This is a genomic window from Niastella soli (assembly GCF_017742245.1).
GTDB lineage: Bacteria > Bacteroidota > Bacteroidia > Chitinophagales > Chitinophagaceae > Niastella > Niastella soli.
The window spans coordinates 1-230,686 of record NZ_JAGHKO010000010.1 but is presented as its reverse complement, the minus strand read 5'-3'; the positions used below and the strand labels follow the sequence as shown (position 1 = coordinate 230,686).

General features: G+C 43.8%; 192 protein-coding genes and 2 tRNA genes. 90 read left to right on the top strand and 104 right to left on the bottom strand.

Annotation, left to right across the window (positions count from 1 at the left end):
* Window positions 1-294 precede the first annotated feature (294 nt).
* The 5 genes from J7I42_RS25240 (at window position 295) to J7I42_RS25220 (ending at window position 12,282) form a co-directional block, all read left to right on the top strand.
* Entirely contained in the window at window positions 295-4,488 is a 4,194-nt protein-coding gene (locus J7I42_RS25240; protein WP_209141661.1) for an RHS repeat protein, read from the top strand.
* Window positions 4,489-4,500: 12 nt separating this feature from the next.
* The gene (locus J7I42_RS25235; protein WP_209141660.1) at window positions 4,501-10,791 is read left to right on the top strand and encodes a DUF6443 domain-containing protein; all 6,291 of its coding nucleotides are present in this window, start codon (window positions 4,501-4,503) and stop codon (window positions 10,789-10,791) included.
* Between the two features lie 12 nt (window positions 10,792-10,803).
* On the top strand, window positions 10,804-11,250 hold the full coding sequence (locus tag J7I42_RS25230; protein WP_209141659.1) for a hypothetical protein: 447 nt from the start codon (window positions 10,804-10,806) through the stop codon (window positions 11,248-11,250).
* 317 nt (window positions 11,251-11,567) lie between these two features.
* On the top strand, window positions 11,568-11,837 hold the full coding sequence (locus J7I42_RS25225; protein WP_209141658.1) for a SemiSWEET family sugar transporter: 270 nt from the start codon (window positions 11,568-11,570) through the stop codon (window positions 11,835-11,837).
* Between the two features lie 10 nt (window positions 11,838-11,847).
* The gene (locus J7I42_RS25220; protein WP_209141657.1) at window positions 11,848-12,282 is read left to right on the top strand and encodes a GNAT family N-acetyltransferase; all 435 of its coding nucleotides are present in this window, start codon (window positions 11,848-11,850) and stop codon (window positions 12,280-12,282) included.
* Between the two features lie 84 nt (window positions 12,283-12,366).
* Here J7I42_RS25220 and bioA read toward each other — a convergent pair whose 3' ends face one another.
* Window positions 12,367-13,635, bottom strand: coding sequence for an adenosylmethionine--8-amino-7-oxononanoate transaminase (gene bioA, locus J7I42_RS25215; protein WP_209141656.1), 1,269 nt, complete (start codon window positions 13,633-13,635; stop codon window positions 12,367-12,369).
* A 205-nt stretch (window positions 13,636-13,840) separates the two neighbouring features.
* Here bioA and J7I42_RS25210 point away from each other — a divergent pair, with 205 nt between their 5' ends.
* From J7I42_RS25210 to J7I42_RS25195, 4 genes are all read left to right on the top strand, one after another.
* On the top strand, window positions 13,841-14,401 hold the full coding sequence (locus tag J7I42_RS25210; protein ID WP_209141655.1) for an RNA polymerase sigma factor: 561 nt from the start codon (window positions 13,841-13,843) through the stop codon (window positions 14,399-14,401).
* Window positions 14,388-16,136 (top strand): outer membrane beta-barrel protein, encoded by a 1,749-nt coding sequence (locus J7I42_RS25205; protein WP_209141654.1) that lies wholly within the window; start codon window positions 14,388-14,390, stop codon window positions 16,134-16,136. The genes J7I42_RS25210 and J7I42_RS25205 overlap by 14 nt, the downstream gene beginning before the upstream one ends.
* 75 nt (window positions 16,137-16,211) lie before the next feature.
* Complete coding sequence (locus J7I42_RS25200) at window positions 16,212-17,480, top strand: LVIVD repeat-containing protein (protein WP_209141653.1); 1,269 nt, start codon at window positions 16,212-16,214, stop codon at window positions 17,478-17,480.
* 9 nt (window positions 17,481-17,489) lie between these two features.
* Window positions 17,490-18,086, top strand: a complete 597-nt coding sequence (locus J7I42_RS25195; RefSeq protein ID WP_209141652.1) for a PH domain-containing protein — start codon at window positions 17,490-17,492, stop codon at window positions 18,084-18,086.
* A 9-nt stretch (window positions 18,087-18,095) separates the two neighbouring features.
* Here the strand turns inward: J7I42_RS25195 and queG are convergent, their stop codons facing one another.
* Together queG and J7I42_RS25185 are read right to left on the bottom strand one after the other, a co-directional pair.
* On the bottom strand, window positions 18,096-19,025 hold the full coding sequence (queG, locus tag J7I42_RS25190) for a tRNA epoxyqueuosine(34) reductase QueG (protein WP_209141651.1): 930 nt from the start codon (window positions 19,023-19,025) through the stop codon (window positions 18,096-18,098).
* A complete protein-coding gene (locus J7I42_RS25185; protein WP_209141650.1) occupies window positions 19,015-19,911 on the bottom strand; it encodes an AraC family transcriptional regulator in 897 nt (298 codons plus the stop codon). Before J7I42_RS25185 ends, queG begins: the two co-directional genes overlap by 11 nt.
* A 258-nt stretch (window positions 19,912-20,169) precedes the next feature.
* Here J7I42_RS25185 and J7I42_RS25180 point away from each other — a divergent pair, with 258 nt between their 5' ends.
* The 3 genes from J7I42_RS25180 (at window position 20,170) to J7I42_RS25170 (ending at window position 25,072) form a co-directional block, all read left to right on the top strand.
* Window positions 20,170-21,648 carry a xylulokinase gene (locus tag J7I42_RS25180; RefSeq protein ID WP_209141649.1) on the top strand — a complete coding sequence of 493 codons (1,479 nt, stop codon included), beginning with the start codon at window positions 20,170-20,172 and terminating at the stop codon, window positions 21,646-21,648.
* Window positions 21,649-21,866: 218 nt separating this feature from the next.
* Window positions 21,867-23,195: a xylose isomerase gene (gene xylA, locus J7I42_RS25175; RefSeq protein WP_209141648.1), complete on the top strand. Its 1,329-nt coding sequence runs from the start codon at window positions 21,867-21,869 to the stop codon at window positions 23,193-23,195.
* 248 nt (window positions 23,196-23,443) lie between these two features.
* Window positions 23,444-25,072, top strand: a complete 1,629-nt coding sequence (locus J7I42_RS25170; protein WP_209141647.1) for a sodium:solute symporter — start codon at window positions 23,444-23,446, stop codon at window positions 25,070-25,072.
* Between the two features lie 95 nt (window positions 25,073-25,167).
* Here the strand turns inward: J7I42_RS25170 and J7I42_RS25165 are convergent, their stop codons facing one another.
* From J7I42_RS25165 to J7I42_RS25155, 3 genes are all read right to left on the bottom strand, one after another.
* Window positions 25,168-25,743, bottom strand: coding sequence for a CAP domain-containing protein (locus J7I42_RS25165; protein ID WP_209141646.1), 576 nt, complete (start codon window positions 25,741-25,743; stop codon window positions 25,168-25,170).
* A gap of 417 nt (window positions 25,744-26,160) precedes the next feature.
* Window positions 26,161-26,454, bottom strand: a complete 294-nt coding sequence (locus tag J7I42_RS25160) for a hypothetical protein (RefSeq protein ID WP_209141645.1) — start codon at window positions 26,452-26,454, stop codon at window positions 26,161-26,163.
* Window positions 26,455-26,776: 322 nt separating this feature from the next.
* Window positions 26,777-27,832 carry a serine hydrolase domain-containing protein gene (locus J7I42_RS25155; protein WP_209141644.1) on the bottom strand — a complete coding sequence of 352 codons (1,056 nt, stop codon included), beginning with the start codon at window positions 27,830-27,832 and terminating at the stop codon, window positions 26,777-26,779.
* Between the two features lie 178 nt (window positions 27,833-28,010).
* Here J7I42_RS25155 and clpB point away from each other — a divergent pair, with 178 nt between their 5' ends.
* Together clpB and J7I42_RS25145 are read left to right on the top strand one after the other, a co-directional pair.
* A complete protein-coding gene (gene clpB / locus J7I42_RS25150; protein ID WP_209141643.1) occupies window positions 28,011-30,623 on the top strand; it encodes an ATP-dependent chaperone ClpB in 2,613 nt (870 codons plus the stop codon).
* A gap of 311 nt (window positions 30,624-30,934) precedes the next feature.
* Window positions 30,935-31,492 carry a DsbA family protein gene (locus J7I42_RS25145; RefSeq protein ID WP_209141642.1) on the top strand — a complete coding sequence of 186 codons (558 nt, stop codon included), beginning with the start codon at window positions 30,935-30,937 and terminating at the stop codon, window positions 31,490-31,492.
* Window positions 31,493-32,236: 744 nt separating this feature from the next.
* On the opposite strand, the gene J7I42_RS25140 is transcribed toward J7I42_RS25145, so the two are convergent.
* The 3 genes from J7I42_RS25140 to J7I42_RS25130 form a co-directional block, all read right to left on the bottom strand.
* A tRNA-Cys gene (locus J7I42_RS25140) sits at window positions 32,237-32,307 on the bottom strand.
* Between the two features lie 6 nt (window positions 32,308-32,313).
* Window positions 32,314-33,534 (bottom strand): sterol desaturase family protein, encoded by a 1,221-nt coding sequence (locus J7I42_RS25135; protein WP_209141641.1) that lies wholly within the window; start codon window positions 33,532-33,534, stop codon window positions 32,314-32,316.
* Between the two features lie 31 nt (window positions 33,535-33,565).
* Window positions 33,566-33,889, bottom strand: coding sequence for a carboxypeptidase-like regulatory domain-containing protein (locus J7I42_RS25130; RefSeq protein ID WP_209141640.1), 324 nt, complete (start codon window positions 33,887-33,889; stop codon window positions 33,566-33,568).
* A gap of 377 nt (window positions 33,890-34,266) precedes the next feature.
* Between J7I42_RS25130 and J7I42_RS25125 the strand changes: the two genes are divergently transcribed.
* Both J7I42_RS25125 and queD read left to right on the top strand, forming a co-directional pair.
* Complete coding sequence (locus J7I42_RS25125; protein WP_209141639.1) at window positions 34,267-35,142, top strand: DUF4382 domain-containing protein; 876 nt, start codon at window positions 34,267-34,269, stop codon at window positions 35,140-35,142.
* A 516-nt stretch (window positions 35,143-35,658) separates the two neighbouring features.
* Window positions 35,659-36,015 carry a 6-carboxytetrahydropterin synthase QueD gene (queD, locus tag J7I42_RS25120; RefSeq protein ID WP_209141638.1) on the top strand — a complete coding sequence of 119 codons (357 nt, stop codon included), beginning with the start codon at window positions 35,659-35,661 and terminating at the stop codon, window positions 36,013-36,015.
* Between the two features lie 106 nt (window positions 36,016-36,121).
* On the opposite strand, the gene J7I42_RS25115 is transcribed toward queD, so the two are convergent.
* Complete coding sequence (locus tag J7I42_RS25115) at window positions 36,122-36,553, bottom strand: DoxX family protein (protein WP_209141637.1); 432 nt, start codon at window positions 36,551-36,553, stop codon at window positions 36,122-36,124.
* A gap of 317 nt (window positions 36,554-36,870) precedes the next feature.
* Here J7I42_RS25115 and J7I42_RS25110 point away from each other — a divergent pair, with 317 nt between their 5' ends.
* Both J7I42_RS25110 and J7I42_RS25105 read left to right on the top strand, forming a co-directional pair.
* Window positions 36,871-37,917, top strand: a complete 1,047-nt coding sequence (locus J7I42_RS25110; RefSeq protein WP_209141636.1) for a hypothetical protein — start codon at window positions 36,871-36,873, stop codon at window positions 37,915-37,917.
* A gap of 128 nt (window positions 37,918-38,045) precedes the next feature.
* Window positions 38,046-39,050: a hypothetical protein gene (locus J7I42_RS25105; protein ID WP_209141635.1), complete on the top strand. Its 1,005-nt coding sequence runs from the start codon at window positions 38,046-38,048 to the stop codon at window positions 39,048-39,050.
* A gap of 84 nt (window positions 39,051-39,134) precedes the next feature.
* Here J7I42_RS25105 and pyk read toward each other — a convergent pair whose 3' ends face one another.
* Together pyk and pfkA are read right to left on the bottom strand one after the other, a co-directional pair.
* A complete protein-coding gene (gene pyk, locus J7I42_RS25100) occupies window positions 39,135-40,628 on the bottom strand; it encodes a pyruvate kinase (RefSeq protein ID WP_209141634.1) in 1,494 nt (497 codons plus the stop codon).
* Window positions 40,629-40,696: 68 nt separating this feature from the next.
* On the bottom strand, window positions 40,697-41,680 hold the full coding sequence (gene pfkA, locus J7I42_RS25095; protein WP_209141633.1) for a 6-phosphofructokinase: 984 nt from the start codon (window positions 41,678-41,680) through the stop codon (window positions 40,697-40,699).
* A 343-nt stretch (window positions 41,681-42,023) separates the two neighbouring features.
* Between pfkA and J7I42_RS25090 the strand changes: the two genes are divergently transcribed.
* Window positions 42,024-42,908: an SDR family oxidoreductase gene (locus tag J7I42_RS25090; protein WP_209141632.1), complete on the top strand. Its 885-nt coding sequence runs from the start codon at window positions 42,024-42,026 to the stop codon at window positions 42,906-42,908.
* Between the two features lie 175 nt (window positions 42,909-43,083).
* Here J7I42_RS25090 and ctlX read toward each other — a convergent pair whose 3' ends face one another.
* Window positions 43,084-43,995 carry a citrulline utilization hydrolase CtlX gene (ctlX, locus tag J7I42_RS25085; protein WP_209141631.1) on the bottom strand — a complete coding sequence of 304 codons (912 nt, stop codon included), beginning with the start codon at window positions 43,993-43,995 and terminating at the stop codon, window positions 43,084-43,086.
* A 19-nt stretch (window positions 43,996-44,014) separates the two neighbouring features.
* Complete coding sequence (locus J7I42_RS25080; protein WP_209141630.1) at window positions 44,015-45,466, bottom strand: arginine deiminase family protein; 1,452 nt, start codon at window positions 45,464-45,466, stop codon at window positions 44,015-44,017.
* Between the two features lie 134 nt (window positions 45,467-45,600).
* Between J7I42_RS25080 and J7I42_RS25075 the strand changes: the two genes are divergently transcribed.
* The 6 genes from J7I42_RS25075 (at window position 45,601) to J7I42_RS25050 (ending at window position 52,091) form a co-directional block, all read left to right on the top strand.
* Window positions 45,601-46,755, top strand: a complete 1,155-nt coding sequence (locus J7I42_RS25075) for an acyl-CoA dehydrogenase family protein (protein WP_209141629.1) — start codon at window positions 45,601-45,603, stop codon at window positions 46,753-46,755.
* 84 nt (window positions 46,756-46,839) lie between these two features.
* A complete protein-coding gene (locus J7I42_RS25070; protein WP_209141628.1) occupies window positions 46,840-47,517 on the top strand; it encodes a YggS family pyridoxal phosphate-dependent enzyme in 678 nt (225 codons plus the stop codon).
* 297 nt (window positions 47,518-47,814) lie between these two features.
* Entirely contained in the window at window positions 47,815-48,834 is a 1,020-nt protein-coding gene (locus J7I42_RS25065; RefSeq protein ID WP_209141627.1) for a sensor histidine kinase, read from the top strand.
* Window positions 48,831-49,547 carry a LytR/AlgR family response regulator transcription factor gene (locus J7I42_RS25060; RefSeq protein WP_209141626.1) on the top strand — a complete coding sequence of 239 codons (717 nt, stop codon included), beginning with the start codon at window positions 48,831-48,833 and terminating at the stop codon, window positions 49,545-49,547. The genes J7I42_RS25065 and J7I42_RS25060 overlap by 4 nt, the downstream gene beginning before the upstream one ends.
* 226 nt (window positions 49,548-49,773) lie before the next feature.
* A complete protein-coding gene (locus J7I42_RS25055; protein ID WP_209141625.1) occupies window positions 49,774-50,181 on the top strand; it encodes a hypothetical protein in 408 nt (135 codons plus the stop codon).
* A gap of 224 nt (window positions 50,182-50,405) precedes the next feature.
* Complete coding sequence (locus J7I42_RS25050; RefSeq protein ID WP_209141624.1) at window positions 50,406-52,091, top strand: glutamine--tRNA ligase/YqeY domain fusion protein; 1,686 nt, start codon at window positions 50,406-50,408, stop codon at window positions 52,089-52,091.
* A 120-nt stretch (window positions 52,092-52,211) separates the two neighbouring features.
* Here J7I42_RS25050 and J7I42_RS25045 read toward each other — a convergent pair whose 3' ends face one another.
* Together J7I42_RS25045 and J7I42_RS25040 are read right to left on the bottom strand one after the other, a co-directional pair.
* Window positions 52,212-52,658, bottom strand: a complete 447-nt coding sequence (locus J7I42_RS25045) for a hypothetical protein (RefSeq protein WP_209141623.1) — start codon at window positions 52,656-52,658, stop codon at window positions 52,212-52,214.
* Between the two features lie 43 nt (window positions 52,659-52,701).
* Window positions 52,702-54,021 carry an amidohydrolase gene (locus tag J7I42_RS25040; RefSeq protein ID WP_209141622.1) on the bottom strand — a complete coding sequence of 440 codons (1,320 nt, stop codon included), beginning with the start codon at window positions 54,019-54,021 and terminating at the stop codon, window positions 52,702-52,704.
* A 179-nt stretch (window positions 54,022-54,200) separates the two neighbouring features.
* Between J7I42_RS25040 and J7I42_RS25035 the strand changes: the two genes are divergently transcribed.
* Window positions 54,201-55,376: a T9SS type A sorting domain-containing protein gene (locus tag J7I42_RS25035; RefSeq protein ID WP_209141621.1), complete on the top strand. Its 1,176-nt coding sequence runs from the start codon at window positions 54,201-54,203 to the stop codon at window positions 55,374-55,376.
* A gap of 87 nt (window positions 55,377-55,463) precedes the next feature.
* Here the strand turns inward: J7I42_RS25035 and J7I42_RS25030 are convergent, their stop codons facing one another.
* Window positions 55,464-57,023, bottom strand: a complete 1,560-nt coding sequence (locus J7I42_RS25030; RefSeq protein ID WP_209141620.1) for an acyl-CoA mutase large subunit family protein — start codon at window positions 57,021-57,023, stop codon at window positions 55,464-55,466.
* A 24-nt stretch (window positions 57,024-57,047) separates the two neighbouring features.
* Complete coding sequence (locus J7I42_RS25025) at window positions 57,048-57,578, bottom strand: DUF7935 family protein (protein WP_209141619.1); 531 nt, start codon at window positions 57,576-57,578, stop codon at window positions 57,048-57,050.
* 215 nt (window positions 57,579-57,793) lie between these two features.
* Here J7I42_RS25025 and J7I42_RS25020 point away from each other — a divergent pair, with 215 nt between their 5' ends.
* Window positions 57,794-58,138 (top strand): HesB/IscA family protein, encoded by a 345-nt coding sequence (locus J7I42_RS25020; protein ID WP_236065579.1) that lies wholly within the window; start codon window positions 57,794-57,796, stop codon window positions 58,136-58,138.
* 104 nt (window positions 58,139-58,242) lie between these two features.
* The gene (locus J7I42_RS25015) at window positions 58,243-58,566 is read left to right on the top strand and encodes an MmcQ/YjbR family DNA-binding protein (RefSeq protein ID WP_209141618.1); all 324 of its coding nucleotides are present in this window, start codon (window positions 58,243-58,245) and stop codon (window positions 58,564-58,566) included.
* A gap of 5 nt (window positions 58,567-58,571) precedes the next feature.
* Here J7I42_RS25015 and J7I42_RS25010 read toward each other — a convergent pair whose 3' ends face one another.
* Genes J7I42_RS25010 through J7I42_RS25000 form a run of 3 tightly spaced genes read right to left on the bottom strand, consistent with a single transcriptional unit; the run spans window position 58,572 to window position 61,935 of the window.
* Window positions 58,572-59,882, bottom strand: a complete 1,311-nt coding sequence (locus J7I42_RS25010; protein WP_209141617.1) for a carbohydrate porin — start codon at window positions 59,880-59,882, stop codon at window positions 58,572-58,574.
* A gap of 38 nt (window positions 59,883-59,920) precedes the next feature.
* Complete coding sequence (locus J7I42_RS25005) at window positions 59,921-60,619, bottom strand: response regulator transcription factor (RefSeq protein ID WP_209141616.1); 699 nt, start codon at window positions 60,617-60,619, stop codon at window positions 59,921-59,923.
* Between the two features lie 2 nt (window positions 60,620-60,621).
* Window positions 60,622-61,935 (bottom strand): sensor histidine kinase, encoded by a 1,314-nt coding sequence (locus J7I42_RS25000; RefSeq protein WP_209141615.1) that lies wholly within the window; start codon window positions 61,933-61,935, stop codon window positions 60,622-60,624.
* A 187-nt stretch (window positions 61,936-62,122) separates the two neighbouring features.
* Here J7I42_RS25000 and J7I42_RS24995 point away from each other — a divergent pair, with 187 nt between their 5' ends.
* On the top strand, window positions 62,123-62,302 hold the full coding sequence (locus J7I42_RS24995) for a hypothetical protein (protein ID WP_209141614.1): 180 nt from the start codon (window positions 62,123-62,125) through the stop codon (window positions 62,300-62,302).
* A 336-nt stretch (window positions 62,303-62,638) separates the two neighbouring features.
* Here the strand turns inward: J7I42_RS24995 and J7I42_RS24990 are convergent, their stop codons facing one another.
* From J7I42_RS24990 to secDF, 3 genes are all read right to left on the bottom strand, one after another.
* A complete protein-coding gene (locus J7I42_RS24990; protein ID WP_209141613.1) occupies window positions 62,639-63,223 on the bottom strand; it encodes a DUF1003 domain-containing protein in 585 nt (194 codons plus the stop codon).
* A gap of 212 nt (window positions 63,224-63,435) precedes the next feature.
* Complete coding sequence (locus J7I42_RS24985) at window positions 63,436-66,858, bottom strand: glycosyltransferase (protein ID WP_209141612.1); 3,423 nt, start codon at window positions 66,856-66,858, stop codon at window positions 63,436-63,438.
* An 859-nt stretch (window positions 66,859-67,717) separates the two neighbouring features.
* Window positions 67,718-70,753, bottom strand: a complete 3,036-nt coding sequence (gene secDF / locus J7I42_RS24980; RefSeq protein ID WP_209141611.1) for a protein translocase subunit SecDF — start codon at window positions 70,751-70,753, stop codon at window positions 67,718-67,720.
* 433 nt (window positions 70,754-71,186) lie between these two features.
* On the opposite strand from secDF, the gene J7I42_RS24975 reads away from it, so the two are divergent.
* The 4 genes from J7I42_RS24975 to J7I42_RS24960 all read left to right on the top strand — a co-directional run bounded on the left by J7I42_RS24975 (window position 71,187) and on the right by J7I42_RS24960 (window position 76,412).
* The gene (locus J7I42_RS24975) at window positions 71,187-72,377 is read left to right on the top strand and encodes a pyridoxal phosphate-dependent aminotransferase (RefSeq protein ID WP_209141610.1); all 1,191 of its coding nucleotides are present in this window, start codon (window positions 71,187-71,189) and stop codon (window positions 72,375-72,377) included.
* A 244-nt stretch (window positions 72,378-72,621) separates the two neighbouring features.
* A complete protein-coding gene (locus J7I42_RS24970) occupies window positions 72,622-72,999 on the top strand; it encodes a retropepsin-like aspartic protease (RefSeq protein WP_209141609.1) in 378 nt (125 codons plus the stop codon).
* Between the two features lie 174 nt (window positions 73,000-73,173).
* Complete coding sequence (locus J7I42_RS24965) at window positions 73,174-75,189, top strand: glycoside hydrolase family 127 protein (RefSeq protein WP_209141608.1); 2,016 nt, start codon at window positions 73,174-73,176, stop codon at window positions 75,187-75,189.
* A 257-nt stretch (window positions 75,190-75,446) separates the two neighbouring features.
* Window positions 75,447-76,412 (top strand): MBL fold metallo-hydrolase, encoded by a 966-nt coding sequence (locus tag J7I42_RS24960; protein WP_209141607.1) that lies wholly within the window; start codon window positions 75,447-75,449, stop codon window positions 76,410-76,412.
* A 166-nt stretch (window positions 76,413-76,578) separates the two neighbouring features.
* Here the strand turns inward: J7I42_RS24960 and coaE are convergent, their stop codons facing one another.
* The 4 genes from coaE to nusB form a co-directional block, all read right to left on the bottom strand.
* On the bottom strand, window positions 76,579-77,172 hold the full coding sequence (gene coaE, locus J7I42_RS24955; protein ID WP_209141606.1) for a dephospho-CoA kinase: 594 nt from the start codon (window positions 77,170-77,172) through the stop codon (window positions 76,579-76,581).
* Window positions 77,173-77,374: 202 nt separating this feature from the next.
* On the bottom strand, window positions 77,375-77,707 hold the full coding sequence (yajC, locus tag J7I42_RS24950) for a preprotein translocase subunit YajC (RefSeq protein ID WP_209141605.1): 333 nt from the start codon (window positions 77,705-77,707) through the stop codon (window positions 77,375-77,377).
* Between the two features lie 50 nt (window positions 77,708-77,757).
* A complete protein-coding gene (locus tag J7I42_RS24945) occupies window positions 77,758-78,192 on the bottom strand; it encodes a DUF1573 domain-containing protein (protein WP_209141604.1) in 435 nt (144 codons plus the stop codon).
* 40 nt (window positions 78,193-78,232) lie between these two features.
* Entirely contained in the window at window positions 78,233-79,213 is a 981-nt protein-coding gene (nusB, locus tag J7I42_RS24940) for a transcription antitermination factor NusB (protein WP_209141603.1), read from the bottom strand.
* 339 nt (window positions 79,214-79,552) lie between these two features.
* On the opposite strand from nusB, the gene J7I42_RS24935 reads away from it, so the two are divergent.
* The 4 genes from J7I42_RS24935 to J7I42_RS24920 all read left to right on the top strand — a co-directional run bounded on the left by J7I42_RS24935 (window position 79,553) and on the right by J7I42_RS24920 (window position 83,485).
* On the top strand, window positions 79,553-79,843 hold the full coding sequence (locus J7I42_RS24935; RefSeq protein ID WP_081204199.1) for a co-chaperone GroES: 291 nt from the start codon (window positions 79,553-79,555) through the stop codon (window positions 79,841-79,843).
* A gap of 57 nt (window positions 79,844-79,900) precedes the next feature.
* On the top strand, window positions 79,901-81,538 hold the full coding sequence (groL, locus tag J7I42_RS24930; protein WP_209141602.1) for a chaperonin GroEL: 1,638 nt from the start codon (window positions 79,901-79,903) through the stop codon (window positions 81,536-81,538).
* 180 nt (window positions 81,539-81,718) lie between these two features.
* On the top strand, window positions 81,719-82,528 hold the full coding sequence (locus J7I42_RS24925; protein ID WP_209141601.1) for a TapB family protein: 810 nt from the start codon (window positions 81,719-81,721) through the stop codon (window positions 82,526-82,528).
* A gap of 315 nt (window positions 82,529-82,843) precedes the next feature.
* A complete protein-coding gene (locus J7I42_RS24920; protein ID WP_209141600.1) occupies window positions 82,844-83,485 on the top strand; it encodes a hypothetical protein in 642 nt (213 codons plus the stop codon).
* A gap of 9 nt (window positions 83,486-83,494) precedes the next feature.
* Here J7I42_RS24920 and J7I42_RS24915 read toward each other — a convergent pair whose 3' ends face one another.
* The gene (locus J7I42_RS24915; RefSeq protein WP_209141599.1) at window positions 83,495-84,130 is read right to left on the bottom strand and encodes a DUF6266 family protein; all 636 of its coding nucleotides are present in this window, start codon (window positions 84,128-84,130) and stop codon (window positions 83,495-83,497) included.
* Window positions 84,131-84,541: 411 nt separating this feature from the next.
* Here J7I42_RS24915 and J7I42_RS24910 point away from each other — a divergent pair, with 411 nt between their 5' ends.
* A complete protein-coding gene (locus J7I42_RS24910; protein WP_209141598.1) occupies window positions 84,542-84,907 on the top strand; it encodes a hypothetical protein in 366 nt (121 codons plus the stop codon).
* A 236-nt stretch (window positions 84,908-85,143) separates the two neighbouring features.
* Window positions 85,144-86,409, top strand: a complete 1,266-nt coding sequence (locus J7I42_RS24905) for a metal-dependent hydrolase family protein (RefSeq protein ID WP_209141597.1) — start codon at window positions 85,144-85,146, stop codon at window positions 86,407-86,409.
* A gap of 47 nt (window positions 86,410-86,456) precedes the next feature.
* On the opposite strand, the gene J7I42_RS24900 is transcribed toward J7I42_RS24905, so the two are convergent.
* Together J7I42_RS24900 and J7I42_RS24895 are read right to left on the bottom strand one after the other, a co-directional pair.
* The gene (locus J7I42_RS24900; protein WP_209141596.1) at window positions 86,457-86,966 is read right to left on the bottom strand and encodes a cupin domain-containing protein; all 510 of its coding nucleotides are present in this window, start codon (window positions 86,964-86,966) and stop codon (window positions 86,457-86,459) included.
* A 7-nt stretch (window positions 86,967-86,973) separates the two neighbouring features.
* The gene (locus J7I42_RS24895; protein ID WP_209141595.1) at window positions 86,974-87,987 is read right to left on the bottom strand and encodes a hypothetical protein; all 1,014 of its coding nucleotides are present in this window, start codon (window positions 87,985-87,987) and stop codon (window positions 86,974-86,976) included.
* A gap of 115 nt (window positions 87,988-88,102) precedes the next feature.
* Between J7I42_RS24895 and J7I42_RS24890 the strand changes: the two genes are divergently transcribed.
* The 4 genes from J7I42_RS24890 (at window position 88,103) to J7I42_RS24875 (ending at window position 91,859) form a co-directional block, all read left to right on the top strand.
* Complete coding sequence (locus J7I42_RS24890) at window positions 88,103-88,435, top strand: hypothetical protein (RefSeq protein ID WP_209141594.1); 333 nt, start codon at window positions 88,103-88,105, stop codon at window positions 88,433-88,435.
* A gap of 147 nt (window positions 88,436-88,582) precedes the next feature.
* A complete protein-coding gene (locus J7I42_RS24885; RefSeq protein WP_209141593.1) occupies window positions 88,583-89,071 on the top strand; it encodes an FKBP-type peptidyl-prolyl cis-trans isomerase in 489 nt (162 codons plus the stop codon).
* 354 nt (window positions 89,072-89,425) lie between these two features.
* Window positions 89,426-90,853: an L-serine ammonia-lyase gene (locus J7I42_RS24880; protein WP_209141592.1), complete on the top strand. Its 1,428-nt coding sequence runs from the start codon at window positions 89,426-89,428 to the stop codon at window positions 90,851-90,853.
* A 127-nt stretch (window positions 90,854-90,980) separates the two neighbouring features.
* A complete protein-coding gene (locus tag J7I42_RS24875) occupies window positions 90,981-91,859 on the top strand; it encodes a class I SAM-dependent methyltransferase (RefSeq protein ID WP_209141591.1) in 879 nt (292 codons plus the stop codon).
* Between the two features lie 386 nt (window positions 91,860-92,245).
* On the opposite strand, the gene mqnE is transcribed toward J7I42_RS24875, so the two are convergent.
* Entirely contained in the window at window positions 92,246-93,415 is a 1,170-nt protein-coding gene (gene mqnE, locus J7I42_RS24870; RefSeq protein WP_209141590.1) for an aminofutalosine synthase MqnE, read from the bottom strand.
* A gap of 132 nt (window positions 93,416-93,547) precedes the next feature.
* Here mqnE and J7I42_RS24865 point away from each other — a divergent pair, with 132 nt between their 5' ends.
* Window positions 93,548-93,769, top strand: a complete 222-nt coding sequence (locus tag J7I42_RS24865) for a hypothetical protein (protein ID WP_209141589.1) — start codon at window positions 93,548-93,550, stop codon at window positions 93,767-93,769.
* A gap of 852 nt (window positions 93,770-94,621) precedes the next feature.
* Here J7I42_RS24865 and J7I42_RS24860 read toward each other — a convergent pair.
* From J7I42_RS24860 to dnaE, 7 genes are all read right to left on the bottom strand, one after another.
* Window positions 94,622-95,389: a LytR/AlgR family response regulator transcription factor gene (locus J7I42_RS24860; protein ID WP_209141588.1), complete on the bottom strand. Its 768-nt coding sequence runs from the start codon at window positions 95,387-95,389 to the stop codon at window positions 94,622-94,624.
* Complete coding sequence (locus J7I42_RS24855; RefSeq protein WP_209141587.1) at window positions 95,370-96,434, bottom strand: sensor histidine kinase; 1,065 nt, start codon at window positions 96,432-96,434, stop codon at window positions 95,370-95,372. The genes J7I42_RS24860 and J7I42_RS24855 overlap by 20 nt, the downstream gene beginning before the upstream one ends.
* A gap of 90 nt (window positions 96,435-96,524) precedes the next feature.
* Window positions 96,525-98,168 (bottom strand): NupC/NupG family nucleoside CNT transporter, encoded by a 1,644-nt coding sequence (locus tag J7I42_RS24850; RefSeq protein WP_209141586.1) that lies wholly within the window; start codon window positions 98,166-98,168, stop codon window positions 96,525-96,527.
* Window positions 98,169-98,376: 208 nt separating this feature from the next.
* Window positions 98,377-100,146 (bottom strand): carboxypeptidase regulatory-like domain-containing protein, encoded by a 1,770-nt coding sequence (locus J7I42_RS24845; protein WP_209141585.1) that lies wholly within the window; start codon window positions 100,144-100,146, stop codon window positions 98,377-98,379.
* A 223-nt stretch (window positions 100,147-100,369) separates the two neighbouring features.
* Window positions 100,370-102,145: a carboxypeptidase-like regulatory domain-containing protein gene (locus J7I42_RS24840; RefSeq protein WP_209141584.1), complete on the bottom strand. Its 1,776-nt coding sequence runs from the start codon at window positions 102,143-102,145 to the stop codon at window positions 100,370-100,372.
* A 263-nt stretch (window positions 102,146-102,408) separates the two neighbouring features.
* Window positions 102,409-102,726 carry a thioredoxin gene (trxA, locus tag J7I42_RS24835; protein ID WP_209141583.1) on the bottom strand — a complete coding sequence of 106 codons (318 nt, stop codon included), beginning with the start codon at window positions 102,724-102,726 and terminating at the stop codon, window positions 102,409-102,411.
* 222 nt (window positions 102,727-102,948) lie between these two features.
* Window positions 102,949-106,590, bottom strand: coding sequence for a DNA polymerase III subunit alpha (dnaE, locus tag J7I42_RS24830; RefSeq protein WP_209141582.1), 3,642 nt, complete (start codon window positions 106,588-106,590; stop codon window positions 102,949-102,951).
* Between the two features lie 575 nt (window positions 106,591-107,165).
* On the opposite strand from dnaE, the gene J7I42_RS24825 reads away from it, so the two are divergent.
* Window positions 107,166-107,852 carry a C40 family peptidase gene (locus J7I42_RS24825; protein ID WP_209141581.1) on the top strand — a complete coding sequence of 229 codons (687 nt, stop codon included), beginning with the start codon at window positions 107,166-107,168 and terminating at the stop codon, window positions 107,850-107,852.
* Between the two features lie 371 nt (window positions 107,853-108,223).
* Here the strand turns inward: J7I42_RS24825 and J7I42_RS24820 are convergent, their stop codons facing one another.
* The 3 genes from J7I42_RS24820 to J7I42_RS24810 all read right to left on the bottom strand — a co-directional run bounded on the left by J7I42_RS24820 (window position 108,224) and on the right by J7I42_RS24810 (window position 112,792).
* Window positions 108,224-108,664: a sensor histidine kinase gene (locus J7I42_RS24820; protein ID WP_209141580.1), complete on the bottom strand. Its 441-nt coding sequence runs from the start codon at window positions 108,662-108,664 to the stop codon at window positions 108,224-108,226.
* Window positions 108,665-109,515: 851 nt separating this feature from the next.
* Window positions 109,516-111,015, bottom strand: coding sequence for a lipopolysaccharide biosynthesis protein (locus J7I42_RS24815; RefSeq protein WP_209141579.1), 1,500 nt, complete (start codon window positions 111,013-111,015; stop codon window positions 109,516-109,518).
* Window positions 111,016-111,106: 91 nt separating this feature from the next.
* Complete coding sequence (locus J7I42_RS24810; RefSeq protein ID WP_209141578.1) at window positions 111,107-112,792, bottom strand: M1 family metallopeptidase; 1,686 nt, start codon at window positions 112,790-112,792, stop codon at window positions 111,107-111,109.
* 15 nt (window positions 112,793-112,807) lie between these two features.
* Here J7I42_RS24810 and J7I42_RS24805 point away from each other — a divergent pair, with 15 nt between their 5' ends.
* The gene (locus J7I42_RS24805; protein ID WP_209141577.1) at window positions 112,808-114,436 is read left to right on the top strand and encodes an ABC transporter substrate-binding protein; all 1,629 of its coding nucleotides are present in this window, start codon (window positions 112,808-112,810) and stop codon (window positions 114,434-114,436) included.
* 180 nt (window positions 114,437-114,616) lie between these two features.
* Here the strand turns inward: J7I42_RS24805 and J7I42_RS24800 are convergent, their stop codons facing one another.
* The 3 genes from J7I42_RS24800 to J7I42_RS24790 all read right to left on the bottom strand — a co-directional run bounded on the left by J7I42_RS24800 (window position 114,617) and on the right by J7I42_RS24790 (window position 116,906).
* Window positions 114,617-114,997, bottom strand: a complete 381-nt coding sequence (locus tag J7I42_RS24800) for a hypothetical protein (protein WP_209141576.1) — start codon at window positions 114,995-114,997, stop codon at window positions 114,617-114,619.
* Between the two features lie 188 nt (window positions 114,998-115,185).
* Window positions 115,186-115,869 (bottom strand): peptide-methionine (S)-S-oxide reductase MsrA, encoded by a 684-nt coding sequence (msrA, locus tag J7I42_RS24795; protein ID WP_317196261.1) that lies wholly within the window; start codon window positions 115,867-115,869, stop codon window positions 115,186-115,188.
* Window positions 115,870-116,036: 167 nt separating this feature from the next.
* Window positions 116,037-116,906 (bottom strand): hypothetical protein, encoded by an 870-nt coding sequence (locus tag J7I42_RS24790; protein WP_209141575.1) that lies wholly within the window; start codon window positions 116,904-116,906, stop codon window positions 116,037-116,039.
* A 191-nt stretch (window positions 116,907-117,097) separates the two neighbouring features.
* On the opposite strand from J7I42_RS24790, the gene J7I42_RS24785 reads away from it, so the two are divergent.
* Together J7I42_RS24785 and J7I42_RS24780 are read left to right on the top strand one after the other, a co-directional pair.
* Window positions 117,098-117,559, top strand: coding sequence for a hypothetical protein (locus J7I42_RS24785; RefSeq protein WP_209141574.1), 462 nt, complete (start codon window positions 117,098-117,100; stop codon window positions 117,557-117,559).
* Between the two features lie 85 nt (window positions 117,560-117,644).
* Complete coding sequence (locus J7I42_RS24780; protein ID WP_209141573.1) at window positions 117,645-119,765, top strand: endonuclease MutS2; 2,121 nt, start codon at window positions 117,645-117,647, stop codon at window positions 119,763-119,765.
* Between the two features lie 63 nt (window positions 119,766-119,828).
* Here the strand turns inward: J7I42_RS24780 and J7I42_RS24775 are convergent, their stop codons facing one another.
* Window positions 119,829-121,073, bottom strand: a complete 1,245-nt coding sequence (locus J7I42_RS24775) for an IPT/TIG domain-containing protein (protein ID WP_209141572.1) — start codon at window positions 121,071-121,073, stop codon at window positions 119,829-119,831.
* 501 nt (window positions 121,074-121,574) lie between these two features.
* On the opposite strand from J7I42_RS24775, the gene J7I42_RS24770 reads away from it, so the two are divergent.
* From J7I42_RS24770 to J7I42_RS24760, 3 genes are read left to right on the top strand one after another with little or no spacing between them, the layout of a single operon-like run.
* Window positions 121,575-122,114 carry an RNA polymerase sigma factor gene (locus tag J7I42_RS24770; RefSeq protein ID WP_209141571.1) on the top strand — a complete coding sequence of 180 codons (540 nt, stop codon included), beginning with the start codon at window positions 121,575-121,577 and terminating at the stop codon, window positions 122,112-122,114.
* On the top strand, window positions 122,111-122,911 hold the full coding sequence (locus J7I42_RS24765; protein ID WP_209141570.1) for a HEAT repeat domain-containing protein: 801 nt from the start codon (window positions 122,111-122,113) through the stop codon (window positions 122,909-122,911). Before J7I42_RS24770 ends, J7I42_RS24765 begins: the two co-directional genes overlap by 4 nt.
* Window positions 122,912-122,916: 5 nt before the next feature.
* Window positions 122,917-123,690 (top strand): hypothetical protein, encoded by a 774-nt coding sequence (locus tag J7I42_RS24760; RefSeq protein ID WP_209141569.1) that lies wholly within the window; start codon window positions 122,917-122,919, stop codon window positions 123,688-123,690.
* 240 nt (window positions 123,691-123,930) lie between these two features.
* Here J7I42_RS24760 and J7I42_RS24755 read toward each other — a convergent pair whose 3' ends face one another.
* Window positions 123,931-124,368 carry a CBS domain-containing protein gene (locus tag J7I42_RS24755; protein ID WP_209141568.1) on the bottom strand — a complete coding sequence of 146 codons (438 nt, stop codon included), beginning with the start codon at window positions 124,366-124,368 and terminating at the stop codon, window positions 123,931-123,933.
* Window positions 124,369-124,614: 246 nt separating this feature from the next.
* On the opposite strand from J7I42_RS24755, the gene J7I42_RS24750 reads away from it, so the two are divergent.
* Complete coding sequence (locus tag J7I42_RS24750; protein ID WP_209141567.1) at window positions 124,615-125,016, top strand: hypothetical protein; 402 nt, start codon at window positions 124,615-124,617, stop codon at window positions 125,014-125,016.
* Window positions 125,017-125,177: 161 nt separating this feature from the next.
* Here J7I42_RS24750 and ppsA read toward each other — a convergent pair whose 3' ends face one another.
* Together ppsA and J7I42_RS24740 are read right to left on the bottom strand one after the other, a co-directional pair.
* Window positions 125,178-127,772 carry a phosphoenolpyruvate synthase gene (ppsA, locus tag J7I42_RS24745; protein WP_209141566.1) on the bottom strand — a complete coding sequence of 865 codons (2,595 nt, stop codon included), beginning with the start codon at window positions 127,770-127,772 and terminating at the stop codon, window positions 125,178-125,180.
* A 226-nt stretch (window positions 127,773-127,998) separates the two neighbouring features.
* Window positions 127,999-128,874 carry a class I SAM-dependent methyltransferase gene (locus J7I42_RS24740; protein WP_209141565.1) on the bottom strand — a complete coding sequence of 292 codons (876 nt, stop codon included), beginning with the start codon at window positions 128,872-128,874 and terminating at the stop codon, window positions 127,999-128,001.
* Window positions 128,875-129,094: 220 nt separating this feature from the next.
* Between J7I42_RS24740 and J7I42_RS24735 the strand changes: the two genes are divergently transcribed.
* Window positions 129,095-130,582, top strand: coding sequence for a toll/interleukin-1 receptor domain-containing protein (locus tag J7I42_RS24735; protein WP_209141564.1), 1,488 nt, complete (start codon window positions 129,095-129,097; stop codon window positions 130,580-130,582).
* 7 nt (window positions 130,583-130,589) lie between these two features.
* On the top strand, window positions 130,590-133,439 hold the full coding sequence (locus J7I42_RS24730) for an nSTAND1 domain-containing NTPase (protein WP_209141563.1): 2,850 nt from the start codon (window positions 130,590-130,592) through the stop codon (window positions 133,437-133,439).
* Window positions 133,440-133,757: 318 nt separating this feature from the next.
* On the opposite strand, the gene J7I42_RS24725 is transcribed toward J7I42_RS24730, so the two are convergent.
* Complete coding sequence (locus J7I42_RS24725; protein ID WP_209141562.1) at window positions 133,758-134,504, bottom strand: hypothetical protein; 747 nt, start codon at window positions 134,502-134,504, stop codon at window positions 133,758-133,760.
* A gap of 317 nt (window positions 134,505-134,821) precedes the next feature.
* Between J7I42_RS24725 and J7I42_RS24720 the strand changes: the two genes are divergently transcribed.
* Window positions 134,822-135,385 (top strand): PH domain-containing protein, encoded by a 564-nt coding sequence (locus J7I42_RS24720; RefSeq protein ID WP_209141561.1) that lies wholly within the window; start codon window positions 134,822-134,824, stop codon window positions 135,383-135,385.
* 57 nt (window positions 135,386-135,442) lie between these two features.
* On the top strand, window positions 135,443-136,015 hold the full coding sequence (locus J7I42_RS24715) for a hypothetical protein (RefSeq protein WP_209141560.1): 573 nt from the start codon (window positions 135,443-135,445) through the stop codon (window positions 136,013-136,015).
* Window positions 136,016-136,071: 56 nt separating this feature from the next.
* Here J7I42_RS24715 and J7I42_RS24710 read toward each other — a convergent pair whose 3' ends face one another.
* The gene (locus J7I42_RS24710) at window positions 136,072-136,578 is read right to left on the bottom strand and encodes a DinB family protein (protein WP_209141559.1); all 507 of its coding nucleotides are present in this window, start codon (window positions 136,576-136,578) and stop codon (window positions 136,072-136,074) included.
* Between the two features lie 158 nt (window positions 136,579-136,736).
* Window positions 136,737-137,138, bottom strand: a complete 402-nt coding sequence (locus J7I42_RS24705) for a hypothetical protein (RefSeq protein ID WP_209141558.1) — start codon at window positions 137,136-137,138, stop codon at window positions 136,737-136,739.
* A gap of 62 nt (window positions 137,139-137,200) precedes the next feature.
* Here J7I42_RS24705 and J7I42_RS24700 point away from each other — a divergent pair, with 62 nt between their 5' ends.
* Together J7I42_RS24700 and J7I42_RS24695 are read left to right on the top strand one after the other, a co-directional pair.
* On the top strand, window positions 137,201-138,016 hold the full coding sequence (locus J7I42_RS24700; protein WP_209141557.1) for a WG repeat-containing protein: 816 nt from the start codon (window positions 137,201-137,203) through the stop codon (window positions 138,014-138,016).
* A 202-nt stretch (window positions 138,017-138,218) separates the two neighbouring features.
* On the top strand, window positions 138,219-138,812 hold the full coding sequence (locus J7I42_RS24695) for a hypothetical protein (protein WP_209141556.1): 594 nt from the start codon (window positions 138,219-138,221) through the stop codon (window positions 138,810-138,812).
* A gap of 162 nt (window positions 138,813-138,974) precedes the next feature.
* Here the strand turns inward: J7I42_RS24695 and J7I42_RS24690 are convergent, their stop codons facing one another.
* The 10 genes from J7I42_RS24690 to J7I42_RS24645 form a co-directional block, all read right to left on the bottom strand.
* Complete coding sequence (locus tag J7I42_RS24690) at window positions 138,975-139,583, bottom strand: methyltransferase domain-containing protein (RefSeq protein WP_209141555.1); 609 nt, start codon at window positions 139,581-139,583, stop codon at window positions 138,975-138,977.
* Window positions 139,584-139,617: 34 nt separating this feature from the next.
* Window positions 139,618-140,025 carry a hypothetical protein gene (locus tag J7I42_RS24685; protein ID WP_209141554.1) on the bottom strand — a complete coding sequence of 136 codons (408 nt, stop codon included), beginning with the start codon at window positions 140,023-140,025 and terminating at the stop codon, window positions 139,618-139,620.
* A gap of 31 nt (window positions 140,026-140,056) precedes the next feature.
* Window positions 140,057-140,479, bottom strand: coding sequence for a hypothetical protein (locus J7I42_RS24680; protein ID WP_209141553.1), 423 nt, complete (start codon window positions 140,477-140,479; stop codon window positions 140,057-140,059).
* Between the two features lie 58 nt (window positions 140,480-140,537).
* A complete protein-coding gene (locus tag J7I42_RS24675) occupies window positions 140,538-141,149 on the bottom strand; it encodes a class I SAM-dependent methyltransferase (RefSeq protein ID WP_209141552.1) in 612 nt (203 codons plus the stop codon).
* 168 nt (window positions 141,150-141,317) lie between these two features.
* A complete protein-coding gene (locus J7I42_RS24670; RefSeq protein WP_209141551.1) occupies window positions 141,318-142,025 on the bottom strand; it encodes a Crp/Fnr family transcriptional regulator in 708 nt (235 codons plus the stop codon).
* Window positions 142,026-142,125: 100 nt separating this feature from the next.
* Window positions 142,126-142,362, bottom strand: coding sequence for a GIY-YIG nuclease family protein (locus J7I42_RS24665; protein WP_209141550.1), 237 nt, complete (start codon window positions 142,360-142,362; stop codon window positions 142,126-142,128).
* 133 nt (window positions 142,363-142,495) lie between these two features.
* Window positions 142,496-142,582: transfer RNA gene (locus J7I42_RS24660), tRNA-Ser, on the bottom strand.
* Window positions 142,583-142,851: 269 nt separating this feature from the next.
* Window positions 142,852-144,201 (bottom strand): vanadium-dependent haloperoxidase, encoded by a 1,350-nt coding sequence (locus J7I42_RS24655; protein WP_209141549.1) that lies wholly within the window; start codon window positions 144,199-144,201, stop codon window positions 142,852-142,854.
* A gap of 210 nt (window positions 144,202-144,411) precedes the next feature.
* Window positions 144,412-145,080: a hypothetical protein gene (locus J7I42_RS24650; RefSeq protein ID WP_209141548.1), complete on the bottom strand. Its 669-nt coding sequence runs from the start codon at window positions 145,078-145,080 to the stop codon at window positions 144,412-144,414.
* 294 nt (window positions 145,081-145,374) lie between these two features.
* Entirely contained in the window at window positions 145,375-146,403 is a 1,029-nt protein-coding gene (locus J7I42_RS24645) for an aldo/keto reductase (RefSeq protein WP_209141547.1), read from the bottom strand.
* Window positions 146,404-146,574: 171 nt separating this feature from the next.
* Here J7I42_RS24645 and J7I42_RS24640 point away from each other — a divergent pair, with 171 nt between their 5' ends.
* Window positions 146,575-147,486, top strand: coding sequence for a hypothetical protein (locus tag J7I42_RS24640; protein WP_209141546.1), 912 nt, complete (start codon window positions 146,575-146,577; stop codon window positions 147,484-147,486).
* A gap of 357 nt (window positions 147,487-147,843) precedes the next feature.
* On the opposite strand, the gene J7I42_RS24635 is transcribed toward J7I42_RS24640, so the two are convergent.
* Entirely contained in the window at window positions 147,844-148,830 is a 987-nt protein-coding gene (locus J7I42_RS24635) for an aldo/keto reductase (protein WP_209141545.1), read from the bottom strand.
* An 11-nt stretch (window positions 148,831-148,841) separates the two neighbouring features.
* The gene (locus tag J7I42_RS24630) at window positions 148,842-149,474 is read right to left on the bottom strand and encodes an NAD(P)H-dependent oxidoreductase (RefSeq protein WP_209141544.1); all 633 of its coding nucleotides are present in this window, start codon (window positions 149,472-149,474) and stop codon (window positions 148,842-148,844) included.
* 101 nt (window positions 149,475-149,575) lie between these two features.
* On the opposite strand from J7I42_RS24630, the gene J7I42_RS24625 reads away from it, so the two are divergent.
* Window positions 149,576-150,496 (top strand): LysR family transcriptional regulator, encoded by a 921-nt coding sequence (locus J7I42_RS24625; protein ID WP_209141543.1) that lies wholly within the window; start codon window positions 149,576-149,578, stop codon window positions 150,494-150,496.
* A 140-nt stretch (window positions 150,497-150,636) separates the two neighbouring features.
* Here J7I42_RS24625 and J7I42_RS24620 read toward each other — a convergent pair whose 3' ends face one another.
* Genes J7I42_RS24620 through J7I42_RS24605 form a run of 4 tightly spaced genes read right to left on the bottom strand, consistent with a single transcriptional unit; the run spans window position 150,637 to window position 152,931 of the window.
* A complete protein-coding gene (locus J7I42_RS24620; protein ID WP_209141542.1) occupies window positions 150,637-151,425 on the bottom strand; it encodes a nuclear transport factor 2 family protein in 789 nt (262 codons plus the stop codon).
* A gap of 1 nt (window position 151,426) precedes the next feature.
* Window positions 151,427-152,161, bottom strand: a complete 735-nt coding sequence (locus tag J7I42_RS24615) for an SDR family NAD(P)-dependent oxidoreductase (RefSeq protein ID WP_209141541.1) — start codon at window positions 152,159-152,161, stop codon at window positions 151,427-151,429.
* A gap of 5 nt (window positions 152,162-152,166) precedes the next feature.
* The gene (locus J7I42_RS24610) at window positions 152,167-152,385 is read right to left on the bottom strand and encodes a tautomerase family protein (protein ID WP_209141540.1); all 219 of its coding nucleotides are present in this window, start codon (window positions 152,383-152,385) and stop codon (window positions 152,167-152,169) included.
* Window positions 152,386-152,412: 27 nt separating this feature from the next.
* Window positions 152,413-152,931, bottom strand: coding sequence for a YceI family protein (locus J7I42_RS24605; RefSeq protein WP_209141539.1), 519 nt, complete (start codon window positions 152,929-152,931; stop codon window positions 152,413-152,415).
* Between the two features lie 249 nt (window positions 152,932-153,180).
* On the opposite strand from J7I42_RS24605, the gene J7I42_RS24600 reads away from it, so the two are divergent.
* Both J7I42_RS24600 and J7I42_RS24595 read left to right on the top strand, forming a co-directional pair.
* A complete protein-coding gene (locus tag J7I42_RS24600) occupies window positions 153,181-153,303 on the top strand; it encodes a hypothetical protein (RefSeq protein ID WP_209141538.1) in 123 nt (40 codons plus the stop codon).
* 20 nt (window positions 153,304-153,323) lie between these two features.
* Window positions 153,324-154,388 (top strand): linear amide C-N hydrolase, encoded by a 1,065-nt coding sequence (locus J7I42_RS24595; protein WP_209141537.1) that lies wholly within the window; start codon window positions 153,324-153,326, stop codon window positions 154,386-154,388.
* A 333-nt stretch (window positions 154,389-154,721) separates the two neighbouring features.
* Here the strand turns inward: J7I42_RS24595 and J7I42_RS24585 are convergent, their stop codons facing one another.
* Together J7I42_RS24585 and J7I42_RS35735 are read right to left on the bottom strand one after the other, a co-directional pair.
* Complete coding sequence (locus tag J7I42_RS24585) at window positions 154,722-155,045, bottom strand: DUF2442 domain-containing protein (RefSeq protein WP_209141535.1); 324 nt, start codon at window positions 155,043-155,045, stop codon at window positions 154,722-154,724.
* Window positions 155,026-155,265, bottom strand: a complete 240-nt coding sequence (locus J7I42_RS35735) for a DUF4160 domain-containing protein (RefSeq protein ID WP_209141534.1) — start codon at window positions 155,263-155,265, stop codon at window positions 155,026-155,028. Before J7I42_RS35735 ends, J7I42_RS24585 begins: the two co-directional genes overlap by 20 nt.
* 126 nt (window positions 155,266-155,391) lie before the next feature.
* Here J7I42_RS35735 and J7I42_RS24575 point away from each other — a divergent pair, with 126 nt between their 5' ends.
* Together J7I42_RS24575 and J7I42_RS24570 are read left to right on the top strand one after the other, a co-directional pair.
* Window positions 155,392-155,961 (top strand): Crp/Fnr family transcriptional regulator, encoded by a 570-nt coding sequence (locus J7I42_RS24575; RefSeq protein WP_209141533.1) that lies wholly within the window; start codon window positions 155,392-155,394, stop codon window positions 155,959-155,961.
* 166 nt (window positions 155,962-156,127) lie between these two features.
* On the top strand, window positions 156,128-156,649 hold the full coding sequence (locus J7I42_RS24570) for a DinB family protein (protein ID WP_209141532.1): 522 nt from the start codon (window positions 156,128-156,130) through the stop codon (window positions 156,647-156,649).
* 338 nt (window positions 156,650-156,987) lie between these two features.
* Here J7I42_RS24570 and J7I42_RS24565 read toward each other — a convergent pair whose 3' ends face one another.
* Window positions 156,988-157,539, bottom strand: a complete 552-nt coding sequence (locus tag J7I42_RS24565; RefSeq protein ID WP_209141531.1) for a DNA-3-methyladenine glycosylase I — start codon at window positions 157,537-157,539, stop codon at window positions 156,988-156,990.
* A gap of 283 nt (window positions 157,540-157,822) precedes the next feature.
* Between J7I42_RS24565 and dusB the strand changes: the two genes are divergently transcribed.
* Window positions 157,823-158,860, top strand: a complete 1,038-nt coding sequence (gene dusB, locus J7I42_RS24560) for a tRNA dihydrouridine synthase DusB (RefSeq protein WP_209141530.1) — start codon at window positions 157,823-157,825, stop codon at window positions 158,858-158,860.
* 4 nt (window positions 158,861-158,864) lie between these two features.
* Here dusB and J7I42_RS24555 read toward each other — a convergent pair whose 3' ends face one another.
* Together J7I42_RS24555 and J7I42_RS24550 are read right to left on the bottom strand one after the other, a co-directional pair.
* Entirely contained in the window at window positions 158,865-161,252 is a 2,388-nt protein-coding gene (locus J7I42_RS24555; protein ID WP_209141529.1) for a GAF domain-containing protein, read from the bottom strand.
* Window positions 161,253-161,358: 106 nt separating this feature from the next.
* Window positions 161,359-163,899 (bottom strand): phosphocholine-specific phospholipase C, encoded by a 2,541-nt coding sequence (locus J7I42_RS24550; protein ID WP_209141528.1) that lies wholly within the window; start codon window positions 163,897-163,899, stop codon window positions 161,359-161,361.
* Between the two features lie 308 nt (window positions 163,900-164,207).
* Between J7I42_RS24550 and J7I42_RS24545 the strand changes: the two genes are divergently transcribed.
* The 4 genes from J7I42_RS24545 (at window position 164,208) to J7I42_RS24530 (ending at window position 171,836) form a co-directional block, all read left to right on the top strand.
* Window positions 164,208-166,292: a T9SS type B sorting domain-containing protein gene (locus tag J7I42_RS24545; protein WP_209141527.1), complete on the top strand. Its 2,085-nt coding sequence runs from the start codon at window positions 164,208-164,210 to the stop codon at window positions 166,290-166,292.
* Window positions 166,293-166,571: 279 nt separating this feature from the next.
* Window positions 166,572-167,603 carry a PorP/SprF family type IX secretion system membrane protein gene (locus J7I42_RS24540; protein WP_209141526.1) on the top strand — a complete coding sequence of 344 codons (1,032 nt, stop codon included), beginning with the start codon at window positions 166,572-166,574 and terminating at the stop codon, window positions 167,601-167,603.
* Window positions 167,604-168,017: 414 nt separating this feature from the next.
* Complete coding sequence (locus J7I42_RS24535; RefSeq protein WP_209141525.1) at window positions 168,018-171,155, top strand: CshA/CshB family fibrillar adhesin-related protein; 3,138 nt, start codon at window positions 168,018-168,020, stop codon at window positions 171,153-171,155.
* Between the two features lie 315 nt (window positions 171,156-171,470).
* Window positions 171,471-171,836: a hypothetical protein gene (locus J7I42_RS24530; RefSeq protein ID WP_209141524.1), complete on the top strand. Its 366-nt coding sequence runs from the start codon at window positions 171,471-171,473 to the stop codon at window positions 171,834-171,836.
* A gap of 370 nt (window positions 171,837-172,206) precedes the next feature.
* Here J7I42_RS24530 and J7I42_RS24525 read toward each other — a convergent pair whose 3' ends face one another.
* The 3 genes from J7I42_RS24525 to J7I42_RS24515 all read right to left on the bottom strand — a co-directional run bounded on the left by J7I42_RS24525 (window position 172,207) and on the right by J7I42_RS24515 (window position 176,126).
* The gene (locus J7I42_RS24525) at window positions 172,207-172,956 is read right to left on the bottom strand and encodes a hypothetical protein (RefSeq protein ID WP_209141523.1); all 750 of its coding nucleotides are present in this window, start codon (window positions 172,954-172,956) and stop codon (window positions 172,207-172,209) included.
* Window positions 172,957-173,225: 269 nt separating this feature from the next.
* A complete protein-coding gene (locus J7I42_RS24520) occupies window positions 173,226-175,259 on the bottom strand; it encodes a T9SS type B sorting domain-containing protein (protein WP_209141522.1) in 2,034 nt (677 codons plus the stop codon).
* A gap of 99 nt (window positions 175,260-175,358) precedes the next feature.
* Window positions 175,359-176,126 carry a helix-turn-helix domain-containing protein gene (locus J7I42_RS24515; RefSeq protein ID WP_209141521.1) on the bottom strand — a complete coding sequence of 256 codons (768 nt, stop codon included), beginning with the start codon at window positions 176,124-176,126 and terminating at the stop codon, window positions 175,359-175,361.
* A 249-nt stretch (window positions 176,127-176,375) separates the two neighbouring features.
* Between J7I42_RS24515 and J7I42_RS24510 the strand changes: the two genes are divergently transcribed.
* Window positions 176,376-176,813 (top strand): SRPBCC family protein, encoded by a 438-nt coding sequence (locus J7I42_RS24510; protein WP_209141520.1) that lies wholly within the window; start codon window positions 176,376-176,378, stop codon window positions 176,811-176,813.
* Here J7I42_RS24510 and J7I42_RS24505 read toward each other — a convergent pair.
* Together J7I42_RS24505 and J7I42_RS24500 are read right to left on the bottom strand one after the other, a co-directional pair.
* A complete protein-coding gene (locus tag J7I42_RS24505) occupies window positions 176,810-177,559 on the bottom strand; it encodes a GNAT family N-acetyltransferase (RefSeq protein ID WP_209141519.1) in 750 nt (249 codons plus the stop codon). The genes J7I42_RS24510 and J7I42_RS24505 overlap by 4 nt on opposite strands.
* 19 nt (window positions 177,560-177,578) lie before the next feature.
* Window positions 177,579-178,220, bottom strand: coding sequence for a DUF2306 domain-containing protein (locus J7I42_RS24500; RefSeq protein ID WP_209141518.1), 642 nt, complete (start codon window positions 178,218-178,220; stop codon window positions 177,579-177,581).
* Window positions 178,221-178,309: 89 nt separating this feature from the next.
* Between J7I42_RS24500 and J7I42_RS24495 the strand changes: the two genes are divergently transcribed.
* A complete protein-coding gene (locus J7I42_RS24495) occupies window positions 178,310-179,098 on the top strand; it encodes a YARHG domain-containing protein (protein ID WP_209141517.1) in 789 nt (262 codons plus the stop codon).
* 57 nt (window positions 179,099-179,155) lie between these two features.
* Here the strand turns inward: J7I42_RS24495 and J7I42_RS24490 are convergent, their stop codons facing one another.
* The 3 genes from J7I42_RS24490 to J7I42_RS24480 form a co-directional block, all read right to left on the bottom strand.
* A complete protein-coding gene (locus J7I42_RS24490) occupies window positions 179,156-181,276 on the bottom strand; it encodes a sensor histidine kinase (RefSeq protein ID WP_209141516.1) in 2,121 nt (706 codons plus the stop codon).
* Between the two features lie 211 nt (window positions 181,277-181,487).
* Window positions 181,488-182,117 carry a response regulator gene (locus J7I42_RS24485; RefSeq protein WP_209141515.1) on the bottom strand — a complete coding sequence of 210 codons (630 nt, stop codon included), beginning with the start codon at window positions 182,115-182,117 and terminating at the stop codon, window positions 181,488-181,490.
* A gap of 133 nt (window positions 182,118-182,250) precedes the next feature.
* Complete coding sequence (locus J7I42_RS24480; RefSeq protein ID WP_209141514.1) at window positions 182,251-182,544, bottom strand: hypothetical protein; 294 nt, start codon at window positions 182,542-182,544, stop codon at window positions 182,251-182,253.
* A 407-nt stretch (window positions 182,545-182,951) separates the two neighbouring features.
* On the opposite strand from J7I42_RS24480, the gene J7I42_RS24475 reads away from it, so the two are divergent.
* The 3 genes from J7I42_RS24475 to J7I42_RS24465 all read left to right on the top strand — a co-directional run bounded on the left by J7I42_RS24475 (window position 182,952) and on the right by J7I42_RS24465 (window position 190,648).
* Window positions 182,952-183,338: a response regulator gene (locus J7I42_RS24475; protein WP_209141513.1), complete on the top strand. Its 387-nt coding sequence runs from the start codon at window positions 182,952-182,954 to the stop codon at window positions 183,336-183,338.
* Between the two features lie 557 nt (window positions 183,339-183,895).
* Entirely contained in the window at window positions 183,896-185,125 is a 1,230-nt protein-coding gene (locus J7I42_RS24470) for a M48 family metalloprotease (protein WP_209141512.1), read from the top strand.
* A 39-nt stretch (window positions 185,126-185,164) separates the two neighbouring features.
* Complete coding sequence (locus J7I42_RS24465; RefSeq protein WP_209141511.1) at window positions 185,165-190,648, top strand: AAA domain-containing protein; 5,484 nt, start codon at window positions 185,165-185,167, stop codon at window positions 190,646-190,648.
* A gap of 26 nt (window positions 190,649-190,674) precedes the next feature.
* Here the strand turns inward: J7I42_RS24465 and J7I42_RS24460 are convergent, their stop codons facing one another.
* Window positions 190,675-191,790, bottom strand: coding sequence for a PAS domain-containing sensor histidine kinase (locus J7I42_RS24460; RefSeq protein WP_209141510.1), 1,116 nt, complete (start codon window positions 191,788-191,790; stop codon window positions 190,675-190,677).
* 326 nt (window positions 191,791-192,116) lie between these two features.
* Here J7I42_RS24460 and J7I42_RS24455 point away from each other — a divergent pair, with 326 nt between their 5' ends.
* Window positions 192,117-192,362: a hypothetical protein gene (locus J7I42_RS24455; RefSeq protein WP_209141509.1), complete on the top strand. Its 246-nt coding sequence runs from the start codon at window positions 192,117-192,119 to the stop codon at window positions 192,360-192,362.
* 93 nt (window positions 192,363-192,455) lie between these two features.
* Here J7I42_RS24455 and J7I42_RS24450 read toward each other — a convergent pair whose 3' ends face one another.
* The 11 genes from J7I42_RS24450 to J7I42_RS24400 all read right to left on the bottom strand — a co-directional run bounded on the left by J7I42_RS24450 (window position 192,456) and on the right by J7I42_RS24400 (window position 202,189).
* Window positions 192,456-192,956 (bottom strand): DUF4251 domain-containing protein, encoded by a 501-nt coding sequence (locus J7I42_RS24450; protein ID WP_209141508.1) that lies wholly within the window; start codon window positions 192,954-192,956, stop codon window positions 192,456-192,458.
* A gap of 93 nt (window positions 192,957-193,049) precedes the next feature.
* Complete coding sequence (locus J7I42_RS24445; protein ID WP_209141507.1) at window positions 193,050-193,766, bottom strand: DUF3307 domain-containing protein; 717 nt, start codon at window positions 193,764-193,766, stop codon at window positions 193,050-193,052.
* A gap of 14 nt (window positions 193,767-193,780) precedes the next feature.
* Window positions 193,781-194,443 carry a sigma-70 region 4 domain-containing protein gene (locus J7I42_RS24440; RefSeq protein WP_209141506.1) on the bottom strand — a complete coding sequence of 221 codons (663 nt, stop codon included), beginning with the start codon at window positions 194,441-194,443 and terminating at the stop codon, window positions 193,781-193,783.
* 201 nt (window positions 194,444-194,644) lie between these two features.
* The gene (ahcY, locus tag J7I42_RS24435) at window positions 194,645-195,970 is read right to left on the bottom strand and encodes an adenosylhomocysteinase (RefSeq protein WP_209141505.1); all 1,326 of its coding nucleotides are present in this window, start codon (window positions 195,968-195,970) and stop codon (window positions 194,645-194,647) included.
* Between the two features lie 117 nt (window positions 195,971-196,087).
* Window positions 196,088-196,504 carry an RrF2 family transcriptional regulator gene (locus tag J7I42_RS24430; RefSeq protein WP_209141504.1) on the bottom strand — a complete coding sequence of 139 codons (417 nt, stop codon included), beginning with the start codon at window positions 196,502-196,504 and terminating at the stop codon, window positions 196,088-196,090.
* Between the two features lie 173 nt (window positions 196,505-196,677).
* A complete protein-coding gene (locus tag J7I42_RS24425) occupies window positions 196,678-197,331 on the bottom strand; it encodes a response regulator transcription factor (RefSeq protein WP_209141503.1) in 654 nt (217 codons plus the stop codon).
* A gap of 549 nt (window positions 197,332-197,880) precedes the next feature.
* Complete coding sequence (gene dapB / locus J7I42_RS24420; protein WP_209141502.1) at window positions 197,881-198,597, bottom strand: 4-hydroxy-tetrahydrodipicolinate reductase; 717 nt, start codon at window positions 198,595-198,597, stop codon at window positions 197,881-197,883.
* A gap of 63 nt (window positions 198,598-198,660) precedes the next feature.
* Window positions 198,661-199,320, bottom strand: coding sequence for a DUF5683 domain-containing protein (locus J7I42_RS24415; RefSeq protein ID WP_209141501.1), 660 nt, complete (start codon window positions 199,318-199,320; stop codon window positions 198,661-198,663).
* A gap of 10 nt (window positions 199,321-199,330) precedes the next feature.
* Window positions 199,331-200,251: a ParB/RepB/Spo0J family partition protein gene (locus tag J7I42_RS24410; protein WP_209141500.1), complete on the bottom strand. Its 921-nt coding sequence runs from the start codon at window positions 200,249-200,251 to the stop codon at window positions 199,331-199,333.
* A 66-nt stretch (window positions 200,252-200,317) separates the two neighbouring features.
* Window positions 200,318-201,118 carry a ParA family protein gene (locus J7I42_RS24405; RefSeq protein WP_081204358.1) on the bottom strand — a complete coding sequence of 267 codons (801 nt, stop codon included), beginning with the start codon at window positions 201,116-201,118 and terminating at the stop codon, window positions 200,318-200,320.
* Window positions 201,119-201,505: 387 nt separating this feature from the next.
* Complete coding sequence (locus tag J7I42_RS24400) at window positions 201,506-202,189, bottom strand: metal-dependent hydrolase (protein WP_209141499.1); 684 nt, start codon at window positions 202,187-202,189, stop codon at window positions 201,506-201,508.
* Window positions 202,190-202,319: 130 nt separating this feature from the next.
* Between J7I42_RS24400 and J7I42_RS24395 the strand changes: the two genes are divergently transcribed.
* The 4 genes from J7I42_RS24395 to J7I42_RS24380 all read left to right on the top strand — a co-directional run bounded on the left by J7I42_RS24395 (window position 202,320) and on the right by J7I42_RS24380 (window position 207,125).
* Window positions 202,320-202,832 (top strand): NADPH-dependent FMN reductase, encoded by a 513-nt coding sequence (locus tag J7I42_RS24395; RefSeq protein WP_209141498.1) that lies wholly within the window; start codon window positions 202,320-202,322, stop codon window positions 202,830-202,832.
* Window positions 202,833-202,999: 167 nt separating this feature from the next.
* Complete coding sequence (locus J7I42_RS24390; protein WP_209141497.1) at window positions 203,000-204,241, top strand: metallophosphoesterase; 1,242 nt, start codon at window positions 203,000-203,002, stop codon at window positions 204,239-204,241.
* Between the two features lie 1,181 nt (window positions 204,242-205,422).
* On the top strand, window positions 205,423-206,424 hold the full coding sequence (locus J7I42_RS24385) for a hypothetical protein (RefSeq protein ID WP_209141496.1): 1,002 nt from the start codon (window positions 205,423-205,425) through the stop codon (window positions 206,422-206,424).
* A 113-nt stretch (window positions 206,425-206,537) separates the two neighbouring features.
* On the top strand, window positions 206,538-207,125 hold the full coding sequence (locus J7I42_RS24380; protein ID WP_209141495.1) for a porin family protein: 588 nt from the start codon (window positions 206,538-206,540) through the stop codon (window positions 207,123-207,125).
* Between the two features lie 105 nt (window positions 207,126-207,230).
* Here the strand turns inward: J7I42_RS24380 and pgi are convergent, their stop codons facing one another.
* Complete coding sequence (gene pgi / locus J7I42_RS24375; protein WP_209141494.1) at window positions 207,231-208,889, bottom strand: glucose-6-phosphate isomerase; 1,659 nt, start codon at window positions 208,887-208,889, stop codon at window positions 207,231-207,233.
* Between the two features lie 208 nt (window positions 208,890-209,097).
* Window positions 209,098-210,120 carry a low-specificity L-threonine aldolase gene (gene ltaE / locus J7I42_RS24370; RefSeq protein WP_209141493.1) on the bottom strand — a complete coding sequence of 341 codons (1,023 nt, stop codon included), beginning with the start codon at window positions 210,118-210,120 and terminating at the stop codon, window positions 209,098-209,100.
* A 319-nt stretch (window positions 210,121-210,439) separates the two neighbouring features.
* Between ltaE and J7I42_RS24365 the strand changes: the two genes are divergently transcribed.
* Window positions 210,440-211,330: a hypothetical protein gene (locus tag J7I42_RS24365; RefSeq protein WP_209141492.1), complete on the top strand. Its 891-nt coding sequence runs from the start codon at window positions 210,440-210,442 to the stop codon at window positions 211,328-211,330.
* 93 nt (window positions 211,331-211,423) lie between these two features.
* Here J7I42_RS24365 and J7I42_RS24360 read toward each other — a convergent pair whose 3' ends face one another.
* Both J7I42_RS24360 and J7I42_RS24355 read right to left on the bottom strand, forming a co-directional pair.
* On the bottom strand, window positions 211,424-211,822 hold the full coding sequence (locus J7I42_RS24360; protein WP_209141491.1) for a DUF5684 domain-containing protein: 399 nt from the start codon (window positions 211,820-211,822) through the stop codon (window positions 211,424-211,426).
* Window positions 211,823-212,274: 452 nt separating this feature from the next.
* Complete coding sequence (locus tag J7I42_RS24355) at window positions 212,275-212,691, bottom strand: YqaE/Pmp3 family membrane protein (protein WP_209141490.1); 417 nt, start codon at window positions 212,689-212,691, stop codon at window positions 212,275-212,277.
* Between the two features lie 295 nt (window positions 212,692-212,986).
* Between J7I42_RS24355 and J7I42_RS24350 the strand changes: the two genes are divergently transcribed.
* Both J7I42_RS24350 and J7I42_RS24345 read left to right on the top strand, forming a co-directional pair.
* Complete coding sequence (locus tag J7I42_RS24350) at window positions 212,987-214,090, top strand: DUF695 domain-containing protein (protein WP_209141489.1); 1,104 nt, start codon at window positions 212,987-212,989, stop codon at window positions 214,088-214,090.
* A gap of 263 nt (window positions 214,091-214,353) precedes the next feature.
* A complete protein-coding gene (locus J7I42_RS24345; RefSeq protein WP_209141488.1) occupies window positions 214,354-215,724 on the top strand; it encodes an ATP-binding protein in 1,371 nt (456 codons plus the stop codon).
* Window positions 215,725-215,812: 88 nt separating this feature from the next.
* On the opposite strand, the gene J7I42_RS24340 is transcribed toward J7I42_RS24345, so the two are convergent.
* Together J7I42_RS24340 and J7I42_RS24335 are read right to left on the bottom strand one after the other, a co-directional pair.
* Window positions 215,813-216,655 (bottom strand): dienelactone hydrolase family protein, encoded by an 843-nt coding sequence (locus J7I42_RS24340; protein WP_209141487.1) that lies wholly within the window; start codon window positions 216,653-216,655, stop codon window positions 215,813-215,815.
* A gap of 22 nt (window positions 216,656-216,677) precedes the next feature.
* On the bottom strand, window positions 216,678-217,496 hold the full coding sequence (locus J7I42_RS24335; RefSeq protein WP_209141486.1) for a class I SAM-dependent methyltransferase: 819 nt from the start codon (window positions 217,494-217,496) through the stop codon (window positions 216,678-216,680).
* Window positions 217,497-217,665: 169 nt separating this feature from the next.
* Between J7I42_RS24335 and prfB the strand changes: the two genes are divergently transcribed.
* Window positions 217,666-218,755 (top strand): peptide chain release factor 2 gene (prfB, locus tag J7I42_RS24330; protein ID WP_236065578.1). Its coding sequence is split into 2 segments (ribosomal slippage): window positions 217,666-217,725 and window positions 217,727-218,755, totalling 1,089 coding nucleotides; the frame shifts between segments, so codons are not numbered across the junction.
* A gap of 438 nt (window positions 218,756-219,193) precedes the next feature.
* On the opposite strand, the gene J7I42_RS24325 is transcribed toward prfB, so the two are convergent.
* From J7I42_RS24325 to J7I42_RS24315, 3 genes are read right to left on the bottom strand one after another with little or no spacing between them, the layout of a single operon-like run.
* The gene (locus tag J7I42_RS24325; protein ID WP_209141485.1) at window positions 219,194-220,105 is read right to left on the bottom strand and encodes an OmpA family protein; all 912 of its coding nucleotides are present in this window, start codon (window positions 220,103-220,105) and stop codon (window positions 219,194-219,196) included.
* 15 nt (window positions 220,106-220,120) lie between these two features.
* Complete coding sequence (locus J7I42_RS24320; protein ID WP_209141484.1) at window positions 220,121-221,395, bottom strand: hypothetical protein; 1,275 nt, start codon at window positions 221,393-221,395, stop codon at window positions 220,121-220,123.
* Window positions 221,396-221,418: 23 nt separating this feature from the next.
* A complete protein-coding gene (locus tag J7I42_RS24315; RefSeq protein ID WP_209141483.1) occupies window positions 221,419-222,624 on the bottom strand; it encodes a hypothetical protein in 1,206 nt (401 codons plus the stop codon).
* A 261-nt stretch (window positions 222,625-222,885) separates the two neighbouring features.
* On the opposite strand from J7I42_RS24315, the gene pruA reads away from it, so the two are divergent.
* On the top strand, window positions 222,886-224,517 hold the full coding sequence (pruA, locus tag J7I42_RS24310) for an L-glutamate gamma-semialdehyde dehydrogenase (RefSeq protein WP_209141482.1): 1,632 nt from the start codon (window positions 222,886-222,888) through the stop codon (window positions 224,515-224,517).
* A gap of 158 nt (window positions 224,518-224,675) precedes the next feature.
* On the opposite strand, the gene J7I42_RS24305 is transcribed toward pruA, so the two are convergent.
* The gene (locus J7I42_RS24305) at window positions 224,676-225,248 is read right to left on the bottom strand and encodes an outer membrane beta-barrel protein (protein ID WP_209141481.1); all 573 of its coding nucleotides are present in this window, start codon (window positions 225,246-225,248) and stop codon (window positions 224,676-224,678) included.
* Between the two features lie 441 nt (window positions 225,249-225,689).
* On the opposite strand from J7I42_RS24305, the gene J7I42_RS24300 reads away from it, so the two are divergent.
* The 5 genes from J7I42_RS24300 (at window position 225,690) to J7I42_RS24280 (ending at window position 228,942) form a co-directional block, all read left to right on the top strand.
* Entirely contained in the window at window positions 225,690-226,238 is a 549-nt protein-coding gene (locus J7I42_RS24300) for a DUF3575 domain-containing protein (protein ID WP_209141480.1), read from the top strand.
* A gap of 151 nt (window positions 226,239-226,389) precedes the next feature.
* Window positions 226,390-226,911, top strand: coding sequence for a bifunctional pyr operon transcriptional regulator/uracil phosphoribosyltransferase PyrR (gene pyrR / locus J7I42_RS24295; protein WP_209141479.1), 522 nt, complete (start codon window positions 226,390-226,392; stop codon window positions 226,909-226,911).
* A gap of 70 nt (window positions 226,912-226,981) precedes the next feature.
* Complete coding sequence (locus tag J7I42_RS24290) at window positions 226,982-227,917, top strand: aspartate carbamoyltransferase catalytic subunit (RefSeq protein ID WP_209141478.1); 936 nt, start codon at window positions 226,982-226,984, stop codon at window positions 227,915-227,917.
* 120 nt (window positions 227,918-228,037) lie between these two features.
* Entirely contained in the window at window positions 228,038-228,502 is a 465-nt protein-coding gene (coaD, locus tag J7I42_RS24285) for a pantetheine-phosphate adenylyltransferase (RefSeq protein ID WP_209141477.1), read from the top strand.
* Window positions 228,503-228,516: 14 nt separating this feature from the next.
* On the top strand, window positions 228,517-228,942 hold the full coding sequence (locus J7I42_RS24280; RefSeq protein WP_209141476.1) for a hotdog fold thioesterase: 426 nt from the start codon (window positions 228,517-228,519) through the stop codon (window positions 228,940-228,942).
* Between the two features lie 24 nt (window positions 228,943-228,966).
* Here J7I42_RS24280 and J7I42_RS24275 read toward each other — a convergent pair whose 3' ends face one another.
* Complete coding sequence (locus J7I42_RS24275) at window positions 228,967-229,590, bottom strand: NUDIX hydrolase (RefSeq protein ID WP_209141475.1); 624 nt, start codon at window positions 229,588-229,590, stop codon at window positions 228,967-228,969.
* 59 nt (window positions 229,591-229,649) lie between these two features.
* Here J7I42_RS24275 and pyrE point away from each other — a divergent pair, with 59 nt between their 5' ends.
* Complete coding sequence (gene pyrE, locus J7I42_RS24270; protein ID WP_209141474.1) at window positions 229,650-230,291, top strand: orotate phosphoribosyltransferase; 642 nt, start codon at window positions 229,650-229,652, stop codon at window positions 230,289-230,291.
* Window positions 230,292-230,686 lie beyond the last annotated feature (395 nt).

The window sequence follows — 230,686 nt, the reverse complement described above, 5'->3', positions numbered from 1 at the left end:
AATGTTTTTTTCAGATTTCCCTTTCTGTATGGGGTAATGGCCGAAATACTTTCGTTTCTCTGTTAGAGAATAACGCATTTGTGTGTCCCAAGATCACTTCACCCATTCATTAAATCCCATATAATGCATCGAAAGTGGCTCCTGTCGCTTACATTATTTTTACTTTTCATGACTGCCTTTTTCAGAGCTCAACTTCAAAATATCTAACGCACAATCCATAGTGACCGGTTTGGCTATCAGTTCTGGTAAATGAACGGGGCAAAATAATAAACAATCCAAATTTAAATAAAGCGTATGGCGTTTCATAAAGTAAGATCGCTGACTGCGGTGATACTATTTTTCTTGGTTATTCAACATTCATTTGCACAAAAGATAACCCCGGGAGATAACGCTAAAGCAGCCCTGTCGGCAAGCGGTTCGACGAATGTCGATTTTTCAACGGGCATCGTAAATTATTCCATTCCATTGGTGGGTGCCTCACAGAACGGGTATAAGGTTTCACTGGGTTTGGCGTATGCAGGAAATGGGATCAAGGTTGATCAGTTACCCAGCTCGGTGGGCTTGGGCTGGGGTTTAACAGGTACAGGTATGGTATCGAGGGTTATTCGTGGAAGCAAAGCTGATGAGCAATATGGTATGGCTATTTATCCCATGCCTGCTGATGCCGCCCAGCTTGGTGAAAGGGAGGAAAGGGTCAACGAAAGAGAGAAGGATGGTGAATCAGATTTGTTTACCCTGCATTACAACGACCTGTCTGCAAAATTCCTCATTGAAATGAATTACGATCATTTTGAGGTTATAAAACTGGAAAAGAACAAAGTAAAAATTGAAGTTCAGAATGAGGGAATGCAGATCACCGGGTTTAAAGTGACAGATGAAAGCGGTAATGTGTATTTATTCCAGGATATAGAATATTTGATCAGTTATTATAAACAGGAAGCGGAACCGGGAGTGAAAGAAAATTACATACAAGGAGCGCCTGTTGTATGGTATTTGACCGAGATACAGATCCTGAACGGCGATAAAATAAAGTTTATGTATGAAGATGATGTTGTTTCCGAGAACAAGAACATCCTGGACCAACGAGTGGAAGAATACAGTTCTCCTATGGTGAAATATGCGAGAAGAGAAGATTTAAGAAACGCAATTGAATCTTTGATCTTACAGGAGCCTGATGAGGCAATACGGGAGCAAGCAAATAATGCGTTAACTGCGATGAAGTCAGCTGTTCGATCATTGGAGAATAAAAGAAATTTTTCGCAAGACAGCTATGAAAGGAATTTGAGGGCTTACCAGAATTGGGAAGCTCCCAGGGACATGTATGATGCGTTGAACGACCAGCAGGAAATAGAGGCGGTGAATGCGCAGATTGACCAGGTTATGGATAACTTCGATTTGTATTATCAATTGGATTATGCCCCCTATCTGGAGACACTGAATCAATTTCAGAATGAGTTTCGTCAATTGTTAAAGCAGTATTATGAGACGGCAACCTATTTCGGGGGCAATTTTTTCGGCTCCTATTCGGCTTCATTTAGCAGAATAAAACTCCTTAAGCGTATACAATTGCGCGATGCAATCATCAATCTGGAATATAAGACAAGGACATTTGGTGTTCAAAAAAGTAATACACTCTTAACCAAAGTCACCCTGTGGGACCGAAAACAGGATGTTGTTCAACAGGTAGTGCTGCAATACGGTGAAAATTACATCAATTCTAATCTGACTTTAGGAAATGGATTGCTAAAAGAGTTGAATTTTACACCTGCGGGTTCTTCTAATGAATTAAAGTATACGTTCGATTATTTTAATGAGAACGAATATATAGGGCCATATGACAAGGATTATTGGGGCTTTAATAATGGCAAAGGCAATAATTACATTTATCCCTCAGATGAATTTTACGATTATGGTACAGGCTCTAATCCTGATGCCTTTTCCTTATTTCAAAATCAATATTCCCGTTGGTGGAACTTTTATTTTAGTGGAGTAGGGGATCTTGAAAATGGGGAAGGTTTTGGTGTGGGGGACAGACGACCGGACATCAGCAAAACAATTGCAAGGTCTTTGAAAAAGGTTACCATACCTACCGGCGGAAGCATACTGCTGGAGTATGAGGCCAATACAATAAACAGGGAAGGTGAAAAACAGAATGTAGTGGTGGGCGGTTTACGCATTAAATCGGTCAGGCAGGATGATGGGATCGGCAATATTTCAACGATAAAATACAAATATGAGTTCCCTGACCAATATGATCCGTCTTTTATAAAAAGCACCGGAAAACTGGTGAATTGTGGCAAACAGGCCTTTTCAATTGTAGCTAATTACAGTTCTGGAATTTCCGATATAATAACCGCATCGGAGCCTTTTGATTTTAGCGCCCAGTTGGAGGAAACGGGCAATTCAAATGTGTTTTACGGATATGTGGAAGAGGTCCGCGATGGGGGTGGCCGGACCGGTTATAAATACTTTTCTTTTGCAGAAGATGAGGGTTTTAACGATTTCTATCCCTACAACCTGGAAAACCTGCTGCTGGCTAAAGTCACCTATGATGAAACGGGCAGGATGCTGACCCTCGATAAAAACAAGTACCAGGTTCCGGCTTCGGATATACCTGGTTATTATGGTTCTTATGCACTTCCCCGGGAATTCCAATTGTTACAGAATAATTACCTGGTTGCCGATGAACAAAATAATTCCGGTTCCCGTATTCAGCTTAAGGCCTTTCCTCACGGTTTCAATCCCGGTGAAAGTGAAAGGGCATATCTTACGCAAGATATTATTGCAAAAGACGGTATCACCTATTATAATCCTTACCAGTATTATTACGACAACATACGACCCCGGTTAACGCTTTCCAATCGTGCCTTACAATACCAGATAAAAGTCAATTCATTTGTTAAACTGATTGAAAGCAAACATTATGAATTTTCTTCCAATCAGAATGCGGTACCAGGTTCTTCCTTCGGCCGTAACGACCAGCCTTATTATTTTGAATGGCTGTTGCAGGGAAATTACGGCCCTTCCATTATGGAAGAAACGCATTTTTATTATGATAACAGCCTGAGCGTTTACCCCACCAGGATCGAGACCACTACCTCAAAAGGGAAAGTAATGCAACGATTCAAGTATGCTATTGATTATGACCCATCAACCGATGCAGCCATCAGAGAACTGTTATCGTTGAATTGTACAAAAGCAATTATCGAAGAGCAAAACTGGAACTTCAATGCTGCTAGCAATACCTGGAAGGTAACCGGCGGCACTATTAATAAGTATGGGGTACATATGCTGGATGGAGGGGAACATGTGTTGCTCGATGAAGCGTATGCGCTGGAGCTGCAAAAACCCCTTGCTACAGGAGAAATGGGGTGGAATGATAATATGTCATCGAGCGGATTATACAACCAGCTTTTTCATGAAAATAAACAATGGTATAAAGTGAGGTCGGCCTATACCTGGGAAAAAATGCCGTGGGGCGTTGTTGTTACAGGTAAAGAAACGAACGGGAAGAAAGAGTCGACAAAGTACAGTGAATTAACATTTAATTCGGTGGTTCAACTGGAAAATGCAGATCCCTCTGATGTGAAAGTGTTTGATTTTTCGATCACAAATGAATTGAATTACAAGTTTGGCGGGATGTATTCAATTTTCAGAAAAAGGTTGGATCCTTTTTACGCTCCTGATCCGGAACTTGAATTCTATGATTGGGTAACCTGGGCCCGTGAAATAGTAGATGGGTATAAGCGCCTTCAAACTGACTATCCTTACGATTATGAATATCTGATGGCAAGGCCGGTAATGAAGTCGTTGTACAATATGTTTACTATAATGTCAAAACAGTACAGTTATGGAACGTTCATGGCTTTTGGCAATACTTTTTCCACAGATTGGGCTGCTACTACGGAAGAAGATAAAGCGGAGATATATAATCTGAGTCATGGTTATATACCCAGCATTTATTATATGGCCCCTTTCATGAGCGATTTTATCGGTTCTTTATATGAAAATCGTTATAATCTTTTAGTACAGGTAAACCTGTATTTTGTACGGACCAGCGAACCGGCATCAGTTTATGAATCCAGCCTGAGCCTGGCTAATTATAAAAAGAAGAACAGGAATATAGTCTTTTTTACAAACAATTATTTCCAGTATAGAATAAAGTACAGTACGGGCTTCTCAGGATATTTAAATTTTACCCTACAGGATGGAAGAGCGGTCATCGATCTTCAGTCTATTCCCAATTTGCAGGATGCACAGGAGATCGTATTCTATATTGGTACAGCAAATAGTGTTGCTGTAATTGCTCCCGAAGGGTATCCTTTCATTTGTGAAACCTATAATGCCCAGGGATTGGTGACAAAAAAATTTGATCAGAACAATAACGTGGAAAATTATTTCTATGATCAATATAATCGCCTGAACCTGGTTACCGATCGCAATGGCAATATCCTCAAGACAATAGATTACAATTTCAAGGCTCACTAATAACCCCGGTTTATGTTAATCAGAACTTTTCTAATAGCTGTTTTTTCCTGTTGTTTATTTCCCGCGTTGGCCCAGGAAATTGGAGGCCCCGAGACTATAATGGCAGGAAGTATGGCTACCTATACCACATATAGCCCTTACTCTGTACCGGTTTACTGGTATGTGCCGGAAGATCACGGCTATATTTACAGTACAGACAACGAAGAATATGAAAATGGTCAATATAAATACTCAATTACTGTACAATGGAATAATAACTGTGCTAATTCAGTTGTGATTGCCTATGGATATTTTTATAGAATTTTGAACGTTCGTGTTCAGGCCATTATTTCCCCAGGATCGCTTCTTCCCGAGTTACATTTTGAGGACGACCAGATTCTGTATCCCAGTCAGGCGTACGCCTTTGGCGAAGTCAGTTACAATTGGTATCAATCAACTGACGGTAGTACCTGGGATTATATTTATGGAGCAAATCAAAGTATATATCTGATCCCTTCGTCTTCTATAAACAGGATTACTTATTTTAAGCGCGAGGTGGTTAATGATTGTGGCGAAAGTGCCTTTACGAACGTTGTAACAGTATACCCGGCGCCAGTAGCGGCTGGCGTTATTATGGGCAATAAGAACATCGATTATGGAACAAGTCCAGGACCTATAACCTGTTCACCAGCTACGGGAGGCACTTGTAATGGAAACTATACCTATTCGTGGATAAAGACAGAGGAGGGAGGAGTTTGGTATTTGTGTGATAATTCCAATGTACAAAACTTTGATCCGGGTATTTTAACTAAAACTACAATCTTTAGACGAATGGTGAACTGTGGTAATGAAGAGGCCGCGTCAGATTTTGTAACTATCACAGTAGGCCCTGCGCCATTGCAGCCAGGATCTGTAACGCCGGCCACCCAGCCAACGATCAATTACGGCGCAAACGCTTCTCAATTGTCAATAAGCGGTGTTTCCGGCGGTAGCGGGTCATATTCCTATCAATGGCAATACAGTAATGACGGAACAACCTTCATAAATATCGGAGGTGCCACCTCAAGTACTTATACTCCCCAAAATGTTACAGCTACTACTTATTACCGGGTTGCCGTGACCAGCAATGGAAGTACCGGGTATACCAGTGCGGCAACCGTAACTGTGTATGCACCCTTGCAGGCCGGAGTTGTAACGCCGGCCAGCCAGTCAATGATCAATTATGGATCAAACGCTACGCAATTGTTGATCAATGGGGTTTCAGGTGGCAGCGGCGTGTATACCTATCAATGGCAATACAGTAATAACGGAATAACCTTCACTAATATCGCCGGTGCTTCTTCTACTGACTATACTCCCCAGAATGTTACAGCCACTACTTATTATCGGGTTGCTGTAACCAGCAACGGATTTACCGGATATAGTAATGCGGCAACTGTACGTATATATCCGGTACTGGCAGGAGGGTATATTCATACAACCAGTACGTCGGTGACCTATAATACAGATCCGGACGAAATGTTCCTTACAGGCGTATCAGGCGGTAATAATATATACACTTACCAGTGGCAGCAATCGGTAAATGGAAGCACCTTCAATGATATTGCCGGGGCAAATACTATTACTTATGATCCTGGTGTATTGACCCAGCCTGTATATTACCGGGTATTAGTGACGAGCAATGGAGTTTCGGTATATAGTAGCACCACGCAAATAAAAATGGCATTCAATGCGGGGGTGATCAATCCGGCTGTTGTATCCATACCAGTGAATACCAATCCCGGTAAACTGACTGCCTCCGCAGCAGAGGGGTATTGCAGCGGCGTTTATGCCTATCAATGGCAGCAATCTGCAGACGGAACCAATTTTACCGATATAAACGGAGCCACCGGTTTAACATATGAACCCGGAAACCTGAATACCACCAGCTGGTTCAGAAGGAAGGTGACCTGTATCACCAGCAATGAATCGGTTGTCACCAATAGCTGCAGGATAATCACCACCTCTATAGATGCCGAAAATCAGAATTATGTGAAAGTGCGTGTGTTTGCGCATGGCGGGGTTTTTTACGATGTGAATGCAGCTGGTATAACAGATGTTAAGGAGGTAAAACAAACCACCCAATATTTGGATGGACTTGGTAGACTGGATCAAACGGTTACCCGGCAGGGTAGTAAAAATGGAACGGATTTTAAAGATGTTGTTACTCCTGCTGCATATGATGAACTGGGCAGGGAATCCATTACCTACCTGCCATATGTGTCACCAGGCAACGATGGTAAGTTCAAAACAAATCCGCTGACCGAATTGAATGATTTCCATAAAGTACAAAATCCCGGTGATCATTTTTACTTCGGGCAAACCATTTTTGATGCATCTCCGCTGAACCGGGTGGAGCAGAAAATGGCCCCTGGCGATTCTTGGACGGGCAATGGCATTGGGGTAAAAACCCGGAATTGGGTGAATACAGTAACTGATAATGTTCGGCTTTGGACAGTAACAGAGAATGCTGCCGGGCAATTTGGCTCCTATACTACAACAACCAGCTATGCGGCAGGGGAATTGTATAAGATGGTTACCATAGATGAGAATGGCAAACAGGTGATCGAATTCCATAATAAAGAAGGGCAGATCGTCTTGAAAAAGATACAGCTTACGGCCAGTGCCGATAACGGTTCCGGCAGCGATCATACAGGTTGGCTTTCTACTTATTTGATCTATGACGATTTTAACCGGTTACGCGCAGTGATTCAGCCTAAAGCCGTAGCCGAGCTTGCAAAGACCGGCGTTAACTGGGTACTATCACAAACTATGCTGTATGAGCTTTGCTTTCGTTATGAATATGATGCACGAGGACGCCTGGTTGTTAGAAAGGCGCCAGGAGCGCAACCACTATACATGGTTTATGATTCCAGGAACAGGTTGGTGTTAAAACAGGACGGTAATATGCGTGCGGGCGCTTTACCTGTTTGGATGTATATGCAATATGATCATCTTGACCGTATTGTTGCTACAGGCCTTTGGCAAAATAACGACAATTGGGCCACGCATGCCAATGCCGCTTATAACAGCACGGCCTATCCTGACCTGAATGGCCAGACTTTTGAAGAATTGACATACAACTTCTATGACAATTATGATTGGGTAAATCAGGCGCCCCATACCGCAGCAGGATTTAATGCGGCCAGGAGTACAGTAGATGATGGTTATTTTGATGCGCCTTCCAACAGTCAGTTCCCTTATCCCCAGGCTTTAAATAAAAGTGAGCAGGTGGGCGGTATGCTTACCGGTACACGTACAAAAGTCATTGGCGAGAGTAAATATCTTTATGCCGTTCATTACTATGATGATAAAGGACGCATGATCCAAACTCAGTTAACCAATATCACTGACGGGAAAGAGATCGTAACTACTCAGTACAGTTTCACCGGCCAGCCCCTGATGACGGTGGTTAATCAACAAAAGGCGGGTAACGATGCGCAAACCAACCTGGTGCTTACCAAAATGATCTATGATGAATTGGGCCGGGTAGCAAGGATTGATAAGAAATTTGCTAATAGTCTGGTGAATGGCGGCGCCCTGCCTGCCAACTGGACCACCATCGCTAAAAATGAATATGATGCAATTGGTCTGTTAAAAAGAAAAATAGTATCGCCGGCTTACCACAACAATGCCGGCCTGCAACAGCTCGATTACAACTATAATATTCGTGGCTGGCTCACCAGTGTGAATAAGGATGAGCTGCAGGATAATGCCGCTTCTTCCAACAGTTATTTTGCTATGGAGCTGGGCTATGACAAAACGGTTTCAGCAGCTTCGTCTACCGGTTATACAAAGTCTCAATATAATGGTAATATCAGTGGTATGATCTGGAAGACAAGAGGAGACGGAGTTCGCCGCCAGTACGATTATAGCTACGATAACAGCGGTCGTTTATTAAAAGGCGATTTTAAGCAGGATGATAATTCTAACAGCTGGGGCATAAGTAAAATGAATTATAGTATGAAGGTCGGTGATGGTATAAATCCTGCCAGTGCCTATGATGCCAATGGTAATTTACTGGCTATGACACAACAGGGTTGGAAAGCCGGAAGCCCGGGAGCCCTGATCGATCAACTGACCTATAATTATACTATTAACGGGAACGACCTCAGCAATGTGCTCAGGGGCGTAAGCGATCAATCGCCCAATACCAGCACGCTGGGTGATTTTAATGACAGGAACAATGATGGTACCGATGACTATAGTTATGATGCCAATGGGAACATGACCCTGGATAAAAACAAGCACATCAGCAATATTGCTTATAACCACCTCAATTTGCCATCGGTGGTCACCGTTAAAAAAGATGATGGCTCAAATAGAGGGACCATCAGTTATACCTATGATGCCAGGGGTAATAAGCTGAAAAAGATAATTGAAGAAACAGGGGCTACTGTGGCTTATAATGGAACAAACTGTACAACTGATATAAGTACTATTACAACTTATCTTTCGGGAGCTGTTTATGAACGCAAAACATATAGCAATGACGCCTTATCAGGTTTGAATACGCCAGATCAGTTACAATTTTTGCAACACGAAGAGGGGCGGGTACGCTTCTTAAAAGCAACCACTTCAACCTGTGCAGCACAACCAGACAGATTGGTGTATGATTACTTTGTCAAAGACCATCTGGGTAATATCCGCGTTGTATTAACTGAAGAGGAGAAAGAGAACTGTTATATTGCTGCTACGCTGGAGGAAAATAAAAGGGCTGATGAAAAGAAATTTTATAGCATTCATGACGAACAGGTAACAGATGTAAACTTGGTAAATGGCGCTGCCGGTTACCCGCAATTCCAGCAAAAGCTTTACCAGGTGCATGGCGGATTGCAGAGACAACGTACTGGTTTAGGCATTGTGCTAAAAGTTATGAGTGGTGATAATGTGAGGTTTTCTGCTCAATCTTTTTACAATTTGCCGGGCGGTAGTAGTCCCGGAAACCCTGCCACTACAGCCCTTACCGAATTGTTGGCCGCATTTGCCGGAAGCGAGGCTGTTGCTACAAAAGCTATGGGCTTATCAACTATTGAAGGGTTACAAACAGGAACCGGGATCTTTGACTTTATTAATAATCATACAGAAGGACCAACCCGGGCAAAAGCTTATTTGAATTACTTGCTTTTTGATGAACAATTCAGGTACGTAAGCGGTGGAGCAGACCCTGTTCAGGCAGACGGCGGTTATAAACTGCACGATATGTTTATCAACGCCCCTGTTGAGGTAAAAAAGAACGGATATATATACATTTATGTAAGCAACGAAAGTAATTTGCCGGTGTTCTTTGACAATCTTGCTGTGACCCATATAACAGGGCCGTTGCTGGAAGAAACGCATTATTATCCGTTTGGGTTAACGATGAAAGGCATTTCCTCAGGGGCCATGTGCATTTTGGGAAATAAATATAATTTTAACGGCAAAGAATTAGCGAACAATGAATTTTCAGACGGTAGTGGATTAGAATGGTACGAATATGGAGCGCGAAATAATTATGATGTGCAAATCGGAAGGTTCTTAAGTGAAGATCCAATTGCGGATTCGTTCTATCATTATACGCCCTATCAGTTTGCTGGAAATGAAGTTCCAAACGCAATAGATCTGGATGGGCTGGAACCGGCGAGGCAGCAGACGTTGTGGACGCAAATAAAGGATGGCTGGAATGATTTCAATAATGGAAGAGGTAATATTTATGCTGGGCTTGATTGGTTTAATAGAAATATAAACCCGGTTGGGTTGATTGCACATGGCACCAGTAAAGTTGCTACTGGTAAGGATCTGATCACAAGGGAAGAAGCTTCCCGGGTGCAAGGGGTGGCTGAAATTGGTACTGGTGTTTTTTCCTTGTTTACAGCTGGCTATTTTAGTGTGGCTGGTGTCAATATGGGTAGTGGTGGCACTTCTATATGGGAATTTGGTGACGCTATGCGGGGGAAACTGGCTGAAAGATATCTAGGATCGAATTTGCCATACGCATTCAAGACTTTTGACAGGTTTGAAAATGGTATTGCAACGAGTATAAAAAGTGTTGACCTGGCAAAATCATATAAGACCTCGGGCTCTCTTTATAGTACGCTTAAAGGCTATATTGATGATATTATGTTTTTTGATAAACCTTATAAATTACAAGGGGTAACAGTTGATCCTAAAGATATAGCAAGACGAGTATTGCAATTGGGGCTTCAACCCGGTCAAGGATCGGCAGCGCAATGGTCTGAAATTGGAAAGGCTATTCAATATGCCGCAGAGAATAACATACATTTTATTATAAGCTTTGTTGAATAAAGTTTACATTTTATGAAAAAGGCGTCAATTTATATCCTTAAAGAAAAAATTATCATTCATCCGGAGTCAAAAGCAAATGCAGGATTTTGGTTAAGTGATGAACATGTGGTGATCTTACCTGTGAATGCTTCCCCTGAAGAAATAATAAATGGAATTAACGAATCTCTTTCCAAAAGTCGTATGGGTTTGCCTGACCCGAAAGACTGGAGCTCTTTTGATAAGCAACTTTTGGCAAACATGGGCTTGAAATCGTGGGCACCAATAAAGAGAAAAAGCACAAAGTATTGTTCTGTCGAATGCGATAATAATGTCATCGTCTTTATTCCAACAGCACACGATACCGGAAACAGTGGTGCCGGGTTTACTTTTAAAACCAGTGATGCGGTAAAGGTTATTAATTCAGTTGATAATAATGAACTTTTTAAAGCATTTAAGCTTGCATTGGAAAAATGTGAATAAGGATCTTTTCGTTGGGTTGGGCAATATACGCATATGCGAAATGAACATGGAGAAAAAAAGATACTAAAAGCAAATTGGTTCCATTTATGATAGTGACCCTGCTGTTTTTACAGCAGGGTTTTTTTATGAGAGGTCAATGATGTACATCAACAAATGAAGCTTGCCGGCATTGTGTAAAGAATATGTATATATTTGAATGTGAATTAATTGTATTTTAATGTAGCCTTATAGTATTGTGCTATTTTTCAGATTTTTTTACTTAATTAAACTGTCAAATTGATTTTCTGGGTTGCAACGATTGCCTACTTTTGCCGCGTATGACAATTTCGTCCATAGGAATGACGGCCGCCCTGCTAACCACGGCAGCATATGTTCCACAAGCATATAAAACAATCAAAACCAGGTCAACACGAGACCTGTCAATTGTTACTTTTTCAATGCTTTTCGCAGGAACTATCCTTTGGTTCGTTTATGGGTTGTATATTCACGATACGCCCATAATTCTGGCTAACGGGGTAACAGCCACATTGTCGGGCATAATTTTTTTTCTAAAAATCGGGTCTTTTAAAAAAGGAAGACGCAGATAAAAATTATTACATGAATTTCAGAGAAGCCTCTATATCCGATATTCCACAACTGTCAGCGGTACGTTTGGCTGTAAAAGAAAATGCCCTGTCTAACCCGGCATTGGTCACGGAGCAGGATTATATCGATTTTTTGTCAAAACGTGGAAAAGGCTGGGTGTGTGAAATGGACAATAAGATTGTGGGTTTTGCCATTGGAGACCTGGAAAAACATAATGTTTGGGCCTTATTTGTACAACCCGACTTTGAAGGTCAGGGAGTTGGCCGGGAGCTGCTTATTATGTTGCTCGACTGGTACTATACGCAAACCACCGATACCATTTGGTTAAGTACCGCCGCCAACACGCGTGCTGCCGACTTTTACCGGAGTTTTGGCTGGAAAGAGGCTGGTAAAATGCCCAATGGTGAGTTGCGTTTTGAATTGTCTGCTGATGACTGGGGGGTATAAGACTACCTGCTAAGGAACTTTATTAGTTAGATGCCAGTATTTGTAACCCTGCAATTACTGGCATCTAACATGTTAGGAGGTTTGTTATGCGGTTGTCTCCAGAATATTAATTATAACCTGGTGAACTTTACTTAGTTGTTCGGTAGTAATGCAATACGGTGGCATAATGTATACGGTATTGCCAAGCGGACGCAAATACACTCCTTGTTCCAACGCTTTGCGCGTAACTTCCCAGCCAATAGTATTCAAATATCCATCGCGGCCCGATTCAATTTCAAACGCCATGATAGTGCCAATGGCTCTCGCGTTCTTTACCCGCGTTGCAAACCGGGCATCAGCACTTAATTGCTGAACGAATTGTTGTTGCAGACTGCTGATTTGCGCTATTTGATTTTGACAATCGGTTTGTAACAGTAAGTCCATACTGGCCAGGGCTGCCGCACAGGCGAGGGGGTTGGCCGTGAAAGAGTGTCCATGAAAAAATGTTTTCTTACGGTCATCATCCACATAGGCGCTGTGAATTTTGTTGGTACAGGCCGTAACGCCCAGTGCCATGGTGCCACCGGTGAGCCCTTTTGACAAACAAATGATATCCGGTTTTTCTTCCATATACAGGCTGGAAAACAACTTCCCCGTCCTGCCAAAACCTGTCATTACCTCATCGGCAATACAGATCACTTCATGGGCATGGCATTGCTGCAGTAGTTTGTTCAGGGCGGTTGCATCGTACATATTCATGCTGCCAACTCCCTGTAACATAGGCTCATAAATAAAACAGGCTATTTCATCCCAGGGACCGTCATATAAAGGCGAGTCCTTCGTAGGGGCATCGGTAAAAATAACATCGAACAATTTATCCTGGAAGGCGAGGGTGAATACACTTCGGTTACTCAGGCTCATGGTTCCAAACGTGTCGCCATGGTACGAATGGTTAAGCGCCAGGATCTTATTGCGTTTGCTATTGCCTTTGTTCCACCAGTATTGCAGGGCCATTTTAACACCCACCTCTACTGCGGTAGAACCATTATCTGAATAAAAGATCTTGGCAAAATCACCTGGTAAAATTTCCAGCAGGCGTTCGGCCAGCCTGACTGCCGGTTCATGGGTGAAGCCGGCAAAAATTACCTGTTCCAGGGTTTTGGCCTGTTCGTATATTTTTTCGGCAATGTAAGTATTGGCGTGACCGTGGATGGTAACCCACCAGCTGCTGATGGCGTCAATATAGGCCTTTCCATGCTCATCGATAATGTAGGTACCCTCTCCCTTCACCACCGGAATGGGTTCCGGCATCGATTTCTGTGGCGTATAGGGATGCCAAACTGCTTTTTTATCTCTTTCAATAAGTGTTGCCATAGGGGGGCAAAGGTAAGTTCTTAGTTCTTTAGTTATTAAGTTATTGAGTTTTACCCATTGCCTGTTGCCCACTGCTCATTGCCCTTCTGTCAGTTAAATATTCAGAATAAACACTATTCCAGTATAGCTGAATAAATAATAAAATTGCATTTTGTTAAACTTGTGCAACGGTATGACATCGATTATTGTCACCACATAACTAGAAATGGATTATAACAGGCTGGTTAAAGATTGTTTGAAGGGGCTGCCGGAGGCCCAACGACAGCTCTACGAGCATTTTGCTGAGGGTATGTTAGGGGTGTGTTATCGCTATACCAAGTCTGTTGCTGATGCGGAGGATGTGCTGCAGGAAGGGTTTATAAAGATCTTCCGCAACCTGCACCAGTTTAAATTTGAGGGGGAATTAGGCGCGTGGATCCGCCGGATCATGGTGAATACAGCCCTAAATTATCTCAAAAAGAACAGCCGGTACCAAACCGATCTATCCTTTCCTGAATCAAGCCTGCACCCGGTATCAGATGATAACCCCGAAGTGACGTTGCAGGCAAAGGACCTGGCTGAGTTGATCCGCCAGTTGCCCGCAGGTTATCAAACGGTTTTCAACCTGCATGCTGTTGAAGGATTTTCACATGTAGAAATTGGAAAAATGCTAGGTATAAACGAGGGTACTTCCCGGTCACAATATGCCCGCGCCCGTGCATTATTGATAACGTGGCTTAAAAAAACCAGCGTAGAAACAAAAAAGGAAACGTATGTCCGACCATGAATTTGAGAAACAGGTACATCAGAAGCTGCAGGAGCTAAAGCTGCGTCCTTCTGATACCGTATGGATGGAGGTGGAGAAAAACATCCGTCAGGATCAACACCGTCGCCCGTTTTTGTGGTGGTGGATGGCTGCGCTTTTTATTTGCGTAACGGCCGGTGGCTATATTCTGTATCGTTATACAGCTCAGACACCTATTACAACGAATACCCAGACAACAGTCGCTTCTTTGTCAAATATAAAATCCGCTGAAACATCGTCTAATTCTACTAATCAATCAAGTCAATCAAGCACCTTACAACCGGTAACAGATAAAACAGCGGCCGCCAGCCAAAACAATAACCAGCATTCAATAGCACCAAACGGTGAGCAAAAACAACCAACCGTTGAAGGACCTGATGCTACTGCTGAAACTACCAACCCGCATACTGTAGCAGAAAATAAGCAACCAGCTGTTGCTTCTGCTGATAACAGCGCCCTTACCAAAACAACTATAAAAAGAAATAAAAAGCCGGTTCAACAACCGCTTGCCAATAATATTGGCGGACACACAAATCCGCATGAACCCGTCATTGTGAGTAAGCTGCCTTATGAAAAACAGCGCTCTAACAAGAAGAAACGGATGGTTGAAGCAATGGCAATAACGACGCCGGTATATCAGGAAAAAGTGCCAGTAATTGAAGTTGCCCAACCCAATGAGAATGCGTGGAACAGCACTATGCCAATACGGGTGAATATGCTGGACAGCGCCATTGCCACCAATAAAGCGGTTATTATGCCGTTTAAGACCATGGCTCCTGAAATGATGCCGTCTGGACCAGTTGTTGCTCTTTCCGGTTCGTCTATTATCCGCAAAAAAGCTTCTTTATGGCATTGGGGCGTTGTGGCCGATGCAGGGTATTCCCGTATTACTGAAAGCAAACTCTTTCAGTTAAAAGGATTGTTAGGGAACGAAAAGTTCATTGCAGAAGACCTGTCGGCCCGCAGCAGTGCCAGTCCAAGTACAAGTCCCAGCAATGGTACAAATAGCTTTAGTGGCACCAATAATCAATTGGTAAGCTGGCAGGCTTACGCCGCACCGCCTAAGAAAGCTTCACCCATTCAGGCTGATGTTGCTTTTTCCGTAGGGTTGTTTGTTCAACGCACACTTTCCCCACGATTGAAGTTGTCACTGGGTCTGGAATATTCTTCTATAAGTGTACATACCCAGGTTGGACAAAAAGTGAATTCACCCAATAACCCTATTGTAGTGAATATGGGTACTTCACAAGCTGCACTCGTATCTGAATATTATAAATATCCGGGCACCGATACGGCCCAAACCATTAGCAGCGCTGCCTATTACCAGGGTATGACAACCTCCAGTCAGAAATATACCTATCGTTTTCATTATCTCGAAATTCCGTTAATGGCAAGCTGGCAAATAAATAAAGGAAGAGGCCTGCCGCCGTTCCAGTTGGAAGCCGGTGTTTCTATGGCCCGTCTGCTATCAGTAGATGCCTTACATTACGAAGGCCTGAAGGGCGTTTATTATAAGGATAACGACCTGTTCAATAAAACCCAGTTCAATTTTGTGACCGGCCTTAGTGTTGGTTTATTACAACAGAGCAAACATCCGCTTTGGGTTGGCCCTAATCTGCGCTATGCACTTAATGGATTGGTAGATAAAGAAGTTTCCACCGGGCAGTATATCTGGTCTGCTGGCGTAAGTGTGAAAATGTTACTGGGCAAATTGTAAAAGCAATCTCTAAAATATCCGGGAAGAGGCAACGCTTGTTTTCTGACGTTTGTCAGCTATAAAAAAGCTAAGCTTATGAAAAGGCACCTTATGGCAGTGTTACAGTTATGGATAACTGTGATACTAACGGCCTCTTTATCTGGTTGTGATAAAGAAAAAATAACCCGCTCGTATACCTGGTATACACCTGTTTACAGAGCGATGCCTGAAGTGCGGGCTGAGATGAAAAGCAGCCCGGCACGCTCAGTGAAAAGCCCCGGTAAAATATACATTTATGGAAATTACATTTTCCTGAATGAGTTTGATGAAGGCATTCACATTTTTGACAACACCAACCCTTCTTCGCCCAAAAACATTGCGTTTATTCCCATTCCCGGTAATGAAGATCTGGCTGTAAGGAACAATGTATTGTTCGCAGATTCATACAGCGATCTGGTAAGCTTTGATATTAAAGATCCCAGGGCTGTAACCGCTATCACGTTTGCTGAGAACGCCTTCCCTTACCGCAATATTTATTATAGTTATAATTCTATAGGGGGAACACGGCCTTCTACGCCTGACTCCATTAAGGTAACGGTAAGCTGGATACGACATGATACCACGGTTGCCTATTCCAACTCAAACGTTTATTACGATTTTCTTGCATCGGTCAGTGCCAGTGCGCAGCCCACATACAGCGCCACCGTTGGTCAGGGTGGTTCCATGGCACGGTTCACCCTTATTAATGACCACCTGTATACTGTGTCCAAAGCGGAATTGTATGCCTTTAATATTTCCGATCCCAGGGTGCCAAAGTATGTTAATAGAACAGTGATAAATAATAACCAGACAATTGAAACGATCTATCCATTCAAAAACAAATTATTCATAGGGTCAGCGCTGGGGATGTATATCTATGATGTATCCACGCCAGGCAACCTGGTTAAGCAGGGCGAATTTATACACGCTCGCAGTTGCGATCCTGTAATAGCCGATGACACCAGGGCCTGGGTTACCCTGCGTTCAGGTAATGGCTGTGGCGGTACTGTAAACCAGCTGGAAGTAATAGATATAAAAGACCTGTCAAAACCATCTTTAATAAAGCAGTATAGTATGACCAATCCCTTTGGCCTGGGTAAAGAAGGGAATGTATTATTCCTTTGCGATGGAAAGGACGGGATAAAAGTATTTGATGCTACCGATGCCAATGACCTGAAGCTGATAAAGAAAATAGATGGGATGGAACCTTATGATGTAATTACCTGGAACAATAAAGCATTGGTAATTGCAAAAGACGGCCTGTATCAGTTTGATTATTCCAATGTCAATAATATCCGATTACTCAGTAAAATAGGCTTAGAATAATTTACTGTTATGCAAAAAAGATGGCTATTACTTTGGGTAATCCTTACCGGATCATTTCTTATGACCAATGCACAGGAGGCAAAACAGGAACAACCGGCCAAAAAAGGCTGTTCCTGTTCGTTTTCTTCCATTAACCTGGTGGGGATCATAACGGGGGCAAAAAACAATTTTTATCAATTACAAACTATTAATGGGATCAGGTATAAGACCTGGTTTGCGGGAATAGGAGTGGGGGTAGATCCGTATTTCCGCACCAGCTACCCGTTGTTCCTTGATCTGAGAAAAAATATATTTAAGAAAAGCTCCACCCCTTTTTTATATGCAGATGTGGGCGGTCATTTTTTAAAGGATAAAACTGACCAGCTCAATCAATGGTACGAAGATATTTATAGTAGTGGCGTATATACAGATGCCGGTATGGGGTACAGGTTTACGGTTCTTTCAAAGATCGGCTTGGCGATCAGTGCCGGTTATAGTTATAAATACGTAGAGCGGCGAAATAAATTTATAGGCGACAATTGCACTACCGGACGCTGTTATGATAATTATTATACCTATAGACAATATCTGCACCGGGGGACCATAAAGCTCGGCTTTCAGTTCTAACAGGTAACATTACCCTTTCAGGAATTTTACATTTCGTTGTATGCCCTGAAATTTAGCCCGCTTTAAAGGAGAGTGCCGGAATATTTGTTTAAACGCATCCTCCGTTAATGATTCCCATTCTTTGGTAGTGAAATTCAGTATTTCGGGGATAGGCGTGAAACCGGCTTCCCGGGTTGGTTTGGCAAACCGGTTCCAGGGACAAACATCCTGGCAAACATCGCAGCCAAACATCCAGTCGGCAAACTGGCCTTTTTTATCATCGGGCAGTAACAGGTCCTTCAGCTCAATTGTATAGTAAGAAATGCATTGGCTTCCATTGATCACTTTGCCTTCGGTAATGGCGCCGGTAGGACAGGCATCGATACACCGGCGGCAGCTGCCGCAATAGTCTTTGGCTATGGGATCATCATATTCCAACTCAAGATCTACAATGAGTGTAGCTATGAAAAAGAATGACCCCTGTTGTTTTGTGATGAGGTTGCCGTTTTTACCGATCCAGCCAAGCCCGCTGCGGTGTGCCCAGCTGCGTTCCAGTACTGGTGCCGAATCAACAAAACCCCTTCCCTGAACTTCACCAATGTGTTCATTGATGAGCGCCAGCAGGGTATGCAGCTTTTTTTTGATCACTTCGTGGTAATCGTTCCCAAACGCATATTTTGAAATGTTGGGGGTATTGGTTTGTTGGGTTTGCTGCGGAAAGTAATTCAGTAAGACGGTTATTACCGATTTGGCGCCAGGCACCAGTTTCGTGGGGTCAATGCGCAGATCGAAATAATTCTCCATATACTGCATGTTGCCATGCAGGCCTTTATTGAGCCATTGTTCCAGTCGCCGCGCATCGTCTTCCAGTTGCCTTGCCTGGGCAATGCCGCAGAAATCGAATCCTAATTCGCGTACAAACGACTTTATTTGTTGGGTATGGTATTCCTTATTCGCCATTTAAGATCCTGTATTCATCTGGTAAATATTCCTCCTGTTCCTGTATGCGGAACTTCTTCCGGAAACCCGATGGGGTCAATTGCTTTAGTTTTAAGAACTGCTTATTAAAATTGGCCAGGGTATTGAATCCGCTTTCGATACTGATCGCCAGTACGGTTTTTTGGGTGTCTATCAGCAGCTTGCAGGCATGGCCAATACGCACTTCATTCAAAAAATCGACATAGGTCTTCTTGGTGCATTTTTTAAAATAACTGCAGAAAGCCGGGATGCTCATGCCGGCCGTGGCCGCCACATCGCAAAGGGCAATTGATTCCTGAAAGTTATCGATGGTGAACTGGAAGATCCGATCGATCCGGTCTTTATTCTTTGCCTGGAAGGTTTTTACTTCCTGCGTGCTCACTGTTTCGAATTCATGCGCAGTGGTAATTAACTGCAAACATTCGCACAACCGGATGATGCGGGCAAAGCCCTGTAAATGTTCCAACCCGGTTAACAATGGTTTTAATTGCTGCCGTGTTGACCCTTGTATTTTCAACCCCTGCATAGCCACGGTAAACAGTTTTAAAATGCTTTTGCTTTCGGGCAGCTGCATAAAACCCGGGCCCCAAAAGTCATCGGTAAATTGAACTACTACTGCCGCAGTAATGATGTCTTTATGCGCCTTTTGAAAGGTATGAGGCAGGTTACTGCCCAGGAAAAAAACATCGTCGGTTTTAAACTCTCCTATATAATTACCAATAAAAGCGGTGCCTTCGCCTTCCAGGAACAGGATGAGCTCATATTCAATGTGCTGATGCCAGGGTACTTCAAAATGCGGCGTGCGGTAGGTGCGCGCCACAAATGAGGTGTTTTGCGAAAGCGGTAATTTTTCAACTAAGGGTTTCATGACCGGGCTCCTTAACCACTATTTTAAGCAAAAATAAACATAAAGCATATCGGTTATATTAAAATAGTTTATGTTTTTGAAAATAAAGTGGTAGACCATCTTATTAATATCCAATAACTTCGATTCTTCGATAAAGGTTTTTGGTTAACAGGGCAGCAGGTGAAAGGCGTAGAATCAGAATCCACCTGGAGCTTGCTGCCTTTTAAGATTCTTCAAATCACATTTCTCAACCTAAGAAATTAGTAATTAAGCTGCCATATGTTATTGCTTGGAATTGATGTAGGTACGTCCTCTATTAAAGTTTCTGTCGTAGACGCTCAAACACAACAGTGTAAGGCCTCTGCACAATATCCTGAAACAGAATCACCCATACTATCTCCACAACCCGGTTGGGCTGAACAATCACCTGAAATGTGGTGGGAACATGTACAACTGGCTATTAAAAAAGCGCATGCTTCCAATACATATAATCCTGCCGATATTGGTGCTATTGGTATTTCCTATCAGATGCATGGATTGGTAATGGTTGATGAGGACCAGCAGGTGCTGCGTAATTCCATAATATGGTGCGATAGCCGTGCGGTGGAAATTGGCGAGAAAGCATTCAAGGCCATTGGCAAAAAAACAAGTCTTTCCCATCTGTTGAATTCACCAGGGAATTTTACCGCCTCCAAACTGGCCTGGGTAAAAGAAGAAGAACCGGCCACCTATAAAAAAGCAGCTCGCATAATGCTGCCCGGCGATTTCATTTCGATGAAAATGACGGGTGAGATCACTACCAGCATCTCTGCTTTATCGGAAGGTATTTTCTGGGATTTTAAAAAAGACCGCATCAGCAAGGATGTAATGGAGCATTTTGGTTTTGACGACAATCTGATCCCCACTATACAGGACGTTTTCTCTGACCATGGACGATTAAGTGCAGGCGTGGCTGAATCCTTATCATTACAGCCCGGTATTCCGGTTACTTATAAAGCGGGCGATCAGCCTAATAATGCGTTGTCGTTAAATGTGCTGGAACCCGGAGAAGTGGCCGCAACGGCCGGTACTTCAGGTGTTATCTATGGCGTAAGCGACGAACTCACCTATGATCCCGAATCGCGTGTGAACACTTTTGCACACGTTAACTATACCAATGATGAAAAACGGTTGGGCGTGCTGTTATGTATCAACGGCACCGGCATTTTGAATCGCTGGGTTAAAAATATTTTCACTCCGGCTATCAGCTATACCCAAATGAACAACGAAGCGTCAAAAGTGCCGGTGGGCGCCGATGGCTTACGCGTGCTGCCCTTTGGGAATGGCGCCGAACGAATGCTGAACAATCAGATCATTGGCGTACACTTTCATCATATCGATTTAAACCTTCATTCACAGGCGCATTTGTTCCGCGCAGCTCAGGAAGGCATTGCCTGCGCATTCCGTTATGGACTTGACATTATGCGTGAGAATGGCATGAACCCGCAGGTGATCAGGGCTGGTAAAGCCAACCTGTTCCTCAGTGAGCTGTTTGTAGAAGCGTTTGTAAACACCACCCATGTGCCGGTTGAATTGTACAACTGTGATGGCAGCGTAGGCGCGGCCATAGGCGCAGGTATTGGCGCCGGCGTATATAAAACTCCTAAAGAAGCATTCACCCAGGTAAAACCATTGACAGTTATAGAACCCACGAAGAAAAAGGAGTATAAAGCGGTTTATGAAGAATGGAAAGGGCTTCTTGATAATATACTGAAGTAGGTTGACCAGTTGACAGCCTGCCCCGACGTGTCGGGGAGGAATTAAGTTGATAGAGGTGAAATGGTTAATAAAGTTGATAGGGGTGATAAGGTTGACCCTTTCACAGCCTGTCCCGACCTGTCGGGATTTCACGTTTGCCGTTTCACGATAAGCGACTTAGGCCACAATAGCTTCACATTAAACAAAGATCATCTTACGTAAATAATAAACTCACTAATATGAAAATCATTACAGGCGACAAAGAATTCTTTAAAGGCATTGGACAGATCAAGTATGAAGGTGTGGAGAGTGATAACCCACTGGCCTTTAAATGGTACGATGAGAACAGAGTAGTGGCTGGTAAAACCATGAAAGAGCATTTACGCTTTGCTGTTTGTTATTGGCACACCTTCTGTAACACGGGCGCCGACCCATTTGGCCCCGGTACCAAACATTTCGCTTGGGATAATGCTGCTGATGCGGTAGCACGGGCTAAAGACAAAATGGATGCAGCCTTTGAGTTTATCACCAAACTGGGTGTTCCTTACTATTGTTTTCACGACATTGACCTGGTTGATGAAGGTGCTAACATAAAAGAATATGAAAGCCGTTTACAATCAATTGTTGATTATGCCAAACAAAAACAGGCGGCAAGCGGCGTGAAATTATTATGGGGAACAGCCAATGTGTTCAGTAACCCCCGTTATATGAATGGTGCGTCTACCAATCCTGATTTTGCTGCTGTTGCATATGCCGGCACTCAGGTGAAGAATGCGCTCGATGCTACCATAGCACTGGGCGGCGAGAACTATGTATTCTGGGGTGGCCGCGAAGGTTATATGAGCCTGTTGAACACAAACATGAAACGTGAGCTCGATCACCTGGCCCAGTTCCTGACCATGGCGCGTGACTATGCACGTAAACAAGGGTTTAAAGGCGTGTTCTTTATTGAACCCAAACCATGTGAGCCTACCAAACACCAATACGATTATGACAGCGCTACCGTTATCGGTTTCCTGCGTCATTACGGGCTTGATAAAGACTTTAAACTGAATATTGAAGTAAACCATGCCACCCTCGCTGGCCATACCTTCCAACACGAATTGCAGGTGGCCGCCGATGCGGGTATGCTTGGTAGCATCGATGCCAACCGGGGTGATGATCAGAACGGCTGGGATACCGACCAGTTCCCCGTAGATCTGAATGAACTGGTAGAAAGCATGCTCATCATTCTGGAAGCCAAAGGTTTTGCTGGTGGTGGAATAAACTTTGATGCCAAAACCCGCCGGAACTCAACCGACCTGGAAGATATCTTCATGGCGCATATAGGTGGCATGGATACATTTGCCCGTGCACTGGTGATCGCTGATAAAGTAATGCAAAAATCGCCTTACCTGAAATTCCGTAAGGACCGCTATGCTTCTTTTGACAGTGGTAAAGGAAAAGAATTTGAGACCGGTGCATTAAAACTGGAAGACCTGCGTGAGTTTGCTTTAACGAATGGCGAACCCAAACAGACCAGCGGTAAACAGGAATGGCTGGAAAACATCATCAATCAGTATATTTAGTATAAAGTATAGATTTTGTGGAGATAGGATTGTGAAGTAGGAAGTAGGAAATAGGACATAAGAGATAGTAAGTAGGAAGTAAGAGGTAAGAAATAAAGAAGGCTGGAATTAATTAGAGAAATCGAAATTCAGGTTCTTCCTACTTCTTACATCATACTTCCTGCTTCATTTTTGGGGATCCCCGGTAGCGACTTATTTTAACGAAGGGGACGTTAACAACAACATTCGTAACCAAACAAGCTTGCCATATGCATTTTCTTGGTCCAACCGATTGGTTATTCGTAGGCCTGTACCTGGCAGTAATAGCTGCGATCTCCATCTGGTCAATTAAAAAAGCAAAAGACTCACCATCTGATTACTTTCTGGCCAACCGTAACCTGGGCTGGTTTGTGATCGGTGCATCCATCCTGGCTTCCAACGTAGGTTCTGAACATATTGTAGGTTTAGCCGGAACCGCTGCCAGCAGCGGGGTAGTGATGGGGCATTATGAACTGCATTCCTGGATCATCCTTACGCTGGGTTGGGTATTTGTACCCTTCTATATGCGCAGCATGGTGTATACCATGCCCGAATTCCTGGAAAGGCGTTTCAATGCAAAAGCAAGATGGTTGTTGTCGATCATCCAGCTCATAAGCTATGTAATTGCAAAAGCGGCGGTAACTATTTATGCCGGCGCGCTGGTGTTTAACTCCCTGCTGGGGGTTGACTTCTGGACTGGCGCCATCATCCTTGTAGTAGTAACGGGTGTATATACCATCTTTGGTGGCTTGCACGCGGTAATGTATACCGAAGCCATCCAGGCCATTGTATTGTTAGCGGGTTCTGCCGTGTTGTTGTTCATTGGTTTAGATAAAGTTGGTGGATGGGACACGCTGATGCACTCGCTGCCCAAGGAAAAACTGAATATGTTCCAGCCATTGTCGAATCCTGATTTTCCATGGGCCGGCATCCTATTTGCATCGCCGATTGTGGGGCTCTGGTACTGGTGTACCGATCAGCATATTGTACAACGCTGTTTGGCAGCACGCAATGAAAAGGAAGCAAGAAGAGGGACCATCTTTGCCGCGTATTTAAAATTGATGCCATTCTTCATATTCATGATCCCCGGGTTGATCGCTTATACATTACACCAACAGGGCAAATTAAATATGACCGATACCGATGTGGCGTTCCCAACGCTGGTAAAGGAAATTATGCCGGTTGGATTAAGAGGATTGTTGGCCGGTGGTCTGCTGGCCGCTTTAATGAGCTCGCTTGCTTCTGTATACAATGCCTGTTCCACCCTGTTCACCATGGATATATATAAGAAAAAGAGACCTGATGCATCCAATCACGAATTGGTGCGGGTGGGCCGTATTGCGACGGGTATTGTGGTGCTGCTGGGTATGATCTGGATCCCGTTGATGAAAAATATCTCAAAAGGTTTGTATGGCTATTTACAAAGCGTACAATCGTATCTGGCGCCACCGATTGCCGCCGCTTTTTTGCTGGGGGTTTTCTCCAAGCGGATCAATGCAAAAGGGGCTTACACTGCCATGGTGGTAGGTTTTATAATTGGTATCCTGAAACTGGTGTTTGAATTAATGAAAGGCCAGTTAAGTCCAGGTCTGTTGTACGACTTCGCTACTATGAACTTCTTATACTTCTGTATTGCCCTGTTCGTGTTCTCGGTAGTGTTGATGGTTGCGATAAGCCTGGCTACTCCTGCACCAGATGAAGCGCATATAAAAGGATTGACGTTTGCTACTACGGTTGCTGAAGATAAAAAAGCATCCCGTGCAAGCTGGAATCAGAAAGATTTGATATTAACCTTACTGGTGCTGGTGTTTATTATTGCAGTGTTTGCATACTTCTCCCCACTGGGAATTGCGAAATAAATTGGATATTACCTTCTTCAGGTGCCATCTCGAATTTCGGGATGGCATTTTTTTTTGCCCGTCGAATCCGTCAACTGGCGGAGTAGGCGGGTTGATCACCAGTTGTGTTTGGCAATTACAATACAGGTATAAGAGGGGTATTTTCCTCCATCGCATTTTACAAAACCGATGCCTACATCCAATAGGGTGGCGTCAAAATCGCCAATGCCCAGCAAATGATCGCGGTGGCCCTTGCTGGCGTCTTCTGCATCAATGATCAATGCTTTAATAGCGGCTTCACCGGAATCGTGACCGGCACCTATTGATTCAAAGTAGTTTTCTTTCTTATCTTTTAGCCAGTCGGCATTCAATTTATAGCCACTTTGGTTAATGAAAAAATTAATGCCATAGCCTTCGGGATTAACATGATCGAAGTAATTGCGTTTGGCCATGTCAAGCGCTTTGATCTCGGCTACCCTGGCCAGGGTATCGTTCCACCGCAAGGGTGTTTTGGTGATCCGCAGTTTTGAATTGAGGGAGAGTTCCTTGTAATATTTCTCCGGGTTGCTACGAATAGTATTCAACAATTGAAACGCTTCCTGCGCTTCTTCTTTTACCACAAAGGGATTGTTATTATACAGGAACGATAATAATAACATGACTACTGGCACCATGTAGGAAACTGTTTTCATAAGAAGTACGGTATGGTTCTAAAATGAAATATCGCTCTTATAATAAATATAAGCATCTCCCACGGCATTTGCAATAGGGAGGTGAAGTGTTAACAAGTTGATAAGTTTACGGATTGATAAGGTTGTTGATCAGTTGACCAGTTAAAAGGTTGTTAGGGTTAATAAGGTTGATGGAGTTGATAAGGGAAGTAAGAGTTAAGAAGTAGGAAGTATCGGGCTGAAGGCGAAAATGTGAGTTGTGAGTGGGCTCGCGACTGTCGGGACTAATAATTATTTTGGCCGCCTAAAAATTTATTGCCAACTGCCGATAATAATCGGAGTTCCACAATAAGGACTTTCACGTTTCACGATTCATGACTCCGGACCTGAGCGTAGCGAAGGCCCGTCTGCCGTCTGCCAATTCACGATTGCCGTCTGTTATTTCTCATGATACAAACCCTCTTCCCCCGTAGCCAGCGATTGAATAGTAATATCATTGTTATTACCCAACAGATCGCCGGATGACATTACTACAACAGCTACAGGTAAATTACTTTTCAAGATGGTGTCACCTTTAAAGCTATAAGTTTTGTTATCAAATTGTAACTGGTCTCCAATACGATACCCCTGGCCATACAGCCATTTATGACCTCTGATATGTTCCGGACTTAATGTGGTACAGCAGGTGACGAGTGGGAGGGAAAGGATAGTGAGTGTAGCAATTGTTTTCATAAGTAAGATGTTTGGTAAAAAAATACAAGCAATAACCGGGCCGGTTGGTTGCTTGTATTTTGGTGCTGAGACAGTGCTAACAACTACTTATAAGCAAGGATAATATACTACCTGTATTAAGTGGTTTTGTGTATTTCGGATAATTGTAATGTAATCCGGCTCAGCCGGTTTTTTATTTGTCTTTATTTTTCGGTTACAGGTCAATACAATAAATGATTCACGAAGGATCATAACGCATAAGGACTGATGATGAACAATGGGCGTTTCGGTTAATCCCGGGAGGCCCTTTTTTATGAATGTCAGTGGTGAGTAGTGAGTGCTTTTATTTACAGTTGCTGCCCCCAACCACTTCATCCACTGCGCTCTTAAACTGCATGGCAATATCCTTCTTCTGTTCATTCAGCAACGACTTTACAAATATGATTGCGGCATAGTTGCGGCATTTGTCAATATACGGCCAGGTGCCAAACAAACCCGGACTACTTACCACGGTGCTATTGCCATTGGCATCTTCTTCCTGGATCCATTCCCCCAGGCCATAGTGAAAACCTTCCGCCACTTTGGGCGTGTATTTTACCGGCAGATTGGTGAATTGAGGTTTCTCCATTTCTTCAATTGCCTTTTCGCTCAGTATTTTTTTACCCTCAAACATACCTTTACTGAGTATCATCGATAAAAAGTTAATATAATCATTGGCGGTACTGCGGGCGCCGCCGGAGGGATTGGGGGCATACCCATTTTCATTCATAAACGAGGTTTGCTTCATTTTCAAGGGACGCAATAATTTCTCCTGAATGAGGCGATCGAATGGCTTTTTAGTGATCACTTCCAGCACCCGGCCGGCAACGTTCAGGCCTATGCCGCCATAATGAAATTCAGTACCGGCATTATTGGAGATCTCTTTGGCGGCAAAAGTATTTACCTCTTCTTCCAGCGAAGTGAATTTACTTCGTTGCACCATCTTTAATAAATTGCCTTTATCGTTCTCGATACCTGTAGTATGCGTCAGGCATTGGCGAATGGTTACATAACTCTTCATGTACTTGTCAAAAACGGGCAGGTATTTACTAACCGGGTCATCCAGGTCCAGTTTGCCTTCATCAACAAACATCATCACCAAGGCTGCAGTAAGCCATTTGCTGCAACTGGCAATGGGGGCCGGGGTTTTGGCATTGAACTCGCCCAATTCCTGGCTGTGGACCACCTTCCCGTCTTTATATACCAGAGCCACTACATCGTTGCCCAGTATTTTCTGGTTCTTTTTTACCAGGGCATCTACCTGGCTGAAGTCGGACTGCGAAAAGGAAAACTGAAAGAATAACAGGAATAAAGATAGAATACTGCAAATGAGGCAGATAGAACGGGTTTTTAATGACATAAATGCATGAATTTAAGGCCTGGATTATGATTTGTAGGTATTATACAGCTTTTTGAAAATGGCGGCACCAGATTGAACCGGACCAATCACTTTTACGTTCAGCATAAAGAAAAGGTTGGTTAAGGCCTGGCTGGCATTTTCAAGATTTCAAATTATTACAATTTCAAATTAACACGCTATGAACTTAGGAAATTTTACCATAAAGGCAGCGGAAGCATTTCAACAGGCACAACAATTAGCGTTTAATTCACAGAGCCCAAATATAGAAACGGAGCATTTGTTGAAGGCTTTGCTCGATCAGGAAGATTCACCGGTTGAATACTTATTAAAAAAGAACAATGTAACGGTGAACCTGCTGGAAAATAAATTACAGGAATCTATCAATAAACTGCCTAAAACAACTGGCGATGCTGCACAGTCTGTTAGCCGAGAAACCAATAACGTGGTGCTGCGCGCAGGAGCTGTATTAAAGCAATTCGGCGATGAATTCATCACCCCCGAACATTTGCTTTTAGCCATTGTGCAGGGGAGCGATTCTACTGCCCGGTTATTAAAAGAAGCAGGATTAAGTGAAAAAGGATTGGTGACGGCAATTAAAGATTTGCGCAAAGGCGATACTGTTCAATCCCAAACCCAGGAAAGCACCTTTAACGTGCTGAATAAATATGCACGTAATCTGAATGACCTGGCCCGTCAGGGAAAATTAGACCCCGTTATTGGCCGGGATGAAGAAATACGCAGAACGTTACATATTCTGTCGCGCCGTACCAAGAACAACCCGATGCTGGTTGGTGAGCCTGGCGTAGGTAAAACAGCTATTGCCGAAGGTATTTCCCATCGTATTGTAAATGGCGATGTCCCCGAGAACCTGAAAACAAAAGTGATCTATACCCTTGATATAAGCCAGCTGATCGCCGGCGCCAAATATAAAGGTGAATTTGAAGAGAGGTTAAAAGGCGTAGTAAAGGAAGTGACCGAAAGCAATGGAGAGATCATCTTGTTCATCGACGAGATCCATACCCTGGTAGGGGCCGGTGGCGGCGAAGGCGCCATGGATGCCGCCAATATATTAAAACCCGCCCTGGCGCGTGGTGAATTGCGGGCAATAGGCGCTACTACCTTGAATGAATACCAGCGATATTTTGAAAAAGATAAAGCCCTTGAACGCAGGTTCCAGAAAGTAATGATAGATGAACCATCGGTTGAGGATGCGATATCTATTCTGCGCGGTTTGAAAGACCGTTATGAAACGCACCACCATGTGCGCATTAAGGATGAAGCCATTATTGCGGCAGTGGAATTATCGGCCAGGTATATTACCGACCGGTTCCTGCCCGATAAAGCGATTGACCTGATTGATGAGGCGGCCGCGAAATTGAGGTTAGAGATGAATTCGATGCCTGAGGAACTGGATCATTTAATACGGCAAATACGGCAACTGGAAATTGAACGCGAGGCTATTAAACGGGAGAACGACGAAGAGAAACTGAAGGAGCTGAATACCGAAATTGCCAATTTGAGTGTGCAGCGCGATACCTTAAAATCCAAATGGCAGGAAGAAAAAGAGCTGGTTGACAAGGTGCAGGATGCCAAGGCCCAGGTAGAGCAATTGAAAGTGCAGGCAGAACAGGCCGAACGTAATGGCGATTATGGAACGGTGGCAGAGATCCGCTATGGCAAAATAAAAGAACAGGAGCAGTTGATCAGTGAGTATTCGAACCAGTTAAATGCCATTAGCGAAAACAAACGGTTGATGAAGGAAGAAGTGGATGCAGAAGATATTGCCGAAACAATAGCAAAAGCTACCGGCATACCGGTGAGCCGCATGTTGCAGAGTGATAAAGAGAAACTGTTGCACCTGGAAGATAAACTGCACGAGCGGGTGGTAGGACAGGATGAAGCGATAACAGCCGTAGCCGATGCTATTCGCAGAAGCAGAGCGGGGTTACACGACCCCAGAAAACCGATTGGTTCATTTATTTTCCTGGGAACTACCGGTGTTGGTAAAACTGAACTGGCAAAAGCCCTGGCCGAATACCTGTTCGACGATGAAAGTATGATGACCCGGATCGATATGAGTGAATACCAGGAAAAACACACCGTTAGCCGGTTAGTGGGAGCGCCTCCGGGGTATGTAGGGTATGAAGAAGGTGGTCAGCTTACAGAAGCAGTTCGCCGTAAACCTTATAGTGTAGTATTACTGGATGAAATCGAAAAAGCACATCCCGATGTGTGGAACGTATTATTACAGGTACTGGATGATGGCCGGCTTACCGATGCCAAAGGTCGTGTGGTGAATTTCAAGAACACCATTATAATAATGACCAGCAATATTGGTAGCCATCTGATACAGGAAGCGTTTGAAGATGTAAAGGACCAGGACGTGGAAAAGGCTACAGAACGGGCCAAGGTAGAAGTAATGAACCTGTTGCGACAAACCATCAGACCTGAATTTTTGAACCGGGTAGATGAAGTGATCATGTTCCAGCCATTGTTGAAGAAACAGATCATGGGTATTGTGCAAATACAATTGAACGGCCTGAAAAGACAGGTAGCGGAAAATGGCATCGATCTGCGGTTCAGCAATTATGCCCTTGAATACCTGGCCGAACAGGGATTTGATATACAATTTGGAGCCAGACCATTGAAACGGTTGATCCAGAAAGAAATCGTTAATCCGTTAAGTAAAAAGATACTCGGCGCCGACATTGATAAAACGAAACCGGTAATGGTCGATGTCTTTGATGGGGTAGTGGTATTCAGGAATGAAGCACCGGAAAGGGTGAAGTAATATAACAAATCGTTAAAAGGAAAGGAATTGCTAATAGGCGAGAACCAAATCGAAGGGAGAACGTTATTTAAAAGTGAGTGAGATAGACCTGTGATCTATGCCTGTCAGGTCAGTTACAATTCGTGGCATTTGATTTTGGGGATGGCCTGACAGGTTTTATTTGAACAGGTTATAGGATGAGTTTATTTTTTTAGAACCAGGGCCACTCTGCTGTATGTAGAGTGGCCCTTTTTACATCGTCCGCCAGCGAAGGCACAAGTCTTGGCCCAGTCGGAACATTAACACAGAAATCAATTGAAAGAGGAGCAATTATGCCAATAAAAAATGACAAGAACAAGGAGATCATTCCTACTAAAGGATTATGGGCCGGTGATCCCGAAGCGCCCGTGAGTCTGGTTTTATATGGCGATTATGAGAGCGTAGAGTGTGGCAAAGTACATAGAGTAATAAATAAGTTGTTGGAATCACATGGCGATAAGATCAGATTCAATTACCGGCATTTTCCGTTAACCCAAATACACCAGCATGCGCATAAAGCGGCAGAAGCGGCTGTAGCCGCCGCCCAGGAAGGCAAGTTCTGGGAAATGCATAATCTGCTTTTTGCGCATCCGCATCGGCTGGGATCTATCAGCTTACGCGAGTACGCGCGTGAAGTAGGGGTTATCAGTAAAAACTTTCTACCTGATCTGGTGGAAAGCAAATATGGCTGGACGGTAAGGACAGATTTATTGGAAGGATTGGACAAAGGCGTTCGTAACGTTCCTACGTTGTTTATTAACGACCGCGAATACCATGGAAGGCTTAGTCAGCCCGAATTATCAAAGGCCATAGATGAGGAGTGTCATGGTGCAAAGCGTAAAAGGGCCTGAGTGTAAAATCTGAATCCTGACCTAAATGGAAGGATATGAAGGTGTTGTTTTTACAACACCTTTTTTTATTACCACTAATGCTCCACAATTCAACCTCAATGGTTTCATATTGCTATCTCGGGCCACGACAATAGGTAGAATCAGATATATAGCTAAAAAGCACACATTGTACCTTATCAACGGAGCCAGGAGATGGGCAATACGGAGTTCCCTTATGGTGACAGGGTTGTTACACCAAGGTCAAATACAGTTAGAAAGGTGCCAAAGAGGAGTCAAAGGAGTATCAAGAAAAAGTCCCTTTTTAACCCCAAAACGCTCTTTCAAGCGTCTGATCTCAAAAAATATTTAATTTTTTTTTGGGCTTATTCCAATTTCTGGAAAGCTGATTTTATGGCACAAATTCACGGGAATTGAAGGGTATTAGGCAATTTAATTGAAATTTAATGATGGGTATTGTTGAAAAGCCCTTTCTAAAAGAATAGTCAGTTCCAAAAACAAAACATGTGAATTTATTTAATATTATTGGGTAAGCGACTGCTTACCTGGGATTTTATGGCTAACACTTGTTTGAATGCCAAGAAAAAAGAAACTTTGGTTAGTTAATGAAAATTATAACGATTGCCTGTTCATACGCCCCGATTCCGTCGGGGTTTTTTTATGCCCAAAAATGAAAAGGAAGGCAGTGTAGAAACACCGCCTTGATGAATGAATGAATGAATGATTGCTTTGCCAAATGAAAAGCAGCAGTTACGGGTGGATTCGAACCACCGTAGGAGGGTTTGCTAGCCTCCGCCTTGCCCCTCGGCCACGTAACTCATATTTTACTCTCTCCAGTATACCCATCTTAAGTACCAGCTTCGGATGCCCTCGAAATACCAGGTGAACAGGATGGCTGCAACCGGTACAAGTAAAATGCTGTACCACCAGGTTGAATAAGCGATCATAACGCCAATAGTGACCGTAAGTAATCGTAAGAACTCCAGGTACACCACCCACTTTTTTTGTTCCATAATAGCGCCACAGTTGATCAGGGTTAGCAGCAGCGCAGTTGTGATAAGCAGCTGTTGGTGAATAGGCAGGTATCTTTCAAACAGGATAAATACAAATAACAACACTATGCTTAACGCAACCTGCCATACTACATACCGGTTCAGGGGTTTGTCAACCGGAATATCGTTTTGTTGCACCAGCAGCTTTTCTTCTGCCTGTTCCCTAAAGCGATGATCAACCAGATCGGGCCGGCCAAAAAGCAGCCTTGCCTTGTTTTTTATTCCTTTGGTCCTACGGGCTGCCAGGATCAATTCTGCAATGAAATGAAAATGCTGCCATAAAAAACTGTAACTCTTTAACGGGTGCGTTAACCCATATTGAATAGGAATATTATCTTCTTCTTTTTGAAAGGTGCCAAACAGCTTATCCCAGATGATGAAAACATCGCCGTAATTTTTATCGAGGTACTTTTCGTTGCTGGCATGATGAACACGATGGTGCGAAGGGGTCACCAGGATATATTCCAGAAGGCCCAGTTTCCCTATCAGTTGGGTATGTATAAAGAAAGGGTATAACCCATGAACCAGCAAAATACTGGTGATCATAGATGCCGGAAAACCCAACACGGGAAGCACAGCCCAAAAACCGGTGCGAACAAACGCCTGGAACACGGTGATGCGTGCCGATACGGTATAATTAAAATCCTCGCTTTGGTGGTGCACCACATGTACAGCCCAGAACAAATTCACTTCATGCGCCAGCCGGTGATACCAATACCATAGAAAATCGGTGCACAACAGCAACACGATCCACAAGAGGATACTGGGTTGAATATGGAACAATCCAAAGTGCCGCTGCAAATAATCGTATATGAAAAAGAACAAACCGGTTACCCATACGTCTAACAATCGTTCTGCTATGCCTACACTAATGTTTGCAATGGAATGATGCAGATTGAATATTGGTTTCTTTTTTTGTCGGGCAATAAAAAACTCCAATGCCATGAATACAACAAAAAAAGGAACTGCCAACGCAAGCAGGTTTAATTTCATAGCCGGTAATGATTGGTGCGGATAATTAGCTTTATTGTTTTGGGTCCAGTTTAATAAGCTGATATTGCGACGCATCTGTGATGCGGATCTTCTTTTGTCTATATACCGGGTGCTCGATCACCAGTGTCACCGGCAGGTCCTGCCAGGTTGAAATAGTAAAGGCGCCTTTGTTATTGGAAAGCGCTTCTTCCTCCCCTGAAGTAATATAGATGTACACATTCTCAATGTATTTATCGGTAGCACTGTTCTTAACAGCACCTGCGATGGTGTGCGGCCGTTCTGGATAAATTTCTGATGTATGCAAAATGAAGGCTGGCAACGCAATCAGCCAACTGTTGCGTGGTATGCGATTCATGCGACAATATTTGATAGTTAAAAAAATGTATCCTGCTCAGTGATACATCGTCAACATCGTTCTTTTGAATTGTACAGTTGCATAGTAGTGTAATTCACCACAATGATACATCAAATTAGTAAGTCTACAAAAAAGGTGGACTAAAAAAATATAAAAATAGCCCCATCGAGTAGGTGCTTAGACTATGGGTTTTTCAAAAGGTTTAATGGCTGTTTTGTTAATGGTTTGTGAAACGGAAGTCATTTAGTATGTGTACGTTACAGTAACAATAGCGTTGGGTAGGTGCAAACATTTATTGTTATAAATTTTAATGACAAAGGCACGGAAATTGTTAAAGGTCTGTTGAAATGTTTTTGATTCAAAACAAACCATCGTATATGAAATCAATGAGAAACCTGTTTAAGTATGTAATGATTGTTGCTACAGGAGCAATCGTGCTTTATGCGTGTTCCAAAGACAAGTCAGACAATTCAACTGTCCCTGAGGGTAAGCAGTCGCTGAGCCTTTATCTTACAGATGGACCAACTGATTTTTTTGATAAAGTGAACATCGACATTCAATCAGTAAAAGTGTTGGTTGATACCTGCGATAAAAGTCGCAAACGTCATGATGATGACGACGATAACCAGGGCAATGGTAACAACAATGGCGATAAATGTAAAGTATGGGATTCGCTGGCCATAACACCAGGTGTATATGATCTGCTGTCATTACGTAATGGTATTGATACTTTGCTTGCTGGAGGTATGGTGAAAGATGGTACTATCAGAAAAATTGTTATTACCCTCGGTACCAAAAACTCTATTGTAAAAGATAGCGTTAATTATCCGTTGAGCTTATTGAATGGACAAACCATTACCATTAAATTGTATGGTCATGAGTGGGAAAACTTCTCCAGTGGTCATTACCGCCTGTGGCTCGACTTCGATTGCGGCCGTTCTATTGTTCGTTTACGCGATGGTCGGTTCACGCTGCAGCCATTCATCAAGGCATTCATTATTAAAGAATCCGGTTCTGTAAAAGGCGTAATAAAACCAGGTAATTCAAAATCAATTGTAACTGTATACAATGCTACTGATACAGCTTATGCTTTGCCATGGGTAGATGGTCAGTGGAAAGTACGTGGTTTGAATTCAGGGACTTACTCTGTTTATGTTAATGCCGGAAGCGGTTACCAGGATACAACTATTAACAACGTGTCGGTAACTGTTGGAAAAGAAACTAACGTAGGAACAATTACCCTGCATAAATAAATAGCTAGCACGAAAAACCATACAAACCCTGGCGGTGGAAACTGCTGGGGTTTTCTTTTGAAGGCAATTGGCAATGGGCAATAGGCAATGGGAAAAGGCAGACTTGCCCGACGAAGCCTTGGCGAAGTCGGGGCAGAAGGCAGACGGCAAACAGAAGAAGGCAATGGGTAATGGGCAGTAGGCAGCAGGAAAATGGCAATCGGCAGTCGTGAACGTGAAACGAGAAACGTGAGAGAATTTACGACATCTGGATTCACTTCCGCCTTTGCTAAAGCTTCATCGGCACGTGGGCGGCGAGCGAAGCAACAAAGAACCCGGAATTCGGAACTCGGAACCTGGAATCTGGAACCTGGAACCTGGAACCCCTGAACCTGAACTAAAAAACTCAATAACTTACAAACTAAATAACTTTAATCAACGCAGTCAACCTTCTTTCTGGTTAACTGGTCAACTCTGAACTGACCAAAGTCAGGTTCTTATTCCAATTCTTTCCTACCTTTGCGGCTCAATTTACTTATGCTGCTTTATAAAGAATTTACCTTTGACTCAGCTCACTTTTTGCCAAATGTGCCGGAAGGCCATAAATGTAAAAACATTCATGGTCATACCTATCGTTTGCGGGTGTGGCTGAAAGGCAAACCTGATCCCAAATTTGGCTGGATCATTGACTTTGCAGAACTAAAGGCGATCATCAAACCTGTGGTGGCACAACTCGATCATAAACTCATGAACGATCTGCCTGGTTTGGAAAACCCTACCTGCGAACTGATAGCCGTTTGGATCTGGGATAAACTGAAGCCATCATTGCCGGCCATGCATCGGATTGAATTACATGAGACGCCTACCTCGGGAGTGATCTATGAGGGGGAGTAGATAAATCTGATTTCAAAGTTGATGAAGTAAGGTATGACGTAAGAAGTAGGAGATTTCAGCATTCGGGAACCTCTTACTTCGTACTTCCTACCTCTTACTTCGGCCTTTAGGCCTGATGCTTACTGAAAAAATTGTCGAGCGAAATAGGGCCGCCCCCTTCAATCAGGAAAAAGATCAGCATTGCCAACACAATAAAGGCAAAGGGCAGTTCAAAATTGCCAAATGAATCCCGTTGGGTATTGATGAAAATCACGGCGCCCATTAATATCGGCACATTCAGCAAAGCTGCCCATCGGGTCAACAATCCGATAATGATCAAAAAGCCGCCCAGTAGGTGAGACCACGTAATGAAGATCACCATCCAGTCGCTCCGGTTGGCAACCACGCTGCCCTGAACCAACTCCTGAAGAGTAGACGTATTCGCCAGAAAGAAGATACCTTTAAAAAAGAGACAGACCCCTAATGCTACCCGTAATACAACCAGCCAGCGGGGGTGGTGGGCGAGGCTCCACCGGTGAATTTGTTGAAGCGTATTCATGGCAACCAATTTAAAAGATTTGCAAAATTGGTAATGGGTAAACCCATTGACTATTAACTGAGTTTGCCCGTTGAATGGTTAACGCCCTATAAAGTTACACTGGTTTTTGCCAGTAAACGGCGTTGTTAAGCATTAAATTCTGAATAGCCGATATCCAGATAATACAGGAAACTGCTAACTGGTAATCCAATAAACTGCTAAAATATATTAACACCTAGTGCGTTGTTAACAAATTACCCGACCTTTACACCTTTCTGTAGAGCAACTTATAAATCACCAAAAAGGCCTCTTGGCCATCTGTTAAAAAATCAATTACCATGAAGCAATCCGCCCTATGTTGGACAGGTGCGTTATTAGTACTTTCCCTTTCAACTTTATCTTTCACCATGTGCAAACCCAATAGTGCCAAGGGACAAACAGTTCCGGGCGAAGGGGATGGTAGTGCCAAAAGCGATACAGAAGTTGCAAAACCCGCCTTACCACCACTGGATACTGCTTTATTCATTGCCAAACTGAATTGGAATGCCAATGGCGACACAAGTGGGAAATGGCCGGTAAAAGGGGCCTATCCCAATGTAGGGGCTATTTTTCCTTTTAAACGCGTTGTAGCCTACTATGGTAATTTCTATTCCAAGAAAATGGGGGTATTGGGTGAATACCCGGAAGACGTGGTAATTGAAAAATTAAATGGTGAAATAAAGAAATGGCAGGCCGCGGATACTACTGTGGAAGTGATCCCCGCCATTCACTACATAGCTGCAACTGCCCAGGGCAGTCCTGGCGATGCCGGTAAATACCGCCTGCGCATGCCTACGGCCCAGATAGACAAGGCCATAAAAATGGCGCAGAAAATGAATGCCCTGGTATTTCTTGATGTACAAATTGCACTAAGTACCCTCCCAGAGGAAATTCCGGTACTTGAAAAATACCTGAAAATGCCAAACGTACACCTGGGTATTGACCCTGAGTTCTCCATGAAAACAGGCAAAAAACCCGGTTCGGTGATCGGTACCATGGATGCGGCAGATATCAACTGGACAGCTGATTACCTGGCCAATCTGGTAAAAGCCAACAACCTGCCACCTAAGATACTGGTAGTGCACCGCTTTACCCAGGCGATGGTCACCAATTACAAACAGATCAAATTACAGCCTGATGTTCAGATTGTTATGGATATGGATGGCTGGGGACACCAGGCCCGTAAATTCAATACCTATAAACAGTTCTGTTATAAGGAACCTGTACAGTTTACCGGTTTCAAGCTTTTCTATAAGAATGACCTGCGTGAGCCAAACAGCCGCGTTTTAACACCGGCCGAAGTATTGAAATTAAAACCTCAACCTATTTATATTCAGTATCAGTAAATATAGATTGGAAATAAAATATTAGTAAATGGTCCCCCAGCTCGTTGGGGGACCATTTCTTTTATACTAATCAAAGTTGAAACATGGCTTAATTATTGTTCAATAAGCCTCCATAAATCCCTGTTCATATGAAAACGTGCTTCTTTGCGGCGAAAAAAACTGCCGCATTTGCCCTCCTGGTATTGCTTGCTGCTTCCTGTAAGAAAGACAATAAAAATGGGGACGACCCCGGTAACGGTGGCGGCGGTGATCAATCAGGCTGTACAGTCAGTAAAGCCGATGCTGAGAATTTCCCAATTTTCCCTGCCGACAATCCCTGGCGAACCGATATTTCCCAGGCCGCAATTGATCCCTATAATACTCAGATCATTACAGCGCTGGGCAGTTATGCTATAAAGGCCGACTTTGGCAGTGGTCTGTGGGATGGTGCGCCTATTGGTATTCCCTATGTGGTGGTTTGCGGCGGCCAGACAAAATACCCGGTAACTTTTCGCGGAAATCAATACGATGATGCGTATGGCGATGAAAGCGATGCAGGTCCATATGCTATACCCCTGGATGCGCCTATTGAAGGCAATGGCACGGGCGGCGACAGTCATGTGATAGCTGTTGATAAGGATAACAAGGTATTGTATGAGTTATACAATGCTTCCAAAAAAAGCGATCATTGGGAGGCCTCATCGGGCGCCATCTTCGATCTGAAAACAAATACCCTGCGTAAAGAAGGGTATACTTCAGCAGATGCAGCCGGGTTACCCATTTTTGCCGGACTGGTACGCTATGAGGAGATAGTGAAAGGCGAGATCGATCACCCCATCCGGTTTACTTTGCAAAAATCCAATGTAAAACCCGCTTATATCTCTCCGGCCCGTCATAAAGTGAATAGTACCGGCGGCCAGTATACATTGCCTTTTGGCGCTCGTATCCGCCTGAAAAACAGCTTCGATATCAGTAGTTATTCTGCTACCAATCAGGTCATTTTAAAAGCAATGAAGAAGTATGGATTGATCCTGGCCGATATTGGCAGCAACATGTATATCACTGGTGCACCTGACGATCGCTGGAATAATGATGACCTGCAAAAGCTGGGTAAAATAAAAGGATCGGATTTTGAGGTGGTGAAGTTTAACTAGAAGGTTGAAGGTTGATGGTAAATAATAAAAAATGGCACTTTCTAAAGAAGTGCCATTTTTTATTAAGTATTATGAGGGAGGCCGTTAGTCAACCTTTGTGATCTTCACTACGTTGGTAGGAATATGCAGATGCACCGGTGTACTACCTGTATTCACCACTACATCACCGGTCTTAAGAAATCCTCTTTCTTTCAGGATCCTGATCTGGTCGAACATGATATCGTCAAGGCTTTCTTCTTCATCATAAAAGAAGGCACGCACGCCCCAGCTTAAGCTCAGCTGATTTACCAGCGTTCTTTCTTTAGTGAAGATGTATAAAGGCGAATAAGGACGGTAGCTGCTAAGCACGAATGCGGTGTAGCCGCTTTGCGTCATACCGATCAGCGCATCGGCTTTGGTATCTTTTGCCAGCTTACAACCATTATAACAAATGGCGTCGCTTAAGAAAGAAGGCGAGTGCGGCAAGGGTTTCAGGTCTTCTTCGCGGTTATAACGGTATTCGGTACGCTCCACTTCCAAAATGATCTTGCGCATGGTCTCAACAACCAGGGCCGGGTGTTTACCAGTAGCGGTTTCGCCACTCAGCATCACGGCATCAGCACCTTCCAGTACAGCATTGGCCACATCGGTGATCTCGCTGCGGTTGGGTTTTACGCGGTCGATCATGCTTTCCATCATCTGGGTAGCTACGATCACCGGTTTGGCGCGGTGGATACATTTACGGATAATATCCCGTTGTGCCATCGGAACTTTTTCAACCGGCAGTTCCACTCCGAGGTCTCCACGGGCCACCATTACACCATCTGATTCCAGAATAATGTTACGGAGGTCAACCAGGGCAGAAGGCATTTCTATTTTGGCAATAACTTTCGATTTGCTGTTGGCTTCAAGCAATCTTCTTTTCAGATCGACGATATCTTCTGATTTACGCACAAAAGAAAGGGCAATCCAGTCAACCTGCTGGCCAATGATAAAATCCAGGTCAGCCAGGTCTTTTTCAGTTAAGGCGGGCAGGGAGATCTTGGTATCTGGCAGGTTCACGCCTTTTTTAGGAAGCAGCAAACCACCATAGGTAACTTTTACTTTAACATCACCGGCTTTGGTAATCTCAATTACCACTACTTCCAGCTTGCCATCGTCGATCATGATCTTATTGCCTACTTCCACATCTTCGTGCAGGTTTGGATAGCTTACATAGATCTTTTCTTTTGTACCAACTACCTTTTCTTTAGAAGTGAAGGTGAGTATATCGCCGGGTTCAATCAACAGGGCGCCATTCTCAATTTCACCTACCCGTAATTTGGGTCCCTGTAAATCGGCCAGTATCGAAATGTTGTATGGTTCTTTTGAATTAATGGCACGGATATGCTCAATGATCTGGGCTTTGTTTTCGTGTGTGCCGTGTGAGAAGTTCAGGCGGAAAATATTAACCCCAGCTTTTACCAGCTCCAGCAGTTTCTCATACGTGTCACAGGCAGGTCCTACGGTAGCTACAATTTTGGTTCTATGTGTACTATGTTGAATGCCTGCTTCCTTATCCATTTCATTGTGCAGGTACTTGGTAATATCTCTTGCCATTGTATTTGTTTCTTGATTCTAAAATTCAGGTTTATTCGATACAGGATTTCAAGATAGGTCAAAACCGGTTAGCTTGCCAGGATCTTTACAATCTTAATCCATTCTTCACTGATCTTCTGTTTTGATTTCACCGCTCTTTCCAACAGAGTATAATGCATGCGGTTGTTCAAAATGCCCACCATTACATTATGCCGGCCTTCGAGCAATGATTCTACGGCTGCATAACCCATACGGCTGGCAATAAGCCTGTCTAAACAGGTAGGAGAGCCACCACGTTGAATGTGCCCCAGAATACAAACCCTGGTATCCGTTGTTGGCAGGCGTTCTTTCACCACTTTGGCTACTTCATTAGCGCCGCCAAACTCATCACCTTCGGCCACTACCACCATGTTCACCAGTTTTTTGCGGCGTTCTTTTTCCTGCAATGAGGCTACCAGTTCTTCAATATCCGTTTTACGTTCGGGTATCAAAATATGTTCAGCACCGGTGGCAATACCGCTATGCAGGGCAATATATCCGGCATCACGGCCCATTACTTCAATAATGAACAAACGGTCGTGAGCATCGGCTGTATCGCGAATTTTATCAATTGCCTCAACGGCAGTATTTACAGCTGTATCAAAACCAATAGTAAAATCGGTACCGGCAATGTCCTTATCGATAGTGCCGGGTAACCCGATACAGGGGATGTCGAACTCGCGGCTGAAGATATCGGCGCCACGGAAAGAACCGTCACCGCCAATGATCACCAGGCCATCGATACCCAGTTTTTTAAGGTTGTTGTAAGCTTTCAATCGTCCTTCGGGAGTAAAGAATTCCTTGCACCTGGCTGTTTTAAGGATGGTTCCACCGCGTTGAATAATATTGGCCACACTGCGCGAGTGCATAGGGACAATATCATTATCAATAATTCCGCTATAACCGCGCATGATACCAAACACTTCCAATCCATAATAATTTCCGGTTCTCACAACTGCCCGTATGGCGGCGTTCATACCCGGAGAATCACCTCCTGAGGTAAGTACACCGATTTTAGTCACCTTTTTTGCCATGAATAAAATCTGTTTTATTTAAAAATCTTCTGATCTGCAAAGGAATTCGTTAAAGGCTGTCTACCAACTTTTGGAAAGGCGGCCCAAAAATAAGGTTTTGTTTTGATACACGTATTAAGTACACACTGACTCAAAAAAACACTAAAATTGCTTTGTAAAATGATGCTTTTTTTGTGAAACACTATTTTTTTTAACCATTATTGCGGTTTTATATAGGAAAAAGGTTTAGCAGTTGTTAGGTGAAAACCCAATTCCGCTTCAAGATAATGAATGTGTTATAAAGAATGGTGTAAAGAAATTGAGTTTATTGCAATTGAAATAAAACGAAATAATAAATTATCAAATGAAAGTGTTAATCACCGGAGCTAACGGACTACTTGGGCAGCATCTTACCAAATTATTACTCGATAAAAATTATCAGGTAGTGGCCACCAGTCGCGGCGAATCGAGGTTACCGTTTGAACCGGCTGGTAATTACACCTATCATTCAATGGATATTGCTAATGCGTTTGATACCTATGCCATCATGAACCGCGAAAAACCTGATGTAGTGGTGCATGCAGCTGCCATGACACAGGTTGATGATTGTGAGTTACAGCCTGAACAATGTGAACGCATCAACGTACAGGGCACTGCACAGATCTTAACCGATGCTGAAACTTTTAGCAGTCACTTCATTTATATCTCCACCGATTTTGTGTTTGATGGGGAGAAAGGAAATTATAGTGAAGAGGAAGATACCAATCCCATCAGCCTGTATGGGTTTACCAAACTGCAGGCGGAAAGCATGGTGCAAACAAGCGACGTTCCATTTGCTATTGTACGCACCTGTTTGGTTTATGGCAATTTATTAAAAGGTACCCGCAGCAATATTGTAAGCTGGGTTAAGGAAAGCCTTGAACAGGGCAAAACCATTCAGGTTGTAAGTGATCAGGTACGTACACCTACTTATGTGGGGGACCTTGCCAATGGTATTGCGCTTATCATTGAACAAAAGGCGACAGGTATTTATCATATCTCAGGTAAAGACTGGTTAACGCCTTATGATATGGCAATTAAGACCGCACAAAAATTCCACCTCGATGCAGGAAAGATCGTTAAGGTAGATGCTTCAACTTTTAAACAGCCTGGCCGCCGGCCATTAAAGACCGGGTTTATTATTGAGAAAGCAAGAAAGGAACTAGGGTATGAGCCTATGTCGTTTGATGAAGGACTGGAGTTGATGTGATGAGCAATTGCAAGTTTATGGTTTGACGTTTGTTGTTTGAGGTTGCTGCCGCGCTTTGAGGCTCGCAATTAATTGAGAATGCCCGATTGAAAAGAACCACAAACTATAAACTTCAAACCACAAACTGATAAACCCGGAACTCGAAGCTTTGAACTTTAGACTTTCAACTAAATAATTATTGCCTTTTCAGGAAAACCTCGGCCATCATACAACGGGCGCTGCCTCCGCCATTGGTTTCAATGGTAGTTAATGGCGCATGCAAAATGCGGTTATAGCTTTCCAGTTTTTTTATTTGTGCTGGCTGTAACGAGTTATAGGCCTGGCTCGACATCACCAGCAGTTTTTCACCGGCTTTGTCGTGCACCTGTAACATGTTGCCGGCAAAGTGATTCATTTGTTCAAGGCTGATGCGGATGAGTTCTTTGCCGGTATTGCCAATCATTTCCTGCACCATTTTATTTTCTTCATGGTTGGGCAATGAGTCCAAACAGATCACTACAAACCGGTCGGCCACACACATGATCACATTGGTATGGTAAACTGCCTGACCACGGCCATCAACGGAAGTAAATAATACAGGTCGGTAGCCCATCTTTTTACAAAAATCATCCAATACCTTTTGGTGCGTGCGGGGCGACAGACAGGCATAAGCAATCTTGTTGTCGCGGTCCAATACCATGCTGCCGGTACCTTCCAGAAACAGGTCCTCCTTTTCGTAACCAGTGAAATCAAGCGTGTTGGTTACGGTAAACAGTTGTTTCAGGTGGTGAATAACAGCCGGTTTGCGTTCCTGTCGCCGGTTTTCAGCGAACATGGGATACAAGCAGATGGTCTCGGGGTCATGGAATGAGATCCAGTTGTTGGGGAAAATTGAGTCAGGCGTATGTGGTTCGGGCGTATCGTTTATAACAGATACAAAAACGCCATGTGAGCGAAGTGCCGTTACAAAATTGTCAAACTCCAGTTCCGCCTTTTCCTGGGTAGCAATATCTTCGCCTGCTACCTGAAATGCATTGTTTACAGCCGTTTGGGCATTAAAGCCAAAATTCACCGGCCGTATCATCAATATATGTGAAGTTGTTTGCATGGTAATAATTGCTGAAAAGTTAATCAATATCTTCTCTTAACAGGGGCATGCTCATACAATGAAAACCGCCCCGGGCGCGTGACAACTCGGCCGATGGTATCAGAATAAGTGTATCTTCCAGCTCATCGGGGGTTGCTTCCTCTTTTTCAAACTGATCGAGCAGGTCTTTAACCTGTACAATAGTAAAACCAGCATCGCGGAAGGCTTCCACTGTTTTATCGTTGCGATCGTAACCCAATACCACACCTTCTTTCAATGCCAGCAGGTTACAGCTGTCCGTCCATTGTTCCCGGGTGTCGAAGGGGAACTTATTGTTACCGGAATAAATGAATTTTACCTTCTCCTTGCAATCGAGATCGTTCTCGCTGATATCCGTCAACAGGTCTTCCAGGTTATCGAAGAAAACCGGGTTTTCAGGGTCCTTTTTCTTGAACTGGATGATCCTGATCTTGTCTTCTTTTTTATTGCCTTCCAGGATTCGTTCTACCGGGTCAGCGCCTTCGTGTTTTATTACTTTTTTACTAAAGGCGCCCAACATTACCCATACATTGCGTTTTACCTGGGTGAAAATGGTATCGATATGCATGTAATCCCGGCGGCGGGGAATTTTAATGATCGTGATCTTCTTAACCACATTTCTTTTAAAAAGCATATTCACCACCTGATGGGCTGCTTCCATGGTGGTGCGCTCGCTTATACCAACCAATAAATGGTCTTTATGCACTACCATTACATCGCCGCCTTCAAGGGTCACCTTTTTTTCGTCACCGTCGCGGGGTAATAAGAAATGATGGGCCGTATCAGGGATCTCCAGAATGTTTTCGCGATAGGCATCGAACAACGGATGGTTAAAAAAGATGTATTTGGCCAGCAGGGCTTCCCGTAGCCGGGCTGTTTTAGCCGGTTTGTTTAACAATACATATTCATTGATCACTATGCCAATATCGCGGGTAAAAATAAAATTGGGTATGGGTGGAAAGATCAGCCGGTCGTCCTCAATAGTACCGCTGATGATAACTTTTGATAATTGGGTAGGAGATAACTCCAGCAATTCGTTTTGGGTGGCGTAGGAGCAGCCTTCCACGGCACATACCGAAGAAATGAGCTTTAATTTGATTTCCTGGTCGTGCAGAATATCGGCCAGCAGCCATTCCAGCTCCACCACCTTATCTGATTTATAAAAATCAGGTTTCTCGGGTTTATAAAAGTGGCGGTTATTTTCAGGTGCGTCAATCTGGTGCAAACGGCCCCTGATCTTTTCCGGATCTAAAAAATACATCAACACCTTGGTATAATAATCATATTCTTTTTTCCGCATGGTTTCCAGGTGCACAATATCCTCAAATAACCAGTCCTGCGCTTTTGACGGCACTACCTTGCCCAATCCGCTATCAGGGCTATGTACCAATAATCGTCGTAACCGGCCTACTTCTGATGTTACCTGAACTACTTTTTTTTCTTTTCGGGACATAGGTATAATTAATTTTTTATATCGGGGTTGAAAACGGAAGGGCAAGATAGCGATTCCGCTAAAATTAGCGCGAACGAATGTTAGTTTTTGAATTGAATTCTTTTATTTTTGTCACCAATTATTAAATTCGTGATATGCAATTCCAACTTACCGAAGAACACCTAATGATTCAAAAAGCCGCCCGCGATTTTGCCCAAAACGAGTGCTTGCCAGGGGTAATTGAACGCGACGAGCATCAGAAATTTCCCCGGGAGCAGATCTTAAAGCTGGCCGAGCTCGGCTTTATGGGTATGATGGTGAGTCCTGATTACGGCGGCGCCGGTATGGATACCATCAGCTATGTGCTGGCTATGGAAGAAGTGAGTAAGATAGACGCCAGTGTAAGCGTGGCTATGAGTGTAAACAATAGCCTGGTTTGTTGGGGACTGGAAAAGTTTGGATCAGAAGAACAAAAACAAAAATACCTGGTACCATTGGCGCAGGGCCGCAAAAACGGCGAACTGCATATTGGCGCCTTTTTGTTAAGCGAGCCGGAGGCTGGCAGCGATGCCACTTCACAACGGACATATGCTGAAGATAAAGGGGATCATTATATCCTGAACGGTACCAAAAACTGGATCACCAATGGTTCCTCTGCCTCTACTTACCTGGTAATGGCCCAGTCGGACATAGCAAAGGGCAGCAAAGGCATCAATGCCTTTATTGTTGAAAAAAGCTGGCCTGGTGTGGCTGTAGGCGCCAAGGAAAACAAACTCGGCATCCGCGGCAGCGATACCCATACCATTACTTTTACCGACGTTAAAGTGCCAAAAGAAAACCGCCTAGGTGGCGATGGGTTCGGTTTTACCTTTGCGATGAAGACCCTTGCCGGTGGCCGTATTGGCATTGCCTCACAGGCATTAGGTATTGCCAGCGGTGCGTATGAACTGGCTTTAAAATATTCAAAGGAAAGAAAAGCCTTTGGTAAAGAGATCATGCATCACCAGGCCATTCAGTTCAAACTGGCCGATATGGCTACCCGCATTGAATGCGCCCGTTTATTGTGTTTAAAATCTGCCTGGGAAAAAGACCAGCATCTCGACTATACATTAAGTTCATCTATGGCCAAAGTGTTTGCGAGCGAAACAGCTATGTGGGTTGCCACAGAAGCGGTGCAGGTACACGGTGGATATGGATTTGTAAAAGAATACCACGTTGAACGGCTGATGCGCGATGCCAAGATCACCCAGATCTATGAAGGCACCAGCGAAGTACAACGCATTGTAATAAGCCGGTCGATATTAAAGTAGTGGCATAATTATTTACCAGCATAACCTATACCTTTGCGGCGACAAGAGGGTATAGGTTTTTTTATTGAATAAACAGAACAACAGATGGCCGTAAATACAAAAGCATACCTGGAAATAAATGAGCAATTACAGTCGCAACAGGTTACACTGGTTGCCGTATCTAAAACCAAGCCGGTAAGCGATATCCAGGAATTGTATGACCTGGGACAACGTGATTTCGGCGAGAACTATGTACAGGAACTGGTAGAAAAACAGTTGATCCTGCCAAACGACATCCGCTGGCATTTTATTGGTCACCTGCAATCGAATAAAGTTAAATACATAGCCCCGTACGTGCATTTGATACATGGGGTCGACAGCTACAAATTATTACTTGAGATAGATAAACAGGCCAAAAAGCTGGACCGCACCATCAATTGTCTGTTACAGGTGCATGTTGCCGAGGAAGAAACCAAATTCGGTTTTAATGAACTGGAATTAATGGAGGCTATGGAAGCTATTCATAAGTATAAACTCTTAAACCAGCTTCAGAACGTACAGGTGGCCGGGCTAATGGCTATGGCTTCCAATACGGACAATACCGAGCAGATCAGCAAGGAGTTCGCCTATCTTAAAATGCTGTTCGATCATTTCGCCACCAAACCAGGCAATGATCAATTCAGGACTTTATCGATGGGTATGAGTAGTGATTATCAGTTGGCAATAGCCGAAGGCAGCAACCTGGTACGAATAGGCAGCCTGTTATTTGGTACCCGCCAATAATGGCTTATCGGTTTTTCGGGATGATTCGTCGGAGATTTATATGCAAACATCGAATTGATTATGACCACGGCATCCCACTGTATATCTTTGACTTACATAATTAAATAGTGTTTTTCATAGGTTATTGATTAATGGTAAAGGGCTGTTTCTACAGCTCTTTTTTTTTATACCCTCCTGAGCGCGTGTCCGCCTTTGGCGGAAAGTTGAAGCTCCCTCAAAAAAGGCATTTCATCAAGGAAATGCAACCTTACCTGTAACAGGTTATCCCGCCCCGATTTAGTATATTTAATTTGATGTATGAGAACCGCTGGTTTTATACAACGTTATTACCTGCATCACTGGTTGGGGTGGGGAGTGCTGTTCTTCGGCTGGCATTTTTTCCGCTACCAGGATTACCCCGCCGGTAAGGGATGGTATATCACCTTTGTAAAAGTGGCTGACCTGGCCCTGCTGGTATACCTTACCAACTACCTGCTTATTCCCCGCTTTTTGTATCGGAAAAAATATGTGTTGTTTGCCTGTTTATTCATAGCGCTTGTTTTTACGGGCAGCGTTGGAAAAATGTATGTAGAAGCTGACCTGTTAAATACTTCCTTCGATATCTGGGACCGGTTCAAGGTGCGGGTATACGATAATGTGATCCCGCACTTTTTGCTGGTCAGCGCCGGTGCCGCCATTAAGTTACTGGCTGATCATGCAAGGGCGCAGCGGCGATTGGGGGAAATGGCCAAAGAAAAGGCCGAGACGGAACTGAGTTTTCTGAAATCACAGATCAACCCGCATTTCCTGTTCAATTCATTGAACACTATTTATTTTTTAATAGATAAACAGAACACGGAGGCTCGCACCACTTTGCTGCAAATGAGCGACCTGTTGCGATACCAGTTGTACGATTGTAATAACCCTACCATAGAAATAGAAAAGGAGGTGCATTACCTGCAAGATTATGTGCGACTGCAGGAATTACGTAAAGACAAGCAGTATGAAGTTGGCATTGAAGTAGGGGACCAGGTAAAAGGATTTCTTATCACCCCCTTATTGCTGATACCATTTGTTGAAAATGCGTTCAAACACCTTTCACATTATAGCCATGAAAAAAACTTTATCAGGGTAAACCTGCAACGGCAAAACGGAACGCTTACGTTGACGGTGGAAAATTCTAAGGACGATCAGCCGCGAAACACAGAACCTACAGGCGGCATAGGGTTAAGTAATGTAAGACGCAGGTTGGAATTGTTGTATCCCGGCCGGCATACCTTACAGATAAAGAACGAGGTACATACTTTTAAAATTGAACTCAATCTGCAAATATCATGATGTTACAATGTGTAATAATTGATGATGAGCCAATAGCCCGTAAAGGGCTGAAGGAGTATATTCAGGACGCCCCATTCCTGCAGCTGGCCGGCGAGTTTGATAACCCATTAAAAGCAGCTGAGCTGTTGATGAAGGAAAAAATTGACCTGTTGTTCCTAGATATTCAAATGCCAAAGATGACAGGCATAGAGTTCCTAAAGAGCTTGTCGCACCCGCCCATGGTAATATTTACCACCGCCTATCCCCAATACGCGGTGGAAGGTTTTGAATGGAATGCCATCGATTATTTGTTAAAGCCATTTTCGTTTGAACGTTTCTGGAAGGCAATAGTAAAAGCCCGCAGTATGCAGGAGGCCATTGCGCGGCCAGTGCCCACTACCACAGAACCCGATCACTTTTTCATTAAAAGCGATAATAAACTCATCCGGATCGCCTATGAGGATGTTTTGTTTATTGAAGCCCTGCAAAATTATGTGGCTGTGTACACAAATGGTAAGAAATATATTACCTATCTCACATTTCACAGCATAGAAAGCCATTTACCAACAGGAAGGTTCATCCGAACTCATAAATCTTACATCGTATCGGCCTGTAAAGTAGAAAGCATTGAAGGCAATGAGATCACCATTGGCAGCTATCATATTCCTATAAGCAGAACAGAACGGGAAACTGTTTTGCAACAGTTGATACAGAACAGATTATTGCGTAGATAACGGCTCAAACCCAATAGGGGCTTCATATTACCGGAATATTATTTTAGTCACAATGCACACGATCGGGTTACCTTTCTCCGTTTTTTGTATAAATTTGCGTAGGAATTAAACATTCTTTTTAACCCCTCCCGTTCAACGCTGCTTGTCTTTCTTGTTAATCAATAGCTTGCCCAGTATCTAAACGATTTGCTTTCATATTATTAAATTTTGTAAAACAAAAATGAATATGAAAACAATCATGCTTAAAGCTTTTTCTTTAGTAAAGAAAACCGCTTTCCTGTTGCTGGTGCTGTCAATAACCTATGTATCTGCAACAGCCAACACTTCCGATTCAACACGTGAAGATGATGAGAACGCCTCTGTATCATGCCTGAAAATGGAAGAAGGCCAGGTTTATTTTAATGTAAAGTTTGAAAACGCCGATGGTGGCCGATTCGACATCCTGGTAAATGATATCAATGGCGATAACCTGTACCGTTCTACTTTTGCCGGAAAGAATTTCAGCAGAATATTCAGAGCTCCGGTTGAAAATGGTAAACTGGTGATCATCATCCGTGATGGTAAAGGCAGCCGCAAATTTGAGTTGACCACCGAATCAAAAATGGTTCAACAGATCCTTGTAAAAAGAATGTAGTTCAATCATTGATCAGTAACGGGCACTTTGTCATTCCTGTCCTTAGTTTCATTCCGGTTTATCGGAATGAAACTCACCGGAAGGGAAAGCCCGATCTACTCCTCGTTTTGGACTACCAGTAGGCCTCCTTTTAAAAAATATTCCCTCCCTGTGAGAACTATCCATTTGGGTCCCCACTTACACGCCAGAATTACGTAAATTTGCCAAATTCAATTTATTGAGTTATGGCAGAGATCAACACACCGGAAGAAAAAAGTCTGAATTTTTTAGAAGAGATCATTGAAGAGGACCTGAAATCGGGCAAGTATACCAGCATAGCAACCCGTTTTCCTCCCGAACCCAATGGCTTTTTGCATATTGGCCATGCTTCGAGCATCTGTTTAAACTTCGGGCTTACCAAAAAGTACCCAGGGTATACCAACCTCCGTTTCGATGATACCAATCCCGAAACAGAGAAAACAGATTATGTGGAGAGCATAAAAGCCGATATCCAGTGGCTGGGTTTTGAATGGAAGAATGAACTGTATGCTTCCGACTACTTCGACCAGATGTATCAATTTGCCGTTACTCTTATCCAGAAGGGCCTGGCGTATGTGGACGACTCTACCTCCGAAGAGATCCGGGCTATGAAAGGTACGCATACTGAACCTGGAAAGGACAGCCCTTACCGCACCCGCTCTATTGAAGAAAACCTGGACTTATTTACGCGCATGAAGAACGGGGAATTTCCAGATGGTTCCCGTACCCTGCGTGCAAAGATCGATATGACGCATACGAATATGCTGATGCGCGACCCTATCCTGTACCGGATCAAACGTGAACATCACCACCGTACTGGTGACAAATGGTGTATTTATCCGATGTATGATATGGCGCATGGTCAAAGCGATTCCATTGAGCAAATAACGCACTCCATTTGTACCCTGGAGTTTGTGCCCCATCGTGAGCTGTACGACTGGCTGATTGATAAACTGGGTATTTATCCCTCGCATCAGTACGAGTTTGCCCGCCGCAATATTAATTACACCGTAACCAGCAAAAGAAAACTGCTGCAGCTGGTGGAAGATAAATTTGTAACTGGCTGGGATGATCCCCGCATGCCAACTATTTCCGGCCTGCGCCGCGCAGGTTATACCCCCGAAAGCATTCGGGAGTTCTGCGATCGGATAGGCATAGCCAAACGCGAGAACATGATCGATGTGTCATTACTCGAGTTTTGTGTACGTGAACACCTGAACAAGATCGCTCTGCGCCGCATGGTGGTGTTTGATCCTTTGAAAGTGGTGATCACCAATTATCCGGCCGATGGGACGGTTGAAATGGTAAGAAGCGAAGACAATCCCGAAGATCCCAATACCACCTACCGTGAAATTCCTTTTACGCGCGAATTATATATTGAGCGGGAAGATTTCATGGAGAACCCGCCCAAGAAGTTCTTCCGACTGGCGCCAGGTCAAATGGTACGTTTGAAAAGCGCTTACATCATTCAATGTGATGAGGTGATCAAAGACAGCAATGGTAACATTACTGAAATTCGTTGTAGCTATCTGCCCGAAAGCAAAAGCGGCGGCGATTCCTCAGGTATTCATGTGAAAGGTACCCTGCACTGGGTGAGCGTTGCACAGGCTATTAGCGTTGAATTACGCCTGTACGACCGCCTGTTCCGGGTAGAAGATCCTACCAGCGAAGAAGGCGATTTTAAGGATTATATCAATCCTAATTCTTTACAGGTGATCAGCACCGCTTTTGCGGAACCTGCTTTGAAGAACATCCGTTTCAGCGACCGTTGTCAGTTTTTACGCAAAGGCTATTTTTGTCTTGATAAAGACACCAGTGAAGACAAAATGGTGTTTAACAGAACGGTTACCCTGAAAGATACCTGGGCGAAAGAACAGAAGAAAGGGCGATAAGTTGACACGTTAACACGTAAATAAATTTTTAAGACCTGTGAGGTGCTGCTTTTGAACCTGAACTGATAGATGGTTCGTCAGCACCTTACAGGTCTTAATTTTTGAATTTAATTACACCTTTTAAAGCGTAAGGTGTTTATAAGAATTTTCTTCGGGAGGTTCTGGTGGAGGGTCTCCAAAAATATAGAAACCGTTATTCAATAAAACATAACGTTTAATTGAATTTTTTTGCATGAGATTTATCAATTGAATGAATTCGCCATAAGTTGATTTATCTGAAAATACTACTTTAATTACCTGAGTGGTGTCGTGGTAAAACATTAGTTTCTGTGCTTCTTGGCCAATGAATGCAAGCTTTTCGTCATTGAACGAATGATTGTCATCAAGATATACCGTGTTTATCTTTTTCTTTTTTAAATAGGGGCGAACCCATTCCTCTTTGGGTATAAAAAATCTGATCTCAGGTTGCCTGTTTATAACGGGTAGGGAAAAGATATAATAAAACAGCACGGGTATCACCAACAGGCTTATAATGCCGGGAATATAGAACAGCTTAGGGCGCTTCATGATCTATAAGATGAATGCCCATGACTATTCCATAAAGGTTTCTCTACTTCTTACTCCCCACTGCTTTTGCATAATCAAATACCAAATTGCAAAACGCCTTTACCCCCACATCGAGCCGGCTGTCGTCGATATAGAAATCAGGAGTATGGTGAGGCGGCGCTTTTGATTTATCGGCGCCCTTGGGCATACCGCCGAAATACACAAAAAAAGAAGGCGCTTTTTCGCCGTAATAAGAGAAGTCTTCTGAGCCGGTAACCCATTCCCGCTCTCTTACATTTTCTTTACCGGCTGATCTTTCCAGCGTAGGCACCATCATTTTTACCAGCGTCGGATCGTTGTAAGTTACCAGCGTTTTGTTCTCAAATATAACTTCCGCTTTAGCACCCATCGCTTCCGCAATGGTAGTAGCCATCTTCTCTATGCGGGCAAATGTTTCTTTTTGCATTTTACTATCCAGTGTACGGATGGTGCCTTGCAGTACTGCATCCTCGGGAATAATATTGGGCCGTACACCGCTATGGAATTTACCTACGGTAATGACCACGGGCGCTTTGGTAAGTTCCGATTGACGGCTCACAATGGTTTGCAGGGCATTAATGATCTCTGTGCCTACTACAATAGGATCAATACCTTTCCAGGGTTGGGAGCCATGACTTTGTTTTCCTTTTATATTTATGGTGAACCAGTCGGAAGAAGCCATAAACGCGCCTGACTTGTATTCGAAATTACCCACTTCAATATCGGATTCAATATGCATTCCAAATACAGCATCCACCTTAGGGTTATCCATGCAGCCTTCTTTTACCATTAAAGGGGCACCACCTTCTTCAGTACCGGGCGGACCTTCTTCTGCCGGTTGAAAAAAGAATTTAACGGTGCCGGGCACTTCTTTTTTCAAGCCTGCCAGAACTTCGGCAGCACCCATTAACATGGCCACATGACTGTCGTGCCCGCAGGCATGCATAACGGGTACGGTATCGCCCATGTATTCTGCACGCACTGTTGATTTAAAGGGGACATCCACTCTTTCTTTAACCGGCAATGCATCCATATCGGCCCTTAAAGCCACCACAGGGCCTGGTTGCCCGCCTTTTAATATAGCCACCACCCCTGTTTTGGCAATACCGGTCTGTACTTCAAGCCCCAGTTTTTTTAAATGATCGGCAATGTATTGGGCGGTTTGGTATTCCCGGTTGGAGAGCTCAGGATGCTGGTGTAAATATCTGCGCCATTCAATGACTTTGGGTAGAACGGCCGCGGCACGTTGGTCGACTGCGGCGGGTTTATTCTGTTGTGCCTGCACGGTGGTGATAAGGATTAAAATAACAGGTAGTAATAGCCATCGGGTTGGTTGTAACTGCATGCTGGATGATTTTACTGAATGTAGAAAAAAAATATGAGTTACCCGCTCAACTAAACATATGATTTTTAAACTACTTTATATAGCGTTTATCTTGTTTATAAAGCCTTGATGCACATACATGTAATAACTACATATATTTTTCGTTTAATAAGCGTTTTAACCCCGAAAACTGTCCTGAGATGCCCGTTCCTGTTATGAAAACCGCCACTGCCGGTGGCAGGTCAGCATGGTCTATGTCTGTAGGTAAGCATGTATGCAGTGTATTACTACAGGCGTTTATAGCCGTTCCCTGTCTATCTCAAACAATAGGTAACTGGGCATTCTCCAATACAACTTCAGGTACCGGCGGTACCTACAATACAGTTTCTGTAGCCGATTTTAGTGCAGCTATACCTACAAAAGCATATAATGGCGGTACTGTGTATTATGGTGAAGGCGGCTGGCCTGCTGGCGCGCTTGATCCCAGCGCTTACCTGGAGTTTACTATTAGCCCTAATACCGGTTACCAGCTCGATCTGTCGAATATTGTTTTGACTATGCGACGTAGCACAACGGGCACCGCTGCTGGTTCAGGGCCTACGTCCTGGAGCCTGCGTTCCAGCCGGGATGGCTATGCCGCAGATCTTAGCTCAAACAGTTTAACAACCGGCATGCAGAATTTTACGGTTACGTTAGGCAGTAGCTTTTTGCAACTGTATACACCCGTCACTTTTCGATTGTATGGGTACAATGCTGTTGTAACAACTGGCGGCCTCAGTCGTGTGGTGGTGGATAATATCAGTATCCAGGGCATCGGGAGTACCTTGCCGCTCACCTTCACAGGGGTGCAGGCATTGCGTAAGAACGATAAAATGGTTTCGCTGAAATGGCAGATGGTCAATGTAGGGGAAGGGAATGTATTTAATGTGGAGCGGTCGCTGAATGGGACTGATTTTACAACCATCAATAGGTTTACCCAACAGGATGACCAATTAACTGCCTCTTTTCAGTATGAAGATAACCAGGCGCCTGGTAATGTACCTGCTATTTATTACCGGATCAAAATAAATGAACCAAGTGGCTGGACTTATTTCTCCTGGCTGGTTAAGGTTAACAATGCCACCCCAAAACAGCTGGTGATCAATTATGCAAATGCTACCAGTCAATCGCTGGTAACGTCGTTACAGGTCCCTGAAAAAGGATCGTACCAGCTGTCTGTGGTAACCATGAATGGCGCGTTATTGCAACAGCGATCATTGGAGCTTGAAACCGGGGTGCAGGTTTTCACTTTACCTTTACAAACGTTGTCACATGGAACGTATGTGGTACGGTTGGTAGGTAAAGAAGGGCAGAGTAGTAAGAAGTTTGTTTATTAATAAGAAGTAGCTTAACCCATTAGTTATTTAGTTTGTTAGTTCTTTAGTTTTTGAGTTCTAAACTAACAAACCAAATAACTAAATAACTTACTTGTATTCCCCAAACACCTCCCGTAAAGTATCCGCTATCTCCCCAAGTGTACACTTTTGCTCAACGGCTTCAATAACGGTGGGCATAATGTTTTCGCCGGCAGTTGCTTTATCAGAAAGACCCTGTAGCACCTGGTCGCATTTGGCCGGGTTGCGGTTATTGCGCAGGTGGGCTAATTTCTGAGTTTGGATCTGACGGATGGAGTCATCAATTTTGAAAACAGGAGTGGTATCTTTTTCTGTGGTTTGAAATTTGTTAACGCCTACAATGATCTTTTCGCCGTTCTCGATCTTGCGTTGATACTCGTATGAACTGCGGGCAATAGCATCCTGGATGAATCCTTCTTCTATGGCCGATACGCTGCCGCCCATGGCATCGATGGTAGCTATCAATTCATAGGCCTTTTGTTCTATTTCGTTGGTCAGCGACTCTATATAGTAGGAGCCAGCCAATGGATCAACCGTATCGGCTGCACCGCTTTCGAAAGCCACGATCTGCTGGGTGCGTAAGGCAATGCGGGCCGCTTCTTCTGTAGGCAGGCTCAATGCTTCATCAAAGCCATTGGTATGTAACGATTGGGTGCCACCCAACACCGCAGCGAGCGTTTGCACGGTAACCCGCGCAATATTGTTTTGTGGTTGCTGCGCCGTTAAAGTACTGCCTCCGGTTTGGGTATGAAAACGCAACATCATGGCCCTGGGATCGGTAGCCCCCAGTTCTTTCATCATGTTGGCCCACATCCGGCGGGCAGCCCTGAACTTGGCTATTTCTTCAAACAGGTTGTTGTGTGCGTTAAAAAAGAACGACAACCGGCGGCCAAATACATTGATGTCAAGTCCTTTTTCCAGGGCAGCCTTTACGTAGGCCTTGCCATTACTTAAAGTAAAAGCAATCTCCTGTACAGCCGTGCTGCCGGCTTCGCGAATATGATAGCCAGAAATAGAGATGGTGTTCCATTTGGGCAGTTCCTTGCTGCACCATTCGAATATATCGGTAATGATGCGCATGGAAGGCTTGGGGGGATAGATATAAGTGCCCCTTGCCGCATATTCTTTCAAGATATCGTTTTGAATGGTGCCGGTGATCTTGTTCAGATCAGCGCCCTGTTGTTTGGCCAGGGCTACGTAAAAAGAAAGCAGGATGTATGCAGTGGAATTGATGGTCATGGAAGTAGATACCTCTTCCAGCTTAATGCCTTTGAAAAGGGTATGCATATCCTCGAGGCTGTCGATGGCCACCCCCACTTTGCCAACTTCCCCTTCGGCCAGGGCATGATCGCTGTCGTACCCGATCTGGGTGGGCAGGTCAAACGCCACGCTCAAACCCATTACGCCCTGTGAGAGCAGATAGTGATACCGCTTATTACTTTCTTCTGCCGTGCTGAAGCCGGCATATTGGCGCATGGTCCATAGTTTACCCCGGTACATATCTTCCTGTACGCCCCGGGTAAACGGGAACTGGCCAGGCATTTCAGATTGGCTGGAAGCCGGTACATCTGCCGGTGTGTACACTTCTTTTATTTCAATGGCGCTATCGGTAGTTACTTTCTTTGACATGTAGTTTTTGTTGGACTTATCTTCCTATGACATTAATTTCTTGGCTTCATAGCTAAGTACGTCTGCTACAACGTTGTGCAGCGATGCTTTGGGCGATTGCATCAGCATTTCCAGAATGCTGCGGCTAAGGTCCTGGCCAGTGGCTTCTGCGGGCAAAAATGAAGCTATCTGGTTAATGATCATTATGTTTTGGTCCTTCAGGTTACGTACGGCCTCCCATGATTCGTGCGATACATAGATCTGTTGGGTCACATTGTATTCAAACTCAGTGCGAATGGTTTGGGTTAACAACACCTGCATATCGCGGGCGGTCAATCCGGCTCCCGGGGTGCGGCTGATGACATTGGTCAATGCAATCCGGTCAACCAGTAAGATCAGGCGTTCATAGGCTTGTAACTGAAGGGGTTGGGTAGGGGGAGGCGCTGTTTTTGCCTTCTCGTGTTGTGCCAGCAGTACTTTGGCCTCTTTACGTTGTTTCCAGAACAAATAAGCCAACGCCCCGCCAAGGATAAGGGCTATTGAAATTGAAATTACCATTTCAGTGGTACTGAGCATTTATTAGGTTTTAGGTGAACAAAAATACAGTTCTTAATACTAAGTTGTTAAAAAGCAATGGGAAGGCTTAGAAACGAAGAATAGACCGGGATAATTGTTTGGGAGCACAGGTTTGCAATCATTGCCCTTACATATTTGTTAACCGATATCCCCAGGCTTGCCGGTGCCCGGCATCCCTTTTTATTGTAAATTTGCCTCATAAAATTGATGTAAGTATGGAAATGACAACGGCCGTTCCTGTGAGCTTTACCGCCGGCGCCCTGGCTGAGATCCATCGTCTGATGAGCGCCCCCGAGTTCGATATCACCCAATTTTTGCGTGTTGGCGTAAAAGGGGGTGGTTGTTCCGGTCTGTCGTATGTGCTGGGTTTCGACGACAGACAAGCCGATGATGTTGAATTTGAATTTGAAGGCCAATCCTTCATCATGAATAAATCGCACGCCATTTACCTGATGGGGATGCAAATTGACTGGGCCAATGGCTTAAATGCCCGCGGCTTTACTTTCAATAATCCCAACGCCAGCAAAACCTGTGGTTGCGGTACTTCTTTTGCGGTTTAAATGAACCAGTAACATAATAAAAACTGATTGTTTGGGTCCGCCATTGGCGGACCCTTGCTTTTGTACCTTGCTTTACGCCGGAAATTCATTATTTTCATTTATCGATGGTCGATATCAAAACCTTTAAACAACTGGCGCTTTCATTTGCCGGAGTGGAAGAGCAGCCTCACTTTGAAAAGTCCTCTTTCAGGGTGAAGAAAAAGATCTTTGCTACCCATGCACCCGATAGTAACGTCATATGTGTTAAACTGACTGAAATTGATCAATCGGTTTTTTGTGCTTTTGATAAAACCATTATTTACCCGGTCAATAACAAATGGGGCAAACAGGGCTGGACGCTCGTTGACCTTCAGCAAGTTCGAAAAGATATGTTGAAAGATATTTTGACCACAGCTTATACCGGGGTGTCTTCGCCAAAAAAGAAATAAAGATCTTACCACTGCACATGCGCTCTTATTCCAAAAACATGTACCGGGCCACGGTCCTTGTTGTAAGCCGGGTTCAATACAAACTGGTAATCGGGGCTTATTGATAGAAACACGGCCGGGAACCGGAATTTATAATAGGCTTCAAAAATGGCCTCATTGCTGTAATTCAGGTTACCATCTCCAATAATAAATCCATAACCACCAGCTTTCAGGTAATTGCGATGTGGGGTAGAAATGCCATTGACCACCACCGCAGCGCCCAGTTCATCATTTTTCCTTGCCCAGACGGCACCATCCCATACAATGCCACCCGACAGGGAGTGGTCAATTTCAGTAAAGGCCCAGGTTTCATTGTTGCCATCATTCCAGCTTCCTCTTACAAAAATACCGGCATAAGTGGAGATCTCCTGTTCCAATGATATGCCAATTCCATTTTTTGAACGTGGGATGTTACGCACTGCTACTATATCAGGAACCGGCGTGTTTTTTACCGCTTCTTCATAATTACCCATTCTGGCCAGGTTATGAAACAATAAAAGCCTGATAATGCCCGGACGCTTGTTGATCCGGATATTTTTCTCTCCTTCCGTTGTAATTCCATGTGCATTGGCGATTTGATCGTCGAGCACCGGGCCATTGGCATAAGTAGGCACTTGTGTTACTCCAATACGCACCGCCCAATGTGGTGTATGGTATTCCAGCACGGCGCCAACGGTATAACCACGGGTATTGGCAGGGTAGTCCCAGGCGCCATTGCTCATGAGGCTCCAGTTCATGAACTGTTCCCGCGGATCATGGCTATAAGTATTGTCGTCGAAAAAATCGGCTATGCTGAATTTACCGGCCCTGATGGAGAGATAAGTAGCGGGGGTATGCTGCTGTACCTGGTTAAGATCGTCTGGTTCCCAATCCGTCCCTTTGCCAATGGCAAACTTCTGTTCAAGGTATAAACGGGCCACATATACCTTCAGTTGTTTGCTGCCTATGCGAAAGGTTTCTCCATTGGGAAAACCGGCAATTCCCAATGCGGAACTAAGACCGCTGCCGCCGGCTACCTCCGGATTAAAATAAAACGCCGCCTGTTTCCATAATCTAATTCCGGCGTATAAAGTACCTGTAAAGGAGATCTGTCCGGGTTCTGACGTTTGTAAACTGTTTTTACCGGTATATTTTGCGGGAAAGGTGGGATGATATTGCCAGATAGAGGTGGCTTGTGCATGAAAGCTCCACCTGCGATCCTTTGTAGAATCAGCGGGTGACTGCGCCAACGCATGCGTACCTACTATGAATAAAAGAAAGGTCGCCAGTATCCGCATAAATAATTTATGCGACTAGCGTGCCAGGTTTTTATTGGCTAACCCACTTCTGCATTGAACCGGAAACCAACGCCATGGATGGTTTCCAAAACGATATTGGGATCGGCTTTAAAGTATTTGCGTAATTTGGTCATAAACACATCCATGCTCCGACCAAGGAAGTAATCGTCTTTGCCCCACACGTTCAGCAATACCTCATCGCGTTTTAAAATATGATTGGCATGCTCGCACAGGAATTTCAACAGGTCAGCCTCTTTTTGAGTAAGGGTAAAGGTTTCTGTAGCTGTATGTAATTTCAGATCGGTATAGGAAAATTTCATTTGTCCAATGGAATACTCCTGTACATTATCGGCATGTAGTTTACGGGAGCGGCGAATAAATACATCCATCCGCAACAGGAGTTCCTGCATGCTGAAGGGTTTGGTTATGTAATCGTCGGCACCGGTAAGGAACCCTTTTATTTTATCTTCTTCCATTGATTTGGCGGTGAGAAACAGGATAGGCACCATATCACTTAGCTGACGGATCCTGCGGGCAACCGTAAACCCATCTTTATTGGGCATCATTACATCGAGCAAACAGATATCATATTGGGTTTTATCAAATTTCTCGATAGCGGTTTGTCCATCGGGACATAATACCACTTCATAACCTGCATCCTGCAGGTTGTCTTTGATCACATATCCTAACGACATATCGTCTTCGGCCAACAGTACTTTTACTTTTTTTGTAAGCATGTTCAACTATTTACAGATGCAGGAAGAATAAGCCTGAACTCGGTGCCAATACCAGGCAGGCTGTTTATTTTTATGGTGCCGTGGTGGGCATCTATGATCCTTTTTACAAAGTTCAATCCCAGTCCAAATCCCTTTACATTGTGCACATCACCGGTGGGTACGCGATAAAATTTCTTGAATAAACGTTTTTGGTATTTCTTTTCAATACCTATTCCATTATCTTTTACTGAAATGTAGATGTTTCCATCTTCATGACCTATTGAAATAATGATGTGTGGTTTTATGGAGAATTTAAGGGCGTTCTCCAGCAAATTTACGATAGCCAGTTCTAAATGTGCCCGGTCGGCATACAATTCAATATTCTGGTCTTCATCGATGGGGATATTCACCTCTGCATTTTTCTCATCTATCAGGGGTTGCATTTTGGCAACGGCCTGTTCAATAAGCTCTTTTAATGGTACCTGTTTTTTCTGAATGGGAAGGTCTTTACGGTCGCTCCGGGCAATTTGCAACAACCGTTCAACCTGTTCCTGCAGGTGCTGGGTCTGGTTTTCTACTATAGTGGCGTATTTACGTAACCGCTCAGGTTGTGCAGTTATTTTATCCTGCAACAATACCTCCGCCGATATTTTCATTACGGCCAGCGGGGTTTTAAATTCATGGGTAAAATTGTTCACAAAATCTTTCTGCACTTCAGCCAGGAACCGTTGGCGGTAAAAGAAGAAAAGGATCACTGCCAGTCCAACCAACACCACAAATAATATGGCGCTGCTGATGAACCAGAAATTCATCTGCTGCAAAACATATTTATTACGGTGTGGGAAATAAAGCATTAAGTAATTATGTTTCCTTTTATATAACGTGAGGTTGACGCCTTCCGAACCATATTGCGAACCAGCGGCATTAATATATTTTGTATATCCATACTCCCGGTTACCCGTATTGTAATAACCCAGGTATGCATCGGTCAACACGTCAAAATCGTTGAGTTCATGCTTAAGGTAATCAGCAATGGTATCCTCGGGATAATAATTTTCAACCCGGAATAAAAAATAATCGGTGCTGGGTTGTTCTATAAGGTCCTGTAAATGGTTCGAACGGGTATCTACAAGATCAATGTCTTCATAAAGGCCACGGATACTTTTAACAACATTTGTATTAAATGTTTTTTGTTCGAATGAATAGACTTTATTGAGCCAGAACAACTGCACGGCAATTATCAGCATTATTAAAATACTGGCTAAAAGCACCAGCCATCTGAGTGTTGATGAACGCATAAAATCTGATAAACTCCTGTTAGCAAATTTGCTATCCATTATGCTTACATTTTTTGTAATCTGGTTAAACGGATGTTAAGGAAAGTTAAGGTTTCTGTTACAAACGGTCAAGGCCGCGGGAGATTGTTAATCACCAGTTAAGCAGCCCGTAAAATTTTTCCCGGGTAGCGCATTTGAATACTTTCACAGCGTCAAATCATTCCCAAACAACCTTCAATATTCAGCAATGAAAAAAGTATTATTACTCGCAGGTTTAGCCTTAATGACAGGATATTTCACTATGGCTCAACAGCATCACCCAAAGAAAGATTCAACAGGTACAAAACCTGCGCATGTAAAAGAACCAAAAAAGGCTGCTGACACCACGCACCATGCTGGTGGTCATCATCATGATAAAAAGCATTAAAATAGGTCGGTTTCTTTAGGGTTTAAACGTCGCTCCGGGTGGGCGGCGTTTTTGTTTTATCAGCCGAAGCCTTGGCGAAGGCGGATTGCCTATTGTTAACCAAGCCGCCTCTGCCGTGAACGGCAAACGCGAAACGTGAAAGGTCCTTATTGCTGGTCCCTGACTGTTGTCGGCAATCGTGAAACGTGAAATTCGGCTTGCGCCTCATATGCAGAGCCGAAGGCGAATATAGACTTTCTACTTGCCGTTTGCCGTCTGCCGTTTGCCGTCTGCCTTCTGCCGTCTGCCGTTTGCCTTCTGCCGTCTGCCGTTTGTCCACTGCCCATTCCCCATTCCCTATTGCCCACTGCCTTTATTCTTATCATTTCCATTATGTTTCGCGTTGTCCCTTATAATACTCTGCAACAACTTGATCTGTTCGGCCTGTGATTCTATCAGCTTTTTAAATTGCTCCTGCATCAGCAGGTCAATTTTCTGATGCAGGGTCCTGATCTCAATCTCGGCTTTCAGGTTCACCACATAATCGTTCTCATTGCGTTTACGGTCCTTTTCTTCCTGCCGGTTCTGGCTCATCATGATCACCGGGGCCTGAATGGCTGCCAGGCACGAAAGCAGCAGGTTCAATAAAATAAAGGGGTAGGGGTCGAACCGTCCCCGGCCGATCAATATCAGGTTGATCCCTATCCAGATCACCAACATGGCAGTAAACCACGTAATGAACTTCCAGCTGCCGCCAAACCGCGCTACTTTGTCGGCCAGCCGCTGCCCCAGGCTGAGTTGCTCGGTGTCATGCTGAGCAATACTTTCTAACAATAATTTTTCCTGTTCTATTGATTGTAAAACGATCTCATTCAATTTCTTTAAATGTTCGTTCTCGGTATTCAGCAGTTCGTTGATATATTTTGTTCTTGTGGAGTGCATTGTATATAAGTTGATAAAGTTAATTTGTTGATAGGGTTGATAAGGGCAGGGGCGTGGATTTCCTCGTTCAAAGGTTTTAGTTGCAAGTTATGAGGTTTCAGGTTCTAAAGAAAACGGGTACCAGAGACCTGATACCCGCCCTTGTTCACGGGGATTTAATTTGTTCTGACCCCTATCACCCCTGTTACCCTTCCTCTTTCCATCACAGCGCATTAAGCAACCGTATAAGCCTCTTTAGCCGCTTGTACACTTCCTGTGCGCTTCAATACGCCCCAGCCCTGTAATTCGCCTTTAATCGCCTTCAGGAAGGCTTTGAACAATACCACCAGCATTAACCAGCGGTAAATAAGCCGTTGTGGCAATAACCATAACAACCGCGATTTCTTTTCTTTTTCAAAATGAAAGGCCAGTACAGATACGGCGGCATCTACCAGCATGAATAATCCATAGTAGAGGAGGATATGTCCTGCATTGCCGGTGAGGATGCCGATCAGCATAAAGATGTCAGCCACCGGGGCAAAAGCCGGTATTATGAACTGGAACAGTAAAATATTGGGGAACGCAGCCCAGCCCAATGCTTTGTATTCTTTATTGAACAGCACCTGGCGGTGTTTCCAAAAAGTTTGCATAACTCCAAAGCTCCAGCGAAAACGTTGTTTTATGAACATTTTTACCGATTCCGGTGCCTCCGTAAACGCCAGGGCCTCATGTTCATTGGCAATGGTATAACCCTGTCTCAGGATACGGACCGACAGGTCGCAGTCTTCTGCCAGGGTATCAGTGGTGAAACCACCGGCGGCTGAAATGGCCTCCTTGCGAAAGGCACCAATGGCGCCCGGCACCACGGAAATGGCATTGAGCAAGGCAAAAGCCTTGCGGTCGAAGTTCTGGCTGGTAATGTATTCAATGCTTTGCCAGCGGGTGAGCATATTCACCAGGTTGCCCACTTTTACATTGCCGGCTACCGCACCAACTTTCTTATCACCCGCATCCACCATAAAATGTCGCATCATTTTAGGAATGGCATCGGCTTGCAGGTGTGTATCGGCATCTATGCATATTACATACTCCGCCTTTGATTCTTTTATTCCGAAGTTCAGTGCCGATGCTTTGCCGCCATTGGGTTTGGTAAATACTTTTACGCGGGTATTGTATTGAAAGGCATCGTGTACTTTTTCATAGGTGCCGTCTTTGCTGCCGTCATCAACAAATATGATCTCGGTATTGGGCCAGTTGGTCTTTAATAAATTGTTTACCGAGTTAACGGCATTTACCGCTTCGTTGTACGCTGGCACAATGATGGAAACCAGCGGATATTCAGTAACGACCGGCCATGCTATCTGTTTTTCTTTGCGGCGTTGGCGGGTGGCCAGGAAGGCCATAAAGGTCAGCCGGGCCATCGACAATACTATGAACACCACAAACAGGGCGAATAATATTTTACCTGCCCAGTACCCCGATTCGGCCAGCACATAGTTTAATTGCACCAGGTAATAATCTTTGCCTTTGGGTACGGCCGGCATCAGCTCGGCTTTTTTCTTGCCCAGCAGATCGGCAATGGTAGTGAAGTGATAGCCCTGGCTTTTAAAATATTCTATGATGCGGGGCAGGGCCTTAATGGTCTCCGTGCGGGTATCGCCACCGGCGTCGTGCAATAATATAACGTTACCGCTTAACCCGGCTGCTGTAAGGTCCTGTTTGCGTTTGATGGTCCTTGCCACAATGGAATCGGCAGTAACGCCCGGTTCCCAGTCAAGCGGGTCAACCGATTCACCTACATCCAAATAGTTCTTGGTGCGGGCAATGGCCACAGGCAACAGTTCTTCCATTTTCTCTGGTTCAAAATCAGCGTTATACGGTGCTCTGAACAGAATGGTAGAGTGGCCGGTAATACATTCCAGCAACAGCCGGGTGCTTTCCATTTCCAGCAAGGCCCGCTTGGGCGAAATATCTGCCACGTTGGGATGGGTGAATGTATGGTTACCCAGTTCATAGCCGTCTTTATAGAGGCGTTTTACCAGGGGAATGTTCTTTTCGGCATTAATACCAACCAGGAAGAAAGCAGCCGGCACGTTTTCTTTTTTCAGAATATCCAGCACTTTGGGTGTCCATGTAGGATCGGGGCCATCATCGAAAGTGAGCACCAGTTTTTTTGGATCAGCCGTTCCATATTTTTTAACCACGAACATACTGGGCAGGCTATCGTAATGTTCTTCACTGATAAGCATATCGGTGCTGTCTATTTCAGGGCTGATGCGACCATCAACAGGCGTGCTCACAATATCAAGTACCTCACCGTCACCCATGTAATCCACGTCGTTGCTCGATTGTACGCGGGTGAATTTTTTAAAGTCGAAGGAGGCCACCGCATTTTTTTGCATATCCTGGCTATAGAATTTCCAAATGCGGCTGTCTTCACTGCCCAGGCGCCATAAAGCGGTGCCGGCCATGCCATATTCGGTGGCAAAACGCAAACTGTTGAAAGTGGTGGCTGCATCCATGAAGTACACTTCATGTGGTTTATCATCGTCGTCGTAATAACTGTAGTGCAGGTTGTAGCTGTCGTTGTCGAAATCAATAACGCCTTCCGATTCACGGGCGGTTGATAATGCCTGCTGATAAGTGATGTTTGTAGCTGTACCATGTTGGGGCCAGTCGTACCCATAGGCCGCGAGTGACAAGATCAATTTGTTAGAAGGGATCTTATGCGCCACTTTATCAACGGCGGCTTCTATCCACTGCTGGTGTGCAATAGGGCCCGGACCGGTATGGTCGGCATACTGATCATAGGCCATCAGAAAAATATAGTCGTTGTATTTGGCGAGTTCTTCATGATTGTAATCGTTGTTAAAGGGAGCTATGTCCTGCGTTACCAGCAATCCTTTTTCGTGCAGGCGCGTATACAGTTCTTTTTGAAAAGCGATCAGGGGTTCATCCGACTTTTCCTGCAGTTCTTCAAAGTCAACGTTTACGCCAATAAAATGATTCTTTTCAAGAATGTTGATCACGTCATTGATCAGCTTTTCTTTTTTGGCCGGATTGGTCAGGATGCGGTGTACCGGCTCGCCCAAAAACTCGGTTTTATAGTTGTTGGAAAGAATAGGCATAATGGGTACGCCGCTTTTTTTCATAACAGCCAGGGCGCGGTCATCAACCTGCGTGGTAACGGAATCGCCTTTAGGATCAATGAACATCCATTCAGGGATCACCAGGTTGAGGTTGGAAATATTTCTTTGCAGTGAATAGAACGATTGCGGGTCCCAGGCTACATAAAAGGCAGATCGTATACCGCAGGGAAACCGGTTGAATGAGGCGTAAGCAGGTGGTAACTGGTATTTAGGTGCGGTGGGGGCCAGCAGGGCAGCTTTTTTTTCCGCTGCTTTTTTTTCTTTACGCCTGATATATTTCTCAAAACCGGGCGCCCATTTTTTTGAAATAGGCACCTCATGAATGTCGGGCACCCCATTGGTTAATTGAGCGGTGTGATTGTTCAGATTTGGAAGCGCCGGTGTATAAACCTGCTTCAACGCTACGATCAGTACGGTGATCGCAAAAATTAATCCCAGCAGCACAAACAGCAATGTCCATTTAAAACGGTTCCACCGGGTTGATGAATTGGTCTGGAAAACTTGCATACTTGTCGGTTTGATCGGGTGAGTGGTCTAGTTTACTGTATCTTATGAATGCAAAGTTGCTGCGAGGATAAATGGGGGGAGGTTAATGCGTGGTTAAGCGTTGGTTGTGTAGGTTAAGTGGTGGTTAATTGGAGCTGATCGTTGATAAAAGTCAAGTTATTTAGTTCAGAGATCTTTGTTCGGGGGGGACTGTTTTAAGTGGTGCGTTCTGTTTTCAAGTTCCTGGGTTTGTAGGTTATTAAGTTATTGGGTTATTGGGTTATTAGGTTATTTGGTTTTTTTGGGGGGCTGACGAAGCGGGGGCTATTTATATAAAAGCGAGTTTCGAATATAGATTCCGTGAGCCTGCAACCGGAAATGGGGAACGCAGAACTTAATAACGTAATAACAAACTAACCACACAGTTACGGGGCAGGCTCTGCATCTTAAAACCATGGCAGCTTTTTCATAACCGACTACCTATTGCCTCGCCCGCCGAATCCGACTGCCGATAACCGCGTAGCGGTATTGCCGTCTGCCGTCTGCCGTCTGCCGTCTGCCGTCTGCCGTCTGCCGTCTGCCGTCTGCCGTCTGCCGTCTGCCGTCTGCCGTCTGCCGTCTGCCGTCTGCCGTCTGCCGTCTGCCGTCTGCTGTCTGCCGTCTGCCGTCTGCCGTCTGCCGTCTGCCGTCTGCCGTCTGCCGTCTGCTGTCTGCCGTCTGCCGTCTGCCGTCCGTCTGCCGTCTGCCAGCGAAAATAGCAGCCGTCTGAAAAATCGGAAACCTCTACTCACCACTCACCACTGACAACTCACAATTAGCCCTTTAATAAACAAAAAGCCCCCCGTTACCGGAGGGCTTGTTATAAAGAATCAGTTCGTTATTAAGCTTTATTCGTCACTGCTTTTTGAGCGGCTGAACCTGATTTAGCAGGAGGAGCAGCTTCACCCAGTGGTTTGTCTTTGGCAAAGTCGATAAGGATCGGAGCTGCCACAAAGATTGAAGAATAAGTACCGGTAACAACACCGATCAACATCGCGAATGCGAAACCTTTGGTAACCTCGCCACCTACCAGGAACAGGATGAGGATGGTCAGGAACACAGTGAGCGACGTCATGATAGTACGGCTCAGGGTGTCGTTGATCGCTTTGTTAAGAATAGTTGTTTTATCGGCGCCGTGCATGGTATGACTGTATTCGCGGATACGGTCGTACACGATCACGGTATCGTTCATGGAGAAACCAATTACCGTCAGGATCGCCGCAATAAAGTGCTGGTCAATTTCAAGCGGGAATGGCACCACATCTTTCAGGAATGAGAACACCGCCATGGTTACCAATACGTCGTGCAACAAGGCTACGATGGTTCCCACTGAATATCTCCAGTCGCGGAAACGGATGAAGATGTAGATGGCAATGATCAGCATTGACCAGAAAGTAGCCCACTGAGCACCTTTCTTAAGGTCATCAGAAATAGTGGGGTTTACTTTGTTACTACCTTCCAGCAAACGGTTATCGAAATCCTGTTTGGTAGTATTTTCTGGTAAGTAAGGTTTCAAACCAGTATACAAAGTGTTTTGAACAGCTGAATCTACAGATAAACCGGTTTCGCTAACGCGGTAATCGGTAGTGATGTTCAGTTTGTCCGGACCGCCATATGTTTTAATGGTTGGGGTAGTACCGAAGGTTTTTTCCAGTGAATTCCGGATCTCTTCAGCATTAACCGATTTACCAAAGTTCACTACATAGCTTCTACCACCGCTGAATTCAACACCATATCTGAAACCGTGGAAGAATGAAGCTACACCCAGTAATAATACCACTGCAGAAATGGCATAAGCCACTTTACGGTACTGGATGAACTTGTAAGCCGCGTGTTTGAAAATACGTTTTGATAAAGAGGTGAAGTATACGAAGTGTCTGTTCTTGTTGGTATAGAAATCAGTGATCAGGCGTGATACCAGGATACCGCAGAACAACGATAATAAGATACCGAGGATCTGGGTGGTAGCAAAACCTAATACCGGACCTAAACCATAAATGAACAGGATGATAGCCGTTAACATGGTAGTGATGTGAGCATCCAATACCGGAGGTAAGGAACGCAGGTAACCGGCTTTCACCGCATTTGCGTAAGTATTACCTTTTGACAGCTCTTCTTTAATACGTTCAAAGATGATTACGTTGGTGTCTACCGCCATACCAATGGTTAACACCAGACCGGCAATACCGGGTGCTGTTAAGGTGGCATTCAGGGCGCTCAATACGCCGATGGTAAACAACAGGTTCAATATCAGGGCGATGTTGGCTACAATACCAGCGGTATTATAATAAACCAGCATCAGGGCAAATATTACGATAAATGAAATGCCGAAGGCCATTATACCGCCATGTACAGCTTGTGTACCCAGGGTAGGACCTACCACTTGTTCCTGAACAATAATGGCGGGGGCTTCCAGTTTACCGGCTTTCAGGATGTTGGCCAGGTCATTGGCTTCCGTGATCACCAGTTGTTGGTTTTTACCACCAGAACCCATGGTTATACGGGAGTGGCCGCCTTCGATCTTTTGAATTACGTTAGGAGCGCTGTAAACGATGTCATCCAACACAACGGCGATGGGGTGGCCAACATTTCTTCCGGTAAGGGTAGCCCAGTTTCTGGCGCCGGTAGGGTTCATTTCCATGGCAACAGCCACTTCATTGGTAACCTGGTCAAACTCCTGACGGGCATCTTCGATAGCATCACCCTCCAGGAAAGCTTTGTCTCTGCCTGGGATGGTTTTGATAGCATACAAACGGAGGAAATTGCTCAGTTTGCCTTCGTCGTCGCGATCTTGTTTGCCCCAGAGGAACTTGAGGTTACTGGGGAAACTGTTGCGAACGGCAGGAATGCTCAGGTATTTATTAACCGCAGCGGTATCGGCTAAAAGCGACAAACCTATAGAAGGAGAGTAGCTTACTTTGCCTGAATTGGGGTCTTGTTGCGGCGGAATGAATTTGATTTTGCTAACCAGGAGGTTCTTTGAAGAAGTATCTTTTTTAGCAACACCATTTGAATCTACAGTGGTAGCGGCCATGTAGTCGTCGAGCGATTTAGCCGCACTCATTACAGAATTTGACAGCTCTTCCAGGGTGTAAACTTCCCAGAACTGCAGGTGCGCGGTAGATGACAGATATTTACGAACCCGTTCTGGATCGCTGGCACCGGCCAGTTCCACGGTGATGATACCTTTATTTTCATCGAGGTTGATGTTGGGTTGTGCTACCCCGAACTGGTCAATACGGTTGCGAAGTACCTGGTAAGTCTGTTGCATGGCGGCATTGGCCTGGTCGTGAAGGTGGCTCAACACAGCGTTGTCAGCAGAGGCGCCATTTAGTTTGTTGTTGGCGTTGGCGAACAGGGGAGCCAGTCTGGCACCGGGGTTCTGCTCGCGGTAGGTGTTGGCAAACAGGTCGATGAAGTTTTGATCGCTGTTCAGCTTTCTTCTTTGCGCTTCGGCGATGGCTTTTAATAACTGAGGATCTTTTTCATTGTTAGCCAGGCCTTTAATAAGACCGTCGAGGGCTATGTCCATCGTTACGTTGATACCACCCTGCAAGTCAAGACCCAGCAACAGTTCGCTTTCTTTTGCTTTCTGGTAAGTTTGACCCCACCAGGTAATTTTTTTGTCTCTTGTAGCAGTCAGCAAGCTATCGAGATAAGCGTCATGTGCATTGTCCACGGTATCCTTGTAATAGGCGCGGGCTTCGGTGTTTGAGGGGTACTTTTGTTGAGGAGTAAGGGGATAGGCCCGTTTGACATACGACTCTGCTTTCTTACCCATTTCTTTTTCGTGCTGGTTTACGAACCAGGTAAAGGAAAGCTGGTATAAAGAGATCAGTATCAACAGACCTGCAAAAATGCTAACCAGTGCTCTCATTGGATTGTTTCATTTATTTTTTTAGAGTTGGCAAAGATAGTGTTTTCGGTCAGGAAACAATACCGTTGCAGGTCGTAAGTTACAGGTTTCACGGGGATTCGGGCCCTTTAACGGGGCATTTCGTAGTTTAAAATGCCTTTTAAGGGTAAATATGTATTCCGGCCCGGGAAAAGGGGTACCAAATTAAGGCTTTTAGAAGGGGGTAGCAGGGCCATCTGGCGGCGGTTTGGGAAACTGGCAGCGGGGAATTTTGCAGATTGTATAAGTTTTTAGCCTTCCAGACCGTGTAACTTGAAACAGGCAACCTGGAAAAGGTCCTGCCTTTTCAATTTTTCGAATTTTCAATCCCACGCATTTTCAACCAACCACTTTAGCACATTTGCAGTACTTTTGCGGCACAAAAAAACTACCAACCTAATTTTTAGTTATTAGTATGCAACTATCATCCCGTTTACAGTTATTCAACGAGCCTGAAACATTGAAGATGGCTAAGTTGGGCCGTGAATTGCGCGCCAAAGGAATTGATGTGATTGATCTGAGCCTCGGCGAACCAGATTTTGATACGCCTGAGCATATTAAAGAAGCTGCCAAGAAAGCAATTGACGATAACTGGAGCCACTACACACCAGTTGCCGGTTACCCTGAATTGCGGGAAGCAGTTTGTACTAAACTGAAGCGTGATAATAATTTGTCATATAAGCCTGAAAATATTATTGCATCTACCGGTGCCAAGCACAGCCTGGCCAATGCCGTATTTGCAACTGTGAGCAAAGGTGATGAAGTGGTGATCCCTACTCCTTACTGGGTTACCTATTCTGAGATCGTGAAACTGGGTGAAGGCGTAGTGAAACTGGTTCCCACCAAAATTGAGAACAAGTACAAACTTACTCCTGCCGAGCTGGAAGCTGCCATGAGCGATAAAACAAGATTGTTCATCTTTTCTTCGCCCTGTAACCCCAGCGGTAGCGTGTACAGCAAAGCTGAGCTGGAAGGCCTGGCCAGTGTATTCCGCAAATTCCCCAATTGTTATATTCTGTCTGACGAAATTTATGAGTACATCAATTTCGTAGGCAAACACGAAAGCATTGCGCAGTTCGAAGACCTGAAAGACCGCGTAATTGTATTGAACGGTTTAAGTAAAGGTTTTGCCATGACCGGTTACCGGTTGGGTTACCTGGCTGCTCACCCTGATGTGATCAAAGCTTGCGAGAAATTGCAAGGTCAGTTCACCAGCGGTACCAACAGTATTACCCAACGCGCTGCTATCACCGCTTTGACTACCGATCTGAAACCTTCTATGGACATGACGAAGGAATTCGAGCGTCGTAAAAAACGGGTGATCGAAATTATGACAGCTATCCCTGGTTTAACTTTCCCCGAACCAGATGGGGCTTTCTACGTATTCCCAACCGTAACCGCTTTCTTCGGAAAGAGCGATGGTGAAGAAACGATCAAAGATGCCGATGACCTGTGTATGTACCTGCTGAATAAAGCACACGTATCTACCGTTACCGGTCGCGCGTTTGGTGAGCCTACAGCTATTCGTATCTCTTTTGCAAATAGCATGGAGAAGATCGAAGAAGCCTGGAAGCGCATCTCTGCTGCACTAGCGAAGTTGAAATAAGTTGACAGATTAACACAGCCTGTCTCGCCTTGCGGGATTGATAGGTTAACAAGTTAATAAGATATATATGACCCTCCCGATGCATCGGGAGGGTTTTTTTGTTTTTGGAATATTTTATAACTATTATGGCACTCCAACACGTCGGAGTGCCAGGTAAGTAAGTTGAACTTAATAGAGTTAATATATACCCCGGCATCGGTTAAACCTTGCTGCTTATCTTTATATGGAATAAAAACTATATAATATGTCTGTTATCAAACAACCTTTATTTTTCATTGGATCAAAGGCGGAGAAGAATCTGTACACTTTGTTTGATAGTGGTGCTAATCTTTCTTGCATTAATCCGGAAACTGTTCATGCACTTACAGAAGTGCAACCATTGGGTCGCGTTAGGCGCATTGCTACTGCCAGTGACGCCCATTTTATTGAAGTAAAAGAAGTGGTTCGGTTGGATTTTTATATTAATGATGTATTATTAAGTGATGAGTTCCTGGTTGTACCCGGACTTAGTGAAGAAGCCATTATTGGAGCTGCTACTATGCAGAAATGGCGTATTAAATTGGACTTTGAACACGACCGGGTAGTCGTTGATCCCAAGGTGGCAAAGTTGCAGTTGATCTAGTTTAATAAAATTAATATGATTTTAAAGACCCCGGAAATTCCGGGGTTTTTGTTTTCCTATATATTCTAGATCGCACATGTTACCGGTCAACTTGTTAACTTGTCAACCCGTCAACTAAAATTAGTGTCTCCGCGACAATTACCGTATATTTAGTGGCATAAAACGAACGCTTCCATGTTAAAACGATTCCTGTTTGCCACTGGCGTACTGGCCGCCAACACCGTATTGGCCCAACCAGTAAAAGACTATCCCGTACAGGCCGTGAACTTCACCGCCGTTCAGTTTACCGATAACTTCTGGCTGCCACGGATGAAGATCAACCATACTGTTACCATTCCTGCTTCGTTTGCCCGTTGTGAAAGCACTGGCCGGGTAAAGAATTTTGAAATGGCAGCTGCCCATAGTGGTAAGTTCTGTACTACCTTTCCTTTCGATGATACCGATATCTACAAAACCATAGAAGGTGCTTCCTTTTCGCTAAGTCTGTTCCCCGATAAAAAGCTGGAAGCATACATCGATTCTTTAATAGATAAAGTAGCCAAAGCGCAGGAGCCTGATGGTTACCTGTATACAGCCCGCACCATTGATCCACAATCGCCACATGCCTGGTCCGGCAACGAACGCTGGGTAAAAGAACGCGAGTTAAGCCATGAGCTGTACAATTCCGGCCATTTGTATGAAGCCGCTTATGCGCATTATTATGCTACGGGTAAAAAGAACCTGCTGAATATAGCCCTGAAAAATGCTGATCTTGTATGTTCGGTGTTTGGTCCCGACAAACGGCATGTGGCCCCCGGTCATGAGATCGTTGAAATGGGTCTGGTGAAATTGTACCGCATCACCGGCAAACCTGAATACCTGCAAACCGCTAAATATTTCATAGAAGAACGCGGTCATTACGACAAATATGATGCTAAAAGTAAAGACCCCTGGAAGAACGGGGCCTACTGGCAGGACGAGATACCTGTAGTAGACCAAAAGGAGGCCGTAGGGCATGCCGTTCGCGCGGGGTACCTGTATTCAGCGGTGGCCGATGTGGCGGCATTGACTGGTGATGAAAAACTATTACAGGCCATTGATTCTATCTGGGAGAACGTCGTTTCCAAAAAGATCTATGTACAGGGCGGGTTGGGCGCTATCCCTTCCGGCGAACAATTTGGTGCTAATTATGAACTGCCCAATGCTACTGCTTACAATGAAACCTGTGCAGCCATTGCGGGGGTATACTGGAATTACCGGATGTTCCTGTTGCATGGTGAATCGAAGTATATGGATGTACTGGAAAAGATGCTGTACAACGGCCTTATTAGCGGGGTGGGGCTCGATGGCAAATCCTTTTTCTATACCAATGCCATGCAGATCAAGAATAATTTTTCGCATCATAGCATGGAGCCCGAACGTTCGGGCTGGTTCGAGTGCTCGTGCTGCCCTACCAATCTTACTCGGTTAATTCCTTCCATACCTGGTTATGTGTATGCCCTGAAAGGCGATGCCGTATATGTAAACCTGTTTGTGTCGGGAAAAGCAGCCATACAGGTACATGGTAAACCGGTGAATATTGTGCAACAGAATAACTATCCCTGGGATGGAGCGCTGAATTTTACCATCTCTCCACAAAAAAGCGATGCTTTTAGCCTGCTGGTACGTATTCCCGGCTGGGCTGGCGACAAGGCTATTCCTTCCGACCTGTATACTTTTAATGATAATCAAAATGCCAAAGTTTCTATTGCTGTAAACGGGCAACCAGTTGATTATACCCTTGAAAAAGGCTATGCGGTAATAAAACGCACCTGGAAAAAAGGCGATGTGGTGCAGGTAAACCTGCCAATGGACGTGCGCCGGGTAGTAGCCAATGAGAAAGTAAAAGACGATCAGGGAAAGGTAGCCATACAGCGCGGCCCATTGATCTATTGTGCCGAATGGGCCGATAACAATGGAAAGGCGGCTAATATCCTGTTACCGGCCGACGCCAGCTTTCAGGCCTCTTTTAAGCCAGACCTGTTGAATGGGGTAGAAGTGCTGCAAAGCGATCTGCCGGTAATAACGGTTGATGAGAAAGCACAAACGGTATCTACCACCCGAAAAACAGTTACAGCCATTCCTTACTATGCCTGGGCCAATCGCGGGAAAGGCGAGATGATGGTGTGGTTCCCGGTGAAGGTGAAGGATGTCGATATTATTGGGCAATAGATAAATAGGGGAAGAGCGTAAGCGGAGAATTATTAAAAACTGTTACAAGTCCCCGCCGGGGTTACAGGTTGCAGGGCCTTAATTGCACAGCTTCTGTAACCTGTAACGCCGAAATAATGGGGCAGGCTTTGCAACCGTATTTGATATCTAAGGGGTCACTTTTAAAAACAGGCAACTTTATATCACCATTGGCATAGATTTTATTTAATGGATAGGTATAATCACAACTATTCCTTCCATTTATAAAATTGACACCAATGAAAAGCGGAACGACAAAGTCAGTGATCGACGTCAACTGGTTTACAGTAGCACCAGGGGTTTGGGGCCTGCGCGAGGGTTTTGTAAATGTATACTTAATACATAATGCCGTTGAAAAAAAGTGGGTGTTGGTGGATGCGGGGTTAAAAAGGTCAACGCTAAAGATCAAAGAACTGGCTGAATACCTCTTCTGGCCCGATTCAAAACCGGCAGCCATCATTTTAACCCATGGCCATTTTGATCATGTGGGGGCTGCAGAGGAACTGGCTAATGATTGGGATGTACCGGTGTTTGCGCATCTAATGGAGGTGCCTTATTTGTCAGGGTTATCGGCTTATCCGCCTCCTGATCCCTGGGCCGGTGGTGGTCTGTTGTCTGCTATTTCGTCGGTTTTCCCTTCCGGGCCGGTCAATATCAGTAACCATCTTCAGATACTACCCGATGATGGTAGTCTTCCCTTTTTGCCCGATTGGAAATATATTTCTACGCCGGGACACTCACCCGGACATATCAGTTTATGGCGCCGGCGCGACCGCGTATTGCTGGCTGGAGATGCCTTTGTAACCACCCGCCAGGAATCGGTATGGTCGGTGATAAGGCAAACCCGCAAACTGACCGGGCCGCCAAAGTATTTTACATATGATTGGCAGGCTGCAGAAAAATCAGTGAAAACGCTGGCTGCGCTGGATCCAGAGATTATAGCCACAGGACATGGACAACCTATGAGGGGTGAAGAAATGCGGAAATTGCTCCACAATCTGGCTGATAACTTTAAGGAATTGGCTGTACCGCTGCGTGGTCGCTATACGCGAGAACCGGGCGTTGTTGGTACCGAAGGCATTACATATTTGCCAAAACCTGTAAACAAGATAACTCCATTAGTAGCAGTAGCTGCAGGGGCTGCGTTGTTGGGATTAACAGCGTGGATAGTTTATAAAAGCAGAAAATCAGAAACAAATTCTTAGTACTGGGTGGTAAGTCTTTTTGTTTTCAGTTCATAGTTGTGGACCTGCCCCTCCGGCAGGTTCTTTTGTTTAGAGCTAACTGTTTTAAGTGATGTCTCTTATATATTAAGTTGTCGGGTTCGTAGGTTATTAAGTTATTGAGTTTTTTAGTTTATTAGTTCTTGAGTTATTTAGTTCTCGCCAATTTCATCAACTTTTCATGCAGTTCCATCACTTGCGGGATCACCGCCCGTTGGTCATCATTGAAAATAACAAAATCGCATAGTCGCATTTTAATAGGTTCCTGTATTTGCTTGCTCATGCGGGCGAGCACCTGTTCGCGGGTAGAACCGTCGCGTTTCATTGCCCGCAGCAGGCGAAGTGCAGTTGGGGCCGATACGCCGATTATATAATCGAGCGAGTCCTGCGTACCGCTTTCAAAAATAATAGCCGCTTCTTTGATGGCGTAAGGGGAGGTTTGTTGCTGCATCCATTTTTCCCCATCACGAATGGTGGCAGGGTGCACCAGGGAATTCATAAGCTCCAGCTTTTCTTTATTATTAAAAACCTGGCTGGCAATATAGGGGCGGTCGAGTTGGTTGTTTTTGTAAGAAGAAGACCCAAAATGCTGAATGATCTGTTCCCGGAGTTGTTCATCTTCATTCATGAGGCGTCTGGCAGCCTCATCAGCATAATATACCGGGATACCCAGTATTTCAAATACTTTGGCAACAGTGCTTTTGCCACTGCCAATACCACCGGTTAAGCCAATTTTTAACATGGGGCAAATTAATTAAATTCTATGTTCCAGGTTCCAGGTTTCGTCTGCCGTCTGCCGTCTGCTCTCGGCTGAGCCGAGACCGTCTGCCGTCTGCTCTCGGCTGAGCCGAGACCGTTTGCCGTCTGCCGTCTGCCGTTTGTCGTAAAAAATAAGGCATCCCAACGTGTCGGGATGCCTTAAGTATATTCAACCCAAAGGGTTATTATTTAGCAGGAGTAGTAGCCGCTGGTTTGTTTACATTAGCGGTCATTTCTAAAGAAATGGCGCTTTTTTCAATTTTCATATAGCTGCCAGGGCTGGTTTCGATATCGAGCGTGCCATCTTCGTTCAGTTTATTTACACGGCCATGGATACCAGCGATGGTAACAATCTTGTCGCCTTTTTGTAAATTCTCCTGAAATGCTTTGGCTTGTTTTGCTTTTTTAGCCTGAGGACGGATCATAAATAACCAGAATACGAGGATCATACCTACTAAAAGGACTAACTGCAATATTCCGCCGTTACCCTGAGCCTGCAATAAAATAACTGCTGTCATTGTTATGTGAATTTGAAAATTTTTAAATGAGTGAATTGAGCTCGAAAGAATTATTTTCCTTTCAGGACTTCAACATCAAAATGCACTTTATGGTTCTGAGTGCCCTTTGTATTTGCTTCTATAAATATATCCTTGCTGTTATTTCCTTCACGGCCCTGACTGTTGAATGACGCCTTAATAGTGCCTTCTGCGCCCGGTGCAATGGGTTCTTTGGGCGGTTCGGCGGCAGTACAACCACAACCTGGTCTAACTGTACGGATAATCAACGGTTTATCACCTGTGTTCTTGAACCGGAAAGATACGTCCAGCTTTTGTCCTTCTGTGATCTTACCATAATCCTTTGTTGAATCTAACCATTCAATCGTAGTGAATTTAGTACTATCGAACGCTTCTTTGGGAATCACAGGGGTACCCGGAGGCGTTTTGTCTGCATAGTCGCAACCAATAATGGTAGCAGCGGCTAATAAGGCCAAAAAGTATTTCATCAAGGGATAAATTTTTGCAAATCTAATCAAAGCAATGAAATCAGGAAGGTTTATTCGCTGATTGCTGTGGCTGTGCCGCATTTGGGGAAAAAGCCACTTTATGCATTTGATTATCCCGAACCAGGTCTTTATGTATATTGTCCAGAATACCATTTACAAACTGACCGCTTTGAGGGGTGCTGTATTCCTTAGCCAGGTCAATGTATTCGTTTATGGTAACTTTTGGGGGAATGGTTTCGAAGTATAAGAATTCACATACGCCCATCCGCATCAATATCATATCCAGTGACGCAATACGGTCTGGGTCCCAGTTTTTGAGTTTAGGTTTTATGTATTGGAGCGCCACTTCCTTTTTTTCCAGCGTGGTTTGTAAGAGATTCTTGGCAAATTGCCATTTTTCCTTACTGAGCAATTCCTGGAAGTTGGAGGCGGAAGGTTTGTTCAGGAAGTTAGCCATCAGCACTACCAGCATATCAGCATCGTCGTCCCAGTTGCTGAAATACTCTTCTAAATAGCTGGTAAAGGTTTCATTAGGTAACAGCAGAGTACTAAAAATATACTCCAGCATTTCCTTTTCCTCTTTTTTATCCCGGCCCTGTACTGCAATATATTGCTGGTACTTTTCCGAGTCAACCAGTTCCTGGTAGATCTTTTTCAGCATGTCCTGGTCTACCCAGCCTTCAGGTTTGTCGTCTTTAACGGCCTGTTTGTAGGAAGGATGTTCGAGGATCTTCCACAATAATTCGTTTCCGGCTAATTTAATGTTAACGTTTAGGTCTTCTTTCGAAGGCAAGTGTTTGGAAGCGCGGTTGCGGGCATCGGTCTCCGCGTAACGGGCCACTTCTGTAACAAAGTGGATCAAATAAATAAAAAGCGAATGAGTTTGATCAAAATGCTTCTGTAAAATCTTCACGGTATCAACTGGTTTGGCAGGTACCTCGCCACCTGATTCTGCGATCTGACTTTCTACAGAATAAATGGTTTGCATAACCTTCACACGAATGTTTCTTCTGCTGATCATTTTTGCAAGAACTTGTTTTTTGAGGGCACAAAGCTATGCGATTTACGGGGTACCCCCAAAACCGTGTTTACCAACTTTCCTAAATGGTCAATTTCTTGGTTAGCGACAATTTATTGGGATATAAGCAATTGGGTGCTGCAAAAATGGCACATTAAAATCCGGTGAACCCGCTGGCTTATTCCGTTTTTCTGCCATAGTTTGCCAAAAACGCTGAAAAAATGACCTTTCGGAAAGGATTGGTATAAAATTCGTTTACTTTTGCCGCCCGGCTTTTTGGCAGGGCACCCAAGTTTGACATCCTCAAACTCAACATCATCTAAAATCAAAAATTAATACACTATGGCTAAGAAAGTAGATGCTATAAACGTTACCCCGCTGCATGACAGGGTAATTGTTCGTCCAGCGAAAGCGGAAGAAAAGACCGCAGGTGGTATCATTATCCCAGATACTGCTAAAGAAAAGCCTCAACGTGGTACGGTTGTAGCAGCCGGTCCTGGAAAAAAAGATGAGCCGGTTACTGTAAAAGTTGGCGATACAGTTCTGTATGGCAAATATGCAGGTACTGAGATCCAGATCGAAGGAGATGACCTCCTGATCATGCGTGAAAGCGACATTTTAGCTATTGTTTAATCCGAAGCCAACCTTCCGATTTATTTATTCAAATTCACAAATTCTCAAATTTATAATATGGCAAAACAACTTTTCTTCGATATCGAGGCCCGCAATAGAATGAAAAAGGGTGTTGATGCTCTGGCCAATGCTGTAAAGGTAACTTTAGGTCCTAAAGGCCGTAACGTAGTACTGGAGAAAAAATTCGGTGCTCCTGCTGTAACAAAAGATGGTGTTACTGTAGCAAAAGAAATTGAACTGGAAGATCCCATTGAAAATATGGGTGCTCAGATGGTTAAAGAAGTAGCTTCTAAAACTGCTGATATTGCAGGTGATGGTACTACTACTGCTACCGTTCTGGCACAATCCATCATCAGCGAAGGTTTAAAGAACGTAGCTGCTGGTGCTAACCCAATGGACCTGAAACGCGGTATCGATAAAGCTGTTGAAGCAGTTATCGAAAACCTGCAAGGTCAGTCATCACCTGTTGGTATCGATAGCAAAAAGATCCAACAAGTGGCTTCTATCTCTGCCAACAACGACGAAGCTATCGGTAAACTCATCGCTGAAGCTTTCTCTAAAGTAGGTAAAGAAGGTGTTATCACTGTAGAAGAAGCTAAAGGTACCGATACTACTGTTGATGTAGTAGAAGGTATGCAATTTGACCGTGGTTACACTTCAGCTTACTTCGTTACCAACAGCGAAAAAATGCAGGCTGAACTGGATAATCCATACATCCTGATCTACGACAAAAAGATCAGCGCGATGAAAGATATTCTGCACATTCTGGAAAAGGTAGCTCAAAGCGGCCGTCCTTTACTGATCATTGCAGAAGAACTGGAAGGCGAAGCACTGGCTACCCTGGTAGTTAACAAACTGCGTGGTACCCTGAAAGTGGCTGCTGTTAAAGCTCCTGGCTTTGGCGACCGTCGTAAAGAAATGCTGCAGGATATCGCTATCCTTACCAAAGGTATCGTTATCAGCGAAGAGCAAGGTTACAAACTGGAAGGTGCCGACCTGACTTACTTAGGACAGGCTGCTTCTATCACTATCGATAAAGACAATACTACCATCGTAGGTGGTAAAGGTAAAAAAGACGATATCAACGCCCGCGTAAACCAGATCAAAGCGCAAATCGAAGTAACTACTTCTGATTACGATAAAGAAAAATTACAAGAGCGCCTGGCTAAATTAAGCGGTGGTGTGGCTGTACTGTATGTAGGTGCTGCTACTGAAGTTGAAATGAAAGAGAAAAAAGACCGCGTTGATGATGCACTGCATGCAACCCGCGCTGCCGTTGAAGAAGGTATCGTGCCTGGTGGTGGTGTAGCTTACATCCGTGCTATCGCTGGTTTAAACAAACTGAAAGGTTTGAACGAAGACGAGAACACCGGTATTGCTATTGTAAAACGCGCTATTGAAGAGCCGCTGCGTCAAATTGTTGCCAACTGCGGTATTGAAGGTAGCATTGTAGTACAAAAAGTAAAAGAAGGTGAGAACGATTACGGTTTCAATGCACGTACAGAGAAATACGAAAACCTGCTCCGCGCTGGTGTAATCGATCCTACTAAAGTTACCCGTATTGCTTTGGAAAACGCTGCTTCTATTTCAGGTATGGTTCTTACCACTGAGTGCGTAATTGCCGACAAACCTAAGAAAGAAGAACCCCATGTACATGGCGGTGGCGCTCCTGGTATGGGTGGCATGGATTATTAATCCAAAATATGATGTAAGAAGCAGGAGGTACGAAAATACCTTCGATACTTACTTCGCGATAATGTCCCTCTCCCGGCTTAGCCGGGAGGGGGATTTTTTTTATCCGTCATAGCTTATCGGAGGCGGATTACCTGTTGTTATTTACAGGTTCTACTGATATCTTGTGCCAAATTCCGATCCATGAGATTTTTATTTGCCCTTGTTCTTGTTATTTGCGTTACTAATTCGAATGGTCAAACGGCGGGTAGCCATGCCCTGATGAAAAAAGGCGCCCAACTGGAGTATATGGCCTACAATGCGGCTTACAGTCACAAACAAGCACTGAGGATGGTGTTCGAGGTGGCCGATGTTACCGATAGTGCGGGTAGTGTGTTCAGCACGATCGTAAAAAAAGGCTTTGGAATAAAAGATGAACAAAATGACCATTATGAGAAAACCATCCGGTTGCAATGTGATGGAAAGAACATCTTTATCCCATTCGATTTTTATGGTGCAGATACGACCTGGTTCAATGATGCCTTTACTTCAATCATAAAAAGACATTTATTCCATACTGCAATTGCGCCTATCGATCCAAAGGCGAATTATATCTTCCCCCTCGCGTTGGATGGTGTTACCGAATTATCGGCAGCTACTGAACAGGTTAAAATGACGGTGACAACAGCTGGCTCTTCTCCTTGGGGAACCAAAAGTTCGAAAAAGCTAGAGGGAGAAACAGGTGTCTGGATTAAAGTGGAAGAGACGGTGTTCAATATTAAGGATATTAAAGTAACGGGTAAGGAAAAAGTGACTACACCTGCAGGTACCTTCGATTGTTATATTATTGGTGTTGACTGTGATTTCAAGTACAACGACATGCCTTTTTTAATTAAATACAGAATGCGTTATAATACCGAAGTTGGATTGGTAAAAATGGAAACAGAACTGTTCCTTGATAAGCGAAAGGTCTCCGGAGAAGTATCAATTGAATTGATCAGCGTTAAAAAATAAATTCATAACATATAAGCTTTAGCTTAACATCCCGCCGCGATCATCCCCGGCGGGATTTTTTTATCTACTTACCACCGGTGAAATCGGAGTATCCTGTTGCTATTTACACTTTCTACCGATATCTTTCACGGTCATTTGGAGCTTACAGACACCAGGAAATTATGGTAATTTTTGGTCAATGGGGAATGGGATCACTATTGTCAAATTCAGAAGCGAGGCCCGAATTTCTGAAATCTTTTCATGTTTCACGTTTTCCGTTTCACGTTTCACGACTCGAAAATTCTTCGTACCTTATACCCAATCAAATTTGCCATCATGAAGCACATTGCCTGGTGTTTGCTGTTGCTGTGCCAGTGCGCCCTTGGTCAAGCCACTAAAGAAGACGATCTTAATTCTATTACCGGAAATCCTTATTTATTCAAAGAATGGTGCGATGGGGTAGTGCGGTTTACCAGCGGAAGAACAGTGACCCAGTTTAAACTGAAATTCGATTGCCTGAAGAACGTCCTGATCTTAGAGTTCAATGGCAGTGCCTTTGCCGCAGAAAGCAAAGTACAGGAATTTGTAATGTACCCCAAAAAGAAAGACTCCCTCATTTTTCGCCGCGGATTTCCTGCTACCGAGAAAACTTCCGAAAACACTTACTTCCAGATTCAGGTACAGGGTAAAGCCACTTTACTCAGGCTGCCTGCCCGCAATATCATAGAAGAAAAGCAGATCGTTTCAAACGGCCGCGTAAACCGCCGCATGGAAGAGGCAGATTATTATTACCTGCTGCAAAACGGCACCATGACGCTTTTACCCGACGAAAGAAACGAACTGCCTGCAAAGTTCGGTGATAAAAAGGAACCGATTGCCGCGTTTATAACAGCGCAGCAACTGAAAATGCATACCCCCGAAGATTATGCGCTGGTAGTGAAGAAATATAATGAGTTATTGGCAACGCCCAATCCCTAAAGGGAGACATTATATTTCAACGGTGCCCATGTATACACTTTCCGACTGGCGGCTTCGATCATGCGCAACAAAGGCTACGTATATATGGAACGTACCGGTTTTGCTGGTATCGATGTTCAATATATCAGACCCATGTTGTCTTATTTGGCCATACAGCTTTTCTTTTACTTTTTCTTTTTCAACATTATAGGCCAGCATCATGATCTGGTCTCCGCCATGAGAAATATCGTCTGAAAATTTTGGGTCCCAGGTAAACTGGAGCAATTTTCCTGCTAACCTGGTCATTTGTAAATTGTTGGGCAATGACAGATCACCCCAGCTCAACTTCATTTTGGCCGGATTAATAAACAGGTTTTCTCCTTCCCCTTCTAAAGCATTTTTAAGCAAATACGACTTGGCGGCAACAAATCCCTCCGATTTAGCACTATAGCCTTTAAAGCCAATTCTAACAAAGTCTGTTACAGGCTTCAGCCAATGCTGGGAGATGGCCCATTTTTTTCGGGTTGCCAACTCTCCGGCCGAAGGTAGTGACGTTCTTTTGCGTGGTAATGAGCGCATATATGGTATTCCTTTCCAGGTTGCACCGATAACGGTGCCAACTTTACCTGCAAACGGACCATTTATACCGTGTTTAAGTCTAGCCATGGATAAGGTTTTTGATTACATGTAATATACTGAATTTTTTGAATGTTTCCAAAAAAGCACGTAACTATTAAGGTTATAACAGGAACGTAACAGGGACCTGGTAGGGACAAACTCCTTGTGAGGTCCCTGTGAGGTCCTTGTGAGGTCCTTGTTAGGTTCTTGTTAGGTCCCTGTGATGTCCAGAAGATTGTGGCTTCTGTATGGCAGGTACTGAAGTTTGAACGTTGAAGAGGGCGCAGCGCAAGTGAACATAACTGTATCCAACAGCTGACGGGTATAACTAATAACCCAAACAAATACCCTAAATAAGTAATTAAACAGGCATTAAATTACGATAGAAGATTGTTAAAACAGCTGAGGTAAAGATGCCTGATAGTCAACTTTCACGAGGTTTGTAACAAACTTCGATCTATGAAAAGAATGGTCCTTTTTTCAACTTTGTTCCTTTGCCTTTCCGTAGTAAGTTTTACTTCATGCAAAAAAGAAAAGGCTAGTCCTACCCAGGCGGAACTGACTGCAAACGAATTACAAGCATTTATTCAATCAAATGGAGTGAAGCGGATCATTCCGGTCCAGATCAATACTCCTTTTTCAATACCGTACCCTGTTAGGCAGGGGATCGTCTGGCATTTTTCGAATGGATATATTTACTTCGACAACGATCTTGTTAATCAGGCTTACAATCTTAGTTACGTCGTCCATTTCAATACGGCAAATGTTCCTATTACTAATGGCACCACAGAGACAGTGCTTATTCTTTATATGGAACATCTGTAAAAAATAAAGGGGATCCGCCACTGGCGGACCTCCCTTGCCTGGGAGTAATAGTTTGAGTCTTTTGTGGTCTCAAAGATTACTCATCACGGATCTAAAACGGGTTAAAAAGGGAGCTCGGCAGTATTGGTAAGACGCCGGAATGTTTTAATTAGTTGTCTGGAACGTACGAATGTTAATAAGTTCATTGTTTTAATAACCCCAGAGATGTGAAATTGCCATTATAACAGACCTTAGCTATGCGCACCCGCTTTATTATCGCCTCCCTGCTGTTGTCTATAACCATGCTGGTTACCAATCGCGTACACGCACAGGATACCCTTTACTTACTACAACCGGACAGGGTATTCGATGGGGAACAGCTGCACGAAGGCTGGCAGGTGCTGGTAAAAAACGGGGTTATTGAATCGACCGGCCCTCAGCTCAAAGCGCCCGCCATTGCCCGGGTAATTAAGTTAAAAAATTGTACCCTGTTACCAGGATTGATTGAAGGGCACAGCCATTTATTCTTGCACCCTTATAACGAAACTTCCTGGGATGATCAGGTGCTGAAAGAATCCCGCGCCGAGCGTACCGCCCGTGCTGTTACCCATGCCCGGGCCACCTTACTGGCTGGTTTTACTACCGTTCGCGACCTGGGGACCGAAGGAGCCGGGTATGATGATACCGGCTTGAAAACAGCCATTGAAAAAGGCGTAGTTCCTGGTCCACATATGCTGGTAGCTACCCGTGCCATTGTTGCTGCCGGTAGTTATGGGCCAAAATCAGCTTCTGCCGATGTGGACTATCCCAAAGGAGCGGCCGAAGTGGGGAATGCGGCAGAACTGGAAAAAGAGATCCGCACCCAGATCAGCAAAGGAGCCGATGTTATAAAATTGTACGCCGATTACCGTTGGGGGCCTAACGAGGAAGCCAGGCCTACTTTTACCCTGGCCGAATTGACGCTGGCGGTGGAAATTACCCGCAGCAGCGGCCGCCAGGTAGTAGTACATGCGGCTTCGGCTGAAGCCATGCGGTTGGCCATTCTGGCCGGGGTAAACACCATTGAACATGGCGACCAGGGTACCTCTGAGCTATTTAAACTGATGAAGGAAAAAGGCATTGCCTTATGTCCTACTGTAGCTGCTGGAGACGCTATATCGCAATATAAGGGCTGGGTGAGGGGAAGCGGAGAAGAACCGGAGCGGGTTCAAATCAAACGTAAAAGTTTTGCGGCCGCATTAGCCGCCGGCGTTACCATTTGTATGGGCGGCGATGTGGGCGTATTCCCGCACGGTGATAATGCCCGCGAAATGGAATTGATGGTGGCCTATGGTATGAAGCCAATCGATGTGTTGCGTTCGGCTACGTCTGTAAATGCCGATGTATTCAATCTAAGTAATAAAGCCGGAAGAATTAAAACAGGGTTACCAGCTGATCTTTTGGTAGTGGAAGGCGACCCCACCAGTAATATTTCACTGCTGCGAAAAGTAAAGTTGGTGATGAAAGCGGGTGTAATTTATTAAAGCGGCTTACATGTTTAAATCAAAGGGGTGGACGCTCCTGAAAGAGATCAATTGATCGTAAGCGCTTGTATTAAGGCTTTATGGGCAGGGTAGGTAGCGATCAACTCCTGTTGATTGGCCAGTTCAAAATCTTCAAAGTCGAACCCGGGACTTACGGTACAACCCACCAGGGCATATTCGCTGCCGGGCGCCAGACGGGCGGCAAACCAGTTACCGGCGGCTATTACGCATTGAAAGCTTTCATTGTTTTCAGGATCGCAGCCAAGACGGTGTTCTATCAGTTGTCCTTGTTGATCTATTTCATAAACGATGAGGGCATCTCCATAATAGAAATGCCACACTTCATCGCTTTTTATTTTGTGAAAAGCCGAGAACTGATGCTGTTGCAATAAAAAGTAAATGCTGGTACAGAAGGAACGGTCGGAAGGAAAGCCTGTGGGGAGGGCCGGCAAAGGTGCCAAAATCGGCGAGCGGTATATTTCCCTAAAAGCGCCCCCTTCAATATGGCTGGCCAGTTGCAGTTTATTGATCCAGTACTCAGCTGTTCGTTTGTTCATGTTTATATTATTCTATAGTAACCACTCTGTCGCGGCGGGCACCCCAGTACCAGAAGTGTAAAGAATCTCTGATCCGGGCCGTATCGGCCGGGGTACCAGGCAAAGACATAACAATTCTGAAATGAGTGGAATCAACGGTTTCCAATTCCACTTTGGGCTTTAAATTGGCGTACATGTCTTCGGCAGTCTTCCGGAATTTGGTTGTTTGCAGTACATATTTAAAGGTCCTGGAAGCGCCGGTGACAACCGGTGCTGCCGGTGTGGGATGTGGTGGCGCAACAGCCGCTTGCTGAGCGGTGTCGCCAGTATTCGTCCCGGTTATATTGCTGTCTTTCTTTGCAACGTCATTCGGCGCTTTTTGCGGATCGTTGATATTATGCAGGTAGGAAGATGTTTGTAGTGAATCGGGCTCATTGGTAGCAGCGGCATTGTTCGAATCGGGTTCTGTTTTTACTTTGGAAGAAAACAGGCTGTAACCACCCCAAAGAATAATGCCTATTCCTACAACCAGTCCAATGCCTATAGCCAAACGCCTGATAGATGAATTGCGTCTTTCATGCGGGTCTTCATCGAAAACCGATTTTCTTTTAAGCGGTCTTTCGGGGTCCTGCTGGTCAAGAGGCGTGAGTGGTGTTGGTGCTTCCAGGCGTTGTACAACAGGCTGGCCTGGGGTAAACTCATAAACGCCTTCTTTATTCTTATGTAAAGTACCAATGCCTTCAATGTGAAATGGCTTGCCTATGTTGAGCATCAGCTTGCCATCTGCTACAAACGTTTCCAGGTCCGATTCTGCCAGCGGCCTTATTTTACCTGTGTGTTTGCGTATGAACTCAATGAGTTGCTCATCAGGACGGGTAATGGCTTTCTGTGCAAAATGAATGTGTTCAATAAGGTCGCGCGAATTCTTATCCGCAATTGTTTGCACGTCTACCACATCACTCAGGTAAAAGCTTCCTATACCTGGTAAGTTTAATACCCTGTGCTGGTAAAAATATTGTGCCACTAAAACGGAAATTTTCAAGAGATTAAGGATTTTTTATGTAAGTTAATCATATTTTGCCTGTGCTACAAACAGGTCGGGTGAAGGTATTATTTTTGTGGGACGTATTATTCGTTTGTGGATTAATTTATTATGCATGCTTACTGAACAGGAAAAGCGGTTTTTGGAGTACTGGGAGGCGAATCGCTTACGCGAAAAGAAGATCAATAAACAGCTGTTGCTGGGACTTCCCATCGGGTTATTGTTTGCGGTTCCCGTATTAATTTTATTATTTTCAGGTAAATTCTGGTATACACGCGCTAATATGGTGGCAAATAGCCAAAGCAGTCCGGTCATACTAATGATTGCTGTAATATGTATTGCGGTGTTTGTGGCCGTGTTTTATAAACGACATCAATGGGAGCAGCGGGAGCAGCATTATTTGGAACTAAAGGCGAGGGAAAAGGAAGAAGAAGGCATTGGGCAATAGGCAATAGGCAATGGGTCCCCACGCGGCAATTCTGAACTATGAACCCAGTTCGTTGAACTTTCAACTGTAACCTGCAACCAAAAACAAGCAGCAATCATCTTTAAATCATTGTCTTGTACCAGGGTTAACAAAACAAATCAATTTCTGATGAGAAATCTTGTTTGGGGTTTATTGTGCTTTGTGCTTTTTTATTCTTGTAAAAAAGAGTCTGGTTGCGGCTATAGCGATCAAAATATTGTGGCGCCCGTCAACGAACAGCAGGCGGTAAAGGATTACCTTACTTCCAATAACATACAAACGGCGCTTAAAGACTCCAGTGGTTTTTATTATGAGATCTTAAAGGTTGGCGATGGCAATGGTGTGGCCGGTCTTTGTACCCAGGTTGAATTGACATATACCGGCCAACTCTCCAATGGCAATGTTTTTGATCAGTCCACCACTGCGTTTACCCTTGGTTCTTCTATTGAAGGAATGAGAAAAGGCCTCCCATATATAAAAAAAGGCGGTCATATGAAGCTGTATATTCCGCCTACACTTGCTTATGGCAGCAATGATATAAAAGATAATAGCGGGAAAGTGATCATACCGGCTAACTCTATTCTCATTTTTGATATTACATTGAATTCGTTTTATTAGGGAGCAGACGGCAGACGGCAAACGGCAGAAGGCAAACAGTCGCGAACCTGGCAGCCGGCCCTCATGGCTGAAACGAGGATCTCGGTTTACAACAGCCCATAACCACTCAATAACCTACGAACCCAATAACCTACGAACCCAATAACATAATAACTTACAACAGGAACTTAAAAACCCAGATCAAACAACCTAAAACAGGGTACAGTGCCCCTGTAATTTGTAACCCGGAACGGCTCCCCATAATCAAAAGCTAACTGTTGGAGATAGCTAGTTGAGTATTGAATACCATACTCTTATGTCAAAAAACTAACAACTGTAAACTTTTGCCTTACATTTGCCCAAAATGTAATCCCTTTGCCACACGAATCCATTTCCGTATTTGATATATTTAAGATCGGTGTAGGTCCGTCCAGTTCCCATACCCTTGGCCCCTGGCGTGCAGCCCAACTTTTTTTACAATCCCTCGAACAAAAACAACAACTTCTTTCCGTAGTATCCTTACAGGTATTATTGTATGGTTCACTGGCCAAAACCGGCAAAGGCCATGGTACAGATATAGCTGTATTATTGGGTTTGAGTGGCGAAGACCCGGTAACCTGCGATGTGGAGGCCATCGATGAGAAAGTGCGACATATTCGAACTACAAAAAAACTGTTGCTTCACGGAAAACATGCCATTGATTTTGATCCGGCCACTGGTGTGGAATTCCTATACACCGAATCGTTGCCTTACCATCCCAATGCTTTAACGTTTATGATCACCCTGCAAAATGGGGAACAACTGGCTGCTACCTATTATTCGGTAGGCGGCGGATTCGTTCAGCAGGAAAATGAAACACTTGCCACCGCCAATGCGGTGCAATTGCCTTTTCCTATCGATACGGCCGACGATCTGTTACACTGGTGCCGTAAAACTGGTTTAAGCATCAGCGAAGTGGTAATGGAAAATGAGAACAGCTGGCGTAATGATGAGGAAACGCGCAAAGGTATATTGAAGATCTGGCAGGTAATGAAGGAATGTATGTACCGTGGTTGCCATAGCCAGGGTATTTTGCCTGGCGGCTTGCAGGTAAAACGGAGGGCCGCTGACCTCAATAAAAAGCTTTTAAAAGACCGTACCTATACGGATTACGATAGCTGGATCCAGGCTATTCGGGCCGGTGGTAATGATTTCAAATACATTCTTGACTGGGTAAGTTGTTTTGCCCTGTCCATTAATGAAGAGAACGCTTCGTTTGGCCGGGTAGTTACTGCACCCACTAATGGTGCTGCCGGGGTAATACCTGCTGTGCTGCATTATTTGGTAGTGTTCTGCGATGGTTATAACGACGATAAGATCATCCAGTTTATGTTAACTGCTTCTGAAATAGGCAGTATCTTTAAAAAAGGCGCTACAATTTCTGCAGCTATGGGTGGCTGTCAGGCTGAAATAGGCGTGTCGTCTGCCATGGCGGCGGCTGGGTTAACTGAAGTAATGGGTGGCAGCCAGCGGCAAACCATGATGGCGAGTGAAATAGCCATGGAACATCACCTGGGTCTTACCTGCGATCCCATTGGCGGACTGGTACAGATCCCCTGTATTGAAAGAAATACGATGGGTGCTATAAAGGCCATTACGGCTTCACAACTGGCGTTGCAAAGCACCCCTGATTTTGCCAAAGTATCGCTTGATACCGTTATTAAGACAATGTGGGATACGGCCATTGATATGAGCCATAAGTATAAAGAAACCGCGGAAGGGGGATTGGCTGTTCATATACCGTTGAGTTTGCCGGAATGTTAGTGGGCAATGGGCAATGAGCAATGAGCAATGGGCAATGGGCAATGGGCAATGGATTTTGAGCGCCGCAAGATAGTTATTGATCTCAACTGTCGTGAGTCCACTCACAACTCACAACTCACAACTCATAATGAGAGCTCTCGATTATAATACAATCAGTCCATCTGCAAGGGGATTGCTGCTAACAAAGGCGATCACTACCATTCCTTTTGCTACTGAAGCGGCGGCTTTATTATGGGATGCAGATCAACTCAAAAGGAAGATAAGGGAAAAGCTTTCAAAAGAAAGTTTTATCTGGTTATTGCATTTTGAGAACAGGTACCGCACTATTGATTCCCTGTTACTACCACTTGAGACCAGGAACGTATTGGAGATCGCTTCCGGGTTTTCTTTCCGGGGTTTGCAGCTGTGCATACAGGATGATATAACTTACTTTGATACCGATCTGCCCGATCCTATAACTATCAAACAACAGGTGGTTGATAAATTAAAAGAACAACACCAACTTGAAACAAAAGGCACCTATCGGTTGATGCCCTTGAATGCGCTGGATACCGCCGCATTCAATGCGGTTATTGATCAGTTTCCACCCGGGCCCATTGCTATTGTAAATGAAGGATTGCTGATGTACCTGGACGAGACAGAGAAGCGCCAGCTATGCGCGAATATTCATGCAGCACTAACAAAACGTGGCGGTTGTTGGATCACGGGTGATATTTATTTGAAGAAAGGCGATCGTGAACATGCTCATATTAACCCGGCAGCAGCTGAATTTCTGGCTATGCATCAGGTTGAAGAAAAGAAATTCGACAGTTATGAAGCCGCGGAAGCTTTTTTTATTGACTATGGGTTTACTATTGCTGCCAAAGAAGTGGTGGCTTATGATCAGTTAAGCGCCTTGCGGTTCATTGAACATAGGAATATTCCGGCGGAAATAGTTAAAAGCTGGTTCACTACAAGAGAGACGTGGAGGTTAACGGTTGACCGGTTGACCAGGAAGGAAGGTTGATAGGGGTTACAGGTTGATCAGTTTGCCGGTTGGAGGGGTAAGGGAAGAATTGGTAAAGAGGTCAGAAGTAGGAAGTATGAAGTAGGAAGTATGAAGTAGGAAGTACGAGGTAGGAAGTATGAGGTAGGAAGTATGAGGTAGAAATTGGAAGTAGATTGGAATTAACCGGGCTGAGCCGAAGGCGAACAAGGAACCTACTCACCACTGACAACTGACCACTGGCATTGCCGCCGTCTGCCGTCTGCCGTCTGCCGTTTGCCGTTTGCCGTTTGCCGTCTGCCGTCTGCCGTCTGCCGTTTGCCGTCTGCCTTTTCCTATTGCCTATTCACGAAAAAGCCCTCCGCAAGCTTGCGAAGGGCCAGTTATATAAAAACCTGTTAACGTTATTAATTCATCGAAGGATCAACGTCAATCTTATCAACCTCCATCTCACTATAATCATGTAACACCTTATACAACGTATCCCTTTCAACCGGTTTTCTTTTTGCCTGTTTAATAAGGGTAACCAGTTGTGCAGTGCTCATAGCCGGGTTTTGTTCTTCAGAACCAGCCATGGAATATATTTTAGTAGAATCGTCGATTGTTCCATCAATATCATTCACGCCGAATGATAACGTCAATTGCGCATTATGGCGTCCCAGCATTGGCCAGTAGGCTTTCAGATGCGGGAAGTTATCCATATACAAACGGGCAATGGCGTACATACGCATATCCTCAATCACGCTTGACTCGGGCACATTGCTCATGTCGTTTTGTTTATTGCGGAATTTAAGGGGAATGAACGTATTAAAGCCACCGGTTTTATCCTGCAGCTGGCGCAGGCGTTCCATATGATCGATGCGGTGACGGAATTCTTCAATATGGCCGTACAACATAGTGGCATTGCTGTGCATGCCCAGTTTGTGTGCGGCTTCATGAATGGCCAGCCAGCCTTCTGCATTCACTTTATCGGCGCAGATCTTTTCCCTTACTTCCGGATGGAAGATCTCGGCGCCGCCACCGGGTAAAGAATCAAGACCTGCTTCGTGCAGGTATTTCATGCCTTCGTCGGCCGTCATTTTGGCCTTGCGGAACATATAATCCAGCTCCACGGGCGTAAAACCTTTGATGTGCAGTTCGGGCCGGTGTGCTTTTATTTTGCGTAACAGATCGGCAAAAAACTCCATATTCAGTTTGGGATGAACACCGCCTACGATGTGCACCTCGGTTACCGGTTTGCCATCATACCCTTTTACAATGTTCAGCATTTCGTCGGTAGTCAGTTCCCATCCTTCTTCCCGGTGGGCATACAAGCGGGAATAGGAACAAAAGGAACAGGCGAACACACATACGTTCGTGGGCTCAATATGAAAATTACGATTGAAATAGGTGGTATCTCCATGCAGCCGTTCCCGCACAAAATTGGCCAGGGCGCCTACATAGGGCAGGCTGGCCTGCTCAAATAATAATAATCCGTCTTCGGGGGTAATACGTTGTTTGTTTACGATCTTTTCTCCAATTGTGCGGAGGGCCGGATTTTGTTCTGCTGCTATAACCTGCTGAATGTTAGTACTCATTTGATCTGGATTTTCGCTTCCTTTCGTTGTATAACACTAAATCGGGGGTAAAGTTAAGGGAAAAAGGCAGACGGCAAACGGCAGACGGCAGACATGAAAGCGACAAAGGCAATGGACAGCGGGCAATAGGCAATGGGGAATACACCTCTGCGCGGCAGACGGCAGACGGCAAACGGCAAACGGCAAACGGCAGACGGCAGACATGAAAGCGACAAAGGCAATGGACAGCGGGCAATAGGCAATGGGGAATACACCTCTGCGCGGCATACGGCAGACGGCAGACGGCAAACGGCAAACGGCAAACGGCAGACGGCAGACATGAAAGCGACAAAGGCAATGGACAGCGGGCAATAGGCAATGGGGAATACACCCCTGCGCGGCAGACGGCAGACGGCAAACGGCAAACGGCAGACGGCAGACATGAAAGCGACAAAGGCAATGGACAGCGGGCAATAGGCAATGGGGAATACACCTCTGCGCGGCATACGGCAAACGGCAAACGGCAAACGGCAAACGGCAGACATGAAAGCGACAAAGGCAATGGACAGCGGGCAATAGGCAATGGGGAATACACCTCTGCGCGGCAGACGGCAATGGCAGACGGCAGACGGCAAACGGCAGACATGAAAGCGACAAAGGCAATGGACAGCAGGCAATAGGCAATGGGGGAAGTCAGATCCCGACAAGTCGGCACTGGCTGGCAAACGTTTTATAATGTCACCACTGGAAAGGTGGAGGGTATCGGCGACGGCTCCAGTACTGGCAAGGGTGTAGAGATCACCCCTGCCTGAAATACTGAATGCAGTCAGTCGTATTCCATAGGTCGCATTCATTTGTTGTTGATCTTTCAGATATTGGTAATAGAGCAGTGTTTTCCAAAGAGTACCGTGCTTGTAGTTTTTGGCCTTTTAAGGCTGAGTTTTCAAAGGAAATAACTTCACCGGGCTTATAGGGTAATAGATAATGTGAGCATCAAAGCGTACGGTATTGTTGGTACGGCACAACTTCCTCAATGATTGTTTGCAGACCAATGGCGCTTATTTGCAATCGATAGAGGCCTTGAGGTAAGCGTTAATTGAAACATGAATTTCATACCGCAAAGTTGCGCCAAATGGGAGGGGTGGGAGGGGGCAAAGCCAATGAAGCGGACAAATAGCGGGTTGAAACAACTTAGAAAAACAGGCGGAAATTTGAGGGTTGCTTAACTCAGGCTTTTTCAAGCCATTGTAATAATTCAGCCGATCGTACTTTACTGATAACGATATTTTCAGGCGTGGGAATGGCCAGGCGAACTACCAGACGGCGGGAGAAATACTGCTCGATATTCACAATAGCCTGGCGGTTAATAATGAACTGGCGGTTGGCCCGGAAAAACAGATCGGGTTGCAATACTGCTTCCAGTTCGTCGAGCGTGGAGGGCATCGCGTATTTCTGGTTGCTATGGGTGAGAATACTGGTTACACCATTGCTATAATATATAAAGGCGATGTCGGCAGTTTTAACCGGAATGATCTTTTCCTGGAAATGAATGAGCAGGGTGTTTTTGTAATTGTTGGAAAACTGGCTCAACAGATTTTCCAGCTTCTTTTCGTAACCTGTTTTTTCAACACTTAGTACGTCCTTCAGGTTATCATATTTATCCAGCGCCTGTTTTAACCGGTTCTCATCGATGGGTTTTAACAGGTAATCGATGCCGTTGGCTTCAAAAGCAAGGATGGCATATTCATCGTATGCCGTGCAAAAGATGACAGGGGTAAGTATGCGTGTGGTTTTAAAAATTTCGAATGCTAACCCATCGGCCAGTTGAATATCGGCCAGGATCAGGTCCGGAGCGGGTTGGGATTCGAACCATTGGATACTGTCTTTAACGGTTGACAGAATATCAAGCACTGTGATATCATCCCGCATTGCTGAAACTAATGATCTCAACTCACGGGCGGTCTTTATTTCATCCTCAATGATCAATACGTTCATATTGCAGTAATGGCAGTTTTACAATGAATTTTGTGCCGGTGTTGGTGATGTCTAACTGTTTACCGGATAATAACCTTAAACGGTCGTTTATATTTTTTAAGCCTTTGCCGGTGTGTTTTTCCATCGACAGTTTGGGCTGAATATTATTTTCAACCGTTAGGGTGTGGTTTCCATCGGTATAAATATAAATATGCAACGGCTGGCCCGGTGCAATGACATTGTGTTTGATGGCATTCTCTATCAGGATCTGCAGTGACAAAGGCGGTATGTACAATGATAACAACTCTTCGGCTACCAGAATATGCACCTGAAGTGCATCTTCGAACCGTTCTTTCAGAATGTATAAATAAGAATTGGTGAACGCCAGCTCGTCTTGCAACGAAGCCACGTTGTTGTCATTGTAGTTCAATAAATAGCGGTACACATTTGAAAGCTGCATGATGTACTGCCGGGTGTTTTGATCGGTGGCAATGGTCTTTAATGTGCTTAGGGAGTTAAACAAAAAGTGGGGACTGATCTGTTGTTTCAGCAAGTTCAATCTGGTCTGCAGGTTTTCTTTCTTTAACTGTTCTATTTCTATTTTTGAATGCGCTACTCTTTTTATGGCGGCGGTGTAAAAAACCATGAAATACTGAAACCCGCCAATAGATAACCCGCGGATGCCCAAAAAGAAAAATCGCCGCAGGGGCGGTATAGCACCATGGGCGTTGTAAATGTATAATTGCAGTCGGCCAATGCTATAGGAGATCAGCATGCACAGCAACACCCCGGAAACGCCTTTTACCCATTCATATTGGAAGGCTTTTATGCGAAAATGGGTTTGTCTTATGTATTGATGTATAAGCCAGCAGATAAAGGAAAAGAAGGAGATCACCGCAAACGTAAAGAGGAATTCGCCCAGGTCACCTTCGGTCCACTGAACCAGTCGCTCATCTGCAACCCTGCTTTGCAACGGGATCAGAAAACGCAGCACAAAAAAACACCCGATGGAAAGGGAGATGATGATGCCCGGTTTTATATGGAACAACACTGGCCGCACTCGCATCTGCAAATGTAGCTATTTGCAACACCTTGCTGATGGATCGTAGGTTAAATGGACTAGTTGTCCGTTAAGTGGACACTGACAACTGATAACTCACATAAGTGCCCCGGCTATAGTTCCGCACATTAAACAGGCAATGGTGCCGCCTATGAGGGCCTTCACACCGAGCTCGGTGAGGTTGCGACGCTGATTGGGCGCCAGCTGGCTGATACCGCCTATTTGTATACCAATGGAAGCAAAGTTGGCAAATCCACAAAGGGCATAGGTGGCTATCAGGAGTGATTTGGGGTCCTGAATAACATTCCGGGCTTTCATATCGCCTAATGAGATATAGGCAACAAATTCATTCAGGATGGTTTTTTCACCCAACAACTGGCCAATTGACACCATATCTACTTTATTTACCCCTATCAGCCAGGCTACAGGGGCAAAAATATAACCGAGCACCATTTGTAACGACAGTTCTTTATAAGCTCCGCCGGTAGAAGAGGCTATCAATGGATTCAGATGGGTTACACCACCCAGCCAGCCCATCAGTTCATTTACCACCCACATCATGGCAGTAAATACAATGAGCATGGCGCCCACGTTCACTGCCAGCTTCAACCCATCGGTAGTACCCAGCGATAGGGCATCGAGGAAATTATCTCCCAGCTTTTCTTTAGGAACAGTCAGGTCTTTTGAGATGAGGTGGTCATCTGTTTGCGGAAATAATACTTTTGAAATTACGATGGCTGCCGGAGCGCTCATGATGCTTTGGCTAAGCATGTGCAGGGCATAAAAGTGTTGCTGGTTAACATCTGTACCGCCCAAAAATCCCACATAGGCTGCCAGCACGCTGCCAGCAGTATTGGCCATGCCGCCGATCATGATACAAAGTATTTCAGACCGGGTCATTTTATCCAGGTAGGGGCGGATCATTAAAGGCGCCTCTGTTTGTCCCAGGAAAATATTGGCAGCTGTAGACAGGCTTTCGGCCCCGGATATTTTCAACTTATTGAGCAGGTATGCAAATACATACACCACTATCTGCAGAACACCCAGGTAATACAGGATAGAGGACAGGGCGGCAAAGAAAACAATATTAGGTAATACCTGGATAGCGAACACATACGCCCAGCCTTTGCTGGGATCGGCCAGGTTACCAAACATAAATTCAGTCCCTTTATGGCTTACATTGATCAATGCTACAAATACGTCTGATACTGATTGCAGAATGATCTTAAAGATATCAGGCGGGCATATTTTGGTATAGACCCCCACTGTTATAAAAATACAGGAAAGCAGGATGGACCATTTCATCAGTTCGGCATGCGTTTTTCCTACTCGGAAAATAAGCGCCAGTACCAGTACAGAGCTGAGGAATATGGAAAGGCCAGACCATTGGCCAAAGAGCCGGGGCGCCAGTAATAAGCCCACAACAAAGAACAACTGCCAGATCAATACTATGGCAACACTGCCCCCACTATACGTAAGCGGTTTTTCTTTGCGTTGAAGCTCTTTGTATTTTTTGAAGACAGTATAAAGAAGAATAACCCCAAAGGCTAACCAAAAAACCGGCTGGCCTAAAATGGTTGTGTGTAATACCCCCATGGCAAACATTACCTGGGCAAAAATGCCAATGCCTACTAATTTCCAGTTGATAGCCCGCCGGTTGGTGCTAAGCAAATAACACACAAAGATCAAAAAGAACATACCTAAGGCACCACGGGAAATGTTTTCAAGTACTGGGGTCATAACTTTTATAAGTGTATTGGTAAAATGTTTATGGTTCGTGTGTATTCCGCTTGTCAGAATATACGCGAACCATGGCCAGTTTTAGCAGGGTAGCTGAGGCAATATAATGATTAATTTTTATTGACAATAAATAAGTTGCAGAACCGGTTACCCCTAAAAAAAAAGCGTCCCGACTTGTCGGGACGCTTACAGCAGGTAGGTAAAATAGTTATTGATACCTTCTTGCCCTGAATGTATAAGTAATTTGTGTGGTGCTGATGCTGTCTGTCATTTTGGTACTGAAGTTGCCGGCCACAAACCCGGTGCCTACGGGGCCAAATTCGGTTATGTTTACTGTGGCGAAATTTGTTAAATACCAGTATTTATTGCTTGCTTTTACGGCAACATCAATGAGTGTGGCGGAGCCGGTGCCCGTAGCGGCGAAGTTTATAATAGATAGATCTTTGCTATTTCCTATTCGGGTGGCATATAATGTATAACTATTAACTGCTTTGCTCAGCGTTACGGAGTCGGCCGGGTTGGAAAAATTGTACGATACACCGTTCATGGTGTAGTTGGCAAACTCCGCTATGGAGGTGCCACATGCTGTTAACAGCCCCGCATTCACATTGCCTGATGTTACCGATACATTGGTTGGCGTGCCACTTTGATTGTTGCTGAGGTCATAAGCGGTTAGCACAGCGGTAGTAGGGGTGCCGATGCAACGGGTAAAGTTAATAGCGAAAGTCCCGTCGGATTTGGTAGTAGCCCGGTAGTGCATATTGTCGATGAATACGTCAACAAAACCATTTGAAACAGGGGTTGCATTACAATTGATTGCATTGCCTGAAAGGTTAACAGCCGTTGAACCGGAATTATTCACCGTAACAATGCCCAGATCAACATTTGCCGTAAAGGGGCCGATTTCTTTTGTATACAACGGAATATTGCATTTGTTGTATACATACATCACCAGGGTTTTATTAAGAGGGACCTTTCCGCCCACCCAACCGGTAGAATCAGTATTGCCATAACCATAGGAGGTCAATGAGTCGGATTTCACCCGCAGCGTTACCTGGCCCGGATAGAATGGTTTTCCATTCTGGTCTTTAATAATGGCTTTAAAGTCAACCACACCAAACGGGAAATCACAGTTCCAGAAAGAAAAGTGGCTTACCGTACCTACATAGTTATTGCCTTGTTTGGTGGCAGTGCCTTCTTCTTTCCATAACCCCGAAGAATCGTTAAAACTCCATAAGGGGATGGTAGGGGGCGCCTGTGACAATAACCCGGCAGGAATTGGGAAGGTGAGGGTGGCTGTTTTGCCAGCCGCCAGTTGTAGTTTTTCACCACCCGCACCGTTTAATTCAACGGCCATCATCCCAAAAGACTGCAAACCGGTTTCTTCGTTTGTTGTGCGGACTCCCCTTAATGCGCCGGGCATGATGTCTTTGAAATTACTGGCTTCAGGGTTTATAAAAAAGGCGCTTACTGAAACGGTACCTGTATAAGCGCTGTTATTGCCAGTATTGGTAAAACTGTTACCGGTAAAAGCAATGGTGCCGCCGCTAGGTACGGTTACATTGCCACCACTGTTATTAACAGTACCGGCCACTTTTTTTGTGATCAGTTGTATGGTTACGTTATTTAATACGCCTGTATTTACCACTATGGTGCGGCTGCCGAGGAAGAAACCGTCTTTCTCTACTTTAACAAGTCCTGCATTTTTATTGAGGCGTACGTTGTTAATAGTAAAATTGCCATCTATGTCGGTGGTTGCAGTGGCTGTTCCCACTTTTACTACAGCGGCATTTACGGGTTGATTTTGATCGTCAACTACCCGTCCTGAAACGCCGGCTGTAACATACTCAATCGCAGGTGTGTTGGGATTATTGGGATCGTTGGGGTCTGGTTCGCCGTGACTTGACTTTTGACAACTAAAGGTTATGAGCAGGGTTGCGACTAACGCCGCCAGTGCAAGCGAAAGAGTTGATTTCATGGCTGAAATTTGTTATTTATGATTAAGGGCGTGGTGAAGATATATAATCTTACGTAGATGTGAAAGTGCCGGTAAGGGAAAAATACTTGCCGGTGGGTGTAATTGTTTAAGGGACAAGGACATAAAAAAAGCGCCCCGATGCCCTTCGGGGACGCTTATAAATTATTATATAACGTATTTATATATGCATTTTGGAACAAAAGTTCCAGTTACAAACCCTGTTTTATTGACCCGCGGTCGGTCTTTTTATTCTGAATGAAACATTGGTTGGTACGGATGCTTTGGTGGTGCTGTCTTTCAGGTCCGCTGAGAGATTACCGCTGATGTATCCGGTATTCGCAGGGCCGAATTCGGTTACGTTCAATGTAAGTGATGACGAATTGATATACTGTTTTGGGTTTTCATTGATGTAAGCATAATAAACGGTATAGGAGCCGGTAGCGGTAATAGCAGTTCTTGTTCTTAAGTTTATCAGATTACCGTTATGGGGCTTGTGCATGGCAGTTATTTCCGAATAATTGTTGCCTAGCCAGGTCACCGCTTTCAGCGAATCTGCGGGTGATATATAACTGACATCGGTACCATTTATAGTATAGGTCACAAATTGTGTCACCGAATTGCCACAGGCGCTTAATTTACCCGCATTTACGGTGGCCGAGTTTATTGCCACATTGGTGGCGCTGCCGATTTGGTTAGCATCGAGATCGTACGCTGTTATAACTGCAGTGGCAGGTGCTCCCGAACAACGGGTGATGGTCATGCTGAAGCTGCCATTTGTAACCGCGGCCCGGTTGTGCAGGCTTTCAATGGAAATATCTACAAAGCCATTGGTAACTGCATTGTCATTGCAGTTGGTTACCGTTCCGGAAACCGTAACCTGCGATGTGCCGCTCACGTTCACCGTAATGGTACCCAGGTCGGTCGCAGCATTGAAAGGTCCAATGCTTTGGCTATACACTACCGTGTTACATTGGTTATATATTTTTAACTCCAGGGATTTACCTTTTGGTATTACCCCGCTTACCAAACCTGTAGCATCGGTATATTCATTGCTATACCTGGTAATGGTATCAACGAGGGTCTTTAATTCGATCCGCGCAGGAAAGAGGGGTTTTCCGTTCTGGTCTTTGATCACGGCGCTGAAATCAACTACCCCATATGGGAAATCACAATTCCACCAGGTAAAATGGCTTACGGTACCTACATAGTTGGTTCCCTGTTTGGTGGCCACCCCTTCTTCTTTCCACAAACCTGTGGTATCGTTAAAGCTCCATAAGGGAATGGTGGCGGGTGCCGCTCCCTGTAAACCGGCGGGAATGGGGAAGGTGAGGGTGGCTGTTTTGCCAGCTGCCAACTGCAGTTTTTCGCCATTGGCGCCGGTTAATTCTACTGCCATCATTCCATACGACTGTAAACCGGTTTCCTCATTGGTGGTAGTGATGCCCCGCAGTGTTCCGGGCATGATCTCAGAAAAGTTAGCCGAAGTAGGGTTTAAAAAATAAGTACTTACGGAAACAGTACCGGTGTAGGCGCTGTTGCCGCTTGTGTTTACAAAACTGTTGCCGGTAAAGACAACGCTGCCACCGCCCTGTACATTGATATTACCACCGTTGCTTCCACTAACGGTGCCAGACACTGTTTTTTTGATCAGTTGAATGGAAACGTAGTTTGTGGCGCCTGCCTTTACCATAATAGTACGGCTTCCTGTAAAGAAACCGTCCTTTTCTACTTTAACAAAACCAGCCCTTTTATTAAGGCTTACATTACTAATACTAAAGTTGCCATTGATATCAGTAGTGGCAGCCGCTGTTCCAGCCTTTACTACCGCACCGTTCACCGGCTGATTATTATTATCCAGTACCCGGCCTGAAATACCGGCAGTTACCTGCTCAATGTTGTTGGAATTATCGGATGGGTTGTTATCTGATTTCTTACAACTGATAATAATGACGAGGGCCATAATAATGGCTGCAAATCCAAGGGATAGGATCCTTTTCATAGATGAGTAGATTGTTGCTTGTTTAAAGGCGCTGCAAGGTAAATGAAATGTCCTGCATGTGGAATAGCAGGTATAGTGTACTGTTACATATAACGTGCTTATATATGTTTTTCTTAAAATGGAAGAGGGGGCACTTGCTTTCGAAGTGGGAAAGAGCTATATGTAATCCGGTAACAATGTTGCTGATACATGCCTTTTTCAGGTACGCAAAAAAAAGGCTGCATCATTTGATACAGCCTCTTAAAAACATTAATATAATGTACTTATATATGTTGTTCTATCTTTTTTACAAAGTTGCTTTTAGGTTGTGCGCCTACCAGCTTGTCTACCACTTTGCCACCTTTTATGAACAGGATAGCAGGGATAGAAGTAACCCCGTAATTAATAGATAATTGTGGGTTATGGTCAACGTTTACTTTGCCTACGTTCACTTTGCCATCGTACTCTTTTGATAATTCTTCAATAACGGGCCCAATAGCGCGACAGGGACCACACCATTCTGCCCAAAAATCAACAACGGTTAATTTATCAGAATCAAGGACTTTGTCCTGGAAGTTAGTGTCTGTTAATTCTAAAGCCATAAATATAAATTTAGTGTGTAAAGTTTATAAATAAATTCTTAAACGTTTTGCAAAATTTGGTTGAAGTCTGATACCTGCTTTCCACTCTTCTACTTTCTACTTTCTACTTTCAACCTGCCTACCTCGTCGAAATCTATGCCATACCACTTGTTTACCTGGTCTGTCAGGTTCCTTACTCACCCTGTCAGTGGGAAAACATCGATTTCACTGAACCATTGTGCTTTATGCAGTCACCACCTGAATGTCCAGATCGGGACGGCTTTGCAGAAAAGCAGTCATTTCGTCATTCATTTCAAACCCTGCTTCTACCGTAGCCAGACTTACCTTGCAATGGTTTTTAATATCTTTAACATTGAATTTCAATCTTGAACTGCCAGGAAAGGTTTTCAGGTTCTTTTCCAGGAAGTTGATGAGTTCTTCGTTCACGTATCTTGCTTCAACATCAATAATAACCTGTTTGGTCAGGTTTTGTTTGATGCCCTCCAACAAACTCATTTTCTCGATCTTGAATTCAAACTCGGTTTTGTTGAAACGCGGTTTGAAGCCACCGGTTATAAACAGGTTTTTACCCTTTTCGAGGTAATTGAGAAAACGCATGTAGTCATCGCTCCACAGCATGAACTCGCTTTTACCCGAATAATCTTCAATCCAGAAAGAACCGAACTGGCGACCGGTGCGGGTAACCCGGTGCTGGGCATCTGTTACCAGACCAGCCAGCCTGAAGGAGCGGCCCGGATTGGCCTGCAGGGCCAGCGTATCCTTTATTTCATTGAACTCGGCCAGGGTAGTAAAACCATAGTGTTTTATCTCGAACCGGAAGTGATCGAGCGGGTGACCGCTCATGAACATGCCGGTAACTTCTTTTTCATTGTTCAGTAACTCCGTTAACGACCACGGATCACATGGCGGGATCTTGGGTGGTGGGATCTCCATCACTTCTGTAAGCCCGCCAAAAAGCGTATTACTGGTATTTACGTTCTGCGCCTGGTATACGTTGCCATAGCGCACGATCTTTTCCAATCCTGTGCTGGTATCGTTTGGTGGTATGAAGAAATACTGCGCACGGTGCAGATCGGTAAAGCAATCGAACCCGCCTGCATACACCAGACTTTCCAGTGTTTTCTTGTTCACGGTACGTTGGTTCACGCGTTTGATCATGTCGAATATTGTCTTGAACTCGCCATTCTTTTCGCGTTCTTCGATCAGGCTTTCCACCGCAGCTTCACCCACACCTTTCAATCCACCCAAACCAAAACGAATGTGTCCTTGTTTATTTACAGAGAACCCTTTTTTCGATTCATTTACATCAGGCCCAAAACAACTAATGCCCATACGCTTACACTCTTCCATAAAGAAGGTGATCTTTTCTATGTTACCGGCGTTGTTCAACACGGCCGCCATGTACTCAGAAGGGTAGTGGGCTTTTAAATAGGCAGTTTGATAGGCCACATAGGCATAACAGGTAGAGTGCGATTTGTTAAAGGCGTATTGGGCAAACGCTTCCCAGTCGGTCCAGATCTTCTCCAGTTTATCAACCGGATGACCTTTTTCGGAAGCGCCTTTTACGAACTGGGCCTTCATTTTGTCCAGCACCGATTTTTGCTTTTTACCCATCGCCTTACGCAGTACGTCGGCATCTCCTTTACTAAACCCGGCCAGCTTTTGCGCCAGCAACATCACCTGCTCCTGGTATACGGTGATACCGTACGATTCGTGCAGGTATTCTTCCATTTCGGGAAGGTCATAGGTGATGGGTTCACGGCCATGTTTACGATCGATAAAGTTGGGGATGTATGCCAATGGGCCAGGGCGGTACAGGGCGTTCATCGCAATCAAGTCGGCAAACTGGTCAGCCTTGAGATCGCGCAGGTATTTTTGCATCCCGGGACTTTCAAACTGGAACGTACCAACGGTTTCAGCCTTCTGGTACAGTTCAAAAGTTTTTGGGTCATCAAGCGGAATGGTTTCGATGTCCAATTCAACCCCATGGTTTTCCTTGATCATTCTGAGTGCATTCTTGATGATGGTAAGGGTCTTCAGACCCAGGAAGTCCATCTTGATTACGCCGGCGTCTTCAATAAGACTACCTTCAAACTGGGTAACCCACAAACTGGAGTCTTTCGCGGTGGACACAGGGATCAGATCGGTCAGATCGCAAGGGGCAATGATGATACCCGCCGCGTGGATCCCGGTGTTCCGTACAGAGCCTTCCAGGCGTTCTGCTTCGTGCAGTACGGTGGAGGTAATGCCCTGCCCATTGTATATTTCGCGTAATTTTTTTATTATTTCAATTTCATCGGGGCCAATGCCTTCTTTCTCTTCCAGCGATTTCTCACCCTCTTTAGCAGTTAAAGGCGCGTGTAATACCCTTCCGAGTTCAATACCTGGTTTCTCCGGTACCATCTTCGCCATGGCGTTCGATTCAACCAGCGGCAGATCGAGTACCCGGGCCACGTCCTTGATACTACTTTTGGCAGCCATGGTACCATAAGTAATGATCTGGGCCACCTGGCTTTTGCCATATTTTTCCACTACATAATCGATCACTTTTTGCCGGCCTTCATCATCGAAGTCCGTATCAATATCCGGCATCGATTTACGGTCGGGGTTCAAAAAGCGCTCGAACAGCAGGTTGTATTTAATGGGATCTATATTGGTAATGCCAGTGCAATAGGCAACGGCGCTACCCGCTGCCGATCCACGACCCGGCCCAATGAATACGCCCCGTTCGCGGCCAACCTTAATGAAATCACTTACAATAAGGAAGTAACCGGCAAAACCCATGGTCTTGATGGTGAACAACTCAAAGTCAAGTCGTTCCTGGATCTCGGGTGTTATTTCAACATAGCGTTCTCTGGCGCCTTCGTAAGTAAGGTGCTTTAGGAATTCCCACTGGTTCAGGTTGCTGTCTTCTGTTATCTGGAATTCCTTTGGCAATGGGAAGGCAGGCAGCAAAATGTCTTTTTTCAGGTTCAGCACTTCAACCCGGTCAACGATCATATTGGTATTATCGATAGACTCAGGGATATCGCTGAACAGCTTCTTCATTTCCTCCTGCGTTTTAAAGTAAAACTGGTCGTTGGGAAATTTGAAGCGACGGTCTTTTATGTTGGTATCGTCGTTTACAAAATCGTCGAAACCCGGCGTGCTTTTCTTTTCACCGGTGTTTATACATAACAGGATGTCGTGGGCGTTGTAATCGTCCTGATCGGTATAGTGGCTGTCGTTGGTAGCAATAACAGGCACATTATACTTTTTGGAGAATTTCAACAGGGTTTGGTTGATGATCTCCTGTTCTTTGAGGTTATGGCGTTGTATTTCTATGAAATAGTCTTCACCAAACAGATCGAGCCAGTATTTGAACTCTTCTTCGGCTTTTTCTTCGCCATCGTGCAGTATGGTTTGCGGTACATAGGCGCCGATACAGCAGGTGGTAGCGATCAGTCCTTCGCGGTATTTTTCAATAAGGCCTTTATCAATACGGGGGTATTTGGAGTACATACCCTCAATGTAACCAAGGCTGGTTAGTTTAACCAGGTTCTGGTAACCTACTTTATTTTTGGCCAGAAGCACCTGGTGATAGCGTTCATCTTTTACTTCTTTGGAGAAGACCTTTCTGTGCCGGTCTTCCACCACATAAAATTCGCAGCCTACAATAGGTTTTACCTTCAGGCTGCCATCTTCATTTTTGTGTTTATAGGCCTCCGCCACAAATTCAAAGGCGCCAAACATATTGCCATGGTCGGTAATGGCAAGGGCGGGCATCCCATCCTTCACTGCTTTTTTATACAATGACTGAATAGACGCCTGTCCGTCGAGCAGCGAAAATTGTGTATGAACGTGGAGATGGGAAAACTTACACATGAATATATTTAAAGTTAATTTGTTCTAAGGTTTTGCTTTGTGGTACTTTTTGAGCCAGGCAGGTAAAAAATACCAGAAGTAAGAAGTAGGATGTAGAAAGAACGCTCATTTCTGTGCCTCGCCTGTTATTTTTAACCTTCCGACTTCGTTTTTCTTATTTCGTACCTCTTATTGCTTACTTCGGCCCAATATTGCCGGAAGTCCCCACTTTCTTATACTTAAGATACTCATTACCAATGAGCAACCGTGCCTAATAAAAACACGAAATTGTGGTATAAAGTTCTTTATTCAAAGGTGAATGGAAGGAATTTATATCCACACGGCCTGAATAAGTTAATTAGGAGGGCTCGCCTTCGCTAAAAGCTTCGGCGAGCAAGGCAGAAGGCAAAGAAGATTAAAGTTCCGGCGGCAAGGTACCCGCTTGCGCCTTCGCTAAAGCTTCGGCGGCCGCTGTGGAATTCTTTCCGAATTTTAATGCCATACTGGCAATGTATTTGCTATTTTTGGGCCTTGCTATAACATGTTCGGGCCTGACAAATTGGATAGGTACTATTATAGCAATAAAATCTCCGCCTGTGAAGTATCTGATCATTGTTATATCCACCCTACTGCTTGCTGAAACGGCATCAGCGCGTCATCCCTTTGGCCTCAATAAGGTATTTCAGGATGGCAAATCCAAAAAGAAGGAAACTTCCAAAACCACCAAAAGCACTACTACCAGCAAAACCAGAAAGGTTGCCAGTCCTACCACCAAGCTGGCCGCATTAACACCGGAGGAAGAGAACCGGATCGCCGAGTTGAAAAATCGTAAAGTGATTGGTATTGAGCTTAGTGCGCCTTTACAGTTCAAATATGCCATTTTACTGGATATTCCGGTTGAAATGATCAACGATAACAAATTATTAGAGCTGATCGACAGCTGGTATGGTACCAGGTATAAATATGGCGGCGATACCCGGGATGGAGTGGATTGCAGCGGATTTACAAAGGCATTTATGGCATCATACTACGATGTGAACCTCACGCGCAATTCTGCTGAGATGTACAATAATAGCACCCATCTAAAAAAGAAGAAATTATCCCAGGGCGATCTGGTGTTCTTTAAGACCAGGGGCGCCAGAGGTGGTATTACCCATGTAGGCGTTTACCTGTGCAATAATAAATTTATCCATGCTGCTACCAGCAATGGGGTAATAATCAGTGATTTAGATGAGGATTATTATAAAGCGAGGTTTGTAAGCGGGGGAAGGGTAGTTAAATAGTTGCCCGTTTCTGATTTATTGCTTTTTACCACTTTAAGTCTGAAGTCTGAAGTCTGAAGTCTGAAGTCTGAAGTCTGAAGTCTGAAGTCTGAAGTCTGAAGTCTGAAGTCTGAAGTCTGAAGTCTGAAGTCTGAAGTCTGAAGTCTGAAGTCTGAAGTCAAAATTGGGGAATGTAAGATACTAAAGTATTCCCAAATGTCGCGAGCCCACTCACAACTCACAACTCACAACTCAATATTCAGGAGTTAGCAAGGTTTAACATAAGGATATTGGATTCTCTATATGCTTAACCTTGCTATTTGTTATTTATACCTACAAAATATCTTTCTTTTTTGCCTTTCGGCTGGCGGCGTGAAAGGGGTAGCTGTATTCTAGGCCGCCATAGATAAAGTGATCACTGTTCCTTCATGTGCCTGATTGTAAATGTTGATGCTTCCACCAACGCTGCGGGCTGCTGCTACAACCTGGGAAAACCCATGAGCCACCGTGCTATAAAAATTAGAACCGTTGTTCCGCACTATGATCTGCACACCCTGAGGTTTCTTAACTGCTTCAACCCGAATACATGCGCCATTTGAACTGGCAATTGCATTGTTGATGAGGTTGCCTACAATAAATGCAAGCACCTGCTCATCGGCATTGAGCTGAAAGTTTTCCTCTACATTGTTAATGATAAAACTGCGTTGGGTTGCTGCCAGCGGAACAAAACTGTTCATAAGCTGGTCTACTAATTTGTGTAAGGGTACGGCTGTTGATGTACTCGTTTGGGTGTAAACTGGTGCCGGTGTTTGTGAAATTGACAAGCTATTCATAACAAATAATTTGATGTAAGCAAAACGTTAAAAGAGAATCAAAGGGATACGAACTAAAAACGGATACTAATGCTACGAATCAAAAACTTTCTTAGGGACTTAATGATTTTATGCTACGAACCAATTGCTTTCTTAGGGACTGACTACTTTACGAAACCGTTTTCTTAGGTACACTGATATTTTTTAGGCTACGGATCAATACTTTCTTAGGGACTGATTGAATGCTCTGCTACGAATCAACTGCTTTCTCAAGGACCGACTGTTTTTTTAGGCTACGGATCAATTACTTTCTAGGGACTGAATGTTTTAACTACGAATCAATTGCTTTCTTAGGTACTGGATCTTTTGAGCTACGGATCAACTACTTTCTTAGGGACTGAATGTTTTGAACTACGAATCAATTGCTTTCTTAGGTACTGGATCTTTTGAGCTCCGGATCAATTTCTTTCTTAGGGACTGAATGTTTTGAACTACGAATCAATTGCTTTCTTAGGTACTTGATCTTTTGAGCTACGAATCATTTGCTTTCTTAGGTACTGACTTTTTTTGTTCGGATCAACTGCTTTCTTAGGGACTGGCTACTTTTCATCAGATACTTGACCAAGAACTCCCGTATTGTTATTTGCTATGTCAAAATAACGACGCAAAACGGGCGAATGCATCATCGTTTGTGCGAATATCATTGGAAATAAAATAAAGCATGAATCACCACTAGGGGTTTTTATGTAAAAATGGGTGTGTAATTAATGCAAACGGTTACATTAACTTTATGTTATTCGTTCTGTGGGGGATACTACTCGATGTTTTTTTGACAATTAATGCTGGCTAAAATGTTAAAGCAATACTAAAAGCTACCCTTTTTTTAGCATTAAGCGCTTCTTAACAGTATCCCAAACTGGTAATACATCTGGGGAAAGTTTGAAATACAACACGCCTGTTGCATATAATAGAACGAATACAGAGCTGCGTAGAACGATCCAGCCAAAACCCTGCTGCGCATTAAAAAGTAAAAAGCAAATGGCGTAACAGGCTGTACCTAAAAGAAGAGAGTATAATGTTTGCGGCGTAAACGGTTGTAGTTTGAATTTCTTTAACAGAAAAAAGTACCGGATGGCATTGTATACGATGATTGCAAAAAGATTAGCAATAGCAGGTCCTAATTCTTGTAATTGCAGGGTCAATAAATAATTCAGGGGCAGTGTAAGCAATAATAAGATCACGCCGCTGATAGTTTCTACTTTCCAGTAACTGCTGGTACCTATGATCTGGGAGTTTAGCCCGGTGCCCATATCAATCACTTTTGTAAGACCAATGAACAGGAAAACGATGCGGGCATCGAGATAACCCTGTTTTAAATGAAAGGTGAGCACCCCGTCGGTAAAGTTGATCCATATCAAAAGAAAAATGGCTATGCCAAATATCAATTGGTTAATGCTGCTGCGTTGGTAAATGCGATTGATACGGCCCAGGTCTTTGTCTTTCCAGGCCTGGGATAATGGCGCCAGCGCCGCTGAGCTAATGGCCCGTTGTGGTGCAAACACCAGGCTCGACATATTTTGCGCGAGGGTATAAATGCCCACGAACTTCATTCCATTTTTTACAACAGCGGCAATTACCAGCGTATCGAACACCGATGAGATGTTAACTACCATAAAGCTTGTCCAGATAAACAGGCCGATACTGACAATTTTCTTATAGAATTTTTTTGTTACCCGGCTTATGGAAAAAGTAAAATGGAGCTGCCGGGTTACAACGAGGTACCCCATTAGTGTTGCTGCAATCCCAATATAAGTAAAGGCATATATTTTAATGAACAGGTCAAAGTCACGAATGACTTTTAAAAATAACAGCACAATGAGAATGGTAGCGAACAGCCGCCATAATATTTCCTTAATGAAATTGGTGAACACCGATTTACGCAACTGCCAGGCAAAGGCTTCCAAAATGGAATAGATGGAAAGGCCAAAGCCAAATGGGAACAGCCAGTAATAATAATGGATCACTTCAGGTGAGTGCGCCGAATATTTCAGGATCACAAAGTCTTTAAATACCAAACCGCTGATCACGACAAAGCTAAAACTCACCAGACTGGTGAGCAATGCCAGGGTGATCATGTCGTTTTTATCAGGCGGCAGGTTGTCTTTGTAATAGGGATAGAACTTATAAATGTAATAGGTGATCCCTACGTTCGAAAAAGAGAACATGACGGTGGCAAAGGCCTGAAAAGCTCCTATTAGTCCATATTGTGCTTCGGAGAAACCTTTTGCATACAGGTAGGTATTCAACAAACCCAACGCCAGCCCTACATAAACCAATAAAGAAGAAATAATACTTTGCCGCCGTATGCTCATTATAAATTTTCTTGTTTCGCTATAAATTTTAGTTAGCTGCAAGCTACAAACTGCAAGCCATAAGCTGTTAGGCTTTCACCTGCCGCCTTCTTTACCAGTTAACTTTTTTCACCTCGATATAAAAGTTCTTGTCAACTGTAAAGGCGCCGGAATTGGTAGTGCCGGAAATAATGGTCCATTCTTCATTGGCGCGGATCCATTTCTCCTCTTTACCGAATTTTATTTTTACCGGTATCCCAAATCCCTTGATGCAATTGGTGAACCTGAATTTAAGGTCCTTGCCTTTGATGGCATATTCCAGCAACGGAATTTGAGTGGTGCGAAGATATTGATCAAACACCTTTGAAAAATCAAGATTTGCCTGGCGGCTGATATAGGCTTCCACCTCTTTTGAGGTCACTGTTTTGTGGTAATAGGTCTTATTGAGGCCGCGTAAGATGTTGCGGAAAATAGAATCGTTATTGATGATCTGCCGGATGGTATGCAGCATGTTCCCTGCCTTGGGATACATATCGCCACTGCCTTCCTGGTTTACGCCATAGGGGCCAATAATAGGAATGTCGTTCCTGATGCCCACGCGGGAGCCTATGCAATATTCATTACCGGCCTCTACGCCATATTCGCAGGTAGTGAAAATGGTCTCGGAATAATTGGTAAAGCCTTCATGCACCCACATATCGGCAATGTCATTGCTGGTAATGTTGTTGGCAAACCATTCGTGGCCACTCTCGTGTACAATAATGAAATCCCATTTGAGACCCCAGCCGGTGCCGGAAAGATCGCGGCCCAGGTACCCGTTCTCAAATTTGTTGCCATAGGCTACGGCGCTTTGGTGTTCCATCCCCAGGTGCGGGGCTTCTACCAGTTTATAGCCATCTTCATAAAAAGGGTAGGGACCAAACCAATATTCAAAACATTTCAGCATTTTGGGCGCCTGGGTAAATTGTTTTTTGGCTTTTTCCAGGTCGTAATCGAGCACCCAGTAGTCGCAATCGAGTTTACCTTTTTCACCGGCAAAGTCCTCATGCCAGGTAACATATTTTCCGATGTAGGGAATGATATTGTAATTATTGATGGGGTTTTTTACCTCCCAGGTATAGGTGGCAGTGCCATTGTTATTGGTTGTTTTTCCCTGCAGGCGGCCATTTCCCACCGCTACCAGCGTATCGGGCACGGTAATGCTTAAGCTGGCGCCATTATCGGGTTCATCGCTCTGATGGTCTTTACAGGGATACCATACGCTGGCACCCAGACCCTGACAGGCCACACTCATCCAGGGGCGGCCTTGTTTGTCTTTGGTCCAGATCCAACCGCCATCCCATGGTGGACGAATGGCTTCCCGGGGCTTCCCATGATAATTTACTTCCAGTGCCGGAGTTGCATTGGCCGTCAGTGCAGGCATGGTCACAAACCAGGCATTGCCGTCCCGCTGAAAGGTAAGATTGGTTTTACCACCATCACTGCCGGTTTGTGCAATTAAAAAAATACTATCTATGACCATTGGTTCCTGCAGGTCGAGCTGTAATTTGTTCCCGGGCTTTAAGACCTGGATGGTGATCCGGTTCCTGCCCTGGATGGTTTTTCCCAGGTAGTCGGGTGTAACCTGTATATCGTACCGTAATACGTTCCACCAGGCCCTTTCAGGGGTAATGGTGCCGCGTAAGGTGTCCTGCCGGGTAAACTGCTTTTTGTCGCCCAGCGGTTGTGCGGCGCAGGAAGACGCTATAACGAGCAATGATAAATTAAGTAGAAGAAATGAAAAAGTACCTATTTTCATAGTAGATGATAGTATATGAAAGATAAAGTTATATTTTTTGTTGTCTTTTTGGGCGTGTTTTTGGTTAATTCATGCGGTAGTCGTACAAGCGGTAATAAACAGGTCTTTCACTATAATGAAACCACTGGTATTGCCACCCTTGACCCTGCTTTCGCCAAAAACCAATCGATCATCTGGGTGGTGCATCAGCTGTATAATACGCTGGTGGAGACCAATGAATCCCTGCAGATCGTGCCATCACTGGCCTATCGCTGGGATGTATCGGCTGACCGGAAGGTTTATACCTTTCATTTACGCCCGGCTGTTTTCTTTCATGACAACGATGCATTTCCGCAGGGCAAGGGCCGTAAACTAACAGCTTTTGATGTTGAATACAGTTTTAGCCGCATTATAGAGCCCGCTACGGCCAGCAGCGGCGCCTGGATCTTTAATGACCGGGTGGCAGGTAAAAGTGGTTTTAAAGCCCTGAATGACTCTACCTTTCAATTAACTTTAAAAAGCCCTTTTGCGCCCATATTGGGTTTATTAAGCATGCAATATTGCTCGGTAGTACCCCGGGAAGTGGTCACAAAATACGGGGCCGATTTTCGCAGCCATCCCTGTGGCACCGGCCCGTTTAAATTCAAAGCCTGGGAAGAAGGGCAGGCCATGATCCTGCAAAAAAATGAGAATTATTTTGAACATGATAGTGCAGGCATGCCCTTGCCCTACCTCGATGGCATCAAGATCACCTTGTTCGACAGCAAGGCCACCGAGTTCCTGTTATTTCAGCAAGGCAAACTGGATTTTATAAACGATATCGATCCTTCGTTCAAAGATGAGATCCTTACCAAAAAAGGCCAGTTGCGGAAAGACTGGCAGGGAAAGATCATCCTTTCCAAACATTCTTTTCTGAATACGGAATACCTGGGCTTTTTAACGGATAAAAACAATCCGCTGGTGAGCAATTCCCCCTTACGGTTGAAGGCCGTTCGGCAGGCCATCAATTATGCCTTCGACCGGCGTAAGATGCTCATGTACATGTACAATTCGAAAGGGATGCCTGCGGAAAGCGGGTTCATTCCGGCGGGTTTGCCTTCATTCGATAGCAGTGTGGTGAAAGGATATTCGTATAACCCGGCCAAGGCACGGGAGTTATTGAGGTCGGCGGGTTTTCCCGATGGGGAAGGCTTGCCGGTAATAAAGCTGTTGACAATTCCCATTTACGCCGATATTGCCAGTTTTATAGCCCGACAGCTGGAAGAAGTGGGTATTAGGTTACAGGTGGAAGTGATCCCTAAAAGTCTGTTGTTGGAACAAACAGCCAAATCACAGGCCCTGTTCTTTCGTGGCAGCTGGATAGCCGATTTTCCCGAAGCAGAAAATTACCTGAGCGTATTTTATGGCGGTAACCCCGCACCGCCTAATTATACCCGTTATAACAATCCAAAGTTTGATGCACTGTACGACCAGGCGATGGTAACTGAGAACGATAGCCTGCGTTATAAACTGTACCAGCAAATGGACCAACTGGTGATCGATGATGCCCCGGTTGTGCCGTTGTTTTATGATGAGGTGATCAGACTGGTGCATCTGAATGTACATGGCTTTCATCCCGATGGATTGAATTTGCTGGAGTTGAGGCGGACGAGGATCGAGCGGTAGTTGATCAGATCCGCTCGCATTTCTGTAAAGGGGTTTGTCGCTCAATTTATCTTTAACCCATTTCTTTGTTGGTTCTATTTTTAATATATCAGTTATTCTTTCTACATTAAACGCATCATTACTGAATAAACAAAAATGAAATCTGAACGAGATTGATTTTATCATACTTGTGAATTCAGACTATTTGTATAAATAGGGGCTTCGGCCGTTTTCCAATGACACTTTCAGGTCAGGAAAACCAGCCGTATCTAAATATAAAAAATCATTTTTTTGAACCAGTATCAATAACGTATCCCCCCTTGACTGAATATCACTCAGGTTATGCGTTTTGCCTAATAACCTGTGCTGCCCACCGCTTTTTACCTCAATAAAATCAGGCGAATAACCTGTAATTAAACTAAAGTGATACCATTCTACAACCTTGTCTTTCGTCAGGGAAATTGATTTTACAATTATGCGTTTATTATAATCCGGTTCTTCGTTTGGGTCAAATGGATTGCAGGCTGCCAATAGTAGAACTAAACAAAGAAGCCACGGCAGATGGAAAGGGGTATCAGACATGGATCAAAGATAAGGGTTATAAGAGTTGACCAGTTGATCAGTTGACACGTCTCTAAACGCAAGGCTCGCCATTTCTGACGAGCCTTGCGTGTATGAAGACCTGTAAGGTGCAAGTCATCATTCATTTTATGCAAGTTCAAATGATGCATCCCACAAAGCGGGACAAGCTCTTACAGGTCTGGCATTTATTAGTGTTTCAGCTTACTCTTAAACACCTTCTGAAACTTCTCCACTTTAGGTCTGATCACAATACTACAGTAGGGCTGATCGCCATTCTGGTTGTAATAATCCTGGTGATAGTTTTCAGCGGCATAGAATTGGGTGTAAGGAGAGATCTCCGTTACGATCGGGTTGTCAAAGGCCCCGCTTTTATCCAATTCAGCCTTGTATTTTTCGGCTTTTTCTTTTTGTTCGTTGTTGTGATAAAAGATCACACTACGGTATTGCGTACCTACATCGGCACCCTGTCTGTTGAGTGTGGTAGGGTCGTGGGTTTTCCAGAAAACCTCCAGCAATTCATCATAAGTGATCTTTTTAGGATCATACACCACCTGTATTACTTCAGCATGGCCGGTATTACCGGTGCATACTTCCTTATAGGTAGGGTTGGCAACCTTTCCGCCGCTGTACCCCGAAGTAGATTTAATTACACCATCTAATTGCTCAAAGATAGCTTCCGTACACCAAAAGCAACCGGTACCAAAGGTGGCGGTATCGGTGGCCGTGTTTACAGTATTTGTAGTTGTTGTCATATCCTTACTTATATTCTTTTTTGCGTTTTGTTTTTGAGCGCAGGAGATCAAAGTGACTATAGTTACCAGCACTCCTGTCAGGAAAACCTTCATTCCATGTTGTTTTAACAGATATATCATTGTATTGTTTTTAAACACCTCTATATACGCCGGGTGTGCTGTGGCAGATGTTAAGGAATTACAAAAGTAAAAATTGAATGTAATATAGGATTAGACGACGGGTATAATAAAAAAACTGCACCCGCCAGCTGACGGATGCAGTGTAACTAACCTATGGATATTCAAAACTATCTTCTTCTACGTCTTACGGTTGTAGTAGTTCTGCTGTATTTTCTGCCATGTGCGCCCTGAACGGTAGTGGTTTTACGGGTAACCCGGTAATTGTTCACTGCGGTGCTATGCCGGTTGGTTACGGTAACGGAGGTAACGCGTGTTGGCTTGTAAATGCGTGGGGCCACCACCACCCGGCGGGTGGTAACTACTGTATAATGTGCGCGATAGCGGTACCGCATGGGGCGATAAACCCGCCAGGCCACCGGATGCCAGGGATGGTACCAACCTGGGTGCGTACGCCAGGTAAAGGGGGATACCCATACGGCGTAAGCGGGGGCATATACAAATCGAACACATGGCCAGGCCCAAACGTTAACAACCATACCGGTGGGGGAGAACAGGTTGGCGCTTTCCGTATTGGGGCCGCCAGCCAGAGAGCTAGCCGTTTCTGTAAACGCCTCACCGCCTTCTTCAGGTTCCACAATGGTTTCTTCGCCATAAATATCCTCATCACCCACTATATCAACCACGGCATTGTCTGTACCGGTTTTTTCCAGCTCGATCACGGCAATATCCTGACTTTCTGTTTCCGATACCAGTGCCTGCAGCACAAAGATCTGTACATCATTTTCGCGTTTGCTGGTCACTCTTATATAATCGGTGTTGCCGTCTTCGTTAAGGTCGAGGTTGTTTACTTTGCTGTCTTCAGAATTGAGCAGTTTTTCAAATTCTTCGGGCGAACCTGCTTTTTTAAACAGGTCGAGGGCTCCCTGTAAACTGAAATTATCGCCGGGTAAACCGGTTGAATCGGAATTATGATGGGTTTGTGCTTTCAAAGTGCCTGATGCTAAAAGGATAAGCAGGCCGGATAAAAGTGGCTTCATTTATTGTGCAATTGATTTGTAGCTCAGACGGGTTATTAAATGGAAAGTTTAAAAAGGGTAACCGGGTAAAATTTACATGGCGTTTTAAATGAATATGTTGAAATGAGGGCGCGGTTGAATACCTTTTCGGTGCTATGAAGCGTTATTGCTTCTGAAATTCTTTCTGAACCGGCATTTATAATGCCTGCTATATGGATTTTAACATGAAAAAGATCGAGAATCTCCTATTCTGGCCGGTGCTTATTTTGTTGTTTTTCAGTGCCTCGAAGTATGGTGCTATGTCTACTGACTTACATTGGGATGATACGTATTATATCATTCCCAATTGGCAGGTAGCTTTCCCTGCTGCTTCGTGGCTGCTGCTTATTATTTTTCTTTTAAAACGTATCCGTCGCCGGCACCAGGTGATCAATAAAAAATTTGCTTTTATCTATATAACCATTACCCTTTTATTGCTCTGCACCTTGCTTGGTTTAGGGATGGTTAGTGGTGGTTCTGCTGCCGGTAATTATACCACATCTGACCTGGATGCATTGATGTTCAGAAATCAATTAAGGATCCTGTCAGGCTGGTGTTTTTTGATCGTACAGGTGATTTTTCTGATATATTTCATTGGTCAAATTGTAAAAAAGCCCGCCACCAGTGCTTTGTAGCCCATCTGTGCCCAGATATTACACCTGTACATTACCCACAACCAAAAAACTATAGTACCTTTGCCGGTTCGAGAAGAGTTATTATATGAAGTTTTTTCCTGAATCGGCGTTATCGCAACTGGAGTTTGATAAAGTTAAGGCACTGCTGGAAGAGCATTGTAAAACGGAGTATGCCAAAAGCAAATCGCAGGACCTGCGCATTCATACCCGCAAAGAGTTTATTGAGCTGGAGTTACAACAAAGCCACGAATACAAATTACTGATAGAGCACAGCATGTATTTCCCTAACGATTACGTGCTGAACCTGGCCAAAGAATTACGATTACTGGGCATTAGCGGCGCTATGCTTACCGGTGAACAGTTTATGCAAATACGCAAACTGGCCGAAAGCATTTCGAGCATTTTCCGCTGGTTCGATGCAGACCGCAAGCTGGCTTACCCGGCACTGGTAAAAGTGATTGGTGACACCTATTATGAAAAGGTGATCATGGAACTGATAGATGATGTGTTGCTCGAAAATGGCGAGGTGAAAGACAATGCATCGGAAGAACTGGCCCGCATTCGCAGCAGCCTCTACCGGCGCCGTACCGAGTTGCGCCGCCTGTTCGATAAGATCGTGCAAAAACTAAGCAAGGCAGGTTACACAGCAGATATTGATGAAGCGTTCCTGAATGGCCGGCGTGTAGTGGCCATTGTGGCTGAACAAAAACGCCAGGTTAAAGGTATCCTGCATGGTGAAAGCGATACCCGTCGTACTTCTTACATTGAACCGGAAGAGACCATTGAACTGAACAATGACATCTTCGCCCTGGAAAATGAAGAACGACGCGAAGTATATCGCATTCTGCAACAACTTACCGCCAAACTGGCGATGTATGCACCCTTGCTGAAAACCTGGCACCAGGTTTTGGGAGAATACGATTTTATTCAGGCTAAAGCAAAGCTGGCGCTGGATATGAATGGTAACTTCCCCATGCTGCAGGATAAAGCACATGTACAGTTAATACAGGCCTATCACCCCCTGTTAATTCTGTATCATCAAAAATCGAAGAAGCCTACCGTCCCGGTTGATGTTACCCTCGATGAAAAAAGACGCATCCTGGTTATCTCAGGACCAAATGCGGGGGGTAAAACAGTTACCATGAAAACGGTAGGGTTGTCCCAGCTAATGATCCAAAGTGGATTGCTGGTACCCGCACATCCCAATTCGGTGTTCGGGATCTTCAAACAGATCATGATCCATATTGGGGATACACAAAGCATAGAGTTTGAGTTAAGTACCTATAGCTCGCACCTGTTACACATGAAGCATTTTATTGAGAATGCCAATGGTAAAACGCTGTTCTTTATAGATGAGTTGGGTAGCGGTAGTGACCCCAACCTGGGTGGCGCCTTTGCTGAAGTGATCATGGAAGAACTGGGACATAAACATTCCATGGGTATTGTTACTACCCACTACCTGAACCTGAAGGTAATGGCAAACAAAACGCCCGGCATCATAAACGGGGCTATGGCCTTTGATGAAAAGACCCTGATGCCGTTGTATAAATTGACGGTAGGTAAACCCGGTAGCTCGTATACATTCTCCATTGCAGAACGCATTGGGCTCGATAAACGCCTGATACAACGGGCACGCAGCCTTGTTGATGAAGATCATTTCCGACTCGATAAACTGCTGAACCGCGCCGAGCAGGACCAGCGGGAGATTGAGAAAAAGGAAAAGGAACTGTCGAGGATGATCAGGGAAAATGAAAAGCTGCACAAGGAAATGCAGCAGGTGATCAATAAGGAGCGGCACGAGCAACAGGTAGAGGTATTGAAACACCAGAACCGCATCACCGAAGACCGTATCGCTTTCCTAAAGGATATGGAACGCAAACTGAAGCAACTGGTATTCGACTGGAAGAAAGCGGAAGCGCAGGACGACAAGAAAGACCTGATAAAACAAATGCATGCCCTCTTGTTCAAACAGCATCAGAAACAGGTAACTGAGAAAGTGAAGAAAAAGATCAACTCCAAATATGATGAGGTAGGCGGTGAAATACAGATCGGTGATAAGGTACTGATGAAAAAGAACCACCAGGTAGGTGAAGTAAAGGAATTACGTGGTAAGAAGGCTGTGGTGCAATTAGGACTAATGCCTATTACTGTCTCCGTGGATGACCTTGTAGTAGTGACCGAGAAAGAGAATGAAGAAGGACATTAAATAAAAGAGGCCGGCTCAAAAATTGCTTGAGACGGCCTCTTTATTTTCGTTTATATAATATGCTTATGGGTTATATTTCAACACAAAACCGGCTGCATCGTTGTTACCAAACGCCCATACTTTTCCATTCCTTGCACAAAGGACATCTACTTTATCCGCTGCATTCAAGGTGAATTCCTCTTTCCAGCTGGCGCCGCCATCAGTGGTTTTTAGGATCTTGTTATTATAACCAATGTAACCAGTGGTGGTATTGGTAAAATATACCGCATAGGCTGGCTGGGTTAATTTGGTCCAGGTATTGCCAGCATATTTTATCAGCTCATTGTTACCATTTACCAGGAAAGCAGTATTGGGATCAACCAGCTGCAACGCTTTTACAGTGGCAGAGCTGGAAACCGAAGAGATATCTACTTCACTAAATGCTCCTGCTTTTTCTAAAACTACGTTTTTAGAATTACCGGCTATGATCAAATTATTTTTATCAATAACGGACATTTTTTGCCACAAATTATCAGAACCGTTATAAAAGGAGCTTTGATATTTCACCGCAGCCCCTGTAAAACTACCATTGATATCGTACAATTGTCCCTTTATTAACGCCGACAACCCATTGGCCGCACCGGTTGTATACAAACCGACAATCTGCGAGTTGAATGAACTTCCATTTGCTCCTATCTTCCAGTTGGCACCAGCATCAGCAGATATGCCCACCGAGCCAATAAATTCTATCCATACATTTTTACCATCTGAGGAAGCAACAGCCTTGCCAACGCCAACGTCACTGCCATCTCTTCGCCAGCTTATACCGCCATCGGCTGTCATATAAAGCTCCCGGTACCTGATTGCATAACCAATTGAATCTGTTGGAAAAATAAGATCAGTAAAAGTCTGGCTGTTTGTACTCGAATATTTGGTTAAGGTGGTGGGATAAAACCAGCCATGTGGTTCCAAATAGTAAACCATCACCTGACTCTGCGTGCCAATATAGGCTATCCCCCTTGAAATTTCCAATGTACAGTCTTTTTGACCGGACGGTAAGAAATCTTGTGGAATAGTGAAGGTCAGGCTTGTGTTTGTCATGGCTGTAATAATCATTTTCTTACCATCTAACGTAAGTTTAACCTGTGACGTATCGGTACCAAAATTGTACCCAGTAAGGGTAACGACGGTACCGTTATACAACTTTTGGCTTATAGCATAAAAAGCAATGGTTTCATCCTTTGGGGTATCACCACTATCGGATTTACTACAGGAAAAGAGCAGGGACATAGAAAAAAGCGCAAAGAGCAAAAATAGCTTTTGTTTCATAGTAACGGGATTGTTATTCGTTGATAACCAAAGAAATCAGCGGGTCTGTTTGATTCCTTTGGTAAATTTTAGGTCGCAAATGTAAAAACATATCTAAACATTTCATACATGCGAAAACGATTACGTAGTTAAGGTCTCCCTAAAATTTACTTTTTAAACAGCCTGTTTTTTTTCATCCCCAGATGGGCTTCTCCCACCTGCAATTTCGAGTTCCCCCAATAGCTCCCCCATTTACTGCTCCGCTGCAAAAACAAGGGCGATGTCGTCAATGCCAGTATTCCCGTTAGTGTTAGAGAGTTTCTATATATTTAATAATTATGGCGCCCGCCTCAGCGGGGTGTCAGGTAAGACCTGTCGGGTTCGCGGACCTCTCTGGTTCTGCAAACTGCCAGGCAGCGCCGTAGAAAAAATAAATAAAGTTTGCCCTGCCTGTAACATTCGTCGGGTTGTTACGATTAGATAACAGGGCGGGGAAGTAACAAGATTTTTGGAATTCTCACAATGAGTAAACAGGAAGCATTAATAGCCATGTGTAAACATGGTGATCCGGCAGCTTATACCGAGCTGTACAACCAGCATGCCCTGGCGGTATACAATTCTATTGTACGACTGGTTAAGCATACGGCAGAAGCAGAAGATATTTTACAGGAAAGTTTTGTTGCTGCTTTTCAGGGCATAGCTGATTTTGCCCCGGACGGTGCCTTTAGGGCCTGGGTTAAAAGAATTGCCATTAATAAATCCATTGACTGGATCAGAAAGCGGAAAATAAGTTTTGTGGAGCTGGACCCGCATTTGGTCCATTTGTCAGACAAAGAACTTACAGACGAAACCGCCCTTCAATTTACGATGGAGACCATTGCGGCGGCCATTGATTTATTGCCGGATAATTACCGCACCGTATTCAATTTATTCGCGGTAGAAAATATACCACAGGCAGAAATTGCTCAAATGCTTGGACTGGAACATGCTACCGTAAGGACCCAGTATCACCGCGCCAAACAAAAATTATTAGGCATACTCACTCAAAAAAAGGTTGTATGAGTAATGAATTGGAAAATTATCTCCGCAATAACCTGGACCAGTTAGACCGGAAAAAGCCGGATGCTGCCATCCTGAGCCGTATACTGCAGGAAATGGAGACAAAGAAAAGCAATGTGCCCACCGGCATTGTGGTCTCTTTCCGGCTTTTGAAATGGGCGGCAGCCTGCCTGCTAGTTACCGCTTGCGGTCTGGGGCTGTGGTATTTCAAAAAAGGACCGGCAGTAAAGGAGGTGGTACAAAGGCAAACACCCGAAAAGCCAGCATTGCCACAATCGGAAAAAGAACCGGAACCGGCATCAGTAATAAGGGACCCGGTTGAACCTTCGGCCATTGCTATAGTAGATGAAAACCTCGCACAACGCAAAAAAGCGTTGGTAAATAAAGTAAATGGTAAACAGACCGTACTGCTGGCGGGATTAAACAATACAGCGTCGGCAGCCAGCAGGATCAATGCCATCTCGGCCACATCGAAACTGAAAAGGAAGGCCAATACGATCATCGATGCCCTGGTGGAAATATTGAATAAGGATCCCAATACCAATGTACGCCTGGCTGCATTGGACGGGCTTACCCGATTCTATCGGGAAGCGTATGTGAGAAAAAAACTGGTGGCGTCCTTAAAACAACAACATGATCCACTGGTGCAGATCAATCTGATCAATTTGCTAACGCGCATGCGCGAGTCGGACATTCTTTCTCAGCTGGAAGAAATGGTAAAGGATGACAATACAAACAAGGCGGTAAAGGATGTAGCCTACTCGGGTATGTTGCAACTTCGGCCAGGAATAAACAATTAAAAAATATGATGAAGAATTTAATTATTGTTTTTATTAGTGCACTGTCATTGATGACGGCACAGGCACAGGAATACAAACTGGGCAAATCGGGTGGTAAAATGATCATTAACCTTTCCAATGTAGTGATCGAGGGGTATAACGGGAATGAGATCATTTTCAGTTCCCTTAAGCCAAAATCGTCCAAAGTAGTTGATCCCCGGGAAGAAGGGCTTCAGGCCATTAACGAGTTTGGCAACCGCGATAATACGGGTTTGGGCATCAGTGTGCTGGACAAGGGAAGTGTAGTGGAAGTAAACCAGGTTGTACCCGACTCAGGCATTAAAATATTAGTGCCAAAAGGCCTGATACTTTCTTTTGTCAATCGTAAGATCACACAAACCGAAAAGATCATTTGCCGGAATGTAGAAAATGAAATTGAGATAGATGTGGAATATAATCCCGTACAATTGGAAAATGTAACAGGTCCTGTCGTTGTACGCTCCCTCTATGGAGCTGTTGAGGCTATCTTTAACAGGCAGGTAAAAGGGCCGATTTCCATTGCCGCCGTATTTGCAACGGTTGATGTGGCTATCCCGGTTGATACAAAAGCGAATCTTAAACTCAAAAGTGAGCATAGTTACATTATGACATCTCCTGACTTTAAAATAGAAGTGGAGAAAAGCAAAGATGATAGTGTATACTTCTATGGTAACCTGGTAACCGGAAAGTTAAACGGTGGGGGACAGGATTTTAAGGTTTCTTCGGAATATGGGAAAGTATATCTGCGAAAAACAAAATAAAAGATGATGACCTGTAAGGTCTGTCTCGACAACTTGACGATCTCGTGGGTAAAACAGACCTGACAGGTCATTTGCTTCGAAGTAATCGGACCTGTCAGGTTCGATCCATCTCCCTGATAATTCAACATTCAATGACGAACCTTACAGGTCAACTTACAACTGACAACTTACAACTCACAACTCACAAAAAAAAGCTCCTCTGGTACAACCAAAGGAGCTTTTTAATTAGGTGCATCTGCCTTATAAGCTGGAATGCAGGTAGTCTTTTAACTGGGTGATAGTTTCCTGTTGTGACAGGATCGTTTCTTTTACCACATCATTGATGGAAATGATACCGGTTACCTGGTTGTCAACGAAAACAGGCAGGTAACGGATGTTTCTGTCGGACATTAACTGCATGCAATAGTCAACAGAATCGTGTGCAGTAACACGCGGCAGATCGGAAGACATGATCTCCGATACTTTTGTGTCGGTAGAAGATTTCCCATTGAGAACAACCTTGCGCGAGTAATCACGTTCTGTAACAATGCCCAGGTAGTGGCCATCTTGCAAAACCATCACGGAACCGATATTTTGATCGGCCATGATATGGAGCGCTTCCAGTACAGTTGTATCAGGAGATACGGTAGTAATAGTGCTTCCTTTACGAAGCAGAACATCGGCCACTTTTTTATTCATACGGCATTGTTTTGGTGAGCAATCATTTAAAGTAAATTACATAAAAAGCGATGGAAAAACAAGGCCTGGCGGGCATTTTATGAGAAAAACGGGAACCATCCTTAAAACCCTGACGGTGGTCAAACATTTGAATTTATTATATGAGGCCGATCACGTTACCGGTAAATGGCTGACCCTGAATTGACCCGATTGCATACCTGCCAAAAAAGCCGTATACTAGCGGAAATTTAATCGTACCCTATAATCATGAAATCCTTAATATCCAAAGTATTAATTCCAATACTTTTTATTTTACAAGCCTGTAGCCATGCTAAAAATCTACAAAGTGAGTATGCTAAAGTTCCCCTGGAGCATTTACTGGATTCAATTGGCAATTATCAGAATAAAAAAATAGAGATCCGGGGCTATTACGTTTGTGGTGCTGAATACACTTCTGTTCAACCTGAATTACAATCTTTTTCTGACAATAAACTGTACGACTGGACAGGCCGGATCTGGGTGGAGGATAAGCGTTCCAAATCAATGATCTATTGTGACAGTATGAGCAATCGAACCGTTTTGATCCGCGGTACTGTCGACTCCTCGCGCCATGGCCGGTTGGGCGAATATCCTGCCACTATCCGGCGGGCTGTAATTGAGGTGCAATAAGTGCCTGTTTGATACATTTTTTAATATTAGTTTCTATTGGAATATAGGTTTACGAAGTCGGAAGTAGGAAGTACGAAGTAAGATGTTAGAAATAGGAGATATTGTCGAAATTAATTAGAGAGCCTGATTTATCAGGCTCTTCTTAATTCTTACATCCTACTTCAAAGAATTTCTATATACCCCTCCGTACCATTTACCCGTATCCGCTGTCCATCTTTGATCAGCCGGGTCGCATTTTCCACTCCCACCACTGCAGGTAAACCATATTCCCGGGCAATAACGGCCCCGTGTGTCATTAATCCACCTACTTCGGTGACCAGGCCTTTTATAGAGACAAATAAGGGTGTCCAGCTGGGGTCTGTAAACGTGGTGATCAAGATGTCGCCAGCGGAAAGATCGGCTGCTGACAGGTCTGTAATGACGCGAGCGCGGCCTTCTATGATACCGGATGAAACGGCCAGGCCCACAATGGCGCCGGTTGGAAGATCGTTGCGTTTATATTGGCCTGTAAGCATTTCACCATCGGAGGTGATCACCCGCGGGGGGATTAATTTTTTGGCTGACCGGTAATCGTTTTTTCGTTGATCAATGATCGTCTGATCGAGTGTATGGGTACGCACCAATTCGCGGAATTCTTCAAAGCTGAGGTAGTAAACAGCTTCTTTTTCATGCAGCACATGGGCGGAAACGAGTTTTTCTGCTTCTTTTAATAAAGCCTGTTTGTAAACAAAGTAGCGGCTGACAATGCTGTACTTGGGATATTCACGGTACCCCACGAAATTCCGGATGAGGCTGATCATCTGTTTTGTTTCCGCCGCTTTCTGCTCCCCATCCGGCTGTTCCTTCAGTCGTTCCAATAACCCCTTTTCTTTTGATAATGCTTCCTGTAGTCCCTGTTCAAACTTTCGTTTACTGGCACCCGGTGCCTGGTTGTTGATATTGGTAAGGATCAGCGGCACCAGCGTGATGGGTTTTTCGCTCCACCGCGTTCTGGTAATATCAATTTCACCTGCACAACGCATACCGTATTTATTGAGATATGCATGGATAGCCTCGCGGGTTTCACGGCCACCCTTGAACTGATCCAGTTCATCAAGGAAGTTATCGTTTTTTACCTGTTGTAAGAACGCAATGACTTCCGGGTAAGGGCGGATCACGTCAGCGACATCCAAAAGTGCCAGCCCCATTTCTGAGGTAACGTTGTTGGACACCGATTGGGAGATGGTATCAGCCACATTTTTTTCACCCAGCCATTCCTGCATTTTTTCATTGAGCCAGAAGGAGGCATCCATAGCGGCGAGGATCACGTTCAGACTTTGTGAACCGGTCCGCTCTTTTTGTGACTGCTGAATATCTTCAATGATAAAATCAAACAGCTCGGTCCCGGTCTTTGTTTGAATGGTTTGTTGCAACGCTGCTATCGATGTCTCAAAACCCTTGATCAGGTCATCCACAATGGCCGGATCGTTATTTACTTTGGTACGATACCCCACCGTTGTAATAGCATGGGGTGGTGTGCCGGAATCGTTTGCTGGTAACAGGGTTATAAAATCATTCCGCTCCAGCAAAGAGACCAGCGCGTCTTTTAAAAGCGGGTCTGATTGTCCAAAGGTGTTTAAGATCGTTTCCCTGGAGGCAGGCGAAGCCAGCAGGGCCGTAACATCAACAAACAACCTGTTGCCTGCAATAGCCATCGGCCGCGGGGTTGTCAGGTTCCAGAAAGAAAGGCCAAATGGTTTCATGGCATCGGTCATCATTTGTTGATGGCCAACCGATACATACACATGGTTATCTATATCATTTGCTACCGGGATAGGGAACAGGGTGGTGATCGGCCGGCTCTGCACAATATAAAAAGTATCACCCGCCAAACACCATTCAATGTCTTGTGGGGAACCGAAATGCGCTTCTATTTTTCTGGCTATCCGCTCCAGTTGAAGGAGCTGTTCGTCTGTCAGTGTTTGTTTATGCTGCAGTGCGGCCTCTATTGCTTCCTCTTTTGTACCACCACCAGGTAAGGCATGAATAGCCAGTTTTTTGGCGGGTATCTTTTTTTCTATCACCAGGCCATTACGTACTTTATAATTGTCGGCATTCACTAGACCAGCCACCAGCGCCTCACCCAGACCAAAACTGGCATCGATAGATACCACCTTTCGGTTACCAGAGATGGGATCGGCCGTAAACAGAATGCCAGCTGCGTGTGGGAAGACCATCTTTTGAACAACCACAGCCAGTTGTACTTTACGATGGTCGAAGCCGTTTTGAATCCGATAGGTTACTGCCCGTTCTGTGAACAGGGAGGCCCAGCATTTGCGGATGTGTTGCAGTATGGCTTCCCGGCCAATAACGTTTAAATAGGTATCCTGCTGCCCGGCAAAGGAAGCCGTGGGCAGGTCTTCTGCCGTGGCGCTGGAACGTACAGCATACGCCTCCTTTTCATTAATAGGATCAGTGATCTCTTTTTCGAGGTCATTCGGGATAGGGGAGTTTTCTATGACCATCCGGATGCTGGCACTTACTTCGCTGATGCGTACCCGCTCAGCTGCCTTTATACCTGATAGCTCATTCAACAGGTTGTGTAATGGCTGATTGTCTTCGGTTATTTTTTTATAGGCTTCGGTGGTGATGCAAAAACCATCGGGTACCTGTATGCCATCGATAGTGGCCAGCTCGCCCAGATTAGCGCCCTTGCCACCTGCGGTCATCAACCTGGTCCTGTCAATGTGCTGAAAAGGAAGTACGTAAGTGTGCATAGGTTTACTGCTTTTCGTGATACAAATTATCGCGAAGGTGCACAAATACTATTCCTTTTCCGAGGCTGTCAGTATATCTTTTTTAGCGTAAACAATGACGTGGATTTGTTGTTATAAAAGCAAACGGGACCATTGTAATAACGTGTGCCGTTTCCCGCGCCGACTTGTCCGCCGAAGCTTTAGCGTAGGCGGAAGCTTCACAGCCGCGTAGGCGGGCCGTCTCCCCCTACATTGTCTCCTTCTTCTTCAGTATCAGCACCATTTCTCCAATAGAAAGATAAAAATTGCGCCTTTCTGCCTTTTGTGGCAGCAGGGCATGGAGTGTATTGGCCATAGGCGTTAGCAGCCAATGAGGATAGACATTGAACTGGGTATGGAAATAACCGAGGTTCAGCGCTTTGGCTGCTTTTTCATAGTGCATTATTTCCCATCCGCTTTTTTTGGCAAGGTGTTGAAAGGAGCGGCGGTTAAAATAAAAGAAATGTTCCAGTTTGTAGTGTGTCCAGCGTTTGCCCATAAGGTGGTGAGACAAGGCTGCAGTATCTGGTGTTACGATCAGCAGCAGGCCATCGTCTTTTAGTAACCTTCTTGCTTTTTGCAAAGTTTCCTGCGGGCTCCGCACATGTTCTATTAGATCTGACATCACGATGACGTCGAAAAAGTTTTCCTCGAAAATGCATTGTTCCAGGGTGCCGTTAAAAATGGCCTGGTGACCAAACTTCTGTTGCGCAATAGCGGCAGACCATGCCGCATATTCAACTCCATAAGGGGCCCAGCCGCAAAACCTGGCGGCTTCCAGCAGATATCCGGTGGCACAACCTACGTCCAGCAACCGGCCCTGTTTTCCCAGGCGTTTGAGCAGTTTGAGGTATAACTCAAATGTAGCCAGCTTCATTTGGCGGGTAGCATCATTGTCGGTATTACCTTTTAATCCCCATGCGGCGTAATAGCTTTCAGCATACAGTTGTTGTAATGCTTCGTCGGTCAGTTGCGGAAACAGGAATTCTGTACTGCATTGTTTGCACAGCAGCACCGAGTGCCCATTTTTTAAAGCGTATTTTGTTTTAATGGTGTTGGCGGAACAAACAGGACAATCCATCATATCACCCGGTACGAGGCGTAGTTAGCGCAGGTTGCCTAAGCTGCCCAAAAATCCAAGGAAGAGGTTTGCCTGAATTCGTCAAAGCTGGCCGATAAGGGTGAAAACACCCACCTGTTGTTCATAGAATTATTGTAAACTGAGAACGGAAATAATGGATCTGGATCTCAGGTAATGAGAGGGAAAAATGGTAATTAAATTAATCATTTTAAAATTCTTTAAAATGGAACAATCAAATTCATTTTCCCAGCAGGAGGCCGGCACTTTAGAACAGGTAACAGAACAGTCAAAAGAAAGTGAACAGGCAAAAGAACGTGAGAAGGAAAAAGAACGAGAGGCATTTAGTGATCTGTGTAATCTGATCCAAACAAATCAGGTAGTGCCTATCATCGGGTTCGATCTGTTTAATTACTCAGTTGATAGTGAATACAATGATTTATTATTGCTGGTGATAGAATCATATAATAAACCCTTATGTGATGAGGTTAGACAGACAAGGACCATTAATAATACTTACGACCTGATAAATGGGGTATATCACAAACTGGATGAGAAAAAACGAAGGTCATTTTGTATTGCATTTAGTAAAAAGATAGTGGAGCTAAGAACTAATTTCAACCTGGTTCCTGAGTGTTTTCAACAATTGGCCCGGATCAAGAATTTTCAATTTTATATCAATGCCACCATCTTCAATTCACTGGAAGCGGCAGTAAGCGATTTTAAAGTGGAAAAGACCCCTGGTAAGAAAAATTATGACATAGTAAATTACCACCCGCGCATCCTGCAGGATATTGAATACGATAATACTTCCGGAGATTTTTCTACCGAAAATTTCAAAAGACCTACTATTTATAATTTGTTGGGAACACATGATGTTGCGGAGGGGGAGTATGTCCTGACTGATGTTCAATACATGGAATTGCTGGTTAAAATGATCTCAGATGAGGGTAAGAAGTTTTCAAATTTAAAGAACGCCTTAAAGGATGCCGTGCTTTTATTTGTAGGCTGTGATTTTCCTGACTGGATCCTTCGTTTCTTTTTGCGGTTTTGTGTGGGCACCAAGATGGATAAAAGAAACGATCTGGAGAAGAATTATATTATTGAACAATTTCCTGATGAATATAGTAAGGCTTTTTTTCTTGGCAACTATGGAATACGAAAATTCCAGGTACAGCCGGATGATTTTATTGGGAAATTGTTTATGGAATTGAAAAGAAGGAATTGCGTGGAGAACAGGTATTTTAATAACAAGGTTTTTATCAGTTATAACCGCCAGGATATTGAAGCAGCGGTGAGCATATATAAACAGCTTACAGATAATTTTATTGAAACCTGGTTTGATGAAATATTAAATAACGGCGATGAATTGGACCCGGAAATACAAAACGGCATTGACGCTGCCTGTATTTTTCTCCCGCTCGTGTCTAATAATATCAACAACAAAGAAGATATTCCTAAATACTACATAAAGGAATGGAACTACGCTTGTGAAAATAAAACACCGGATGCAATTTTTAAAGTGGTCATTGAAGGGTATAATGGCTATACGCTCCAAAACAAACTTTTTTCCGATAAAACCAAAGACCTTATAATAAATGACGGAGAGACCCTGATCGGGAAAACAGGTGCATCGGGGCCAGACTATACTCTTGATAAGAGTTTTATCTTGAAATTGAAAAGGAAATTGTTTTCATGTCGTGTTTCTAAATAATTGTCAAATGGAACAATTATCAACAATATTGCCTGCAGAAGCGCCAGCAAAGATAAATCCTTTCAAAGGGGCCTATTCGTATGGGAAAGACGATAGGGATTCTTTTTATGGACGGGATGGTGACCTGAATGAAGTAGTTAAGAATATAGAACAATATACCTTGTCATTGCTCTATTCCAGTTCTGGTGTTGGTAAAAGCTCATTACTTAAAGCAGGGTTAATACCCATCCTGGATAAGATATCGAAATTTGTACCCATATACATCAGGATCTCTGATAGCATGATCACTGATAAAGTAAGGTCATTTTCCGAAGCAGTCATCGAATTGATCAAAGAAGTGGCTAAAGAGAAGTCGATCCGGATTGAGTTTGATGAAAGTCTTCCGCCCATTAAAACCATTACCAGGTTTTTATTTTTTTCAAAGTTTACTGTTAAGGACGAAGTAAGGCACAGGCAACATTCGGTTATCCCGGTCCTGATCTTTGACCAGTTCGAGGAATTGTTCTCTCTTCGGTTTAAAAAGGCAGACCCCGGCGATCTTTTAAATGACCTGCGGAACATCATTGAAGGCCTTATTCCTGATGATGTGCTGCAATTACTTAACGTGCAGGATAATCCGGAAAACCAGGAGGAACTGTTATACCTGAAAGATGAACTGCAGTCAACCAATAAATGGTACCGGGTCCTTTTCTCTTTTAGAGAGGAGTACTTGCCGAGTTTTGACTCTTTAAAAAATATCATTCCATCTGTTTTCAATACTAAAGGCAGGTATCACCTGGAAGCATTTTCCATTGAAATGGCAAGTGAAGTAATTCAAAATATTTCTGAAAGTAAAATTAGTGCGTCCACTGCCTATCACCTGGCAAAAATGATGAGTATCTCGGAAGGGCGGACCAATCGGTTCCGGGAAGAAGTTCAGCCGTTTATGCTTAGTCTTATTTGCTACAGCCTGTATCCAAGGATTGCGGGTGAAAAACAGGACGAAACAACCATCAGGGCTATTGATGAGGAAGATAAGGATCTTATTCAAAGCGAAATGCTAAAGTACGTCGAAAATGTTTTTGAGCATTACTCGCCGGCTGCCAGAAAGTTTATAGAAGAAGAGCTGATCACTGATGATGGCAAGCGGACCATGAAGGCATTAAGTGATAAAGAAATAACAGAGGAAATATGTAACGACCTGACACAACTTGCAGAAAATGAAAGATTCAGATTTCTTAATGTGATTGTTTACTATGGTTCCAAACATATTGAGATCCTGCACGATAAATTTCTACAACCATTACTCGATTCCAGAAGAGCCAGAAGAGAAAGAGAAATAGCAGATCAGGTAACCAGAATTAAAATGTCTGAAAGAAGGAAGAGTAATAAAAAGCTTTTTATCAGTAGTGGAGTTTTCTTTATTATTATAATGTCGTGTTTGTATTATTATTTCTTTATAGAAAAAGCAAAGGTAGCAGCTTATAATAGATTTTTTCAAGACCAGAACAGGAAAGCAATAGGGCGGTTAAGAGCGAGTGACGGCTATAATAGTATTGCTTCCCTGGCGAGTATTCTTACGTACGAAGAAAGCGTTAGCCAGCTTCCGGTGTACAAAAATAAGTCATCCGCTTTTTTTAGAGATTTTAACGACTCTGTTTCCGATGTTTTTAAAAACAGAGCACTTGTTTTTACTCAATATGCCGATGATGAGTCTATATTTTCTACCTCGGGTAACTTTCGCTTTTCCGTTCGAAACATGTATGATTCATCCATGTTGTTGAAAATTTACCGGCTTTCCACAAGCGGATACCGATTAGACGATAGTATTTTAATAAAAAAGAATGCATCGGACAGTATTCAATATAGCTTACATGATTTTTTTATAAAAATAGATGATTTTAAAACTTCTGTAAACGACTCCTTATTGGCTGTTGTGTATCACAATCAGGCCTCGTTCTACAACCTGTTTGAAAAGAAAGGATTGAAATACAAACAGGCCTTTTACAGCATCAAAAATGCAAAACGTGTTTATTTTTCGGTTGATAACAGGTTTGTTCTCTCACGTGATAATGCTAATAAAAATAGTGATAAAAGGATCTATAAGATCATAGGCCAGCCAAATAAAAAAACAACCATAGAACCGCTGACTTTTGATCCAGACCTTTACCTGCCCTGTAATGAGGAATTCCTTTTATCCGGATCTTACTTTTTGTATTCAGAAGACAGAGAGCTTATGCGGAAACTAAAATCTTTGTTTTTGGTTGATGCAGTAAGAACCTATTATAAACCACCTTTATGCTATAAAATATTTCAGGATAAAAAAAAGCATAAACTCAAATTTGTTTCGTACAACTTTCAGACAGATCAGGTAACTACTGAGTTATTTGATTCTATTACCAATGATCAGCCTAATATAGAATACATTCAAAAATCTAAAAAAACAATAGTAATACACCCAAATGGCCTGATATACAGATATGACTATCCCTATCTTATATTGACGGATGCTGTAGATAGTAAAATTTTATCAAACGACTCACTCCCAATTATAAAATCTTTTGTTTTAGATCCAGACCTGCTGTTGCTCTTATTTACGAATAAATTTAGTTTAATTGACTTAGGTGCTAAAAAAGAAATAGCCAGTTACGATCATGTAACCAATATAAGAGATGTTGTTGATGCATTTTGTGCCCCTTCAAAAAAAACAATTTGTATAGTACGGGAAAATGGTATTGCCTCTTTTTGGCATTATGATCTCAAAACTGACACCTATGATAATTTAAAGAACTCCTACAAGAAATTACAGGAGCTTTATTCTGATAGCCTGATAAACGCTAATAAAAGAGGTGTTAGGGCTAGCTCAAGTCTGCGATAATAAAAAGTAAAAGGGACAAACGATCTGGTGGTAAGGAGTACGGTTTACGGGGTGCTCGATAAAGAGCATAAAAAAGGCCTCTCCCCCTGAGGATGAGAGGCCGCACTAATCAAATACCATTAACCATTAAACCTTATCCTGAGTTCAAGTTAGTGCAATTTTTTATATAACAAAACAATGATTTTTTTTCTTGACCCTAAACAAGTTCAGGGTGAAAGTGTACAGTAAATTAGCTGTCGTAGATTGATGAAAACCACCTGCCCGAAGCTGCTAAACTAATAATTATGTAGGCGTTGAGCGCTCAAATGGGGGCCTCCGTTACGTCCCAAATAGTAAGAACATAATGAGTACAAAAAGCAGGCTTCCACCAGTAGTTATAAAGGCGGTATTTTTCTTTGTCTCCTGCATTGCGCCAAAATGACTGGCAATAGGATCGCGCCATAAAAAGGCGACAAAAGCCGCTCTGATCAATAAGGGCAACAGGAATGAAATGGTATTGCCATTATGAATGCTTTGGTATTTAAAGAATATGTACGATTGGCCTAATCCCGAAATTAAAGCGAACACATTGTCAGCAAACAGAAGTATCCACCCCCAGCGCCTCTTTTTAAAAAGTAAAAAGAAAATAAAAGGAATGTACATCAAAGTTAGTAACAGGAAAATCACAGATACATCGAAGGTGCAAAGTCTGCATTGGAAAAAACGGATCAGTGCCCATACTGTTTTATAAAGCATCCATACATATTGAACCGCTATTACCAACAGTAAAATGTTGACCCATTTGCCTGGTTCAACTTTTTCAGAGGGATGGATAACAGGCTCCAGGAAATCTGTCACCTTGTTTTTTAAAGCGTCCATCTTTTCCTTTTTGTCTTTTTCTGCATTGTCAAGATCCTGCAAGTACTGGTCTACAGCTGACATTTCTTCATCGGATATTTTTCGGTCGCGTAAAATATCCTGCGCTGCAGCAACTGCCGTTGCCTGATAGTTTTCCGCCTGTCTTACAATTTTAAGCAGGTCTACGTTGGAATAGTCTTTATACTGTTGGGAAAAATCAAAATCCATAGGGGGAAGATAATAGGTTTATAACAGTCTTATTTGAACGTATGATACGCAACTTTCGGCAGAAAACAAAGGTTAGGAATGACCGGCAGGCTGAATGTCCAGGGAAACGGGGTGATATATTTATTTTCTGATATATTTCAAGGTGGGCTAAATATTTAAGGATACGGAAATTGCATTTTATTTAAAAGTAGCGTATACTCGCGGGAAATATTGTTGCCCAAAGCGAGGTTACTGTACCGGCTGACAATTTGTACAATTTTCCACCTGCAGCATACCTGAAAGGGGTAGCAATTATACATTCAACACTCAAATAGTTTATGGCATCTACAAACGGCAAGGATTTATTACCAGCATTTGATAGTATTAAAGATGACAATGAAGAAATCCTATGGACAGGGAAACCAAAATTTATTCCTTTCATATTTACAGGATTTTTAGGTACCATATTAATAATTTGTTTTGCCATTTTTTGGATTTCGAAAGCCCGAAACGGGAATTTAATCGGAGACGATAAATTATCTTCCTATTTTTGGTTGTTTGGGCTTATTCCTTTGATTGCCGCACTCTTTCCTTTCCTGAAAAAGATATTTTCGTTTTCTAACACTTTGTACTCCTATTCAGACAAAAGAGTAATGATACGTTCAGGTTTTATAGGCACAAATTTTAAAACAATAGACTTTGACAAAATTTCTGATATAGAAGTTACGGTAAGTGTTTTAGAAAAAATGTATAATGTTGGTACCATAAGGTTTTTTAGTGGCAGGACGAAAATCGATGAAGGACATACCATAAAAGTATATGACAGTTGGAGTGCAATTAAAAACCCTTATGAAGTGTTCAAAATGGTTAAGCAGACGTCTGCGAACAAAGAGACCGATTAGGGCATCTAACCAACCATTTTTAATATGCTGGTTCCTATCCTAAAGAAAAACATTCTTATGAAATTACGTCTCTTTTCCTTCCTTGCATTATTTGGGAGCGCTGCAAATGGGCAGCAATATTTTCCAGATTATAAGAAGGTTATTGATCCAAAGTTTCCCAAGACACAAAACATATATCCCATTGCCACTCTGGATTTATCCACTAAGGGGATTAAAGAGAAGATCAATGTTATCTATGTTTATTTTAGTGACAAGTGTAAAGTGGAGGATTTCCTGGTAAAGGGCGACGAACCTGATGACTATTCTTTTAAAATTCTTGCTAATGGAATGGTGAAGCCGATGTTTACAGCCAATGCCCTTAAAGTTGATGAATCTGATTTGAAGTACTTCAATGCTTCAAAGGAGAGATTTAATAATAGTAAGAAAGATCTTAAGCTGGAATCCTATATCAAATTCCCGGATCAACCTGAATGGTGGCAAGGGGATTATACTCCTAAAAATGAAAAGGGTGAGAAGCTGACCTTTATTTGCCAGATTGATATGAATAAAATTGTCAATGACGATTGTCGGATGTTTGTTTTTTATGACAAAGAAAATAAGCTCATTAAGAATATTTGTCAATGGGATTAGGCGGTGATATGACTTTAAGAAACAATAAAAAAAGCGTCATATTAGTGACGCTTTTTTTATTCTGACAGCTGCAACTGAAAATATGTAGCCATATCAAGGGAAGATAAATGGGTGAAACCAACCTGCCGGAAAAGTGTCACCAATTGGCCCCGGTGGTAGGTAGAATGGTTGATGGCATGTACAACTGTTTGCCAAAAAGCCATTTGGCCCGTACCGCCACTTTTGGGATATTTGAAACTGACAGCCTGGGAATAATTAACTGCCGGATAGCTTTCAACACAGGAGCTAAAAGCAGCCGAGGACCTGGTCCAGATCTCAATCAATTCATTTTTTGTTCCTTTAAATTCCAGTGAGAAGAATGTTGGACCAGGAGTATGTGTCCAATGATCAATCCAATACTTTTCAGCACTGACTATATGGATCGCCGTTTGAGCGATGCTACTGAAACTACTGGTGATCACCTGCTCCCATTGTTGATCGGTTATCTGTTGTAACCATGCTATTATTTTGCTATCAGCCCAGTAGTTGTAATTTGCAATTTGCTGCAGATAAGTTCTATCCATAAAACCTTCTTTTATGTTTTGATGATAGCGCAAAGATATTTTCAAAGAAGCGGGCGGGATGATAGGCGGGCGTTCAGAAAGTGTGGCTACACGTTCAAATGGAGCTCATACTGCCTGAAGATGTAAAGAGATGAATTTATTATGGCGACAACTGATTTCTATTTCCTGAGTCTGACGTAAGTATTGTCTGGCATGTCGCAACATGATTGAGGACTTAGAAATACCAGGGTGTCTTTTTTCAGAATGATATTCTGAGACTGATTGTAAGTATCCGTTATAGTGGTAAGCTTGAATTGATCTTTGTCAGAAGTGGTTTGAAGGTCGTATGTGCCGGAGCGAATGATATTCCCTTTTTCGTAATTTATAAAAGAATGGTCGCTTTTAAATTCAACGATACTGCCATTCCCAGGCTCATAGATAATAGTTCCGGCAAACCCTCCCACGGATGCCCGCAACTCCCACCTATTGACCAGGTTATTTGTAGCATCATTGAATTCATTCCCTTTCTTTTTGCAACAGCAAAGCATCGTTATAATAAGTATTAATATGACGGTCCTCATAAATGAATTTTAACCCTGACAAATAAAAATGTACTAACGTTGCATTAACCGCAGACAGCACTATGAAACTATTACAATTGTTTTTTTTGATAGTACTTATTTCGTGTAAGAGGAAGCAGGCAGACCTCACAGGCATCTATGGTGATAATAAAGCATTAGCCTACATCTATAAAGAGAATGGCAAGGAAGGACTGCTTGATACTAACAAGAATATTTTAATTCCCGCCCAATTTGACTACATCGAACATTGGCTGGTTGACGGGTTAATCCGTGTGGACAGTGGTGGCGAAAGGGTAAATGGTGGTGACTTTGTTGGCTACAATTTCAAAAAGTATGGACTTATAACAATAGGAGGGAAAATTCTTTTCCGGCCAAAGTTTGATGACCTGACCATTTCAGATAATTCTGCACTTGTTCTGTTAGATAGTCTGTATGGATACATAAGCAATAATGGGGACTGGATAATAAAGCCAACCTTTAAAACAGCATACCCATTTTATAAAGGAACAGCAGTTGTTAAAGCGGATAACAAGTTTGTGTTACTAAACAAAGATGGGCAAAGGATAATAAAGGAAACATTTGACTCCATTTATAGTTTTAAGAATGATGTTGCAATTGTAACTAACAACAAGAAATGGGGCTTAATAAATTACCGTGGACGTCTTATTTTACCGCTCGGCAATTATCGTGGATTGGGAGAATACAATTATTACCATGGGATTTTTAAGAAGGATGATGGCAAATGGTATCTTATTGATACCGCAGGGAATATTCCTGTTAAAGAAGGTTTTGACAGCGTCGGGACTCAGGCTGAAGGCCTTATTATTTACGCAGTTGGATTGCAGAATGGCAAACAGGTTAAAATTCGACTTAATTAATACAATACGGCAGGCTTCAATTTCAAGATCAACACCTCTATTTTAACATAATTCACGCTAAAGAGTATGTATTTTGTGAGATCTTTAATGGCGACAGGATAAGGTGAGCATACGAAGGATGTGTTACAATGATTGTTAAGGGTGAGCCTCAATCAGCAATCCCGTTAAAAGAATACGTATCAGGTAATAATTTAATAGAGCCATGTTCAAAACTATTCTTCTTAACCTTACCCTTTCTTTTCCGGTTTTTGCTTTTTCGCAGAATGGATATCTGGTATTAAAAAAGAAGAACAGGCACATTCGTTATTTCTGGACAAATTCCCGCATCACCTTCCAAAATAATAACGGGGAATGGATCCATGGCATCATTACTGATATTCATAATGATTCTTTCTCACTCACCCGTGAATCGATCCGGTATACGTTATACGGAACAGATGCCATTCATTTTAGCGGATATATATTTAGTCTGAAAGATGTGTACGCCTTGCCAACAAAAAGGGAATTGATTGTTCATGATAACGGGCAGGTGCGGGTAATTCTGGGACACGAAAAATTTGTTTGGGTAAGGAATGGCTTTATTTTCCAGGTTGTTGGAGCAGGTTATGTAGGTTTAAATATAGCCAATGACCTAATTAACAATGATCCGCCCTTCGAAAAAGAAAATATCAAAGGGCTTGCTATTGGATCTGCTGTTTTCCTGATAGGAACAATATTACACTGGAGGTTTTACCCCCACATCCGTATTGGCAGAAAATATCATCTTGAGGCTGTTGCTATTCCTGGCAAACGATAATGGGGAACTAAATTAAGAGAGGGATGCGGGAAGGCATGTCAGAACTTTTGTGCAATTGCAGGGCAGCGTGGCGGGACGCAGGTTATCAGCGAGCCCTGTCCAGCCCTTCCAAACTATGGGGTAGGGATTGTTACTAAACACTTATGATGACTGGGTAACAGATCATATCTTTATCCAAAACTTCAATAATTTATCAAAATGTACTTCTGCCAACTGGTAGCAAGGCGGTATTTCATCACCCCAGCTACAGTAAGTAGCTATCCTTGTACCATTGGGCATTTTTTCTAATTGATTATACAGATAGATACTATAATAGTTATATAGTTCACTTGAATAAGCGATCTCATTGTCTATCTTTTCGGTACCTTCCAAATTTTCAAAAAATGAATTGTAGAAGTAGAAATGATCAAAATCGCTCAGATCCAATTGTGTAAAGTTTCGATGGATAAAACGTACATTATTAAGCCCGAGTTTTATTCGGGTACTTTCGGCATACTCAACCAGATTTTTTCGCTGCTCAACACCAACAAATGTCACTGTTGGTTTATAATATGCTCCGGCAAGGCAAAACTTTCCTACTCCGCTTCCGATATCCAACAATTTTACGTTACTATTCGCCGCCAGAAATGAAACTGCTTTTTGAGCAATGTATAACGGAGACCAATGCATGCGCGCTAATGATCTTATCGGTTGAGGGTACAGCTTATGTAATACTGCATCAGCGCTAAAACAGTCGTCCAGCTTAGGAAGTATACTAACCCTAGTATTCATAATGTGATGGGATTATGCGTTTTTCTGATCCTTTCTACAATATCTGTTGCATTGCATTCCTCAATTTATAATCTTCTGTTGTTAACAGACCCCTTTTATCATTGAGTTCACTGGGCACTATTAAGGAGATCCAGCCTATATTCTCAGGTTGTTGAAGCAAAACATCTCTTTCTTCAATCAGCAGCAAGTCATTAAAACTGATAATTTTTCCTTCTACGGGCATATGAACCTGGACCTGATAATCGTCGAAATGAATAATGCTGATCACCTCGCCTTGTTTTATAAGATCGGAAACCTCCTTAAATTCAATCTTATGAATTTCCTTACATCCTGACAATTTAAAACGACAAACCCCAACGTATGCCACAGAACCCTGGAAATCTATCCATTCATGATCGTTGGTAAAATATAAATTTCTGTTTATTTCATTTGGAGCTCCCATATGTTATTATACTATAATTACTAATTAAATTTCACGATTCTTCGCGTGCCCGCCAGTTTGGGTTAAAACGTACGAAAAATGATAACCATATTGCTCTGGACAATCGCATTAGATATGGTTGAAGAAATACTAGCAGCGCTATATTTGATCCCAGCCACCAAAAGAATCTATTGTCATTAACCGACATGCCGATCACTATCCACCATGCAACAAATGTAGTTACAGAGAATGCCACTGTTAAAGCGTAACTAACATATCCTGTCCCGTAATAAAAACCCACTTCAAGTTCCATGCGCTGATCACAGACCGGGCATTTATCATACATTTTCATCAATTGTTTCAACTTATATGCATTCTTCGTTTTAAACATATCTCCAGTTCTGCAACGCGCACATTTATGATGGAGCAGGCTCCATATATAACCAGGCTTTTGATCCATTTTTTCATCGCACATATTCTTAGCTATTTTATTATTTTCTATAATCATTAGTATCGCAAGGATACATAGCATTCTACAATACTTTTATCCAGAATTTTAATAATGTACCATCCTTTTCATCTATTAATTGATAACTTGGCGGAATTGTATTGTCCAGGCAATGAAAGGTTGCTATTCTCGTCCCTGCAGGCATTCCGTTGAGCTTTTTATATAACTGATTGTGGTAATAATTGTATAAATAGGTTGAATAAGTGATGTTGTCATCGATTTTATCCTTATCCATCAGGTTTTCGTAAAAAGAATTAAAAAAATAAAAATGATCATATTGCCTGAAGTCGAGGTCAGTAATATTGGAATGAATGAAATGAACATTTTGTACCCCAAGTTTACCAGCCGCTTTTTCTGCCTGGTCGACAAGATTTTTTCGTTGCTCAACACCGTAAAACGTAGCATGGGATTTATAGCAGGCGCCAGCCAGACAAAATTTTCCAACGCCACTTCCTATGTCGAGTACTTTGATCCCCGGATGGGTTACAAGAAATGGCGCCACCAGTTGGGTAATGTGTAAAGGGGTCCAATGTTTGGCGGCCAATATTTGAATTGATTTGGGATACAATTTATTGAACTGCGCATCAGTACTTAGCCAACGATTTATTGATTTTGGGCCGGTTTGTTCGAGGTACATAATTATACGAAATTATCGTATTTGTTAACCGGCTGCCGTAACCATATGTCACTCGAAAAAGTGACATTTATCAATATTTTGTAAGTGAAAGTGTGAAAACGCAACTAATAAGCTGCGTATAGGGAATTAAGCTGGTTCAGATGTTCTGGCAACCTATTGTAAACCTGACTATTTATAATTTGCAATTTTTATTAGCTCATTGACATCATGTACTATAATCTTTCTGCCATTTGTTTTTACTATCCCTGCCTCTTTGAATTCTGCAAGTATGCGCACAGCACTTTCGCGCGCTGTTCCTACAATATTTGCCAGATCATCCCTGCTAATATTTATCTCGACAGGCATACCTGGTTGAAAATTGACTTTATATTTTTCCCGTAAAATAATTAACTGTAAAGCAAGTCTTTCCCTAACTGATTTTTGTGAAAATACTGAAATGCTATTGGCCAGTACAGCGAATTCATGGCTTAAGTTTTTAAGTAAGCGTCTATTTAATACCGGAGACTGCTGTATGGTTTTTAGAAAATCTTCTTTGGGTATGAATGCAATTCTGCTTTTTTCTAACGTTGAAGCTGAATCCGGATAACGGTCTTCAGCAAGAATAGCATGGTATCCTATAAGTTCCCCCTGATTGGCTACATAAATAATTTGTTCCCTTCCTTCTTTATCAACCTTATACTTCTTTACCTTCCCTTCAATAATATAAAAAATACCGGAGGGGTAGGATGCTTCCCTGAAAATAATCTCCCCTTTTGAGTACAACTGCTCGGTTTTATTTGCAGTTAACAATGCGAAATCTTCAGGTGGCAAATCCATTAATATAGATTCACTTTTGAAGTCCCATTTGTCAATCGGAAATAAACCGCGTATGCTCATACTTAAATCCCAAATTTACACTTTTTGCCGCTATTTTAGCGGGCGATTCCAAAGGGGAGCATCAAACACAAACAAGTGCCGGCGCTATTGTGCTTATATCCTATAAAAACCGCTTTTGCATAAAGGCCCTTCCTGAACCTGTTTTCAAATATTTCTCAAATTCAAAAGCTTTGTATTTGTCTTTAAACGCATAATAGAAAATTAATTCAACAGGTAATAGCGCTTGGGTTGCGGGTACGTAACCATTGGTATGACGTTGAAATCTTTCTTTCAGATCCTGCGTACAACCAGTATAAGGTGAACCATTATTGCATCGAAGAATATAGACATAATACATAAAATAGTTTTTATGTATGCTACTATGCCCTTAATAACATTAGCGGACTGAGTCCGTTGAAGCCCGCCGGAATATAGGTATGTCCGGGAATCAAAGCGAAGCGCGCCTACGCTAAAGCTTCGGCGGGCGAAGGCGGAAAGGGAGGGGTTCGAACCCTCGGTACAGTTGCCCATACAACGGTTTTCGAGACCGCCCCATTCAACCACTCTGGCACCTTTCCTGATAGGATATGTAATTTAATTTATTCCGGGGAACCGGCAAAAAGCCTGATTTTCGGCAAAGTAAAACCCGTCTTCGCTACCTGAATGGCTTCCGCCTGTTGATTAGATAACTTCGTTAATTGGACAGCCCCGAGGGTTCATTTACAAAAAAAGGGACCCTGGCATTGGTGCGGTAACATAAAACAGGTGGTTATACAAGGTTAAAAAGCCTGCAGGTTCATTCTCCTGCAGGCTTTTTAGGATTTGGCATCCCTGTATTTACCAGGATCTACGGATGCGTATAATCGGGAACAGCTAACCTGATAGCAGCTATCTCATTACCCAGCACTTTACCGAATCTAATAGATATTTCCTGGGTGAACCGGTAGTGCAGGCCTCCATATATTCTTGAAAGGGCAGCTTCATCCAGCAATGCCGACAGTGAGGTGAACTGCCGGGCAGGCAATCCCCGCCATTCATAGGCGTTGTCGGTTACAGGGATATCGCCATACGATCTTATTAATACCTGAATATAGGGCGCGTAAAACCCCACCAGTCCCGAAGTATATTCAGGATAAGGAGGTGTAGGCAAATAGGATAACCAGGCCGTGTCAATAAGCCGTCGAACATAGGTAACTGGTCTGATGAGGTTATAATGATATTTTGACCGGAAGGTATTTATGGGGCCATCCTTAAATGCAATCCCTGTTTTGGCATACACTTCAGCTGCTTTCCATAAATTTGCCTGCTGATTTTCCTGTACCCATGTAATGATGGAAAGTGCATGATGGGGTGAAGGAACACCTACTCCGGCACCACCCGCATCTGCCCACCAATTGGCCGTTGCTTTTTGCTCATCAGTTAAACGCTGACCAATATCATATACTTCTTTATTGGCTTTATAGAAGAGAGAAGAAGTGTCTTCTGAAAATGGAAAAGGCAGTGGTGGCGCCATAGCAGTGAGGCTATACTCCAGGAAAGGTCTTGAATCACTCAAAAACGGACCTACCGGGTTGGCATAGGCGGGGGGAGTGGGCACCCAGGAACCCGGTGTAACGGGCGGTGGTACATACCCCACACTGGAAAGATTGAACCCGTCGGACAATGACCAGTTGTAAATGGCAGCAGCGATCTCCCGGCCAAAGCCCTGCGAACGCATGAGTACCTCATCCGGGGTGCTTGCACTGAACCGGTTGTAATTGGCATTTTCCATGGAGTCGATGCTTGCCTTATTTGCATCGGTAAGTACAAGAAACGATTTGAACATACTGGCGAGGGCAGCATTGGCGCTTTCGCTCCACAGGTATTGTTGGTTCCAGGTATCTGCTTGCGGCATGGCCGGCATTTGATACAGTCTGGAAGATAAGCTTTCGGCCCCTATGCTTCCCGGTCGCACTGCTTCATAAAGGCCTACCCCTATAAAGCCAAAATTCCTTATATTCTGGATCACTACAGGTTGCGGATTGGCCGGGCGTTGTACCATTGCTATAAATTTATACCAATCATAAACCACCGTGGCGCTTTCATCGCGCGGTAACACAGGTAGGTCAGGTTTGTGACAACCATAAAACAGGCTTAATAGCAAAACTGCCTGCAGTAGTTTTGCACTACTCTTTCTTTGGGTTTTTGGTAAATACATAACGACTCATTTTAATGGTGATAAAATGAACGAGATGGGGGATGCGAAATCGTTATTATTGTATCGTAGTGGATGGGATTGAAAAAAGCTGTTGGTCAACCTGCTTTGTTCATTTAAAGGTAGCCTATTTAAATTGTATCATGGTGGAAAAGCGTACTATAACCGGCCAAATCTATCAAAGCCTGACGATGGTCAGGCTTTGATGCCGGACTAAAATACTTTTACAACAGCCAGCGCATTATGTTTTTTATCAAGCGGTTTAATTTGTCCCAAGGCGCTTTGAAAGAATTCAATACCCAGCGCAACCACCACCGAATGGTCAGGCTGATGCCCAATGACCGGTAGTTGTAGCTGCAGGTCCTCGTGCTGCTGCAGGGACATATCCAGCAGATCGGTTTGTACCGGTTCAACCGGATAGCTCTCCTTTTCAAAATGCAGCGAGGCCGCCATGGCGGTTAACATAAAAGCATTGGCGTCGCTTTCCGTATCGATCATTGCCCGGGGAATAAAAGAGGGGATGCTGATGGTGGCTAGCATGGCCTCCTGGTTGAATGTAATGGAATAGGGCGCCCGTAAAATAGTTTGGAGGTTGGTGTCTCGATTAAAGTTAAAGCCCCCCAGAAAGTTTAATACGCCCTGTGGCACCCTGCGCTCGCCCCGCTCGTTTATGGGGTCGGTTTGCAGGATCCTGAACATCGTTTTAGTAAGGCGCCCGGAAACATACCGGTCAGCCTTATTGAGCATTCCCGGTTTAAAGGCATGGCGCAGCACGCGGTTTGCTTTGGCGGCACGGGTAAACTCGGTGTTATTTTCTCTGCTGCGTTCAAAAACCGGATCGTTAAAATACCGACTGCGGGTAATCGGACTTTTCTTCTTCATATGGAATCTAAGGTTTAATAGCTAATTATAGCCGTTAGTAGTATCGGATATAGTGTCAATATAGCCATTTTTCCGGTAAAACCCGCACTAAACCCGCACTAAACCCGCACTGGAACCCCTGTTTCAGTGCGGGTTTGGTGTGTGATTGGTAGGAAATGAATGGCAGCTCTACCGCATATTCGACGTATATGGGATACTGTAATAGAGATAACGACATAGGTATTAAACGGCAAAAGCCTTCAAATCACTATGATCTGAAGGCTTTTACAGGTGTGGTTAACCGGTGTTAATCAGTTACTTACTATGGAAGATCTCTTTTTGCACCGGATCGAGTAAATTTTGGTTGAACCAATGCGGGTACAAATTGGCTGGTTTTGTTAAAGTATCTAATTGTTCAATTTGCGCGGCGTTTAATTTTATTTTGATGGCGCCCAGATTATCTTCTAACTGGTGCATTTTTGTAGCGCCAATAAGCACGCTTGCCACAACCGGTTTGCTGAGCAGCCAGGCCAACGCAATTTGGGCTACCGATGCCTGATATTCAACGGCTAATTCTTTTAAAACATCCACTACTTTAAAACCGTGCTCTTTATCAAAAGGGAGCAGGTCGAAGCCTGACAGGCGATTGTTGGGGTCTTTCAAATTTTCCCGGGTGTATTTGCCACTCAGAAAACCGCCCGCCAATGGACCCCAAATGGTCATGCCAATGCCGGCGTGTTGCATAAATGGTGCAACATCGTATTCCACATCCCGGCCCACTAGGGTATAGTTCATCTGACCATTACAGAAAGTTGCCCAACCGTTGTCTTTCTGCAGCTGATAAGCCAGCGCAGCTTTCCAGGCCGACCAGTTGGAGTACCCTACATAGCGTACTTTGCCCGATTCAACCAGGCTGTTGAGGGCGGCCAGGGTTTCTTCCAGCGGCGTAAAAGGGTCTTCTTTGTGAAGGATGTACAGGTCGATATAATCGGTATTCAGTCGTTTTAAACTTTGTTCGCAGGAAAACAGGATGTGTTTTTTTGATAGTCCGGCCTGGGTTACCGGGTTGCCTGTTCTGAAGCCTACTTTAGTGGAAATTATTACTTCATGGCGGTGTGGTGCCAGTAATTTTCCTAGCATGATCTCTGATTGTCCATTGGCATAGCCGTCAGCGGTATCGAAAAAATTGATGCCTGCTTCCAGTGATCTGTCGACCATGGCCTGCGCCAGTTGCTGATCAACTTTGTAGACAGCTTTAATGGACGTGTCGTCTCCGAAGGTCATAGCGCCAAAAGCCAGTTTAGATACAATAAGGCCAGTATTGCCGAGCGTAGTGTATTCCATATTTTTTAGTTTTGATTTATCGTCTGGTGCGGCAAAAATAAGTACGTTTACGTATATCCATCTCAGGTAATAATATTAAATTTAGAATAAGGCGTACAAGATCATTCCGGAATTATTCCTTCCTTTTAATCCGGCTCCATTTCTATTATACCATATCTAAATTTTCATTTTATGAACCGATTAAACCTTACAACAGTTGTTGTGATCCTATTAACGATTGCAGCCTGTAAGAAACACGTTACCGCAGATAAAACATCCTCGCTCGCAAAAACCAGCAATACCGTGGAAGAATGCCAGCCTATCATGTACAACCTGACGGTTGATTCTGTTTCCGGCTTCTCCTATCTTTTTAAAGTAGCAGGGTCGCCCGGCGCCGGACCTATTACAGTGGTGCCTTATGTGGTAAGTGGCACCAATCAACTGAAGGACTGTAGTGGTAATCCTATATTAAACGCCAGCGGATTGGCGTATGACCCTTCTACCGGCACCTTTTGGGGAACTACCGGTGTTACCGGTTCTGTGCCCAATGCCATTTTAAAATTTACCGACCCCAATTGTGTAAGCGTCACTCCGGCCACCAACCTGTGTGGTATTGTGCTTAATTTAAGCGATCTGGAAAGAGATCCAGCTACCGGCATCCTGTATGCCATCAATCGCGGTACGGTGGCGCCTAATAACCGGATCGTTAAACTGGGTTTACCTGGTTCAACAAACGTTAGTTGTTTGCCCAATCCGCTTCCGGTGGGGTTGAACGCGCGGGGGTTGACCTTTAACTGCAATGCACAAATGTACGTAATGCATACCAGTGGAACTTCCGGGGTAATTGTATTTGTTGATAAAGTAACAGGTCTGAACGGGCCCAGTTACGCGTATCCGGGCCCCATCACCACCTTTGCATCGGTTCCTGTGCCCGAAGTGGGTTTACATTTCGACTGTAGTTGTATTGCGCGTTTTATCACGGGCAGCTTTAATCCCATTACCGCCACCCGCATGACGGATGGACTGCCATCGGGCCTGGGTGGTCCTATTTACAACACCGTTATTGGTACCTTGAAACCTACGGTAGATTTTGCCAAGCCTTAAATAATAATGGAATGATGCTGGCCGCCTTTATAAACAATGCCCCGTTATAGCGGGGCATTGTTTGTTATTTAAATGAAGACCTGTAAGGTGCATCATTTGAGCTTGCCATAGTAGAGGGTTGAATTGCTCCTGACAGGTCTTGTTCTAAAATGCGATAAGACCTGTCAGGGCCGCTTCATCTCCTTGCTCGGCGAGGTAATGCGGCGGACTTCCAGGTCTTTTACACCGATAAATCGGGGCAGTCTCTGACAGGTCGTGTTTTGACAATGCGAACAAGACCTGTCAGGTCTGTTCATCAGGTTGATCCGGCAAATTCAAAAGGCAGACCTTACAGGTCTTTTTACGCTTGCATTGTTGTTATCCTAATTTAACCAATTGCTGATCGATAAACTGTAACTCCTCACTGCTTAACGAAAGATCTATAGCCGCTGCATTTTGAATGGCCTGTGCTGCATTTCTTGCACCTGCCAGCACTACAGATATCCCCGGTTGCAGGGTCGTCCAGCGTAATACCAATTGTGATAAAGAAGCGTTTTTACTTTTAGCAATTGGTTCAATGGTTTGTAAAAAGGCTTTTACTTTTTCCAGATCAAACTGTGAGAAATAACCATTGCGATGGTCATCGTTCTTTAGTTTGCTTTCTTTAAAGTATTTGCCTGTTAGCAAACCGCGTTCCATTGGACTGTACACAATAATGCCTGTGTTGGTTTCCTGCGAATAGGGTACGAGGTCATTTTCTATTGACCGGTTCAGCATGCTGTAAGAGACCTGGTTGCTTGCCAGTTGCAATGTTTGGGCCGCTTCTTTCATTTGTGCCACGCTGTAATTGCTTACCCCGGCAGCGCGTACCTTTCCCTGCCGGATCAACTGTTCCAATGCTTCCATGGTTTCGCTGATGGGCGTTGAGTTATCGGGCCAGTGTATTTGCAACAGGTCGATATAATCGGTGCCCAGGCGTTGTAAGCTTTCTTCCAGTTCTTTTATCACATTGGCTTTGGAAGCATATTTATAAACCGGGATCTTTTTCCCATCTGCTTCTGCGTCGAAGAAGAATTCACCTTTGCCTTTATTGCTGCCATCCCATACCAAACCAAATTTGGTCAATAGCTGGATGCTCGAGCGGTCTTTCCCTTTAATAGCTTCACCGATCATTTCTTCGCTTAGGCCAAAGCCATAAAAAGGGGCCGTGTCAATAGTGGTTACGCCATAGTCGAGCGAAGCGTGAATAGCATCAATGGCCTCCTTTTTTTCGGTGCCACCCCACATATTGCCACCGATAGCAAAGGCGCCATAGGTGATCGCTGATAGTTCAAGGTTGGTATTGCCTAATTTTCTGTATTCCATTTGTATACTTATTAATTGATTGTAGTTGGGGTGGCTAATTCATGTTTCGCGGCAGAACTAAATACCTGGTCCAAATGCGCGCGGTATTTTTTCATATCGCGGGTTATATCGGCATTCTTTTCTACGTCGTGAAAGTGAAAACTTTTCAGTGGTTTCATTCCGGTAAATGCATTCATTCTGTGGAACCCGAACAAAGGCCCTTCATCTACACTGTGTTCATTAAAGAACTCACCTGGTAAAGTGAAAGCGGTTTCGGGTGCATTCCAACTGGTGGTTAGCATATAGTGTTTTCCGTGCAGCATACCTCCGGTGCCATAATTGATGTTTGGGTTTTCTGCTTTACGGCCGTCGCTGTGGTAAATGCCTTTGTTATGTCCGGCAGTAAATACTTCGTCGATGTATTTTTTAAATCCATGTGGCACCTGAAACCACCAGATGGGAGTGTGGTAAATGATCACATCGGCCCAAACGAATTTAGCCACTTCTTCTTTGAGCTCATAACCATTGGAGATATTAGTTTGTTTAACTTGCACTGCTTCCTGTTCCCCGAAAAACGCAAGGGTTTCCGCTGTTACCGTGTTGTTAAACCGGCCGCCTGAATGACCAAAATGTTGTCCTGCGTTTATGATCAGTATCTTTTTCATTTTTCCTTCTTTTTAAATTGACAGGGCAAAATTAGACCGGGGCCTGGTATTATAGAAATAAGATGATTTATACCTTTGTATCATAAAAATAATAGTTCATTATGGTTAACCTGGAATGGTACAGGACCTTTAAGGCGATCTACAGGACCGGCACATTAACTGGCGCTGCGGATGCGTTGTTTATTTCACAGCCGGGTGTGAGTTTGCATTTGTCGTCCCTGGAGGCTTATGTTGGGTATAAACTATTTGATCGTACTGGTCGTAAAATGATCCCGACTGAGCGGGGAAAAGTGTTGTACAATGCCATAGCAGATGCTTTGACAAAGCTGGAAGATGTGGAGATGAATTTTCAGCGATCCACAGAAAAGCATACGCCTACTATTAGCGTAGGGATGTGTTTTGAAACTTTCCAGATCACGCTGGAACAATATGTTTCCAAACTTCCCTTTAACCTGATCATTAATTTTGGCGAATATCCGGAAATGCTGGACCAGCTGGATAAGGGCATTCTGGACCTGATCATTACACCCAAAAAAGGTATTTCGGGCACTATAGAACATGAGGCCTTTTCATCGGAGAACATTGTGCTGGTGGGCGGAAAGGATGTAGACAAAGAAGCGTTTAAAAAAGTTCACCGCACCAAAAATAAGGAGAAGACCGAGCAGTGGTTGAAACAGCAAAAATGGTATGGCACCACCGGTGATATGGAACATCTCTTTAGCTTCTGGACACTGAACTTTGGCAAAAAGCCCGCGTTCCGCCCCAATTATATTGTACCAAACCTGAACTCCATTGTGCGGTGTTTAAGCGGAGGCACAGGTCTGGCTGTGATCCCGGATTTTCTTTGTTATTCTGAAATTGAAAGCGGTCATATCCAACTGATCTGGGAAGGGGATAAGAAAGTAACCAATACCCTTTATTTTGGCACCCGAAAGAAAACCACGCACCAGGAAGAAATTGAACATATTAAAGTACTGTTCCGGAAGGTGATGGGGAAGATAAGGCAGGGGAAGGCGAAGTAGTAAAATGTAGATATAAATAAAAAGATCCTGCAAACGCTCCTTTGCAGGATTTGTAGAAACTGAGAATCTGACCCGTTAAGTGAACCTGGATGGGCTCGTTGATCACATAAATTATTAAACGAATGTTTCCCTTTTTACGCTTAGTTATCTATACCTGTTAAAAGGTTAACGCCAATCTTGTCATCTTTAATTTTCCCCTTTACAAACTCAAAAAATACTTTGGAATGAGGGAGTGTTTTGTGTAGTTCAAAATCGGCTTCGCTTCGATATGTTTCATAAATCAAAATGGTTTGTGGTGAATCCTTTTTTGTATTTATCAGGAACAACTCAACACCGGCTTCTTTACGGGTTTCAGCGGCCATTGTAACCATTGCTTTTTTAACCGCTGCCTCAAAACCCGGAAGTATTTCAATAGTGGCAATCAGGTTAAATTTTTTACCACCTTTTGTAACCTTATCTTTTGTTAAGCTACTGGCATCCTGGGCAATGTCGCTGATCATTTTATTTACCAAAAGCCACTGGCCATCGATCTTGTGAAAGGACAAATATTCCTGATAGACGAAATCATACATTATTACTTTCACCTCGGCCACAGCAATTGAATTGGTTACCCGTACACTCAACACCTCGCCTTTAAATGGCTTGCCTGAGTTTTTAGGGCTTTGCCTGTTGGCTACACCGGTCAGGTACTCATCGAGGGTTTTTGCATAGGGTTGACCTTTTACATCTCCGAAAAGTAGTGTTCCTTTGTAATAGACCTGCTTTAATAAATCGAGATCACCTTCATAAATGCCTTTGAAATAGAGTTTTTCCAGTATCTGTGAAATGGCGGCAGAGTCCGCATGCATCGTTTCCATTTTTACAGTATTTTGTGCTTTAGTGGCCCACCAACTGCAGGCCAACAATGTGATTAAGAAAATTCTTTTCATGTTAATTGAGATTATGACCGGCGCCTGCGCCCCCGTCTATGTTAATAATAGCACCTGAGATGAAATTACTTTTTGCCACGGTGTAGATCATTTCTGCTACAGCTACCGATTCTCCAACCTGGTTCATCAGGTTCAATCTGGCCAATGAATCCACGCGATCGCCATGCATGGGCGTTCTAATGATGCCAGGAGCAATCGTATTTACCCGGATATTCTTTTTACCAAATTCAGCCGCGAGGTGCAAGGTCAGGGCATGAATAGCTCCCTTGCTTGATATGGCCGCTGTAGCGGGTACGCCACCTAAAGCATGATAAACGAGCGGTGTTCCTATATTGATCACTATACCACCCTGCTGTTTAAGCATCTGTGGTATAACTGTCTGAGTGGTGAAGAAGGTCCCTTTCAGATTGGTTGTTAAAAAGCGGTCGAGGTAAGCCTCATCAACTTCCAGAAAAGGTTTGGTTTCAAAAATACCGGCATTGTTCACCAGCACATCAGCCGAGCCAAATTTTTCCACAGCAGTTGCCACCAGCTTTTCGCCTGTTGCTTTTTTACTTACATCACCGGCAACCATGGCCAGGTTAGGGCCTGCGCCCAGTTCCTGGTATGCCTTTTCCAATTTCTCTTTTGTGGTTGAATTGATCACCACATTATCACCTCTGTCCAAAAAATATCTGGCTGCTTCTTTACCTATTCCCGAAGAGGCGCCTGTTATAATGATAGTTTGCTTTTTCATCTTCTTTATTTTTTATCGGCAGTTAAGCCTTGTTCACGTAATATGGATGTTTGTTCACCTGCATAGCCCCAATTGTCTGTGTCTACTTCTTCAATAGCAATATGCGTAAGGTGTGGGTCTTTGTTCAATACGTTGGTGATCACATCGGTCACACCTTTAATGAGTTGTCGTTTTTGTTCGCGTGTAACGCCTTCACGGGTAAATAAAATTTTAACGAATGGCATAAAACTATGTTTTGGCAAAAGCCGCTGTTAGGCAGCTTTTGCAGTGATGTTTACATTTAAATCGAAATCATTGTAGATAAGGGTGTCGCCCAGGTTGGTAAAGAAGTTGCCTGAACGGAATTTGATACCATATTTGGTACGGTCAACCACAATTTTACCAGAGGCTGTAAGTGTATCACCAGTAATGCTCACATTAGCATCGAAACTAATAGCATGGGTAATACCTTTAATGGTCAGGTTTCCGGTAACCTGGTTGTTGTTTACAGAAGTGATCTCAAAATTGGCTTCGGGGTACTGATCGATTGAAAAGAAGTCATCTGAAGCCAGGTGGCCATAAAACTGAGTATTGGTAGCGGGATCGGCTACGTCCAGGATCTTAATGGAAGCAGTGTCTATGATAAATTGACCACCTGTTAATTTACCATCACTTACTGAAAGGTTACCTTGTTTAACGCCGATGGTTCCCCAATGTGCGCCGGTTACTTTTCTACCTGTCCAGTCAATGTTGCTCTGCGCAACTGCAATTTCAAAATTCTGATTTTTCATTTGTTTGTGTGTTTTTAATTACCACACAAAGGTGCAACAGTTTAGCGGTGTGATTGCGTGAGGCAGATCACATTCAGATGAAAACCAGTGCATTGTGATGTAGATCACATTTTCATAAAGGATGGACCTGGCCCAAAATAATTTTCATACAATTTGGCTGATCATCTCTTTCCAAAGTGTCCCATAAAGTATAAAAACTTATACAAAGTAAATGATAGATCAAAATAACAACCCAACATCCTCTTTATTATGAGTGATGATATAGGATGGTTCAATATAAAAGCATACAATATGGATATTATGGGATACAAAACGCCCAATATTGATCGTATTGGGAGAGAGGGTGCCCGCTTCACAGAGCTCCGGAAATAGAACTTTAAAAAGTTTATAGAATGAACAAAAACCTCTTAAAAATAGTGGTAGCGGTAATTTTATTAGGCAGTCTTTTATACTCAATTGTTATTTATGCTTGTACACGTGTTGTTTACGAGGGGCTGAATGGTACAATTATTACTGCCCGCTCTATGGATTGGAAAAGTGATATCCCTGCCAACCTGTGGATATTCCCAAGAGGAATTGTAAGAAATGGTGAGGCTGGTACCACTTCAGTAAAATGGAAGTCAAAATATGGAAGCGTTATTACAAGCTCCTGGGATATTGCTTCCTCAGACGGAATGAATGAAAAGGGTTTGGTGGGTAACCTCTTATGGCTGACAGAATCTGTTTATCCCAAATTTGTCAAAGACAAAGATAAACCCGGACTTAGCATATCAATTTGGTTGCAATATGCGTTAGATAACTTTGCAACAGTTGAAGAAGCTGTTGCTTATCTCCAAAAAGAGGAATTTGTAGTTGTCTCTTCCCACATTCCTGGAACAGATATTTTCGCCACCGTACACCTTTCGCTTTCTGATGCAACAGGAGACAATGCCATATTTGAATATATTAATGGCAAACTAGCCATTCATCATGACAGGTCTTATGTGACAATGACCAATTCTCCTATTTTTGAAGAGCAGATGGCAATCAATACTTACTGGAAAGGTATTCCGGGAACTATTATGCTTCCTGGGACAAATCGGGCTGCCGATAGATTTGTGAGAGCATCCTATTATATTGACGCTATACCGAAAACAGATAATACAAGAGTAGCGCTTGCAAGTGTGTTTGGCGTAATAAGAAACTGCTCTGTTCCCTTAGGGATATCTTCCAAAACCGAACCAAATATTTCTTCTACCCGCTGGAGGACAGTTGCAGACCAAAAGAATCTTGTTTATTACTTTGACAACGTATTAAACCCTAATGTTGTTTGGGTTGAATTCAACAAAATAGACTTTAGTGAAAAAGGTAAGGTAATGAAACTGAGCCTGGCTAATAATGAAAACTATTCGGGTGAATGTTCAATGAATTTTAAGGTTGCCCAACCATTCCAATTTGCCCGATTAGATGCTCAATAATTTGGTGATCAAAACATGATAATCGCAATTCACCCTTGAGTCTATTGAAACTCCATGATGTATCTTATATCAGAATTGGAGACTGCTGGTAAATTCCTGTCGGGGCATCCTTTACATTATACTTCAATAAATGATCGGTTCAGGAGGTTGCGAATAAACCGTTTCCCTTATCTGGTTGTATATGAAAGTGAAGAAGATGTTATAAAAATTAACGCGGTAAGACGCATAAGTAGAAAGCCAAAATACTGATCTAAATACAAGAAGTAAGTTATTTTGAAAGGCTATTGCATCAGTAGTGGCTTTTTTTATGTCTTATAGTTGTATGGGCAATCATCATGCTGCAATAGACCCCTTATCTCTTTTTACCATTTTTCTAAGTTCGTCCTGTAAAAAACCTTTTAAACTCAAATCTTCATCTAATAAAGGCCAATGGATACCTGTTCCCCCGCCAATTAATTCGTATCGTAGTAATTGCGATTTATCCGCTTCTTTTAATTGTTTATGGGCAGATATGTATTGGCTTAATACAGCTTTTGTATTTAAATAGATAGTGATCAAGTCCAATTCGGGATGAATATCTACAGCCTGTATGCGTAATCCTTCAGTAAAGATCATGTTGTCTATAGCATCAAATTGGTTATTTCCTGAAGTATTCATTCCATTTCTTTTTAAAATATTCACAATGTTCTTGAACCGCCTCTATAATAATTTTTTGTTCTGAGTTAGTAAAACCTAAAAGATATTCTACTTCTAGTAATGGCTCTAGCCAGATTTTCCCATTAGCATTACCTTTTGTTACATGAACGTGAATTGGTTCGTTGTTTTCATTGCTATAGAAGAAAAACCGTATGCCATGTAAGTTCAACAAAGTAGGCATCAAATTCAAATTTACTGCTAAAAGTGGATAATTCCTATCTGTTAAATATAGGGAAAATATTACAAATAATTAACATTTGTTAAGTCGGACATTTATTTGCAAATTGATAGAAGTAAAGACAATCACTTGAAATCACTTACAAACCACATCGCCACCCTGTTCCATTTAAGCCCGCAGGATGCGGAGTTGTTCCTGTCACAGTTCTCCCAAACAGTATTAAAAAAGAATGACGTATTTGTAGCCGAAGGACAGGTTTGCAACAAGGTAGGACTGATAGAACATGGTCTGATGAAATGCGTTTATAATAAAGAGGGAGAGGAGGTGGTTTTTGAGTTTGCGCATGAAGGTAACTTTATTTCCGATTACTATAGTTTTGTAACCAACACACCTTCTGAAAAAGAGATCCGCTGTTTAGAAGATACAACCCTATATGTGATAACCAAAGAGAAACTGCAGACGCTCGCCATTGTCCATCCTTTTATTGAATCCTTGAGCAGGACAATGAATGAACGGTTGTTTCTCCAGCTGCACGACCGGTTGAAATCAATGCTGCTGGATGATGCCCAGCAACGTTATCAGCAACTGCTTGTTCAACGGCGCGACCTGGCCCAGCGGATTCCGCAATACCTCATTGCTTCTTACCTGAATGTAACACCGGAAACCATAAGCCGGATCAGAAAGAAAATGAGTATATAAAAGGCAGAGGGCAGCAGGCAGAGGGCAGAAGGCAGAAGGCAGACTGGACCTTCGCTTCGCTCAGGTCCGTTGATGGGCAGAAGGCAGAGAGGCAGAGAAACGGCAGCAGGCAGCGTTCTTGATGTAGGTCAATGAATGTGTAGCCGGTACCCGCTAGTTTTGATAAATGAACCAAATAACCTTCCTGGCAAAGCAAACCGAAAGCGCCTATGCGTGGGCGAATAAATTATTGCTTTCTATTCCCCATCAAAAATGGGATACCACGCCGGACATAATGGAGTCAAACATTACCTGGCAAACAGGGCATCTTATTGTCAGCTTCTATTATCATTCCATCATGGTGATCGTAGGCCACCAAAAGGAGGTGTTGCAGCAAGTGTCGTTAAAGGAATATGGCCAGTTGTTTACCACGGCGGCTCCGGTCAATGCGAAAGGAAAGTTCAACCCCGAACAATTATCCGATCATTTGCTGTTTATGCAGCAACGGTCCCTGGAGGTTATACAATCACTATCCCCTGCCGATCTGGAAGCAGCGCTGGAGCCGGTTCAACCTGCGCATCCCATTGCTAAAAACAAAGGGGAGGCATTAGAATGGAACATTCAGCACACCCTATGGCATTGCGGCCAGATAAGTATGTTAAAACGCGTTGTAGATAAGCGGCTTGATTTTGGCTTGCTGGCGGGGTAGACGGCAGTCGGCAGTCGGCAGTCGGCAGTCGGCAGTCGGCAGTCGGCAGTCGGCAGTCGGCAGTCGGCAGTCGGCAGTCGGCAGTCGGCAGTCGGCAGTCGGCAGTCGGCAGTCGGCAGTGATTTTTGGGCGGCGCAAGATAGTTAGTAATCTAAACAATCGCGAGCTTTTTCCTGAGCGAAGCGAAGGCGCAATTGTATCGAACGCAGTGAGAGGCCCCTGGTTCTATTTCACATTTCCCGTTTCTCGTTTCACGCTTTGCGTATCACGTGATGATCCGCCTTCCTATTAATTCTAAAGATTCTTACTTTTAAGATTGCCGATTGCGGATTGCCGATTCACGATTTCTTAGCCCACAGTGGTTTTTTCTTCAGCACGGTGTTATAAACGGGGCAGGAGGGAGCGTGCGCCCCCGGCAGATAACCGGTACTCATTAAAAATTCATTTACTATTTCCCCACCGGTGAATTTAAATGTCTTTTTAAACAGTTTTACCCATTCTTCTTTTGTTTTGGGGTGCTGCTGCTGAAGCCAGTTCTCAAATGAACCAAATTCTTTTTGCAGGGTTAGAATGGCTTTGGCATTTTCTATAGCGGCATTTATCTTCAGTTTATTGCGAATAATGCCTGCATCGTTCATCAGCCGTTCTCTGTCTGACTCCTTATACGCCGCTACTTTTTTAATATTGAAATTGCTATAAGCTTTGCGGAAGGATTCCTCTTTTTTCAAAATGGTTTCCCAGCTTAAACCTGCCTGGTTGATCTCCATGATCAAACGGCCAAACAACTCATCGTCATCGTGAATAGGAAAGCCATAGTGTTTATCATGATAGTTCTTGTGCAGGCTGCGCCGGGGTTCTTCCATAGAAGGAATTACGCTACAATAAGACATGTGTATAGATTATAATTGCCTAAAGATATTACAAAAATAGACCGCCCGGCTGGGTAGTCTATTTGATATTTGAAACTGCTCGTACGTTCTATTTTTTATAAATTTTGAGCATTGGGTATTTCAATTTTGACTCTGATATTTAAATTATGGGCGTTTTAGGCAGGTCTTTCAAAATATTGACAGTAGGTATTTAGGCGAAAAACCGTGCCTTTTTACCAATAACTGTGTAGCGGGTTACCTTTATTTTGCTTCGCCCGGCTTTTTGCTGCAATTTTGCACCCGAATGTTGCAGATAGGAAATATACAACTCCCTGATTTTCCATTGTTACTCGCCCCCATGGAGGATGTGAGCGACCCGCCTTTCCGGGTGGTTTGTAAACGCAATGGGGCCGACCTGGTATTTACTGAATTCATTTCCAGTGAAGGGCTGATCCGCGATGCCATCCGGTGCCGCCGGAAACTGGATATATATGACGAAGAGCGACCTACTGGGATTCAACTGTTTGGCGGCGATGAAGAACGACTGGCCATGGCCGCAAAGATCGTGGACGTAACGCAACCTGAACTGCTGGATATTAATTTTGGCTGTCCCGTAAAAGGGATCGTGGCCCAGGGCGCCGGTGCCGGCGTGTTAAGGGATGTTGACCTGATGGTGCGTTTGACCGAGGCCTGCGTAAAATCAACCAATCTGCCGGTGACAGTAAAAACCCGCCTGGGTTGGGACGATGCTTCCAAAAATATTGAAGAGGTGGCCGAGCGCTTGCAGGACGTTGGGATCAAAGCCCTCACCATCCATGGGCGTACCCGTTGTCAGTTGTACAAAGGCGAAGCCGACTGGAGCCTTATTGCCAAAGTAAAGAACAATCCACGCATACATATTCCTGTTTTTGGGAATGGGGATATTAATAGTCCGCAAAAAGCCCTCGAATACAAAAACCGCTATGGGGTTGATGGCATCATGATAGGCCGGGCGGTTATCGGGTATCCCTGGTTGTTCAGGGAGATCAGGCATTACCTGGATACAGGCGAATTATTACCGGCCCCTACTGTAGTGGAGCGGGTTGATGTTTGTAAACAACAACTGCAAAAATCCCTGCAATGGAAGGGACCTGTTGCGGGTATCTATTCCATGCGCGGGCATTACCTGAGGTACCTTAAGGGGCTCCCGGGCATTAAAGAGTTCCGTACTGCACTAATGACGCATACAGAGCCGGAAGCCATCCTGGCCGTGCTGGACGACATTCTGGTACGCTATGAGGGGTATGTTATGGAAAGAACACCTATTGAAATGGTGAACTATCATGAGAATTGCCCGCTGTAAGGCCTCATTTCTCCAAATTAACATTCACTCTTAACGCTTTCAATCCACTTACGCCTTGTAATTCTTCCAGTTCCAGACATTCTATTCCTGGTTGTAACAATTTTTTGTTTTGCAGGAAGAGAATGTATTCCTGGTATTCCTCAGCTTCTTTTGGGTTGCTGTAAACCATGGCTATCTTTCCCGGTTGTGTTAGTCTTTCCTGGGTACCGCAAATATGCACTTTGTCGAGTCGTTTCTTCATGATCTCATAACGAATATTATACGACCCTTCTACATCAAACCGCCGTTCATCGCGCCGGAAGCTGATGCTCATAGGCTGACTATGGATCAGGATCAGCTGCGTTGTTTGCAACGGAACAGGCAGTGTTGGTTGCATGGTATGGATCATCTGAGCTATTTCAGCCATAGAGGTCAGTTGAAATAACTGAAGGTTTTTCAGGAACAACATATTGAACGGATTGTGCGGGGCAATGGACTGACCAATATAGATCGTATATTCTACACCGTCTGTTTTATATTTCTCAAAGTAGTGCGGGTACGATTGCTGCATAATGGTTTCCTGTTGCTGGAAGGTATGTAACACCGCATTGTTGATGGTGTTGAGGGAGATCTCATAATCGTTCCGGTTGCGATATAAAAAGCCACAGAAATCATTCACATGATAGAAATAGTTATTGATGATGTCCTGCATTTGCGGATGGCTGCTTTTCAGGTGCTTCAACACGGTATGGACCTCATTATTAAAGAACTCGTTGATCCGGATCTCATCTTCTGCGGTTACTCCCTGTTCAATTGCCTGCTGGAAATTGAAGTTCTTGAATTTTAATCCCTCCAGCAAGGGCAGGGGAAAGCGGGTCTGCAACTGTTCGAATGTTTCATCGATCAGTTGAATGTGTACCAGCAGGTCTTTTTGAAGGGCCCGGCTGCGTTCAACGGAGGAATTACGGATATCGATAGCGCCGTAGAGCGGGTATACGTTGTCGAATACCACGTTACCCGTTACGGGCGCTTCTTTGTATTGTTCTTTGTTCATGTATTCCCAGGCCGCTTCTGCAAACTTCCATTCTACCGATGGTTGCAACGCGGTAAACTTTTCCTTAATGATCTTTTCAATGCGATTGGTAAAGGTGTCCCTGTTCTTCAACAAGGCAAGTGACAACAATGGCATCACTTTCTCTACCCGGTTCATTACTTCCTGGTCTAGCTGGTTGGGAATAGGGGAGGCAAGTTCAAGGATCCCCAGCAAGCCGTCGTTATTTTGAATTGGTATAATGATATAACTTCTTATGCCCGCATTTATCAGTATTTGGGTGAAGGGGGCTACAGCTACTACTTTTTCATCAAGTATTGAAAGCGGCATGGGGGCGGGGTGTTCACTAAAAAATTCAATACACTGCTGGTAAGTGGCCATACTGGCTGGATCATTCGATCTCCAGCTTTTTCCTAAAATGCCATGCTGGGTGCAGGTTTCATCGAGCACAAACCGGTTGTTGAGCTGTAAGAAAGGGGTTATTCCCACTTCCACGTTGTTAAAACCAACCAGCGCCTGGATATTTTCTTTTAGGTCATTCACTATGCTGGTATCACAGGCTTCGTGTCGCAACAGGACGCGCTTTATGGAATCCAGCGTTTCCTGAATGGTGAAGTCTTCGGCTATCCATACTCCGAAGCCTTCCACTTCAAACAGATCGAGCGGCATTTTTTCCAGTTGCTTTTCCATGTCCAGAATGCGGAGGGTATTTAAACATACGCCACAATCCTGGATCTGCGGCAACTCGCCTTTTAAAAAGATATCGATAAACCGCCGGTCGTAACGCAGTTTGTAATACCGTTTCATTCCAGTGGTCTTATCTTCCACCGGATATATCAGGTAGGGGGCTTCATTCAGTTTTATATTGTAGAACTTTTCGAGTATGTGTTCGTACAGGAGTGCGCATTGTGCCTGTTTCAGGATTTCCTCGGTTGCATCATCGGGTAACAGAAAATGTTCTTCGGTTTCATCGACAAACAATTTTCTGAATGGGGTGGAATAATTAAAGATGGAAAATTCGTAAGGGACACTCATCGTGAACATATTTTTTTCATGTTCACTCACCACCGGAAAAAGGGTGGTGCTGAGCATATCGAGCAGGTCCTGGTTCTCCTCTAACAGGTGAGCATCAGTGACCGGCTCCAACAGCGCGGGTGTTTCTTCAAATCTTTCTATCAGGTAATTATATATTCTTGAGCGTGTATTGGAACTGTCCTGTAATTTTTCTTTTAAGTAATTAACAAATGGGCGGAAGGAGATCTTGCTATCGATAGACAGGCTGTTATCAACACGTTCTCTATTAGCTGCAAGGATGTTCACTTTGGTAACAGAGCCTATGGCAGGAGCAAACATTTCCGACATAACGGAGCATTTAGCAGTGAATTAAAAAAATTGACTATCTTTAAAGGTACAAATTAACTATTGCTGAAATGCTGACCGCCGTCAGGGTATTGCTCCTGCTGTCCTATTATACAACGCGTCCCATAAAAGGATCGGTTTTGCCAGGTTTGCCTGTCTCCACCCGGCCGGCATATCTTTTTTCAAAAACCGGGTTTCCTTTTAGACTTACGGAGAAGTCGTACCAGCCAAAGGTTTTGGTGGTGCCAATGATAACAGATCTGGTTGCATTTTGACCCGGCGGCACCGTAATACTTTTCAAAGCCGCTTTATAGGCATTGTCGGTTATTTCAAATGTAAGTGGTTGATTACCTTCATTACTGAATTTTACATAGATATTCCCGGTCAGCAGGTCATCTCGTTTAGCGTCGGTCTCATAGTCAAATTCAATTGCTGCCTGTGGGTCTTGCTGGTTGCCGGTGACTTGTCTAAAGAAGCCATTAGGCCCGTACACCTGCAAATGATAGGTATTGTTCTCAAAATCATTTAACTGCCATTTTGCTTTTAGACCTTGACCGGCTATCACGGCATATGCCCAGTTTTGTAACTCCTGTTGCTGGTATTTCCCGGGGGCATAAATATGAAAGGGTGAACCTGCCGATTGTTTACCAAAGAGGGTGTTGCCTGCTCTCAGTGTGATCTCAATTGTTTTTTTATCGGCTGATAATGTACTATCTGCATATAATTCATAAGGCAGGGCGCAGGCATCGCGAATGCCTTTTTCCTGTTGCGGCATCAAGGGGGAGGCCCAGGGCGCTTTATTGATGGTGGCTATTTCTTCGGCTGTTAATTTTTTATAGTTGGAAGGCAGTTGACGGAACTGTGCTTTGTGAATGCCTTCAATAAATTCATCGCGTTCCAGGAATTCAGGCAGCGTGATTTTTTCTCCATTATAAGGTCTGAATACAGATGTAAGATCGCCACACACGGTACGCCGCCATTGAGAGATATTGGGCTCTTCTATCTTTTTACCGGTTTTATGCGACAGGAATTTTTCCAGGAATTGAATAGAGGAAGTATGATCAAATACCTGGGAGTTCACCCAGCCACCGCGGCTCCACGGCGATGCGATGACCATGGGCACGCGATAACCCAAACCGATTGAACTTTCACGGGCCTGGTCCTTTATAGATTGCTGGTCGTTACTGGCCACATAATCAACACCCGTGTTAATGCCGCTTGACGTTGACCCGGTTGATGCTTTATGCGGATGTGGCGCTACAAATGGGGGCAGGTGATCATAATAACCATCATTTTCATCGTAGGTCAATACAAAGATGGTTTTCTTCCACACCTCGGGGTTTTGGGTAAGAATATCAAGAACTTCACTGATATACCAGATACCGAACCAGGCGGCTGATGGATGGTCAGAAAAATTCTCTGGCGCCACCAGCCACGAAACGGTGGGCAGACTGCCATTCTTTACATCTTCCCTGAACTGGTGTAATACATCGCCTTTTGGGGCTTTCATTTGCCGTTCGGTATCACCATCTTTATAAGTGATGTCGGTAAGCTGGTGATAGTTGGGGTCTTTAATATTGGTATCGAATGCCTTTGTATGCAGGGCTTTTTCCCGGGCAGACAATTTCTCGAAATTTTCTTTGGTGTATTTCTTTTGATCGGCTATCAGCGTGGCCAGTTGTTTTTTTAGTTCTTCCAGTCTTTTCCTGGTTCTTTCAATGTCTGTGGCAACAGCGCTGGTTGACAACGCCTGTAACCCGGTTTCCATTTTTTTGATCTCGGCTACTGTTGTCTCAATGGCTTTGGGTAAGCTGTTTATATAAGCCGGATGGAACTTTACATTGTACTGCGTGAAGTATTCCAGCGGGTTGTCGCCAAAATTGGCCAGCCAGCTGTCTTCTTCGCCTGCAAAACCAACCCCCACACTTAATTCATTCTGGTACACTTTCCAGGAGATGCCATTTTCTTCTAATCTTTCGGGAAAGGTAGCCCAGCTGACCATCGTATTATAATCGGCGTCTTCGTTCCATACACAGGCCTGGGCGTTCTCCTCCTGTTTGTCCCGGATGGTGCCGCTCCAGAAATACAGGCGGTTGGGTGTGGTGCCGGTGAGCGAGGAGCAGAAGTTGTGGTCACACACGGTGAAGGCATCGGCCAGGGAATAATAAAAGGGAATGTCTTCCCGGGTATGAAAACCCATGGTCAATGGCATGGCGCGGTAGTCTTTATTTCCGGAATGTTTGGCCTCCAGCCATTTATCGTAATGCCCGTTATTACGGGCATCTACCTGGTTGGCCCAGGAGTGGGGGAGGGAGCTCATCCAGGTAGCTTTTGTCTTGTGAATATCCAGGCGGAAGGGCGCGTAGGTGTCGCCTTCTTTGTTGGATTGCAGAAAGACCAGGTTCTTATTGGGTAGCCGGATAGCCCGCGGGTCGTTAAAGCCCCGTACGCCTTGCAGAGAGCCGTAGGCATGATCGAATGACCGGTTCTCCTGCATCAGGAATACAATGTGTTCGGCGTCTTGCCAGGTGCTGCCGGCTTCTGGATCAATGGCCAGTGCTTTGGCAATGGAGGCCGGTAACAATTGCATAAGACCGGCGCCGCCTGATAGTACGGATGCTTTTTTCAGGAATTCTCTGCGGGTATCCATAGTTTTTTAGCGTGTTAATATCTGATAAAAATAATGGGATTTGCGCTTTCGCCTTTTCAAAGTATGAAAAATTAAACAGATGTTAATAAAGGAAAGGAAGTGCTTACAATAATTGCACAGTATTTGCAAAGTATAAGTAAGCAGCCTTATAAAATATTGATGAAAAACACCATATAGGACTACCAGGCCTATGTATTCGCATTTTATAATACTGCCCCATACTCCAACCCTTCTCCTGATCATATTAGCAAAGTCCCCACCCGCCGGCCTGATAGCCTGGTAGCCATTAATTCGTTAACCTGTGACCTATGAAGGGGAACTTTACTTTATGTACATTATTTATTGTATTGTTATTGCAGGCTGTTGGCTCAAACGTGAATGGGCAATGGGCCCTCCTACGCCAAGGCTTCGGCGGGCGAGGCAATGGGCAATGGACAATGGGCAATTCCGCCAATTTGGGAATTCTGAATAATGGCGGCCTTCTAAAATTAAATAACCAGAAGCCACAATCTTCAAACTACAAACAAGCCGAAGGCTCCTGTCCCGCCAATATAGATTTTGAAGCAGGCTCCCTGCAAAACTGGAATTGTTATACGGGATCTACCAGTGTTAGAAATAATACTAATGAGATAACGGTAATGCCGTCACCGCCGATCACTGGCAGGCATACCCTATATGCCAAAGGGGCTGCCACGCTTGTTGACCCTTACGGACTATTCCCTGTAAACCCGCCCGATGGCAGTGGATATGCGGTGCGGTTGGGCAACAATATCAATGGTTCAGAAGCTGAACGCATTACCTATGAATTTACGGTCCCTGCCAATGCCAATGATGCCACCTTTACTTACCGGTATGCCGTCGTGTTCCAGGACCCTGGTCATAACCCGAATGAGCAGCCCAGGTTTATTGCCCGCATTCTCGATGTGCAAACCAACAGCTATCTGCCCTGTGCGTCCAATGAATATATTGCCACCGCCTCGTTACCGGGTTTCCAGAGCTCCACCGTTGATGCGTCGGTAAAATATAAACCCTGGTCATCGGTATTTATTAATCTGGGCGCCTACGGTGGCAAGCGGCTGAAAGTGGAATTTACTACCGCCGATTGCACCAAGGGCGCTCACTGGGGGTATGCTTATGTAGATGTGGGTGAGTGTAATGTAACTGCTTCTGCCCATTATGAATGTAATCCCAATATTGCCAGTTTTACCGGGCCAGGCGGTTTTCAGGAATACAAATGGTATGATAATAATTTCAGCACGCTGCTGGGCACGGGGGAGAACCTGGTGTTGAACCCCGCCCCCAAGATCAATAATATTAATGTGGTGGTGATCCCCTTTAATGGTTTTGGTTGCAGTGATACGCTGCAAGCTTCTATCTATCCCATACTGCCATTGGCCAATGCGGGACCTGATACCATCATTTGTCCTGATCACCCGATCCTGCTTGGTTCACCCGGAACATCGGCATTTACCTATGTCTGGTCACCCGCCAGTTTTTTATCTGATCCCCTGATTGCCCAACCCGTGGGCACACCACCAAAACCCGCATCTTACATAATAACCGTTACCAGTATTGAAAGTGGTTGCATTGATAAAGACACTATGAATATTCAGGTATTTCAACCCATTGACATAAGTGTGTCGCCCGATCAAACGATTTGTGAGGGGCAGTCGGTAAACCTGCAGGCAATGGGCAGCGCTGTATTATTCAACTGGTCGCCAGGTGTGGGTTTGAACCGTACCAATATTGCTAACCCGGTGGCTACCCCGAAATCAACCACCACCTACCAGGTAATTGGTTTTGATGGCCATCAGTGTTTTACTGATACGGGATTGATAAAAGTAGTTGTACATCCAAACCCCCGGGTCAATGTGGGACCTGATGTGACCCGGGCAACCGGCAGCACCTATACTTTTTCTCCTGTTACTCAAAATGGCCCCATTGTATCCTGGCAATGGACGCCTGCTGATGATCTTAGTTGCATCGATTGTACCACTCCTGTGGCCACCATTAAAAGGAACCGCACCTATCTGGCAAAAGTTACCAATGAGTTTGGTTGTGTGGGCATAGATTCCATGAACATAAAAACATTTTGTGAAAGTGCCCAGGTATTTATTCCGAATGCATTTTCTCCCGATGGCGATGGCTTGAATGATGTACTGATGGTACGGGGTAAAGGCATTGCGCAGGTGCGTTCGTTCAGGATTTTCTCGCGGTGGGGCGAGCTGGTCTTTGAGAGAACGAACTTTCAACCCAATGATCCGGCTTTTGGCTGGGATGGAAAAGTAAGAGGGGTTACCGGACCGGCTGAAGTATATGTGTATATGGCTGATGTGGTGTGTGAGAATGATCTGATCAATAGCTATAGGGGGAATGTGACGTTGTTAAGGTAAGGCAATAGGTAATAGGCAATGGGTAGTTGGTTATGAAAAAGGCTGTCATGGTTATAGGATGTAGGTTAGTTAGTTATTTAGTTTGTAAGTTATTAAGTTCTGTGCTACCAGCTTCCGGTCGCAGGCTCCCGGGGACTATTCGGGGCTCGCGAGTAAATTCATCGCTCCCTTTATGCAACAGTCTCAATAACCTAACAACCAAATAACCTAATAACCAAGGATCTTAATAAACCGAATACTCAATTTAAAACATAGAACATAGAATAAGAACTATCTTATATGTATAGACCTTTACTCCTACTTTTTACTTGCTGCATTTTCTTTACTGCATTCGCGCAGGGACAGGACATTCATTTCTCCCAGTTCTATGAATTTCCTTTGTTGCGCAATCCGGCGCTGGCCGGTATTTTCTCTGGTAACTTCCGGTTCACGGGCGCTTATCGCAACCAATGGCAAAGTGTAACCGTGCCTTACAGGACCATGGCGGTAAGCGGTGAATGTAAAATGCTGCGTGGTTTTAATACCGGCGATTTTATCACCACTGGCATACAGGTTACCAATGATGTGGCGGGTGATTCAAAACTGCAACGCACCCAGGTGTTTCCGGTTATAAATTATCACAAATTGTTGAACGAGGATAAAACTACTTTTATCTCCCTGGCTTTTATGGGTGGCCCGGTGAGTGAACATTTTGATGTTTCCAAATTGAGGTTCGATGATCAATACGTAAACGGCGCCTACAGTATATCCAATGCTACCCGCCAGCAATTCAGTAAAACGGGTTTTACTTATTGGGACGCATCAGTGGGTGTTAGTTATAAAACAAGCCTTACTGATAACATCAATATTTACGCAGGGGCTGGATTGTTTCATCTTACTGCACCTGCCATTGCATTTACCGAGGACTATGACGTGCGGTTAAATAGAAAATGGGGGGTGAATGCCGGTCTGTCGGCCTGGGTGAATAAAATGGATAAGGTCGTATTTTATGCCGACTACTTTATGCAAGGGGGGAACCGGTTGATCCAGGGTGGCGGATTGTATACCCATAGTTTTGACGAAACGGGCGAGGAGGGGACCTTGTCGGTTGCCGTAGGTGGTGCGCTTCGCTGGAAAGATGCATTTATACCTATTCTAAAATTGTACACACACCAGGTTGGCATCGGATTTAGTTATGATGTTAATATCAGCAAACTTACTACCGCCTCCCAGTTCAGGGGCGGGTTTGAATTATCGTTATCTTATATTGGGCTGTGGCAGCGGTTAGCCGAGAGTCTGGAGAAGGTGGAGTGTCCGATTAAAATATGGTGAGGGGATACGTTGACACGTTGACACGTTAACACGTTAACACGTTAACACGTTAACACGTTAACACGTTGACACGTTAACACGTTGACTGGTTGATCAGTTGACCAGGAAATACAAGCAACCAGTTTATTAGTTATTTAGTTATTTAGTTCTTGAGTTTTTTAGTTATTGGGTTTATTAGAGGCTTTCAGTAGGCGCGAAGCGCTATTGCCGTCTGCCGTCTGCCGTCTGCCGTCTGCCGTCTGCCGTCTGCCGTCTGCCGTCTGCCGTCTGCCGTCTGCCGTCTGCCGTCTGCCGTCTGCCGTCGTCTATGGCGGTCAAAGAGCGTAGGAGGGCCCATTTCCCCTATTGGATTTAGAAGTTGGGATAATTTTTATTATTTTGGCCCACATAACCCTAAAGACCAAGCCCTTATTTGTGAAAAAGCAATTAGCCCTTTTATTCCTCCTGTCTATTCATTTTTATTCATACAGCCAATACGCTAATACCGGAACCGGTGCACTCAGGAATGATATCTGGTGGTTCGATTGGGCAGGGATGAACCTTTCCGGCACTGCTTCAAGAACGGTCACCACGCCTGACGGATTGACAATTACATATACCTACAGCCAGCCTACAAAAGTTCCAACTGCCAGTGTCATGAACACCTGGTCTGGAGCAATATTGCATGTTCTCTATAATTTTACCAATCCTGCTATACAACCGGCCATATCACAATCGCTTAATGCTGGTTCTAGCCTTGAATTTAAATTAGACGTACAGGTCACCCGGAACGGGGTACCTGTTCCTTTTACGCTCATCGCCGTTGATGCGGAGGCAAGTAGTCCGGATGAATACACTACGTTTTCAAGTAATAGGGAACCCTGGCAAATAGTTGATTTTTACCGGAATTCCTCACAGACAAGTAATCCGGTGAGTGGTTGTAATACAAATAAGGTAATACTTAGCCAAACTTATGGTAATGCTGCAGTATCGGGACAAAATCCTGTTATGGCAAGCGCTACCACCACTGGAGATATTACTATAAACACTAAGATGGACCACCAGGTCACTGGGGGGATGGCGGTTGCTTTTGGCATTATGGCGCCTGTTGACCGGGGCGATCTGCCGGCCTCTTACGGGTATGTTTACCATGGATTGACCTATAGCATTTTGAATGGATGTAACTATCTGCCGCCTCTGCCTTCCGCTCCCAAATCGCAGCTTTTAAAACTTGGGTCTGTATCCGGAGATGCTGATGGGGTACAAACGCTGGATGATAATGCTTCCGGTGTTGATGAAGATGCGTTAACAACCATTCCGATCTATTATAATAATGGTACCTATAGTTTAGGGGTGACCCTTGCTAACACAACAGGGAGTGATGCCTACCTTACCGGCTGGTTCGATCATAACCGGAATGGTATTTTTGATAACGGCGAATCGGTTACAGTGACTGTACCTAATAACTCAACCGGTGCCACTTTAACGTGGTCGGGATTACCAACCTGGCTGGCAGCAGGGACTGTGGCCGATTATGCGGTGCGTTTACGGCTTTCATCAGATCTGGCTGCCACGCAAAGTGCAACCGGGTATGCTAAAGATGGCGAAGTGGAAGATCATATAATTCCGGCCGCGGCACTTTGTAACATAAGCATACAAACCATCAATGATGCGACTATTTGTCCTGGTGAGCCAATTTCTTTAACTACAACAGGTGTTAATGTGACCAGCTTTAGCTGGGATGTGCCTGCCTTTCTTGATGATGCCACCATTGCCAGCCCGGTGGCTACCCCCACCAGGAATATAACCTATACGGTTACAGGCAGCAACCAGCAAGGAGGTTGTTTAGCAAGAGATCTGGTGACCCTGACAATGAAACCATCACCGGTTATCACGCTCAATAACGATACAACTATTTGTATTGGAACGGCGGTTCAGTTAGCTGCCAGTGCTACAGGTACTGTAGTTTCCTATGCCTGGTCACCGATAACCGGTCTTAATAACAGTGCCATACCCACTCCAATAGCACAACCGGCAGTTGCTACCACGTATGTGGTAAAAGTAACTGGAGGCAATGGCTGTGTTAGTGAAGATTCTGTAAAGGTTACCCTGCATCCGCCCCCCAATTTTGTTGTAAATCCGGTAAATGCTGTAATCTGTGAAAATGATCTATTGCAGTTAACTGCATCTGGGGGAGATGACTATACCTGGCTGGATGCTGGAAATGTTACAGTGGGAAACACCGCTTCTATTACGTTGCAACCGGCCACTTCTCAAACATACCGGGTGATCATAAAAGAAAATACCTGTAACAACGCTGCTACACGGAGTGTTCCGGTGACTGTACATGCAATCCCGGTACCAATCATTTCAAAATCTGGTGATGTGGATTGCCATATTCCGACGGCTACCCTGCATGTAAGTGGCGGAAGCAGTTATGCATGGGATGCATTGCCAGAAATAAGTGACCTTAATTCATCTGACCCAACTGTTACCCCCTTGCAAACCACTACTTATTATGTAAAAGTAAATAACAGCCTGGGTTGTTCGGCAAGGGTGGGTGTAACCGTGAATGCTGATAAGCAAAAGCCGGTCATTAGTATCAACAATGATACTACTATCTGCATCGGAACTGCTGTTCAGTTAGCTGCCAGTGCAACAGGTACTGTTGTTTCATATGCCTGGTCGCCGCTGACCGGTCTTAATAATAGTGCCATACCCACTCCTATAGCGCAACCAGCTGCCGCTACCACGTATGCGGTAAAAGTAACAGGGGGCAATGGATGTATTGGTGAAGATTCAGTAAAGGTTACCCTGCATCCGCCACCCAATTTTGTTGTAAACCCGGTGAATGCTATTATATGTGAAAATGATTTGTTACAGTTAACTGCCTCTGGCGGTGATGACTATTCCTGGCTGGATGCTGGAAATACCTTAGTGGGAAACACTGCTTCTATCACCTTGCAGCCGGCCACTTCTCAAACGTACCGGGTGATCATAAAAGAAAATACCTGTAACAATTCCGATACGCGTAGTATTCCCGTTGTAGTGAATAGTCTTCCCATCACGTCAATGGCAAAATCAAATGATATCGACTGTTCTACCGAGCAGGCAGTATTGCGTGCAACCGGGGGCATCAGGTATAAATGGGATGCAGCCCCGGGTATTACGAATACTTTTTCTTTCAGCCCGGTAGTGACCCCCACGCAAACTACCACCTATCTTGTAACGATAACAAACGATAAGGGTTGTTCGGTTCGGGATTCTATTACCGTGATGGCTGATTTCACCAAAGCTATAGGCACGTATCCGGTCCCATCGGCCTTTACACCCAATAATGATGGCCGCAATGATTGCTTTGGACTGAAATCCTGGAAGCAGGTAACTCAATTGCAATTCCAGGTATTTAACAGGTATGGACAAAAAATGTTCTCCACTACCGATCCTATGCAATGCTGGGATGGTACTTTTAATGGGGAGTTACAACCTGCAGGCGGTTATGTCTATACTATAAAAGCGGTTACCCGCTGCGGATCAGTGAACCGGTCGGGCATGGTGATGCTGATTAGGTGAGTTGGTTAGTTGACACGTTTACACGTTGACACGTTTACACGTTGATACGTTGACGAGTTGATCAGTTAACCAGGGAATACAAGAAACCAGTTTATTAGTTATTTAGTTTTTGAGTTTTTTAGTTATTGAGTTTTTTAGTTATTGAGTTATTGGAGGCTTTCAGTAGGCGCGAAGCGCTATTGCCGTCTGCCGTCTGCCGTCTGCCGTCTGCCGTCTGCCGTCTGCCGTCTGCCGTCTGCCGTCTCCAAAAATAATATTTTCTTAAGCGTATGTAATTCCGTTAACGAATGCATCTATTTATACAAATAACTGTACGTGAAACAACTGCTTATGTTATTGCTGCTGCCTGTGTTTGCCTGTGGGCAGGAAGTAACGCCTGTTATCTCCCCGTTGTTACAACCTATGGCAATAGCTAAGATCGGTATCCCCGCGGGCTTATCGGTCCAGCCCTGGCAATTGAAAGAGATAAGTGAAAAGAACCAGGTAGCGTATTATGAAATATTTGATAATTACCTGGTGTTGTACTGGATGGGGTTTGCGCCAAATGAAACAAAGACCATTAAACTGGACCTTAAGGCGGAAATAGCGGGTTCCTATAAAGGAAAGGCCAGCAATACCTATTTGTACTATACACCGGAATATAAACACTGGAATGACGGGGTGGAGGTGGAGATAAGGTAGGTTGATCAGTTGACCAGGGAATACAAGAGACCAGTTTATTAGTTATTTAGTTTTTGAGTTCTTTAGTTATTGCGTTCTTAAGTTAGTGGGTTATTAAGTTAGTGGGTTATTAAGTTAGTGGGTTATTAAATTAGTGGGTTATTGAGTTATTGAGACTGTTGCATAAAGGGAGTGATGAATTTAGTCGCGAGCCCCATTGCCCATTGCCCATTGCCCATTGCCCATTGCCCATTGCCCATTGCCCATTGCCCATTGCCCATTGCCCATTGCCCATTGCCTATTGTCCATTGCCCATCAAGTCACTAATACCATAAAAAAACCTCCTGACATGCCAGGAGGTTTTCTAATAAGATGCCGTATTGTTAAGTACTTATAATAACTTGGTTGAGAACTTCCAAAGTTCTTCGGTATATCCACTGATCAGTACCAACTCGGTTGCGGTAATGGATTTGATATTCCAGATCCGTTGTTGGTTTTCGATGGTTACAATGATGGATTTATTATCGGGACCAAATGCCCATTTACCGCTCTCTGTAACTTTTAACGATTGGGCTTCATATACACCGTTGCTTTTAAAATAAGCATAGGCGCCTTTTATTAATGTGCTCGCCATTTTTAACTGGGCTTCCGTTCTGCCCGGTACTTCCCGACGTGTCAAATACCATTTTTTACTGATCTGGTTTTTGTTGGCTTTAACAGTCTTAATATTAGGAAGCGGCGATTCAATGTTGTCAGAGGGTGTAATGTTTGTTCTGGCCATTATGAAAGAACCTTCTCCAAGCGTAAGGATCAGTTTGTCTGATTCCAGGCCTACGATCTGTGATTCGTTTGAATTCCCTTTGTAAGAAGTTATTCTGATCTTGCTCGTAGCTTCGTTCAGGCTCCAGATACCTTCATCGATGTTATTCATCACAAAAGCCTTGTAATGATTATTGGCTTTGAAGTAGAAGGTCATGTTCCCGAAATACTCATTAGCTATTCTTAAAGTGGCAGTATCGTATCTGTGTTTATTATAAACGTCAACATATTTCCATTTACCAACCAGGGAGTCAGTTTTTTGGGCTTGTACGGATAGTGATAAAGCAATAGGAATTAGGAATAGGAATCTAAGTCTAGTCATGTTTGTGGTTTGTACGATAGTTCCTGGCGCTGAGCCCATTACTGGACTAATACCATAACGCATATTATGGCCAGGTAATTGCACCTTTAGCGTAAATTTTGCGCGGGAAGGTAATAACTTTATGCCATCAGTGCAAGGGAATTAGCAAACGGGCGGTATTTTTCAGGGTAAGAACAGCCATGGTATTGACTTTCTATATTAGGGAATTGCGTGAATAATTTTTTTACAATGTTTGCACAATAAAATGATATCTACCTAAATATAGATTATTACCTGATCAATACGGTGGTCCCGCGTTTAAATACCTTTTCACCGGTATCTATCAAAGTATATCTCAGCAACCATACAAACACCCCGGATGGTTGCAGTTGCCCATTGAGGCGGCCATCCCATTTGTTTGTCCAGTTATTGCTGCGGAAAACTATCTGTCCATACCGGTTATAAATAATAAACTCCATGTTAATGGCCTTCCAGGCATTGAGTGGATACAAATAGTCGTTATGGCCATCGCCATTTGGGGTAAACCCATTGGGAACGGTGATCAAACAGCTGTATACGACTTTCATCTGCTTTACAGCTGTATCCGTACAATGCAAATCGTTCTCAACAATAAGTCTGACGGGAAAGAGCCTTGATCTACCGCTGTTAACCAGGGGATAGGCTTCCGGCAGCGGATTTTGTAACAAACTGGTATTGCCGTTCCCGAAATCCCAATTCCATGAGATGATCTTACCTACGCTGCTGTCGGTAAAGATGGCCTTGTCTTCCGGGCATAATACCTCCTGCAAACCAAAGTCTGCCTCCAGAAAATTGTCGAGTAATACAGTGGATTGTGACGTGTCGGTGCATACCCCATTCGATACAATCAGTTGTATTTCTTTGGGACCAAACACGGTCCAGCTATAAGTTGGGTTTTGTTCGGTGCTTTTGCCCTGGTTATTAAAATTCCAGTTCCATTTGTTTACGCTATTGGCGCCATCGTGAAAGAAATTAACGACATCGGTCACGCAACCCAGGTGTGTTTGGTAGGTAAAATCGGCGTTTACGGTGTCAGCGGTTGAAAAGTCATCATATCCGCCAGGGGGCGTTTCCTGATCACAATCATCAATAACGGTGTTCCCATCGGTACCGGTTTTCAGGGTTATCCGGTAATTACCTGCTGATGTTATGGGGGCCGATAAATTTACGAAGACGGAAGTAGAGACGCCGTTTACGCATTTACCGCCCGTGGCACCCGTTATTGTAACGGGGGTGGAACCGACTAAAGTAAAATCACTGCCATCAACGGCAATGGAATTGCATTTAATGGGCCGGCGAAAAACAAGTTCTACTTTATCTGGTGCACAGGCAACGGAATTAATACTACCCATTGGCGTTGGCTGACCAGGGTCAACAATAAAGTTTATATGATTTCCGTCAGTGATCATTTGGTCACAGTTATCAAGCAGGGTATTGCCATCACTTCCGGTTTGAATGGTGATCCTATAGTCGTTGGTGGGTGTGGCGGTCAATGCTTTGTTCAGGGTAAGCACCACGGTATCGAAATCGAAACTGTTGCTGCAACCAACAGCGGTGGCAGATACAATTTGGGCGCGTCTTGGTGTTAATCTGAAATCGCTGCCGTCGGCGGCCAGGCTGCTGCATTTCATTTTTTTGTTCATGATAAGCGTTACCGAAACCCCACCGCAACTGGCCCAGGCTCCTTTTACATTAGGTTTCAGCGGATCGGTGATGGAGCCGCTTCCACCTCCAAAGGATAATTTGTACCCGCTTTGTGATTCATCAGTAAAATGGCTGATCAGTAACAGATAGGTATGCCCTTCCTGAATGGTAGGCATAGTACTGAATGTGTTTTTATAATTAGCAGGGTCAGAAGAACATTGAATATAATTCACCCCCGAATTGGAAGCGCCGGTCAAACCAGCACTGCCGGACCAGTTACCGGTAACAACTAATGAGGGATTGGTAAACACTTCATCGGCATTGCGACCGGTAATATCGAATAACATCCAGTCATAATCGTCGACTAAGTCGTTTGGCGTGATCAATAGACCTAACGTGCCGGTTTTATAACAGTTGAAACGATACCAGAAGGGATTTTTATCGCCATAGGGAGCAAGGTCATCACAACCCGGGACTTTAATGTCATGTGTCCTGCAAGGAGGTACTATATCTTGTTCTAAAGTAGTAAGACCGCAAACCGGAAAGGCCGTAGAGGGGGTTTGGCCAAGGGTAGTGCAGTCCTGCGCCCTGCAAAGGCTATTCCACAATAACAAAACAGCAAACAGCCCTATAAGTCTCATAAGCATATGTATATAGACCCAAAAAAACTGGGCAACGTTGCAACATAATGAAATATTGAACGCTATCTGGTTAATAATGTGGGCGTGCGTGCTATTGCTTTACCACAGCGGTGGGGCCTTGAAGAAGTCATGCGGTGTTTGCCCCGTAAAAGACCTGAAATCTTTTATGAAGTGCGCCTGATCGTAATAACCTGCCGAATAGGCCGCTTCGGTAAAACTGATAGCATCGGTATAATTTTCAATCAGGTTTTTCAATCGAATAATTGCAGCAAAATGTTTGGGTGAGGTCCCCGTTATCTTTCTGAACCTTTTTTCAAAAGGATCGCGGCTAATGGGTAATCCGGCCAGCAGTTCCTTTATTTTAATATCACCCTTTGTTAATCTTATCTTATGTATGGCTTCGCTTATCAGTGTGTCTGCGGGTGTCTTTTTTAATTCAGATAACAGAAACCGCTCAACAATGAGTATGCGTTGGTTGTTGTTATTGGCGGCCGCCAGTTCCTCTTCAATGGCGTTTACCTTCGATCGTTGAAGAAGATGTTCGAGCGACACGCTGATGCTGCCCAGTTCGTGCATGGGCTCCTTAAAAAATGCAGCCGCACCGCCTTCTTTAAAGATCACCAACAGATTGGTGGTATCTTTTGCATAGTCAACAAGCCGGCTCGATTCGCGGATGCCTGAAATAACCGATTGTGGAAGGGTATGTTTCGCTCCATTATCGGTATAGGATACGGTGCCACGAAGCCTGAATGCAATTACAATGGAAGTATCGGGTAAGATCCGATTTATCATTTCCTGCTCACAGTCAATGATCAGAAAATTTTTAATATATGGTTGCAAAGCAGGAGACGGAAAAAATTGTGCCATATGCTTCGGATTCGTTACAAATCTACTAATAACACCACTTTGCGTACAACTTATGAACGGTTAAAAAGGTTTAAAAATAGTTTTGTGTAACCGGAGGGTTACGTATATATTTGCAACCGGATGGTTACATAACCGGTGTGTGCCATCAGCCAGTACAGCGCGCGGTACTGGCAATCAAATTGAAGTTTACCAAAATAAATAGTATGGCTTTACAACTTGTTGTAAAGGCAAATCAAAAAAAATTACAGCATGAAAAATGAACCATTGATCGTTGAGCGCACATACAACGCGCCGGCCGACACAGTATGGAATGCGATCACCAATTTAGACCAGCTGCGCCAATGGTATTTTAAACTGGCAGCCTTCAAGGCTGAAATTGGTTTTGAGTTTCAGTTTGAAGGCGGTCCAAAAGGAGGACCTTCCTACTTACATAAATGCCGGGTAACGGAAGTGGTGCCAGGTGAGAAATTACAGTATAGCTGGCGATATGACGGTTATGAAGGCAATTCTTTTGTGACGTTTGAATTGTTTGCAGAAGGAGATAAAACCAGGGTGAAATTAACCCATGAAGGTCTGGAGACACTGGCAGCCAGCAATGCGGATTTTGCAAGAGAGAATTTTATGCAGGGATGGACCGCTATTATTGGTACCAATTTGAAAAATTTTGTAGAAAAAGTAAGCGTTTAAATAGCGCCTCCATTTTTAATATCGCCTCTGAGGATGAACCCGCAGGGTATCATGCCTGCTTTTATTAAAGTGGCCTTGGAGGCATTATTACTGATATTACAACGGGCGGCGGGGACCCTGCCCATACGATAGATCTCTTTTTTAAGTTCCTGTACGAGCAAACTGCCGAGCCCACGCTGCCGGCAGTTTTCTTTTACATCCATATAAATATCTGCATACGGAAAATTGTAATTCAACATAAACCCGCCATTAGCCACTACTTCGCTGTGTTGTACAAGGTAGTACCCGCCTGCATCGGTCTCGTTGTTTTGCTCTTTCTGGTTTCTGCCAAAATATACGCCGGGCAGCTGAAAACTCGTTTGCACGTGATCTTCAAACAAGATGGCTTCGGCATAAATGTTCTTGGCAAATTCATATAGCATGCCTGTTAACAAAAGATCATTACTTTGGCATTCGATCTTTTTTGTACCAGAGGTAGAAATAAAATCATGAAAAATAGCACTTACATATTTTCTATAAGGTGGTAGGATGTAAAATTCAAAAATAGTATCCCGCTCTTCCCGTTTATCGGTGCCCCATACAGCCCCATAACCAATGCGTGCTTCATTGGCTATAAATACGTACACATCGGCCCAGCCATAGTAATGACATTTATCGTATACGAACTGAAAGTTATTTTCCTGCAGGAATATCTGGCGAAAATCTTTTATGTCTGCCGACTGTGTTTTAACGATCTGTAGACGCATGGCCAAAAGTTAACTATTTTCAGGCAACTGCTGTTTCTGTTTTTTTATTTCTTTTCTTCCTGATCAGCCATTCAATGAAGAGTAAATTGGGTACAAAACCCATCCAGGCCACGATCATATAGGTATTCAGCGGCCGTAAATGGAACAGGGCAATGAGTAACCACTTCCAGGCCCGCAAGGTTATTGCCGACAGCGTTAATGCATAGCTGCGCATCATCCATTCCTGGTGAGCGGTAAATTCACGGGCCATAGCCGATCGCCAGGCTTTGGCAGTAGTGGCTATCCATAATATAGCCAGTGTGGTGAAGGCAATACGGGAAGGAATACCTCCATTGGCCAGTAAGGCCATAATAAATGAGGCGGGGCCTGTTACGAATACAATATCGATTACATATAATTTACCTATAATCCGGTGTAGTTTTTTGTAATGCGTCAGCAGGTAAGTTGAAAATTGTGTGAACCCGGCTATCAATACGAACATAGAAGTAAATACATGCACAAAAAATGCGATCCGCCAGGGAATGATGTCGATGTAATCCTGTTTTATTTGTAAAAAGGCAACATCCAGGCGAATAGGTAAGTATTGCAGGGTGATCCCGAGCATCAGGGCCGAAAAAAACGCCAGCAGCAATAATAACAGGTAACTACCGTACACACGCATGGCAATAAAAGTAATAAATAGTGGTTTGCCTGGCAACCTGTTTTCATTAAGCCGGGAAAATGTTTATTTTGGTATCCCAAATAAAAAGCATGACCCTTAAAAACCTTGTTTTCGCTGCCCTGGCACTAGCCGGCAGCTTTGCTGCCTGTAAAGAAAAGCCGGCCGACAAATCCGTCAAAACCGGATCGGGTGCCGTACAGGTGCTTTCTCTACCTCTTTCCTCCATCAAAGGCAGTTGGGTAGGCTATTTCAAGCCTGACCAGGACGAAACTGTTGTAGACAAGAAAACCGGCAACTCCTATACTGCCAAACCCAATAAAATAACGCTGTTTATAGCTAAACTCGCAGACGGTAATGTGAGTGGTTATAGTGTTTGTGCCGGGAATGAACGACCTTTTAGCGGCAGCTACGAAGAAGCTGATGGCATGATAAAAGCCAGTTTGCAGGAGCCTGGTGATAATAAATACGACGGGGTGTTTGAATTGGCTATTTCAAGTAGCGACCGGATGATCAGCGGCAAATGGACCCCTTTTAACAAGGCATTGGGAACGCGCCATTATATCCTGGAAAGAAGGAATTTCAAATACGACACCACACATGGCAGATATCTTAACAGTTCTACGCGATTGCTGACAACTGAAGATGTAGAGAATATGTATAAAGATGAGCTTCGGTATATGCGCAATGAAATGTACGCCCGCCATGGTTATTCCTTTAAATTGCGGGAAATGCGGGAGCAGTTTGATTCGGAAAACTGGTATATGCCCATATCGACAGATGTACGCAAGAAGCTTTCTGCCATTGAGGTGAAGAATGAGAAATTGATCAAGAACTTTGAAAAATATGCGGAAGAGTCCTACGATGATTATGGTAGGTAAAAAAATTATCAGGTATAAAAAAGCGAGCTACTTAAATAGCTCGCTTTTTTTATAAGGCTATTTAACAATTGGGATAGTGATTTTTAACCGGCAGCCACAACCAGGTGACGATTGCAGATCAACCGTTCCATTATACAATAAGGTCCTGTCGTAAATATTGCTCAATCCAATGCCTTTTGTTTTTTTCAACGGACAAAACCCAACGCCATCGTCCTGAATAATAAGTTCTATTGAAGTACCGGTACTTATTAGCTGTATGGTTACGCTGGTTGCCTTGCTGTACTGGATGGTATTTTTTAATTGCTCCTGAACTATCCGGTACAGCGCGATCTTTTTTCCCTCCGAAATATCATCGGTCCATTGTTTATGGCATTGGAATTTTATCTTGAACTTACAGGTCTTTCTTACATCTTTAACCAGCTCACTGATACTATCGGCCAGGGTTTTTTCTTTGAGCTTGGGGAGTACCATTTCCCTTGAAATGGTTTGTATATCGGCAATGGCCATGTCAAGTGATTCTACCACTTTTTTGGCTATTTCCTTATTGCCGGCTTCACTGGGTTTTAAAAGACCCATGTACAGTTTGGCCACCAATAATAACTGATTGATGTTATCGTGCAGTTCCTGTCCAATGCGGGTGCGTTCTTTTTCCTGCGTATCGATGATGCTTTTGGCTATTTCCTTCTGGTGTTTGATCTTTTCCTGCAATAAAAGATTTTCCAGCTCTTTTATTTCAGTAAGATCAAGCAGGGAGCCAATGAGCTTGACCGGTTTTTCTTTTTCAAATACTACAATACCACGGTCGCGGACAGTTCTGTAAGCGCCATCGCGGAATTTGAGCCTGTATTCCCATTGCCAGCTGGATACTTTATTATGCAACAGGGTAGCTACATTTAATTCAACCCTTTCGTTGTCGTCAGGATGAATGCGGTTATACCACCAGTTGTTGGCAATGGTTTCTTTTTCAGGGGAGCCCAGCAATTCGATCAATGGCTTACTGCGAAATACCTGGTTTGTTTTCAGGTCCCATTCCCAAATGGCATCTGTGGTTACCTGGGTTAAACGGATCAACCGTTCATTGGCCCGGGCAATTTCTTCGTGCTCATTGTACCCGAAAGTTATATCCATGGCTTCCCCACCCAGCAGTCGTTTGTTTGTTTGGTGTGGCACCGGAAAAATATTCACCAGGAAATGGCAGGTAGTGCCATCTGCCAGCGGATACTTATGGATCTTTTTGTGAGCAATACCAGTAGCCAGCACAGTGCGATGTACCTTTTCAAAAATGGATGAAAAGTAGGACGGGATTACGTCTATCGCTTTTTTATTCAGGGCATTTTCATTCAGTCCGAGAAAACGAAGGAAGGATGGGTTGGCGAAAATAAGCCGCTCCTGGTCATCTATCAACCAGGTCATGGCGGAGGTGAGGTTTTGAAATTCTTTCTGAAACAGTTCCTTGTCGCACTTGTGCGGCTCTTTATGCCAGGGCAATTCATTTATAAGGGCAATAAATGAAACGGGGATGGAACTGGTGTTATCAAAGAGCGGATAGAAAGCAAATTGTAACCATTTACTGTCGGGGCTATCAGCACGTATTTCAATTACCTGCTCATAAGGTTTGCCCGCCAGCAAAGTTTTCATCAACGGGGCGTCTTCAAAAGAGATGGGATCAGTAAATATTTTAAAGGAACTGCAGAAGTCTGCCAGGGGTACATTACTCAGCAGGCTTTCGGATTGGGTGTTCAATAAAGCAGCGGCTCGCTCATTGGCGTCTACTGCATACCCGTTACGATCGAGTACCAGTATGCCGGGTGTTGTTTGACTTGGTTGTTCTACCTCTGTATTCTGTCCTACGCAAATAAAAAGCTCGGGCTGGTTAATGGCAGCTCTTAACCGGGCAATACGCCAGTTGGCTTTATGGACCATACTATTTAAAAGATTCATTTTTAAATAGGAGGGGTTCGAAGCAAAACCTGCTTTCTTTAAAGCATCCTTTAAAAGCTCTGCACCAACAGGTGAAAGAAAATTATAAAATTGATTGGTTGCAGGAATGTCTTTTTCAATATGCAGGCATTTTATGAGGCGGTCGTTGGCATATTGAATAACGCCATAGGCATTAATAATGGCGAAATAATAGTCTTCATAGGTATCGGCAATCGTTACTTTATCTTCTCCAGTCATACGAGCTACGGGTTTAATCTCACGTGATATTTAATGGACAATTATTCTGTTATTTTTGATTTTTGCACTTCATTTCTGATCAAGCTCAATTTGTGTTCTTCGGGCATAGACAAAGCCTTGTATCAAAAATAACATATCTCACAAGTTTTAATAAATAGATGTTTTTATGTTTGTTCTGTAGTATAAGGTCTACAAGTGTACAAACGATTGACTAATTTATAAGCTTTTTCTCCAGTGCATAGCGGGTAAGATCGGCATTTGTTTTAAAGTTCATTTTCCCCAGGATCCGCGCCCTGTACGTACTGATAGTAGTAGTGCTTAAGGAAAGGTTGTCGGCAATTTCAGAAACCGATTTACCGGCAGCCAGTAATTTGAAAACATCAAATTCCCGGTCGGAAAGCCGTTTAAAAGGCTCCAGCTGGTTTTCTTCTTCCAGTTGAGTAGCCAGGGTTTCGGCAAGTGAAGGGGTAATATATTTTTTACCGGTCAATACTCTTCGTACGGCATTCACCAGTTCTTCGTGGGCCAGGTCTTTACTGCAATAGCCTGAGGCGCCTGCTTTTAATGCACGGATGGCATATTGCTCTTCGGGGTGCATGCTTAAAATAAGCACTGGCAGGCGGGGGTGAGAGAGCCTGATCTGATGCAAGGCCTCCAAGCCGCTTCGTCCGGGCATGGAAATATCACTGATTATTAAATCCCATTGGCCATTACTGGCTTTTTGTATTAACTCTTCCGCATTCGCGCATTCTTCAATTTCACCAAATGGGTATTCGTCTAACAAGATCTGTTTTAACCCTTTGCGAACTATCGCATGATCATCGGCCACCAGTACTTTCATGGTTCGGTTATTTATCGATCAGAGTGTCCTGTGTAAGCAGGGAATTTTATTTATTAATTTAATCAGGATTTAATACTGTACATCAAAAACGGGTTATTGGTTGCTTTATTGATCCGTTTTTGATAGGTAAGCATCATCCGCTTGCAGGCTCCGCCTCGTTTTGCAGTTTGCTAAAAGCTGTTTTAGCAGTAGCATGCCAGGCAATATTTGTCAGCGATCCCCAAAGCGGTTGACTGTTTTTTGAGTAAGTGGAAACCCGGAAAGAGATGGAAAGCCCTGGTATATCCTGTTGATTGTAAAGGAAAAGGGCCGAAGTCGCCGGGTTACAGGCAGTTATGGTAAACCCGGGATGGGTACATACGGCAGCTTTACTGATATGCTGGACCGGCAGCTGATTAATTGTTTGGTTGGGTGTATCGTTTTCCATTGATTATGGGGTGCATAAACAAGCTGTTCACACAATTACTTTTTCATAGAAAACGATTCAGCACAAGATTAGCTCATAATTTTTAATTAACCATATTTAGCAACCCGATTGTGGGTAACTAGCCCTGGTTCCTTGATAACTTACAAGTGTTGATTTGACATTAATGACTGTGAGTAAATGAAAACATTTATTTTGGGGAAGTGATTGTATTGGTTTGGTGGTTTATGCCTGTTGTATATTTTTGCCAGCCTGTAAAGGTGTATACATTTGCTTTATAAACAACGATCCTACCATTGATTGAATAAGGAACTTCTTCCTTCGATTGCATTGATAAACCCTGTTAATCCTGGCGCCTATATCAGCATATGTACGCCAACGAGCAACTAACCAATCTAATTAATGTAATTATGAACAGTTTAGGAGTAAAAGTAGCACTAGTAGATGATTCACCGGTTATCAGAAACGGGATACAGGAAATACTCTCTATGTGGGGATATGAGGTGGTACTTACAGCCATTAATGGCAAAGACCTGCTGAGGCAATTGACCCCAACCAATGCTCCTGACATTTGCATAACGGACCTTAACATGCCTGTAATGAATGGATATGAAACCATTGCCGCGCTTAAGGAACAATGGCCAGGTATCAAGATCATTGCATTTTCCATAACCAGCAATAGCAGCGAAGGATTGCGGGCCCTGCACGCAGGCGCACATGCGTTTGTCTCAAAAACCGGCTCCATTGTAGAATTGCAGAAAGTATTGCAGCAAATGCAACAGCTGGCTGGCATTTAAAAGCAAACCGGTAAGATCTTCACTAATAAATAATTTTTGGGGCTGGAGAAAGCAGGCGTGGAAAATTTCTTCTACTAATAGCGCTTGCTGTTTTAAACTTACACAAAAATAAACCTTCTATTACGTTTATCCCTGTTTGATTTGGTAGCGGGTTCACTTACATTTTATTGTTTGAAGTAGCGGCGTTCGGGAGGCTACATATGGCATTGTTGCAAAACCATGGTATAAATCGCAGCACCCCCGTGCGCATAATTGCTACTTTCTTTACTTGTTTGAAGATAATTGATACCTATTGATTGAATCTAACTAATAGATGAAATGAAAGAATCTATCGGGGAAGAGCCGGTTTTATTCTTTCAATAATGTTAGAAATTCCACAAAATGGTCATAATTCCAATTGAGAGCCAAATAAATACTACGGCCCTGCGTTACGGTAAAAAGGGCATAGTATTTGAAATTATTACGAGTTCGCCTCTCATTCCTTTCTAATATCCTGTGCCGGTAAGGCTGTATATCGCCCCAAAATATTTATTCTTTTATACTATATATATCAATATATGTTACAAGCGCTTCCATATCACTTGAAAGTTCGTGACCACTTTGCTCAACAAACGGGGACCTGGAATTTTTTTGCTGCGGTAAAAACAAGAGAAGAGCAACTGGCCCAATACAAAACTGAATTGTTAAAGAATACTTACAAATTTGATGTAAAGGCAGACGCGGGCATCTATGAAAAAGTTGAAAAGGCCAAAGCAAGTTTGGGGTTGGAGCAGTTACCCGTTACAGTTTACCAGGCCCAATACACCGATGAAATGAATGCCAGCATTGTTTTCCTGAACAATGAAGCGCATATTGTTTTCAGCGGCCGTATAACGCAATTATTAGATGAGAACGAACTGCTGGCCATACTGGCGCATGAATTGACCCATGTAAAATTATACAGTACGCTGCAGGGTGAGCTGGAAATTGCTGAACGCATTATTATGGCCATTGCTGGTAACTATCACAGTGAGCCTGCTTATTATGAGACCGCCCGTTTATACCGGCTATACACCGAGATCTTTTGCGACCGCGGCGCTTATACCGTAACAGGAGAGACCGCGCCGGTGATCACTTCATTGGTGAAAATAGCAACAGGGTTGGATAAGATAAGTGCAGAAAGCTATGCGAAGCAGGCAGCCGAAATATTTTCCTCTGACAGTGGCGTAAAAGCGGCCACCGTTTCGCATCCCGAAAATTTTATCAGGGCGCGTGCCATTCAGCTTTGGCATGAAAAAAAGGAAGCGGCAGAAGAGGAAATAATAAAAATGATAGAAGGCAGTACCGACCTTGACCAACTGGATGTGTTTAAACAGAAGGAATTATTACAGTTCACCAGGAAGTTCATACAATTATTATTAAAACCAAACTGGTTCCACAGTACCCTTGTTACCAATCTGGCCAAACAATATTTCCCCGATTTTTCCTATGATGATACAATTGTGCTGGATGAGCAATTTGCCCACACAATAAGCAGCTCACATTCCAGTATAAAGGATTATCTGGGTTATATTATGCTTGATTTTGCCCTGGTTGATGGCTCCCTGGAACAAATTCCTTTTGGCTGGGCATTTCAGTTTGCTGAATCCATACAATTGAAAGACGTTTTTGACGCTATTGTTAAAAAAGAATTACAACTGAGCGATAAAAAGCTGCAACAACATATCCAAAATACCATGGCTGCCTGGTATAAATTAAAAGAAGGTGAGAAGGAACAGGTAGTACTGGAAAGCGACGCTTCGGTTTAATCAACTCCCATTTTCCATACAGATCTCAATTTATTGATTATGTCAATACAGGTTCAATCATTCAGACAATTTCTGAAAACAGCATTTAATAATGGCGATTATGCAACAGACGATGTAATAGCATTCGTACTGCCCCTGTGTAAAGAGGTGATCGGCTTTCATGAAGCCGGTCTGGTGGCGCCATTTGAAAATGAACATGCACTGTTTATTACTGAAAACCGCATGGATATAGATGAACGGGCTGCCCACAAACCTATGAATGCAATAGGGAAAGTGATAGCCTTGTTTGAACGAAATAAATCGCGCCATTTTGAACCAGGTGGTCAAACAAAACCCGAAATAGAGCTTGACGACAGCGCCGTTTCTGTGGAGCATGTACAGGTCCATTTGAATGGCAACGAAACACTCTCATTCCCGGCTTTTGTGCCCGGCTACCGTTGTTTTGAGATGAATCTGGGCCATCATGATGAGCTGACCGATATTTTTTGTTTGGGCTGCATCCTGGGCAGCATGGCCCTGGGGCTGGATCTGTATGAAGAAAAAGACCTGGCGCTGTTTGCAAAATACCGCAGTAATCCCATTCTGTTCAATCATCGTATACATCCCACTATCAGCGCCCTCATTGCTGAAATGACGGAGTTAAGCCGCCAAAAACGGGTGCAGGACCTGTACGATATTGTAAACAGGTTACAACATTACCGGGATTATGATCCGGAAAAACAGACCGACCTGAGCAATATTGCCGGCTGGATCAATAAATCGCTTACCAACCGGAACCAGCTTATCTTAAACAAACTCCGCAATCGTTTATTCGATACCAGCAGGCGTAACAGGCTTTTGTATTATAAACCGAATATGCGGTTTGTAAACTTAACTGTAAGCAGTGTGCCGATGGTACTGCATTATCAAAGCATACGTCCCGAATTATTGTTTACCTGGAATAAAGACATTGCCGACCGGATTACCGGCATGAAAGAAATTGTACTGAATAAATACCTGCGGTTTGAAGACCACCTGTATTTACCGTCCTCCCTTGATAAAATACGTATTGAAGCGCAGCGCGACATCCAGGAGTATGGGTTCAGTCAGTTGAAACTGGTAATTGTGTATTTGAACTGGCACAATCTGAAAGAAGATGCAGAAGAACGGATACAAAGTCCATTGCTATTGGTGCCAGCCGAGTTAAAGAAGAACAAGAAATTAAAGGAAGATCATTATGTTTTAAAGATCACCGATAATGTGGCGGAAGTAAACCCGGTGCTGGCCAGTTACCTGAAAGAGCTATATGGTATTGAACTGCCTGATTATGTTGACCTGGATGAAATGACACCTGAACAATTCTATCAATTGCTGAAAGGTCAAATAGATGCTGCCAACCAGGGTATCGTGCTGAATTTAATTCAAAAACCCCGCATCAGGCTGGTACATAATGTAGCCAAACAAACCGTGACCAATTTTAAAAAACGGTTACAACGTTCGGGTAAACAATTGAACAGTTATAAAGATGTTGGCTACAGCTATCAGCAGGAACAATATAAGCCGCTGGGGCTTGAAATATTCAGACAACGAGTGGAACCAAAGGAGGGTTTCCTGGAATCATTAGGCCATGAAGAAGCCCGTATTGTGCCTTCCCAGTTAACCGAAAGCATGGCCGACAAACGTCGCCCATCATTTGAATTGTCAGAAAGTGAAGGCAACCCCTACAGCTGGGATTTTGATATGTGTAATATAGTGCTGGGTAACTTCAACTATAAAAAAATGAGTTTGGTGCGCGATTACAATTTTGTGATCGATAACCAGGTGCCCAATGAGGTATTTGAACAGTTGTTCAGCAGCAAACCCAAACCCACCAGCGATATTGCTCAAAACTGGAATAGTACAGATGACTGGTACCATGTAATTACAGCCGATCCTACCCAAACGAAGGCGATCCTGAAAAGCAGGGAAAAGGAAAGCTACATTATTCAGGGCCCGCCCGGAACCGGTAAAAGCCAAACGATCACCAACCTGATCGCCGACTTTGCCGCCCGCGGCCTTAGCATTTTGTTTGTGTGCGAAAAGCGGGCCGCGCTGGATGTGGTTTACCATCGACTTAAACAACAGGGATTAGATGAATTGTGTTGTTATATCCATGACAGTCTGGGTGATAAGAAAGAATTCATTCGCAACCTGAAAGAAACCTACGAAGACTTTACCAAAAATAAAATGGACCTGGAAAGGATCCAGTTAAGCCGTGCGGCCTTATTAAAACAAACCAATGAACAACTGGAACTGTTGAAACAGTTTCATGCTACTCATACCGCCGTACCCGAGCAAGCCGGGATTGAATTTAGAAAATTACTGGAAAGGGTGGTGGAGTTAAAGGAGCACCTGATAACGCGTTCAGCCAAAGAGGCAGATGCTTTACCGCATTATAAAGAATGGCTGGAGTTTGGCAACGTTATTCAACAATTGAGCAATGCGCTGGAAGAAACAGGCGCAGAACCCACCTTTGCCGAACATCCTTTCAGTAAGATAAATGAGAAGATCTTCAGCAATGAGAATCCGCAAACTGTGCTGGAGAACCTGTTGTTGCATTCCCGTAATTTGCTCACGGATATTACTTCAGTAGTAAAGGATAACAATATTCCACCCGAACATACCAACCGCCTGGAGCAGATCAAGAATTTAGTGCAGGTAGCTATTGTGTTGAACCCGCTGGCTGAGACCGACAGCCTGGCATTGGTAGATGAAGGCAATGAACAGGCCCGGAAATTTGATAAAGGCGTTCATTTGTACAAACAGCAACAGCAACATTATGAACAGATAAAAGAGCGGAACAGGAACTGGAAACAAAGACTGGACGAGCAGGATATGCTGGCCGCCATTCCACTGGCCGCCAAATACGAGGAGTCGTTTTTCAAATTCCTGAACAGCAAATGGAACCGGCTGAAGAGCAAGATCGATGAATGTTACGATTTCAGCCAGCATGCGGTGCACCCGGGTTATGCCACTGTTTTGCAGCAACTGAAAGAAGAATACGATGCGGCCAATATGGTGGCCATGGAAAGACATTTTCTTCAACAGCAGTATAAGGTCGACAATGTTGACCTGACCCATTTGAGTATTGAGCGCATAAGGGCCAGAAAGGACGATAAGGGTATTGAATATTTATTGCATCACGCAGAGGCCAATAAGCTGGTAACTAAATTAAGCAAGCTCAATAACAGCATGCAAAAATTGCAAACGCAGTTACAACAATGCTTAAATGAGTATGACACCAAACCAGTAAGCGATATATACGACGAGCTGGAAAGCATCAGTATGAATGCCGAAAGCCTTCAGGACCTGTTACCTGCCCTGCGCGAGTATTCAGAATTGCCCGATTCGGTAAAAGAAGTGCTGCGGAAGATCCCGGTTACTCCCTTGCAGGCAGAAGCTGGTATGGCCAATAAAACCCTGTCGCATATATATCATCAGAATAAAGTGTTTGCCAATACCGATATGCACGCTATTGAAAAGGCGGTACGGCAAATACAGCATTGCTACAAACAACTGCTGAAAGTAAATGCCGATTATATCCGGGCAGCTGTACGGCAACGCTTTTTGCAAAATGTTGAACTGAGCAATATCGCCAGCAGCCAGCTGACGCCGGAGCAACGTGAGTTTAAAAAGAATTATACCGAGGGACGTAAAATACTGGAAAACGAATTCAACAAAAGTATTCGCTTCAAAAGTATCAGGGAGCTTTCAGCTAAAGAAAGCGGGCTGGTGTTAAAGGATCTTAAATCAGTATGGTTAATGAGCCCGTTAAGCGTAAGTGATAGCTTACCGGTTGACATTGATTTCTTTGATGTGGTGATCTTTGATGAGGCCAGTCAGATCACGCTCGAAGAGGGGATCCCTGCTTTGTATCGGGCCAAACAAACGATCATAGTAGGGGATGACAAACAAATGCCGCCTACCAATTTCTTTGCTGTACGTACCGAAGATCCTGATGACCTGGAAGTGTTCACTGATAATGACGATGATGAATTGTTGAGTAATGATGCCGACAGTCTGCTGATACAGGGAGCCCGTAAATTGAACAACGTAATGCTTGGCTGGCACTACAGAAGCAGGTTTGAAACGTTGATCAGTTTTAGTAATCATGCCTTTTATGAGGCCAATCTCCTTACTATTCCTGATAAGACCATTCATCACACAGAAAAGAAGTCGATTGAGATAACCAAACCCCTGGAAGCGACCAAACATGTTGATGCCTTATTTGACCGCAGTATCAGTTTCCACTTTTTGCCAAATAGTGTTTATGAAAAACGCATCAATACAGATGAGGCGGATTATATAGCCTATATGGTGAAAACCCTGTTGCAAAAGAAAGTACAGGAAAGCATTGGCATAGTGGCCTTTAGCCAGGAGCAACAGGAGGCTATTGAAAATGCATTGACAAACCTGGCATCAAAAGATAAAGCCTTTGAACAGGCGCTGGAAGATGCCTGGAGCCGTACGGAGGAAGACCAGTTCACCGGTTTATTTGTAAAGAACCTGGAGAATGTGCAGGGCGATGAGCGCGACATCATCATCATGAGCGTATGTTATGGTTTTGATTCCCGCAAAAAGATGATCATGAATTTCGGGCCTATAAATAAAAAGGGCGGAGAAAAGAGATTGAATGTGATCTTCAGCCGGGCTAAAAAGCATATGGCGGTTGTGAGCAGTATCCGGCACCACCACATCACCAATGAGTATAATGAAGGCGCCAATTACTTTAAACGATTTTTACAGTATTCAGAATTAGTGAGTTGTGGTGATATGCGTTCGGCGCGTACGATCCTTGACAGCCTGGTGTTGCATAAAAAAGAGAGATCGAAGATCAAAGCGGATGATATTATTCTTCAACAGATCAAAGAACAACTGGAAAAGAAAGGATATGAAGTGGCGGAGCAGGTAGGTCAGTCTGATTTCAAATGTTCCCTGGCTGTAAAAGCAAAACCTGCTGATACTACTTACAGTCTAAGCATATTACTGGACGACGACCGGCATTATAAGAATGAGAACCTGCTGGAGCAATACTATCAGCGGCCGGCTATTCTGCAAACCTTTAACTGGCGCACCATTAACGTGTTTGCGAAAGACTGGTTAAATCAGCCCGATAAAGTGCTGGAGCAAATTATAAAACGTTTGCACCAGGAGGCAGGGCAGGAGGAGGAGAAAGTGGAGAATGCACATGAAGAACTCGGGGGAGATGCCATCCCTTCACCTGCAGAAGAAACGCCCATAATGCCTGTTGCGGCAGAACCAGCGGCGCCGTCAACGCCCTATGATCATTTGACGTTTCACCGGCTTATAAATTCAGAGGGAGAGAACAGTCGTTTCTGGGAAGCAGCCCTCGATGGTTGTAAGCTGATCGTTCGTTATGGAAGAGTGGGAACAAAGGGACAAGTGCATGTAAAAACATTTGCGAAGGAAACCACCGCACAACTGGAAAAGGATAAGTTGATCAAAGAGAAGGCGAATAAGGGGTATAAGGCAACATGGCTTTGATGAGTGCAAGAGAAATTTATTATTCTTCATTTTAAAGGAATAGCTACGTCTATCCTGCAACCTTTACCAGGGGCAGCGGTGATCGTAGCTTTTCCATTATAGGTTTCAACCCGGTTCAGGATATTGGTAATGCCAACCCCTTTACGGCTTTGATTGGGATTGAAACCGATGCCATCGTCTTCAATGTACAGGAATACCCGGGCCGCGGTATTGTATATTTTAATGATCGCTTTTTTCGCCTTTGCATGCCTGATGATGTTGGTTAACTGTTCCTGTATAATACGGTATAATGTTTCCTTGATATTGTCTGGGATAAGTGCTTCGTTTAAACCATGCAGATCGAGGTAAACAGGTTGTTGCTGCAGAATGTTATCGATCGTTTTTTGCAATTCAGCCAATAAGGTTGTTTCGGCAAACCGTGGCAATACCAGGCGGTGCGATAAATTGCGGATCTCCTTGATAACCTCCTCAATATTGCCTTTGCATCTTTCAATAGTGCTTTTTTCTTCCGTATAGTTTTCGAGGCTGTACTCCAGTTGCAGTTTTACCGCGGCCAGGATCTGGTTGATATTATCATGTAATTCCCTGCCCAGTTCATTTCGTTCATTTTCCTGGGTCTTTATCATTAACTGGTTAATTGCCTTTTGTTGGGCCAGTTTGTTTTTACGAGCGGCTGCGTTGGTCAATTCTTCAGTAGTAATATCCTTTAGGGTGGCGATCAGTCCCACCGGTTTTTTATTTTCATTCCGCGCAAATGTTATAGTAGATAACAGATAAAATTGCTTGTTATCCTTTCTGGTAAAAACTACTTTACCCTGCCAGCTACCGGTTTGTTGTAATATTTGTAAGGCCTGTTCAGGTGAATCGTTGATGTATTCGTAATTGATAACCTCCCGGAACAGACTACCGGTTACTTCTTTTAAGCGGATGCCAAATACCTGTTCAGTCATTTTGTTTACATAATTGATCCGCAGGTCCATGTCTGTAAAGATCACGGCATCACTTATGTGATCGAGCAAGGCATTTCTTTGAATGTGTATGGTACGGCTATTGGCTGGTGGTTTTACCTGGCGGAATTGAACAGCCGCCTTTGGTTTTTCGGCTAAGTAGAATTTCACCTGTAAGCGATTAGTTTGGCGCATAGGGATTGAGGGATTTAAATGGTTTATGATTAGGACCAGGTATGCGTATACATGTATGTAAGTTTAACGCAGGAATTCACTTTATTAATATGATTTTAATGCCGGATAGTACTTCTTTTGATAGAAATTGTTTTTGATCAACTGGCTCATAATTGCCGGCCAGATAAAGGGTGCCGACTGGTTAGATAAAAACACTTAGCGGATTGGTATTGAGTATTAATTACCTATTGTTGATCATTTTCGATATTATCTGCGTTTACAACTGGTTAACAATTAAAACGCGGGTGTGGCACGGAATTTTTGGTTGTAAGTATAAAGTTTAAGTTATGAAAAAAAACATATTAATGTTGTGCTTGGCCTGTGCGCTTGCGTTGACTACAACCGCAACTTTTGCACAGGATAAAAAGAAAACAGAAGCAGCTGATACAAAGACAAAGGTGAAACCGAATACAACAGCAGGTGATAAAGTACATAACGTAGTTCATCCGAACCATAAAAAATCACACGGTACAAAAGCAAAACATAAAAACGACGCTGGTAAGACAAAAACAGAAACTCAGCCTACCCAATAATATTTGATTTATTGAGTGTTTAAAAGCAAAAAGCTCCCGTTGGAGCTTTTGCTTTTTTGTATGTCGACGTTAAGGCTGGTTGCGTTTTATTATTTATTTCTTTTCGGTAACATACCCATTAAATGAGATCGGCTGTCGGTTATTACTGTTAACAACCATCGAAGCAGAACCATTGTCAAAAATGGTAAGGATCATTTCCCGCGGATCTGTAAGGTCTTTGGGGGCAATGGTAACATTCCAGCCGCCCTTTTTATTATTACTTACGGTGTATTGAAAGTTGGTGGTAGTAAATTGTAAGGGGCCTTCACTGGGGTTTAACGGGGCCGTATAAGCCCGGCCAAAGTAGGGTAGGTCGCTGACAATTGTATCTTTTGAAACCCGGAAGTCAAAATCTGAGGTCAGCTGCCGGGTGCTGCCTGCGGTTGGTAAAGCTGTTTGGGCTTTAAACACATAATTCTGGGCTTCTACAATAGTCTTTATCTGGGCTTTTTTGTCTTTCTTGGGTTGTTGGGCCCATCCTATAGCAGGCAGGCTTAAAAGGGCTATTATCGCCAACCAAACGAAGGTGCTGCGTTTATATGCATCATGTTTCATATGCCACACTGTTTAGTTCTACCTATAAGAACGACAATGGGCTATAAATTGTTTGTTAAAAGATGCAATGTGTTGTAAGTCTGTAGGCCAGGGTTATATAAAACGGGTAACAATCAGGCCAATGAGTATGGACAGCGAGAAGCTCATCAGCGTGCCTATTAAGATGTATTCGGCTTCTTTACGGGCTTCTGCCCCTTTAATGTCATTAAAACGCAGGATTGATTTAGCGGTAATTAAAAAGCCAACGCCTTCATAATGGCCGGTGATCACAAACGTAAATACCAGAATACGTTCAAAGATCCCGATCCATTTGCCAGCCTCGCTCAGGCTTACAGATGTACGGATATTTTGTTCTTCTGCTTCGCGGCGCCAGCGTTGTGTGGCGCTGGTGAGTAAAAATGATAATGGAAAGGTGACCAAAAGATAACCGGTAGCAATGGCCCAGGCTGACTGGCTATGTAGTATTGATGTCCAGTTATTAGGCAGCCAGCCTGCCGGTGCTACAAACAGGCACCATAACATAAACAGGGTGAGTATGTGCAGGAATTGATCTATAATAAAATAAACGATCCCTTCCTTTTGGTTCAGCTTCCACAGGTCAATAATAAAGTGGGTGACCATTACCAATATCGGGATTATCAATTTCCAACCAGGTGTAAACAGAAAAACGAGAATGCCATGTATGGCGCAATGCAGGTAAAGCATCCAGGAGCGCGCTTTCAGCCGCTGTTTGTGGCGTACCATGGTACGTGATTGCAAGATGAAATCGCCTAAGAGGTGAGCGAATATCCATTGAAATAAGGTTACCATGCTTTGAAGATAACTTAAACAGTTGGTATAACCGATTCAAACCGGGTAAGAATTTTTTGCACAACAGGCCAGCCTGCAGCCTGGAGGCGTTGGTGAACGGAGGGCTGTTTAATTTTTAATTTTTTAGCAATGGCAGCCTGTGTATGGTCCTGTAATTGCAGGTAAACCGCCTCGGCCTGTTGTTGAGTTAAACGTTGAAGGATAAAGTTAAGGGAGGAACTGTGTACCTGCCATTCGCTGGTAAAGTCGTCGTCGAAGCTGGCTATGCTGATGAGCTCACCACTTTTTGTCAACTCATCGAGGTAGGGGCCCGATGCCTGAAATGCTGAGCCATCGGACGTGACCACCTGTCCGCTTTGAAAGTTAATTTCACCAACTCCAATGGCCAGCCGTATTTTAAATTTATCTTTTAAAAGACAGGTATGTAATAACAGGGCTATGCGTAATGCTGCCAGGCGGTTTCCGGTGAGGGTGATCTGAATGCTGTCGCCGCGGTATTGTTCCGCCTGCATATCGGACCATTCATGCTTAGTGAACGTAAAGAAGCTCTTCAGTAATTGTTGTAATTTTTTTCTTGAGGCTTGTTTCAGTAGTGATGAGCCTATGATATCGCCACTGATCACTGCTGCTTTTGCGTTATTAGCCATAACCTTCCGGCTTTTTCCAAATATACGCATACCCACCCGATTTTCCAATTATAGTGCTCCAGTCCTATAATCTGCCATTATAGTACTGGAATACTATATTTATAAGTTATAGTATTCCGACACTATATTCATTCCCAATCCCATCCATCTCAATAATCCTGGGATCTCAGTAAAAAAATAAACCCTACCGATGTATCGGTAGGGTTTATCATATATAACTTCCTGCTGTTTTTAGTAGCGGTAGTGTTCGGGTTTGAATGGCCCTTCTTTGGGTATACCCAGGTAAGAAGCCTGCTCGTCGTTCAGTTCATCCAGCTCAACACCGATCTTTTTCAGGTGGAGGCGGGCAACTTTTTCATCGAGCTTTTTAGGCAGAACGTACACTTTGTTTTCGTAGTTCTTGTTGTTTGTCCACAGTTCCAGTTGAGCCAGCGTTTGGTTGGTAAATGAATTACTCATTACAAAGCTGGGGTGGCCAGTGGCGCATCCAAGGTTCACTAAGCGGCCTTCGGCCAGCAAAATGATCTCTTTTCCATCAATGTTGTATAGGTCTACCTGAGGTTTAATGGTGTCTTTGGTATTTCCGTAGTTATTATTCAACCAGGCTACGTCGATCTCAATATCAAAGTGGCCAATGTTACAAACAATGGCTTTATCCTTCATGGCGCGGAAGTGCTTTTCAGTGATCAGGTCGCGGCAGCCAGAAGCGGTAACAATGATATCAGCTTCTTTAACGGCGTCAATCATTTTTTTAACTTCAAAACCATCCATAGCAGCCTGTAAAGCGCAAATAGGATCTATTTCAGTAACGATAACGCGGCAACCAGCACCTGCCAGTGAAGCAGCAGAACCTTTACCTACGTCGCCATAGCTGCCTACTACAGCTACTTTACCAGCGAGCATAACGTCGGTAGCGCGACGGATAGCATCAACCAGGCTTTCTTTACAACCGTATTTGTTATCAAATTTTGACTTGGTTACAGAGTCATTTACGTTAAAGGCTGGAATGGGTAAAGTACCTTTTGCCATTCTTTCGTACAGGCGGTGAACACCAGTAGTGGTTTCTTCACTCAAACCTTTGATATGTTGTACCAGCTCGGGGTATTTGTCGAATACAATGTTGGTAAGGTCGCCACCGTCATCGAGGATCATGTTCAGCGGGCGATCGGCTCCACCAAAGAATAAAGTCTGTTCAATGCACCAGTCAGCTTCTTCCAGTGTTTGGCCTTTCCAGGCATATACACCAATACCTGCAGCGGCAATAGCAGCAGCGGCATGGTCCTGAGTAGAGAAGATATTGCAAGAGCTCCATTTAACTTCTGCACCTAAAGCGATCAGGGTCTCAATAAGTACCGCTGTTTGAATGGTCATATGCAGGCAGCCAGCAATGCGGGCGCCTTTTAAAGGCTGGGTAGCACCATACTCGGCACGTAATGCCATTAAACCGGGCATTTCTGCTTCTGCAAGGCGGATCTCCTTACGACCCCATTCTGCCAGGCTGATATCTTTAACCTTATAGGGAAGTGAAAAATCAATGTTTTTGCTGATAGTAGACATATCTGATTGATTGTTTATTTCGGCCGCAAAACTACAATTTATGTATGAAACTCAATACAAATACCCGTTTACCTGGGTAAATTGTGGGTTGGAGCCGGGATATTAATTTAAGTTTTTTTAAACCATTCTTTTAGTAAGATCAGCCACTGTTTTCTTTTCCAGGATGCGCAGGTTGGCATCCCGTACCAGTACCATCATATCGTGCAACCCGCATTGCTTTTCATCACAGTTCTTGCAACGTTCATAAAAGTAAAGGCTTACGCAGGGCAACATGGCTATGGGCCCGTCAATTAGCCGAACAATTTTAGCCAGGGGAATGTCTTTGGGTGATACTTTAAAGAAATATCCGCCACCTTTTCCCTTCTTACTTTCAAGAACGCCGGCTTTTTTCAACTCCAGCAAGATGTTTTCCAGAAACTTAAGGGGGATCCGTTTCTTTTTGGATATTTCTGCGATAAGAATGGGTTCATTATCTTTTTTATCAGCCATATACATCAAGGCCTTAAAGGCATACTGGGCTTTCTTGGATAGCATGTATTTTCTTATTTAAACACGTAAAGTCGCCTGGTGTTTAAGCCAGGGTTATAAGGGCGTAAGATAAAATAATTTATTTATCCTCCGTTATCTTAAATGGATGGGTGTAAAAGTCCCTGTAAACCCCGCTAGGCGGGGCAAGGCGGGGACTCAGCCCGGACTGGTCTTTTGCCTTATATTATATTGACCAGTTTATGATTATAAGCATACTTTATAAGCCCTATTACGCTGTTTGTTTTGGTCTTGCGAAAGATGTTTTTGCGATGCGTTTCTACCGTTCGTTCGCTGATGAACAGCCTTTCGGCAATCTGTTTATTGCTGTATTCCTGTTCAATAAGGCGCACCACTTCCAGCTCCCGGTCGGTAAGGTGCGTTGTTTCGGGGGCTACTTTTCTGAGGCGTACTGTAGGATTTGGCATTTCGTTCAGCGTTTTATCGTTTAAGTAAACTTTCTCGATCATGTTTTCTAATGCTTTGGTTATGCTATGTTTATCAGTGTTTTTTTGCACATACCCGGCTATGCTCCCTTCCTCAATCATGGCATTCATCATGTTATTTTGCTCCCGTTCGAACAGGGCAACCATTTTTACTCCGGGAAAGAGTTCTTTTACCTTATTGGTCAGTTGATGTCCCGTGCGGTAAAACATGGTAATGTCGGCAAACAGGATGTCAACGGGTGTACTGGCCATCTGTCTAAGCAGTTCCTGGGGGTTGGTGGTTATGATAACTGCCTTGAAATTTTCATGTTTGTGTAAAAGCGATAGTATGCCATCGATTACCGTCTGGTGATCTTCAGCAATAGCCATGCGAATTTTTTTTCGTTTCATGTTTGGCAGGTTAAACATTCAGCCGATAGTGGTTATGGGGTTAAATGGCTTGAACTCGCACGTAGGGGGCCCTACCTCAGGCTCTTATGATCAGGTGTATCAAATCTTCTGCCACTGCCGGAAAAAGAAAGCGCAACCTGCGAAGAATGATACAATCGGGGGCTGAAGGGGGGCCAGCTGAGGTATTTCCAAATCCAATGTGTGGGGAAGAGGGAAAGGTATATGAATGACAAGGATGATCCGGTTTGAGACAGTTCATGTAGCAAGTAGTTTGGTAAATCTTTCTATAATTTACTTAATTACCCGCCAGAAAAGCACAATAGCAATAAAAATTGAGGAATGTCAAATCCGGGATAAGAAGCGTGTTATAATTATTCCCGAACAGTAAATAGAATTCAGTCTGTTATTATTGATCTTTTGATCCTAATAAGTCCAATGTTTTAAAGAATGCTGTGAAAAAAAAGTGGATTTATTCCAGGTAAAAACAAATAACCCCGTATAGGCGGGGTTATTTTTGTATATAAAGTATTTTATGAATCTGTGTTGAAGCTATAAGCCCAGCACATCACTCATGGTATAGATGCCTTTTTTGTTTTGCAGGAATTCTGCTGCCAATACAGCGCCGGAAGCAAACCCCTTACGGTTATGAGCGGTATGTTTTATTTCAATATCGTCAATTTCCGATTTGTAAGTGATGGTATGCGTACCGGGAGCCGGATCAATACGTTCGCTGATGATCTCCAGTTCTGTCGGGTTATTGGTTGGTTCATTCACCCATTTCTTCTTTTGGCTTAATGAGCCCATTATGCCTTCGGCCAGCGTAATGGCGGTACCACTGGGCGCGTCTTTCTTTTGGGTATGGTGAAGCTCTGTGATCGATACACTGTATTCCGGATGCGGGGCTACCAGGTCAGCCAGCTTTTTATTGATGGCAAAGAAAATGTTTACGCCTACACTGAAGTTGCTGGCATATAACAAAGCGCCGTTCTTTTTGGTGCAATGTTCTTTTGCTTCATTGAACCGTTGCAGCCAGCCGGTAGAGCCGCTTACAACAGGAACACCTGCATCCAGGCATTTGATCACATTGTCAAAAGCTACTTCGGGGCCGGTAAATTCAATAGCTACATCGGCCTTCTTTATATTTTCGATGGTATTATCCTGAATATTTTCGATGCCTACTTTTAAAACTATTTCATGGCCACGTTGCAAAGCAATTTCCTCAATGGCATGGCCCATTTTACCGTATCCGATTAATGCAATTTTCATCTCTTTGAAATTAATTGAACGCGAAAGGTTTACAAGGCCGCTAAGGTATCGCTTTTTAAACGATTATCTGTCGGCAAACTTGAATACCAGACTTAAGCCAATACTCTGGGGCGATAGTATAGCCGGCTTTATCTGCATGGTGAGGTTGTCGTTTACATTAAATCCTTTCAGGTGGGCATCTACCGTTGCATCCACTACATTCAACCCCCAGAATAGCAGGGTGAATAAAATGGAGTAATCCATGTTCTTACGGTACTCGTTGCGGTAATTAGTGAGTGAAGATTCTTTATTGTTTACAACAAAATACTGAAGCTTGGGGTCTACCTGTTCCAGCATGTCCTGGTAATTGGCTGGTGGCGGATTTTCTTGCCCGGCCTCAAGAACCGTTATTGCGTACTGGATTTTGTGATACCAGTTCCTATTGTCGAAATAAGTATAAATAGGAATACCTACTGCGGTCCAAACAATGGGAACTTTCCAGTATTTCCGGTTGTAGGTTTGGCCAAGGCCGGGAAGAATGGCCGACATGATGGCGGCCGTTTTTGGACTGTAAATGCGTTTACCTGTGGAGTCGTACTTATACATCCAGCCACTCTTCTTTACTTTTGAGCTGGCAACCACTTTCCCAGTGGTGTCTTTTACAATAAGGGTGTCTTTTTGCTGAGACAATGCCAGCATTGGCAATGAAAGGATAATTGAAATAAAGAAGAGAATTGGCTTCATGCAGGCGAACTTATGCCGAGACACCGATCTGATCTAATATTTTATTCAGTTCCTGAATAGAATAATATTCGATCGAAATAGCTCCGTGTCCGTTTTTGTTATGATTTAATCTGACCTTGGTACTGAAATGCGTTGCTAAATTATCTTCAATTTTCTTGTAGGCAGGAGGGAGGTTGCTTTTTACCGATTCTTTAACACCGGCAGCAGTACCGCTCTTATACATCTTTCTCACCAGGTCCTCTGTTTGCCTAACCGACAAGCTGCGGCTTCTGATCTCATTGTATATGAACAATTGCTTATCTACCGTATCTACATTGATGAGGGCGCGGGCATGACCCATGCTGATCTCATTTTTGCGTACAGCTACCTGAATATCGGGGGGTAATTTAAGCAGTCTGATGTAGTTGGCAACAGTACTTCTTTCCTTGCCCATGCGTTCTGCTACCTGTTCCTGCGTATGGTTCAACTCTTCCATCATCCGTTTATAGCTCAGTGCTATTTCTACGGCATTCAGGTCTTCACGTTGCAGGTTTTCGAGCAGGGCCAGTTCCAACAGTTCCTGGTCGTTTGCCTGGCGAATGTAAGCTGGTACATCAACCAGTCCGGCAATTTTAGAAGCGCGCCACCGGCGTTCACCCGAAATAAGGCGGTATTTGCCACCGGCCATTTGGGAAACGGTGATGGGTTGCACAATGTCGTGCAATTTTATAGAGGAAGCCAGTTCCTGCAAAGCCTGTTCGTCAAAGTCATGACGGGGCTGGCGTGGGTTAGGCTCAATTTGATCTATTGGAATGCGGGAAATGGCAACAACTGTTTCAGCAACATCTTTTTTCAGGTTGCCAGCCGCGTTTTTCAAATCAGAATCTATATTCTGCAACAGGGAACGAATTCCCTTACCCAGCGCGTCTTTATTTTGTTTGGGGTTGGTCATTGATTGTATATGGTTTTTTGTTTTGGATCTTGTCAATCCCGCCCTTGCGAGACCTACGCCACCTCATTATTCTAATATCCGCTCTTCCTGCTTGATCTTCGTCATGTCGTTCTTTTGCAGGATCTCCTTGGCCAGGTTCAGATAGTTGACAGCCCCTTTACTTTGACCATCATACAAAATCACCGGTTTACCAACGCTTGGCGCCTCGCTGATGCGGGCATTGCGGTGGATAATTGTATCAAACACCATTTCGTCAAAATGTTTGCGTACTTCATTTACCACCTGGGTACACAAACGCAAACGGCCGTCGTACATCGTCATTAATATCCCTTCAATAGCCAGATCAGGATTTAAACGGCTTTGTACAATCTTAATTGTGTTCAATAATTTGCCAAGACCTTCCAATGCAAAAAATTCTGCCTGTACCGGAACCATTACAGAATCGGCTGCGGTTAAGGCGTTCACAGTTATCAAACCCAGTGAAGGAGAGCAGTCGATGATGATAAAATCGTACTGGTCTTTCACTGGCTCCAGTATGTTCTTTAATACACCTTCCCGGTTGGGATAATTGATCATCTCAATTTCTGCACCTACCAGGTCAATGTGCGACGGAATGATATCCAGGTTGGGAATTTCTGACTTCAGGATCACATCTTTTCCCGGGGTACTGTTTACCATACAGTCGTACAAGCTCGTCTGTATATTGTGTAGATCAAAACCTACCCCGCTGGTGCTGTTGGCCTGCGGGTCGGCATCTACCAATAATGTTTTGAACTCCAGAACGGCCAGGCTGGCCGCCAGGTTGATGGCAGAAGTGGTTTTTCCAACTCCTCCTTTTTGATTGGCAACTCCAATTACTCGGGCCATAGTGATTAATTACATTCCTACCTGCTCCTGCAGGTCATTGGATTTTTTAAATTGGTTTCACTTAATTCGGCTGTGACCTCGTAAAAACACGAAAGATAAGCACAGTCCATTCGTCTTTTCCGGTATGTAAACCGTATAAAGGGCAAAATTCGGTGACAATATACTTATTTACCGCATTCAATACCGTCTGCAAGCCCGATAGTGAATAAAATTGTATTAAACTCAACAATAAAAAGCATCCCCCAAAAAATGGAGGATGCCCATATTGGAACGCAAAATTATTACATTAGGCTTATTATCAGCATTTAATGTTTTAATATTTTACAAGTCGCTATTTTTCACAGCTTTCGGTGGAAACAGGCCCGAAAAATTACCCCGCTGGCCTCGTTAAATTGCGATGGTTTCGCCAATCTTTGGCAAATGCAGCACACAGCTGGTATTGGCAAAAGCCTTTTTTGCGGCCTCCTGGTCGATCTTTATATAACCAAAAGTGTCGTAATGCACCCCGATTATCTGCTGGCATTTGATCATTCCTGCGCAACGAACGGCATCTTCCACATCCATAGTAAAGTTGGAGCCGATGGGCAGCACAGCAAAGTTCAATTCGGCCCAGGTAGGTACCAGCTGCATATCCAGTGTAAGGGCGGTATCGCCGCTGTAATAGAAATTGCCGGCTTCGGAAGTTATAATAAAACCAACAGGGTTGCCACCATAGGAACCGTCGGGTAAACCGGAGGAATGATGGGCTACTACCATTTTCACGGTAAAATCGCCAAAATTCCATTTACCTCCGGTATTCATGGGATGAACATTCGTAACAGCCTGTTTGCCCAGCCATTCGTAAATTTCGTAGTTGCACACCACTTTGGCACCGGTCCGTTTGGCTATGCTTACCAGATCGGCAGTATGATCGGCATGGCCATGCGAAACCAGTATATAATCGGCCTCTACCGTATCGGCATTCACCACTTTATTAGCTAATTCGTTGGGGGTAATAAATGGATCGAATAACAGTTTTGTACCTTTGATCTCAACGGAAAAGCAGGAGTGCCCGTAAAAAGTAAAATTCATGTAGTAAGTTTTTGTTTTATGTTTTAAGTCCGGCTTCGGGGTTTGCAAACATACAAACTATGAACCCAGAACCCAGCCATGAGAACAAACAATTGAGAACTAAGAACTATTATCCAACGTTATTAATACAATGAGTGATATTTATACCATCGTTTCCGGAACCAACAGACCGGGAAGTAATACGGAGAAAGTAGCCCGGCATTATCAACAGGTTTTAAAATCAAAGAACATTACTCCACACTTCCTTTCGCTGGAAGGATGGAAGTATATTGACAAAACCCCTGAGTTCATACAGCTTGAGAACGAAATTTTAGTTCCAACCAATAAATACATCTTTATTGTTCCCGAATACAATGGTAGCATACCCGGGGTGTTAAAGCTCATGTTCGATATTTCTGATTACAAGAAAACATGGTGGGGTAAAAAAGCCCTGCTTACCGGTGTGGCCACCGGCCGGGGCGGTAATTTGAGGGGGCTGGAGCATTTAACAAGTATTTTACATTACCTGCGGGTGGTGGTACATCCCAATAAATTACCTATATCATTGGTGCATAACCTCATAAATGGCACCACCGGCGATTTTCACGATGCCGGGACCCTGCGGGCTATTGATATGCAGGTCGATGAGTTTTTACAATTTTAATGAAGGTGGTTCGTCTACGTAATTAAGAGAACGAAGTAAGAAGTAGGAAGTAAGAGGTAGGAATTACATCATACGTCTTACATCCTACTTCGGATATTCTAAAGAAAGAGCTTCCAGCTTTACTGAGGTCTCTACTAAAAAGCATTCGTAACAATTTATCGACAATCATGCGTAATTCAGGTTTTTTCTTCTTTTTGCTGGGATTGATGGCATTACTGGATATATATGTTTTCCAGGTGTTGCAGGTTGTGCTGCCCTCTTCCTCAAAGGCCAGACTGGCCATCATTATTGGTTATTGGGTGATCTCTATTTCAGCCATGTTGTATGTATTTACATTTCCCTATATAAATCATGACAACTGGCCCCGATGGGCGGTTAGCTATTCGCGGGCCATCGTGTTTGGATTGATATTATCTAAATTATTAGCCTCCCTGTTTTTTGCGGTAGATGATATTCGCCGGGGTGGAACCTGGATAATTGGGAAAATTTGGCAAAAGCCAGTGGAGGTTACCCAGGATGGGGTAGGAATTACCCGTTCTGTTTTTCTGAGCTGGTTAGGAATGGCTGTTGGTGGAACCGTTTTCGGTACGCTGGTGTATGGGTTCGGCAATAAATACCGCTACCAGGTAAACAGACTTCGGATGAGTTTTAAAACCCTTCCAGGTGCGTTCAAAGGCATGCGCATTGTGCACATCTCGGATATTCACAGTGGCAGTTTTACCGATAAGGAAGCCGTTGAAAAAGGCATTAAAAAGATAATGAAAGAAAAGCCCGATATGATCCTGTTTACCGGCGACCTGGTAAACGACCGGGCTTCCGAAATGAAGGATTATATGGACGTGTTCAGCAAACTGAACGCTCCTATGGGAGTATATTCAACCCTGGGAAACCACGATTATGGCGATTATGTTAAGTGGGACAGTCATGAGGCCAAAAAGGAAAACCTGGAACAGTTGAAACAGGTGCATAAGAACATGGGCTGGCGCCTGCTTATGAATGAACATGTGGTGCTGGAAAAAGGCGGCGATCAAATTGCCTTGTTAGGTATCGAGAACTGGGGCGCCAAAGGCAATTTCAGCAAATATGGTAAAATGTCAGCAGCGTATCCTGGTTCAGAGCAATACCCTTTCAAGATCCTTATGAGCCACGATCCCAGTCATTGGGATGCGGAAGTACGGACTCAATACAACGATATTGATCTAACATTAGCCGGTCATACGCATGGGATGCAATTTGGGCTTGAATTGCCTGGTTTTAAATGGAGCCCCGTACAGTATATGTATAAGCAATGGGCTGGTTTGTATGAGGCCGGTGACCAGAAATTATATGTGAACCGGGGTTTTGGATTTCTCGGTTATCCCGGAAGGATAGGTATTCTTCCCGAGATAACAGTGATAGAGTTGTCGTAGAAACGATTTTGATTTTATATAGAAAGAAAGGACTGCCGGTCTTATCCAGGCAGTCCTTTTTTTGTAAGCTGGTTTTGAGGGCTTCTTCAGCTGCAACCAATCGCGCGCTTGAGAATTACTGTACAGAGGGCGATATAACAGGGACCTCGCAAGGACCTAACAAGGACCTAACAAGGACCTAACAAGGACCTAACAAGGACCTAACAAGGACCTAACAAGGACCTCAAAGGGATTTTATCCCTGTGAGGTCCGGGAAGTATTCCTGTTTGGTCACATCTTTAAAGGGCCAAACCGTGCACCTGGGCGGTACGGATCATTATACAGGTTACGGATTTAAAAGTGTTTACTAAAACAAAAGGTAAAGGGGCAGGGGTTTACGGGTCAGGGTACAGGGGTATGGAAATGAGGGGATCTTGTTTTGAGCTTGTTTAGGGTAAATAAGGGACCAGCTAAAATGCTATTTGCTACTTTACGGTTCGGGTGTTATAGATGAAAAGTTCATTTACGAGCGATGGGCCATCGTAAACCCATTTTAGCCAGTCTCCTTCAGAATACTAAATCAGACCTTAACTGTGAACTCATTAGGGTACCTTTCAATGCCAGGGGCATTTCTACGGTAAGGGACAAGGAATTTTTCTACGGTGTTAGGGATTAGGGGAAAACTATCTTGTATAAATTTATTACGGACTTATTTCATAAGGTGGTTTCGTAGGGCTCTCTTCGTATTGACACCTCAAAGTTACGCTGGGAAAACCCCCTTCAACGAGTTGTTTCGATGAACCGGACAATCTTATAGCTGAATGAGCGGAAATCTACGGTGAGCGGGTATAGTGGTTTGGTTGCTGTTTTTACGTACGGTTTTTAGAAAATCCTGGTATTCAATAGTTAATTTACTTTCTGAGGTCATTCCGGGCATTTCTGGCTTTAAAAGGATCAAATCAGGCGGATTGCCGTAATATTGCGAAGGGCTTCAGGCGTCTTTGCATTCGCGGGTGATTGGCAACCGACTGGTGGTTTACAGCCAGTTGGTGTAAAGTGGGTCTCGTAATGGTAGAATAATTAAGGATCTATAAGTTAGCAAAAAATTAGTAATGATTAAACCGGCACCAATTTTTTTTATCTCATCTTCGTTCTGTACTCCATCCACCCAGGATGTACCCTGCCGCCTATTTAGCAAACGTATGAAGAAACTGGTTGTTCTGTTTATTTTATCCATTGCTTTGCAACCCGCCTTTTCCCAGAACGGCGGAAAACTGGATTCAATATTTTCAAAAGGTGACACCACCGCTATACTGGACTCACTATTAAAAGATTTTGACGCCTATTTAGATAGCCTGGTAAGCAAAAAGAGTTTTTTTACTATCAATACAAGTATAGGCACTGGTTACTTTAGTTTTAATGAAAAGAATTCCGTTACGGTAAACACCGAAAAGAAGTTGATCTTTTCGCCTTCAATCGGGTATTTTCATAAGTCAGGCCTGGGTTTTTCCGCGTCAGCTTATGCGCTTCTGCATGAGGGAATGAATTTTTATCAGTATTCAATAAGTCCTTCATTCGACCGCATAAAAAAGAGCTATTCAACAGGCATCGCATATACCAGGTACTTTACAAAGGATGCGCTTAACTTTTATACTACACCTATCCAGAATGAACTGTTTGCGTATTTTTCTTATAAGAAGTGGTGGGTGCGGCCAACAGTAAGCTTGAGTTATGGATGGGGAAGTAAAGAAGAAAAGGAAAAAAAAGAAGCAATGCGTTTCGCTCGGTTACAGGAGGCGTTGAATCGTTTTTATGTAAAAAATACCACCTCGCTAAGCGATTTTTCTGCCACCATTTCGGTGCGTAAGGACTTTGACTGGTACAGCGTTCTTAGCAAACGGGATAACATAACGTTAACACCTATTGCCATGATAAATGCCGGTACACAGACATATGGTTTTAATACTTCTTATTCATATAATTTTTCACCGGTACGTATCAACTCATTACCCAGCAATAACGACATTTCCGAAAGTACCCAGTTTGCTTTTCAATCGGCTTGTATGGCGTTTAGGGGAAGTTATTTAAAGGGGAGGTTCCTATTACAGTCGCAGGTGTTGTTCGATTACTATTTGCTGGATTTGCAGGATTCCAACTCAAAATTGAACACCGTATACTCTATAACGGCTGGATTGAGTTTTTAATGATTGATTTTTAGGCATTTCTTCACTTAGCTGTTAAGGTAAATTAACAGGGATGATTGTACCTTGGCATATAAGTTGAATTTCTACAGGTGAACCAATAAATAACACAGAATATGAAACTAAAATCCCTGGCATTATTAACAATTGCTTCCACATTGACGTCGCTTTCTTTTGCACAAGGATTTCATATTGGTGCAAAAGCCGGTGCCAACATCTTTAAAGTAGATGGTACCTCCATGAAAGATGAATTTAATTTTGGATATAACGTGGGCGCTTTTGCCGAATTGAATTTCAGCGATAAAATAGGTATTCAACCTGAAGTAATGTGGAACCAGACCAATTACCGTACAGGTGATCATTTCGGTTCTATTTATCCACATGGAGTGGATGATGTTAAAGGAAAACTGAACTACCTGAGCATTCCTGTTCTCTTAAATGTTAGTCCCGCCAAGTTCCTCACCTTACAGGCTGGTCCGCAATTTGGTATTCTACTGAATCACGATAAAACGCTTGTAGATAACGGCCAGGAAGCCTTTAAAAAAGGCGATTTCTCCATGCTGGGCGGCGTGCAATTAAACATTGGTTCCTTCAAACTCGGGGGGCGGTATGTGGTAGGCCTTGCTAATATCAATGATATTGATAATAAAGAAAAGTGGAAAAACCAGGGATTCCAGGTATATCTTGGAACAAGGATTTTATAATACTCTTTCTATATAATAGAAAAGCCTCCCGATGCATCGGGAGGCTTTTGTTTTTTTATAGTGCTGAAGCAGTAGTAGGGGCCTTCTTACTTCCTACTTCTTACCTCATACTTCTGACTTCATCTTCTTCCAGGTATTGATCAATCCATTGGTAGAGGAGTCGTGTTTGCTTACAGGTTTGTCGTCCTGCAATTCGGGCAGGATATTATTGGCGAGTTGTTTCCCCAATTCTACGCCCCATTGATCAAAACTGAAGATATTCCAGATAACACCCTGTACAAATATTTTGTGTTCATACAAGGCAATCAGCTGGCCAAGGGTATACGGCGTGATCTTTTTAATGAGAAAAGAGTTGGTAGGCCGGTTGCCGGTAAATACTTTAAACGGTACCAGGGCTTTTATTTCCTCAGCCGATCTTCCTGCTTTTATCAATTCGGCTTCTGCTTCTATTTCTGTTTTTCCGTTCATTAATGCTTCTGTTTGCGCAAAGAAGTTGGATAACAGTTTTTGATGATGGTCGCCAATTGGGTTATGGCTGATGGCCGGCGCAATAAAGTCGCAGGGTATCAATAGGGTTCCCTGGTGTATCAATTGATAAAAGGCATGCTGGCCATTGGTGCCTGGTTCGCCCCAGATAACCGGTCCGGTTTCGTAGCGCACCGGTTTACCTTTGCGATCTACGCTTTTTCCATTGCTTTCCATATTGCCTTGTTGAAAATAAGCGGCAAAACGGTGCATGTACTGGTCGTATGGTAAAATAGCTTCCGTTTGGCTATCGAAAAAGTTGGTATACCAGAGGCCTACAAGCCCCATGATAACCGGAATGTTATTTTCGAAAGGAGTAGATCGGAAATGTTTGTCGGTTGAATTAGCGCCTTTTAACAACGATTCAAAATGCTCGTAACCGATGGTCAGCGCAATGGATAAACCAATAGCGCTCCATAATGAATAGCGGCCGCCTACCCAGTCCCAGAATTCGAACATATTGGCTTTATCAATACCAAACTTCACTACTTCCTTTTCATTGGTACTAAGCGCCACAAAATGTTTGGCAACATAGCTTTCATCATCGGCCGCTTCCAGAAACCACTGCCTGGCTGTGTGGGCATTGGTCATGGTCTCCTGCGTGGTAAATGTTTTGGAGGCGATGAGGAAAAGCGTTTCCTGTGGGGTTACTTTTCGTAATGTTTCCACTATATGGGTAGCGTCAACATTGGAAACATAGAAAACCTGGATGTCTTTTTTCCAGTATGGTTTTAGCGCCTCTGTTACCATATAAGGACCCAGGTCGCTGCCGCCAATACCAATGTTAACGATGTATTTGATCTTGTTACCGGTGTAGCCCGTCCATTCGCCAGTATGAATTCGCTCACAGAACTGTTTCATTTGTTGTAATACCTGGTGCACTTGTGGCATTACATTTTTACCCTCTGAATACACCGGTTCGTTGCTCATATTGCGCAGGGCAGTATGCAATACCGATCTGCCTTCAGTCTCGTTTATTACATCACCGGTGAACATGGCTTCTATAGCGTCGGACAGTTTGCATTCCTCGGCCAGATCGAGCAGCAACGAAATGGTTTTTGCATTGATGCGGTTCTTGGAGTAATCGAACAAAATATCTTCAAACGAAATGGAAAAGTTATTGAACCTATCCGGGTCATCGGCAAACAGTTCGCGCAAATGCGTTTCGGAGATCTTTTTGTAATGGCGTTCCAGTTTGTCCCATGCTTCGGTCTGGTGCGGCTTGATCTTTGGTAACATACTTGGTTGTATTAGCTTCAAAGTTAATGATTCTTGGTTCTTGATTTTTACTTCCCTGTTTTAACTGTATGTTACAGGTTTCACGGTCCAGGTAAAACTTATAATAAGAAAATGATGACAGGTAACGCGCCCTGTAATTCCGCATAGAGCGGGATAGGTGCTGAAACTTGAAACCATAATCTTTACCTGATCAGCTGGTTCAAGCTGATCATAAATTTAAACTGAGTATTGTGTCTATTACATATTGGACCATGGCAGGCGTTATTCCCAAATGCAGTACCATCCTGATGTGTGTGGGGGAGATGGGGATCGCCAGAATATTTTTTTCCTTTAACGCTGCTGCTATCTGTGCCGCCTGAAAAGGTGGTTGTATTTCAAAAATGATGATGTTGGTCTCTACAGGTAATAACCCTGCAGTAAAGGTTGTTTTAATAAGATTCGATGCAATTTCTTTGGCATTATCATGGTCCTGCTGTAAGCGGATGATGTTGTTTTTAAGCGCGTACACGCCACAGGCTGCCATATAACCGGCCTGGCGCATGCCACCCCCAAATACTTTACGCACCCGGCGCGCCTTTTTAATAAAGGCCTGGCTGCCGATAAGGATACTTCCTATAGGGCATCCCAACCCTTTATTTAAACATACTGAAATGCTATGGAACAATTCACCATATTGTTTGGGCGATTCGTTGCGGGCTACAATGGCATTGAACAACCGGGCGCCATCGAGGTGCAGGGACAGGTTGTTGTTATCGCAGACCGTTCGGATCTGTTGTATATCGCTCAGGTCATAACAACTGCCACCACCGCGGTTAGAGGTATTTTCCAGGCAAACCAATGAGGTGTGGGCTTTATGTACATCGTCGGGGTTGATGGCTGCAGCAACCTGGTCGGCGGTGATGCGTCCCCGGTTGCCGGGTATCAACCTCGATTGTACGCCGGAATTGAATGCCATACCGCCCCCTTCGTACTGATACACATGCGCAGTTTGATCGCAGATCACTTCATCGCCTGGTTGTGTATGCACTTTAATAGCGATCTGATTGCTCATGGTACCGGTAGGGCAATAGAGAGCGGCTTCCATGCCAAACAGTTCGGCCGCCATGGTCTCCAGCAAATTTACGGTAGCATCTTCACCAAAAACATCATCGCCTACATGCGCTCTTAACATCGCGTCCAACATTTCCGAGGTAGGTTGGGTCACTGTATCCGATCTTAAATCAACTATCATAGATTAATCTTGAATATTAAATCCCGACGAAACTTCGATTGTCGGTTCTGACGCCTTTGACAGTTTCAGACTCCGTCAGAAATACCGACCGAAGCTTCGGGATTATAAATGTAGAATGTTGAGGCGGAAATTCAATGGAGAATCTGTAAATCCGGTAAATGTAAGTGGACAGTTGTAACCCCCGCTATTGCGGGGCAAGCTTTGCTCTTGCTACCTGTCGCACGATAGTTTTTTTTAACATGATATTAAACCTAGGCTATCAGTTGCCTTCAAAAAGCTCACTTTACCACTACAATTTTTACACTTTAAAAGAATACACATGAAATGTAGAATTTCAGCAGCTATTGCTATGCTCTTACTGATGGCTTTATCGATTGGTTCCTGTAAAAAAGATGATACTTCTCAAACACCTGTAAGCGATACGGAGGCGCAAACAATTAGTCAGGAAGATGCCGCCGCCGAGGGAGAATATGATGACGTCACTGAAATGGGACTCGCAGCAGGTGCCGATCTGCAAAGCGGCGCTGTTGATAACGGTCGTATAGCTACCGATGGTAACACCGCACGTATTCGCATTGATCTGTTTGTAAACCTGGCACTGAAATTAGGCCCTTGTGTTACTATTACTGCTGAACCTAATGACACCACTTTCCCTAAAACTGTTACGGTAAATTATGGCGATGGCTGTGTTTGCCGCGATGGTAAACTAAGAAAAGGTAAAGTGGTCCTGAATTTTTCTGCACCCGTTCACAAATCAGGTGCTGTTCTCACCATTACCCTACAGGATTACTATGTTAACCGCGCGCATATCGAAGGCGTAAAAACCGTTACCAACCTCAGTGCAAATGGCGCAGTAAAGTATTCGGTTAAAATTGCCGGCGGAAAAGTCGCCTGGCCAAACGGTAGAGGGTTTACTTATGAAGGCACAAAAACTGTTACTCAGATTGAAGGCGCCGCCACTGCCAGCTGCGCAGATGATGTGTATTCCACTGAAGTTAGCACCACCATCAAATATGCCAATGGCGTTACGGTAACAAAGAATACCGAATCACCGCTGATAAAACCCGTTGCCTGTCATTGGATAGCAAAAGGGAAATTGAAACTGACTATCAATAACCGCGTTTTGTATGTCGATTTTGGGACTACCGGCGATTGTGATGACAGCGCATTACTGATCTGGGCTAACGGACAGGTAGAAATTAAGTTGTAGCATGAACGCTCAATAATATAAGGCCTATATACAAAAAAGCCTCCCCTACAGTACCGTTGGGGAGGCTTTTTTGTAAAACGAATAATTTATTTGTTATGCAGGTTGAGGTGCATCAAAATCAAAATCTGGTTGTTGAGCAGCGGCAAAAGCAGCTGCATCGCCATAAGGGCCAACATATTTGGCATCACCGAATCCCAGAATAGGGAGGAACACTACGCCTAAGAAAATAATGCCAATAGTGAAACCTTCATCCTTACCAAAGCTCTTAGACAACATATTGTATGTCCAGATAATGAAAACATAGTTTACAACGGGAATAAAGAACAGGAGGACCCACCAGGTAGGTTTTCCCACGATCTTTAAAAGAACAATAAAATTGTAAATAGGGATAATACATGCCCAGCCTGGTTGGCCGGCTTTTTCAAATACTTTCCACATGCTGGCAATGAGGAAAATTGCAAGGCCAAAAATAAGGAGGAACAGAATTGCCATAGTTTAGTTGGTTTTATTAAGGAATATGAACATTAAAAGTGTAAATAATTTTTAGTATTTGCAAGCTTTACGAGTAATTGATCGCAAAAACAGCGGCCGTAAAATGTGCGTAGGATAGCCCCTGATCAATACATAACCCTATGGTTTTTACTATTGTACATTTCCCGGTGTAGGTATGAATTGTCAATTTGACCTTATGCTAAACTAGTTATCCGGGTGATTAGCAAATTCTTGTATATAACGTTAATATGTAATAATCACGATGCTTTTGTGGGATCTCTGGTTGCAGGCGGTATTATTAAAGCAGGGGTACCTGGTTGTTTATACAGGCGTATTACTTTATTGTCAATTTCAAAAATTACCCAAATACATGGTAAAAGGTGCTCTAACTACAGCCAAACAAAAAGGCCCCCGATGCATCGGGGGCCTTTTTAATAAAGTTATAGCTTGACTTAGATGGCATCAAATACCACCAACAGAGCAAAGATTACACCTGGGATCCAGAAGAGCAAAGTAAGGATGATGCTGATCCAGAACTTTGAATTAACTTCTCCTTCTTTCAGGTAAACAGCCAGTGGGGGTAACAGGATAGCCAGAATAGCCAATAATACTTGATCGGTTTCTTCAGCACGACCAGCCCGTTTGTCTGCCTTGTACTCTTTCATTAATTTCTTAGCCTCTTTAATACGTGATTTGCGCTCATTCCTTGACAGGCTCTTGAATTCATCAACGGCAGATGTTACTGACGCCGGAGCTGGTTCGGTTTTCGCAGTGTTTTCAGCAGAAGGCATAGAAGCAGCCAGTACAGGAGACGTGCAAACAGATACCATTACCAATAAGGTCAGAATTCGGGTAGTGATCTTTTTCATATTATCTATTTTGGTAAGACAAATATAGTGATGAATTTTTCAGAATTGAAACTCACATGCAATTAAAAGACCAGATTGTAAGACCCCCTGGCTGTCCAAAAAGGCTCAACTGGCAAAAAGCCTTAATATGCCCCGTACGCATACATTTGTTTTAAGAAATAAAAGCACCTACCATTGCATTGGGAAAGGGCCGGGTGATAGCGATCACAGGTTGTATATGACAGTTAGGATAAAACTGCATACACCGTCAGAAATGATTATTATTGTAAATACAATTGTGTAGAAAATATTTACCATGGCTGGCTTAAGCAAATATTACAGAAAGGAAGGGGAGGTGCAACAGGCAATAGCGGCGTTCTGGCAATGGTTCATTAATAATGAGCACCGTTTTAGAGGGCTTGAAAAGAATGATTCTGATCAGGCTCTGTCGTTTTTGGAGGAGCTTATTCATCAAATGCAGCCGTATGATCCTTATCTTAAAGCCCTGGCCGGTCCCGATAGTAATGGCAATTTTGAGCTCATTATCACTTCCGACGGCGATATAGCTTTGTTTTGTAAAGTAGAAGAACTGGTAAAAGCAGCACCACCCGTCCCTAACTGGATATTTACAGCGCATAAACCCGCCCTCGGTTTTGAAGGCATAAGCATCGACCTGTATGGCCTTCAGTTCACCACTGCCAACACCAGCTTTTATCCTATTGTACAGGATAATTATCCCGATGAAGTTAGTATAGTAATTACTCATACTGAGTATACCAGTGAAATGGATGATCAGTTTCAGGCGGGCGGCATGATCTATCTTGAAAATGGATTGGGGGAGGTGAATACGGCCACCAAGATCGATCATTATGAGACCGGCCCGCTGCCCAGACCCGACCAGGAGATCGAAGTGATACCTGTTTCAAAACTGAATGAATATTTAAATTGGCGCGAGAAGGAATTTGTGGAGAAATATGAATCGGTACCGGCCGAACGGCCCGATACGTTTCATTTACTGGAGGCGGAAGACAGGGATGGCAGAAAGATGTTATTGACCGTTAACATGGAATGCAGGTATTGGGATAAAAAGCCGGCTTATTCCTGGTTATTACAGATCAATATGAACTTTACCGGTGATGAAGGTGGTTTCCCGTTTGAAGAACAATTAATAGCACTGCAAACCCTGGAAGAGGAGATCTTCACCCTGCTGCCCGGTGATAAAGCCATTTTGGCCGGAAATAAAACCTACGACAATTGCAAGAATATTTACTTTTATGTGAGCGAATATAAAACCCCGGCGGTTTTGTTGAATCAGTACATTGATAGTAAGGAAACTCCCTATGAGATCGTGTTCTTTATAAGAAGAGACAAGTACTGGCGAACCATGGAACAGTATTTCAACCTGCCTATTGAAGATTAATGCTAATATTTCAGATTGTGTAATAAAAACGGTTTGGGTTGTGTAAACAACTATATTTGAGCCGCATACTACGATTGAATAGGGGTATATGCATTGTTTTTGTTATAAGTAGGGCTGCAATGAGGTACAGGTTAAACAAGCATTTAGCATAGTTACTGTATTGAGGGTTAGAATAAAATAGTGTGCTTTGCGTTTTCAATAGTATTCAATTTCCTTAGAAACAACATGTTAATAGCATTATGCACGCCTTACGCCCGGATTTAATGCGTTATTGGTTAATCATAAAATCCATTGGGGTAACCCCCGATATGGAGGAGTATGAAAAAAGGAAAATGAGCATTTTTAACCAGCTTAATTTCCTGGGGATCATTACAGGCATCATTGTACCGCTTATTGGCATTCTCTTCAACGACCACCTGCCCCCACTTGCCTGGTTTATTGCCGCCTCTCCGCTGGCCATCAGTGTTATTGTACTTTGGTTGAATTATGAACAGTATTACGAGCATGCACGGCTTGTATACTTCAGTTTATATCCTATAGCTACCTGTTTGGTTTACCTGGGAAAAGTAGATGTAGGAGTAGAACTGTTCTTCGTATTATATGGCGTGTTATCAGTTTTCTTTTTACAACAGGTAATTCATATCCTCTTTGCATTCTCTTTAGCGGTAGCCTGTTACTTTATTGCCTGCATAGCACCGCATGATTATTATTTCAGACTGGAGAAGTCCAATTATTATTTCTACGTATTCAATCATATTACTGCCATTTCCTTTATTTTTTACGCCATTTATTTTATAAAGCAGGAGAATAACGGCTATCATTATAGTTTGCTTACCAAGTCGAAAGAAAGCGAATTACAGAAGCGCGAAATTGCGCAAAAGGCCAGTTTGCTGGAAGAACAAACCGCCAAGCTAACGGAGCTGAATCAGCTAAAGAATAAGCTGTTCTCGGTTATTGCACATGATCTGAAAACGCCTATGTATGCGTTGCGGAACCTGTTCAATAATATGCACATCAATGAAATGCCGGTGAAGGAAATGAAGGCGCTGCTGCCTGGTATAGTAAGTGAAATGAACTATACCACCAACCTTATGGAAAACCTGTTGCAATGGGCCAAGTCGCAAATGGAAAACTCCTCCTTGCAACCTGAGGTGTTGGATATAGAGAACATGATCAGCCGGGTATTACAATTATTGCACTGGCAGGCCAGCAACAAACGCATATTCCTGGAATCGCAGGTAGAAGAACCCTTGTTTTGTTATGCTGATAAGGAAATGGTAAACCTGGTATTGCGCAACCTGCTGTCAAATGCCATCAAGTTTACCCCTGAAAACGGACACATAAGGGTAGGGGCCAAGGAGCAGGCTTCCTGCGTTGAAATATATGTACAGGACGATGGCGTTGGCATCAGCGCCGAACGTCAGCTGCAATTGTTTGGTGAAATGTTTTACACCACCAAAGGCACTAATTCCGAAACTGGTACCGGATTAGGGCTTAAACTCTGTAAAGACTTTCTGGAAAAGAATGGCGGCCGTATTGCAGTGCAAAGCCAGATAGGCAAGGGCAGCACTTTTACTGTTATACTACCACGCTTTGGTGGTGAAATAGGACCGCGGGCCTCAATAAGACAATAGAAAGTAGTAGCAATCACGAATAAAATTCTTACAAATAAAAAAGGTGAGCCTTTCAATGAGCGGCTCACCTTTTTGTATTGTAGGCAGGTTATTTAAAGATAGTGTCAAAGAACGTCTTCATATCATTCCAGGAGGCGGTGTCAGCTGCACCATTATACGCAATAGGCAGGTTCCATTTCTTTCCAAGCTCAGTTGCCTGAGGGTTGGTGAATGCATGCAGGGCATTGGGATATGATTTGAAAGTATAGTCGGCTTTTATAGAATCCATTTGTTTTTTAAACTGTGCCACTTCCTCTGGCTTTACAAAAGGATCAGCTTCTCCATGACATACCAGCACCTTTGCTTTCAGCAGGTCTTTGTTGGCAGGCACGCCTGCCAGGTTACCATGAAAGCTTACCACGCCCTTGAAGGGCTCGCCCAGCTTTGCAGCATTCAATACCATGGCGCCGCCAAAGCAATAACCTATGGCAGCCAGTTTACCGGTATCTGTTTCCGTAAAGCTTTTTAATGCTACCATGGCCGCCTCGATGCGTGCTTTAGCACTTAAAGGTTTGGTGTAAAATTGCCCGGCCAGTTTACCTGCCACAGCTGGTGAATCGGTAGTAACGCCATTGCCGTACATATCCATGGCCATGGCTATATAACCCAGTTTTGCCAATTCACGGGCCCGCATTTTGGTATAATCATTCAAACCCCACCATTCCGGAATGATCAGGATGGCCGGGCGTTTGGTATCGAGGCTGGTATCGTATGCCACATAGCCTTTCATGGTGGTGTTATCACCTGCATAACTAACGTCCAGCGTTTTTACCCCTGGTTGTTTGGTTTCGGTTGGTTGTTGTTCAGTAGCTGGTTTTGATGACTGATCATTACAGGAAACAATAGCTGCAATGATCAAAGAAAGAAAAGCAAAACCCAATTTTTGTTTCATGATAGTATGGTTTGTTTATTAGTTAAGTTGCCTTTTCATAAATGCCGCTTTCCAGAACGACTCTTTTTTCTATCAGGTTGCTGCGCAGGTTATTTAATTTTTCCAGCGCCGTATCTCCCATCAGTAGATGCAATCCTGATGCCGGCAATCCCTTTTGGGCAATCCGGTTGAGAAGGGCATTCAAAGAGCGGATCCCATTCTCCGTTTCATTGGTTACCTGTATCTGGATGAAACCTGTGGCTGACAACAATGCCTGCAGTTGTCGGGAAGTAATTAAAAAGCTCAATGAAGCATCAAAAGCCCAGGGTACGGGATAATACACCGGCTGGTCATTGCCCAGCACATCATAGTAAACAAATCTACCGCCTTTTGTTAGTACCTGGTTGATTGCAGTATAAAATGCTTTTTTATCGGCTATATTCATTTGTACGTGTTGTGACCACACGGCATCAAAGCTGCCATCAGCAAAAGGAAGGGCCAGTACACTGCCCTGTACAAACCTTGTATGTTGTTGCAAACCGGTTAATGCAGAGAGTTTCTCTGCTGTTCGTATATAGTCGCTGGTAATATCAATACCGGTAACCTGGCAACCATATTCAGCTGCCAGCATCCGACAGGCGCCGCCCAAACCGCAGCCTGCGTCCAGGATACGTATGCCTGGTTGCAGGGCTGCTGCAGTAGCCAGTTCCCGGGATACATCCTGCCCGCGTACATGAAACTCATCAACAGGGGCCAGGTCGTTCCTGGTTATCTGGGATGGCTCTTTACCAATAGCGTGTAGAATGGTTTCGAGGAGACTGTTATGAGAATAATGGGCTTCTATTTGCGATTCGTTCGTCATTGGTACCGCAAAGTTAACGGTTGAGCGGTTAATCAGTTAGCCAGTTAACCAGTTGACCGATTAACCAATAAACGAGGTGGCTATTTGTCGGCATGCTAAAAAACAAGGTTAACCTTATCAAGTCATCAACTTGTCAACTTTTCAACTGTTTTCATCTATCTTTGAATCTATGACACAAGAAAAAATAAACGATATGAGGTCCCGCCTTGGTGGACTGAGGAGGTTTCTTTGACGTCGATAACCGTCAGTACAAAGTAAACGAAGAAAAAACGCTTTCCCTTTCACCCGGTTTTTGGGATGATAACAAACGGGCCACTGAAATTCTCAAAAGCATTAAGCAAAACGAATTCTGGATCAAACTATACGACCTGTCAAAAGCGTCGGTAGAGGATTTTGTTGTGCTGTTCGATTTCTGGAAAGCTGGCGAAGCCAGTGAGGAGGAAACCAAACAGGCTTATGAAAAAGCATTACAACAATTAGATGAAGCCGAATTCAAAAGCACCCTTAACCAGCCGGAAGATGAATTACCGGGCGTATTGCAGATAAACAGCGGCGCCGGTGGTACTGAAAGCCAGGACTGGGCAGAAATGCTGGCGCGGATGTACCGCATGTATGGAGAAAAACAGGGCTGGCAGGTTACCGAGCTCGACTGGCAGGAAGGAGATGGCGCTGGTATTAAAAGCGCTACCCTGCAATTCGACGGACCGTTTTCCTATGGCTTTTTAAAGGCCGAGAGCGGCGTTCATCGCCTGGTGCGTATTTCGCCCTTTGACAGCAATGCCCGCCGTCACACGTCTTTTGCATCGATATTTGTGTATCCGTTGGTGGATGACAGTATTGAAGTAGATGTAAACCCCGCCGACCTGGAATGGGAATTCTACCGAAGCGGTGGTAAGGGTGGACAGAACGTTAACAAGGTGGAAACGGCTGTGCGTTTAAAGCACCATCCCAGCGGTATTGTGGTGGAATGTCAAAAAGCCCGTACACAAGGGGAAAACCGCGAAATGGCGCTCCAGATGCTTAAGAGCCGCCTTTATGAAGAAGAGTTACGCCGTAGGGAAGCATTAAAGAATGCCACCAATGCCTCCAAAAAGAAGATAGAGTGGGGCAGCCAGATCCGCAGCTATGTGTTCCATCCCTATAAAATGATCAAGGACCACAGAACCGATTATGAAGTAGGGAACGTACAACCGGTGATGGATGGCGAGCTGGATGGGTTTATAAAAGCTTATCTGATGAAGGAAGCGGAGGGTAGTTAGTTTGTGGTTTGTTGTTTGGAGTTTGTGGTTGCTACCGCGCTTTGAAATTTCCGATGGTATTCATCAGCTTTAATGCCGTACAAATAAATAAAAAAGGGTGAACTTGAGATAATCCGAGTTCACCCTTTTTTTTATTTATCAGACTATTGAAATTAATCAGTCATTTCGAAATTCGGGAACAATCACAAACAACAAACCTCGAAGCATATACAAAATAAAAACGCCACACTGTTAAGCGTGGCGTTTTTACATGAGTGTATCTCAGCGAACTGAGAACCCAGAAACTCTTTCACTGAGAACTCAGAACAAGAATTTTGCCTGCAGTTTCATAGAACTGTCTATGGCTGCAGGCAAAATATGAATACACCAATTAATATTTGCCAGAGTAATTGTAACCAATCCGGGGCATTACTCGTGTATTTATACTTCTTTGAACAATTACCTCATTGCAGTTTCGTTGCTGAGGCCTTGTGCATATAAAGAACCGGGTAATACGTTCCAAATTAAGGACACCATACGGCGACGTTTGTCATCAGCCTTATAGTCTTTCACTCTGTCAGGGTAAGGTAACTCTTCCCCTTTACCCATCCACTTGATGTCGTAGTTGATGAGCTTTGGATTGGGGATCAGAGCTTCATTTATTTTGATAAGGTCAACCAGAAGGTTGGCAATAGATTTTGCTCTAAGTTCAGATAATTTAACGTTCAACTCCTGACGGGTAGGGTTGTTCGTTTTCATCTTGGCGAGCAGCGGCGAATACAAAGGAGATTCCTTCGCGATCGGCGTTTCGTCAGAGAAACCATAACAAACAATTACCGCAACGAACCTTTGCCTTGGGTGATCACCAAAGAACTTGATGATACGCTGTACAATTGGCTCGATTGACTTTTTGGCCTCATCCTGTTTTTCAGGAGGAATACCATAGCCACCTGCGGGGAAGAACGTTGCTGTTTCAAATGAAGAGAAAGTTGAAATGTCATAAAGGTCGTTCAACGATTTCAGATCGGTCAACGCACTTTGGATGATCACGTTTGTGCGTTCTGCGAACTGAAGGATCTCTTCTTTGGTACCATGCTCAGCCAGTTGTTGTGCAACTGCAAGCTGGGTGTCGATCTTTCTTTCAGCCTCTTTGAGGTTCTTGATGATCTCCTTACCAATGTCAGGATCCACTTCATAATTTTTCACTTTTTCTACGGTCAGGGCGATGGCGCGCTGAGCTTCTTTCTTGACTAACTCAAGAGTTTCTTGTGTGGTTTTCGTCAGGTTTTGGACTTGTTGACTGGGTTTGCATGATACCGCCATGCCCAGCGCCAGTCCTGTTACAACCATGATTAATAGGCTACGAAGCATAAGAGTAAAGGTTTTTTAATAAGCAGGACCAAAAGTGACCTGCTCCTTTGGTTTACTAATTGGCTTTTTCGGATTGGTTCTTAAATGGATACTTGAAGTATCTATCTGACTTTTAACGGCAGATGTGCGAATATATTCTCTTTCTTTAACATTTTTTTCCTTTTTTATTACCTCTGCCGGCTCAGAATAAGCGTAAGAACTGTACGAATTGTAAGATTTACTATTTTCTTTTTTTGGCGCTGCTTCGGGAGCGTTTTCAATAACCGTTGGAGTTTCAGTTGGTTGTATTTGTGTGTTTGTTCTGTTCTTGGCGGCCTTCGTAATTTCCGGGTCCGACTCGGTCACCGGCGTCCATGAAACAGACGTAATATTCGCAGATGAAGGTAATTTTACCTTTAGTAGTTTTTCTATCGACTCATTTATCTCATTAATGTTGTCGTCTTTGATGAATGCGTACGACTTTATACCCATCTCATTAAACCATTTGCTCCAGATCGTAGTGAGTAAATTGTACTCACCCGTCCAGTCATCCTTTGGGTTTAATTCCAGCACAATAACTTTTAAGTTGGGAAAACGTTTATTGACCGGAAGCAAACCATAGTCGCCTTCTTTAAAGCGGCTGTTCCAATCAGGTGCTTTTTTCAGGTTGTTGATAATTTGTACGCAGGACGTATACCGATTGTTGCGGGAAGTGCGGCCTTGCAGGCTTTCAAAATCCATATAACCATCGGTGATGATGAAAAGTGTATTTTGTGCATCTTTTTCCAGATCATCCTGCAGGTCTTCATTGAAGTACTTCCAGATGTCGGCGCCGGCATAGGAAGTGCTGTTATTGCTGATCACTGCCTTTTTATACATCTGTGGCAACAGCGTATTGAAATTCTTTTCTGTTTCTTCCAGCATCTTGGCTTTTTGTTCGGGTTGCGCAGATGCCAGCGTAAGACGCAGGTTACCGGCGAGGTCATATACTTCATTTGAAGTGGTCCGCTGGGGAGCAACCATCAATTTCAGTTTATCATTCACGGTAAAATACAACCTGGTGGGATCTTTTGCATTCAGTTTTGACTTGAAAGCGGCGTAGATGGATTGGATGACCTGTATGTCCTTTGGGACCTGTTGCTGGTTGTTATACAGTATCCGGTCGCTTAGATCAAGCAAAACCATATAATTGTCTTTGGGCGGTGCGGATCCGTCTTTTTTAGCATCCTTCACAGCCTCTTCGATTTCGTTGCAGCCTGCCATAGCCCAGGCGCACACGATGGTCATGATAATGGTGAGGTAACGTGCCATAACTCAAGGATAAAAGAACCTGTTTATTTGAAATAAGATTCCTGAAACTCTTTAAGTTCTTTTATATAGGCGTCAGTTCTTTCGTTGATGAGCTTTATCTGCTCTTCTCCTTTTTCACGCCCATATAATGTTGCGAGGTAACCGTTCCAGCCGTCTCTGAAGTAATTGATGTTTTTTTCAATTGCATCAACGGGCAGAACAAGTCTGTCTTTTTCCTTGCTCAGGTCCTCCGCTCTTTGGGTTATTTGTTGTAACTCAGTCTCATATAACATCCGTTTTTCTTCCAGCAGTAAGATCTCATCCTGTAAACGGTTAATACGTTTGTACCGAAGTTTCAACTGGTTCCGTTTGCCCCATTCCATCTGCATTAAATAATATACAGAGCTCCAGATGGCAAACACGCCAAAACCCAAAAAAAGTACCAGGTAAAATCGCGAATCCGCGAATACCGGTACAATCAACGATTTAAATTCATCCCGATTCAACTTGATCAAAATCTCGTTCACGGCGGTATGAACCTGAAGCGCAAGTAAAATGTCGCCGATAAAAACCAGGCTTAGCAATCCCCAAACAACTTTCTTGTATTTCATGCCTCTTTCCGAGAACAGATGAATGGATGTTCCCAGGGCAAAGAAAATAGTGGGGAATACGATCAGGGGGGGGTAATTAATGATAAGAAAGACCAGTCTTCGAAGGCTGGGTAACAATTGTATGTTTAGCCTTCCTTCCTGAAAAAGGGTCATTGGATCTACACCGTTCAACGCAAAATCCGCTACACTCATGTAAAAATATAACAAGTAAAACGAAAGTGCAACTAAAAGAAACAATAAAAATAAAAAAGTGCCCCAGCTAAAACTGTAGTATTGCGCCTGTTGGCGGGGCGAATGCGGCAGATTTATCTCATCTAATTGATTCTTAAGTAGATTTATTTCACTCTGCTTACTGGGCACCAACCCTTTGGTAATATCGCGGCTATTATGAATTTCATCCACCTTGCCCTTGGTCTCGTAGAACTTTTCCAGTAGCCCATCAATTTGCTTCTGGATGCGGTTACGCATCTCCTCTGTTTTGGGTAATAACCGTAGGGAGTCCTGCTCAGAAAGAATGGAACCGCTGCGTACCTTGTTTAACAGGCCTTTATATGCTTCAATGCCGCCCTTGTAGGTGCCAGCCTGCTCTACGCCGTACTCGCGCATGTCTTTAACTACGATGTTGGACAGATCAGGCATATGGTACCTGTTGCTATCGTTTCTTGATTTGCCAGAAATGATCACTGATTAATGGGGTTGTTTTGAGGGTTAGGTTATAGCTTCCAAATTTAATTTATTGTGCTAATCAAAAATTAGTATGTGCACACCCTGTGGATAAAAGCAAGGGTGTATAACACCTTATTTTATAATATTTTGTTTGTCAGTGTTTTGACCCCACGCTACCTTTTTGTTAATTAAAAACCAGCTAAGTAACTTCGCAGCCTCAAAAAACACATGACTATGGAATTCGGCTATTTTCATTACCCCCTGCCGGCAAACGAACCTGTTTTATCGTATGCCCCCGGGTCGCCCGAAAAAAAACGGCTCAAGGAAGTGCTTGCTCTTTTGAAACAGGAACAGGTTGATGTGCCTATGTACATTGGCGGACTGGAAGTGCGCACTAATAAGAAAGAAACCATGAATCCCCCGCATGAAATAAAACATGTACTGGGGCATTATCATATTGGTGAAGAAAAACATGTAAAGCAGGCTATAGAAGCAGCCCTCGCCGCCCGTGAAAGCTGGGCCGCCATGAGCTGGGAAAGCCGTGCGCATATTTTTCTGAAAGCCGCCGACCTTATTGCTACCAAGTACCGCGCCTATATGAACGGTACTACCATGCTGGGACAAAGCAAGAATGCGTACCAGGCGGAGATCGACAGCGCCTGCGAACTCATCGACTTCTTACGTTTCAATGTACATTTTCTGAGTGAAATTTACCGTCAGCAACCTATAAGCGCTGCCGGCATACATAACCGGATGGAGTACCGCCCGTTGGAAGGATTTGTACTGGCCGTTACCCCATTCAACTTTACCGCTATCGGCGGAAACCTGCCTACTTCAGCAGCTATGTGTGGTAACGTTGTGGTATGGAAACCTGCCCACACCCAGGTTTACTCGGCACAGATGTTCATGCGTATTCTCAAAGAAGCAGGATTGCCTGATGGGGTTATCAATCTTATTTACGTTGACGGACCTACGTTAGGTAAAGTTTGTTTTACCCATCCTGATTTTGCCGGCGTGCATTTTACCGGTTCAACAGGTGTATTCAACAATATGTGGGAAACCATTGGTAAAAACATGGCTTCGTACAAATCATACCCCCGCATTGTTGGCGAAACCGGTGGAAAGGATTTTGTACTGGCTCACAAAAGCGCGGATGTTGATCTACTGGTTACCGCTTTATTGCGCGGCGCTTTTGAATACCAGGGACAGAAATGTTCTGCAGCTTCTCGTGCCTACATCCCCAGCAACCTGGCGGAAGATGTTAAAAAGAAACTGGTAGCCGGTATCGAAAGCTTTAAAATGGGTACCGTAGAGAACTTCAGCAATTTTATCAATGCCGTGATCGATGAAAAAAGCTTTAATAAAATTGAAGCTTATATCGAAAACGCCAAGAACGATCCCAAAGCAGTGATCTGGGCTGGTGGCAAATGCGATAAATCACAAGGCTATTTTGTTCAGCCTACTGTGATAGAAGCAAAAGACCCCTTGTATGTTACCATGTGCGAAGAGATCTTCGGGCCGGTATTAACCCTATATGTATATAATGCCGATAAGTTTGAAGATACCCTGGAGCTGGTCAATAAAACTTCGCCTTATGCGTTAACCGGTTCTGTTATAGCACAGGACAGGGCAGCGGTTGAACAGGCAACTGTAAAACTGCGCCATGCAGCTGGTAACTTCTACATCAATGATAAACCAACCGGCGCCGTTGTAGGACAGCAACCATTCGGCGGAGCCCGCGCCAGTGGTACCAATGACAAAGCTGGTTCTATTTTGAACCTGTATCGTTGGCTCAGTGCAAGGACCATTAAGGAAACATTCAACGCTCCTGTTGATTATCGTTATCCTTTTATGGCGGAAGAATAGTTTTTTAGTTCATTAGTTATGGTGTTGTTGAACTCGCGTCTATTTTTGAACTTACACACATACGAACTCAATAACTAAATAACTTACAAACTTGGTACTTATAAATAAAAAGGCTGCTTTTTAGAAAGCAGCCTTTTTATTTGAGCAAAGGAACTTTATTATTTCTTCGTCATACCACCCAGGTGGATCTGGAAGCCTACGCTTAGACCGAAGTTGTTATATCTGTCGCCAGCAGTATTTTCATATGCATCACCGCCGTATGACTTGTAATACAAGGCAAATTCAAGAGCTGTGTTGGGTGTAAGGAAAACTGCAGGACCCGCTTTGATCTGATAATAATTACCACTTATTGATTCTTCACCTTTTTCTTTTGAGCTGCCAAAGCCATAACTAGCATCAGCAAAAATATTCAACATTTTTCCTGAAGGCATGAAATAATAGCGAACAAAGGGAGCTAAAGAAAAGCTGGTAGTTGATCCGGTGTTTGTACTGGTACCCGATTTTGTTTTTGTTTTTGTATATCCAAATTCAGGACGCAAACCAGCAGCAAACTGATCAATAAAGAAATAGCCCGCATCTGGAGCAATGGTGATATCGGTTTGTTTATCATCACCTCGTTTGCCAGCATTGAAAGCTGCACTACCGCCAGCCAACCATTGGCCTTTGTTAACCTGAGCGAAAATAGCGTTTGAACTTACTAGTAAGAAAGCAGCAAGAAATACTTTTTTCATTGTGTTAGTTTTACCCGGTATTATTAGTGATTTTTAACATGCCAAATTTAATCGCTTAATAACTAAAACATAGGGAATAGTGATTATTTTCATTATATATAGAGCTTTATTGATTAAAAACAATAACTGCGTATAGTAAACTGGTTTATTTGTGTTGTTGTAACATTACTTGTAGTTAACAGTTATACCTAATATTATACAGAGGAAGCCGGTCCTTAAATAAAAACAACTAATGTATCGGGTACGCAACATGGCATTAGGTTATCATAAGTCTTTTGCTGTTTACACCTTAGTATATCAATTCATCACTTCATACAGCCAGATCATCGTTTCATTCCTGTTGTAATTATTCCCATGATCGCTACCGTTAATTTTGATCTATAGTTATTACTGCATAACAACTATGCACCCATTTTCTTTAACCAAACACCCCTTTTTTACATGAAAAAAGTAGTTCTTGTTATGTCCCTGGCTGTCGGTTTTTGTATTGCTAAAGCACAGGATGGTGGATCAAATGCCATTAAGATCAACCCCCTGTCTTTGTTTCTTGCTACCGGTAATGTTTCTTTTGAAAGAGCGATCACAGAAAACCAGACTTTTCAGTTAGGTATGTTTTATTCAGGTGTAAAAATTTCAGATCTTAAATATTCAGGATTTGGTATTACCCCGGAATATCGTTTTTATGTTGCCGGTCATCGTGAAGCTATGAATGGCGTTTATGTAGCTCCTTTCCTGCGTTATCAGAATTTTAAGGTAAAAGACACCGACACAAAGGATAAAGTTACCTTCAGCTCATTTGGTGGTGGCGGTTTGGTGGGTTGGGAAAAAAGCTGGGACAGCGGTTTTTTGCTGGACCTTTTCATAGGACCCTCTTATAACTCCGGGAAAGTGAAAGAAGAAGGCGGCGCCAATGAAGATAATTTCAAGATCTCAGGCGGTATCGATGGATTTACCCTTCGTACCGGTCTTACTTTAGGTTTCCGGTTCTAAGCTTTTGACATAATGTTTAGGTGGTCAGTGCTCCCCACTCAACCTTTCTGCCAGTTGGCGGAGGAGGCGAGGAGGGGGGCATTTTTTTTTACCCCTTTAGCTTAATTTTCTAATTTGCCGGTTTGCGTTTATTTTTATCAAAATATTTTCCTTGAAGACGATTTTAAATGAACAGCAACTGGCTATAATTATCCGGAGGCTTAGTCACCAGGTATTGGAGAATAATATCGATCTCGATAATACGGTTTTTATTGGAATTCAGCCAAGGGGCATTTTTGTGAGCGATCAAATGATCCAGGTGATCAGACAGCTGGTTTCCCCCGAAAAAGTGCAGTATGGGAAGCTGGATATTACTTTTTACCGCGATGATGTCCGCAACCAGATCCATGTACCCAATCAAACCGATATACCATTTAGTATAGAAAATAAGAATGTGGTGCTGATCGATGACGTATTATATACTGGTCGCACCATCAGGGCTGCAATGGATGCGTTGTTGGATTTTGGCCGTCCGGCCAAAGTGGAACTGTGCGTGCTGATCGACCGTCGTTTTAGCCGGCAGTTACCCATTCAACCCGATTATACCGGTCGTTCCATAGATTCCATCGTATCACAGAAGGTAAAAGTTTTCTGGAAAGAACGGGATGGAAAGGAGGAAGTAGTGCTTTTATAAAGGACTGATTTTGACGCGTAAACCATAAACAAGCAACTAATTCATTTTTCCCTTAATTTCGCAGCTTGAAATGCAACTTTCAGTAAAACATCTGCTCGGTATACGGGATCTCTCCCGTCAAGACATTCAGATTATTTTAGATACTGCCACTCAATTCAAGGAAGTTTTACAACGGCCTATCAAGAAAGTTCCTTCTTTGCGGGATGTGACCATCGTAAACCTGTTTTTCGAGAATTCAACCCGAACCAGGATCTCTTTTGAATTGGCTGAAAAACGCCTGAGTGCTGACTCCATTAACTTTACGGCCAGCGCTTCTTCCGTTTCAAAAGGGGAGACCCTGCTCGATACCGTGAATAATATTTTGTCAATGAAGGTAGACATGGTGGTAATGCGGCATAGTGCCAGCGGAGCCCCTCACTTTCTGGCGAAACATATTCCGGCCGCTATTGTCAACGCAGGTGATGGCATCAACGAACATCCCACACAGGGATTGCTTGATGCATTTTCCATGCGGGAAAAACTGGGTCGCCTCGAAGGGTTGAAAGTGGCCATCATTGGTGATATCATGCACTCGCGGGTAGCCATGAGTAATATTTACCTGCTGAAGAAAATGGGTGCTGAGGTGATGGTGGCTGGTCCGCCAACCCTTATTCCCAAATACATACAGGAGGCATTTGACATTCGGGTTGAATACAATCTGAAAAAAGCACTCCAGTGGTGCGATGTGGCGAATGTATTACGTATTCAATTGGAACGCCAGAACCAGGTACTGTTCTCTTCACTGCGTGAATACAGTTTGGCCTATGGTATAAACAAACAGATCCTCGACAGTCTGGATAAAAAGATCGTGATCATGCACCCCGGGCCCATCAACAGGGGCGTTGAGTTGGATAGTGATGCTGCCGATAGCGCTCAAAGTATCATTTTAAACCAGGTTGAAAATGGGGTAGCGGTACGGATGGCCGTTTTGTACCTGTTATCCGGCGGCCGGGAAATGACAAACTAAAGGCCAGGGGCAAGTCCTGAATTTTAGGGATCCTGATAAATTTCAGGGATCTTAAATTTAAAAACTTGTGCCTTGTTTCTTGTACCTTGAGGTCTTATTCTGGTACCTTAATATATAATTATGCAACGCATAGCCCTGTTTCCTGGAACCTTTGATCCTATTACTATAGGTCATTTGGATATTATTCATCGTGCACTTCCCCTGTTCGATAAACTGGTGATAGGTATTGGCCGGAATGCCAATAAATTGGCCATGTTCTCTGAAGAACAACGGATGAAGTGGATCAAGGAGATATTCAGGGATAATCCGAAGGTTTCAGTGGCGGTATATGAAGGACTAACAGTAGAATGTTGCCGGAAAGTAGGCGCTAATTTTATAGTGCGCGGTATCCGGTACGTGAATGATTTTGAGTACGAAAAGGCTATTGCCGACATGAACCGAAGCCTGGATAAGGATATTGAAACGGTATTCTTAACCTGTTTGCCCCAATACACTTCGGTTGCTTCTACTCTGGTACGGGATGTGATCCGCAATGGTGGCGACGCCCGGCAATTCTTACCCCAGGCAGTTGCTAAGGATATATAACCCCACCCCGCGATATGATTTGGTTCAAAAAAGATCTCCAACTGCACGAATTCATTCACCTTGGAAATAATACCATGGGTGAACACATCGGCATTGAATTTACCGAACTCGGAACTGATTTTATAAAGGCGAGTATGCCGGTTGATGCCCGCACCAAACAACCGTATGGGTTGTTGCACGGCGGCGCTTCTTGTGTACTGGCCGAAACCCTGGGTAGTGTTGCTTCTGCAATGGTCATTGATCCCGAAAAATTTATCTGCGTTGGTCTCGAGATCAATGCCAATCATATTCGTGGAGTACGCGAAGGCCGGGTAACCGGAACGGCCACCCCTTTACATATTGGCGCCACCACCCATGTTTGGGATATAAAAATTTACGACGAAAGGGAAAAATTGGTTTGTGTAAGCAGACTTACCGTTGCAATACTCAAAAAGCAATAGGCAATAGCAACCACAAACTACAAACTAATATCCCGCCGCTTTCATCACATCATGAATAGCTCCAAATGTGTTGGACATATATTTTCCAAAATCGGCTGGTTTTGCCCATTCTATTTTTGTGATCTGCTCAACAGTTTGTGGAATTAAGGACTGACCATCGGGGGCAGATAATAAATACCACCAGGTTTCCTTTAAAATATGGTGTCCGCTTTCATCGTAGGTATGCCAGGTGGTGACCAGGTGTTTTTTCAATTCCACTTCCTGCAAACCGGTTTCTTCCTGAATTTCCCGAACGGCACACCCTTCCAAGGTTTCTCCATCATCCAACTTTCCTTTTGGCAGGTCCCATTTTCCCCGGCGGAAGATGAACAAGCCTTCACCCCCCTCGTTTAATACCAGACCACCGGCCGCTTTTACCAAAATGAATTTTTTCCAGAAGGCCTTTTTCAGCTCTTCTATATTATTATGTAGGTAAATTCCGGCATGCACTTTTTCCAAACGCATTTCGTGGATCATGGAATTAATACCGCCATGTGAAAATTCATCAATTAGTACCGCATCATCATGATGGGCGTAAGGCTCAATTTCTGGAGAAATGGAATCTGTAAGAAACAGGGGTTTGTCGTTAAAGTATATCTTTATGTGCATAACTAATTTTCAGTTTTCAGGTAGCAAAGACCAATTTCGCCGCAAATAACTTATAATATATGTCTTCGAACGAAAAGGCTGTCGCCGAAAAGTTATTACAAAGTAATGCTATAAAATTAAATCCCACACAACCCTTTACCTGGGCATCGGGATGGAAGAGTCCTATTTATTGTGACAACCGCCGGGTTTTGTCGTTTCCTTTTATTCGCGACTTTGTAAAATCTGAAATGTGCAATGTGATATTTCAGCAATTCCCCGATGCCGATTTGCTGGCTGGGGTAGCAACCGCCGGAATTCCCTGGGGAGCTATGGCGGCAGATCAGTTGAAGTTACCATATATATATGTACGTCCGAAACCAAAAGAACATGGCTTGGGCAACCAGATCGAAGGATATTTTGAGGCCGGACAAAAAGTGGTGGTAATTGAAGATCTGATCTCAACCGGAAAAAGCAGTTTGCAGGTGGTGGATGTAATAAAAGCCGCCGGCATGGAAGTGATGGGAATGGTGTCGATCTTTACTTACGGATTTTCGGTGGCCACCCAGAATTTTGAAAAGGCCGGAGTTCCTTATGTGTCGCTGACCAATTATGGCGCCCTCATTGAGCTGGCAGTTGAAAAAGGAATTGTGTCGCCAGACCAGCAGGAAATTTTAATGGAATGGAGAAAAGAGCCGTCTACCTGGACAGGGATGAAAAGTTAAAAAGTTGATCAGTTGATCTGTCTCCCCATATTTTAAAAAAGTCCCGACGACTACCGTCGGGACTTTTTTATATAGTTTTCGCAAAATAATTTTCTCGCCAACTTGCCAACCAGTCGACTCGCCGATTGCAAACTCGTCTCACCGACTCACCGACTCGCCAACTTGTCGACTCGAACATTCCGACTCCCCAACTTTCCGACTCGCAACTCGCGAATTCGTCGACTCGCGAACTCGTCGACTCGAACATTCCGACTCCCCAACTTTCCGAATCGCCGACTCGCTAACTTGCCAACTCGTCGACTCGCCGATTTGCAAACTCGTCTCACCGACTCGCCGACTCGCGAACTCGTCGACTCGCGAACTCGTCGACTCGCGAACTCGTCGACTCGCGAACT

What these genes read in the sequence shown, in the direction of transcription:
- J7I42_RS25240 (WP_209141661.1), top strand. Translation starts at nt 295, where the DNA reads ATGGCGTTTCATAAAGTAAGATCGCTGACTGCGGTGATACTATTTTTC.
- J7I42_RS25235 (WP_209141660.1), top strand. Translation starts at nt 4,501, where the DNA reads ATGTTAATCAGAACTTTTCTAATAGCTGTTTTTTCCTGTTGTTTATTT.
- J7I42_RS25230 (WP_209141659.1), top strand. Translation starts at nt 10,804, where the DNA reads ATGAAAAAGGCGTCAATTTATATCCTTAAAGAAAAAATTATCATTCAT.
- J7I42_RS25225 (WP_209141658.1), top strand. Translation starts at nt 11,568, where the DNA reads ATGACAATTTCGTCCATAGGAATGACGGCCGCCCTGCTAACCACGGCA.
- J7I42_RS25220 (WP_209141657.1), top strand. Translation starts at nt 11,848, where the DNA reads ATGAATTTCAGAGAAGCCTCTATATCCGATATTCCACAACTGTCAGCG.
- bioA (WP_209141656.1), bottom strand. Translation starts at nt 13,635, where the DNA reads ATGGCAACACTTATTGAAAGAGATAAAAAAGCAGTTTGGCATCCCTAT.
- J7I42_RS25210 (WP_209141655.1), top strand. Translation starts at nt 13,841, where the DNA reads ATGGATTATAACAGGCTGGTTAAAGATTGTTTGAAGGGGCTGCCGGAG.
- J7I42_RS25205 (WP_209141654.1), top strand. Translation starts at nt 14,388, where the DNA reads ATGTCCGACCATGAATTTGAGAAACAGGTACATCAGAAGCTGCAGGAG.
- J7I42_RS25200 (WP_209141653.1), top strand. Translation starts at nt 16,212, where the DNA reads ATGAAAAGGCACCTTATGGCAGTGTTACAGTTATGGATAACTGTGATA.
- J7I42_RS25195 (WP_209141652.1), top strand. Translation starts at nt 17,490, where the DNA reads ATGCAAAAAAGATGGCTATTACTTTGGGTAATCCTTACCGGATCATTT.
- queG (WP_209141651.1), bottom strand. Translation starts at nt 19,025, where the DNA reads ATGGCGAATAAGGAATACCATACCCAACAAATAAAGTCGTTTGTACGC.
- J7I42_RS25185 (WP_209141650.1), bottom strand. Translation starts at nt 19,911, where the DNA reads ATGAAACCCTTAGTTGAAAAATTACCGCTTTCGCAAAACACCTCATTT.
- J7I42_RS25180 (WP_209141649.1), top strand. Translation starts at nt 20,170, where the DNA reads ATGTTATTGCTTGGAATTGATGTAGGTACGTCCTCTATTAAAGTTTCT.
- xylA (WP_209141648.1), top strand. Translation starts at nt 21,867, where the DNA reads ATGAAAATCATTACAGGCGACAAAGAATTCTTTAAAGGCATTGGACAG.
- J7I42_RS25170 (WP_209141647.1), top strand. Translation starts at nt 23,444, where the DNA reads ATGCATTTTCTTGGTCCAACCGATTGGTTATTCGTAGGCCTGTACCTG.
- J7I42_RS25165 (WP_209141646.1), bottom strand. Translation starts at nt 25,743, where the DNA reads ATGAAAACAGTTTCCTACATGGTGCCAGTAGTCATGTTATTATTATCG.
- J7I42_RS25160 (WP_209141645.1), bottom strand. Translation starts at nt 26,454, where the DNA reads ATGAAAACAATTGCTACACTCACTATCCTTTCCCTCCCACTCGTCACC.
- J7I42_RS25155 (WP_209141644.1), bottom strand. Translation starts at nt 27,832, where the DNA reads ATGTCATTAAAAACCCGTTCTATCTGCCTCATTTGCAGTATTCTATCT.
- clpB (WP_209141643.1), top strand. Translation starts at nt 28,011, where the DNA reads ATGAACTTAGGAAATTTTACCATAAAGGCAGCGGAAGCATTTCAACAG.
- J7I42_RS25145 (WP_209141642.1), top strand. Translation starts at nt 30,935, where the DNA reads ATGCCAATAAAAAATGACAAGAACAAGGAGATCATTCCTACTAAAGGA.
- J7I42_RS25135 (WP_209141641.1), bottom strand. Translation starts at nt 33,534, where the DNA reads ATGAAATTAAACCTGCTTGCGTTGGCAGTTCCTTTTTTTGTTGTATTC.
- J7I42_RS25130 (WP_209141640.1), bottom strand. Translation starts at nt 33,889, where the DNA reads ATGAATCGCATACCACGCAACAGTTGGCTGATTGCGTTGCCAGCCTTC.
- J7I42_RS25125 (WP_209141639.1), top strand. Translation starts at nt 34,267, where the DNA reads ATGAAATCAATGAGAAACCTGTTTAAGTATGTAATGATTGTTGCTACA.
- queD (WP_209141638.1), top strand. Translation starts at nt 35,659, where the DNA reads ATGCTGCTTTATAAAGAATTTACCTTTGACTCAGCTCACTTTTTGCCA.
- J7I42_RS25115 (WP_209141637.1), bottom strand. Translation starts at nt 36,553, where the DNA reads ATGAATACGCTTCAACAAATTCACCGGTGGAGCCTCGCCCACCACCCC.
- J7I42_RS25110 (WP_209141636.1), top strand. Translation starts at nt 36,871, where the DNA reads ATGAAGCAATCCGCCCTATGTTGGACAGGTGCGTTATTAGTACTTTCC.
- J7I42_RS25105 (WP_209141635.1), top strand. Translation starts at nt 38,046, where the DNA reads ATGAAAACGTGCTTCTTTGCGGCGAAAAAAACTGCCGCATTTGCCCTC.
- pyk (WP_209141634.1), bottom strand. Translation starts at nt 40,628, where the DNA reads ATGGCAAGAGATATTACCAAGTACCTGCACAATGAAATGGATAAGGAA.
- pfkA (WP_209141633.1), bottom strand. Translation starts at nt 41,680, where the DNA reads ATGGCAAAAAAGGTGACTAAAATCGGTGTACTTACCTCAGGAGGTGAT.
- J7I42_RS25090 (WP_209141632.1), top strand. Translation starts at nt 42,024, where the DNA reads ATGAAAGTGTTAATCACCGGAGCTAACGGACTACTTGGGCAGCATCTT.
- ctlX (WP_209141631.1), bottom strand. Translation starts at nt 43,995, where the DNA reads ATGCAAACAACTTCACATATATTGATGATACGGCCGGTGAATTTTGGC.
- J7I42_RS25080 (WP_209141630.1), bottom strand. Translation starts at nt 45,466, where the DNA reads ATGTCCCGAAAAGAAAAAAAAGTAGTTCAGGTAACATCAGAAGTAGGC.
- J7I42_RS25075 (WP_209141629.1), top strand. Translation starts at nt 45,601, where the DNA reads ATGCAATTCCAACTTACCGAAGAACACCTAATGATTCAAAAAGCCGCC.
- J7I42_RS25070 (WP_209141628.1), top strand. Translation starts at nt 46,840, where the DNA reads ATGGCCGTAAATACAAAAGCATACCTGGAAATAAATGAGCAATTACAG.
- J7I42_RS25065 (WP_209141627.1), top strand. Translation starts at nt 47,815, where the DNA reads ATGAGAACCGCTGGTTTTATACAACGTTATTACCTGCATCACTGGTTG.
- J7I42_RS25060 (WP_209141626.1), top strand. Translation starts at nt 48,831, where the DNA reads ATGATGTTACAATGTGTAATAATTGATGATGAGCCAATAGCCCGTAAA.
- J7I42_RS25055 (WP_209141625.1), top strand. Translation starts at nt 49,774, where the DNA reads ATGAAAACAATCATGCTTAAAGCTTTTTCTTTAGTAAAGAAAACCGCT.
- J7I42_RS25050 (WP_209141624.1), top strand. Translation starts at nt 50,406, where the DNA reads ATGGCAGAGATCAACACACCGGAAGAAAAAAGTCTGAATTTTTTAGAA.
- J7I42_RS25045 (WP_209141623.1), bottom strand. Translation starts at nt 52,658, where the DNA reads ATGAAGCGCCCTAAGCTGTTCTATATTCCCGGCATTATAAGCCTGTTG.
- J7I42_RS25040 (WP_209141622.1), bottom strand. Translation starts at nt 54,021, where the DNA reads ATGCAGTTACAACCAACCCGATGGCTATTACTACCTGTTATTTTAATC.
- J7I42_RS25035 (WP_209141621.1), top strand. Translation starts at nt 54,201, where the DNA reads ATGCCCGTTCCTGTTATGAAAACCGCCACTGCCGGTGGCAGGTCAGCA.
- J7I42_RS25030 (WP_209141620.1), bottom strand. Translation starts at nt 57,023, where the DNA reads ATGTCAAAGAAAGTAACTACCGATAGCGCCATTGAAATAAAAGAAGTG.
- J7I42_RS25025 (WP_209141619.1), bottom strand. Translation starts at nt 57,578, where the DNA reads ATGCTCAGTACCACTGAAATGGTAATTTCAATTTCAATAGCCCTTATC.
- J7I42_RS25020 (WP_236065579.1), top strand. Translation starts at nt 57,794, where the DNA reads ATGGAAATGACAACGGCCGTTCCTGTGAGCTTTACCGCCGGCGCCCTG.
- J7I42_RS25015 (WP_209141618.1), top strand. Translation starts at nt 58,243, where the DNA reads ATGGTCGATATCAAAACCTTTAAACAACTGGCGCTTTCATTTGCCGGA.
- J7I42_RS25010 (WP_209141617.1), bottom strand. Translation starts at nt 59,882, where the DNA reads ATGCGGATACTGGCGACCTTTCTTTTATTCATAGTAGGTACGCATGCG.
- J7I42_RS25005 (WP_209141616.1), bottom strand. Translation starts at nt 60,619, where the DNA reads ATGCTTACAAAAAAAGTAAAAGTACTGTTGGCCGAAGACGATATGTCG.
- J7I42_RS25000 (WP_209141615.1), bottom strand. Translation starts at nt 61,935, where the DNA reads ATGGATAGCAAATTTGCTAACAGGAGTTTATCAGATTTTATGCGTTCA.
- J7I42_RS24995 (WP_209141614.1), top strand. Translation starts at nt 62,123, where the DNA reads ATGAAAAAAGTATTATTACTCGCAGGTTTAGCCTTAATGACAGGATAT.
- J7I42_RS24990 (WP_209141613.1), bottom strand. Translation starts at nt 63,223, where the DNA reads ATGCACTCCACAAGAACAAAATATATCAACGAACTGCTGAATACCGAG.
- J7I42_RS24985 (WP_209141612.1), bottom strand. Translation starts at nt 66,858, where the DNA reads ATGCAAGTTTTCCAGACCAATTCATCAACCCGGTGGAACCGTTTTAAA.
- secDF (WP_209141611.1), bottom strand. Translation starts at nt 70,753, where the DNA reads ATGAGAGCACTGGTTAGCATTTTTGCAGGTCTGTTGATACTGATCTCT.
- J7I42_RS24975 (WP_209141610.1), top strand. Translation starts at nt 71,187, where the DNA reads ATGCAACTATCATCCCGTTTACAGTTATTCAACGAGCCTGAAACATTG.
- J7I42_RS24970 (WP_209141609.1), top strand. Translation starts at nt 72,622, where the DNA reads ATGTCTGTTATCAAACAACCTTTATTTTTCATTGGATCAAAGGCGGAG.
- J7I42_RS24965 (WP_209141608.1), top strand. Translation starts at nt 73,174, where the DNA reads ATGTTAAAACGATTCCTGTTTGCCACTGGCGTACTGGCCGCCAACACC.
- J7I42_RS24960 (WP_209141607.1), top strand. Translation starts at nt 75,447, where the DNA reads ATGAAAAGCGGAACGACAAAGTCAGTGATCGACGTCAACTGGTTTACA.
- coaE (WP_209141606.1), bottom strand. Translation starts at nt 77,172, where the DNA reads ATGTTAAAAATTGGCTTAACCGGTGGTATTGGCAGTGGCAAAAGCACT.
- yajC (WP_209141605.1), bottom strand. Translation starts at nt 77,707, where the DNA reads ATGACAGCAGTTATTTTATTGCAGGCTCAGGGTAACGGCGGAATATTG.
- J7I42_RS24945 (WP_209141604.1), bottom strand. Translation starts at nt 78,192, where the DNA reads ATGAAATACTTTTTGGCCTTATTAGCCGCTGCTACCATTATTGGTTGC.
- nusB (WP_209141603.1), bottom strand. Translation starts at nt 79,213, where the DNA reads ATGATCAGCAGAAGAAACATTCGTGTGAAGGTTATGCAAACCATTTAT.
- J7I42_RS24935 (WP_081204199.1), top strand. Translation starts at nt 79,553, where the DNA reads ATGGCTAAGAAAGTAGATGCTATAAACGTTACCCCGCTGCATGACAGG.
- groL (WP_209141602.1), top strand. Translation starts at nt 79,901, where the DNA reads ATGGCAAAACAACTTTTCTTCGATATCGAGGCCCGCAATAGAATGAAA.
- J7I42_RS24925 (WP_209141601.1), top strand. Translation starts at nt 81,719, where the DNA reads ATGAGATTTTTATTTGCCCTTGTTCTTGTTATTTGCGTTACTAATTCG.
- J7I42_RS24920 (WP_209141600.1), top strand. Translation starts at nt 82,844, where the DNA reads ATGAAGCACATTGCCTGGTGTTTGCTGTTGCTGTGCCAGTGCGCCCTT.
- J7I42_RS24915 (WP_209141599.1), bottom strand. Translation starts at nt 84,130, where the DNA reads ATGGCTAGACTTAAACACGGTATAAATGGTCCGTTTGCAGGTAAAGTT.
- J7I42_RS24910 (WP_209141598.1), top strand. Translation starts at nt 84,542, where the DNA reads ATGAAAAGAATGGTCCTTTTTTCAACTTTGTTCCTTTGCCTTTCCGTA.
- J7I42_RS24905 (WP_209141597.1), top strand. Translation starts at nt 85,144, where the DNA reads ATGCGCACCCGCTTTATTATCGCCTCCCTGCTGTTGTCTATAACCATG.
- J7I42_RS24900 (WP_209141596.1), bottom strand. Translation starts at nt 86,966, where the DNA reads ATGAACAAACGAACAGCTGAGTACTGGATCAATAAACTGCAACTGGCC.
- J7I42_RS24890 (WP_209141594.1), top strand. Translation starts at nt 88,103, where the DNA reads ATGCTTACTGAACAGGAAAAGCGGTTTTTGGAGTACTGGGAGGCGAAT.
- J7I42_RS24885 (WP_209141593.1), top strand. Translation starts at nt 88,583, where the DNA reads ATGAGAAATCTTGTTTGGGGTTTATTGTGCTTTGTGCTTTTTTATTCT.
- J7I42_RS24875 (WP_209141591.1), top strand. Translation starts at nt 90,981, where the DNA reads ATGAGAGCTCTCGATTATAATACAATCAGTCCATCTGCAAGGGGATTG.
- mqnE (WP_209141590.1), bottom strand. Translation starts at nt 93,415, where the DNA reads ATGAGTACTAACATTCAGCAGGTTATAGCAGCAGAACAAAATCCGGCC.
- J7I42_RS24865 (WP_209141589.1), top strand. Translation starts at nt 93,548, where the DNA reads ATGGGGAATACACCTCTGCGCGGCAGACGGCAGACGGCAAACGGCAAA.
- J7I42_RS24860 (WP_209141588.1), bottom strand. Translation starts at nt 95,389, where the DNA reads ATGAACGTATTGATCATTGAGGATGAAATAAAGACCGCCCGTGAGTTG.
- J7I42_RS24855 (WP_209141587.1), bottom strand. Translation starts at nt 96,434, where the DNA reads ATGCGAGTGCGGCCAGTGTTGTTCCATATAAAACCGGGCATCATCATC.
- J7I42_RS24850 (WP_209141586.1), bottom strand. Translation starts at nt 98,168, where the DNA reads ATGACCCCAGTACTTGAAAACATTTCCCGTGGTGCCTTAGGTATGTTC.
- J7I42_RS24845 (WP_209141585.1), bottom strand. Translation starts at nt 100,146, where the DNA reads ATGAAATCAACTCTTTCGCTTGCACTGGCGGCGTTAGTCGCAACCCTG.
- J7I42_RS24840 (WP_209141584.1), bottom strand. Translation starts at nt 102,145, where the DNA reads ATGAAAAGGATCCTATCCCTTGGATTTGCAGCCATTATTATGGCCCTC.
- trxA (WP_209141583.1), bottom strand. Translation starts at nt 102,726, where the DNA reads ATGGCTTTAGAATTAACAGACACTAACTTCCAGGACAAAGTCCTTGAT.
- dnaE (WP_209141582.1), bottom strand. Translation starts at nt 106,590, where the DNA reads ATGTGTAAGTTTTCCCATCTCCACGTTCATACACAATTTTCGCTGCTC.
- J7I42_RS24820 (WP_209141580.1), bottom strand. Translation starts at nt 108,664, where the DNA reads ATGAATAGCTTGTCAATTTCACAAACACCGGCACCAGTTTACACCCAA.
- J7I42_RS24815 (WP_209141579.1), bottom strand. Translation starts at nt 111,015, where the DNA reads ATGAGCATACGGCGGCAAAGTATTATTTCTTCTTTATTGGTTTATGTA.
- J7I42_RS24810 (WP_209141578.1), bottom strand. Translation starts at nt 112,792, where the DNA reads ATGAAAATAGGTACTTTTTCATTTCTTCTACTTAATTTATCATTGCTC.
- J7I42_RS24805 (WP_209141577.1), top strand. Translation starts at nt 112,808, where the DNA reads ATGAAAGATAAAGTTATATTTTTTGTTGTCTTTTTGGGCGTGTTTTTG.
- J7I42_RS24800 (WP_209141576.1), bottom strand. Translation starts at nt 114,997, where the DNA reads ATGTCTGATACCCCTTTCCATCTGCCGTGGCTTCTTTGTTTAGTTCTA.
- msrA (WP_317196261.1), bottom strand. Translation starts at nt 115,869, where the DNA reads ATGATATATCTGTTAAAACAACATGGAATGAAGGTTTTCCTGACAGGA.
- J7I42_RS24790 (WP_209141575.1), bottom strand. Translation starts at nt 116,906, where the DNA reads ATGAAGCCACTTTTATCCGGCCTGCTTATCCTTTTAGCATCAGGCACT.
- J7I42_RS24785 (WP_209141574.1), top strand. Translation starts at nt 117,098, where the DNA reads ATGGATTTTAACATGAAAAAGATCGAGAATCTCCTATTCTGGCCGGTG.
- J7I42_RS24780 (WP_209141573.1), top strand. Translation starts at nt 117,645, where the DNA reads ATGAAGTTTTTTCCTGAATCGGCGTTATCGCAACTGGAGTTTGATAAA.
- J7I42_RS24775 (WP_209141572.1), bottom strand. Translation starts at nt 121,073, where the DNA reads ATGAAACAAAAGCTATTTTTGCTCTTTGCGCTTTTTTCTATGTCCCTG.
- J7I42_RS24770 (WP_209141571.1), top strand. Translation starts at nt 121,575, where the DNA reads ATGAGTAAACAGGAAGCATTAATAGCCATGTGTAAACATGGTGATCCG.
- J7I42_RS24765 (WP_209141570.1), top strand. Translation starts at nt 122,111, where the DNA reads ATGAGTAATGAATTGGAAAATTATCTCCGCAATAACCTGGACCAGTTA.
- J7I42_RS24760 (WP_209141569.1), top strand. Translation starts at nt 122,917, where the DNA reads ATGATGAAGAATTTAATTATTGTTTTTATTAGTGCACTGTCATTGATG.
- J7I42_RS24755 (WP_209141568.1), bottom strand. Translation starts at nt 124,368, where the DNA reads ATGAATAAAAAAGTGGCCGATGTTCTGCTTCGTAAAGGAAGCACTATT.
- J7I42_RS24750 (WP_209141567.1), top strand. Translation starts at nt 124,615, where the DNA reads ATGAAATCCTTAATATCCAAAGTATTAATTCCAATACTTTTTATTTTA.
- ppsA (WP_209141566.1), bottom strand. Translation starts at nt 127,772, where the DNA reads ATGCACACTTACGTACTTCCTTTTCAGCACATTGACAGGACCAGGTTG.
- J7I42_RS24740 (WP_209141565.1), bottom strand. Translation starts at nt 128,874, where the DNA reads ATGATGGATTGTCCTGTTTGTTCCGCCAACACCATTAAAACAAAATAC.
- J7I42_RS24735 (WP_209141564.1), top strand. Translation starts at nt 129,095, where the DNA reads ATGGAACAATCAAATTCATTTTCCCAGCAGGAGGCCGGCACTTTAGAA.
- J7I42_RS24730 (WP_209141563.1), top strand. Translation starts at nt 130,590, where the DNA reads ATGGAACAATTATCAACAATATTGCCTGCAGAAGCGCCAGCAAAGATA.
- J7I42_RS24725 (WP_209141562.1), bottom strand. Translation starts at nt 134,504, where the DNA reads ATGGATTTTGATTTTTCCCAACAGTATAAAGACTATTCCAACGTAGAC.
- J7I42_RS24720 (WP_209141561.1), top strand. Translation starts at nt 134,822, where the DNA reads ATGGCATCTACAAACGGCAAGGATTTATTACCAGCATTTGATAGTATT.
- J7I42_RS24715 (WP_209141560.1), top strand. Translation starts at nt 135,443, where the DNA reads ATGAAATTACGTCTCTTTTCCTTCCTTGCATTATTTGGGAGCGCTGCA.
- J7I42_RS24710 (WP_209141559.1), bottom strand. Translation starts at nt 136,578, where the DNA reads ATGGATAGAACTTATCTGCAGCAAATTGCAAATTACAACTACTGGGCT.
- J7I42_RS24705 (WP_209141558.1), bottom strand. Translation starts at nt 137,138, where the DNA reads ATGAGGACCGTCATATTAATACTTATTATAACGATGCTTTGCTGTTGC.
- J7I42_RS24700 (WP_209141557.1), top strand. Translation starts at nt 137,201, where the DNA reads ATGAAACTATTACAATTGTTTTTTTTGATAGTACTTATTTCGTGTAAG.
- J7I42_RS24695 (WP_209141556.1), top strand. Translation starts at nt 138,219, where the DNA reads ATGTTCAAAACTATTCTTCTTAACCTTACCCTTTCTTTTCCGGTTTTT.
- J7I42_RS24690 (WP_209141555.1), bottom strand. Translation starts at nt 139,583, where the DNA reads ATGAATACTAGGGTTAGTATACTTCCTAAGCTGGACGACTGTTTTAGC.
- J7I42_RS24685 (WP_209141554.1), bottom strand. Translation starts at nt 140,025, where the DNA reads ATGGGAGCTCCAAATGAAATAAACAGAAATTTATATTTTACCAACGAT.
- J7I42_RS24680 (WP_209141553.1), bottom strand. Translation starts at nt 140,479, where the DNA reads ATGTGCGATGAAAAAATGGATCAAAAGCCTGGTTATATATGGAGCCTG.
- J7I42_RS24675 (WP_209141552.1), bottom strand. Translation starts at nt 141,149, where the DNA reads ATGTACCTCGAACAAACCGGCCCAAAATCAATAAATCGTTGGCTAAGT.
- J7I42_RS24670 (WP_209141551.1), bottom strand. Translation starts at nt 142,025, where the DNA reads ATGAGCATACGCGGTTTATTTCCGATTGACAAATGGGACTTCAAAAGT.
- J7I42_RS24665 (WP_209141550.1), bottom strand. Translation starts at nt 142,362, where the DNA reads ATGTATTATGTCTATATTCTTCGATGCAATAATGGTTCACCTTATACT.
- J7I42_RS24655 (WP_209141549.1), bottom strand. Translation starts at nt 144,201, where the DNA reads ATGTATTTACCAAAAACCCAAAGAAAGAGTAGTGCAAAACTACTGCAG.
- J7I42_RS24650 (WP_209141548.1), bottom strand. Translation starts at nt 145,080, where the DNA reads ATGAAGAAGAAAAGTCCGATTACCCGCAGTCGGTATTTTAACGATCCG.
- J7I42_RS24645 (WP_209141547.1), bottom strand. Translation starts at nt 146,403, where the DNA reads ATGGAATACACTACGCTCGGCAATACTGGCCTTATTGTATCTAAACTG.
- J7I42_RS24640 (WP_209141546.1), top strand. Translation starts at nt 146,575, where the DNA reads ATGAACCGATTAAACCTTACAACAGTTGTTGTGATCCTATTAACGATT.
- J7I42_RS24635 (WP_209141545.1), bottom strand. Translation starts at nt 148,830, where the DNA reads ATGGAATACAGAAAATTAGGCAATACCAACCTTGAACTATCAGCGATC.
- J7I42_RS24630 (WP_209141544.1), bottom strand. Translation starts at nt 149,474, where the DNA reads ATGAAAAAGATACTGATCATAAACGCAGGACAACATTTTGGTCATTCA.
- J7I42_RS24625 (WP_209141543.1), top strand. Translation starts at nt 149,576, where the DNA reads ATGGTTAACCTGGAATGGTACAGGACCTTTAAGGCGATCTACAGGACC.
- J7I42_RS24620 (WP_209141542.1), bottom strand. Translation starts at nt 151,425, where the DNA reads ATGAAAAGAATTTTCTTAATCACATTGTTGGCCTGCAGTTGGTGGGCC.
- J7I42_RS24615 (WP_209141541.1), bottom strand. Translation starts at nt 152,161, where the DNA reads ATGAAAAAGCAAACTATCATTATAACAGGCGCCTCTTCGGGAATAGGT.
- J7I42_RS24610 (WP_209141540.1), bottom strand. Translation starts at nt 152,385, where the DNA reads ATGCCATTCGTTAAAATTTTATTTACCCGTGAAGGCGTTACACGCGAA.
- J7I42_RS24605 (WP_209141539.1), bottom strand. Translation starts at nt 152,931, where the DNA reads ATGAAAAATCAGAATTTTGAAATTGCAGTTGCGCAGAGCAACATTGAC.
- J7I42_RS24600 (WP_209141538.1), top strand. Translation starts at nt 153,181, where the DNA reads ATGAGTGATGATATAGGATGGTTCAATATAAAAGCATACAATATGGAT.
- J7I42_RS24595 (WP_209141537.1), top strand. Translation starts at nt 153,324, where the DNA reads ATGAACAAAAACCTCTTAAAAATAGTGGTAGCGGTAATTTTATTAGGC.
- J7I42_RS24585 (WP_209141535.1), bottom strand. Translation starts at nt 155,045, where the DNA reads ATGAATACTTCAGGAAATAACCAATTTGATGCTATAGACAACATGATC.
- J7I42_RS35735 (WP_209141534.1), bottom strand. Translation starts at nt 155,265, where the DNA reads ATGCCTACTTTGTTGAACTTACATGGCATACGGTTTTTCTTCTATAGC.
- J7I42_RS24570 (WP_209141532.1), top strand. Translation starts at nt 156,128, where the DNA reads ATGAACCAAATAACCTTCCTGGCAAAGCAAACCGAAAGCGCCTATGCG.
- J7I42_RS24565 (WP_209141531.1), bottom strand. Translation starts at nt 157,539, where the DNA reads ATGTCTTATTGTAGCGTAATTCCTTCTATGGAAGAACCCCGGCGCAGC.
- dusB (WP_209141530.1), top strand. Translation starts at nt 157,823, where the DNA reads ATGTTGCAGATAGGAAATATACAACTCCCTGATTTTCCATTGTTACTC.
- J7I42_RS24555 (WP_209141529.1), bottom strand. Translation starts at nt 161,252, where the DNA reads ATGTCGGAAATGTTTGCTCCTGCCATAGGCTCTGTTACCAAAGTGAAC.
- J7I42_RS24550 (WP_209141528.1), bottom strand. Translation starts at nt 163,899, where the DNA reads ATGGATACCCGCAGAGAATTCCTGAAAAAAGCATCCGTACTATCAGGC.
- J7I42_RS24545 (WP_209141527.1), top strand. Translation starts at nt 164,208, where the DNA reads ATGAAGGGGAACTTTACTTTATGTACATTATTTATTGTATTGTTATTG.
- J7I42_RS24540 (WP_209141526.1), top strand. Translation starts at nt 166,572, where the DNA reads ATGTATAGACCTTTACTCCTACTTTTTACTTGCTGCATTTTCTTTACT.
- J7I42_RS24525 (WP_209141523.1), bottom strand. Translation starts at nt 172,956, where the DNA reads ATGACTAGACTTAGATTCCTATTCCTAATTCCTATTGCTTTATCACTA.
- J7I42_RS24520 (WP_209141522.1), bottom strand. Translation starts at nt 175,259, where the DNA reads ATGAGACTTATAGGGCTGTTTGCTGTTTTGTTATTGTGGAATAGCCTT.
- J7I42_RS24515 (WP_209141521.1), bottom strand. Translation starts at nt 176,126, where the DNA reads ATGGCACAATTTTTTCCGTCTCCTGCTTTGCAACCATATATTAAAAAT.
- J7I42_RS24510 (WP_209141520.1), top strand. Translation starts at nt 176,376, where the DNA reads ATGAAAAATGAACCATTGATCGTTGAGCGCACATACAACGCGCCGGCC.
- J7I42_RS24505 (WP_209141519.1), bottom strand. Translation starts at nt 177,559, where the DNA reads ATGCGTCTACAGATCGTTAAAACACAGTCGGCAGACATAAAAGATTTT.
- J7I42_RS24500 (WP_209141518.1), bottom strand. Translation starts at nt 178,220, where the DNA reads ATGCGTGTGTACGGTAGTTACCTGTTATTATTGCTGCTGGCGTTTTTT.
- J7I42_RS24495 (WP_209141517.1), top strand. Translation starts at nt 178,310, where the DNA reads ATGACCCTTAAAAACCTTGTTTTCGCTGCCCTGGCACTAGCCGGCAGC.
- J7I42_RS24490 (WP_209141516.1), bottom strand. Translation starts at nt 181,276, where the DNA reads ATGACTGGAGAAGATAAAGTAACGATTGCCGATACCTATGAAGACTAT.
- J7I42_RS24485 (WP_209141515.1), bottom strand. Translation starts at nt 182,117, where the DNA reads ATGAAAGTACTGGTGGCCGATGATCATGCGATAGTTCGCAAAGGGTTA.
- J7I42_RS24480 (WP_209141514.1), bottom strand. Translation starts at nt 182,544, where the DNA reads ATGGAAAACGATACACCCAACCAAACAATTAATCAGCTGCCGGTCCAG.
- J7I42_RS24475 (WP_209141513.1), top strand. Translation starts at nt 182,952, where the DNA reads ATGAACAGTTTAGGAGTAAAAGTAGCACTAGTAGATGATTCACCGGTT.
- J7I42_RS24470 (WP_209141512.1), top strand. Translation starts at nt 183,896, where the DNA reads ATGTTACAAGCGCTTCCATATCACTTGAAAGTTCGTGACCACTTTGCT.
- J7I42_RS24465 (WP_209141511.1), top strand. Translation starts at nt 185,165, where the DNA reads ATGTCAATACAGGTTCAATCATTCAGACAATTTCTGAAAACAGCATTT.
- J7I42_RS24460 (WP_209141510.1), bottom strand. Translation starts at nt 191,790, where the DNA reads ATGCGCCAAACTAATCGCTTACAGGTGAAATTCTACTTAGCCGAAAAA.
- J7I42_RS24455 (WP_209141509.1), top strand. Translation starts at nt 192,117, where the DNA reads ATGAAAAAAAACATATTAATGTTGTGCTTGGCCTGTGCGCTTGCGTTG.
- J7I42_RS24450 (WP_209141508.1), bottom strand. Translation starts at nt 192,956, where the DNA reads ATGAAACATGATGCATATAAACGCAGCACCTTCGTTTGGTTGGCGATA.
- J7I42_RS24445 (WP_209141507.1), bottom strand. Translation starts at nt 193,766, where the DNA reads ATGGTAACCTTATTTCAATGGATATTCGCTCACCTCTTAGGCGATTTC.
- J7I42_RS24440 (WP_209141506.1), bottom strand. Translation starts at nt 194,443, where the DNA reads ATGCGTATATTTGGAAAAAGCCGGAAGGTTATGGCTAATAACGCAAAA.
- ahcY (WP_209141505.1), bottom strand. Translation starts at nt 195,970, where the DNA reads ATGTCTACTATCAGCAAAAACATTGATTTTTCACTTCCCTATAAGGTT.
- J7I42_RS24430 (WP_209141504.1), bottom strand. Translation starts at nt 196,504, where the DNA reads ATGCTATCCAAGAAAGCCCAGTATGCCTTTAAGGCCTTGATGTATATG.
- J7I42_RS24425 (WP_209141503.1), bottom strand. Translation starts at nt 197,331, where the DNA reads ATGAAACGAAAAAAAATTCGCATGGCTATTGCTGAAGATCACCAGACG.
- dapB (WP_209141502.1), bottom strand. Translation starts at nt 198,597, where the DNA reads ATGAAAATTGCATTAATCGGATACGGTAAAATGGGCCATGCCATTGAG.
- J7I42_RS24415 (WP_209141501.1), bottom strand. Translation starts at nt 199,320, where the DNA reads ATGAAGCCAATTCTCTTCTTTATTTCAATTATCCTTTCATTGCCAATG.
- J7I42_RS24410 (WP_209141500.1), bottom strand. Translation starts at nt 200,251, where the DNA reads ATGACCAACCCCAAACAAAATAAAGACGCGCTGGGTAAGGGAATTCGT.
- J7I42_RS24405 (WP_081204358.1), bottom strand. Translation starts at nt 201,118, where the DNA reads ATGGCCCGAGTAATTGGAGTTGCCAATCAAAAAGGAGGAGTTGGAAAA.
- J7I42_RS24400 (WP_209141499.1), bottom strand. Translation starts at nt 202,189, where the DNA reads ATGAATTTTACTTTTTACGGGCACTCCTGCTTTTCCGTTGAGATCAAA.
- J7I42_RS24395 (WP_209141498.1), top strand. Translation starts at nt 202,320, where the DNA reads ATGAGTGATATTTATACCATCGTTTCCGGAACCAACAGACCGGGAAGT.
- J7I42_RS24390 (WP_209141497.1), top strand. Translation starts at nt 203,000, where the DNA reads ATGCGTAATTCAGGTTTTTTCTTCTTTTTGCTGGGATTGATGGCATTA.
- J7I42_RS24385 (WP_209141496.1), top strand. Translation starts at nt 205,423, where the DNA reads ATGAAGAAACTGGTTGTTCTGTTTATTTTATCCATTGCTTTGCAACCC.
- J7I42_RS24380 (WP_209141495.1), top strand. Translation starts at nt 206,538, where the DNA reads ATGAAACTAAAATCCCTGGCATTATTAACAATTGCTTCCACATTGACG.
- pgi (WP_209141494.1), bottom strand. Translation starts at nt 208,889, where the DNA reads ATGTTACCAAAGATCAAGCCGCACCAGACCGAAGCATGGGACAAACTG.
- ltaE (WP_209141493.1), bottom strand. Translation starts at nt 210,120, where the DNA reads ATGATAGTTGATTTAAGATCGGATACAGTGACCCAACCTACCTCGGAA.
- J7I42_RS24365 (WP_209141492.1), top strand. Translation starts at nt 210,440, where the DNA reads ATGAAATGTAGAATTTCAGCAGCTATTGCTATGCTCTTACTGATGGCT.
- J7I42_RS24360 (WP_209141491.1), bottom strand. Translation starts at nt 211,822, where the DNA reads ATGGCAATTCTGTTCCTCCTTATTTTTGGCCTTGCAATTTTCCTCATT.
- J7I42_RS24355 (WP_209141490.1), bottom strand. Translation starts at nt 212,691, where the DNA reads ATGAAAAAGATCACTACCCGAATTCTGACCTTATTGGTAATGGTATCT.
- J7I42_RS24350 (WP_209141489.1), top strand. Translation starts at nt 212,987, where the DNA reads ATGGCTGGCTTAAGCAAATATTACAGAAAGGAAGGGGAGGTGCAACAG.
- J7I42_RS24345 (WP_209141488.1), top strand. Translation starts at nt 214,354, where the DNA reads ATGCGTTATTGGTTAATCATAAAATCCATTGGGGTAACCCCCGATATG.
- J7I42_RS24340 (WP_209141487.1), bottom strand. Translation starts at nt 216,655, where the DNA reads ATGAAACAAAAATTGGGTTTTGCTTTTCTTTCTTTGATCATTGCAGCT.
- J7I42_RS24335 (WP_209141486.1), bottom strand. Translation starts at nt 217,496, where the DNA reads ATGACGAACGAATCGCAAATAGAAGCCCATTATTCTCATAACAGTCTC.
- J7I42_RS24325 (WP_209141485.1), bottom strand. Translation starts at nt 220,105, where the DNA reads ATGCTTCGTAGCCTATTAATCATGGTTGTAACAGGACTGGCGCTGGGC.
- J7I42_RS24320 (WP_209141484.1), bottom strand. Translation starts at nt 221,395, where the DNA reads ATGGCACGTTACCTCACCATTATCATGACCATCGTGTGCGCCTGGGCT.
- J7I42_RS24315 (WP_209141483.1), bottom strand. Translation starts at nt 222,624, where the DNA reads ATGCCTGATCTGTCCAACATCGTAGTTAAAGACATGCGCGAGTACGGC.
- pruA (WP_209141482.1), top strand. Translation starts at nt 222,886, where the DNA reads ATGGAATTCGGCTATTTTCATTACCCCCTGCCGGCAAACGAACCTGTT.
- J7I42_RS24305 (WP_209141481.1), bottom strand. Translation starts at nt 225,248, where the DNA reads ATGAAAAAAGTATTTCTTGCTGCTTTCTTACTAGTAAGTTCAAACGCT.
- J7I42_RS24300 (WP_209141480.1), top strand. Translation starts at nt 225,690, where the DNA reads ATGAAAAAAGTAGTTCTTGTTATGTCCCTGGCTGTCGGTTTTTGTATT.
- J7I42_RS24290 (WP_209141478.1), top strand. Translation starts at nt 226,982, where the DNA reads ATGCAACTTTCAGTAAAACATCTGCTCGGTATACGGGATCTCTCCCGT.
- coaD (WP_209141477.1), top strand. Translation starts at nt 228,038, where the DNA reads ATGCAACGCATAGCCCTGTTTCCTGGAACCTTTGATCCTATTACTATA.
- J7I42_RS24280 (WP_209141476.1), top strand. Translation starts at nt 228,517, where the DNA reads ATGATTTGGTTCAAAAAAGATCTCCAACTGCACGAATTCATTCACCTT.
- J7I42_RS24275 (WP_209141475.1), bottom strand. Translation starts at nt 229,590, where the DNA reads ATGCACATAAAGATATACTTTAACGACAAACCCCTGTTTCTTACAGAT.
- pyrE (WP_209141474.1), top strand. Translation starts at nt 229,650, where the DNA reads ATGTCTTCGAACGAAAAGGCTGTCGCCGAAAAGTTATTACAAAGTAAT.